The organism is Sedimentibacter sp. zth1, assembly GCF_017352195.1.
Classification (GTDB): domain Bacteria; phylum Bacillota; class Clostridia; order Tissierellales; family Sedimentibacteraceae; genus UBA1535.
Map to the genome: position 1 here is coordinate 576,714 of NZ_CP071445.1, position 230,686 is coordinate 807,399.

The following is a 230,686-nucleotide window of genomic DNA, read 5'->3' on the forward strand; positions in this document are numbered from 1 at the left end:
TAGTTTAATAGCATATTTACATGAATATACACATACTGTAACATTCGATATAAAAAATAATAATATAGGATTTATTCGTGAAGGAATAGCGGAATATGGATTATACAAATTTAGCAACTATTATCAGAATAAACTAAAAATAAAAAGTATAAATGACATGAAAAATACAAATGACGAGGATGGTAAAAAAATCTATAAACTATTGAGTAAAAGTTATGGAGAAATTACTAATAACATTGATTATATAGATTTAAGTGAAGCGAATTTATATGTTTTATATAAAGAACGTGGGAAGAGTTTTTTAGAAGATGAGATTTTTTGTAATTATTTGTTTGCTCCATTGTTTACAAATTATTTACTATCAAATTATGGTATAGATAAATTTGTAAGAGTATATAATAACTTTGCAGATTTTTATATATATTATCAAAAATCCTTTGAAGATATGAAACAGGAGTATATTGATTATTTATTTGAAAAATATGAGCCATATTATCAATAACTATTATTTAATTATTGATAATTTATTGTATGAATTAATAATTGAAAAATATAGTATGGGTACAATGATTTATCAAAATTGCTGAGATGAGGAAATTATTTTTCATGCACTCCAACATTTATTATAGAACACAAATAATTATTGACATCCAAAAATAATTAGCTTACAATAGTTAGGTAAAACTAATTAGATAAAATTAACAATATAAAACATTTGGAGGTTTAAAATGATAAACACAAAAAATGATAAGCGTGATATACGTGATGTAATGAAGAAATTTCATCATGATATTGCTATTAATGATTTGAAAATATTATATAAATGTAATGCAAAATCTAAATTAACGTATAACAGCTTAATGTATTTGGATATTATAGGTGGAAAAAATGGAAAATACACAGCTTCTGATATTGCTAAAATACTTCATATTGAAAAACCATCAGTTACACAAAAGTTAAATATTCTTGAAAAAGCAGGATATATTTATAAAAAGCAAAGTGAAGAAGATAAGAGGATTTTCTATTTATATGTAAAAGATAATGAAGATGATCAAGTTGAACAAGAATTCAAAAAATCAGACTATGCAGCAGAAAAAATGTTAAGAAAGAATTTTTCAGATGAAGATGTAAGTAAATTTTTTGATATGATTGAGTTTATGGGTGATGTTTTACTTAAACAAGAAGTATGATAAATGAAATAGTAAATATTAACATTTCAAAAATTTGGAATTACGGAAGGAATTAAATATGGATGAGAGACAGTTCGGCACATTACCATCAAAAACGGTATTTATAAAATTTGTTGTGCCAAGTATTTTAAGTATGGTTTTTTCATCGATTTATATGATAGTCGATGGTATTTTCGTAGGAAATTTAATAGGAAGTGATGCACTTGCAGCGGTAAACTTAGTAATGCCAGCAGTTAGTATAATAATGGCAATAAGTAACATGATCGCAGTGGGATCTTCAGTAAAAGTATCTATAGCATTAGGAGAAAAAAATTTTGATAAAGCAAACAAAATTTTTTCAACAAGTTTATTTGCAATTTTCTTAACAGCGTTAGGGTTTATGATAATAATGTTATTTTTTACTGATAACATTTTGAACTTCATAATTAAAGATAAAAATCTTATGAATATTGCAAGAGAGTACATAACAGTGTTTATAGTTTTTTTCCCAATTTGTATGCCTTTGTTTGCTATGGATAATTTTACAAGAGCTTGTGGAAAAGCTAAATATAATATGTATATAAATATTGGAGTTTCAGTATTTAACATATTTTTAGACTGGTTATTCCTTGTGGTTTTGCATGGTGGTATGAAGGAAGCAGCACTTGCAAGTTGTATAAGTATGAGTATTGGTGTTGTTTTTATGTTTATTCCCTTTATTATGAAGAAAAATACTTTGAGATTTTCAAAGCCTAATCTTTCATTTAAAGAATTTTTAGGAATTTTATATTTGGGATTTTCAGACTTCTTTAATTCAACAGCAAATTCAATCATAGCAATAGTTGTTAACGCCTTGTTACTTAGCTACGGTGGAGGTAATGGTGTTGCGGCTTATGCTATTATGATGTATATAAGTGGTATATTATTCTCTGTAATTTATGGAATGGCAGATTCTATGACTCCAGCTATTAGTTATAATGTTGGAGCAAAAAACATGGCGAAAACAAAAGAATTTTATGGTATTTGCATAAAGTTTGCTATTACGGTATCTTTGGTATTAATACTCGTATTACAATTATTTCCTGAACAAATTGCAAGATTATTTGTAAAGGACAATAATATGGAGGTTATAAGAATAGCAATAATGGCAATTAGACTTATGTCTATAATGTATATATTTGCAGCTATGTGTATTGTAATAAATGCTTTTCTGGTAGCTTTTGATATGGCTCGTGAATCAATAATTATTATGGCACTAAATTCAATAGTCTTCCCACTTTCGATAGTTTTCATAGCGGCAAAGCAATTCGGACTGAATGGAATATATGCAACAAGTTCAATTTCATCATTCTTGGCATTTATTGTATCTATAATAATTTGGAAAAGAGTAAAAAAAGATAAATTTATTTAAAGAAATCAGTTTTAGTATAATTATTAAATACGTTAAATGTAAAATTAAATTTCACTATTTTAGAAATGTTTATTTTACACAACTAAAATCCACTTCTATTTCGGAGTGGATTTTTTTGTGTAAATTTAAATATATTAACACCAATGTGTAAGTTTAAGTAGCTAAATAATAAGGAGAATAAGAGAAATCTTACAAGCTAATTTTGAATAAAGAATATGAAGATTTAACTAAAGTATTTTTATTGCTTCTTTCATGTGCAAATGAACTAACTACAAAAACATATAAATATGGTACAATAATTCATAATTTGACAAATATAGTCAATTACTATATATTGATTGTAGAAATGTATTTGTATAGTTTTGGGGAAATTTTAAAAAAATTATACATAAAGACAGTAAAAAGAAATAGTTTATTTAGTAAATTAAAAAATTAAAAGGATGGTTAAAATGGTAAAAAAAACAAATATTTTAAAAATCTTTATTCTGTTTATATCAATATGTTCTATCATTCTTATTATTTTTTTAATAAATTTAAACAAAGGTGCTAATGTTAATAAATTTTTGTCAGAATTTTTAAATGAAAAAGAACATTTAGACGATAATATTTATAAAAATTATAAAAAGTACGATTTTTTAGTAATATTAACTGGTAACAATTATAACAGGGAATGCTATAATTGTGTTGATAATAAGAAGGTTATAAAAGAATTCATTGAAATGATAAAAAAAGGGGAGCCTAAAAAATTAAATAAAAGAGAAAAAAATATTAAATTTTCTGATATACATGTAACAGTATATTTAAGTATTCATGAGAATATGTATAATGAACAAATAATGTTTACTTTTGATAATTCAGAGCAATTTCGTTTAACTACACTTAATGATGAATTTAATAATGTTTATAAGTTAAAATATAAATTGGACGAAAATTTTTATAAATATTTTATAGAAAAGTATAATATGAAAAAAGAAAAATAAACTATATTTTTGGTATATGAGAAACATAGCACCCTCTTCTGTTTGCTATTTCACTTTTTATTATCACTAAGGCTTTTAATTTATGTTAATTAATAGCTTGTCACCTCTTTTGAAGTAGTAATAAATATAATTTAAATTAATATATACAATAATTCAAAATTTGACAAATATATGCAATTACTATATATTGATTGTAGAAATGTATTTGTATAATTTGGGGGTATTATGAAAATATCGAAATATGATCATACAAGATTTGCTATAGTTAAAGCACCACAACTTTATTGTGCTATGGGTAATAAAAAGAAAATATAGTGTTTAGATTACTATATAAAAAATAATAAAGATATAGAAATTATATTAGGTGATGTAAAAAAATATGTAACAAGATCTTTAGGGAAATTTTAAGAAATAACTTAGATTTTGTGTCTAAAGTTATACACTAAAACCATAAAACAAAAAATTTGAGTTTAAACTAAAGAGTAAGTGCACCCACTTGCTTTTTTTGTATGCAAAATTAACACAAAAAAACTGTGATTATTCTAAAATATAAACATAAGATTATAATAATACATGGGAGGTGTATATATTGAAAAAAACAGCTATTTCTACTATAGTTGTAAAGAATAAGTTTGTTTCAAAAACTAAAGAGGAGAGGGAAGAAAATATTGCCAATATTATCGCAAGAATTATTAATTCCGAAAACTATGCATAGAATTTATTGACACAAATCGTTTATAAATATATAACTTAATAAACGATTTGTGTTCCTTTTTTGAAGGGGGCATTTATGAATAGAGTAGCAATATACGTCAGATTGTCTGATGAAGATATTGTAAAAAAAGGTGATGAAAGTGAAAGTATTATTAATCAAAAAATGATGCTAACGGATTATGCTGTTAACTTGGGTTGGCATATTGTACAGATTTATGTTGACGAAGATTATTCAGGCGTTGATACTAACAGGAGCCGACCAAGCTTTGAAATGCTAGTTAAAGATGCTGAAAGAGGGAAATTTGATACTATACTTTGTAAGTCACAGAGCAGATTTACAAGAAGCCTTGAGGTTTTAGAAAAATATGTCCATAAAAAATTTCCTGAATGGGGTATCAGATTTGTAACATTAGTAGATAAGGCAGATTCATCAGATAAAGCAAACAAAAAATCAAGACAGATAAATGGACTTGTAAATGAATGGTATGTAGAAGATTTATCAAATGACATAAAGAATGTTTTACGAAAGAAAATGGAAAATGGACAGTTTATTGGTTCTTGGGCACCATATGGTTATAAAAAAGCAAAAGAGGATGGACATAAATTAGTAGTAGACGAATATGCAGCTGAGGTTATAAGAATGATATTCAGATTGTATATTGAAGGCTATGGAGTTACTAGAATAGTTAAAATACTAAACGAAAAAGGTATTGATAAGCCATCAATTTATATGAGAAAAACCGGAGAAAATTTTCCTGTCAGATCTAAAAATGAATTTTGGAGTGATTATATAATTTACAGAATTTTACGAAATGAAGTTTATATAGGCACGCTAACTCAGGGAAAACTAACAACAGTAAGCTATAAAAACAGTAAGCTTGTTCATAAGAATAGGGATGATTGGGTTGTTGTAAAAAATAATCATGAACCAATAATTGATGAAAAAGATTTCTATATTGTTCAATATACAATGGATAAGAAAAGAAGAACTGTAAAATGTGATGAAAATATTGATAACATTGGAAAGACTCATTTATTTGCCACGAAAGTAAAATGTGCTGTATGCAATGGTCCTATGGTGAAAACAGTGATTAATAATGGTCACGGAAAGAAGTATCCATATCTTAGATGTAAAAATCATATAACTTTTGCAAAGGCTGTTTGTCCTGTGCCGAATAGAATAAATTATAATGAACTAATAAAAGTTGTAGAGGAAGAACTTAGAAAAATACTTAATAAGTATTTGAACAATAATACTGTTATAAATAGTGCATGCAATAAAATCAGCAGATTCAACTATTCTGGTATGATTGATAAGCTTGAGAAAAAAATTAATAATATTGATGAAGATATTAGGATAAAAAATAATGCTATAGCTAATCTATATATAGATAAGGTAAATAATATTATAAATATTAATAGATATAACTCTATATCAGGTATTATTGAAGGTGAAATTAAGAAGCTTGAAAGAAATAAAAGTAGCACAAAACAAGAAATAGACAGACTAAATGAATTAAAAGAAAAACAGGTTGACATAAGTACAGTAGTTAGTCAATTCAATTTAAATAATGGGCTTACACATCAGATTGTTCAAGAAACTATAGAAAATATTGAAATAGGGCTAAAAAACAATGATGGTAAAAGAGATATAACAATACAATGGAAAATATAAATTTTGTTAAGCTTATTCTTTAGCTAACTAATGATATACAAGTAACAAATAACGTGTTGCTTTCAGAAATAGTAATTATTGGTGATGTGCCGGAATCATTTACACAATTTCCATTAAATAATAGGTAAATAGCGGAATTTCAATGGAGATAGTCAACATGATATTGACAATAAAAATGTATTAGTATAAACTACATATATAGTCAAATAATATAATTAGTAATAAAATCTATATATGAGGGGTAATTAATGGAAAATACAAAAGAAAAATGCCTCCTTGTTGGTATTCAGTTGTCATCAAATGAAGAAGATAATGATATGCAGGAGCTAACTGAATTAGTAAAAGCTGCTGATGGTGAGGTTTTAGGCACAGTCATTCAAAATAGAAATAGCATTGATAACAGATACTACTTAGGACAGGGTAAATTAGAAGAAATAGCTAATTATGCTAAGGAGTTAGATGTTGATTCTATAATTTTCAATGACGAACTAACCGGAACTCAAATTAGAAATATAGAAGAAATTGTAGATACAAGAGTAATAGATAGAACAACACTTATACTTGACATATTTGCAAGGCGTGCATTAACTAATGAGGGTAAATTACAAGTTGAACTTGCTCAGCTTAAATATAAACTTCCAAGATTAGTTGGCATGAGAAAAGATTTATCTAGACAAGGTGGGGGAATAGGAACTAAAGGACCTGGTGAAAAGAAAATTGAAACAGACAAGCGACATATATTAACAAGAATTTTAGATATAGAAAGCCTAATAAATAAAATAGATAAGGTTAGAGATACAAAAAGAAAGAAACGTATGAAAGACGAGATACCTGTAGTTTCAATAGTTGGATATACTAATGCGGGTAAATCAACACTTTTAAATGCGTTAATAGAAACATGTTATAATTCTGAAGAATTAGAAAATAAAAAAGTTTTTGTTAAGGATATGCTTTTTGCAACTCTAGATACAGAACATAGAAAGGTAAAACTACCAGGTGGTAGATTTGCTATCTTTTCTGATACAGTTGGATTTATCAAAAAATTGCCAACACAAATTGTTAAAGCATTTAAAGGTACACTTGAAGAGTTAAAGTATGCCAATGTTATATTGCATTTAATTGATATAAATGATGAAAATTTAGAAGCTCATAAACAAACTACAGTTGATTTAATTAATCAAATTACTGATAATTCAATACCAGTAGTAACTGTATACAATAAAACAGATAAAATAGATAATAAAAATATTGCTTTTCTGTCAAATGAAAATAATTTATATGTAAGTGCTGCTAAAAAAAATAATATAGATAATTTGTTAGAGTATGTTGATAAAAAAATCAATGGTGATAAAAACAAATATGAAATGAAAATTCCGAATAGTGAATTAAAAGTATTCTATAGCTTATTTGAAAACAGATTTACTGATAAAGTAGAATACGAAGCTGATGGAGTAAAGTTAGAAGCAATAATTTATGAGGATGAAAAATATAAATATAATGAATACATTGTTAAATAATTTAGGGGTGCAAAATGTCACAGTTTAGAACTATACATGACCAAGGTTTTGATGAAATAATAATAAATAAATCTAAATTTATAGGTTATGCAAGTCCTATTGATAGTGAGGATGAAGCTATTGAGTTCATAAATCAAATTCGAAAAACACATAGAGATGCTACTCATAATGTATATGCTTATGTATATGGTGAAAATTCGAATATTCAAAGATATAGTGATGACGGTGAGCCATCGGGTACTGCAGGGATGCCTGTATTAAATGTTATTAAACTTGAAAACTTAAAAAATATTGCAGTTGTAGTTACAAGATATTTTGGAGGTATAAAGCTTGGTGCAGGTGGACTTGTTAGAGCGTATACAAAAGGTGCTAAGATTGGAATAGAGAGCGGAATGATAGTAGACAAAACGCTATTTTATGATGTTTTAGTTGAAATAGATTATACGTTGCTTGGCAAGGTTGAAAATGAGTTATCGAAAAATCAGTATATTATTAAAAATAAAGAGTTTATGGAAAATGTAAAGCTTAATATACTGTGTATTGAGGAAGATATAGAAAAACTGAAAGCACTAATGTTAAATATAACAAGTGCTAAATGTAAAATTAGTACTGTTAATTCACAATACTATTCTATTAAAGATGGAAAAGTGCTAGAGTAAAAAATGTTGAAAAATTATAAAATTCGTGATAAAATATTACTGCTATTTTGGTAATAACAAAATTATATAAATGTACGTTTTAGGAGGAAATTATGTCAGGACATTCAAAATGGGCTAATACAAAGCACAGAAAAGGTAAACAAGATATTAAAAGAGCTAAAATATTTACAAAATTAGCAAGAGCTATAACAGTTGCAACAAGAGAAGGTGGAGCAGAGCCAGAGTACAATGCGGCATTGGCTACAGCAATTGAAAAAGCGAAAGCTGATAATATGCCTAATGATAACATTGATAGAGCAATTAAAACTGGATTAGGTGGGTTAAATGGAGAAACATTTGATCATATTACATATGAAGCATATGGACCTTGTGGAACAGCATTTATGGTACAGTGTTTAACTAATAATAAAAATAGAACTGCAGCAGATGTTAGACACTATTTTTCTAAATATGGCGGAAATTTAGGAACAACTGGCTGTGTAGGATATTTATTTGATAGAAAAGGTATAATTACTATTGATTTAAGTGACAATATTGATGAAGAAAATCTAATGATGCAAGCTCTTGATTTTGGAGCAGAAGATATGGAAACAAACGATGTTTATGAAATTACAACTCAACCAGAAGATTTTTTATCAGTTTTAAATAAGCTTAAAGAAGCTGGATATGAAGCCAAAGGCGAAGTTGCTTTTTTACCACAGAATTACATCAATGTTGAAGGTGAAGGAGATTTAAAAAATCTTGATAAATTAATTGATGCATTAGATGATAATGATGATGTCCAAGAAGTTTTTCATAACTGGGATATGCCAGAAGAAGACGACGAAGAATAATGATTATTTTAGGAATGGATCCAGGACTTGCAATATCAGGTTTTGGTCTGATAGAATATGTTGGCAACAAATTTAAGATGATTGAGTATGGTGCTGTTATAACTGAAAGTACAATGCCCTTTCCACTTAGGTTAAAGCATATCTACAATTCATATATAGATATGATTGATAAATATAAACCTGATGCTATTGCAATTGAAGAGTTGTTTTATAATAAAAATGTTAAAACAGCTATTGCTATTGGAGAAGCAAGAGGAGTTCACTTATTGGCAGGTGAAATAAAAAATATTCCTTTATACGAATATACTCCGCTTCAGATAAAACAAGGAATTGTTGGATATGGTAGAGCAGATAAAAAACAAGTTCAAGAGATGGTCAAGCTTATATTAAAGCTAGATAAAATACCAAAACCAGATGATGCAGCAGATGGACTTGCAGTTGCTATTTGTCATGCACATTCACTTAAGTTTGCAGAAGATTTTAGAATTACTGGATATTAAGACGATTTTATAGAATAATCGTAATAACAGAAGGGAACATACTTATGATAAGTTATATTAAAGGTCAAATTGTAAAAAAAGGTGTAGATTATTTAATTATTGAAAACAATGGTATTGGATATAACATAAATACGTCTTTGAATACGTTAAATAAGTTATCAGAGGGTGAAAACACTTCTGTTTTTACTTATATGCATGTAAGAGAAGATGCTATTTTATTATATGGTTTTTGTACTATGGAGGAGATTGATATGTTTAAAAAATTAATCTCTGTAAATGGAATTGGGCCAAAAGCTGGACTTGCATTTTTATCTACTTATGAAATTGATAGTTTAAAGGTATTTATTTTGAAAGAGGACGTTAATGCAATTTCAAAGGTACCTGGTGTAGGTAAAAAGACTTCGCAAAAGGTTATTTTAGATTTAAAAGATAAGCTTGGAAAATTAGAAGATATAAATAATATAAAAGAAATTGAAGGGCTTTCTATTGAAGAAGCCAAAACAAATAATGATTTTGATGACATAGCTAAGGTTTTAATGACATTAGGATTCACACAATTAGAAGCCAATAAAGCTCTTGAAAATATTGATATAATAGGCAAAAGTGAGAATCAAATTATAAAAGAAGCTTTGAAAAATTTGAATAGGTAGGAAAAGTAATGGAAAAAATTGAAAGAGAAAATGATATTATAGTTTCTACAATAAATTCAGGTGAGGAAGAAATTGAACTTAGCCTAAGACCGCAACGACTAGCTCAATATATTGGACAAGATAAAGTAAAAGAAAAGATGAGCATATTTATTGAAGCTGCTAAGATGAGAAATGAGCCTCTTGACCATGTTTTGCTTTCAGGACCTCCCGGACTTGGAAAAACAACTATGGCCAATATTATTTCAACTGAAATGGGTGTTAATATTAGAATTACTTCTGGCCCTGCAATTGAAAGACCAGGAGATTTAGCAGCAATTCTAACAAACCTAAATGAAAATGATGTTTTATTTATTGATGAAATTCACAGATTAAATAGAAGTGTTGAAGAAATAATGTACCCAGCTATGGAAGATTATGCACTAGATATAATTATTGGAAAAGGCCCATCAGCACGTTCAATAAGACTAGATTTATCAAAGTTTACTCTTATTGGGGCAACTACAAGGGCTGGATTACTGTCATCACCATTGAGAGATAGATTTGGTGTTACTTGTAACTTAGATTATTATAATTCTGAGGATTTAAAGCAAATTATACTTAGATCAGCTGGTATTATTAATATAGATATAGACGAAGAAGGTGCTGATGAAATAGCTAGACGTTCTAGAGGAACACCTAGAATTGCAAATAGACTGTTACGTCGTGTTAGAGATTTTGCTATTGTAAAAGGACAAGGTGAAATTGATATAGAAACAGCAGATAGAGCACTTAAAATGTTAGAAATCGATTCAATTGGATTGGATAGATTGGATAGAAAGATATTGAATACTATAATAGATTTTTATAAAGGTGGACCTGTTGGTGTTGAAACACTTGCAGCATCAATTGGTGAAGAAAAGAGTACTATTGAAGATGTTTATGAACCATATTTACTTCAAATCGGTTTTATAAATAGAACCCCACGAGGACGTATTGTTACTGAAAAAGGATTTAAACACGTTAAAAAAGAAAGAGCTAAGAAAGAACAGTTAGGATTAGACATTTAAAATATTATTAGTGAGGTAATTTTTATGAAAAAAAGGGTTTTTAAAGCGCTCTTGCTTATTATAGTTTTTATGATGTCGTTAAGTTTTGTCTGCTTTGCTGATGATAGTGACATAATGGTAAGAATTAGAATAAGAAGACCAAGAAATTTTAACGAACAAGTAGATTTAAAAGGTGATAATGGTATAGAAGTATACGATATTACAAAAAATGAAGCTACACCGATGTTTACCTTAGATAATGATATAGACGTTTTGCTTGACAGTTATTATGATTCTAAATATTTATTTGTAGAAGATATAGATATTTCAGATAATGTAGTATATGGACCATATCATTTGAAATTATACGATTACGTATTTGAGGATTATGTTACTGCGAAAAATGAAGCAGATATATTAACAAATAATATAGGATCAGAATTTTATCCATTTTATGATGGAACTAGCTATATAATTTATTGTGGTAATTTTATCAGCGAATCAATTGCATATGAAAAGCAAGCAATTTTAAGCCAAAATTCTATCAATTCTGAAGCTATAAATGGAATTAATAATAATATATTAGTTTATAATTCTTCTAATCAAATAGTATTTATGTACAGTAGTAATTTTAATATATTTTTTTCTTCTTATAATAGTACTTTAGAAACAAATGCGATAAAAATTGATAAAAATACTTACAGAGGTATGATGTCATTTACTACTGAGGTCGGAAAACTTATTTCTATAAATAAAGTAGCTTTAAACGATTACCTTTATGGTGTTATAGCCAATGAAATTAGTCCATCATGGCATGTGGAAGCAATTAAGGCACAAGTGGTTGCTGCAAGAACTTATGCTGTTTCAAACATATATCCAAATGCTAAGGATGGTTATGACATGCAGGATAATCAAAACAGTCAAGTGTACGGTGGTTATACAAGTGAAAAAGAAATAACGAATATTGCTGTTGACGAAACTAATGGTATAATGATATACTATGACGATAACTTAATTATTGCTTTTTTTCATTCTACTAGTGGCGGCAGAACAGAAAACAGTGAAAATATATGGGTTACACCATTACCTTACTTAAAGGCTGTTGATGATCCATATTCAAATGAGTCTCCTTATGCTAGTTGGCAAAGTATCGCAACAAAAAGTTTTCTTGTGAGTAGAATAAAAGAAGATTATGAAGATGTAAATGATTTATATAACATTTATGTAACTAATGTTTCAGAGAATAATAGAGTTTTAGAATGTATATTGTCTACAGATATTGGAGATATTATACTTAAAAAGGAAAAAGTTAGAGCTACTATTGGTTATGATTTTTTATTAAGTTCTTGGTTTAATATTACTACAGATTGTAACGTATATTTGATGGATGGAACTGAAGATGATAGCAAAACTGGAACTGAAGATGATAGTAAAACTGGAACTGAAGATGATAGTAAAAATGAAGATTCGGATAGTATTTTAGATGATTTGATTGGTGATTTAGAGGATTCTTCTTCGGAAAACCTAGACCAAGATAATGAAACTGAAGATGATAATGAAACTGAAGATGATAATGAAACTGAAGATGATAATGAAAAAAGTGTCTCATTGTTAAATAAATACATATTGTCTGCCGATGATACAAAATTAATTGAAAATAACAATTTAAGTGTTATTTCAGCTAATGGAGTATCGCAACTATCTACTATACCAACTGAGTATTATTTCGATGGTAGAGGATGGGGACATGGAATTGGATTAAGTCAGTATGGAGCTAAAAAAATGGCAGAAGAAGGATTTACATTCGACCAAATATTGAAGTATTATTATACTGGAGTAGAAATAAAATGACAAATGAACTAATGAAAACAAGTGATTTCTATTATGATTTACCTGAAGAATTTATTGCTCAATCACCACTAGCTAATAGAACATATTCTAGGCTAATGGTTTTAGATAAAAAAACAGGAGAAATAGAACACAAACACTTTTATGATATAGTTGATTACCTAAATGAAGGTGACTGTATCGTAATAAATGATACAAAGGTTTTACCTGCAAGATTGTTTGGTGAAAAGAAAGAAACAAAAGCAGTTATTGAATTGTTGTTGTTAAAACGAGTTGGAGATATGAAGTGGGAAACTCTTGTCAAGCCAGGAAAGAAAGCTAAACTTGGAACTGAAATTGTATTTAAAGAAGGTTTATTAGAAGGTACAATTGTAGAGGTTTTAGAAACTGGTAATAGAATAATTGAATTTAAATATGAGGGTATATTTGAAGAAATTCTAGACCAATTAGGAGAAATGCCATTACCACCATATATTCATGAAAAATTAGAAGATAAAGATAGATATCAGACTGTATATGCTAGTCATCCAGGCTCTGCAGCAGCACCAACAGCTGGATTACACTTTAATAAAGAAATTTTTGATAAATTAGAAGCAAAGGGCGTACAAGTTGCAAAATTAACATTGCATGTTGGTCTTGGTACATTTAGGCCAGTGAAAGCAGAATACATTACTGATCATAAAATGCATTCTGAGTATTATGATATATCAGAAGAAACTGCAAATCTTATAAATAACACTAGAAAGAATGGTAAAAAAATAATTTCTGTAGGCACTACATCAACTAGAACACTTGAATCTGTAGCAGATGAAAATGGTTTAGTTAAAGCATCAAATGGGTGGACAGATATTTTTATATATCCAGGTTATAAATTTAAATTAATTGATGGCTTAATTACTAATTTTCATCTTCCAGAATCGACATTGATAATGTTAGTTAGTACTTTAGCTGGAAAAGAAAACACAATGAATGCATATAAAAAAGCGGTAGAAGAAAAATACAGATTTTTCAGCTTTGGCGATGCAATGCTAATTAAGTAGGTGAAAAATGTTTAGTTTTGAATTATTAAAAGAATCAAAAGAGTGTAAGGCAAGATTAGGTAAAATACACACTAATCATGGAGATATAGAAACTCCAATATTTATGCCAGTTGGAACAAAGGCTACTGTAAAGGCTATGACTCCAGAAGAATTAAAAGAGATTGAAGCACAAATTATTTTAAGCAATACCTACCATTTGTATCTTAGACCAGGTCATGACTTGGTTAAAGAAGCCGGTGGTCTTCATAAATTTATGAATTGGGATAGACCTATATTGACTGATAGTGGTGGATTTCAAGTATTTAGTTTGAACAACTTAAGAAAAATAAGTGAAGAAGGCGTAGAATTCAGGTCACATGTAGATGGTTCAAAACACTTTATAAGCCCTGAAAAATCTATGGAAATTCAAAATTGCTTAGGTTCTGACATTATGATGGCATTTGATGAGTGTGTTCCATATCCTGCAACATACGAATATACAAAAGCATCTATGGAAAGAACAACAAGATGGGCAAAAAGATGTAAAGAATATCATAAAAACATTGAAAATCAAGCGTTGTTTGGTATAGTTCAAGGTGGTATGTATAAAGACTTAAGAACTGAAAGTGTTAAACAAATAACCGAACTGAATTTACCAGGATATGCAGTAGGTGGACTTAGCGTAGGTGAACCAAAGGATATTATGATTGAAATGCTTGACCATACAGTTGAGCAGTTGCCAAAAGATAAACCAAGATATTTGATGGGTGTTGGAACACCAGATTATTTATTCGAGGCTGTTGAAAATGGTATTGATATGGCAGATTGTGTATTGCCAACTAGGATGGCGCGAAATGGTGCGTTTTTAACGAGTACTGGTGTTGTTACAATAAAAAATGCTAAATATAGACATGATTTTGGGCCAGTTGATAATGAATGCAATTGCTATACATGTAGAAATTACTCAAAAGCATATTTAAGACATTTATTTAAAGAAAACGAGATTTTAGGTGCGAGACTTGCATCTACTCATAATTTATATTTTCTTTTAAATTTAATGAAAAACATACGTATGAGTATTAAAGAAGATAACTTCTTACAATACAAAAAAGAATTTTATTCAAAATATGGTTATGAAAAGTAACTAAAGGAGGAAATTTATGTTTAATAATTTACAAATTGTTGGTTTAACTGCGGGTGGTACAGGTGCTGCACCATACTCAGGTATAATAATGATAGTAGCAATGATTGCAATATTCTACTTTATGTTAATTAGACCACAAAAGAAAAAAGATAAAGAAATAAAACAAATGAGAGAGAGTGTTGCAGTAGGTGATGATATAGTTACTATCGGTGGAATTAATGGAAAAGTTGTTAAAGTTTCTGACGATATAATAGTGATTGAATTGCCACATGCAAAACAAAGAATTACTTTTGCTAAATGGGCTATAGGAACTGTAGAGAAAAAATCTAAGGATTCTAAAGTTGAAGAAAAAAATTCTAAAGAAGCAAAAGAAATAGAAGCTAATATAGAAGAAAAAACTGATGATAAAAAAGAAAAATAAAACAGGGTTAATATCCTGTTTTTTTTATTTCCATAATTCTTTTGGGTTAAAACCATAAATTTGAACTATTTCAAGTAAATCACTATTTGCTATATCTTTTGGTGTGACAATCATCCCACCATTTGAATCAATATCATAACCATTTACCTTAAAAGGAAACCAGACCAAATGTGAACATTGAGTTCCTGATGGTTCTGTATTATCTTTATATTTAGGAGTAAAAATACCACTTGAAATTCTATACGGTATTTTTATTAACTTAGTTAAGGCGTAATTAGAGATATTATCCAATTTAGTTTGTTCAACATTCTTTAACTTTAGTATTATAAAATTGGGGTATAATCTCCATTTATTTGTACTAGATATCTGTGAAATCGCACCTAAGACAGCAGCCTCCAAAATCTTTTTATTCTCTGAGTCTACAACTATTGCTGCATGTCCATGTCTCCAACCAAATGAATAAGTAGATCTAGTTAATAAAATATATCCATTCTCTAAAGGGGCTAAATTAGTTGCAAATTCACGTCTGTTTTGCTTATCAATAGTAGTTTCTTCATAAGTAAATGGTGTTATAGCATTTCGATTAACAATAACTTTTGCAAAAAAATGTTCTTGTATATTTAATATTTTTATTTTACCATATTTTTTATCTTCTAGTAGTTTATCAATAGATGCTTTTCCTAATCCAGTTTGATAAAATAATGTTTCATAATCTTTTTCAATTAGAACACTTTTATCAATGATAGGTGATATATCTATTTTGTTGTAATCTGGATATATATGAGTTAATGGTTTTGTTAATTCATTTAATATATTTAATAATATTAATAACGACACAACGATAATTATCACAGAGATGAAATTTTTGCTACTAATAATATTTTTTGCTTTCATAATGTACCTGCCTTTAGTTTAAGTATATGTAAAATATTATATTTAATGTATATTTATATAATATCAAATATAAAATTTTGCATAAAAGAAATTTATTTAGAAAAATACATAGACATATTTCGATTATTTTATACAAATTTTAAAAAATTAATTGCAATTTAATAAAAATTTGATATAATAACTAAAAATGTATTAGTTGACAGTAATAACAATATTCTAAAAATGAGGTTAAGTATGAAAAAAAATAAAATATTAATAGTTGATGATATTGAAGTTAACAGAATGATATTGGCTGAATTGTTTAAGGATGATTATGATGTTATAGAAGCAGAAAACGGACTTGTGGCTTTTGATATTATAAGTAAAGATTATGAAGATATTGCTTTATTGATAGTTGATATTGTTATGCCTGTCATGAATGGATTTGAACTATTGGATATTCTTAGTAAAAACGTTTTATATTCAAATATTGTAAAAATAGTTATATCAGGCGCAGATGATGAGGAAAATAAAAGAAAGGCTATAAAATATGGAGCAAGTGATTTGATTGTTAAGCCTTTTGAACCATATGAAATTAGGAATAGAATTAAAAATTTGATGACTAATTTGGAAACTGAAAAATTAAGAGAAGAAAATAATAAGCTTAGAGAATATTTTAAAATAAGAAGTAAATTTGAAAATTTTATAGATAAAATACCTGCTGGTGTCGCTTTATGCGAAATTGGAAAAGATATAAAAGATGGACTAAGAGTAATATATGCAAATGATTATTTATATAACGAATTTGGATTTTTTAAGGATAACAATGATACATATGTAAAACAGAATAATACGTCAATTGTAAAGGGAGATTTAGATAATATTATCAAGTGTAGTATCTTTGATAAAGAATCTAGTGAAACAGTTGTAGATAAGTTTAGAATTATAAATCAAGATGGTACATATAGCTGGACTATGGTGAGTGGGAAAAAAATTGAGCAAACTGATAATTCAGCTATTTATTTTGCAGTGTTTATGGATATTACGAAAAACATAGTTTATGAAAATGAATTAATACATAGATTAGAATATGACGAGTTAACTGACATTTACAACAAAGAACTGTTTTATAAAAAAACTCAGGAAATGTTAATTAATAACCTTAATATAAATTACGTGGTTGTTTGTTTAGATGTTGAAAAATTCAAATTGATTAACGATTTATATGGATTAGAAGAAGGAGACAAAATACTAAAGACTATAGCAAAATGTATAAAGTTAAATATGAACTCTGAAAAATCTGTTTTTGGTAGACTTTACGCTGACCATTTTGCTTTATGCTTTGAAAAATTTGATGGATATTTAGATAAGTTAGTATATCTTACGAAAAATTGCTTTGCTAATTATCCAATAGATTTAAATGTGATTGTTAAATTAGGTTTTTATGAAGTTGAAAATCATACAATAACAGTTAATAAAATGTGTGATAGAGCAAATCTTGCTATAGATAGTATAAAGGGAAATTATAAAAAAATATATGCTTTTTACCAAGAAAATCTAAGAAATGAACTTATAGAAGAACAAGAAATTGTGAATGAAATGTATAAAGCTTTAAAAAATGAACAATTTAATGTATATTATCAACCAAAATGCAATTTGATAACCGGTGAAGTAATTGGTGCCGAGGCATTAGTTAGATGGAATCATCCTAAAAAGGGCATTCTTACTCCAAATAAGTTTATTAAAATTTTTGAAAAAAGTGGTTTTATAACAAATATGGATGAGTTTGTATGGGAAAGTGTTTGTAGACAATTGAGAAAGTGGTTAGATTCTGGCTATAAAATTGTTCCTATTTCAGTAAATATATCAAGAATTGATATATATAATAAAAATTTATGCAACACTGTTGCATCCGTTTTGCGAAAATATTCGATCCCAGCAGATTTACTACACATTGAAATAACGGAAACAGCATATACTGAAAATCCAAAACAACTAATTGAAATAATTAGAAAACTTAAAAAAATAGGTATAATTATTGAAATGGATGATTTTGGAGATGGTTACTCGTCGTTGAATATGTTAAGTGAGGTACCAGTTGATATATTGAAATTAGATTTGAAATTTCTTAATCCAACAAATAAAAAAGATAGTAACAAAAATATTATTAAATCAATTATTTATATGGCAAATGAATTGAATTTAGAGGTTATTGCAGAAGGCATAGAACATTCAGATCAAATAAAGTATTTGCTTAACTTAGGATGTAATATTGGACAAGGATATTTTTTCTCTAAACCTGTTGAACCATATGAATTTGAAAAATTATTATAATTTATGTGTATTAATGAACAAAATTTGTTATAGATAATTTATTTAATTTGTGATAAACTATTAGGATAGGGAATAGTATCAGTTAATAATTAATTAAGGAGACTTTTTATGTTGAACATTGGAACACACTTGTCTATAAGTAAGGGTTTCTCAAAGACTGCTGAAATGGCAATAAAAATTGGCGCAAATACATTTCAGTATTTTTCTAGGAATCCAAGGGGAGGAAGCGTAAAAGACTTAGATTTAAATGACATCAATAAATTCAAACAAATTGTTGATGAAAACAATTTCGCTCCCATTTTATGTCATGCGCCTTATACTTATAATTTGTGTTCTGCTACTGAAGATACTCGAGATTTTGCTCGAAAATCTCTAAGAGAAGATTTAGAGAGGCTTGAGTTGTTACCAATTCATTTATATAACTTTCACCCAGGTAGTCATGTTGGATTAGGAGTAGATAAGGGTATAGAGTATATAGTAGAAATACTTAATGAAGTTATAAGATCAGATATGAGTTCTATAATTTTACTTGAAACAATGGCTGGAAAAGGTACTGAAATTGGTAGTAATTTTGAGGAAATAAAAAGAATAATTGACGGTGTAACATGCAAAGATAAAATAGGTGTTTGTATGGATACTTGTCATGTTTTTAGTGCTGGATATGATATAGTTAATGACTTAGATGGAGTTATAGATAAATTTGATAAAGTTATCGGTTTAGATAAATTAAAAGCTATACATTTAAATGATAGTATGATGCCTTTTGGTAAAAATAAAGATAGGCATGCTGAAATTGGTAGTGGTGAAATTGGTATGGAAGCAATATTAAATATTGTTTCTCACAAAAGATTAGAAAAATTACCGTTTTTCTTAGAAACACCACTTGATGAAAAAGGACATAAAGAAGAAATAATTAAGATTAGAGAGTTAATTAAAGGGAGAAAAAATGATTAATACTAAAAAACTAGATAAGCTTTTGCTGAAAGCTGAGAAACCTGCTAGATATATTGGTAGTGAACTAAATGAGATAGTTAAAAATAAAGTTGATATAGATGTAAGATTTGCTTTTGCTTTTCCAGATGTATATGAGGTAGGTATGTCTCATACAGGTATGCATATTTTGTACAATTTACTAAATGAGCAAGAAAACATTTGGTGTGAAAGAGTATTTGCTCCATGGGTAGATATGGAAAACATAATGAGAGAAAATGATATTCCTCTTTATGCTCTTGAAAGTAAAGATGAATTAAAAGAATTTGATATTATAGGTTTTACGTTACAATATGAAATGAGTTTCACAAATGTTTTAAATATGCTTGATTTAGCCAATATACCTGTAAGATCAAGTGATAGAGATGATTCAATGCCGCTAATAATTGCAGGGGGGCCATGTTCGTCGAATCCAGAACCATTATACAATGTTATAGATATATTTGTTATGGGAGAAGCTGAAGAGGTAATTTTAGAACTTAGCAATTTATATGCTGAGAAAAAGAAAAACAATTTAACAAAAGATGAATTTTTAGAAAGAGCATGCCATATAGAAGGAATTTATGTTCCTAAATTTTATGATGTTGTATACAATGAAGATAATACTATAAAAGAGAGAGTAATTTTAAATGAAAATGCTCCTAAAATAGTAAAAAGAAGAATTATAAAAGATTTTGACAATATATATTATCCAAAGAAAATGATAGTACCTTATATAAATACTGTTCACGATAGAGTTGTTTTAGAAATTTTAAGAGGTTGTATTAGAGGTTGCAGATTTTGCCAAGCGGGTATGCTTTATAGGCCATTTAGAGAGAAAAAAGTAGATACATTGGTAAAACAAGCTGAAAATTTGATTGATGCTACTGGACATGAAGAACTTACATTAGCATCATTAAGTTCTAGTGATCACTCATGTATATGTGATTTATCAACACAACTTTTAGAAAAATATGAAAAAAGAAAAATTGGAATATCCTTACCATCATTGAGGTTAGATTCAATTACATTCGATTTGATTGAAAAACTTCAAGAGGTAAAAAAATCTGGATTGACTTTTGCTCCAGAAGCGGGCACTCAAAGAATGAGAGATGTTATCAATAAAAATTTAACAGAAGAACAAATTTTAAATCCTGTTAAAACTGCATTTGATTTGGGATGGTCTACTGTTAAGCTGTATTTCATGATTGGATTGCCAACTGAAACTACTGAAGATGTAATGGCTATAAAAGATTTAGCTTATAAAGTAAAGGATTTATTCTTTGATAGACCCAAAGAAGATATAAAGGGTAATTTGAGAGTAACAGTAAGTGCTGCATGCTTTGTACCAAAGCCTTTTACACCATTTCAGTGGGTAGCTCAGAATACTATGGAAGAATTTTATGATAAAGCTAAAATGCTTGATAGAGAAATTAGAGATAAGAAGGTTGTATATAATTATCACGCTCCAAAAACGAGCTATATAGAAGCTGTATTTGCTAGAGGAGATAGAAAAGTTGCTGATGTTTTAATTAAGGCATGGGAAAAAGGTTGTAAATTTGATGGATGGAATGAATGGTTTAAATTCAATACTTGGATGGAAACATTTGAAGAAATTGGAGTTGATCCAGACTTCTATGCTACAAGAAGAAGAGAAACTACAGAAAATTTACCATGGGATTTTATTGATATAGGTGTTGAAAAGAGTTTTCTAATTAAGGAATATGAACAATCGTTAAATGCATGTACTACGCCAAACTGTAAAGAGAAATGTAGCAATTGCGGAATTAATAAGAAAAAGATTGGTGGTGTATGTACTCGTGTATAGTGTAATTTGTAAATATACAAAAATGGGAGATTTAAAATTTATTTCTCACTTAGATATACTAAGATTAATGCAAAGAGCAGTTAATAGAGCAAAACTTCCCGCTAAATATTCGGAAGGATTTAATCCTCATATGAAAACATCATTTGGATATCCCCTTTCTTTAGGGGTCGAGAGTTTAGGCGAATATTTTGAACTGCAGTTAGTAGAAAAAGTTGAAATTAATAAACTTATAGTAGATTTAAACGCTGTGATGCCAAATAAAATGAAAATATTAAATGCTGTTTATTATGATGGCAAAGAGTCATTGATGTCATTATGTAAGTATGCAGAATATTTAATTAACATAGAGTCTACAAAAATTAATACTGTAGAGCTAAATAAGTTATTAAATGTAATGATAAATGAAGGCGTTATTTTTACCAAGGAAAAGAGAAATAAGGCTAAAAAGAAAATAGTTAAAAAAGAAATTAATACAAAAAATTTGATTCATTTTGCTCAAGCAAAAACAGTTAATGAAAATAAAATAATTATCGAAGTGGTATTTAAAACTTCTGCTGATGGTAGCATGAAAGCATCTGATTTTATTAAAGTTTTAGAAGAAAACAATATAGTAGTGGACTATTTCAATGCATTGAAGGTTGAATCACTCAATGCTGATTTAAAGCCAATTATTGAATAATAGAAAAGCGAGAAAATATGAGACAATTAATTATAAGCAGCTCTTTTTCTTATGAAAAAGTAGCTATTTTAGAAGATGGTAAATTAGAAGAATTTTTTTATGAAAATAAAAATAATCAAAACAGCTATTTGGGAAATATCTATTTGGGTAAAGTAGTTGATATTTTACCTGGAATGCAAGCTGCTTTTATTGATATTGGCTTAGAAAAAAATGCATATTTGTATATTGATGAGTTATTATCAAAGAAAACAATTGTCGAGAAAAATTTAGTCAAAGAACAAATAAGTAATATCAGTCAGATTTTAAAAAAAGGCGAAGAAATCTTGGTACAAGTAGTAAGGGATCCAATAGGTGAAAAAAATATATCCCTAACTACTGATATTTCACTTGCTGGTAAATGTATTGCAATTATACCTAAAAATAAAGAAGTTAGCGTATCTAAAAGGATTAGAGAAAAAGTTGAAAAGAAAAGATTATATTTAATTGGAAAAGAAATCATGGTGGATGATTGCGGTATAATTTTTAGAACTTTTTCCAAAGGACTTAATCAAACTAATTTAGAAGAAGAATATAGAAATTTAGTTGAAGAATACAAAAAAATTGAAAAGCAAGCTTTATATTCTATGGCACCAAAACTTTTAAAAAGGCATAACTCTTTATTGGAAATGGTATTTGTAGATTATATAAATAATAATATTGATGAAATCTATGTTGAAAATTCTGATGATAAGAAAGCTGTTATTTCTTTTTTAAAAAAATATAAAGAATATAACAATGAATCTATAAAAGTATCAGATACATATTCTAATCTATTTGAAACATTCAATATAGAAAAACAGATTGATATATTAAATAACAGAAAAGTTAAGCTAGAAAATGGTGGAGATATTGTAATTGATACTACTGAAGCATTGACTGTAATTGATGTCAATAGTGGAAGCTTTATAGGAAAAAATGAACAAGATGAAACATCTTTAATTATAAATATTAGTGCAATGGAAGAAATTGCTAGGCAGATTAAGTTGAGAAATATAAGTGGAATTATAATTGTTGATTTTATAGATTTTAGGAAAAAAGATTATACAAATATTTTAATCGCTAAAGCAAAGCAATATTTGCAAAATGATAAAACTAGAACTAAAGTTTTAGGTATGACAAAGCTTAACCTTATGGAGATAACTAGAAAGAGAAATAAAGAAAATTTTTATAACTCAATGAATGAAGAGTGTTATATTTGTGAAGGAAATGGGAAATTGCCATCTGGACTTCAAATTATGCTTAAAATTGAGAATATTCTTAAAAAAATTTCATCTAATACATCATCAAATATAGTTTATCTTGAATGCTCATCGCATATATATAGAAAAGCTACAACAGAACTAATAGAAGAAATAAAAATGTTAGAAAGAACATCATGCATTGAAATACATCTAGTAAAAAATAATGATGCTGCTGGTAACATTATAGCTGTTAAAAAGATGGGTAAAAAGGGTAGTATATAGAAAAGGGTCGTTAATATGAAACTAATTATTACAGAAAAGCCTTCAGTTGCTAAAGATGTAGCAAGGGTACTTGACATAAATAAAAGGAATAATGGATATATGACAGGCAATGGGTATATTATTACATGGTGTATAGGTCATTTAATTCAATTGGCAATGCCAGAGGAATATGATGTAAAGTTAAAGTCATGGAGTATGGATACGTTGCCTATTTTTCCTAGAAAGTTCAAACGCGTTATTAATGAAGCCACAAAAGAGCAATATGATATTGTAAAAAGGTTAATTAATAGTGATAAAATAGATGAAGTAATATGTGCTACTGATGCTGGACGTGAAGGTCAGCTTATTTTTGGTTATGTATATATTACAGCTGGGTGTAAAAAGCCTGTAAAAAGGCTATGGATAAGTAGTATGACAGACGAAGCAATAAAAGAGGGGTTTAATAAACTTAAAGACAATAAAGAATATTATTTGCTATATCAATCAGCTAAGTCAAGATCTGAAGCAGATTGGCTAGTTGGTATAAATGCAACAAGACTTTTTTCTGTTAAATACAATCAAAAGCTTACAATTGGGAGAGTTCAAACTCCTACGCTGGCTATGATTGTACAAAGGAAAAACGAAGTAGATAATTTTAAACCAGCACCGTTTTATGAGATACAAGCTAATTTTGATAATTTTAGTGCAACATGGTTCAACGAAGATGGTACTAGAATTAAACAAAAGGAAAAAGCACAAGAAATTATAAATAAATGTGAAAGTAAAGAAGGTATAGTAACAAAGGTAGCAAAGAAAAAAGCTAGAACAGATAGACCTTTATTGTATGATTTGACCGAACTTCAAAGAGATGGCAACAAAAAATATGGCTATACTGCTGAACAAACTTTAGAAGCAGCTCAGACGCTATATGAAAAGTTTAAGCTTACTACTTATCCAAGAACTGATAGCAGGTATTTAAGTACAGATATGAAACCTAAATTAAAAGGTCTTTTACTAAACATTAAGACCGGTTATAAAGTTGCCGCCTCTTGTGTTGACAAAATAATCGAACAAGGTCTTAATATGGACAAACGTATTATAAATGACAAAAAAATTACTGATCACCACGCAATTATTGTTACTGATAATATTAGAAATCTTGCGAACGTCAAATTACCTGAAAGAGAAAAAAATATATTGAAACTTGTAATGACAAGATTTGTTGTTACCTTAGATAAAAAACAAGAGTATGACCAAACAGATATAGAACTAATCATTGAAAATGAAAATTTTAAAACTAGAGGTAAAAAGATTACTGTACCTGGTTGGAAAGAAACAGAAAGCATATTACTTGGAAAAACAGTAAATAGTGATGATGAGAATGAAAAGGAAATCAAAAACACCGTCAAAAAAAATGATAAATTAACTCCTCAAGAAATTAAATTACTTGAAAAGAAAACATCTCCACCAAAACTATATACAGAAGCAACATTGTTAACTGCTATGGAGACTGCTGGAAAACAAATTGAAGATGACGAATTAAGAGACGATATGAAAGGTATAGGACTTGGAACACCTGCAACTAGAGCGGGTATTATTGAAAAGCTTGTGTCAGTTGGTTATATTAAAAGAAACAAGAAAAATTTGTTACCAACTGAGAATGGAATAAATCTTATAAATTTAGTACCTGAAAAGCTAAAAAAACCCGATTTAACTGGAGAATGGGAACAATCATTAAATAAAATTACTTCTGGTGATGAGCAAGCTAGAGACTTTATATTTAATATCAAAAAATATGTTTATGATGTAATTAATGAAGGGAAAAGATCAAGAATTATAAATATAAATTTTAAAAATAATTCAAACTTTAAATCTAATAAAGAATCAATAGGCAAGTGTCCTTTGTGTGGTAAAGATGTTTATGAGTGTGAAAAAGGATATTATTGTTCGGGTTTTAGGAATTATCCTAAATGTAAATTTGGGATATGGAAAAGTTTTAAAGTATTTTCAGAAAACGATATTGAGTTGAATAAAAATATGGCTAAAGAATTTTTAGAAAAAGGTAAGTCGAAATTTGTTAAGGTAGCTAGTGATAATGATGAGGAAAAAAATATAGCTATTAGTATGAAAATTAATGGTACATATACTAACTTTGAAATAGAAGAGAAAAAAGACAGTATTATTGAGGAGGAAAGCAAATGAAATATAACTTTGATGAAATAATTAATAGAACTAATACGGCAAGTATAAAATGGGATGATGTTGAACAATTAACAGATGGAAGACCTGCAATACCATTTTGGGTAGCAGATACAGATTTTAAATCACCGAAAGAAGTAATAGAAGCACTTCAAAAAAGAGTAGAGCATGGTATATTTGGATATACAGGTTATACAAAAACAATTGTACCTACTATAAAAAAATGGATAAATAATAGACATGAGTGGACAGTAGAAGATGAGTGGATAACATATACTCCAGGTGTTGTATCAGCAATATCATATGTAATAGATGAATTTACTAATGAAGGTGATGGTATACTTGTTCAAACTCCAATATACCCACCTTTTATTGGTGTTCCGAAAGAAAATGGTAGAAAAGTTTTGGAAAACGAGCTTATATTGGTTGACGGTAAATATACTATAGATTTTGAAGATTTTGAAAAAAAAGCTAAAGAAGCTAAAGTATTCTTATTATCTAATCCACACAATCCAAGTGGTAGGGTATTTACTAAAGATGAATTGATAAGACTTGGTGAAATCTGTTTGTATAACAATGTAATAATTATTTCAGATGAAATACATTCCGATATTATATATAGCGGATATAAACATACACCGATTGCATCACTTAACAAAAAACTGCAAAATATTACAATAACTTGTTATTCAGCAAGTAAATCATTTAGTTTGGCTGGATTATCTACATCAGTTATAGTTATACCAAATAAGAACATAAGGGATAAATTTAACGCATATCTATTGAAAAAACATATATCAGTAAATATTATGGGCAAAGTTGCAATCGAAGCTGCATATAAATATGGTGATGATTATCTAAATCAACTAAATGAATATATAGAAAGCAATAGAGATTTTATGTTGAAATTTATGAGTAAGAATACACCAAAGATAAAACCTCTTAGGGGTGAAGGAACGTATTTAGTATGGTTAGATTGTAGAGAAATGAATTTAAGTGATGAAAAATTACGAGATTTCTTTACTGATGCAGGAGTAGTATTAAATCAGGGTATGACATTTGGAAATGCTGGAAGTGGATTTATGAGATTTAATATAGGCTGTCCTACAGCAATACTTGGTGAAGGATTAGAAAGAATTAAAAAAGCATACAACAATATATACTAATGGAGGAAATTATGGATAATACGTGGAGTTTAAAAGAGTTATATGATGGATTTAATTGTAAAGAATTTAAAAATGATTTAGATGAATTATCTAGAGGTTATAATGTTATGCAGGATTTTGTAACAAATAACTTCTATAATTATGAAAACACTACTTCAAAAATAGAGAAATATCTTGATTATTATATAAAATATAGTGAAATAGCTGCAAAACTTAGAGGCTTTGCATTTTTAAGTTTAGCTACTGACTCTAAAAATAGTGATGCTTCTGCTAATTTAAGTAAAATTGGTGATTTGGTAAGTAGTTTAACTGAATCAAGAATAGCATTTCAAAATTATATCATTAATTATGATGACTTAAGTAAATCAATTGAAGAATCAAGTATATTAAAAGAACATGAATTTTATTTAAATGAAATTGTTGAAGCAAGCCAGCATCAGTTGAGTGATAAAGAAGAGATACTAATTTCAAAAATGAAATTGACGGGTTCATCAGCATGGTCTCAATTACAAGGTAAAGTATCATCACAAGCAATGGTTGAACTTGAGGAGAATGGCCAAAAAACATGTATACCTATAACTGCATTATCTCAACTTCCTTCTACAGAAGATAAAAAGGTTAAAATAAATAGGTTTAAAGCGGAATGCAAGGCATATGATAAATATGCTGACATATCAGCTGCATGCCTAAACAGTATAAAAGGAGAAGTTATAACAATTGCAAATTTACGTGGATACCAATCACCTATAGATATGACTTTGAATGATTGCAGAATGGATAGAGAAACTTTAGATGCATTGATAGGAAGTATTGAAGAATATCTTCCTAAGCTAAGAAAATATTATAAAGTTAAAGCGAAATTATTAAAATATGATAATGGATTACCATATTTTGATATAACAGCAAATGTAGGAAATTCTAATAAAAAATATAGCATTGAAGAAGCTAAAGGGACTGTACTAAAAGCATTCAGAGGATTTAGTGAAGAATTATATTTATTTGCAAAAAATGCTTTTGATAATAGGTGGGTAGATTTTGAACCAAGACAAGGTAAAAGAAGTGGTGCATTTTGTAGTGGCGTTTATCCAATAAAACAAAGTAGAGTACTTACTAATTTTAATGGTGGAATTAAAGACGTAAATACTATTGCTCATGAGTTAGGACACGGTTTCCATGGTAAACAATTATCAACAGAAAGTATATTAAATAATTCGTATCCTATGCCACTTGCTGAAACAGCTTCAACATTCTGTGAACAAGTATTGAAGGGTGAATTAGTAAAAGAAATTAGTAAAGAAGAAAAGCTTTCTTTCTTGAGCTTTAGTATATTAAGTGCTGTTGCGGTAACAGTAGATATATTGTCAAGATATTATTTTGAAACTGAGTTTTTTGAAAGAAGAAAAGATCATACTTTGTCTGTTGAAGAAATTAAAGAAATTATGATAGATGCCCAAAAGAAAAGCTATGGAGATGGATTAGATAGTAAGTATTTAAATCCATATATGTGGTTAAATAAAGTACATTATTATTATGCTGAAAGAAATTTTTATAACTTTCCATATGCATTTGGACTTTTATTCTCATTAGGATTACACTCAATATATGAGAAAAAGGGAGAAGCTTTTTTAACAGAATATAATAATTTATTGAAAGCAACAGGTAAGATGAAGATAGCAGATGTATGCAAACTTGTCGGGGTAGATGTAAGAAGTAAAGATTTTTGGAGAATGTCACTTGATAAAATAGTTAAATCCATAGATGAATTTGAAAAATTAGCAAATGAATACAAATGCTAAATCTAGAACATAAAAAATATGCTCCCTTATATTACATATTTAAATGTATTATTTAGGGAGCACTATTATTTATATTAATTTTTAAAACTATCTAATTTCACTATTTTGCTTCTTTTTCATTAATATTTTCTTTTTTAGAAATCAAAGAAACAATGTACATTGCAACTACAAATAAAACAACACTTACTATTGCAGTAGCTATAAAGCTTTTAGAAATACCAGCTACGATATAGCCTAAGAAACAGCAAACTGCAATTGTTAATGCATAAGGTATTTGAGTTGAAACGTGGGCAACGTGATTACATTGTGCACCAGCAGAAGCCATAATTGTTGTATCAGATATAGGTGATATATGGTCTCCACAAACTGCACCTGCTAAAACAGAGGAAATTGTAATAACTAATATTCTTGAACCTTCTGGGAAAACAGCAGTTACTATAGGAATTAATATTGCGAAAGTTCCCCATGAAGTACCAGTAGCAAAAGCAAGCCCTAAAGCAATTATGAATAAAGTTGCTGGGAATATTGCTTCTGCAATACTTGTAGAATGTAAAGCATTTTGTACAAATGCTCCAGCTTCAAGTTTGTCAGCACAGAAACCTCCTAAAGTCCATGCTAATATTAATATTAAAATAGCAGAAATCATCATTTTAAATCCTTGAGGTATGCAATCTGCAAATTCTTTGAATTTTATAATTCTTCTAGGTATGTAAAGTATAAATATAAATATTAATGTTATGAATGATCCAAATACTAAACCTAGAGATGGATCGCATTCTGAAAAAGCTGTAATGAATGGTACACCATCAAAGAAACCGCCTGTGTAAATTAAACTAGTTATACAACTTAAAATTAAAAATGCAACAGGTAATACTAAATCTATTACTTTTCCTTTAGATGATGGTGAAGGTTGTTCTATAACTTCTTCATTTATACCACAGAAAACATCACCTTTTTTAGCAGCATTTTCATGTTTTTTCATAGGGCCAAAGTCTCTACCGCTGATAGAAATATAAACTACCATTGCCATTGTTAACCATGCATATAAGTTAAAAGGTATAGTTTGTAAGAATAATGAGAAACCATCTCCAGAAGTATAACCTGTAACAGCAGCAGCCCAACTTGATATAGGAGCTATAATGCATATAGGAGCAGCTGTTGCATCAATTACATATGCAAGTTTTGCTCTTGAAATGCTAAATTTGTCTGTTACTGGCCTCATAACGCTACCAACTGTTAAACAGTTAAAATAATCATCTACAAATATCAAAGCACCTAATCCAAATGTTGAAAGCAAAGCACCTTTTTTTGTTTTGATTTTCTTAATAGCCCAGTTTCCATATGCAGCACTTCCACCAGCTTTTGTCATTAAAGCAACTATAATTCCTAAGAAAACTAAGAAAATTAAAATTCCGATATTCCAGCTGTCAGCTAATTTTGATGTCATAACTTCAAAAAGAGTTTCAACTGTTGCTACTGGAGCAAAACCTGTGAATAGTAATGCACCAGTAAGTATACCAATAAATAATGATATGTATACTTCTTTTGTTATTAATGCTAATGCAATAGCAATAATAGGTGGGACCAATGACCAAAATGTACCTACAAAGTTCATAAAAAAATTCTCCTTTTTAATTATATTTTAAATAAGATTATAATGAAAACGATTGCAAAATAAATAAAAAAAATATAAGTTTGTTAAAAATAAAATTACTGAAATTATAATAATCTGCAATTGAAATTAATTTCATGTATAAACTTACTTAATTGTACATCTTATTTATATCATAATAAATAAATATAGTCAATATGTGAAACAATATAATAATATGCTTTTAGCGGTAAAAACAACATTATACAAAATATTACAGTATCTATATAACATTTAGTAAAAAAATAGATAATAATATTTAATATAATATATAGTTAACTTATTGAAAAAATAATATAATTAAGAATAATTATAAACAATTATTCTTAATTATAATTTTACACTGTCGATAAATGTAAAAATATCTGTTAAATTATTATCATTGTTATAAAAATATTATATAAATTAAAATAAAGAGATTGACTTTTATATATTTTTATGATAATTTTAATTAAATTAATATTATGCAATAGGAAGAGTAGTTTGACTAGTTTATTAAGCGAAGCAGGGTTGGTGAGAGCCTGTTAAAAATGGTTATATGAAAGACACCTATATAAGATGCATACTAATTGAGAGGAATTATTTTAGGATAATTCAATTAGGGTGGCAACGCGGGTTAACTCGTCCCTTACATGTGGGAGGAGTTTTTTATATGCAAAAAAATTTAAATTACCTCACAAATCAACAATTATAGGAGGATGATACCATGGAATCAATGGGTAACTTAAGAAGAACCAATATGTGTAACGACCTGAGAATGGGAGATATTGAAAAAGAAGTTATACTTATGGGTTGGGTACAAAAAAGAAGAAATCTAGGAGGCTTAATATTTGTAGATTTAAGAGATGTTACAGGATTATTACAAATAGTATTTGATACAGATGTTAATAAAGAAGCTTTTGAAAAAGCTGAAACTCTTAGAGGCGAATATGTTATTGCTGTAAAAGGCAAGGTAAAAGAAAGAGAATCTAAAAATCCTGATATGGAAACAGGAGATGTAGAAGTATATGCGGATGAACTAAGAATATTAGATACTGCTGAAACACCACCTATTTATGTAAAAGATAATGATGATGTACAAGAACAAATGAGGCTTAAGTACAGATTTCTTGATTTAAGAAAACCATCTATGCAAAAGAAACTTTTAACTAGAGCAAAGATGAATAATGTAATTAGAAATTATATGTTTGAGAATAGTTTTAACGAGATTGAAACACCATACTTAACAAAACCAACTCCAGAGGGAGCAAGAGACTATCTTGTACCAAGTAGAGTTAACGAAGGTAAATTCTATGCATTACCACAATCACCACAATTATTCAAACAATTGTTGATGGTATCAGGCTTCAATAGATATTACCAAATAGTTAGATGTTTTAGAGATGAGGACTTAAGAGCAAATAGACAGCCAGAATTTACACAACTTGACTGTGAAATGTCTTTTGTTGATGTAGAGGACGTTATAGCTATTAATGAAAAGTTAATTGCAAAAATATTTAAAGAAGTAAAAGGCATTGATATTCAATTACCAATCAAACGTATGTCATACCAAACCGCTATGGATAAATATGGTTCAGATAAACCAGACCTTAGATTTGGTTATGAAATTAATGATATTTCAGAAGTGTTTGCTAATTCAACATTTAATGCGTTCAAGTCAACTGTTGAAGGTGGCGGAAAGGTTAAATGTATTAAGATTGATGGTTCAGCAGATGATTTTTCTAAAAAAGGTTTATCTAACTTAGAAAAATTTGTTAAAACTTGTGGAGCTAAAGCACTTGCTTGGTTCAAGCTTAAAAATGGAGTTGTAGAATCACCTATAGCAAAATTCTTAGCAGAATCTGAATTAGAAGCATTAAAAGATAAAATGAACTTAGAAGAAAAAGATATAATTTTTGTTATAGCTGATAAAAATAGTGTTGTAAGTACTGCTTTAGGTGCTTTAAGAACGAAAATCGCTCATAGCAAGAATTTAATATCTAATGATGTATTTGAATTAGTATGGATAACTGAATTTCCATTATTTGAGTATGATGAAGAAGAAAATAGATTTGTTGCTAAACACCATCCATTTACAGCACCTATTGACGAAGATATTGATAAGTTAGAGACTAGCCCAGAAACTTGTAGAGCTAAGGCATATGATATTGTTATCAATGGAGATGAAATTGGTGGAGGAAGTATTAGAATTAATAATAGTACTTTACAAAACAGAATGTTTAGAGCATTAGGATTATCTGAAGAAGAAGCCAATGAAAAATTTGGATTCTTGTTAGAAGCATTTAAATACGGAGTTCCACCTCACGGCGGAATTGCATACGGACTAGACAGATTTACAATGCTTATGACAGGCACTGACAACATCAGAGACGTAATAGCATTTCCTAAAACTCAAAGTGCTTCATGCTTGATGACAAACGCACCTTGTGAAGCTAATAATAAGCAATTGAGCGAATTAAGTATTAAGGTAGATATACAAGAATAGCTGTAATATATGAGTAAGCTTATAATTTAAATTTTGACTACTAAAATAGAGAGTGTTTTAATGAGAGATAAATAAGATAGTGAGAAAGTGTTTGATATTGGATAACACTTTCTTTAAAGCTATCTTTTTTTATTAAAATCATGTAGAATTTTTCTTAAAAGCATAGTATAATAAAATTTGTTTATAATTATAATGAATAAAATTACAAAGGTGATAAATTTGAACGAAGAAAAACAAAGATTAGAGCTTGTTTATGGTGAGAAAGCAGTTGAAAAGCTTAAAAATTCTAAAGTTATGATAGCGGGACTTGGTGGAGTTGGAAGTTACGCTGCTGAAGCTATAACTAGAAGTTTTATAGATAATATAGTATTGATTGATTTTGATGTTTATGATATAACTAATCTAAATAGACAATTGCATTCTACTCTTAATAATGTTGGAAGTAGTAAAGCTGATAATATTTGTGAAAATATTTATAATATTAATAAAAATGCGAAAGTAACTGTTATAAAAGAAAAACTTGCTCCAGAAAATATACATCAATTTGTATCAAAAGACATTGATTTCGTTATAGATGCAATAGATGATATAAAAGCAAAGATTAGCTTAATAGAGTATTGCTATACTAATGATATTAAAATTATTAGTAGTATGGGAACGGGTAATAAAATTTATCCTGATAAATTACAAATTTCTGATATCAAAAAAACATCAATGTGTCCTTTAGCAAAAAAAATGAGATATGAGTTAAAAAAACGTAATATAGAAAAATTACCTGTAGTTTTTTCTACAGAAGAAATTATAAGAAATAGTCAAACCAATACAATTGGAAGTACACCATTTGTACCTGCAACAGCAGGGCTAATGCTTGCTTCTTATGTTGTAAATCAAATAGTGAGGAAGTGATAATATGGATCAAAATGGAATAGTAAAACAAATTAAAGGAAATAAAGCTATAGTGACAATTAAAAGAAAAACGTCATGTGGAGAAAGCTGTGACAGTTGTTCTGCAATGTGCAAGGTGCCTTCCGTTAATATTACGGCTGATTTGATTGATGGAGTAAAGGTAGGAGATACAGTAGAGGTATTTTCTGAAGATATAAATGTACTTAAATATGCACTTGTTTTATATGGACTACCTCTTTTGTTGATGGTAGCAGTTATTTTGATGACAAATGCTATATTTAAAGGAGAAAATGGACAACTATATGCAGGACTATGTGGTATAGCTTCACTTGCGGTTTCTTTTATAATTTTAAAAATATATGATAAAAAGGAATCATCAAAAAAAAGTTTTAAGTATTTTATTGTAAAAAAAGTTGAAGAATAAGGATATAATATATGAACATATTTGAAATGCAATATAACGAAGCAATAAAAAAATTAGGACCTCTTGCAGAGAGAATGAGACCTGATAGTCTTGATTATTTTGTTGGACAAAGTCATATTGTAGGTAAAGGAAAAATTTTAAATCGTGCTATAAAAGCAGACAAGCTTACTTCTGCTATATTTTATGGTCCACCTGGTACAGGTAAAACAACTCTTGCTAAAATTATCGCAAAATCAACCAATAATAATTTTACAACATTAAATGCTGTAACAAGTGGTATAAAAGATATAAAGGAAAAAATAGAAGAAGCAAAAAATAGTTTGGGAATGTATAACAACAGAACTATTCTGTTTATAGATGAAATTCACAGATTTAATAAGGCACAACAGGATGCTTTGCTTCCTTATGTAGAAAATGGAACTATTGTTTTAATAGGTGCAACAACAGAAAATCCGTATTTTGAAGTTAATTCAGCACTTATTTCAAGATCATTAGTATTTCAGTTTAAAAAAATAACTAATGATGATATAAAAAATGTTTTATTAAAAGCTATATCTGATAAAGAAAGAGGATATGGAAATTTAAATGTACAAGTTGAAAATGGTGCATTGGAACATATTGTTAATAATTCAAATGGTGATGTAAGAAAGGCACTTAGTGCTTTAGAACTTGGAATAACTACTACTGAACCAAATGATCAAAATATAATTAATTTGACTATTGAAGATGCTGAGGAATGTATTCAAAGTAAAAAAGTAACATATGATAAAAAAGGCGATGAACATTATGATACAATATCAGCCTTTATAAAAAGCTTAAGAGGTTCAGATCCAGATGCAGCAATTTTTTGGCTTGCAAAAATGATAAAAGGTGGAGAAGATCCTAAGTTTATAGCTAGAAGAATAATTATATCGGCATCAGAAGATGTGGGAAATGCAGACCCAAGAGCACTTGAAGTTGCTGTGAATGCATTTAAAGCAGTTGAAATAATTGGTATGCCAGAAGGTAGAATTATTTTGGCGCAGGCTGTTGTCTATATTGCCTGTGCTCCAAAAAGCAATGCTTCATATATGGCTATAAATAAGGCTCTAGGAGCAGTAGAAAAGTGTTCGAATGAAGTACCTAACCATTTGAAGGATGCAAGCTACAAGGGCGCTAAAAATCTTAAGAGAGGAATAGATTATAAATATCCTCATGACTATAATAAATTTTATGTTAAACAGCAGTACCTTCCAGATGGAGTTAAAAATATATTTTACGAGCCTAAAGATTCAGGCTATGAAGCAAGAATGAAAAAGTTTTTAGAATATCTCAATAGCTAGAACTTTTAGGAAAGGAGGATAATCAATGAAATATAAATTAATGAATTCAAAAATTACAGACGAAAATATAATTTTAAAATTAGAAAAATGTATTAATTTTATCGATTATAACAAAAACAATGAATATGATATAGACATTGATTATTATAATTATGATTTGGTAGAGGATAAGCTTAATAATGATATTGCTTATGAAATAAGAAAAGAACATTATGAGTTTATTAGATTAATAAGAAATGTATTCAAGAAGAATAATATAAATGTTAATGAAGTAAACTTGATTGGAACAGTATCAAATATTGTCAAGGGTGATATTAATATAAGTGTAATTAAATCTAAGTACCAGCAATATATTAGAAATAACGTTGTTCCATGCAAAGAAATATTTTTATATGAGGATAGCAAAAAAACACTTGATATGCTACTTCAAAATGATCAGATAAGTGAAGAAGAATATGAGACAAACATATACATGCTTCAGGAAGAATTAGATATAGATGTAATAGATGAAGAAAGTGAATATATAAATTAAATCAGGGCAAACACCCTGATTTTTATTTTATACTGTTGTTGAAGCAAGTATTAATTTAACATTGTCATCGTAAATCTTAGGTAATTGGGATAAAGGAAGCGGATTTTTACCCTTTCCAGTTTCAACTGTGTAGCCTGGATTTTGAAAATCCTGTATAAACCAATCCTTATAGCCTGCATATGATGCAACTCCTTTAGCGGTATCAAGTACATATCCACTTGCTTCTGCAAGCTTTTCTCCAATTTCTTCATCTTTTTCGGTTGATAAATTCATAAAATTCCAATAAATAATTTCACCCTGCGAATGATATGCAATTACAAGATAAAAATCTTCTTCTTTTGTTAAATCCCTTAATGCAATAGTTTCAGGTTCTGAAAAAGCGGAAGGTCCTGAATATCTTGTAGGTCCGGGCCCTGTAATCCCTATTTTATTTTCTGCTTTTTTTGAAGCTTCCCATCCCGCGTCATAATTATGATTTAAATCAACTCCTCTTATATTTGATTGCCACACTTCTCCAAAAGACTTTCCAGTGTTATTCCATTTAAGTAAATCATTATAGTATGGATTGTCAAGCTTAAGCCCTTCATTAACCAAATCTACGCCATCTGGATTTACCATAGGGACAATATACATAGTGAAATTGTTATAAATATCCTGTAAATCGTAACCTTCAATTGTTTCATTATTGATTAGAGCATTGCTCATTCTTTCAATAAGTTGCATTAAAAATACGCTATTTATCCATTCTAATGCATGATGCGTGCTATTAAAATGAAGTTTTTTTGGACCTACGCCAAACTTAATCATATATAACTCTTTGTCAAGAACGCTTTTGCCAATAGAACTAACATCTAAAAATGGATATCTTTGTTTAAGTCCCATTATATTCATTTCCATGATGTCATATGTATATTTTACATCATCGGGAACAATTTCATAATTAAATGGAATTGTTATTGCTGTGTTTGGAATTAAATTTTCGAAATCAACTGTTGGATTGGCAGATTTTATTAAGCTTTCAGTTGAATTGTTCAAAGCAGCAATAGTTTCTATTGTATCGTTTGGTTCTACAGTATAAAAAGTAAATCCTAAAAAGTATTTTTCAAGAGCTTTTTCTGTTACAGGTCCAACTATTCCATCTTCTTTTATTCCATTTAACATTTGGAATTTTTTTATTGCTTTCGATGTTATAGGGCCATAAACTCCGTCTACGTCACCATTGTATAATTTTAACTTTTTCAGTAAAGATTGAATTTGCATAACATCAGTACCGGTTGTACCATTTTGTAAAAATAATATCATATTTCACCTCATAATTTGTAACAAATTGTTATATTTTTAATAATTTAAAGTAAAGGAGGAGTAAGATGGAACATTATGTAATAACTTATAAGTATGGTAATTTTACTATGGCTGCTTATAGCAGACTTCAAAGTTTAAATATTAATAACATTAAATTAGCACCCGTGCCTTTTGCAATTAAGACAGAATGCGATTTGTGTATAATTGTGAATGATTATAATACATTATTAATTGTTCTTAATGAATCTACGAAATATCCTGTAGATAATGTGTATATGGCAACGAAAATGACTGGAAATTTAGTATATAGGTTACTGGATTTTTAATTCAGTCTTTTATTAAAGATATGCAGATAATAAAAAAATATTATTTATTTAAAATTCAATGTTGACAAAATTAGTCGGGTATAATATAATAAACCCGACTAAATAAGTTGGGATTAAAAGAATGGAGGCATTTAAATGATATTATCGACAAAAGGAAGATATGGTTTAAAAGCTGTGTTTGAATTATCTTTGAATTATGGAGAGGGTCCTGTTACATTAAAAAAAATATGTGATAAGTATGAAATTTCAGAAAATTACTTGGAGCAGCTATTTGCAAAACTTAAAAAAGCTGGATATATAGTTTCTACTCGAGGAGCATATGGTGGCTATAGTTTAGCAAAACAACCACAAGATGTAACTGTTGGAATGATTCTGCGAACATTAGAAGGAGAAATAACTACGTCTGAATGTTTAAACAAAGATGTATGTCGTAGAGAATCAGTTTGTGCTACAAGGACAATTTGGAGCAAAATAGAAAAGAGTATAAATGATGTTATAGATAACATAACATTATTAGACATGATAGATGAACATCATAAAATTACAGCGGAGGACTAGATAATGAATAAAAAAATATATTTGGATAATGCTGCAACTACTATAGTTAAAAAAGAAGTTGTAGATGAAATGATTAAATATTTAGGTGAGTACTACGGTAATCCATCTAGTGGTATTTATGAAATAGGAAGAATTTCTAAAGATGCAATAACTAATGCAAGACAAATTATATCTTCATTTATAAATGCTGATGAAAATGAGTTGTATTTTACATCAGGTGGTACTGAGTCGGATAACTGGGCTATTAAAGGTGTAGCATTTGCTAATCAGGAAAAAGGGAAGCATATTATAACTACTAAAATCGAACACCACGCTGTATTGCATACATGTGAATACTTAAAAAAATTTGGATTTGATATAACATATCTTAACGTTGATAAATATGGTATGGTTGATTTAGAAGAATTGAAAAATAGTATTAGGCCTGATACAATATTAATCTCAGTTATGTTTGCTAATAATGAAATTGGAACTATTCAACCAATAGAAGAAATAGGAAAAATAGCTAAAGAACATAAAATATTATTCCATACAGATGCTGTACAAGCCTTAGGTGGTGTAAGAATTGATGTTAAAAAGCTAAATATAGATTTAATGTCAATGTCATCTCATAAAGTGCATGGACCTAAGGGAATAGGTGCTATGTATCTTAGAAAAGGTGTAAAAATTGATAACTTTATGCATGGTGGAGCTCAAGAAAGAAAAAGAAGAGCTGGAACTGAAAGTGTACAAAATATAGTAGGATTTGGCAAGGCGGTTGAACTACTAAATAAAGATTTTGAAAAAAGTAATGAACACATAATTGCGTTAAGAGATAGACTAATTAATGGAATACAAAGTAATATAGAAGACGTAGTATTGAATGGACATCTAACAAAAAGACTTTCAAATAACGTTAACTTCTCATATAAATATATTGAGGGTGAATCAATATTATTATGGCTAGATATGGATGGTATTAGTGCATCAAGTGGTTCTGCATGTACATCAGGTTCTTTAGATCCATCTCATGTGCTTCTTGCAACTGGATTGGATCATGGTACATCACACGGCTCAATAAGATTTACAATTGGTGATGACACTACTGAAGAAGATATTGACTATGTTATACAAAAAATGATTGAGATAGTTCAAAAATTAAGAAACATGTCACCACTATACAAAAAACATTAAAATTAATAATAATATTTAAAAATAGGGAGAAAATTATTATGATGTATACTGAAAAAGTAATGGATCACTTTAGAAATCCAAGAAATGTAGGAGAAATAATCAAAGCAGATGGTGTTGGTGAAGTAGGCAACCCAACTTGCGGTGATATAATGAAAATATACTTAAAAATTAATGAAGACCAAATTATTGAAGATGTTAAATTTCAAACATTTGGTTGCGGTTCAGCAATTGCATCGTCTAGTATGGCAACAGAGTTAATTAAGGGAAAAAGCATACAAGATGCAGTAGAGTTAACTAATAAAGCTGTAATTGAAGCTTTAGGTGGACTACCACCAGTTAAGGTACACTGTTCTGTATTAGCAGAACAAGCTGTAAAAGCCGCTCTTTATGACTATTCTCAAAAACATAGCATTACTATAAAGGGATTGGAAAATTATGATCCACATGCAACAGATGATATACATGATCATACACATGGAGAAGAATAAACTTAACAGAGTTTAATTTTAAGCAGATTTACTTAGTTTTGGTTTGACTGTGTAAATCTGCTTTGCTATAATGATGTTTAAATATATTTAAATTAGTCTTTCAAACTAACTAAATATGTAAAATAAATATATATATGAGGTGAATGATGGATAATAAAAAAGTTTTATTAGGAATGAGTGGAGGAGTAGACAGTACTGCGTCAGCAATTTTATTAAAGCAACAAGGCTATGAAGTAATAGGTGCAACCTACAGACTTACGGATGATGAGAATTTTGAAAAAAGCATAAGTGATGCAAAATATTCTGCTGATTTGATTGGTATAGATCATATAGTAGTTGATTACAGAAATGAATTTAAAGATAAGGTTATAAGTAATTTTATTAGTGAGTATTCAATGGGTCATACGCCAAATCCATGTGTTGTATGTAATAAAAACATTAAATTCAATCAGTTTTTAAAAACTGCAGATAAAATGGGTATTAAATATGTTGCATCTGGACAATATGCTAATATTCGAGAAAATAATGGTAGATATTATATAGTAAAAGCTAGAAATATAGCCAAAGATCAAACTTATTTTGTATATTCTTTAAAAGAAAATATTTTAGATAGAGTTATATTTCCTATGGGAAATATGATATCAAAAGACGACACAAGAAAAATTGTACATGATGCAGGTATAAAAATTTATAATAAGAAAGATAGTCAAGAAATCTGTTTTATTAAGAATATGAAATATACAGATTATATAAATGCTAATTCTAATATAACATTTAAAGCAGGTAATTTTGTAGATACAAAAGGTAATATTTTAGGCAAGCATTCTGGAATAATAAACTATACTATTGGTCAAAGAAAAGGACTTGGTGTAACATTTGGCAAGCCTGTATTTGTAGTTGATATAGATTACAAGAATAATACAGTTGTTCTTGGTGAAAATGAAGATTTGTTTAAAGATAAATTAAAATTATCAAATTACACTTTTATTAATGAAGAATATGATAGAGAATTAAATAAACTAACAGCTAAAATTAGATATGCTGCAAAAGAGGAAAATGTTGTAATTACAAAAGAAAATGATGGATTATTGGTAAAATTTGAAAACCCAGTTCGTGCCATAACAAAAGGCCAATCCGTAGTATTTTATGACGGTGATATTTTGGTTGGAGGGGGCATAATTGAGTAACTTTAATAGTTGACAATCATTTAATAAATGCGTTATAATCAAATGATACGTAACAATGTTGGAGGAATTATGGAAAATAAATATTCAATTAATAATATAAGAGAACAATATTTAGATTTTTATAGATCAAAGGGACATTTAATAGAGCAAAGTGCATCGTTAATACCTAAAAATGATAAGACACTACTTTTGGTTGCCGCTGGTATGGCTCCTTTGAAAAAATATTTTACAGGAGCAGAAACACCACCAAGCAAAAGAATGAGCACATGTCAGAAATGTGTTAGAACTAATGATATGGAAAATGTAGGTGTTACTGCAAGACACTTGACATTTTTTGAAATGTTAGGAAACTTTTCTTTTGGAGATTACTTTAAAAAAGAAGCTATAACATGGGCATGGGAGTTTTTAACTAAAAGAATGGAAATTCCTGCTGAAAAACTTTGGGCAACAGTTTATATAGAGGATGAAGAAGCAATTGATTTATGGACTTCTTTAACTGAAATGCCAAGAGAAAGAATAGTTAAGTTAGGTAAAGAAGATAATTTTTGGGAACTTGAAGTTGGTCCTAGTGGTCCAAGTTCAGAAATATATTTTGATAAAGGTGCTGAATTTGGTTGTGGTAGTCCTGATTGCAAACCAGGATGTGATTGCGATAGATATACAGAGATATGGAACTTAGTATTTACACAATTTGACAAGGATGAAAATGGAGTTTATAATCCGTTAGAACATCCAAATATTGATACTGGTATGGGACTCGAAAGAGTTGCTATGACATTACAGGGAAAAGAAACTGTTTTTGATGTTGAGCCTTTATATAGTGTTATTAAAAAAGCTGAAGAAATTAGCGATGTTAAATATAAAACAAACTTAAAGAATGATACATCAATTAAAATTATAGCTGATCATTCAAGAGCACTTTCATTCTTAATCGGTGATGGTGTTATACCATCAAATGAAGGTAGAGGATATGTTCTAAGAAGGTTAATTAGAAGAGCATTGAGACAAGGAAAACTACTTGGAATAGATAGAGATTTCTTGACTGAAACTGTTCAAGTTGTAATTGATGAATGGAGCCATGCTTACCCTGAACTAAAAGAAAAAGAAAGCTATATATTGAAAGTAGTTAAAATAGAAGAAGAAAAATTTAGAAAAACTATTGATCAAGGTCTTGAAATGTTACAGAAAGAAATTAATAATGCAAAACAAAACGGTCATAATAAATTAGATGGTCAAATAACATTTAAATTGTATGATACTTTTGGTTTCCCTTATGAATTAACAGAGGAAATACTAGCTGAAAATAATTTTGAATTTGATAAACAAGAGTTTTTAGACATTATGGAAGAACATAGAATTATGGCTAGAGAGTCTAGAGGAAAAGCTGGTAGTTCTGGATGGAAAGATAGCGAAATCAATGTAGAAGGCAAGAAAACTGAATTTGTTGGATATGACAACAATTCAATAAAATCAAAGGTTTCTAAAATATTTGTTGATAATAAAGAAGCTAAAGAAATATCAATTGGTGAAAAAGGAATTATAGCTTTATCATCTTCACCGTTTTACGCTGAAATGGGTGGACAAATTGGCGATACTGGTAAAATATTTACAAAGGATTTTGAAGCAACAGTTTTAAATACAAAAAAACTTAATAATATTTTTATACATGAAGTTATAGTTGATAATGGAATTATAAAATTAAATGAGGATGTTACAGCTAAAATTGATGTTTTTAGAAGAAAAAATATTGCAAAAAATCATACAGCAACTCATATTTTGCACAAGGTATTAAAAGAGGTGCTTGGTGATCACGTAAATCAAGCCGGTTCATTAGTTACTGAAGATAGATTAAGATTTGACTATACGCATTTCGAAATGGTAGACGAAAATACTCTTAAAGAAATCGAAAAAAGAGTTAATGATGAAATACTAAAAGATTATAAAGTAATAACAGATGTTGTTTCACTAGAAGAAGCTAAAGCACAGGGTGCTATGGCATTATTTGATGAAAAATATGGAGATGTTGTTAGATTGGTAAAAGTTGGAGATTTTAGTAAAGAACTTTGTGGTGGTACTCACATTGATGAAACAGCTAAAATTGGTATGTTTAAAATATTATCTGAAGGTGGAATAGCTTCAGGTGTTAGAAGAATAGAAGCTGTTACTGGAAAAGCTGCAATTGAGTATTTAAATAATATCGACAATATTGTTTCAGAACTTATGAAATCATTAAAAGCAACAAAAGATGAGATTGTTAACAAGGTTTCAGTATTAAAGAAAGAAGTTAAGGATAGAGACAAAGAAATAGCAAAACTTAACAATGAAATATTAAAATCTAATATGGATGATATACTTAATAACTTTGATGAGATTAATGGTGTTAAAGTCTATAGTATAAAATTAAAAAATACTGATGCAAATACATTAAGAGATATAGCAGATAAAATTAAGGATAAAAATCCTAGTTGTGTTATTGTTTTAGCTTCTGAAGTTAATGAAAAAGTTATTTTTGTAGCATCAGTTACTAAAGATTTAATACAAAAAGGAATTCAAGCTGGTAATATTGTTAAAAAAGCAGCTAGTGTAGCTGGAGGCGGCGGTGGTGGAAGACCTGATTTCGCACAAGCTGGAGGAAAAGATGTAACTAAAATTGATGAGGCTTTGAAAAAAGCAAAAGAAGGAATTATTAATCAATTAAACTAATTGTTTGATTTTAATTTAGTTATATAGTATAATTGTATAGAGGTGCTTATTATGGCGAATAATATTGAAAAGAATTTATGTAATACAACCAGTAATATTGGGCAAAATACAGCTAAATTTGACTACAATACCGAATCATTGAACAAAGCAAGAGAAATATTATCTCAAGTATATCAATCTTTACAAGAAAAAGGGTACAATCCTAGTACGCAATTAATCGGATATTTGCTATCAGGGGATCCTACGTACATTACAAATTATAATAATGCACGAAGTTTAATACGTAAGATAGAAAGAGATGAGCTTTTAGAAGAAATTTTGAAAGTTTATTTAGATGTTTTGAACTTATAACGGTATATGAATTCATATACCGTTTTTTTTTTTTTAAATTTACATAAATATTTTGAATCTTGGTGAAAATAATGATATATACAGAGTTAAAAGAAATAAAGAAAATGTCAAAAATTTGTTTTGGGACATTAGCTTTAAGCAATTTACAAAACAATGAATGCTTAGAACAAAAGGTAAGCGTGCTTGACTATGCATATGAAAAAGGTATAAATTTTTACGATACTGCTGAGCTTTATGATAACTATGACATTCTAGGTAAATTTATGCAAAACAAAAGAAGAGATAGCTTATACATAGCAACAAAAAGTTATGCATATAATAAAGAAACTGCTAAGTACAGTATAGAAAAGGCTTTAAAAGAGCTTAATACTGATTATATAGATATTTTTATGTTGCATGAACAAGATAATGGCAACAATTTTCGAGGACATTATGAAGCTGTACAAGAATTTATGAAATATAAAAGTCAAGGAATAATTAAGCGTTTTGGAATATCTACACATGCTATACAAGCAGTAAATGATAGTGTTGAATTTGATGAAATAGATATAGTTTTTACAATTATGAACAGTACTGGTATTGGAATTAATGATGGAACTAAGGAAAAAATGCTAGATGCAATAAAATATGCAAAAGCAAATGGAAAATTTATTATGGCTATGAAACCATATGGTGGCGGTCATTTAATAAATGATACATATAATGCTTTCAATTTTGTAAATAATATTAAAGAAATTGATTCAATAGCTGTTGGTATGAAAAACAAATCAGAAGTAGATGTTAATATAAATTATTTAGAAAACAAGCCTATTACTGAAGAGCTTAAAAAAAGTGTAAGAGATACGAAAAGAACCTTGTGCATTGCATATTGGTGTGAAGGTTGTGGTAAATGTGTTAAAAGATGTAAGCAAAATGCATTGTCCATTGTTGATGGAAAATGTACTGTTGATATGAGTAAATGTGTATTATGCAGCTATTGCGCAAGTGCATGTGATAGCTTTTGTATAAAAATAGTGTGAGGAAAATAAATGGATAGACTAATAGGGTTAGATGTAGGAGATAGAACAATTGGGGTTGCAGTTAGTGATTTGTTAATGATAACAGCACAAGGTGTAACTACTATAAGAAGAACTAATTTTAAAGCGGATATTTTAGAATTAAAAAAAATAATCGAAGAATATAATGTAAATAAAATTATAGTAGGAATGCCTAAAATGATGAATGGAACGATTGGTATTCAAGGTGAGAAGGTTATAAATTTTACTGAGAAAATGAAAGCAAAAATTGATTTACCAGTAGATTTCCAGGATGAAAGATTAACAACAGCATTATCTGAAAAAATACTAATAAGTGCTGATGTGAAAAGGAAAAAAAGAAAACAGGTTATTGATAAACTAGCGGCAGTTGAAATTCTTTCAACCTATATGGATAAAATGAAAAGAACCTTATAGTTAATTCATAAAAAAATTAAATTTATGGAGGTTTTATGAGCAATAAGAAAAAATTCAATAATGATATTATTGAAAATGAATTAGAAGAGGATGAGGACGATTACGAAGAACAAGTAGTTGAATTGATTAATGATGCTGGGAAAGTTGAAAGATTGATTGTAGAAGCTACTTTTCACCTTGATAATATTAAATATGCTGTATTAAGAGAAGAAAATTCTGATGAGGGAATGATTTACAGTATAGATGAATTACAAAATGGTGAAGTTATGTTTAACATGATTGAAGACGAAGAAGAATTAAAAGAGGTAATAGAAATATATGAAGCTATGGCTGATGATATAATATAGCTTATTGGTTTTATCGGTAACATAAATAAGGAGATGAAAAATTGGCACAAACCAAAAAAAATAAATTAAAAATTATCCCGCTAGGTGGATTAGGCGAGATTGGAAAAAATATAACTGCTATAGAATATAATAAGGATATTATTGTTATAGATTGTGGTATGGCTTTTCCTGAGGACGAAATGCTTGGAATAGATATAGTTATACCAGATGTTACTTATCTTATAAAAAATAAAGATAGAGTAAGAGGCTTATTTTTAACACATGGACATGAGGATCACATAGGTGGTATTCCTTACGTGCTTAAAAAAATTAATATACCTGTATATGGAACAAGGCTTACGATTGGATTAGTTGAAAATAAGTTACTTGAACATAAATTAGAGGATGTTAGCTTAAATGTTATAAATCCAGGTGAATTTGTTAAATTAGGATGTTTTAAGGTTAACTTTATAAGAACAAATCATAGCATACCTGATTCTGTCGGTTTTGCAATAGAAACGCCTATGGGTACTGTAGTTCATACAGGGGATTTTAAAATTGATTATACACCAATTAAAGGTGAAGTAATAGATTTAAATGCTTTTGCTCAATATGGAAAAAAAGGTGTTCTGGTTGCAATGTGTGATAGTACAAATGTTGAAAGACCAGGATTTACACAGTCTGAGCGAACTGTAGGATATAAGTTTATGGATGTATTTAAAGAGTGTAAACATAGAATCATTGTTGCTACGTTTGCATCTAATATCCATAGAGTTCAACAAATTGTTAATGCTGCTGTTTTATATAACAGAAAGGTAGCTATTTCTGGTAGAAGTATGGTGAATGTTGTAAAAGTGGCTCAAGAGCTAGGATATTTAGACGTACCAGAAGGAACTATTATAAATATTAATGATTTAAAAAAATACAAAGATGAAGAAATAGCGTTAATTACAACTGGTAGTCAAGGGGAGCCAATGTCAGCTCTTACTAGAATGGCTAATAATGATCATAAGAAAGTAGTAATAAAAGAAGGCGATATGGTAATAATATCTGCAAGTCCTATTCCTGGTAATGAAAAAACTGTAGCTAGAGTAATAAACCTGTTGTATAAAAAGGGCGCAGATGTGTTATATGATGCATTAGAAGAGATACATGTTTCAGGTCATGCTAGACAAGAAGAATTAAAATTGATGCTATCATTATTAAAACCTAAATTTTTCATGCCAGTTCATGGTGAATACAGACATTTAAGACATCATGCTAAATTAGCAATGTCTCTTGGAATAGAGAAAAGCAATATTTTGATTGCTGAAAATGGTAATGTACTAGAGTTCAATACTAAATCAGGTGCAATAAATGGTAGTGTTCAATCAGGAAAAATATTAGTTGATGGATTGGGTGTTGGAGATGTTGGAAATATAGTATTAAGAGATAGAAAGCACTTATCTGAAAACGGGCTAATAATTGCTGTAATTACAATTGACAAGAAAACTGGAGAAATGATATCTGGACCAGATATAGTTTCTAGGGGATTTATCTATGTTAGAGAAAACATTGACTTGATTGAAGAATCTAAAATAATTGTAAAAACTGCATTTAATAAGTGTAAAGACGCTAACATAAAAGACTGGAGTTCTATAAAAGCAATGATAAAAGATGATTTAAGCAATTTTATCTATGAAAAAATAAAGAGAAGTCCTATGATATTGCCTATAATTATGGAGGTTAGCGTAAATGAACGCATATGATTTAGCTAAACAATTGGCTGAAACAATTAAACTAAGTGATGAATATGTGCAATATAAAAATGCTAAGAAAAATGTTTATTCAAATGAAAAATGTAAAACAGTGCTTCAAAACATTGAAGATAGAATGATGGAAATACAATTAGCATCAATGCAAGGTGGAGAAATTGAGCCTGATAAAATTGAAGAATATGAGAAGCTACAAGCTGAAGCTATGCAGAATGAAACTATAAAAGATTACTATGAAAAAGAAATGAAATTTGAACAAATTATGAATGAAATTTCTCAAGTGATATCTGAAACGGTAGAATTATAGAATAAAAATTGTAAATATAACCACAAAGTTCATTATTAATTAATTATGTTACTTTGTGGTTTATTATTTATGTTGAAAAATAAAAATATAAGTTGTATAATATAAAATGTATATTTATATGTTAAGGAGAAACTTATGAAAAAGTTTGTAATTATTTTGATATTTGTTTTAATACTAGCTATTGGATCATTTATGTATATATCTAATTATATGGAAAGCTCTTTGAGTCCAGTCGATATAAATGATACTACACTAATTACTGTTGAGATTCCTTCAGGTAGCAATACAACTACTATAGCAAATATTCTATATGAAAAAAAATTGATTAATAATGTTAATTCATTCAAATATTTAGCAAAAAAAGATGGTTATGATGTTTTATTAAAGGCTGGAGAATTTACGTTAAGTAAAAGTATGAGTGCTAAAGAGATATTGGACAATTTAGTAAATAAGTCACACTCAAATAATACTATTAATTTAACCATAATAGAAGGATTGACATTAGAAGATACTGCAAAATCAATATCAGAACAATTATCTTTAGATGAAGGTAAATTATTAGAACTTATGAAAGATGCGGATAAATCTAGAGCATCACATGAATTTTTAAAAGATAATGAGGACATAAAGGATTTACAAGGTTACTTATTACCGGAAACATATAATCTTTATGTGGGAATGACTGAAGAAGATATTATTGATTTTTTATTAACACAATTTGATAAATACTATGAAAATACAATTCTTTCTGCATTAAAAAATACAACGCTTAATTTTGAAGAAGTTATAATTCTTGCTTCTATAGTAGAAAAAGAAGCGATGCTAAAAGAAGAAAAACCTATAATATCAGGCGTGTTTATTAACAGGCTTGAAATTGATATGAAGCTTCAATCTTGTGCAACTGTTAACTATGCTCAGGGAGAATGGAAAGCGAGATTATCAGAACAAGATATTTTGATAGATTCTCCATACAACACTTATATTAATGTTGGGCTACCTCCTTCACCAATTAATTCACCTGGTAAGGATTCCATAAATGCAGTCTTGCACCCAGAAAAAGTAGATTACTTATATTTTTTAGCGAAAGGAGATGGTTCTCATTATTTCTCAGTTACTTATGATGAACATCTTAAGGCTAAAGAAAACTATATAGATTAATAGAGGTTAAATAATGGACACAATAACAAGGGAGTATATACAAACATATATACAAAGCTTAATAGAAAATGAAAGTGATGCATTAGAAAAATTTAGAGAAAATTGTGTTGAGAACCATAGACCAATTATTCAAAAAGAAGTAGGGCAATTTATTAAGGTAATGCTTAATATTTTAAAACCTAAAAAGATATTAGAAGTTGGGACCAATGTAGGTTTCTCTTCTATATTTATGTGCAATTCTTTGAATAAGGATGTAGATATACTTTCAATAGAAATTAATGAAGAAGTATTTAATGAAGCTATTGAAAATATCGAAAAATTTGGTTGCCAAAAAAATATTAGAGTTATAAATGATGATGCTATCAATGCTTTAGATTACATTACAGAAAAATTTGATATTGCATTTATTGATGCGGCTAAAAGTCACTATGATAAGTTTTTAGATAAAATTATTAAAATATTAAATCCAAATGGGGTTATAATATGTGACAATGTGTTGTATAAAGGATTAATTGCTAATGATGATTTAGTAGTTAAAAGGAAAAGAACAATTGTAAGAAATATGAGGGAATTTTTAGATTATATTTCACATGATAAAAGATTTGAAACTTCAATAATTCCTATTGGGGATGGAGTGGCTTTAATAAATTTAAAAAATGTTTAGATAATAGATTGGAGAATTGTATGTTACCAAAAATATTAGCACCGGCAGGTAATTTAGATAAATTAATAATGGCTGTTCAATATGGAGCTGACGAAGTATTTTTTGCAGGGAAATCAATGGGTTTAAGAGCAGGTTCTAAAAATTTTGATTCGGATGATTTAGAAAAAGGCATTGATTATTGCCATAAACATGGAGTAAATGCAAACATTACTGTAAATATAGTTCCACACAATGAAGATTTAAAAGGATTTGAAGAATATATAAAATATTTGCAAAAAATAGGAGCAAATGCAGTAATTGCCTCAGATGCAGGAGTTATTGATATAATTAAACAAACAACGCCTGATATGAAAATACATTTAAGCACACAAGCAAACACTACCAATTCAGCAGCAGCAAATTTTTGGTATAAACAGGGTGTAAAAAGAATTGTTTTAGCAAGAGAGCTATCATTTCTTGAAATAGAAGACATCATGAAGAATACTCCAAAAGACTTAGAATTTGAAGCTTTTGTTCATGGTGCAATGTGTATTTCATATTCTGGAAGATGTTTATTGAGCAGTTTTATGACAGGTAGATACTCTAACAAAGGAGAATGCGCTCAACCATGTCGTTGGAAATATAATTTGGTAGAAGAAAAAAGACCTAATGAGTATTATCCAATTGAAGAAAATGATGAAGGAACTTTTATTTTTAATTCAAAAGATATGTGTATGATTGAATACATGCAAAAGTTTATAGATTTAGGTATAACTGCACTTAAAATTGAAGGTAGAATGAAAAGTGAATATTATACTGCAAATGCTGTAAAGGCTTATAAAAATGCTTTGTTAGAAGTTTCTAAATATGGAGAAAAAGCGGATTTGCAATATTGGAAAGAAGAATTGGAAAAGGCTTCTTATAGAGACTATACTTATGGTTTCTATTTAGGAAATCCATATAAAAATGGACAGCTTTATACATCAAGTAGCTATATAAGAACTTATGATGTAGTTGCAATAGTTAGAGAATATGATAAGGCTACACAAACTGCTATAGTTGAGCAAAGAAATAAATTCTGCGAGGGCGATGTATTAGAAGTATCAGGACCAATAGGAAGGCATTTTGAGATTATAGCTAAAGATATGAGAAACAAAAAAGATGAGAAAATTGATTGTGCTCCACATCCACAAGAATTAATAAAAATGAAAATTGAACAAGAACTAGCTCCATATTATATTATTAGGAAAAGGAAGGAAGTATAATATGAAATCACCTTTACTTATTGGAATAACTGGGGGAAGCGGTTGTGGTAAAACAACAATAGTTAATAAGATATTTGCTGAGGTACCTGAAAAAAGCATAGCAATTTTGGAACAAGATTCATACTATAAAGACCAAAGTCATTTATCTTTTGAGCAAAGATGTAAAAGTAATTATGATCATCCTTTAGCCTTTGACACAGATTTATTTATTAAGCATATTAAAAATTTGAAAAAGGGACAAGCGATTGATAAACCTATATATGATTATGAGATACACAATAGAAGAAAAGAAACTAAAATTATAGAACCAAAAGATATAATAATAGTAGAAGGTTTGCTTATATTTTATGATGAAAGAGTAAGGGATTTATTAGATATAAAAATATTTGTAGATACAGACGCAGATTTGAGATTAATTAGAAGAATTATTAGAGATGTAAATGAGAGAGCTCGTACTGTTGATTCAGTTATAACTCAATATATTAACACTGTTAGACCAGCACATGAACAATTTATAGAGCCAACTAAAAAATATGCTGATATAATTGTGACTGAAGGTGGAAATAACTTAGTTGCGATCGATTTGATGGTAACCAAGATTAAAGCTATCATGGATAGTAATAAATAATATAAAATAACTTGTCCAAAATATTTTATACTAATAAAAGTCTGCATACAAGCAGACTTTTATTTAGTATAAAGTTAGTTTTGAAGTTTACTATTTTTAATATTTTTGTTAGTTTGATTAGTTTGATATGCCATTAAACCGTCATATAATTTTTTTAATGCTTTTTTTTCTATTCTAGATACATAAGAGCGTGAAATACCTAACATTTTTGCGATTTCTCTCTGTGTCTTATGATCATTATTGTTTATTCCGTATCTATATTCAATTATCATTCTTTCTCTATCCTGAAGTGTTTTATCCCATATTTTATTGAGTATTCCTATCTTTTGTTCCTTATCAATCTTGCCTACAACTTCTTCACATTCATACTTTATAATATCAATTAAGTATATACTGTTTCCATCTTTATCTGTTCCAAGTGGTTCATGAAGTGAAATTTCATTTCTGAGTTTTTTATCTGAACGTAATGTCATTAATATTTCATTATCAATACATTTAGCGGCATATGTAGCGAGCCTAATTCCCTTGTTATTATCAAAGGTTGTAACCGCCTTGATTAGCCCAATCGTACCAATAGAAATTAAATCTTCAGGATCTATATTCACAGATTTATATTTTTTAACTACATGTGCAACTAAACGTAAATTTCTTTCAACCAGTATATTTCGTGCTTCTAAGTCTCCCAATCTTGATTTTTCAATTAGCTCAAATTCTTCATCCTTCTCAAGTGGTTGAGGAAAAGAGCTTCCATTAGTTATGTATCCAAATAGCAAAATAGTAAAAGGAAAAATAAATTGCAAAAATTGTTCAAACAATACAAACACCTCCACGGTTACATTACTATTATATGTTTGTGAATGAAAAACTTGTTTGTACCAATAAAAAAATTAGTTGGACGTATTAAAAAAATATTTATAAGATCACGCAGAGTAATTGTTAAAAGAGAGAATATTGGAGTAGAACGGTAAGCGATGTATAAGAATAATGGAAAATTTAAGATGATATTTAAAAGAATTAGCTAAATATTTATGCTTGGTACTTCTACAGGACCTCGCATTTCACAATTCGCCACTTTCAAGACAAAGAGTATATGATATCTTAAACAAGGTAGCCGACACATTAAATATTTCAAAGATAGGGACACATACACTAAGAAAAACTTTTGGGTATCATTTCTATCAGCAAACTAAGGATGTTGCAATCCTGCAAGAGATATTTAATCATTCATCACCTAATATAACAAGAAGGTATATTGGGATAGACCAAGATGTTATGGATAAGGCTATTGGGGAATTTAGGTATAAATAGTGTGCACAAGTATTGAGAAAATATTGAATGTATAGTAAAATAATATAGAAAAATATTTTAAAAGGTGTAATGTCTATGGAAAATGTAAAATTTTTATTAAAATTTGGGGGAAAAAAGTATCTAAAAGATTTGCAAGAAGGAAAACTTTATTTTTCCAATGCTTACAATTTTAAAAACATTGAAAAAGAAAAATTATTAAAGGGTCAAGGTGATTTATTAGAGGGTGGTACTATACTAATAGCACAAGATTTACAAATTACTAATAATGATAATAAAGAAGTGATAAATATTAATGATGTTAAAGTTAAACTTAATAATGATCCTGCAAATTTATTACCAGTTTATTGTTTGTTTGCTTGTTTTGAAAAAGATTGCTATAAATCATATGATGGAAAATATGAAATAAAATTATCTGAAGAAATTAAAGAAACAATAATTTCACATTTTCCAAAAGCTGATGCTGTTGCTATAATAAAAGAACCACAACAATTTATAGATGATGTTAATTCAAGTATTGGTTATGCTTGTAAGTCAAATTTAGTTAAGTATTTCCATTTAAAAGGTATAATGGATTCAAAATTTGGGATTGTTAATGATTTAGATTATTATAAATATGTTACTCAAGATACGCCTCTTGTTAAAAAATATGGTAAGATAATTTTAACAATGAATGTAGATTTTATTTATAGAACTTTATTATGTAAAGATATTTTCTTTTGTAACGAACAAGAATATAGATTTATTTTACCAGAAATAAATATTAAAAAAGCAAGAAATTTTCCAATTCATTTAAATGAAAAAATTGAAATAGTTGATTTAGATTTATTTTTTCATAAATAAATTTGTCTATATGAACAATGATTTTTATAAATCAAAGGAGTGGAGACAATGTCGAAACTCCTATTTTATTTATAAGCACGGAATATGCGAAAGATGTGGTGAACTAGGCAAAATAGTTCACCACAAAATATATATAAACAAAAATAATATAATTGATCCTGAGGTTACTTTGAATTTTAGTAACCTCATTTTATTGTGTCAAGATTCCAGAACAAAGAGCATATTTAATGCCTGAAACACCTCCTAAGATAATAGATGACGGCATAAAATGCCTTATGATTTATGGCATAAAATGGGCTTATTAAGAGTAACAGAAGGCAACAAAGTTCACCCAAAGTATGTAACAGAGTGGTTTTTAGAAATAAGTAATGAATAGGAGTATATATACCTTGGATTGGCTATGACTCATGGAGTGTAACCTATTGGGAGGAAAAAATGCAAGGACACTTTGATAAAGAAGCGATGATTCCAATTATACAAGGTAAAAAAACTCTATCAGCTCCGATGAAACTCTTTGGAGCAGACCTTGAAGCTAAAAAGATAATCTATAATAATAATCCAATAGATAAATGGTGTTTATCCAATACCTCATTAGAAATAGACAAAAACGTAAACATCCAACCATGCAAAACTAACAACCAAAGAAGAAAAATAGATGGAACTGCCGCACTCTTAAATGCTTATGTAGTATTACAGGATAAGATGAATGAATATATAAATATACTTTAATTGACAAAAAAAACCATAAGCTTTATAATTAAATCATAAAATATGGTGGAGGGTGTAATTGTGAAAAGTGATATCAAAAATTATATTGAAAAAAACTAAATATAAAAAATTTTGATGAAAATAATAAAGAACATGTATTACAATTAGCAAAAAATCTAACAAGTCTAGATACGAAAACCTTTTTAGAGATAAGTAATGAATTATCTAATTTTAATTATATAGCTAGAGAATCACTATTATATCATAGCAATATCATTAAAAATTTATCACAATCTACTGAAGGAACTACAAAACGATTTTTTGAATTTTTAGATAAAAGTAAAGAATTATATATAAGGCAATTAGATAAAGATAATCTAAGTGATAAAGAAAAAAAGTCTTTGCGTAAATATATACATAAATTAGATAAGATTGCTGAGAAATGTGTAAATAATGATAGAAAAGCTAGAATTATATTTAGTAAAGAATATATTTTATATGCACTAGGTGTATTAGCACTAATATTGCTTGGTATTGGAGTGAAAATTGGCTTTGCTAAATTAAAAGAAATAGTATTTAATATCAATGATGATAGTGAGATAATTGATATAGACGATATTATTGAACAGGATGAGTGTTCAGATAAATAATATATTGGTTGCTATTTTAAAGTAAATTTTTTATTTCATATATAAGAAGGTATATTACGACCCTATTCAAAAAAATATTCGGACCTAAAAGTCCAACACATAAAGAAGTAACAAATTTTGAGCTACTTTCCGACAACGGAGGTGGCTTTTTTTATTGGAATGGTGAGCTATATCATTCTGATATTTTAAGAGGAGCTATACGACCAAAGGCTAATGCTATTAACAAATTAACAGCTAAGCATATTAAAAGACAATGATAAGTTTTTAGTCAATCCTGAGCCTAATATAAGGTTTATATTAGAAGAACCTAAAATGCAAGACTTATTGTTTTATATATAATTACATATTTCGACTTGTTAATTTATTGCTATAATAATACAAATGCTATATAATATGAGTAATATGTGAAATTTCGATAAAAGATAAAATTATTATGTGAGGACTGATTTTAATGGATAATATTATTTACCATGGAAGTAATGTGATTGTTGAATATCCTGAAATACAGGTGAAGGGCTATTATAAAGATTTTGGATTTGGGTTCTATTGCACTAGTTTAGAAAAACAAGCAAAACGCTGGGCTTTAACAAAAAGACCAAAACATATAATTAATGTATATAGCTTTGAGGTAAATGAAAATTTATCAATTTTAAAATTTGATAAAATGTGCGATGAGTGGCTTGACTTTGTAGTTAGTTGCAGGAGAGGTATTACTCATAATTATGACATTGTAGAAGGTCCAATGGCAGATGATACAATATGGGATTATATTGAAGATTTTATAAGTGAAACTATTTCAAGGGAAGCTTTTTGGGTTTTGGTTAAGTTTAAATATCCGACACATCAAATTGTATTGTGTAATGATAAAGCGTTAAATACGATACGATTTGAAAGGAGTTATGAAATATGAGAAATGTATTCTTTGAAGATGAAGAAATAACTGAAAATGACTTGTTTTTTATTTGTTATATAATAGAGAAAATTTCAAGAAGATTAAAACAACATAATTATTATGTAGTAAATACACTTGGATATAATGAGTTATCTAGAAAGATTAGTGTTGCACAGGTGCTTCATTGCGAGAATCCATTGCAAGTGGTTGATGACTTTATAGATGAATATACTTTGCAAGAAGGTACTTTTGATATTACAGATGTAGACAGAGAATTAGTTGATAATATACCAACTGAATTACAAATGGGAAAAGTTTATACAAGATTAATCTTAAGTACTTTAGAGAAAGGTGAAGATTATGTACAAGGCATGATAAGAGTATATAACTCAAAAATATGCGAATTTTTAGATGATTATAATAGTAGTGCATATTATGAGCCTTCATATGTAATAACTCAAGCATATTATAGAGAGTCTTTTAATTAATGATGAACAGGAATAACTTCCTTTTTTAATGATAAAATAAAAGATATTGTTATAGCAAAAAATTATTTGTGGTGTCAACTTTATTAAATTAAATAAAAGCAATAAAGGGGTTGTAAATTGATGCAAAAGTTGCACAACCTTATGAAGTTGAACCAAAACTTGATGAATTAATAGAGTGGTACTATAATCTAGAAAAAGTTACTTTAGAAGATTTAGCAGAATTCCATTATAGATTTGAATTAATACATCCATTTCAAGATGGTAATGGTCGTATAGGAAGGTTCTTAATGCTTAAGCAGATGCTAGAGAATGACTTGCCAGTTCAAATAGTATCTTGGGATACAGAAGATTTATATATAAACTCTTTGAGTTTATGTTCAATTGGTGATTACAGCCCATTAACTGCATACTTAAAAACACTAACAGACTTTAGAGTGTAAAATATAGGGACGGTTCTTGTTGATTGACAAAGTATAAAAACAGTAGTGCAGTAATACTATAATAAAACAATAAAAATTTGAGGTGAAATATGCCAAGACAATCACGGGTAAAAAGTTCTACTGGAATATATCACATAATGATAAGAGGAAAAAATAAAGAGAAAATATTTATGAATTCTATATACAAAAATGAAATTTAAGAAATCTTATAAGAAATAAGAGAAGAGCTAGAATTTTTATAATTGCTTATTGTGTTATGGATAATTATATGCATACGTTTATTAAAATTGATGAAGATAAATTGGGAATTTTAATGAAAAAAATTAATATAAAGTACGCTATGCACTATAACAAAAGATATAGAAAATTATAAATGGCGTAGTGCAAGCGAGTATATAGGAAAGGACTCAAATATAGTAACAGAAAAATATTTAAATGTTAATATGTTAAAGAGGGATTAGGAATATGATTAAAAAAATAAATTTATTATTTTTAATATTACTATCATCACTATTTCTTGCATCATGCACTAACTCAGACATACCAGATGGTCAGCCTGTAGATAATGATATAATATCTGAAAACAATTTTTAATTGTAATATTATGTATTATTATTTTACTTATCTCTACATACAAATTATATATAAATTACAATATTAAAAAAACACTTGAAACAATAGAACTCATAAATGATTGTGACAATGTAGAAATTTTTTATTCAAAAAATAATAAAGTTGTAACAATGAATGAAAGCGATGTTTTAAATAAAATAAAAGATAATTTTAAGTTGAATAATTTTTTTTCATCAAGTCATATCAATAATATAGAGAAATGTATAGATCAATTATATTGTACTATAAAATTCAAAACGAGAAATGAGACTATTATTTCTATTAATGTTTTTTTAAGTAATAACAATGTAGATAATTATAAAGAAAATTATTATAGTTTGATTGATGGAAAAAAATGTATAATTAAATTTGGCAAGTATCATTGGCATATTAAAAATAATGTTGACTTAATAGATTTATATAACTAAATATCAAAAATTATTTGACCGAAAGGTCCAACAAGCAAACAAGCAACGCATTTTGAGCTACTTTCAGATTAAATAACGGAAGTGGCTTTTTTTATGCCCTAACCCAATTTGTGAAACAAAATGTTGGTAGGTCAAACGCGATAAGAGTCAAATTTGTACTATTTATTTTTTTGCTTACAGATTTGTTCTCGAAACTGCGATGTTGGAATGTAGCAATATTAAAGAATATATATCGGGATAGTCAAAGATGTTATGAATAAAACTAGTGGCAAATTAAGGTATAAATAACTATTGATAGTATTATAAGAAAATGATACTATTATATAATAAAGATTTTATATTAAAAGGCGGGTAATAAAAATATGAATTATAGTATGATTGCTGATATAATATGTAATTATCCAATTGGAAATTTAATTTCTTATTATAAGATTGAAAAAGGTAATACAGCAGATACTTATTTTATTGAGACTGAATTAGGTGAATGGATTTTACGGAAAATTAAAAATAGAGAACAAGGGTATACAGAATTTGGAATAGTTAATCATTTACTCAATATAGGAATTGAGTGTGTTCCTAAAATAGTAGAATCATTAGACAATAAAGCTACTGTATGTATTCAAGGAAAATTTTATAATTTGCAAGAATATTTTAAAGGAAATGAACCAGCAATTGAAGATGTTAAGATAATTAGTAAAGTGGCTGAATCTATAGCATTAGTGCAAAAAGGACTTGATACTTGCCATATAGCTTTTGAAAATACGGACCGTTTTGAAATTAAGTATCAATGGGAAAATGCTAAGAACATTTGGCAAGAGTTGTATACTAAAAATATTGTAGCTTTTTCTAATAAAGATGTAGAAAATATAGTGCGTAAATTATCTGATTTATCGAGTAGTAATAAGCAGATTATTCATGGTGACTTGGGAATATGGAATATGCTTTATAAAGATGATGTTTTAAAGATAATTGATTTTGGTGAAGCACGTATGGGAGATTATTATTTTGATATTGCTGGCGCATTAGCTTCTATTTCAGAAAAAAGCAAAAACATTCCAATTGAAATAATCTGTGATGAATTTATCGAGTCTTATGCCAAAAAAAAATTTTTACTTGATACAAATAAACTATTATCATATATACACCTTTGGTATTGGCGTGGTATTTTGGCAATTGCTTTATCTTCAAATATAGAAAGCAATATTAAAGGAAAAGTAATTGCTGAATTTGTAAAAACGATTGATATATTTGATAATGTGTTCTAAATGAAAAATAGTTCACCACAAAGTGTATATAAGAGAAAAATAATGAAAAATGAGGTACATATGAGAGATTCAAATTTTAAACAGGTTCAGTATAATATTACAATTGATTTGTTGCAAATAAATAATATGTATTATGCCACGCAAAGCATTACGTGTATATGTGATTCCTATTCAGCATTATCTCAAGTTGTAATTCTAACAGAACAAACTAATATTGATATTTTAACCGTAGAAGTTAACCATGATTCTGAATGTGAATTGAGAGATGGTTTATTAATAGTAAACCTAAAAGAGCCAATCAAATTAGGTGATTTTTTTACAATCTCTTTCAACTATAATGCAAAGCTACCTGGTTCAGTATATTGGAATGATTATTTCCAAGAATTTGCTGGTGAGAAAAGTTGGTATCCACGGCTTGCCGTAGAACCCATTTTAGGTTGTGATTATGATGTTCTTATACATGCTCCAGAAAGTATGTCTGTATATGGTACAGGTCAAAGAATTGGTAAACGCTTTGTAGGAAAATCAATTCAAAATTTTGGTTTTATAGCTTCTGAAAAATTTCTTGTAATAGAGAAAAAAACTCAAGATATTGATTTTGTTTGCCTGTATCCACCAGGAAGTGAGATGCTTGCTAAAGGGGTAATTGATACTGCAATTGAGGCTGCAATGTTTTACCATGAACTTTTGGGATTTTATCCTTGTAATTCATTTACTGCTGTCCCAGGTGCAGAATACTATGTTGGCGGATGTCCGATTGCTACAGGAATGGTGCATCTACATGGCATGCAACGTACAAAAAACTCATTTGATTATGATAACTGTATTGTTGCACATGAAATAGCACATCAATACTTTGGAGATACTTATGACTATAAAAGTCCTTCTTGGGTATGGTTGGGTTTGGGGTTATCGTTAGATTATGAATTTATGTTGAAAACAAACAAAAGTATGGGTCAATATGAAAAATATTATAACTATCTAAATGAGGCTATAAAATTAGGTAAGGCTGACATTCCTTTTAAAAAAGAAGAGCTTATGAGACGAATTGCAGATACATGAATTGACTATAACACTGCTGTATTGCATGCAAAATCTATTGCTATAATGAGAGCATTACAAGAAATAATAGGTAAGGACACTTATTTTCGAATTGTTAGAAAATACTTGTGTGATAATGGTTGCAGTACTATTTCAGAGGAAGATTTTATTCAACTTTGTGAAGAGGAAAGTAAAATGCAATTAAAGCATATATTTGAACGATGGCTTAGAAACAACGAATATCCTGTTGGAAAGTATTAGCTCAAATTCTTCATCATTATCAAGCAGTTGAGGTAATAAAGCAAACTATATAAGCACTTGACTAAATGGTAAAATAAGGTATAATTATGTTGTTGGGGGTGATTGTAAATGGTTACCAATCTTATAACTGTTATAAATCTTATATTTGTAGTAATAATACCTATAATAATATTGATACTTATAATTGTGGTAGTGCCTTTTTTTGTAAGGTTATTTAAAAAAATTGATAAACTTATTGATATTTTAATTGAAGAAAAAACAAATAATAAAAAATTAGATTAGAACTATTTAGGTTTTTTTATTTAGGTAATAAAAATTTTTTTGAGAAAAACGGACATTTAATATTTCAATTTTTAATAAACATATTTTAGTTTGTTAAAAGTTGTTTATTATTAAATATAGTTGTATAATTTATTAAAAATTATTAATTTAATAGGATGGAGATAGGTATATGGATAAACAAATAGTTGGTCAAAAAGTTATTTTACGCCAGCAGATAGATGGTGACGCAGATTTCTTTGTTCGTTGGTATAACAATAAAAATATAATGGAGAAATGCGGCTTTACGCAAAAGACTACCAAAGAGGAAATTATTGCTTCTTTTCACAAACAAAGTTCGGATGGAGACTGGTATACTGTTGTAGACAAGGAAACAGGCAGAGTAATTGGAGAAACCGGTTTGTTGCGTATGTTTCCTAAATGGGCGACAACAGACTTAACTATCATAATTCCGAACCCCGAAGATTACGGAAAAGGCTATGGTACGGAAACTATCAATTTGATGTTTGATCTTGCTTTTACTAAGTTAAATTTCAACAGAATTGCCATTGGTGTTGTTGGTTTTAACCATTCCGCACTTTCCTTTTACAAAAAAGTTGGCTTCAAACAAGAAGGAATACAAGAACAAGGATATTTCTATGATGGTGAATTTAGTGATTTTATCATGATGCGGTTACTAAAAAGCGAGTATTTAGCAAAATGAGCATAAACAAATGTCAAGAGTACAGGAATCTATATTAAAATGCACATTACTGAAGATAAAATTTTTCTGTACCTAGATGAATATACAATACTTGACATTGACGAAAATTTAAAATGATTGGAATATGTAACAATACAAAAGAATTAGCATAGCTTTTTTGCTATGACTTTTATTATATCAGGGAGTAATTCTATGATAATAGCGGAAGCAAATATTAATGATACAGAATTAGTAGCACCTTTAATTGCAAAATTTAGAGTAGAGTTAAAAAAGCTCAAACAAATAGACAGTGATGAAAACCTTGAAGTAGCCAAAGAGGGGTTTATGGAATATATTAACTCAAACTATCCTATATACATAGCTTTAGATGAAAACGTATGTGTCGGATATTTAGTATGTAGAGTTGATAAACCAAATGTTTGGGTGGAATCTATTTATGTAGTTGAGAGTTTCAGAAGAAAAGAAGTTGCAAGTCTTATGTTTGAACAAGCTGAAAAATTGGCACATTCTTATGGAGAAGAAACTCTATATAATTATGTTCACCCTAATAATGATAAAATGCTTAAATTCCTTGCTAAGCATGGATACGATGTTTTAAATCTTATTGAAATAAGAAAAAAGTATACAGATGAAAAAACAAATATGAAAATCAACGTCAATAACTTTGAATTTGATTATTAAGCACTATTATGAAGATTATGATCATAATGTGTAACTAAAATAAATAAAGATTATTTATATATAAGATTGGAGGAAAACAAAAAATGCTCAATTTGATAAAACCACAAAAGTTAAATCGCGGAGATAAGGTTGCTACAGTTAGCTTATCTTGGGGTGGTGCAGGTGATAAAGATATTCTATGGCGTTATTATCAAGGCAAAAAACGCCTAGAAGAACAATTCGGACTTCAAGTAGTGGAAATGCCACACACTCTAAAGGGTTCTGAATTTGTGTATAATCATCCAAAAGAGCGGGCTGATGATTTAATGCAGGCGTTTTCGGATAAGAGTATAAAAGGAATTATTTCATGTATAGGCGGCACTGATAGTATTAGAATGTTTCCATACATTGATTTTAAAATTATCAAAAACAATCCTAAAATTTTCACTGGATATTCTGACTCAACAGTAACACATTTTATGTGTATGAAAGCGGGCATTTCTTCTTTTTATGGTCCTGCTATACTTACTGACTTTGCGGAGAATATTAAAATACCTAAATATACAGTGAACGCAATAAACAATACCTTCTTTTCAAATGAAAATATTGGCGAGGTAGTTCCTTCTAAAACGTGGACATCGCAGAGACTTGAATGGGTTGAAGAAAATAAAGATACGGCGAGAATTTTCAGTGAGAATACTTCCTATGAAGTTTTGCAAGGCAACGGAAAAGCACAGGGTAGACTAATAGGCGGATGCCTTGAGGTTATTGAATATATTAAGGGAACGTCATTATTTCCTCCAGTTGACTATTTTAATAATGCGATTTTATTTCTTGAAACTTGTGAAGTATTACCACCGGTATGGCTTATAGAAGATGAATTGCGTTGCTTTGGAATGATGGGAATGCTGAATCGAATTTCAGGTATATTCTGGGGTAAGTCTCAAGGCGAAAAGTATTATGAGGAATACAAAGTAGCAATCCGTAAAGTATTAGCTGAATTTGATTGTTCAGATTTACCTGTGCTATATAATGGGAGCTTTGGACACAATGAACCGAGAACAATTCTTCCATATGGAGCTATAGCTGAAATTGATTGTGAAAACAACACCTTTTCAATTCTTGATAACGCTACATTGTAGGTTCCTGTTATTCGTATAAAAAGAGGAATATATACAATGAGAAGATTAAAGAAAAAAAGAATAATAATAGTATCGTTACTTATAATTTTAGTATTAATTACTTTATTAGCTTTTGATGTTAGATTAAAGGTTCAAGAATACACTGTTATTTCTGATAAAATTACTTTGCCTGTAAAGGTTGCATTGATTACTGATTTACATTCATGTAAATATGGAGATAATGAGATGAACTTAATTAAAGCAATTGACAAACAAAATCCTGATGTTATTTTGATGGGTGGAGATATATGTGATGATAAGTTGCCAAACGATAATACGGAATTGTTGTTGAAAGGTATTGCTGATAAATATCCTTGCTTTTATGTTAGTGGTAATCACGAATACTGGAGTGGTGAAATAGATAAAATTAAGTCAATGTTTCGTTTATACAATGTAGATGTATTAGAAGGAACTTCATCTACAATTAATATAAGGGGACAAAATATAAATATATGTGGTATGGATGATCCTGATGTTGAAAAATATATTGATAATAATAATATGTTTTATTCACAGCTTGAAGCGTTAGAAAAGATATCTGATAATGGATATTATACAATATTGCTTGCACATCGTCCTCAGTATGTAAATATGTATCTTCAATATGGTTTTGATATGGTTTTATCAGGACACACACATGGAGGTCAGTGGAGAATTCCGGTTATTCTAAATGGACTTTATGCTCCAGATCAAGAATGGTTTCCGAAGTATGCAGGCGGTGAGTATGATTTTGCAAACGGAAAAATGATTGTAAGCAGAGGTCTTTCAAGAGAATCTACCAGAGTTCCAAGAATATTTAATAGACCTGAGCTTGTAATAATAAATTTGGAGAATAGCGTATCTAGGTAAAAATATAATAATTAAAGAAAGGGTGAATACTATAAATTTAAGAGAATTAAAAGAAGATATAGTATTATGAATAGATTATTTTTATTATATGGAGTGATAAAATGTACATTGAAACTGAGCGATTAATTTTGAGAAATTTTACAGATACTGATATATCTAATGCTACTAGATATTTAGGTGATAATGATGTCATGCAGTATGTAGAGAAACCTTTCAGTAAGGAACAAGTAACAAAATTCATAAAATCTTTTGGATTGTGTGAGCCCCCTCTTATATACGCATTGGTTGAGCGACAAACTAATTTGCTGATAGGGCACATCATTTTTCATGCATTTGATACAACTTCAATCTATGAATTAGGTTGGATTATTGACAAGCCATATTGGGGAAAGGGTTATTGCATGGAAATCAGCAAGGTGATTATTGACTATGCTTTTTATGATATTAAAATAGAGAAGCTTATTGCTGAAACTGTTGCTGAAAACTCCAAATCATTGTTGCTAATCAAACGATTGGGAATGGTAGAAACAGACACATCGGATGGTCTAAAAATATTCTCTTTGACAAATTCTAATCTAATAAATGAGTATAATCTACAAAATAAATAATTAAAATACACTTTTATTTCACAAATAAGGTGTATTTTTTATTTTTATCTTTAGAGACAATCATAACTACTGGCTTAGCTAGTAGTTATGATTTGAGTGACAAAAGTAGGACAACATTTGGGAAATTTGCTACAAGCATAAGCAAGGGCGTTATATTGTTAATGATATTAAAATACGTCTCGGGTTGATGCGTAGTTAAAATATTGTAACACATGGTAAAATGTAGTATAATACTAATTAATGATTATTAATAGTTCGTCTATTTATTAGGAGAAAAATGAAATGATATATAAGCACTGGATAACTTATTGGTTATTTGCCTCAGCATTTATTTTTTGTGCAGGAATGAGTATATATAATGCGATTTACAAAAGTAGGATACATGGGTTTGTTTTTCAATTATTATGTGTTTTTGTTATTTTGGATTGGCTACCAGAGAGATATACTGGTATTTAAAGCAAAAAGACAAAAATAATAGAACAAAATAATTATAATAAGTAGTAATATTAATAAAAGAAACTAAAGATTATTTATACTTTGAGGAATTAAAATGAATGAAATAATTATAACAAGAAAATATATACATCCTAAGTCAAAAGAAATAGAAGAATTTGTTAACATAATGAAGAAAAATACTATTGATTTTCAAGGATTCGTTAGGAATATTTTTGATTGGTTTAATAAAAATATTCAATATAGCCGTTTAAATTCTCCATATTTCCCATTACAAAGGAATGATTTGGAAGTATTAAACATGAAATCTGGAACATGCGGTGACTATTCTAATCTTTTGGTTTCAGTATTCATTTCTATGGAAATTGAAGCTAATTATGCATATATTAAAAAAGATTGTTATGGTAACGAGCAAGATCACATATGTGTAGCGATAAAACTAAGTGATGAGTGGATTCTAATTGATGCTACAAAACCATATAGAAAGTGGCATGGTTATAATTGCCAACATAAAGAGTATAAACTATATTCTCCAGAACAATTTGAAAAAATAATGAAAAAAGAAGAGAATTATTGGTATAATAAGGCTGTAAAATGGGGAAATGCTAAGTACGCTGGTTTACTATACGCCCCTTGGATTTATGAGGAAACGGTATGGTCTGAAACAGATGAAGAAGAGGATGTTTTCTTTTTGATAAATCTTAATGACAATCAACATTGGATGTTATATATAAACTATTTTATGTATGCTAAAGAAACTGCAAAAAATAGGATAATGGTTACTATCAATCAATATGGAGAGAAATTCATTCAATTTTCTACAAAGGCAGCTAAATCACTTTGGGATAGTTCTCAATGGGGTGAAAAATATAATATGTTAAATATTCCGAAAGAATATTATTCAGAACAATTAAAACGGATGATGAGATGTATTACTAAAAATAAAGATAGAGTTATATCTATATATAGTAACATAGAAAAATGAGTATAATTGGAGTATATTTCATATTATAATTTTGTGTGTTATTATTGTTGGATTATGCCTGTAATAATCTAAAACTGAATCTTTTTTTAGTATGGAATGATGGAATACTGAAAAAATTTCAGGTATGTTTAGGGGCAAGTCTCAAGGCGAAAAGTAGTATGAGGAATAAAAAATATTCAGGAGAAACTAAAATGATAAATTCGGCTTACACATTAACAATTTTACAGAGTATTTTACTGTGTGCAGGTTATTTCCTGTGCATGCTTTGCTATACAATACTTGATATGGGAGTATGGAGAAAAATAACCCCAAACATTTCAGTATGGCTTAACATTTTCACAATAATATTATTTAACTTAGTGTTTTTTTTACTTATTTCAAATAAAGTGTCTTATAAGTTGAATATTTTGGGTGGAATATCCTTTTTAAAAATATTACTTGCAATGTTATGTTCTATTTTGTTCTATTTTGCTTTAGACAAATGTTTAGATCCTATTTTTGAGCACCTTTTTCCGGTTAGCGAAATAAAATATCAAGATACCATAACAAGACTTAAACAATCCCCTGTTACAAGTTTTATGTTAGTTTGCATTATTGCTCCTGTTGTAGAAGAAATATTGATAAGGGGATTTATTTTAACTGGATTACAGAATGAATATGGTAATTTTATTGCTCTAGTTGTGTCAGCTATTTTATTTGCACTATTGCATTTTAATATGGTTCAAACGATATCAGCATTTATTTGCGGACTTGTTCTGGGATTGCTTTATATTAAAACAGATTCGATTTTTTGTTGTATTGTTACTCACTCAGGATATAATATAATTTCTTATCTTAAAATGATTTTACCGTTAAATTAAAAAATTCAGTTAAATTGAGTTTATAATAAATGAAATGTGAATAATTGGAGTAATATAACTCAAAACAATTCATTTAAATGTAATTAGTCAACTAATTGGATTTTTATGCAATTATATATTGTTATATTTGGGAATATATAGTATAATACTGATGGTAGATTTTGTATAACATGTACCGAACAGAGAAACTGTATAAATAAAAAATTATGGAGGATTTTATATGAACAATCAGAGATTAAGAGTTCCAAAAGATTCAAGGTTAGTATATATATCTATGTTTTGTGGACTCATAATGTTATTTTTTAATTTTTGCACCATACTTTCTATGGAAGGTGAATTTGCTATTTTATTTAATGTCAAAGGATATAACACAGGCTTATATATTATAGATATAATATGCAACATATTTTTAATTTATATTCCTATTTTAGTATTTGTTTTTTCTCCTATATTTGCAAAAAGAAATTTGCGAATACTTTGTATTCCATTAGCAATTTCTTTTGTAAAGTTGTTATTTTATTCTTTTGTTTTTTATGGGCTTAAATATTGTTGGTTTGATTTAATTGCCTATACTGTTATGCTTGTTATTTTTATACTAACATCTACTGGAAAAATAAAAAACAAATTTCCACTTGTAATAGTTTCTTTTCTTATATTTGTTATATCTTTTGTTCTTTTTATAACTGGATGTGAATTTTCTAATTATATTAGTTATAATTCTTACTATATTTCGAGTTTTATATCATTCATTGCTCCATTTATTGCATATGCAATTATAGGGCTTGCACTTGATAATGATCCTAATAAAGAGTACTTAGAAAAAGATATAATTTCTGATGATGCAACAATCGGTAGTAATTCTCAGATTGAATTGCTTGAAAGTAAAGATGTAGCTGTTTGTATTCTATTATCATTAGTAACATTTGGTATTTACTTTATTATATGGTTATATTCCATAATCAAAAAAATTAAACTTTTGAACAAGGATCAGACAGATTGTTTAGGTGAGCTATTACTATGTATTTTTGTTCCTTTTTACTTTGTTTATTGGTTTTACATAAGAGCAAAAGAGTTGTCAAATGTTGCTGCTAAGCAAAATATTCAAATTAAAGACAATGGAACATTATATCTTATACTGACTTTGTTCGGTTTAGGAATAATTTCTTGCTCTTTAATGCAAAATGATTTAAACGTTATTTCTTTAAGATTGAAGACAGAAAACACTGATTTTAATAATCCAAATACAGCTTATTCTCAGCATTTAAAAGCCCAGAATGAATTTTATCAAAAAGATCCTGTCGAGAGATTGAAAGAGATAGCTTTATTAAAAGAACAATGTATTATTACTGAAGAAGAATATGAATCTAAGAAAAGAGAATTGCTCGGGAAAATATAATGTGTTGATTTAACATAATATAAAGTTAAATTAAATAAAAAAGTAACAGATGAATTTAAAATTAAAACTACAAAACTCAATAAATAAAAATTCAACCTAACCTCAAGAACTACTTTTTACTATGCTCTGATAGGTTAGGTTTTTCTGTTGGCGATAAAAATCATATATAATATTTATAAGTGCAAATGGAATATATTGTATCACATGACTTAATGTGTTGTGATTTAACAGTTAAGAATATTTATCTAATACTAATGGAGGATGCTATGAATATAGAATTAAAAAAAGTCGATGTTGAGGAAAAAGAGATTCTTAAGAATTTAATGGAAAAATACGATTATGAGTTTTCCCAATGGGATAATCGTGATGTCAATAAGCTTGGGTTGTATGGTTATAACTATCTTGACTGTTATTGGACAGATAATAATAGATATGCTTTCTTTATATTAGTTGATGGAATGCTTGGAGGTTTTGTTATGGTCAATGATTGTCCAGAAGCAAACGAAAAAGCAGATTATGCCATAGCAGAATTTTTTGTAATGTACAAATATAGACAAAAAGGTGTGGGGAAATTTGTTGCTTATAAAGTTTTTGATATGTTACGTGGAAAATGGCAACTAAAAAGGCATCCTAAAAATACTCCATCTGTACATTTTTGGAATAAAATCGTTTCAGAATATACAAATGGAAATTTCAGACTTGTTGAATCATGTCCTAATACCGATTATGATGACGGGACTTTGGCTGATGTATTCTTCTTTGATAATTCTGATAACTGTGATAAATAAGCAAAATATTTTTTATTAAAGATAAAATTTTTTTAAAATTGATGATGAATACTTTGATTCTTTGCTTATGAATTAATATTTATAACAGAAATTATGAGCAAAAACACAAAGTTAATATTAATAAAAGAATCTAAAAAATATTTATGTTTTGAAAGGTGTGTTAATATTTATGTTCAATAAAAAAATAAAATCAACAATTCTTTTTACTTTAATAGTTCATACTGTTTTTTTGCTAAGTGGGTGTTCTGAACAAAATATATCAGAAGAGGAATATGAACAACTACTATCACAAAACATACAGCTGGTTTCAGAACTGGAAAATATAAAAGAAACCGATAATAAAAAAGAAACAATCAACACGATGGTAACTGGTCACTTTGTAGCAAATGTGCGACAGCTTAGTCCTGATTACTGTTTAGATGATTTTACACCAACAGTTGCTGTGCTTACTTGTTTTCAAGATTATCCCTTTATGGTACATATAGGTGAGGAAATGGCTTCTCAATTAGTTGTTGGAAAAAGTTACTATTTTGAAATTGTAGAAACAGAAATAGGAGAAATTCTTAAAACAGATTTTGATAAGCATTTTCTTTCAATTAATGCAGCATTCGCCCAATATAATCTTAAAATAAAAAATTTTAGAACTCCAAGTGAAAATGAATGTGGAATAGTATCTACTTTTATTACTTATGAAGAAATAACTAAATAAAATAAGAATAATCTATATAATTTAATATTAATAAAGCATAAAGAGGCTATTAAAAATAGTCTTTTTTATTGCATTAAAAATAGATTAAGTGTCAAAACAAAAATAAATATTATAATTTCATGGAACTTTATTATTTTCTCTTCGTCTAAAAAAGTATGGTAAAAAAATAACCAAATTATTTATTCATAAGGAGATAAATTAACATGAAATTTAAAAAAATTGTTTTAGGATTAGTAATAGCGGCTTTAGCATTTGGAGCAGTAGCATGTACAGACAAATCAAATGATACAAATATTGACAATGGTCAACAACAAGATAAAGAGGAAAAAGAATTAACTGGATCTTTAGAAGAAATTATGACTTCTATATATGAAGGTATTGATGAAGAAATGCCAATGGTTGCAAATACAGTTTTAACTGAGGAAAATGTTGCATACTTTGCTGGTATCGAGAAACTAGATGGAAATGAAGGTTTAGCTTCTGAAGCAATGATTAATGCTAAAGCACACTCAGTAGTTCTTGTAAAAGCTAAAGAAGGCACTGATATTGAAGCTTTAAAAAAAGAAATGAAAGAGAAAGTTGATCCAAGAAAATGGATTTGCGTTGGAGTTGAAAGAGAAGAAATTATAGTTGATAATATTGGAAATACAGTTATATTAATTATAGATGATCAAGTAGCTTATAAAATTCATGAAAGTTTCTTAGCATTAGGAAAATAATTAGGGAAATGAAACTAAATAGAAAAGTATTTATTCCTATTTTATTAGTTGCTTTAATAATTATAATGGGAATTACACAAGCAAGTAATATTAAAAGAATGTATTTGAATATTATCAAAAAGCCTGACGAAAATGGAATGTATACTTACAATGATAATTATTTTAAATCAATATATCCATTAAATGATAAGTCAGTTTTAAGGTTTTCGAACAAGCTAAATACCTTATATGACACTTTTTTGTCTGATGATATGAATGTATATTATGCTATCATCCCTGATAAAACATATTATGATAAAGACTCTATGTATAAGACTTTAGATTATGATAAAATGATTGAAATGTTAAATCAAAATATAGATAATATAGAGTATATTGACTTGAAAGATTCATTAAACTTAAATGATTACTTTAAAACAGATAATCATTGGAAGCAAGATAAAATATTTGATGCTTTAAATAAATTAGGAGAAACTTTAGGGTTTACTATTGATAAATCTAATTTTGAAGAAAACTCTTATGATTCATTTGTTGGTATGTATAAAAACTATATTAATGACTCAAAAGTTAAAGAAGAGTTGGTATACATGTTTAATAAATATATAGATAATGCATTTGTAGATAATTATCAAAACAATGATTTCCATAGTATATATGATGTTGAAAAGCTAAATTCGGAAATACCTTATGATATATACTTATCAGGTGCAACACCATTTGTTACAGTAACAAATAAGCTTGCTAAAACTGACAAAGAACTTATAATATTTAGAGATTCTTTTTCAAGTAGCTTAACACCACTTATAATAAGTGAGTATAGTAAAATTACTCTGATTGATTTAAGATATATGATGAGTACTGTGCTAAATGATTTTATAGAATTTGATAATCAAGATGTACTTTTCTTGTATAGCTCAGCAGTAGTTAATAATAGTACAATGTTAAAATAACATCTATTAGAAGATAATTAAGGTTATCTTCTTTTTTTCGTTTAAGAAAGCTTAAAAGTATGACATTACGTAATTATGTATTAATTATTTTTGGTGTTTTTTTGAGCTAATATAAATTTATTTACTATTATGGCAATTAATGTTATAATATTGTTATAAGGAGAATAAATAAGATACATTATTAAGAAATGACAACATAAAATATTAAAGGTGCAAATTTTCTATGTGCTAAAGAAAAAGCAGTATTTTGGTATTTAGAATTTTAATAAAATGGAGGTAAAAATGATAAGTAAAAATGATTTTCCTATATTAGAATTTGATTCTAATAAAAATTCAAAAATAAATCCATCTAGCATTATAGCTAAAAAAGATGTTCCAAAATGTTGTGTTATAACGTTTTTTGGTGATGTAATTGAGCAAATGCTTAAAAATGATAGACTAAAGCAAATAGGAACCTTTGCTACAACATCTATACGTCTACCAATTTATGAAACAGAATATTCTGGTAAAAGAATTGGTATTATTGCAGGTTTTTTAGGAGCTGCTGGTTCAGCTGGACAACTAGAAGAATTAATTGCAATGGGATTCAAGAAATTTATCGTTTGTGGTGGTGCTGGAGTATTACAAAAGGGTATTCAGGTTGGACATTTAGTAGTTCCATATTCAGCTATTAGAGATGAAGGTCTTTCATATCATTATTTAGAACCTTCAAGAGAGGTAGAATGTGATTTTGACGTACTTGATGTAATTGAAAATCAACTTAGTACTGATAATATACCATATATAAAAGCAAAAACTTGGACTACAGATGCATTTTATAGAGAAACAGAAGATAAAGTTAAGCTTAGGGTGTCTGAAGGTTGTGTGACTGTAGAAATGGAAGCTGCGGCATTTTTTGCAATATCAAAATTTAGAGGTGTAAAACTAGGTCTAGTTCTTTATGGTGGTGATGATTTAAGCGGTGTAGAATGGGATTCACGCAAATGGAATAGTAGAGAAAACATAAGAAAAAATCTTGTTGAATTATCATTTAAGATTTGTCTGAAGCTAAAATAATTGGATTAAAACATTGTTTTAATCCAATTATTTTGATTTTAGATATTTAAATAAATAAGAAACATATTTATAGATTGAGAGGTACTTATAAAATGTTAAATATCAAAATGCCTAAACACGTAAAAAAATACTGTGCAATTTCTGTAATAGTATATTTAATAATTAATATATTGAGTAAAATATCGCCTATTATTATGAAACAAATAATAGATGTTGCAATTCCATGTAAAGATATGAAATTAGTATTTAATATGATTATTACATTTACTTGTTTACCAATAATTGTTACTACGTCAGATGTTTTTTACTTCAAATATATAAATAAAAAAATATGGGAAAATGCATTGGAAGTAAACTTTAGAGTTTTTAAAAAAATTATGCGTCAACCTATAAACTATTTCATAGAAAATAATCATGGGGATTTAATGAATTTGTATAAAAGTGATATTACACAGTTGTATTCATACTTTTTGGTTGAATTACCAAAATTAATATCAGGTGGTATTGTGGCCATAGTACTTCTTATTTATTTGTTTACAATAAGTCCGATTATATTTTATATAGAACTTATATCTATTCCATTAATTATATTACCAACAAAAAAAATATTTGCTAAAGTAAAAAATCTTTCGAAAAACATATTTTCTAGTAATGGGAAAAGAATTGGTATTGTGAATGAGACATTATTGAAAAATAAGCTAGTTAAAGTAAATAATTTAGAAAAAATGCAAGAAGATAAATTATTAGAATCGCATAATGATTTGATTACTTCATGGAAAAAAATATTTGTATATGATTTATTAACGTCAAGTTGGACAAACTCTTTTGTTGCTCCATTGCTTTTGGCTTTTGCCTTCATATATTCAGCAAATATGGTTATAAAAGGAGAAATGACTATAGGAAGTTTAATTATTATTATATCTTATTTACCAATAATAAATTCTTTTTTAGGCTCATTAGCTTCTACTAATATTAGGTTAGCTCAAAAAAACGAAGAGTTTATAAAAGTTATGGAAATGTCAAAAGAGCAAACAAATATATCAAAAGAATGTATATGTATTAAAGATATAAACAGTGTAAAATTAAATAATTTAAGCTTTGGATATAACGTTAATGAATGTTTATTTAATTCCATAAATCTTACACTAAATAAAGGTGAAGTATTGTGTATTAAAGGTGCGAATGGGAGTGGAAAATCTACTTTAATTGATTTAATGTTGGGACTATATAAACCTCTTTCAGGATGCATTGTTATTAATGAAAATAGTTTGGATAGCTTAGATAAAAAAGCATACTATGAAAATATTTCTTATGTTATGCAAGACGTAGAGATTTTTTCTGATTCAATACGAAATAGTTTTAAAGTTTATAACCACAACATTACAGATGAGAAAATATATGAATATTTAAAATGTGTAAATTTAGACCAAGTAATTCTTAATTCAAAAGATGGTTTGGATACTAAAGTAAGTTTAAAAGCGGATAACTTATCTGGTGGAGAAAAAAGAAAACTATTTTTAGCTTTAGCTCTAACTAAAAATGCAAATTTAATTATCTTGGATGAGGTAACACAAAATTTAGATGATATTTCAATTAAGATAATACACAATACATTAGAAAATATAAAACAAAAAGGAAACAAAATAATAATTATTATTACGCATGATGAATATCTAAATGATTTAGCAGATAAATTTTTGAAATTATAAAAATCAAATATAGCTTAGAATAGGGATTTTATATACTATTTGGTTTTGGGGTGGATATAGCCGTCATAATGATTTATATCGTCAAGTGTTTGATAAAGAAGGGAATATTCTTGATGAAGAATTTATTATAAGTAATTCTGCAATTATGATGTACTCACCGTTTTTATCCGATACATCTACCAACAACTGATAATGAGTATAATTTATAGAAATTAAATTGAAAATTGAATTTTTGTATGTTACGATTATAGAATGAAGATTATTTATTTTAGGAAATAGAGGAATATTTATGGAAGTATTAAAGTTAGAAAATGGGTTTAATGAAGAAGCAAAGAATTTGCTTAATATTAACTCAAACTATATTATTGCTTTTAATGATGCAGATAATTTCTATGCTGCATATAAAGGTAATTATTTAATAGGAATTGGTTCATTATGGAAAAACAAGATGCATCCATACAGACAATATATCAGTATAGTTGTAGATGAAACCGAAAGAAATAAAGGATATGGAACTAAGATATTTGAATACTTAAAGCATAAAACTAAATTGCAAAAGTTTCAAACTGCTTTTGATTCGTGTAATGTTGGTGCACTCTCATTTGCAAAACACTGTGGTTTCTACTTGGCACGAAAGTGTTATTGTTATGAAGTAACAAAAACAGAGCTAAAGTCTTTAGACGTTATGTCACTTAAAGATGAAATATATGTAGTAGACGATTTAATTGATAACGAAAAGTTATTTTCTATGATAAAACAGGATTATGAATGTAAACATATAAACGTAAATCCTATGGCTAAGGATATTTCAAAAGAGTATTTTATAAATACAATTAAATCTGGAATGTTATTGAGTGACAGTTATGTATTAGTAAAGAATCAAGAGATTGAAGCATACTTTATTGCATATAAATCAGATGATAAAGTAGTAGCTATGGGGTATACCGGAACACGTGTTAGCAAAGAAAAATATCGTTCATTTTTATATGATATTATTTGCAGGTTGTTTTCTAAATATGATGTCTTAGAATTAGAAATTGATGGTTGTGATGAAGATGCCATGTTTTTGGGAAAGTTGTTTTCAAAAAAACCTATTGATTCATGGGATGCATATTTAAGAGACTAGAAATGAAGAACATATAAAGCAAGTCAATAGTTATAAATAATTTATTTTATAAAGGATGTTAAAAATGTATTCAAAGCAAGAATTATTTCAGATATAAAAACTATTTGTTTATATGAATGAGTAACACTGATGAAAGGAAGATACGAACAATGAATTTTTTTGAGGAAAGTATGCAGGTCATGAATGAATTATATGGACATGATGTTGCAATGCCGTTGGCTACTGTCAATGGCGAAAAAGCTAATTTGAGAGTAGTAAATGCTTATTATAAAGATAAAGCATTCTACATTACTACATATGCGTTGAGCAATAAAATGAAAGAAATCAAGCTTAATCCATACGTTGCAATTAATCATAATTTATTTGTGGCACATGGCGTAGGTGAGAATATTGGAAACCCACTTGACGAAACAAACAAAGCGTTGCGTGAAGAACTGAGGCATGCATTTTGTGCATTTTATGATAAACATGTAGATGAGAATGATAAAAATACCTGTATTTTAAAAATCAAATTAACCGATGCACTTGTTTTCGCACATGATTTTAAATATTTTATTGATTTTGATAAAGAAATAGCAACAAGGAAAAAATGTGTTGTTGATATTGTTTTCTAATGAACAAAATGAGCAGAACACGAAATTATATAAATGTTGTGAGACTAATATTGGATAGAGACAGTAATTCAGACAATTGTAACCCTAGATGTGTGAGGTAAACTTATGGTACAGATAGAAGTAAAAGATATATGTAAAAGTTATAAAACTTATTTTAAAGGAGAAAAATTAACTACATCTTTTAAAGGATTATTTCATAGAAAATACAAAATGGTAAAAGCTGTAAGCAATATTACTTTTTCCATAAATTCTGGCGAAATTTTAGGATTGGTTGGGCTTAACGGAGCTGGAAAAACAACGATTATTAAAATGATTTCTGGAATAGTAAAATCTGATAGTGGAAGTATAAAAATACTAAACGAGGATCCTTTTACTAAAACAAACAACTATAGAAAAAGTGTGTCACTAGTAATGGGTCAAAAAGGACAATTAGATCGTGATTTAACAATTCTTGATTCAGTAAAGCTTTACTCTACAATATACTCTATAGATAAAAGCGTAGCATTAGAACGCTCTATGTCAATGGCAAAAGAGTTAAATTTTGATGTTAATGATTTAAATAAACAAGTTAGGCAACTTTCCTTAGGGCAAAGAATGAAAGGAGAGTTAATATTGTCTTTTTTGCATTTACCTAAGATTATTTTTTTAGATGAGCCTACTTTAGGATTAGATTTTATAACACAAAAATCTATTAGAAATTATCTGAAAAAATACACAAAAAAGTATAATGCATCAATTCTTTTAACTAGTCATTATATCAACGATATTGAGGACTTATGTGATAATATTTACGTTATAGATCATGGAAAACAACTATATTATGGCTCAATTGAACAATTAAAGTTAAAGACTCCAATTCCTAAAAAAATAGAATTTAGAGCTACTCCTAGTGTTATTACTAATATAGAAGAAACTACTAATTTTTTTGTGCAAAAAAATAATGATATATATACTATTAGTTTTAGAAATGATCAGATGGCAGATATTATTCATTTGTTGGCAAATGCTAAAGAAGTTTTTAATATAAAATTTTCTGAAGATAGCTTAGATGTAATAATTGAGGAATTATATAAGGAGTTGGATAAGTCATATGTTTAAGATCTTTATAGGGTATTGTGAAAATGCTATAAAAAAACTATTTATGTATAGAATTTTTATTATCTCAGAAATTGTTAATTCATTGATTTTACCAATATTGCTGAATTTTTTTCTTTGGAAATCTATTATCAAATATAATTCAATAGGTTATAACTTACAGGAAATGATGTTATACATAATAGTCTCTAATATAATTTTATTATTTACGCAGATACATATTGAACATAATATAGAAGGCGATGTAAAAACGTATAAATTAGGTCAAAAACTACTACTACCATTAAATTATACATTAAACCTTATATTAAACTTTGTTTCAGATAGTATTGTACGCTTTATTTTTATATATTTACCATTACTAATAATAATTTTATTTATATCTCCAAATGCAATAGTATTAGAAAGAGTTTTATATTTATTACCTACGATAATTGTTGCTTTTATTATTAATTCCTTATTTTCTTTAATAATTGGCTTTTTTTCATTTTGGACAACAGAGATATGGGGAATTGCTGCAGTTAGAAATTTAATTACGGGACTACTAACTGGCGCAGTTTTACCATTAGATATATTTCCAAAAACAATTCAGGATATAATGTTATATACACCTTTTCCGTATATAACTTATATACCCACAAAAGTATTAATAGACAATAATTTTAATATAGAAATTATTAAAAATGGGTTATTTATATCTACCCTATGGATTATTACTTTAACAATATTTATGTTAGTACTTAAAAATCGCGGTATGAAAAAATATACATCTAGTGGAGGTTAATGAAAATGATTAAAGAATCATTAGTATATGCTTTTAAAAAATCAACAATGTATAGAGCAAATATGATTAGTTGGTTTTTAGCTGATTTAGCTCTATATATATCAACATTTTTATGTTATTTTATTTTAGGTAAAAGTGTAAGCAATTTTGGTGGTTATAGTGCTAATGAAATTTTGTTATATATTTCGTGTTTCTTTCTGGTGAATAATATATATGCTATTTTCTTTTCTGAATCAGTTTCAAAATATGGCGGATCAATAATAAATGGGCTCTTAGATTATGAGTTGTTAAAGCCTAAATCATTAGTAGTAAATTTTATTATTAAAAATATAAATTTTGCGCCAGCTCTTTCAACACCACTTCTGATGATATTAAATTATTATTGTTTGAAATTATGTAATGCAAATATAAGCATTATATATATATTATCAATAATTTGTGGTTCGTTGACCATGGGTATAATGTTTTTTATAGTTTATAGTATTGCTTTATTTGGTATAAGGGCAGAAGCAATATCAAATATAGTGGTACAATTACTTACTATAGGTGAAAAACCAGATTCAGTATTTCCAAAAGCAATTCAAAATCTATTATTATATGTAATTCCTGTTTTTCTATTTAGTGCTTTACCTACAAGAATTGCTTTATGTAAAATTGATAGTTTAAATTTATTATGGATTTTTTTAGCACCTGTTATTTATATTTTTATTTTGAAAGTAATTATGTCTCTAGGATTAAAAAAATATCAATCTGGAGTTGAATAGACATAAATACACCAAATAATAATCTTATCAACAAAGAAAGTGATGCCATTTTAAACACCACTTTCTTTGTTATTATTCTGAAAAACAAGATCCTTTGGAGTTACCCATTCTTTTGCCTTGTCCTTCACCATTTCTCATACCGTGTCCGTTACCCTTACCAAAACCGATTCCATATTCTTGACCGATTTTAGCAGACCCAGTGCCATCGCAATTTGCTTGATTTTCTACAATAGCATTTATAATCTCATCTGCTTTTTCTTGTGTAAGTATTCCATCAGCAACTTTTTCTTCTAGAATATCTTTTTTGATTTCAATATTTTCTTTTTTGAATTCTTCAAGCTTTCCTGCATCATTTGCAAGAGTTCCATAAGTTTTGCCTGTTTCCTGTTTTGCTTCAATAACAGCTTCGACTGTTTTTCCTGTGAGCCCTGCTACAACGTCCGCAGGAGTTTTATAATTTGAAGCTGCAAATGCTGTCATTGATGTTGCACCAACTACTAATAATACTGTTCCAAGTGTTATGATTTTTTTAATCTTTGTCATTTTAAATGACTCCTTTCATTTTTTTATTAGCATTTCTGCTATGGTTATATAATAATCTACTTTTATGTTTTAATTGTGTTTTTATTATGGAATAAAAACTACTTTTCATTAAATAATTTTTAGTTGTTTTGTATATTACTAAAAAGACACATATTTACCATACTAATTTTTTATGATATATTAATATAAATAAATAATAAGAGGTGTTCAAGTTGGGATATATTTTAGTAGCAGATGATAATACTCAAATTTCTTCAATTTTATCAGAATATATAAAAAAAGAGGGCTATACTCCTATAATAGCAGGTAATGGAGAAGAGGCAATTTCAAAATTCAATGAATTTAATCCAGAAATAATTTTACTTGATGTAATGATGCCTTCTATTGACGGCTTTGAAGTTTGCAGAGAGATAAGAAAAACTTCAAACGTTCCTATTATTATGGTAACCGCACGAGGCGAGGATTTTGAAAGAATTATGGGACTTGATATCGGAGCAGACGATTATATTGTTAAGCCATTTTCTCCTGGAGAGGTAATGGCAAGAGTCCGTGCTATTCTTCGTCGAATTGCTAAATCAGATGATAAAACTTCTCAAGTTTTTAGTTTTGATAACCTTATAATAAATTTAGATGATTATTTTGTAACAGTTGCTAGCCAAAATGTTTCACTAACAAAAAAGGAAATAGAACTTTTATGGACACTTGCAAATAATCAAAACAAAGTCTTTTCAAGGGATAATCTTTTAAATAGCCTTTGGGGATATGATTATTTTGGTGACACAAGAACAGTGGATTCACATATTAAAAGGTTACGAGCTAAGATTAATAAATTTCAACATGATAATTGGGATATTACTACAATATGGGGTGTTGGATATAAATTTGAGGGTTTAAAAAATGAAAAATAGAATTGCATTTAAACTTACTTTATATTTTACATTAGCACTTTTAGTTTTTTTATTAATTTTTAGTGGTATTTTTATTTTCCTTTTTAAAAGAAATACTGTTGAATTAAATAAGATTGAACTTGAAAAAAGGGCAACAAAAATATCCGAAACCTTATCACCCATTATAGAAGGAAACACAATAAAAGTGCAAGGTAAAGGATACGGAGCTTATATTAAATTTTTAAATGATATAGCTATGGCTGATGTCTGGATTGTGGATGAAAATCTTAATATTATTACAAGTGGCAAAGGACTTCACTCACAATATTCATTTTCTGAGTTGCCGCTAAATGCTGAAAATATTGTTAAAGATGTATTTAAAGGGAAAACGGCTTTTAGCGAAAGTTTTAGCTCTATATTAGATACTTCTGTCCTAACAGTTGGAACACCAATAATATCAAGCAATGATATAGTAATTGGTGTTGTGTTACTTCATTCTCCTATCAATGGAATTAACCTTGTAATAGCAAAGGGTATTTTTATTTTGTCTTTAAGCGTTGGCATTGCTTTAATTATTGCTGTTTTACTTTCAATAACTTTTTCTGTAATCTTTACTAAACCTTTGAACAAGATGAATAATACTGCAATAAAACTGGCAGACGGCAATTATACTGTAAAAAATAATATTAAGCAAGGTGATGAAATCGGTACTCTTGCGAATAACATGGATATTCTTTCTGATAGGCTTTATTTATCTTCAAAGGAAAGTGAAAAATTAGAGCAATTAAGACGTGATTTTATTGCGAATATTTCACATGAATTAAGAACTCCAATTACAGTTATCCGTGGTTCTCTTGAAGCACTAAATGACGAAGTTGTAACTGAAGAAAATCAAGTAAAAGAATACTATAAGCAAATGTTAAATGAAAGTATAAACTTACAAAGGCTTATAGGAGATTTACTGGACTTATCAAGACTTCAAAATACAGAGTTTAAAATTGAAATGTTAGATGTAAATATTTACGATGTTATCAATGATATTATAAGAAGTGCAAAAAACATAGCTAAGTCAAAAAATATAGAATTATTGTTAGTAAACACCGCTACAAATTGTTCTATTTGTGGTGATTATGGAAGGCTTAGGCAAATGTTTATGACTTTACTTGACAATGCTATTAAATTTTCTCCACAAAATGGTCACATTAATATAACATTATCTAGAAATGAAAGCTTAAATATTTCAATTAAAGATGAAGGTATAGGAATAGAAAAACAAGATTTACCTTATTTATTTGAACGTTTTTATAAAACAAAAGCAATAGAAAACACAAATGGAACTGGGTTAGGTCTATCGATTGCAAAACAAATTGCGCTTAGACACAATGCGAAAATATGCGTAAATAGTTTAAAAAGCAAGGGAAGTGAGTTTATAGTGAAATTCCCTCTGACAATATTAACTATACACAAATAAAAAGCAAAATTCTATAAGAACGTTCCTACTTTATGAAAGGTTAGAATTATTAAATAGCAAAGCACAACAATCAATCAAACCATTTATCAATTATACAATTAATGATAAATGGTTTTGTTTTATTTGTTAAAAAAATCTTGACAAGAAGAATAAAAAGTGTAAAATATATTTAGCATACGAAATATTATTATACGAAAGTTAATTATACGAAATACTTTTATATAAAATTGATTTGAGAGAAGGTGAATAAACTTATGGAAGAAACATCTAAAGCATTAGAAATACTTAGAACTTTTAGAGAAGTAATGAAGACTCTAAAGAAAAATATAAAGTGTCAATATAAAGAAGTAAATCTAACTGGTGCTCAAGGGATGATGATGGGAATTTTGGCTCATAATGAAAAAATGAAGATTAGTGATTTAAGTGAGAAACTTAATTTATCTAACAGTACCGTTTCAGGAATAGTAGATAGACTTGAAAAGCAAGGATTAGTTGAAAGAGTAAGAAGCAAAGAAGATAGAAGAGTAGTATATGTTAATATTACACCAGAATTCAAAAAAATTGCTGAAGAAAAATTTAAAGAAGCAGAGAAAGAGATTGAAATAAAAATGAGTAGAGCCAGCGACGAAGAGTTGGATAGAATACTTCAAGGATTAAATAGTCTAAAAAAAATACTAGACTAGCTAATATAAAATATGTAACTAACAAGAATAATTTAGTATTTGATAAGGAGATGATAGGAAGATGGTTAAATTAGCAAAATATCTAAAACCATTTATTGCATTAATATTGACTGCAATAATTTTGCTTTTTGTTCAGGTAATGTGTGATCTTTCATTGCCAGACTACATGTCTGATATTGTAAACATAGGTATTCAGCAGGGCGGTATTGAAAATTCAGTGCCAAAGGCGATTAGAGCAAGTCAAATGGATAAACTTACAATATTTGTGGATAAAAATGATAATAAAAATATAATGAAAAATTATTCATTAATTGATAAATCTAATTTAGAATATGATAAGTATGTTAAAAAATATCCTGTTTTAGAGAAGGAATCTATTTACATATTGAATGACGTAAGTAAAGAGGAAATTAACAAAATGAGTCCTATAATAGGAAAAGCTTTTGTTGCAGTTACAGGTGTTGAAAAAATAAAAGCTGATGCTAAGGACGATGTAATAAATTTTAATGGGAATGAAATTCCTGCTGATACAGATTTATTTGTTTTATTTGAAAATATGCCAGCTGAACAGCGTTTGAAAATAACTGATGATATGAATAAAAAGTTTTCAGCTTTAGGGGATAGCATGATTAATCAAGCAGCTGCTAGTTCAATTAAAGCTGAATATTCTGCATTAGGAATGAATACAGATAAAATACAAAGTAGATATATTATAAACACAGGAAAATATATGCTTCTAATATCTTTATTTAGTGCAATATGTACTGTTATTGTTGGACTATTAGCAGCAAGAACCGCTGCAGGAGTATCAAAAAATCTGCGTAAAGATATATTTACAAAGGTTGAAAATTTCTCAAATGCTGAATTTGACAAATTTTCTACTGCTTCACTAATTACAAGAACTACTAATGATGTTACTCAAATTCAGATGCTTATTGTTCTTGCCATAAGGATGATAATATATGCACCTATAATGGGAATAGGTGGAGTTATAAAGGCTCTTAATAGGAGTGTTTCAATGTCATGGATTATAGCATTAGCAGTTATAGTTCTAATGTCACTAATTGGGAGCGTATTCACAATTGCAGTTCCAAAATTTAAGGCAATTCAAAAACTAATAGATAGACTAAATTTAGTTACTCGTGAAAACCTTTCAGGAATGATGGTAATAAGAGCCTTCAATACTCAAAAGTTTGAGGAGAAGAGATTCGACAAGGCAAACAAAGACCTTACAAGTACAAATCTTTTTGTAAATCGTGTAATGGTATTAATGTTTCCTGCTATGATGCTATTAATGAATGGTGTTACATTGCTTATTGTTTGGGTAGGAGCTCATCAAATTGCAAACTCAGATATGCAAGTAGGAGATATGATGGCATTTATGCAATATGCTATGCAAATAATTTTTGCATTCTTGATGATGTCTTTTATGTTTATTATGATACCAAGAGCCTCAGTATCTGCACAAAGAATTGCAGAAGTTTTAGAGGTGAGACCTACTATAATAGATCCAAAAGAGCCTAAGCGTTTTAATAAGAAAATTAAAGGAGTAGTTGAATATAAAAATGTACACTTCAAATATCCTGGAGCTGAGGAAGATGTAATTAAGAATATAAGCTTTAAGGCTTTACCAGGACAGACTACAGCATTTATAGGTTCTACTGGTTCTGGAAAGTCAACGCTTATAAATTTACTTCCACGTTTTTATGATATAACAAGTGGAGAAATACTTATTGATGGAATGAATGTTAGAGAAGTAACACAGCATGAGTTGCGAGAACAAATTGGATATGTACCACAAAAAGGTTCGTTATTCCAAGGTACTATAGAGTCTAATTTAAAGTATGCTGATGAAAATGCAACAATAGATGATATAAAGAAAGCCATCGAAATTGCACAAGCTATGGAATTTGTAAGTGAAAAACCTGATGGACTTGAAAGTGAAATATCACAAGGTGGAGACAATGTATCAGGCGGTCAAAAGCAAAGATTATCGATTGCACGTGCTCTCGTAAAGAAACCTCAAATTTATATATTTGATGATAGCTTTTCAGCACTTGATTTTAAAACAGATGCATTACTTAGAAAAGAATTAAAGAATCAAACAGCTTCAAGTACACTTCTTATAGTTGCACAGCGTATTTCAACTATTATGAATGCTGAACAGATTATTGTTCTTGATGAAGGTAAAGTAGTTGGTATTGGTACCCATGCTGAACTGTTAAAAAATTGTAAAACTTATCAAGAAATTGCTTTATCACAGCTATCAAAGGAGGAATTAGCATGAGAGAGCAAAATACAAAAACACAAACTCATCAAAAGAACCATGGTCAAATGAGAGGTCCTGGTGGAATGATGCGAGGTGGAGAAAAAGCTCGTGATTTCAAAGGCACAATGAAAAAACTTATAAAATATTTAAGTGTTTATAAGATTTCAATGATAATTGTATTTATATTTGCCGCAGCAAGTACTGTATTTGCAATAGTAGGTCCAAAAATTTTAGGAAAAGCAACAACAAAATTATTTGAAGGTGTAATGGCTAAAATTTCTGGCATAGGAAATATAGATTTTGATTATATCGGAAAAATTATGTTGATACTTATAGGGTTCTATTTAGTAAGTGCATCGTTTAGTTATATTCAAGGATGGATAATGTCTGGTGTATCTATGAAGGTAAGCTATAAATTAAGAAAAAATATTTCTGAAAAAATTAACCGCATGCCTCTTAAGTATTTTGATAGCACAAATCACGGTGAAGTTTTATCTCGTGTTACTAATGATGTTGATACCCTTAGCCAGACGCTTAACCAAAGTTTAAGTCAAATTATTACATCTGTTATAACTGTCATTGGAGTATTAGTCATGATGATTAGTATAAGTTGGCAAATGACTCTTGTAGCAATGGTTATTATTCCATTATCAATGATACTTATTATTGTTATTGTTAAGAACTCTCAAAAATTCTTTAAACAACAACAAGATTATTTAGGAAATGTCAATGGACACGTTGAAGAAATGTACGGCGGACACATAGTAATGAAAGCTTTCAATGGAGAAAAAGACAGTATAGAGAAGTTTGATAAAATGAACAATCAACTTTTTGGAGTTGCATGGAAGTCTCAATTCCTAACTAGTATAATGATGCCTCTTATGAATTTTATTGGAAATTTAGGATATGTAGCGGTATGTATTTTAGGTGGATGGCTTGCAGCAAAGAGAACCATCGAGGTTGGTGATATTCAAGCATTTATTCAATATGTACGTCAGTTTACACAACCACTTTCCCAAATAGCTAATATATCTAATATACTTCAACAAACTGCTGCTTCAGCAGAGCGTGTATTTGAATTTTTAGAACAAGAAGAGGAAGTTCCAGAAAACACAAATCCTGTTAAGCTTGAAAATGTTAACGGAAATGTTAAATTTAATAATGTACACTTTGGATATAATGATGATAAAATTATAATAAATAACTTCTCAGCTGCTATTAAACCAGGACAAAAAATTGCAATTGTTGGTCCAACAGGAGCAGGTAAGACTACTATGGTGAAATTATTAATGCGTTTCTATGACGTAAATAGCGGAGCAATACTAGTTGATGGACATGATATCAATGAATTCACACGTAGTGATTTGCGTTCTATGTTTGGTATGGTTCTTCAAGATACATGGTTATATAATGCTACTATAATGGAAAACATACGATATGGACGTCTTAATGCCACACAAGAAGAAGTAATAGCTGCAGCAAAAGCAGCTCATGTTGACAGCTTTGTTCATACATTACCAGGTGGCTATAACATGGTACTGAATGAAGAAGCTTCAAATGTATCACAAGGACAGAAACAATTATTAACTATTGCTAGAGCAATACTTGCAAATCCTAAGATACTTATTCTTGACGAAGCTACAAGTTCTGTCGATACTCGTACTGAATTGCAAATTCAAAAAGCTATGAATAATCTTATGAAAGATAGAACGAGTTTTATAATCGCTCATCGTTTATCAACAATACGTGATGCTGATTTAATACTTGTTATGCAAAATGGAGATATTGTTGAACAAGGAAATCACAATGAACTTCTTGCGAAAGCTGGCGTTTATTCTGAACTATATAACAGTCAATTTGAACACGAACAGGTTATCTAAATATATTGAAAATAAAGCCATCACATTGTTAAACATGTGGTGGCTTTGAAATATTTGATGAAAGTAGAGGATAGATAATGAAAATAGTGATAGTTAATTTTAGTGGAAAATTGAAAAATGGGAATGGAGAAAAAATAAGCTTATATATAAAAAAGCTATTATGTAAAAATGAAGTACAAATTATAAATTTTAAACAATTAAATATAAATTCATGCAATATGTGTAATTATGAATGTTTTGAAAAAATGAGTAGTTGTAGATATATTGATGATGATATAAAGTTTGTCTATGATTCATTAATTAATGCAGATTATAATATATATATTATACCAATATATAGTGATTATCCGTGTTCAAATTATTTTGCTTTCAGAGAAAGATCACAATGCTATTTTGATGAAGTAATTTATAACAAGTATAGCGTTATAAGAAAAAGTTTTATAATAATTGGAAATAGTGGATTTGAGAATACTTATAATATAGTACATAATGATTATAAAGATATAAATAGAGACAGTTTCTTGCAATTAAGTAGTAATAAATATTCAACTAAATCTATTAATGGAGATTTAATTACATTCGATGGTATTAAGTTAGAAATAAGTAATTTCATAAATAATAATTTTATAAAACTAGAATAGTTTAATTAAACATTACAGAGGCTTTTGATTAATTTAATAGTGTATTTAATATTCTCTAAAACTATGGTTTTAGGGAATTTTTATTTAAGTGGTGTTACTTTTAAGCATATAAAAGGGTAAATGATAAAGTTTGATTTATTATGGTAAATAATGTATAATAATGTGAAAATGGTTACTTACTAGTAATAGAATACATTATTATGTAAATAAAAAAATTATTTTGGAGGAAATTATGTCGACTTGGAATCCTTGGAAGGGATGTCATAGAAAAAGTGAAGGCTGCAAGCATTGCTATATATTTAGAGCTAATGATAGAAAGAAAATAGATACAAATATTGTTTATAAAACTGATGAATTTGATAAACCCTTACAAAAGGATAAAAAAGGTAATTACAAGATAAAACCAGGACAGATGGTATATTTGTGCTTTAATGCAGATTTTCTTGTTGAAGAAGCAGATGAGTGGAGAAATGAGATATGGGAAATAATCAGGATTCGTACTGATCTTACATTTATGTTTTTGACAAAAAGAATTGAAAGATTTTATATTGGATTACCTGAAGATTTTAAAGATAATTTCGATAATTTGATAGTTTGTTGCACTATTGAAAATCAAAAAAGAGCAGATGAACGATTGCCCATTTTTAAAGCTTTGCCAATTAAACATAAGATGATAACAATCCAACCAATGCTTGAAAGAATTGATATATCTAAATATCTTGATGATGATATTGAATATGTTGTTGTAGGTGGAGAGTCTGGAAAGGATGTAAGACCACTAAATTATGATTGGGTTTTGGATATTAGACAGCAATGTATTGACGCAAATGTATCTTTTGAATTTAGACAATTAGGTTCTATATTTATTAAGGATAAAAAAACTTATAATGTCCGAAAACAATACCTTTGTGCACAAGCTAGAAAGGCTGGTATTAATTATAAAAAATCATGATTAAATCATATTGACAATAAAAAATAAGATGTTATAATATTCTCATCCCCCAGGGGGGGATAAGGAGGATAATATATGTGTAATACAAATCATAATAAACATAAAGATACAAAAAAAGTTATTGACAGAATGTCAAAGGCTATAGGGCATATGGAAGCAGTCAAAAGAATGGTTGAAGATGGAAGAGATTGTAGCGAAGTCTTAATCCAAATATCAGCTGTCAAATCGGCTCTTAATAATATTGGAAAAATTATTTTACAAGATCATATAAATAATTGCGTTATTGATGCTGTGGAAAATGGTGACTTAAAGATATTAGAAGATTTAACAGAAGCAATTAATAAATTTGTCAAATAATATATTAGGAGAGCATAAATGAGAAACAATAATAAATCAATAGTATTAGCTATTTTAGCTGCAGCTTTATATGCAATTAGTTCACCTGTATCAAAGCTTCTATTAAAAGAAATACCACCAACAATGATGGCTGCTTTATTATATTTAGGAGCAGGAACTGGTATGCTCATTTTTGGAATAATACAAAAGAAATTTGGAAATAAAACAAATGAGTTGCATTTATCAAAAGATGAAATGCCTTTTGTAATAGGTATGATAGTTTTAGATACTGCAGCTCCAATTTTTTTAATGATAGGATTAACTTTAACTTCTTCTGAAAATACATCTCTTTTAAATAATTTTGAAATAGTGGCAACATCAATAATAGCACTATTTATATTCAAAGAAACCATATCCAAGAGATTATGGTTGGGTATAGGACTAATTACGCTGTCGAGTATTATACTATCTGTAGAAGATATTAGCAGTTTTTCTTTTTCATTTGGTTCAATTTTTGTCTTATTAGCATGTATTTGCTGGGGTTTTGAAAACAACTGTACTAGAATGCTATCCAAAAAAGATCCCTTAGAAGTAGTAATTTTAAAAGGATTTGGTTCTGGAATTGGATCATTAATAATTGCATTTATATTAAATGAAACTATCAATAATTTTACATATTTAGCGTTAGCATTAATTTTAGGATTTGTATCCTATGGCCTAAGCATTTTCTTTTATGTATATGCTCAACGTGAATTAGGCGCTGCAAAAACAAGTGCTTATTATGCTATTTCTCCATTTATAGGTGTTGCTTTTTCCTTTCTTATATTTAAAGATATACCTACTGTTTCGTTCATTGTAGCTTTAATGATAATGATTATAGCTACATACCTTGTTTCTACAGATAACAAATAAACCTGTTTAGTTTTGTATAATTTTATTTTGCAATTACATATGTAAATTTTGATAAAAAACTATTGACAAATAGTTTTTTTGTTATATACTTAGTTACATGAGTAACTAAGTAATTAGCAAGGAGGGTTAAATGAATCTAAATTTCGAAAGTAAAAAACCGATTTTTTTACAAATTTCAGAGCAAATAGAGGACGCTATTTTTGTAGGTACCTTTCCTGAGGAAACCCAAATACCTTCAACTACTGAAATATCAACGACATTCAAAATCAATCCTGCTACAGTATTGAAGGGGATGAATGTTTTGGTAGACAATAATATTATTTACAAAAGAAGAGGAGTTGGAATGTTTGTTTGTAGTAGTGCAGTAGATACAATCAGAAAAAGTAGAGAAAACAATTTTTACGACAATTACATTGTTAAACTTGTAGAAGAGGCTAAGAAATTAAAATTAAGCAAGGAAGATATTATTTCATTTATAGAGAGGGGATACACCGATGAGTATAGAAATTAAAAACGTTTCTAAAAATTTTGCAAAATTAAAGGTTTTGGATAAAATTAATATTAAATTGGAAGACAAAAAGATATATGGACTTTTAGGAAGAAATGGTTCTGGAAAATCAACTTTATTAAATATTATTTCTGACAGAATTAATAATTATGAAGGTGAAATCATAATTGATGGTGTTAATGGTAAAAATAGCGATACTTCTTTAGGAAAGCTTTATATAATGAGTGATTTGATGCTTTATCCTGATGGAATGACAGTTAAAAAAGCTTTTAAATGGACTAAAGAATTTTATCCTTCATTTGATATGGATTATGCTGTTGAACTTTCAAAAAAATTCAAGCTTGGACTTAGGAAGAAGGTTGATAAGTTTTCAACAGGCTATGCATCTATTTTTAAGCTCATAATTGGTTTATCGGTCAATACTGAATATGTGTTTTATGATGAGCCAGTGCTTGGTCTGGATGCAAATTTTAGAGAAATTTTTTATAAGGAATTATTATCAAATTTTGCTAAGTATCCTAAAACTATTATAATTTGCTCTCATTTAATTGATGAAATTTCAACTATTCTTGAGCATGTTTTTATAATAAATGAAGGAAAAATTATCATTAGTGAGGATATTGATGAATTATTGGATGGTGGCTTTACAATAACAGGAAATGCAAGAGTAGTTGATGAATTTATTAAGGATAAAAAGGTTATAGGTATAGAATCATTAGGAAACTTTAAGTCAGCTTATATTTATGAGCAAATTAATAAAGAAACTATTCCAAATGGACTAGAGATAAGCAAATTAGATTTACAAAAACTATTTATTGAATTAACAAATTGTTAGGAGGCAATTATGAAGCTTAAAGCATCTTTAAAATATTATGCAAGTGAATTTTTTCACTCAGCATCTATTTATTATATTATCATATTTATGATTACTATTTTAACTATTATTCTAAGTAAAACCACAAATATATTTAGAAATACACAAATAAAAGGACTGGAATTATGCTCAATTATTTTTATTTTCGTTACTGGACTAAATTCATTTAAAAGTGAATTTAAATTTTTTACACAGAATGGTGTTTCAAGAAAATCAACTGTAACATCTTTTATGCTTAGTGCCTCGTGTGTTGCAGTTATAGCAATCATTGATATAATAATTTCAGTTATTCTTGAAAACGTACTTGCTAACTATGAATCTATGTTCAATCAGATTTTTGTTAACAGATATAGTAGCTACAGTTTTTTATATTTTCTTGAGAATTTTGTATATCTAACAACATTTTATATGCTTATATTTATGGGGGGACATTTTATTTCATCACTTTATTATAAAATGAACACATTAATGAAGATTATTGTTTCAATTTTGCTGTTCATAGGTGCTAATATTGTAACAAGTTTAAATTATGCAGTATTAGGATTTGACTTATCATATTATATTAAATGTATATTCGGATATTATGGAAACACATTTAATCCAATACTAACGTCAATCATATCAATGATACATTTTATGGTTTATGGGTTTTTAACATTCATCTGTGTTAAAAACGTATCTGTCAGAGAATAGATATTAATAATAGGTAAATTTTTATTTTTATGTAAATTATAACATATCGATTATCTATATTGATATGTTATAATTTAATAAAACTTTTTAGGGATAAGACTGGTACTATTTTAACTAATTAAGGAAATAAATTATTACTTAACTAAAACAAATCAAATAAAAGCCAATTAAAACCATTAAAAAAACATAATAAGCCTAATATAATTTGATATATTCAATACAAGTTATTTAGGCATTCTTTTGTTTTAAAAAACTTGGTATGTATTTTGCTTATAATACTAATAATACTAATATTATAAGTAAATAAATTAATTTGTTTTAGGAGGAGAGTAATATGAATAATGAAAAAAAGAAAAGAAGATTTCAAGTACCAGATACTTATGTAATTATCTTTTTTGTAGTAGTTTTAGCCGCACTTTTAACATTTATTATACCACAAGGTAAATACACTACTGAAGAAATATCTTACAGTATGAATGGTGAAGAGAAAACCCGAACAGTTATAAAAGATGGTAGTTTTGAGTATGTATTAGATGAAGATGGCAAACCATTAAAAGATGGTATCGCTCTATTTGAACCTTATGGCGAAGTTGGTCTTTTTAACTATGCTTTTGAAGGTATGGTAAGCGGAGATAAATGGGGTTCAGCAGTTGGTGTTGTAGCTTTCATATTAATTATAGGTGGAGCATTTGGTATCATTCTTAGAACAGGTGCTATTGAAACTAGTATACTTAATATGATTAGCAAAACTCAAGGAAGAGAAAAGTTATTACTCCCTGTTATATTTGCTTTATTTTCATTAGGTGGTGCAGTATTTGGCATGGGTGAAGAAGCTATTCCATTTGCAATGATATTAATTCCTTTGGTTGTAGCAATGGGCTATGATTCAATTGTAGGTATTTTAATTACATATGTAGCAACTCAAATTGGTTTTGGTGCATCATGGATGAATCCATTCTCGCTTGCAATTGCCCAAGGTATTGCTGGTATTCCAGTGTTTTCAGGCTCAGCATTCCGTATAGTATTATGGTTTGTATTTACCGCTATAGGTATTGTTGCAACGATGTTATATGCAGCTAAAGTTAAAAAAGATCCTATGCGTTCTTTAGCACATGAATCTGACGAATATTTCCGTAAGGATTTTGAACAGAGAGGTAAAGAACAAACTAAGTTCCAAATTGGTCATGCATTAGTACTATTAACAATTGTTGTAGGTATTGTATGGGTTATTTGGGGAGTTATGAAAAATGGATACTATATTCCAGAACTTGCAACTCAATTCTTTATTATGGGTATTGTAGCAGGTATCATAGGTGTAATTTTCAAATTAAATGGTATGACTGTTAATGAGATGGCAAAAGCTTTTAAAGCTGGAGTTACTGATTTAGTAGGCGCAGCTATGATAGTTGGTATGGCACAAGGTATCATGCTTGTTTTAGGTGGTTCTGATCCAACAAGTGGAACAGTTTTAAATACTATTTTATATAAAATAAGTTCAGCATTTGTTGGATTATCTTCAACAGTTGCAGCAATTTTAATGTATGTATTCCAAACAATTTTCAATTTCTTTGTAGTTTCAGGTTCAGGTCAAGCAGCTTTAACAATGCCTATTATGGCTCCATTGGCTGATTTGCTTGGTGTTTCAAGACAAACTTCTGTACTTGCATTCCAATTAGGCGATGCATTTACAAATATTATAGTTCCAACATCAGGTTGCTTAATGGGAGTTTTAGCTGTTGCTAAATTAGATTGGGCAAAATGGGCAAAATTTGCGATTAAATTTGTAGGTATATTGTTTGTACTTTCAGTAATAGTAATGATAATTGCAAGCTTAACAGGATTTTAAAATTCACATAAGGAAGGATATAATATGATTAAATTAATAAAAAATGCTAATGTTTTTACTCCAGAACCAATAGGAAATGTAGATTTATTGATTTCTGATAATAGAATATGCAGGATAGAAAAGAACATTGATGAAAATAATGAATTAATTCAAGAAGTTATTGATGGAACAGGAAAGTATGTAGTACCTGGTTTTATTGATGGTCATGAGCACATTATAGGTGGGGGTGGAGAAGGTGGCTTTTCTACTAGAACACCTGAAGCTGTTTTGACTGATTTTACTTTAAATGGTATTACTACAGTAGTTGGATGTATTGGTACAGATGGCGTTACTAGAAATATGAAATCTTTGTACGCTAAGGCAAAAGGACTTGAAGAGGAAGGAATAAGTACATTTATCTATACTGGTTCTTATCATATCCCTGTTATAACTGCTACTGCAGATTTGATGACTGATATAATTATGTTAGATAAAGTTATAGGTGTTGGAGAAATAGCTTTATCTGACCATCGCTCATCACAACCAACATATGAAGAATTTTTGAGAGTTGTTTCTGATGCAAGAATTGGTGGTATGTTATCAGGTAAAGCAGGTATTGTTAATATACACTTAGGAGATAGCAAAAGATGTATGGATTTGATTGAAAAGGTTGTTGCTGAAACAGAAATACCAATATCACAGTTATGGCCAACACATGTAAATAGAAATGCTATGTTGTTTGAAAAAGCACTTGAACTTGCAAAAAAAGGTGGAACAATTGATTTTACAGCCAATGAAAATATTGACTATTGGGAAACCGTTAGTGACGAAGTTAGAGTAAGCAAGGGAATTAAACGTATGCTTGAAGACAATATAAGTACAGACTTATTTACAATTACATCAGATGGACAAGGAAGTTTTCCAATGTTCGATGAAAATGGCAATTATATTGGAATTGGTATTGGTAAAGCTAGAGCAATTTTAAAAGAAGTTAAAGATTGCGTTTTAAATTACAATATTCCATTAGAAATAGTTTTAAAAGGTATAACTACAAATCCTGCAAGGGTACTTAAATTAAAAAACAAAGGAAAAATCGAAGTAGGTTACGATGCTGATTTATGCTTACTTGACAAAAATACTCTAGATATTAACACAGTTATTTGCAAAGGCAAGGTAATGGTATCAAATGGTAAACCTATAGTTTTGGGTACTTTTGAGCAAGATATAGATACTGCGCTAAAAAAATAAAAAAATATTTTTTTTTATCACAATTTTATCAAAACTTCTGTTTATAATAATAATATCATTAAAAAATAATTAATGAAAATTATTGTAAAGGAGTTTTAAAATGATATTTAAGAAAAGCTTACTTGTCACAGTGGTAGTTTTTAGCTTATTGGCAGTGTCTTTTGTAAGTGCTTATGCAGTAGAAGTTGAAAATTTAGAGAATCTAGAATATTTTACAATAGGTGATTCTTTTCAAAAAATAAAAGCTAGAGCACACAGTTATATGACTAAAGAGCAAATTAATGCTCTTATAGAAAAATATAAAAACTTAACTGTAGAAGAAAAAACACAGCTAATAGAAAAATTTAAAGCAGAAAAAGAACAGTTAATTGAGAAGTATAAAAATTCAACAGCTGCAGATAGAGCTATACTTGTAGAACAACTAGAAATTTTAAGAACAGAATATAAAGCATTATGTAGAAGTTTGACAGCTGCTGAAAAAGAACAATTCAAGGAAGAATTTAAGCTTGAAATTAAAAATTATAAAAATGAACTAAAATCACAGCTAGATTGCTTAACTGAAGAGCAGAAAGAACAACTAAAAGCAGAAATATTAGCTTTGAAAGAAGAATACAAAGCTAAATTTGAAGATGCTACAACTGCTGAAGAAAAAGATAATCTTAATAAAGAATTGAAAAATAAAATTAGTGAATTAAGAGAAAAATATGGTTTGAAATTTGAACCTAAAAAACAAAACATGAAAATAAAACAAAAATTTAATTCACAACAACAAAATAATAAAGACAAGATAATCGAAAATCAAAACTAATTTGGAATAACAAAAATAGCATTTACTTGCAATAGGTAAATGCTATTTTTATAATTATTTGCTTGTTATATTATGTAAAAAGTTGTATAATTTCTAAATGTAAGTGGTATTAACAATGCCTATCAAGGAGGAAATATGAATAATATAGAAAAATCAATAAAATTTTTGAAAGACACTTTTGAAGATTGCAAATTTTTCAAAGAAAACGAAAGTAGTAAGCTCTATCGTATTGAACATTCAATTAGAGTAGCAAACATAGGTAAACAGATCGCTATTGAAGAAAATCTTGATGTTGAAGCATTAGTTATAGGCTGTATATTACATGATATAGGTTACGCACAAGAATTTACTTCGGATGATGATTATGTAAATCATGGAAGATATTCAGCTAAACTTGCAAGACCTTTTTTGAAATCTTTGGGATATGATGAAAGCAAAGTTGATGAAATATGCTATGGTATAGCAATACATGTTGATGATAAAGCGGATTTTGATGGTGAAAGAACTCCTTTAGCTTTAAGTATTGGTGACAGTGATAACATTGACCGCTTCGATGCATTTAGAATATATATGGATTTTGAAAATAGAAACTTTAGTGATATGCTAATAGATGATAAAATGATTTTATTGAACAATTCTATTGATAAGCTTAAAAAATATATGATTATGGATTTTGGTACAAGAACGGGTTTAGATATGTGGCAAGACAAAATTAAATATAGAATTGAGTACTCAGAAAAATTAAAGAGTCAGTTTGAGAACAGCAAAAAAGTTAATATAGTTGGATAATATGACAGTATCAAGAGTATATTCAAGAGCTTGTATTTTATCAATGGCTTTAGGTAGTTTATTATAGTTGCTTACATAATAAAATTTGTTAAGCTCAGATATAACAAAATTTAATTCTTTAGGGAGTAAGGTTACACTTACTCCTTTTTTATTGCATAAAAATATATTATACGTTGTATAAACAACAGATATGTTTTTATAATTACGATATAGTAAGCATGTTGAAACTTAAAAAATAAGTTAAAACATAATATTTTGATTAAGAAAAATAAAATTATTATATATTTAAAGGAGAGAGAAATAATGAGCAATAATATGTTTTGTTATCAATGTCAGGAAACAGCTGGTTGTGTAGGTTGCACTAAAGCAGGAGTTTGTGGTAAAAGCGCAGTTCTTTCTAATATGCAGGATTTATTGATTTACGTTACAAAAGGACTATGTGAAGTAACAACAAGACTTCGTAAAGAGGGAACAAAAGTAAGCAAGGAAATAAATCATTTTATAACTTTGAACTTATTTACTACAATAACAAATGCAAATTTTGATGATGACGTGTTCTACACAAGAGTTAAAGAAACATTGAATTATAAAAATGAATTAATGAAATCTTTGAAAAATACAGAAAATTTACCTCAAGCAGCTCTATGGTCAGCTTTTTCTAATGGAGAAATGAAGAAAAAATCTGAATCTAATGAAGTAGGAGTATTAGCGACGGAAAATGAAGATATTCGTTCGCTAAGAGAACTTATTGCTTATGGACTAAAAGGATTAGCAGCATACTCAAAACATGCTAATACACTTGGTTATGACAATGAAGAGATAGATGTATTTATGCAAGAAGCATTTGCAAAATTATTGAATGATAATATATCATTAGATGAATTAGTTGCTTTAACTTTAGAAACAGGTAAATTTGGTGTTGACGGTATGGCTCTTCTTGATAAAGCAAATACTACTACCTACGGTAATCCAGAGATTACAAACGTTAATATAGGTGTAGGTAAAAAACCTGGAATACTTGTATCAGGTCATGATTTAAGCGATATAGAGCAATTGTTAAAGCAGACAGCTGGAACAGGAGTAGACGTTTACACTCACTCAGAAATGTTACCCGCTCATTATTATCCACAATTAAAGAAATACTCACACCTTGTAGGTAACTATGGAAATGCTTGGTGGAAACAAAAAGAAGAGTTTGAATCTTTTAACGGACCCATTTTAATGACAACAAATTGTATTGTTCCTCCAAAGGATTCATATAAAAAACGTATGTTTACAACAGGGGCGGCAGGCTATATTGGTTGTAAACATATTGAAGGTGAAGCAGGAACAAAGAAAGATTTTTCTGAAATTATAGAACTTGCAAAGACTTGTAAAGCTCCAACTGAAATTGAGAGTGGTGAAATTGTTGGAGGATTTGCACATAATCAAGTTCTGGCACTTGCAGACAAAGTAGTAGAGGCTATTAAATCAGGAGCAATAAAAAAATTTGTTGTTATGGCTGGTTGTGATGGTAGAGCAAAGTCAAGAAACTACTATACAGATTTTGCACAAGCACTACCAAATGATACTGTAATTCTAACTGCAGGTTGTGCTAAGTATAAATATAATAAATTAGACTTAGGTGATATCGGTGGTATACCAAGAGTTTTAGATGCAGGTCAGTGTAACGATTCATATTCATTGGCTGTGATTGCTCTTAAATTAAAAGAGGTATTTGGATTAGATGATATCAATGAATTACCAATCATATATAATATTGCATGGTATGAACAAAAGGCTGTCATAGTATTATTATCATTATTATATCTTGGTGTTAAAAATATTCACCTAGGTCCAACTTTACCGGCTTTTCTTTCTCCAAATGTAGTCAGTGTATTAGTAGACAACTTTGGTATAGCAGGAATTGGAACAGTAGAAGAAGATATGAAATTATTCTTTAGTGAAGAAGTATAATAAATATTAATTTATAAACAGAGTAAAATTTAAGCCTTTGTATATTATACAAAGGCTTTTTATAATAAATATTAAGTGACACACCAGTTAGAATATGATAAAATTCAATTATATATCAAATGAATGTGAATGGGAGTTGATTTTATGAATATTAAAAAGCCTTTTATTTGTTTTACTTTTTGCATTTTATTAATCTTTTTTTTACCAACTTTAGTTTATGCAGATTTTGGACCAAAGGATAGTTTAACAGTTTATGTTAAAAATCCTCCAGAAGAAAAGTACTATCTAGATTTGCTTTCAGAGTATAGTGAACCATATAACAATTTTCATGATGAAGAAAAATCAACATTAAATCAGGATATGATAAAGCTTTTATATTCATATAAGGATGAAGGTTGGATGCCATCATTGACTGAAGGAACAGGTGTTCCAATGTGGGGTACTTTAACTGGTGTTTATAAAAATGGTAAAATGGTACATGAGTTCGGCTATGTTGGAGTACCTGATACATATAGAATTATTATTGTAACAGAAAGTGGGAAGGTCACAGTCTCTGATATTCACACTAGGAAGGCACTTCAAAGCAGTATAACGTATAATTATGATACAAACACAGCGAAGATTCCATCCGTTTTATTTACTTATGTTATTCAATTTTTTACAACATGTATTCCAACGTTAATTATTGAACTTATTATATTATTACTTTTTAAGTTTAAATTAAAAGAAAATTATAGAGTGTTTTTTATAACTAATATAGTAACTCAAATGTTTCTAACATTAACGTTAGGTACAGCTTTAATCAAGCATGGATCTGTATCGGGATATTTAACACAATTTCCAGTAGAAATAATTATATTGATATTAGAAACAATTGTTTTTTCAAAATTACTTAAAGGTAATAGTATAAAAAGAAAAATTGCTTATGGAATAGTTGCTAATCTAGTAAGTTGGGGTGTGGGATTTTTCTTATTATCAAAGCAGTTTGAACTTTTAGTTTTATTATTATAATATATTTACAATCAAAGAAAGTTGTTTAGATAAAATTTATATGCTATAAGATTTTAATTATTTAATAGATTTGTGGAGGATTATGTATTTATGAATAATCTAATTTATCCTGTGAGTACAGAAGAATTCAAGAAAAAAGTTAGCATACGTTTTGATAATATACATGATGGTTTTAATAAATTCAAACATTTTATGATAGAGGATAAAACTGAAGAAGAAATTATAAACTATATAGAAGATATATATAATAAAAATAGTTTTGACAATTTCTATATTGACTTATATTTGAATAAAATAGATAAAAAAAATGAAGATAAATTTTTATTATTGCTATCAAATGAAGATAAGAAAATATATGGTAAGATAAAAACACAGTATAGTTTAGATACTGTATACTATAAAATAGATAAAAGTATTATTCCATTTATTACAAGATTAAGTACCAGAGAAGTATTATTTTGTACAATTTATGCTACTAAAGAATCTTGTACTATATGGGGCAACTATGATATGAAATTTCCAGTGTTTTTTAAATAAATGACATAAGATGGAGGATATTGTAGATTGTAAGGCATAAATATATTTACATAAGCATAATTATGTAAACTTATAGTAAGTTTTATATGTTTAAATGCAGATTTTTATAAATTCATATTTGAATTGCAAAATTTGTTCTTTAATGATAAAGTAATATAAAATATAAATAGGTAGGAGTAAATATGTTACTTGAAAAAGGAAGACCAAATAATTTGAAAAATAGACTAGAAAAAGAAATTAAAGTTTATGAACTATTAGATAGTCTTGGCATAGAGTATTATAGAGTAGACCATGAACCCCTTATGAATATGGAAGCATGTAAAGATGTAGACAATTTACTGGAAGCAACCGTATGTAAAAACTTATTTTTGCGTAATTCACAGAAAACTAAATTTTATTTACTGATGCTTCCAGGTGATAAGAAATTTGTTACAAAGGACTTATCTAAACAAATTGAGAGTTCAAGGCTATCATTTGCTGAGCCTGAATATATGGAGAAATTTTTAAACATAACACCTGGTTCAGTTAGTGTTATGGGACTTATGAATGATAAAAAAAATAGGGTTCAATTGTTAATTGATATAGATATACTAAAAGGTGAATATATTGGATGTCATCCATGTATCAATACTTCAAGTATTAAGTTGAAAACTAAACAACTTATTGGAATATTTTTAAAAGAACTTAAGCATGAACCTATAATAGTTAATCTATAAAAAAATTACTTTTTAGATAAAGTTAAGATATATAAGTTAAAATGTTAATAGTGCATTTAAAATAAGATTTATAATTTTATTAAGCTGAAAACTCAAATTTTATCTTTAAAAGTTAGGGGGAGTAAAAGTGGAGCAAATATTAGATAGTTATTTTCCATTTTGGAATAAATTATCAGATAGAGAAAAAAGAAGTATTGGTAAAGCAACAATAAATAAAAAATTTAAAAAAGGTAACGTTCTTTACAGCGAAGGTAGAAGCTGTACTGGTATAGAAATTGTAAAATCAGGTAGAGTACGTGTATTTATCATGTCTCCTAATGGTGGAGAAATAACGCTTTATAGACTTTTAGACGGTGATATTTGTGTTTTAAGTGCTGCGTGTATGATTAATAGCTTAGATGTTGAAATTAATATGGAATTTGAAGAAGATAGTGAAATATATTTAATTCCTAAAAATACTTATAAAGAATTAAGTGATAATAATAATATAGTTAAAGAATATACTTTAGAGCTAATATCAAATAGATTTTCTGATGTGATGTGGATTTTAAAACAAATTGTTTTTACGGGAATGGCCAATAGATTAGCAACTGCTTTAATTGATCATAGTGCATTAGAACAAAGTAATATATTACATATAACACATGAAAAATTAGCTAAAGATTTAGGTACTGCAAGAGAAGTAATTTCAAGGCTTTTAAAACAATTTGAAGTAGATAATATTGTTTCTTTATCAAGAGGGGTAATAACAATAACTGATACGAAAAAATTAAAAAGTATATAAAAAAGTTGCTAGGCAACTACGCGTTTTTTATAATAATCAAGAGTGTTGACATATTAAAATATCAACACTCTTATTTTTTTTATTTGGCTTTTGCTTTACAAATCATTTGTGTCATAGTTCCCATTGGACAGTAAACACACCATGTTCTAGGTCTAAACAGCACCATTGTGATTAAACCGAGAATAGTAGATGTAAGCATAAGACTATAAAATCCAAAAGAAAATTGTGCTATCCATGGTGAAACTGATACAGTATATGCAAAGTTCCAAGGCATTTTAAATGTCCACAACAACACAACTACTTGTTTTAAACTCTGAGTGCCAAAAAAGACTAAATATGTGTTGTAAATCATATTTGCAAACATAGTCATAAAAAATGTTAAAAACAAATATCTAAAAAATTTTGATTTTATCAAACTAGGGCAATTTTTATTTCTTGATAATTTGAATTTACTTCCTATAATTTCTAATAATTGACCCCTTCCGCAATAATTATTGCAATATGCCTTGCTACCAGTTGTAATTGATATTATAAGCGGTATAAAGAAGCATAGCAAGCCAATCCAGGCAAACAAAATATTAAAAAAGCCTAATATTAAATAAGTCAGTGAAAATATCCATAGGTAGTCATACCATTTTTTTTGCTTTTTCATTATACTTCCTCCAATTCTATAATTGATGCAGGACAAATTTTTTTGCATAAACCACATCCTATACATGCTTTTTTATCAACAACAGCATGTATTCCTTTAAAAATAATTATTGCATTTCTAGGGCAAACTTTAATGCAGCAGCCACAGGCTACACATACGTCTTTATTAATACAAGCTTTTCTCATAAAACCTCCAAAAAAAGTGATATTTTATTATATTAATAATTAAAGCATTCTGTAAGTGACTTTATTACATTAAATTATATATATTGATTATAAAACATATTGACAACTAAAAATAACTGAATCATATTGTAAGATTCAGTTATGTATCACTTAATTATAAGTTAGTTATATATTTACCAATAAATTCTTTATTATATCGTGTAAATTATCTAAATTCGAATCTAGATAAAAGTGATTACCTTCAAATCCCTTTATTGTGAAATTCTTGTTGGTATAATTTTCCCAACGTTCTAGATTTGCAACTTCAATAGTATCTTGCTTTCCATAAAATACAGCTATATCACAGTTGATTTTTTCTTTTCTTTTTTTATATTGATATGCTTCAAACATTTTAAAATCACTTCTCATTATTGGTAAGAATACATCAAGTATTTTCTTGTTTTCTAGTACGATTTTTGGAGTTCCTCCCATTTCATATACATGTTGTACAAATTCGTAGTCATCAAATTGTGCTATCTTATTTCTTCGGGGAATAAATTCTGGTTCTTCTACACTTGATAAAAACAAATATTTTGGTGTAGGAAAATTGTTTTCTACTATTTTATAGTACAATTCATATGTTAATAGACTACCCATACTATGACCAAATATTGCATAATTTCCATCTAATATTGTGTCTTTAATATTTTCAAATATATCTCCTACAGCCTCTTCTATTGAGTTGTAAAGTGGATCTATAATTCTATAACCTCTTCCGCTAAGTTTAACTGGTACAACCTCTATAATATCCTTAAGTTTTCTTTTTAGTTTAAAATACATTGATTCTGAGCCACCAGCACATGGCAAACATAATAGTTTCATATTATTTCCTTTTGTTAAGTTTTCTTCAAACACTTTAATTATACCACAAGGTTATAAATTGTAAATATAAAAATTAATATCAGAATTATAAATAAGTTAGTTGAAATTTTACAAAATAAATGATTAAATATATATATACATTAGTATAGGAGGGAATATAATTTGAAAATTTTACATACAGGGGACTGGCATCTAGGCAAAAGCTTAGAGGGTCACAGTAGAATGGATGAACAAGAGCTATTTCTCAATGATTTTGTACAAATAGTCGAAAGAAATAATGTAGACTTCGTAATTATTGCGGGTGATATATATGATAGTAGTAATCCACCAGCTCGTGCTGAGAAAATGTTTTACAATACTTTAAAAAAACTTTCAAAAAATGGGGAGAGGTTGACACTTGTTATAGCTGGAAATCATGATAGCCCGGAAAGACTAGTTGCAGCCGGACCTCTTGCAATGGAGCATGGAATTATAATGGTTGGAACACCAAAAACAGTTGTTGGAATTGGTGAATATGGAAAACATAAAGTTTTGAATTCTGGTGAGGGTTTTATAGAAATTGAAATTAATGGTGAGAGAGCTGTTATATTGACAGTACCTTATCCAAGTGAAAAAAGATTAAATGAAGCTTTGTACGGTGATATGGATTCTGACGAAGAAAGACTTGAAGCATATGGGGATAGAATAAAAGAGTTATTTAATAAATTAAGTAAAAATTATAGAGAAGATACAATAAATTTAGTTGTTTCACATTTATTTAGTATGGGTAGTGAAGAAAGTGGTTCTGAGAGAAGTATTCAGTTAGGTGGAAGCTATATCGTTGATGGAAGTTGTTTCCCTAATAATGCTCAGTATATTGCACTTGGACATGTTCATAAGCCACAAATAGTACCCCATACAGATAAAAGAGCAAGATATTCAGGTTCGCCACTACATTATAATAAAAAAGAAATATCTTTTACAAAAAAATGCTTTGTCATAGATATAGAGGCAGGAAAACAAGCAGATGTTAAAGATATAAATTTTAAAGTTTATAAACCTATTGAAATTTGGAAATGTAATAATTTAGATGAAGCTCTTGAAAAATGCGAAGAAAATAAAAATAGAGATTGCTATGTATATTTAGAAATAAAAACTGATAGCTACATAAAAGAAGATGAAATAAAGGCTCTAAAGGATTTAAAAGATGATATACTTGAAATTACTCCTATAATAAGTGGTATAAATGATGATAATGATGATTCTGTAAGATTATCAGAGCAAACATTTGATGAAATATTTAGAAGTTTTTACAAAAAAGAAAGAGGAGTAGATGCAGATGATGAAATAGTTGAGCTTTTGCAATCTATACTTATGGGAGATGAAAATATAAATGAAACCAATTAAACTTAAAATTAAAGGATTAAATAGCTTCATGGATGAACAGGTTATTGATTTCAATAAGCTTGCTGAACGTGGCTTGTTTGGCATATTTGGCCCTACTGGAAGTGGTAAATCAACAGTTTTAGATGGTATTACATTAGCCTTGTATGGTGAAGTTGCTAGAAAAAGTAGTAATTTTATAAATACGAATATGGGAAACTGCAATGTAAGCTATGAATTTTCTATATCTTCAACAACTTGTAAAAAATATTTAGTTGAAAGAGAATTTAAGATTGATAAAAAGACTAAAAATCCTCGTTCGGGGAAATGTAAGGTAATGGATATAACAAATGCTGAGCCTGTAGTACTTGCAGACAAAGTTACTGATGTAACAGCTGAGTGTATAAAAATAATCGGATTGAATTTAGAAGATTTCACTCGAACAGTAGTTCTTCCTCAAGGGAAGTTTAGTGAATTTTTAAAGCTTGAAGGAAAATCCAGACGTGATATGCTTGAAAGACTTTTCAATTTACAGCAATACGGAGATAATTTATCTAGCAAGCTTTCAAGAGAAATTATATCTAAAAAAGCAGAGAACACTTTTTTAAACGGAAAGCTTTTTGGATTTGAACATATAAACGAGGAGAATTTAGAGAAATTAAAGGCTGATTCATTAAATACTAAAAATGAGTATAATGAAACTTTGCAAAAATCTGAACTTGTAAACAAGAAATTTCAAGATAATCAACAATTATGGAATTTGCAAACTGAGCTAAATAAATATAATATTGAAAAAAATAATATGCTTGAACAAAAAGAGGAAATAGAAAATAACACTAGTAAGGTTAAACTTGCACAAGCTGCATTGAGAGTAGTTCCATATATTCATGCATACAAAAAAACAACAGATGGCATAAAAAGGGTTACAGAACAGTTAGATGATGCAAAAATTGTTTTGTTTAAAACTAAATCGGATAAAATTGAAGCAGAGAATAGACATAATATAGTTAAAGAATTTAGAGAAATAAATGTACCTTTATTAAATACAAAAAAAGATAAAGCTCTTGATGCAATAAATTTATATAAAGAATTAGATAACACAAAACTTGAAATAAACAAACTTAATAAGGAACAAGAAGTCCTTTTAGATGAAATGAGTATAAATTATAATGATTTAACTACTGTTAAGCAACAAATAAAACAAATTGATAAGAAAATTGATGGTTTAGAAAATAAAACTGAAAGCTTAAAGATAAATAATGAGTTTAAACTTGATATAATAAATGGATTAAATCTATCTAAAGATTTTAAAAAATCAAAAAATGATTTCCAAGATAAAACTTCAAGACTTGACAAAATAATTGGTGTTATTGATGAAAGCACTAAAAAATTGCTTCAACTTAAAAAAGAATTAGATAAATTAAATTTAATAATCAATGAAAAGCAAAAATCTTTGAATGAACTAGAAAAAGCAAATCCATGCAGCCAAAATTCACTTCTTGATTTGCAAAAACAAATTACCATTAAACAGGATTTATTTAATAAATATGATACATACAACAAAGATTTATCTAGGTATAGTGAAGAATTTGCTAAATATAATACAGATTTAGAAAAATGCAAATTAACGAGCGAAAATATAGAAAATAACATTTCAATTATTAAAAATTACATAAAGGATGCCGAGGTCGAAATTTTAGCTATAAAATTAAGGAATGACTTAAATAAAACTGGTGTTTGTCCAGTTTGTGGTTCAATAGAACATCATCTAGAAAATGTTAAGCATATAGATGTTTCTAACATAGAAGAATTAAATCAAAAACTCAAAAACTTAGAAAATGAAAAGCTAGCGATTTTAAGAAATATGACTGCATATACTACAAGAATTGAAGATTTAGTAGAAAATATTGAGTACACTAAGAAGCTTATTAAAGATTTAGGAGAAGATTTTAAATCTGTAACAGTAGATGATTTAAAAGCAAAGTTTAATACCGTAAATGAGAGTTTAGATAGGAGTAATGCCTTAAAGGAAGAACTAATTGAATTAAATAACAAAAAAATTTCTGTAGACAGCAATGTTAAAAATATATTAGAAAATATACAAAAATATATTTTAGATAAAGAATTATTGGCAAAAGAATTGCAAATACTAAATAAATCTTTAGAAAAACTTTCAAATAACTATAATAATGTTGCAAGCAAAACAAATGTTCAGGATTTTCAAATGAAATATGAAGAGATTAATGAAATAGAAAAACAAAGAGAAGAATTATTATCAATTATAAAAACTGATAGAGAAAAATCAAATGTTCTAAATCAAAAGCAAAAATTGTTAGAAAATAAATTGAACATCCTCGAACAAAACAAAGTTAAAATAATAGCTACACTCCAACAAAAAAATAATTATATAGATAAAACAAAACAAACTATTATTGAAAAGGTTGGTGATATTGACGATATCAAAGTATATTATAAAGCATTAGAGACAGAAATTGAAAAAATCAATAAAAAATTTAATGCTGCTGAAATTTACTTAAACTCATGTCAACAAAAATATGATTTAGCTAATGAAACATACATTAGAATATCTACTAATCTAAACGAGTTAAATATATCTAAGGATCATGATAAAACATCTATGCAAGAAGCTTTGCTTGAAGAAGGATTTAATACTATTGAAGATGTTAAAAAATGCTACTTAGAGAGACCGGCTGTAAACGAATTTGTTGAAATAATTGAGAAATATAAAAATAATCTTGCCAAAATTGAGGGTTCTATAGAAAGCATTTGTTTGAAAATTAATGATAAGCATATAGACGAGGCTCAATGGATGGAAATACAAAGCTTAAAAATAGAAACAGACAACAAATTAAAAGAAATAAACGAAACAAGAATTAATTTGGATAGAAAACTAAAGGAATTTGAAAAAAAATTAGTTGAAATCAACGATTTGCTAAAGCAAAAGGAAAAATTATCACATCACCTTGCTCTTCTATCGGACTTAGAAAAATTATTTAAAGGTAAAAGATTTGTTGAATACGTAGCTTCCACAAGACTAAAATATATTTCAATTGAAGCAGATAAAAAGTTAAAAGAAATATCATCTGGCAACTACGGACTTGAGGTTGATAAAAATGGGAAGTTTATAATTAGAGATTATAAAAATGGGGGAGTTACTAGAGATGCATCTACGCTATCAGGTGGTGAAACATTTATAGCATCACTTGCACTTGCACTTGCTCTTTCTGCCGAAATACAGCTAAAAGGTACTGCACCCCTTGAATTGTTTTTTTTGGATGAAGGCTTTGGAACACTTGACGATGAACTATTAGAAGTTGTTATGTCATCAATTGAGAAAATTCATAATGACAGATTAAAAGTAGGTATTATAAGCCATGTAGAATCTATTAAAAACAGAGTTCCGATCAAATTAATTCTTACTCCTGCCGAATCTGGCAGAGGTGGAAGTAAGGTTAAGCTTGAAAGAAGTTAAATATAATATTGAAAGGAAGATAATTAGATGCATAAATATAAATGCTTAGTGCTAGACCATGACGATACAGTTGTAAAAAGCACTCCACAAATACACTATCCAGCTTTTATGGAAACACTAAATAAATTGAGGCCGGAATATAAGCTTACATTAGAAGAATTTGTAATGTATAATTTCGAACCGGGTTTTCTAGAAATGTGCTACGACATATTTGGGTTTACTCAGGAGGAAATGAAGTTACAAGAGGAACATTGGATAAAGAAAGTTAATAAAAAAATACCAACCTTCTACGAGGGTATAGGTGAAACAATAAAAAAATTTAAAGCAGATGGAGGAATTATCTGCGTAGTTTCTCATTCGTTTTCTAAAATTATTGTTAGGGATTATGTATCCAATATAAATTTCGAACCTGATATGACTTTTGGATGGGAGTATGAGAATGATAAAAGAAAGCCAAATCCTTTTCCATTACAGGAAATTATGCGAAAATATAATTTGCAACCCAGGGATTTATTGATGGTTGATGATTTAAAACCAGGCTATGATATGGCCAAAAAATGTGGTGTAGACTTTGCATATGCTGGATGGTCATGTAATATCAATAAAATTAGACAATTTATGAAGCAATATAGCGATTTTTATTTTGAGGATGTAGCATCATTTGATGAATTTTTATATAAAAAATAATAGTTTTTTTAAAAATCAAGAACGCAATTTATCTTTACTAATATATGTTTGCTATATATAATTACAGTATAATGATGAAATATTTTTACATTTGGAGGAAATATGAGGATAAGATTTAAAAAAATTTGTTTGTTAATATTAATATTAGTTATTCTAATGTTTAATACTGTTTACGGAGTAGAATATGAATCATTTTATAGTTTTAATATAACTAATAGTCCAGATAATTATATTACTTTTAATATTGATGGAAATACATTAACTATTGATGGAAAAATTTTAGTACCTAAAAATCAAAACTATGCAATGATTAAAATCAATAATTCTAAAGAAGTAGTTGATTTAAATTCAAACAAAGAATTTACTTATAAATATAATCTATCTTCACTAACAAGTGATATTGTTGAATTAGAATTGTATTTTTCAAATACAAAATATGGTACATATCAAGGCATTATAAATGGTAAAGATATAGTTTTACTTAATCAAAATAATAAGTGGAAATTTATTTCAAATAAAATGGTATATCAAAATAATAATAATATAAAAGAAGGCTGGATTAACCCAGTAAATTGCCTTCATAGTGATTTTGAAAGCGAACTAAAAGACTTAGTAAATAATATAATAAAGGGTGCAAAATCAGATTATGAAAAAGCATATCTAATACATAACTGGGTTAGCGAAAATATTTATTATAATTTGGACTATTATTATAATCAACTTACAGAAGACATAGTTTATGACACCATATCAGTTATAAAAGAAAGAACTACTGTTTGTGAAGGATATGCTAATTTAACAAATGATTTGATGAGAATTGCAGGCATTCCCAGCATTAAAGTTACGGGTTATGCCTTGGGTATGTCAACAAATGGGGCATGGAATGAAAGCACAGAAAAAATCAGTGATTCTAATCACGCTTGGAATGAAGTTTTTATAGATGGCAAATGGATTATGATTGATACCACATGGGATTCCGGTAATGACTATACTGATAATAAATTTAACTATGGTGGATTAAGATTTCCTAGATATTTTGATACTTCGTTAGAATATTTCTCAAATAGTCATAAAATTTTGTCGAGACCATACGCTACTTTAACAAATACCCCTGCTAATTGGGCAATTAAAGAGGTTTCTGTAGCTCTATCTAAAAATTTAATACCTTATACAATTCAAAGTAAATATAGTAACAATATTACTCGATTAGAATTCTGTGAAGCTATAGTAAATATGGTTGAAGAAAAAACTAATTCATCAATTGAAAAAATAATAGCTCAAAATTCTTTAATTATTAACTATGAAAAATTTAAAGATACAAAGGATATTAATGTTCTTTTTGCCAATACTTTAGGTATAGTAAATGGCAAGTGTGAATATTTCGATACAAAGGGTTTTATTACGAGGCAAGAAGCAGCAGCAATGTTGCAAAGAACTGCAAAGGCTTTAGGTATGGATGTAAATATAGAAAATAATTTGACATATAATGATAGTACATCAATTGCTAATTGGGCAGTTGATGCAGTAAACTTTGTTTCAAACGTTAGGGATAAAGAGAACAACAAAGCATTGATGAATGGAATGCAAGACAACACATTTTCACCAAAAAACTACTATACAAGGCAACAAGCTATCATTACAATTGTAAGACTTTTTAATTCACTTTAAATAGTATGAAATAAAGAAATACATATTTTTAACTTTACACGTATAATTTTTTTATTTAATGTAATAATTATATAAGTAATATAAGGGATGTGATTACATATGAAAATTGGAATAATGACTGATATACACAATAATATAATAGCATTAGAAGAAATTTTAAAAGTTTTTGAAAAACTAAAATGTGATAAAATAATTTGCTGCGGAGATATAATTGGAATTGGACCTGAACCTGAAAAATCCATCAAAAAAATCATGAGTATACCCAATTTAATATGTGTATGTGGCAATCATGAAGGGTATTTAACTAAAGGAATAACAAGAGATTATTTACCAAAAATGTATGGGAATGAAGTAGCACACCATGAGTGGGAACATGGATTGTTGAGTGAAGAGTCAAAAAACTTTATTAAAAATTTACCAAATTCAATTAGTATTAATTTAAATGGTTTGAAAATATATATATCACATTATGCTCTTGATAATAATAGTAACTGCTTATGTATCTGTCCAAAGCCAACTATTTTAGATTTGCAAAAAATGTTTAATTACATTGATGCGGATGTAATATTGTATGGACATGACCATTTTGGTTCAATTATTAAGAGTGACAAAACGTATTATATAAACTGCGGCTCACTTGGTTGTCCAGGAAAACTTAAAAACATTGCAAAAGCAGCTATTATAAATATTAAAGATAACGATATAGTACTTGATAATTTAGAAATTGAATATGATGTCGAAGAGGTTGTATCAAAAATAAAAGATCTTAAGTATCCTGCTTATGAAGAAATTATTAAAATGTTCTATGGAATTAAGTAGATTTTTATATTATCTTTAAACCTCTTTTTCGCTATCCTATCTTTTTCCTCCAATAAAAAATAAAGCGACTGTGCCGGGGCCAGTGTGTGAACCAATTACAGTGCCTACACTGTTTATCATTACCTTCCCGTTTAAATTTTTAAAAGTGGCTTCAATCAAGTCAGCCACTGCACGTGCGTCATTTAAACAAGCAGAATGCGAGATAAAACATTTACCACTGTAGTTTAAACCATTCTGAGCATTGACTTTCATTTTTTCTACAATTTCATAAATGACTTTCTTTTTTGACCTGATTTTCTCTCTCGGAATCAAATGTCCCTTATCATCCATGTTTAAAAGAGGACAAATACCTAAAATTGTACCAAATAATCCTGCTGTTTTAGAGATTCGACCACCTTTTATATATGATGTTAAATCTGTTGAAAAAAACCAGTGATGAATAAGTAACTTATTATTTTCTGCCCATTTGTGAACTTCTTCATAAGATGCACCATTGTCCCGCATATCTGTCAGCATTTCAATAAGAAGCCCATAACCCGAAGATGCTCCCAAAGAATCGACAATTTCAATTTTTCTATTTGGATATTTGTTTAAAAGATCATTTTTGGCAATGTTTGCCGAATTATAAGCACCGGATAAACCAGATGATAAACTTACATGTAGTATGTCTTTCCCAGCTATTAAAAGTGGTTCAAAAAACTCTATAAACTCCTGAACATTAACCTGAGAAGTTGTAGCTTGGGAACCAGTAGAAATTTTTTCATAGAATTCCTTATAAGGCATAGACTTCCCCAAATCATCCTGATATTGTTTCCCGTCTATACTAAAATGAAAACATACATACTGTATAGACTTTTCCTGAAAATATTCATTCGGCATATCTGCTGTTGAACAGCAGGTTATAGCATATTGTTGCATAATTTTATTCTCCTATTAGAAATCACGATTGCTTCTGTTTGAAATTTAGAAGCTTTACTCATTATATATTATATCCTTCCAATAAGTCAATCTATACTGACATTAGAGTCAATAAACATACTTTCTTAAGTAAGTTTTTTAATATTATAATACGTAGTAAGTATTTTCTTTATATCCATAGGTGTTTCTGATTCTAAATATAAAGTATTTTTTTCTCCCAAATACAGAGATTTAATATCTACGTAGCTGGAAAGGGTACAGTAAATATCTTCAAGTATTCCTATTGGCGTTTTTGAAGCCCTGATGCTTGTAATAATTTTTTCATTATATGAAATGTTGCTGTTATCTAATATTTTTCGTGTAGAAACAATAATATCCTTAGTTTGAATGTAGTCACAGCCTACAATAAACTTATATACATTCTGATTACCACCGTTATAAAGAAACAAAAATCCATCTATATTAATATTTTGTTCAGCAATTGATTTTAGTAAATTGCATATATTTGCATTACTTAAAACAACTGTAAACTGAAGCTTATAATCTATATCTAAATTAATATTTTCTGAATTTTTCTTTTTTAATATATTCATCAACTTCTCCCCCTTAAATATATGTATATAAAATGATATGTTTTTTAGTTATAATTGTTACAGTTTGCAAGTTTCTAAAATAATGTAATTCATAAATAATTAATAATAATTATATGAAAAATTAATTGTATAGATGTATAATTTAAATGATTTATTGTATAAATTATGTAAATCTTGCTATAATAATAATAGACTTTTATTGAGGAGCACTAAATCATTGAAAATACTTAATTTATTTAAAAATAAAGTAAAATTTCCACCAGAACAGTTAGAACAACTATTTTATGCTTATGCTATACCTATCCTGAAAAATAAAAATATGATGACTACAAAGGAATATTGCCAACATGGAAATACATCGTGTTATTTGCATAGTATTTCTGTTGCATATTATAGTTTAAGACTTGCTAACGTACTGAGATTAAATTATGATTTAGAGAGTTTGATTAAGGGAGCACTTTTACATGATTATTTCTTATATGACTGGCATAAAAAAAGCAAAAATCACAGATTACATGGGTTTTCCCATCCAGTAGTTGCACTAAAAAACGCAAAAAAGGAATATGTATTAAACGATATAGAAACAGATATAATAATAAAACATATGTTTCCATTAACAATTTTACCTCCAATATATAAAGAAAGCATTTTAGTTTGCTTAGTTGATAAAATTTGTAGCATTAAAGAGGTTTTTTACTTTGGATTACAGAAAATATATCATATTGAATTAAAGATAAACTTGTATACCACTATATAGTTTACATAGTGGAAATTATGTAAACTATTTCATAAAACCATAGGGATATTTTAAAAAATTCTGACTTACATTTATCTTCTATGGTTTTTATTATGCATAAAAATTATCATTATATAGACATATACATGTATAGCAATACTTGCAAAATAAGTTTCTTATTGAAGAAATTTGTTTATAATGATATAATATTTTAGATATAATATTTTGTGTATTTACACATCGGAGGAAATTTTATGAGTAAAACTTTTCATATTTTAACATACGGCTGCCAAATGAATGAACACGATTCAGAAAAAATATGTGGTATGTTAAATTCAATTGGATATAAAGAGATAGATAATAACAATGCTGATTTGGTTATATTAAATACTTGTTTAATTAGAGAGAACGCAGCACAAAAGGTTTTCGGAAAATTAGGAGAGCTTAAAGGCTTGAAAAGAAATAATCCTAATATGTTAATTTCAGTTTGTGGATGCATGATGCAAAAAGATGATGTAAGAGAGAAAACTCTTAAGCAATGTCCATTTGTAGATATAATTTTTGGTACTAACAATATACACGAATTACCTGAATTGATTAAGAAAGCTCAAACTGAAAAATTAAAAGCTGTTCATATTATAGAAAATACAGTTGAAATTCATGAGGAAATGCCTAAAGTTCGTAAATATAAACATAAAGCACTGATTAATATTACTTATGGTTGCAATAATTTTTGTACTTATTGTGTAGTTCCTTACACAAGAGGTAGAGAGAAGAGTAGAGAACCAGAGGATATTTTAGCAGAAATCAAAGATTTAGCATCAAATGGCTGCAAGGAAGTAACATTACTTGGACAAAATGTGAATTCATATGGCAATACATTGTCTAGAGATTATAGCTTCGCTGATTTACTGTATGATATAAATAAAATTGATGGAATTGAATTTATCAGATTTATGACATCACATCCAAAAGATTTATCAGATGATTTAATAAAAGCAATAAAAGAATGCGATAAAATATGTAATCATGTTCATCTTCCTGTTCAATCGGGTAGTACAAAAGTGCTTAATGAAATGAATAGAAGATACACTAAGGAACACTATTTAGGCTTAGTTGAGAAAATAAGAAGAGAAATACCTGACGCGGCAATAACTACAGATATTATTATTGGTTTTCCTGGTGAAACAGAGGAAGATTTCTTAGAAACTGTTGATTTAGTTAAAAAGGTAAAATATGAATCGGCATTTACGTTTCTATACTCTATTAGAGAAGGAACAAAAGCCGCAACTATGGAAAATCAAATACCTGATGATATAAAACATGATAGATTTAATAGATTACTTGAAGAATTATATCCAATCGTTCTTGACAAAAATAAAGAATGTATAGGTAAGACATATAGAATCCTTATAGATGGAGTTAGCAAAAACTCAGATGATTATTTAACTGGTAGATCTGAGCATTTTAGACTTGTTCATTTTAAAGGTGATAAAAGCTTAATTGGTAAAATTGTAAATGTTAAAATAGATAGTGCAAAGACATTTTTCTTAGAGGGAACTATTCAAAAATAAATTTTAATAATTGTTAATGCTTGGAGGGAGATTTTCATGGGATGTAAAGTAACGCCTATGATGCAACAATATTTAGATCTAAAAGAAAATTATAAAGATTGTATCGTTTTATATAGACTTGGTGACTTTTATGAAATGTTCTTTGACGATGCTTTAGTAGCATCAAAAGTGTTAGAGATTGCGTTAACAGGCAGAGATTGTGGATTAGAAGAGAGAGCTCCAATGTGTGGTGTTCCTCATCATGCTATAGATAATTATATACCAAAGCTTATTGAAAATGGCTTAAAGGTTGCCATTTGTGAACAAATGGAAGACCCAGCAACGGCAAAAGGAATAATAAAAAGAGATGTTATTAGGGTTGTAACGCCAGGTACTATCACAGATCAAAATATGCTTGATGATAAATCCAATAACTATTTACTTTGCATATACAAGGTTAATAATGGCTTTGGTTTAGCATATGTTGACGTTTCTACAGGTGATTTACTTGTAACTGAATATGACGAGGTAAATACTGCTGTGTTGACAGATGCACTTATTGGTGAAATTATTAAAATTAATCCATCAGAAATAATTTCAAATTGTCTTATTCAAAATAATATTGTAAATAATAAAATCAATTGTATTAATAAGATTAATAATTTTGAGGAATACAAGCACCTAATTTTAAAACATTTCAATATAGTATCATTAGATGTATTCGGAATTTCAGATAATAAAAATTCTATTATGTCACTTGGAATGCTGATTGAGTATTTATATAGTACTCAAAAGATTTCACTAGACCACATCAATAAAGTTCAAAATTATAAAATTGGTGACTATGTACTTTTAGATAGTAGTACAAGAAAAAATCTTGAACTATCTGAAACAATTCGTGGTAAAAAAGGACAAGGTACTCTTTATCATGTACTTGATTATACTATGACTGCGATGGGTGGTAGACTTCTTAAAAAATGGATAGAAGAGCCATTAAGAAATAAAATTTTTATCAATGAAAGACTTGATGCAACTTCTGAGCTATATGAAAATGTACTGGTATCTAATAATATCAAAGAATACATGAAAAAGATTTATGATATTGAAAGGCTTATTGGAAGAATTGTTTATGGTAATTGCAATGGACGTGATTTAATTGCTCTAAAGCAGTCAATATCTAATTTACCAGACTTTAAATCAGAGTTATCATTTACAGAATGTAAAGTAATAAAAGATATATATGAGAAGTTTGACGTATTAGAGGATATTTTTGATTTACTTGATAAATCAATCATCGAAGAACCTCCTATTTCTGTCAAAGAAGGTGGAATTATAAAGAGCGGCTTTAATGCTGAATTAGATGAAATAAAAGAAGTATCTATAAATGGTAAGGCTTGGATTAGCAATTTACAAAATACTGAACGTGAAAGAACAGGCATCAAAAATTTAAAAATTGGTTATAATAGAATATTTGGTTATTTTATTGAAATTACTAAATCAAATATTAAAAACGCACCGGATTATTATACTAGAAAGCAAACTCTTGCTAACTGTGAGAGATTTGTTACTCCTGAATTAAAAGAAATGGAATCTAAGATTTTAAATGCTGATGAGCAAATTATGAAACTTGAGTATAATTTGTTTTTAGAGGTTAGACAATATATCAAAGAACAAATAACTCGTATTCAAAATACAGCACATAATATTGCAATAATTGATACAATCAATTCACTATCAATTGCAGCTGTAAAAAATAACTATGTTAGACCAAATATAAACACTTCTAATCATATAAATATAATTGACGGTAGACATCCTGTTATTGAAAAAATTATTAAAAATGAAATGTTTGTTCCTAATGATACTCATATTGATAATAACAAGCTTAGAATGTCAATAATTACAGGTCCTAACATGGCTGGTAAATCAACTTATATGCGTCAAGTTGCTTTAATTGCTCTAATGGCACATGTTGGAAGCTTTGTTCCAGCAAAAGAAGCAGATATATGTATTGTAGATAAAATTTTTACAAGAGTTGGTGCAAGTGATGATTTAGCTCAAGGTCAAAGTACATTTATGGTTGAAATGTCTGAGGTTTCTAATATTTTAAATAATGCTACGAAAAATAGTTTATTAATTCTTGATGAAATAGGCAGAGGAACGAGCACGTACGATGGACTTAGTATAGCATGGTCTGTTGTTGAATTTATTACTAAAAATATTGGTGCCAAAACTTTATTTGCTACACATTATCATGAGTTATCAGAACTTGAAGAAAAACTTGATTGCATAAAAAATTACAGAATACTAATCAAAGAGTCCGGCGATAAGATTACATTTCTTCGTAAAATAGCAGAAGGTAGTGTTGATAAAAGTTATGGCATACAGGTTGCTAATTTAGCTGGACTACCAAAAGAAGTTATAAATCGTGCAAAAGAAATACTTAATCAGCTTGAAGAAAATGATATAAATAAATCATTAATTGAACATTTAGATGTAAATACTTCTTGTGCAAATTCTATAAATAGAATAGAAGAAGATGTAAATATCAATAATGTTAATGAAAATAGTACTCAAATATCAATATTCGGTGATATTCCTGTTCCGAAATTAAGTGATAGCTATAAAAACTTTGTTGATAAAGAAATTAAAAATATTGATATTAATTTGTTAACTCCTATGGAAGCAATGATGATATTAAATAATATAATTAAAAAATCAAAGAAAATTAAATAGCTAGGCTAAATTGCTAAAGGAATAAAAGGTTTTATACATAATAGATATTGTGTATTTATAAATAATTAAAGCAACTAAAAGCCTACTATTAATTAGAATAGTAGGCTTTGTAATTTATAAAAAGTTATTAAACTAAAGGGTGATATATATGAATTGTTTAATTAAACAGTTAGAAAATAGCACAATTAATAAAATAGCAGCTGGGGAAGTTATTGAAAGTCCTAAATCAATAATAAAAGAATTAGTAGAAAACTCTATAGATGCTAATGCAGATGAAATTATAGTTGAAATAAAGAATGGCGGTAAAAAGTTTATTCGTATAACTGACAATGGTGTTGGTATTGATAAAAACCAGATTGAAGATGCTTTTAAAAGACATTATACAAGTAAAATTACTACTTCTGAAGATTTAGATTCATTACATACATTAGGGTTTAGAGGTGAAGCATTAGCTAGTATTGCAGCTGTTTCTAGAGTTGAGGTTATAACTAGAACTGCAAATGAGGACTATGGAACTAAAATTGCCATTGAGGGTGGAAAAACAGTTTTAAAAGAAGATATAGGATGCCCAATTGGAACTACTTTTATAGTAACTGATTTATTTTACAATATACCTGCAAGGTTAAAATTTCTGAAGAGTGATATTTCAGAGAGCACAAAAATAAATGAAATCGTTTTATGCTTGGCATTAAGTACTAAAAATGTTTCATTTAAATACATAAACAATAATAATACAACATTTAAGACTCCAAAATCAGACAATATGTTAAATATACTATCTAGTCTTTATGGAAGAGATTTAATAAATTCTCTTATTGAAGTCAATCATGAAAATGAATTTATGAAGATTACAGGATATACATCTAATCTTAACTATTATAGGGGCAACAGAAAATATCAACTATTGTTTGTTAATGGTAGATATGTTAAGCACAATAGGGCAAATTTCTTTATAGAAGCTGCCTATAGAACATTGTTACCCAAAGATAAACATCCCGCTTGCTTTTTATGTATAGATATAAATACAAATTTAGTTGATGTAAATGTTCATCCCGCAAAAACTGAAATTCGTGTTAAAGAGGAAGAAAGATTTCTTGGTGAAATTAAAAATGCAATTTATAAAGCACTTAGAGAAATTAATTTAGTTAAAGAAGTAAAGAGTGAAAATATTGTGAAAAAAGCATCCGTTATTAATAACGAAAACAATATTACAATTGATGAAATTTTTGAAAATTCTGATAGCACTAAAATTATTGATTTAAATGATGATAATTTTAAAATTTCTACAGAAAATAAAGAAAATATAAAATCTATAACTAATAATGATATATTTAGTGATGAAGTACTTAAAGATTTTGACTCAAGTACAAAAGATTTAATCAAAATTGATGAAAATATTAATATCATAAAAGAAGACAAAGATAATTATGATTTAAATGTATCTAATGAAGTTGTTGAAATTATAGATGATAAAGAAAGCTTAAATCATGTTGACAAGGATACAATTTCTAATTTAAGATATATCGGAATGCTTTTTAAGACATATATTTTATGTGAGAGCGAGCAAACAAACGAATTTTATATGATTGACCAACATGCAGCACATGAGCGTATAAATTACGAAAAATATTTAAATCAAATTGAAAATAGAAACATAATTTTACAAGAATTGCTGATACCCGAAGTTATAAATTTATCATATGAAGATTATTATTTCACTATAAATAACAAAGATTTTTTCGAAAAAATTGGTTTGCCTATTGAAAGCTTTGGAATTAATGATATACTGATTAATAGTGTGCCTTTAATTTTTATTGATGTAAATATAAAATATTTATTTTATACTATTTTAGATTCAATGAAAGAAACAGGAAAAAATAGTAATTTGGATTTTGAATTGAATAAAATAATCAAAAATGCATGTGTTAGTTCTGTTAAATCAGGCGACAATTTGCATAACTTAGAAATTAAAAAGTTAATTGGGGACCTTGCAAATACAAAGAGTCCATATACTTGTCCACATGGTAGACCTACAATAATAAAAATGACAAAATACGAAGTAGAGCGTATGTTCGAACGAGTACAGATATAAATATTTATAATGGAGTAATGATGAACAATAAAATTTTAGTAATTGTTGGACCAACAGCTGTTGGTAAAACACATGTTTCAATTGAATTAGCAAAAAAATTTAATACAGAAGTTATTTCAGCAGATTCTATGCAAGTTTATAAACATATGAATATAGGTACTGCTAAAGTCACAGAAGAAGAAGCTTGCGGAATTAAGCATCATATGATTGATTTAATCGAACCTGATGAAGCATTTTCTGTTTCCGATTTTAAAAAACAAGCGGAAAAACATATTGATAATTTGCTAAGAAATCATAAGTTACCTATAATTATAGGCGGAAGTGGATTATATGTTAATTCGCTAATTTATGATTTAAATTTTGGCAATGTGAAATCAGATGAAAAGGTTAGACAATATTATGTAGGTTACTATAACGAACATGGTAAAGATAAATTATATGACCTTTTAAAAAAAGTCGATATAGAAGCTACTATTAAAATTCATAAAAACAATGTAAAGCGTGTAATAAGAGCACTTGAAGTTTGTGAAATGACCGGTAAAAAGTTTTCAGAAATGAATACTAATATAAGAAAACCAAGTGATAAATATGAGTGTGTTATAATTGGTTTGTCAATGGATAGAGAACTTTTATATCAGAGAATTAACAAAAGAGTTGATATTATGGTTGAAAGCGGATTAATTGAAGAAGTTCAAGAGTTGCTCAATAAAAATTATGATAGAAATTTAGTTTCATTGCAAGGAATAGGGTACAAAGAAGTAATAGATTATCTAGATGGGAAAATATCAAAAGAAGAATCTATAGAAATATTAAAAACAAATACGAGAAGATTTGCTAAAAGACAATTTACTTGGTTTAATGGCGATACTAATATTAAATGGTTTGATTTGTCTAATTTATATGATATAGATATGCAGATTAATAATATATACGAATACGTATTGGAAGGAAATTAATATGAGTAATTTTAATTTACAAGACTCTTTTTTAAACAATGCTAGAAAAGAAAAGAAAAAGATATCTATATTTTTAGTAAATGGATATAAAATTAATGGGATAGTACAAGCATTTGATAGCTATGTTATACTTTTACAGGTTGATAATTCACAACAACTTGTATATAAACATTCTATATCAACTATCATACCTAAAGGTGAAGTTAAATTATTTAATGAACAAGTTATTAACATAGAAGAAATGGAGTAATTATGCTAACTAAAGAAATATTGAACAGAGATTTTGGTATTAGTAAAAAAGTTTTTAATTATGTAACGCAGATAGAAGAAAAAGTTAAAGAAGAACATTTTGCAGAAATTGATAAGATTAGAGAAGCTAATCAATATAAAGTTATTGCTGCAATGCAAGAAAACAGATTGGATTATACGCATTTTTATTGGAATACAGGATATGGATATGGTGATGTAGGTCGTGAAAAAGTTGAAAGTATTTTTGCTTCAGTTTTCCATACTGAAGATGCTCTTGTTAGACCTTCTATAGCTTCAGGAACACACGCTTTGTATTTAACACTTTCATCAATATTACAATATGGAGATGAAGTTATAGCAGTAACAGGTAAACCGTATGATACGTTATTGACTGTACTTGGTGAGGAAAATAATGAGCCTTGTAATTTGAAAGAGCAAGGTGTTTTATATAAAGAAGTTGCATTATTTGAAGACGGCAGCATAGATTGTGATACAGTTATTAAAACAATAACTGGCAAAACAAAACTTCTTATGTTTCAACGTTCTACAGGCTATAGCTTTAGAAAGGCATTTACCGTTGAACAACTTAAAGATGCAATAGATAAAATAAGAAAAGTATATCCACACATTTGCATAATGGTAGATAATTGTTATGGTGAATTTATCGATACAAGTGAACCTTCTGAAGTTGGTGCTGACGTAACTGTAGGCTCTTTAATTAAAAATCCAGGTGGTGGAATTGCCTTGTCTGGAGGATATATTGTTGGTAAAAAAATAATAATTGATAGAATAGCCAATAGACTTACTGCTCCTGGGGTAGGAAAAGAAATAGGATTAACTTTTGGCACAACAAGAAATACACTTCAAGGATTGTTTTTTGCACCACATATTGCTAGTGAAGCACTTAAGGGAGCAATACTATTTGGTGCTGTATTTAATTCACTTGGATATGATATTATTCCAAAATTAACTGACAAAAGAAGTGATATAATACAAGCAATTAAATTTAAAAATCCAGAATTGGTAATAAAAATATGTCAAGCTATTCAGTCTGCTTCACCAGTTGATGCACATGTTACACCAGAGCCTTGGGACATGCCAGGTTATACAAATCAAGTTATTATGGCATCTGGAGCATTTGTTTCAGGTTCATCGATTGAGTTAAGTGCAGATGCACCAATTAGAGATCCGTATATAGCTTATATACAAGGTGGATTATTTTATGATCACTCAAAGCTTGCGGTTATGCTATCTTTACAACAAATGTTAGAGTTAGATAATATAGAAGCAAAAATAACAAAATAAGAATTCAACTAATATGGAGTACTTTAATTATGAAAAAGGTTTTAGTAATAGGATCAACGGTTGTAGATATTATCATAAATGTAGATTTTTTACCATCAACAAAACAAGACGTGCATGTAATTTCACATAAGATGTCTTTAGGAGGATGTGCCTACAACGTTTCTGATGTTTTACGTCACTTTAAAGTTCCTTACATTTTATTTTCACCTGTAGGAACAGGAATATATGGAAATTATGTTAGAGAGAAATTACTTGAGAAAGGTGTTCCTTCTCCAATACCAATAGCAGAAATAGAAAATGGATGTTGTTATTGCTTTGTTGAACCATCTGGAGAGAGAACCTTTATTTCAAACCATGGTGCAGAGTATTTAATTTATAAAAAGTGGCTTGAACAAATTGATATGTCACAAATATCTAGTGTTTACATATGTGGATTAGAGATAGAAGAAAAAACTGGTATAGACATTGTTGAGTTTTTAGAAGATCACAAAAATGTTCAAGTTTATTTTGCTCCAGGTCCAAGAATAAATAAAATACCAAAACAATTACTAGATAGAATATTCAAATTATCACCAATATTACATTTGAATGATGATGAGGCTTTAGGATACACTAAGAGCGGTAATTTGCTTAATGCAGCAGAAATAATTAACAAGAAAACTAACAACACAGTTATAATAACTTGCGGAAGTGAGGGAGTCTATTATTATAACAATAATATATTAAATAAAATAGATGCATTTAAAGTAGAGCAAATTGATACAATCGGAGCAGGGGATTCACATATAGGTGCTACAATAGCAAGTATAAGCAGAGGAAATAATTTAGAGACTGCTTTATCCAATGCAAATAGAGTTTCATCTGTAGTTGTAAATTCAAATGGTGCATTGTTATCTGATGAAGCATTTAAAGAAATTAAGAAGGATATTCAAGTATAATATTGTACAAAATATCAAAAAAACACTAAATATATAGTATATATAAATATTATATCTAAACTTGAATCTTTTCCCAAACAATAATATAGTATTTAGTAAACATAACCTCCTAAAAAATAAAAAATTAATGAGAAAGAGGAATTCAATGTTATTAGAAAAATCTGTTGAAATTAAAGAATTAAATCTTTATGAAATTAATAAAACTTTACTAGATAATTTTAATCGTTATCAAAAAGTTGAGCGTTGTTGGAGAAAAGATAATAACAAGTGGATATTAAAGGATAATCCATTTATTGAAAACTGGGATAATGAAAAGAAACAACAAATAATTAGTTGGTTATATGACTGTAAACAGCAAGGTGACATAGTATTAGCGGTTTTCTATGATAATAAATTGATTGGTTTCTCATCTTTAGGAAATACATTATTTGGACAACATAAAGAATACATTGAACTCAAAATGTTACAAATATCTTATGAATACAGAAACAAAGGTATTGGGAAAAAATTATTCTTTTTATCTGTTAATAAAGCAATAGAAAAAGGTGCAAAAAAATTGTATATTTCAGCACATTCTTCAGAAGAATCCCAAGCATTTTATAAGTCTATTGGCTGTATCGAAGCACAAGAAATTAATACACAAATTGCTGAGAATGAACCTTTTGATTGTCAAATGGAATATAATTTAACCTATTAATTTCTCTAAATTTTTTTATTGTATGATAATTAATGTTATAATTATCATACATATTTATTGCATACATGTATAGTATTGTAAAGTATTATTATTTTACTTTTTTTAAGGGGGATTATACAATGATAGAGATAAAGAAAGCAATGATAGAAGATGCACAAATAATTACGGACATAAAAACCAGAGCTTTCAATAAAGAGATTAATACATATTTAGGCAGAAATGGAGGACCTCCAGGATACGATAAAGTTGAATCCGAGATATATATTATAAAAAATATGATTGCTTATAAAATTGAATTAAATAACCAAATCATTGGTGGTTTCTTTCTTATACCATTAAGTAATAACAAGATGAGGTTTGAGGATTTTGTAATTGAACCAATATTTCAAGGCAATGGTTATGGCTTGAAGGTAATGCAATTAGTGGAAGAGGCATATCCAGATATTTACGAATGGCAACTTTCAACACCAGTATTCAGTATTGGAAATCAACATTTGTATACTAAATTTGGGTACATTGAATGCTCGAGAAACGAACATGAAATAGAATATAAAAAACAAATTAAAGCAATTAATTAAACTTAATCTACACAATATTCTAAAAAAATTTAAGAGAAGTCAAAATATTTCTCTTAAATTTTTTTATATTTTCAATATTATTATATCAATTAAGCATATATCATAATTCTAATATTTTCTAATTACACCTTTCACAACACCTAATATATATGGGTCTTTTACTATAATAGGGGACATTGTGCTATTTTGAGGTTGCAATCTAATATAATCTTTCTCTCTATAAAAAGTTTTTACTGTCGCTGAGTCATCAATCAATGCAACAACAATATCTCCGTTTTCTGCAGTATTTTGTTTGTTTACTATAATATAATCACCATTCATTATACCGACTTCTATCATACTTTCACCTTTAACCTTTAAAATGTATGATTCTTCTGAATTGCCAATCAAATCTATTGGAACAGGCATTAAATCTTCTACATTTTCTACAGCAAGGATAGGGCTACCAGCAGCAACATTACCTAGAACAGGTAGATGAGTTACTTCCTTTTTTTGAAACTCAGTATATGGATTTTCAACATCAACCAACTCAATCGCTCTCATTTTATTATTACCCTTAATAATATATCCTTTCTTCTCAAGAGTATTTAAGTGCGCGTGTACAGAAGAGGTAGAGCTTAATCCTGTAGCTTTACACATTTCACGTACAGAAGGTGGGTATCCTTTTTCAGTAAGTTCTTGCTTTATGTATGTCAATATTTTTATTTGAATTTCACTTAAATCGTCGTAAGCCATTTCATACCTCCAAATGTTTTTATAATTATATCATAATATTTTTAAAAAATCAAACATTTGTTTGCAATAAATAAAACAAATGTTTGGATAAATTTCAAAAAAGCATTGACAAAGAACGTTTGTTCTGATAATATATATTTAATGAACCAAACAAATATTCGATTATAGGAGAAATAACATGATTATTTTAAATAAATATAGAGTAACAAATATGAATAGATTTAAAGCATTTATATTTACATCAGTATTAATAATTAGTTTTATTATTTTTTTATTACTATCATCTTTAACTAAAGCATATTCTACTAACAACATTATTTATGATACTGTTTATGTAGAGAAGGGCGATACAATATGGCAAATTGCTTCCAAATATAATTGTAAATTAAGTATGGATGAGTTTATTTATAATATAAGAGAAGCTAATAATTTATCTGATTGTACGATTTATCCTGGACAAGAACTATTGATACCCATCGACTAGAGATTAGGTTCAAAATATTTGATTTAGTTTACCTAATATATATTATGTATACCTACTGACTAATTTATCGATTTTTTACATATATTAAAAGGTAAAAGCATTTTTAAATTTGCTTTTACCTTTTCCCCTTTAAAATATAAATTACATGCCTATTTTTAACCTCTTAATTTTTATCATCTTCAGATATGTTATAATTGTCTTTTGCTATAACTTTCTTTTCTTTTTCATTTTTATTTTTGGAAGTAGTAAATGTACTAAGTGGATTGCTTTTTATAGCATCCTTTAATCTTTTATTGTTAATGTGTGTATATATTTGTGTAGTTGCAACACTTTCATGTCCTAATATATCTTGTAATGCAACTATATCTACATTACCGTATTGATACATTAATGTGGCTGCTGTATGTCTTAGTTTATGGGGTGAATAGTGTTTGTTTGCAAGACCTGCAGCGTCTAGGTACTTATCTACTAAATGTTGAATAGCTCTTTGAGAAATTCTAGTTCTTCTATTGCTTAAAAACATAGCATCTTCATTGCCAACTATAGCTACAGGTCGAACTTTTAGATATTCTTCTATAGAATATTTACAGGAATCGTTTAGATATATAGTCCTTTCTTTGTTTCCTTTACCTATAACGGTTAGAATTTCTTCTTTATAATTTGATATGTTAATACTTACAATCTCTGATAAACGAACCCCACAGTTCAAAAAAATCATTATAATTGCAAAGTTTCTTTCCTTGTTTTGACCATCAATTGAATCTAGCAAAGCTTTTGATTCTTCTAATGACAAATATATTGGTAATCTTTTGTTACCTTTAGGAGTTTCTAATCTTTCGGCAGGATTATCATCAACAATATTGACTATATTGTATAAATACCTATAAAATGATTTCAAACATGCAACTTTTCTTGCTTTTGTTCTGTTTGTATTGTTACGTTCTTTATCTATAAACGAAATAAAAGCATGTAAATCTAAAAGAGTAACCTTTTTTATATAAGTAATATCTATTTTAAAGTAATCTATTTCTTCAAAATCAGTATTTTTAGATACAAGTCTAAATCTTAAACATAAAAACTTATGAAAAGTTTTTAAATCTAAAAAGTACTCGTGAACAGTTCTTGAAGATCTTCCTTTAATTGAAATTAAGTATTCAAGAAAATCAGACATAGGGGAGGGTGCTAACTCATTATAATCGTATTCCATAAAAACCTCCAAAATTTATTTTAACTAAAAACATTGTTAAAAATTGTCTCAATATATTTACTAATTTAATTATAACAGTTAAATTTATTAAATCAATACAAAAATAGCTATAAAAACATATGAATTGTGCGAAATTCATTATATTGGCTATAAATCGATTTTAAAAAGTTTTATATATGAAAGAGTATCATAAGTCATTGAATTCAATTTTAGTAGCTTAAAATCGATATTACAGCCTTGAAATTTAGAAATTTACCTATACTTTGTCGCAAAATTATTATTTTGCGACAAAGTATATTTTTAAAAAAATATTCTGAAAAATAGCATATAAATTTCAGAATATTCCTAAATCTAAATATTAAACATTTAATTCAACATTAATTCCAAGCATATTTTTATTTTCTTCTAATAATGGTTTTATTATATCATAATAAAAATCTGTAACTTGTTCAGGTGCGCGACCAACAAATTTTTTTGGATTTATAACATTATTTATTTCTTCTACAGATAAACTTATAATATTACTATTTGCCATTCTTTCAATTAAATCATTTTGCTTTCCGAACTTTTTAACTTGTTCACCAGATAACATTGACAATTCTCTAATTTCTTCGTGTAATTCTTGTCTGTTTCCGCCTTTTTTAACACATTCCATAATTACATTTTCTGTTGCCATAAATGGAAGCTCTTCAAGTACATGTTTTTCAATAACTTTTTCATTTACAACCATACCATTAAATATGTTAATAGCAATTCCTAAAATTGCATCACAAGCTAAAAATCCTTGAGGTATGCTTAATCTTCTATTTGCTGAATCGTCTAAAGTTCTTTCTAACCATTGAACCGATGCTGTATTTGCCATATTTGAAGTATTAGAAATTATAAATCTTGCTAATGAAGCTATCCTTTCACTTCTCATTGGATTTCTTTTATATGCCATAGCAGATGAACCTATCTGGCTTTTTTCAAACGGCTCCTCTATTTCTTTTAAGCTTTGTAAAATTCTTATATCATTTGTAGCCTTGTGCAAACTTTGAGCTATTCCACTAAGCATATTTGCTACTATTGAATCTAGTTTTCTTGAATATGTTTGACCTGTTAAATAAAAAGATTCTTCAAAGCCCAATTTTTTAGCTACTATTTTATCAAGCTTCTTAACTTTTTCACTGTCATTATCAAACAAGTTCATATAGCTTGCTTGTGTTCCCGTAGTTCCTTTTGTTCCTCTAAGTTTTATATTGCTTAAACAAAATTCTAATTGTTCATAGTCCATATATAAATCTTGTAACCAAAGACTTGCTCTTTTTCCTACAGTAGTTAATTGAGCTGGTTGAAAATGTGTAAAACCTAATGTTGGTATATCTTTATATTTCAAGCAAAATTCTGATAATACATTGATTAGATTAATTAACTTTTTCTTTGTAAGTATTAATGCTTCTCTCATTATTATTACATCTGTATTATCTCCAACAAAACAACTTGTAGCTCCTAGATGTATAATTGGCATTGCTTTAGGACAAATTGTTCCAAATGCATGTACATGCGCCATTACATCATGTCTAAACTCTTTCTCTTTTTTTGCAGCTAACTCATAATCGATATTATCTATATTAGATTTCATTTCGTTTATTTGTTCATCTGTTATATTTAATCCAAGCTCCTTTTCACTCTCTGCTAAAGCAATCCATAGTTTTCTCCAAGTAGTAAATTTCTTATTATCTGAAAACAAATAGCTCATTTCTTTGCTTGCATAACGAGTATTTAGTGGGCTTTCGTATAAATCTCTATTCATCAACTTCATCTCCAATTTATTAATTTGTAGAAATATTTATAATGCTAATATATAATATTTATGTTTAAATGTAAAGAAATAAATATGACTAATTTACAACTTCATATATCAAATAAAAAGAAGTAAACATTTTGGTTTACTTCTTAAATTATCTAGTTTATTTTGCGTACTCAGTAGCTCTAGTTTCTCTTATAACATTAACTTTAATTTGACCAGGATATTCTAATTCATCTTCTATTCTCTTAACAATATCTTTAGCAACTAGTATTATTGAATTATCATTTACTACTTCAGGTTTTACCATTATTCTTATTTCTCTACCCGCTTGGATAGCAAAAGATTTTTCAACACCATCAAATGAGTTTGATATTTCTTCTAATTTTTCTAATCTCTTAATATATGTTTCAAGTGTTTCTCTTCTTGCACCAGGTCTTGCTGCTGAAATTGCATCTGCTGCCTGTACCAATACAGCTTCTACTGTTTGTGGCTCAACATCACCATGATGAGCACCTATTGCGTTACAAATTGCTTTGTTCTCTTTGTACTTCCTAGCTAAATCCTCTCCAATAACTACATGAGGGCCTTCTACTTCATGATCTATTGCTTTACCTATATCATGTAACAAACCAGCTCTTTTAGCCAATTTTATATCCGCGCCTAATTCAGCTGCCATTATTCCAGCTAAATGAGCAACTTCTATAGAATGTTTTAAAACATTTTGACCATAGCTTGTTCTAAATCTTAGTCTACCTAATAATTTTATAAGTTCAGGACGTAATCCGTGTATGCCAGTATCAAATGCCGCTTGTTCACCGTCTTCTTTAATTTTTTGATCGATTTCTTTTTTAGCTTTCTCAACCATTTCTTCAATTCTTGCTGGATGTATTCTTCCATCTGAAATTAATTTTTCTAATGCAATTCTTGCAACTTCACGTCTCATAGGATCAAATCCAGATATAACTACAGCTTCTGGAGTATCATCAATAATTAAATCAATTCCAGTAAGCGTTTCTAATGCTCGAATATTTCTTCCTTCTCTACCTATGATTCTGCCTTTCATTTCATCGTTAGGTAAATCAACTACAGAAACAGTTGTTTCTGCTACATGGTCAGCTGAGCATTTTTGTACCGCATAAGTAATAATTTCTCTTGCTTTTCTATCAGCGTTTTCTTTTGCGTCTCTTTCAATTTCTTTTACCATTAATGCAGCTTCTTTTTCTGCTTGTCTTTTAATGTTTTCAATTAACATAGCCTTCGCTTCTTCTGATGTCAAACCAGAAATTCTTTGTAGTTCTTCGTTTTGCCTATCATGTAAAGCTGCCAATCTGGCTTGTTTTAATTCTAAATCTTTAATTTTTCTTTGTAAGCTGTCTTCTTTTCTCTCTATACTTAAACTTTTTGAATCAAGTATTTCTTCTTTTTTAAATAATCTTTTCTCAGTTCTCTGAAGTTCAGCTCTTCTTTCTTTTGTTTCTCTTTCAAGTTCATTTCTTAGCTTGTGTGACTCGTCTCTTGCTTCTAATAATATTTCTTTTTTCTTTGTCTCCGCTTCTTTTACGGAATTTTCCATTATCCTTTTCGCTTCTAATTCAGCACTACCTATTTTTTTCTCAGCTATATTTTTACGTACAAGTATACCTATGTAAATACCCGCACCAATACCGATAATGCCTACTAGTATTTCAATGTATGGCAATTCAACACCTCCCTATTTATTTTTCAAGCTGCGTAATATATTTATAAATAAAATAATTTTATTATTTATCATTATATAAGCTTAACTCTATTTTATTATTTTTTCTTTAAAATGTCAAGAAATGAATGATTTTTCTCTAATATTTATTTACATAATATTTTTTAAATAAACTAAAAGCCTTTGCGACTTCGTTTGTCATAAAGGCTTTATATTTCGAAATTTCATTTAATCATACTGCTATTTTTTTTCTTTGCTATCTTCTTTTTTATCTACAGGCTTATCCTTTTGATTAAGATCATATTTTTCTCTAACTAATCCATCAATTTCATTAAGTAATTCTATATTACTCTCTAAATATTCTTTGGAATTTTCTCTGCCTTGTCCAATTCTTGTAGAACCATATGAATACCATGAACCTGCCTTATTTACAATATCAGACTCTACTGCCATATCTAGTATGCATCCTGATTTTGATATACCTTTTCCGTATATTATGTCAAATTCTGCTACTTTAAATGGAGGTGCTACTTTATTTTTAACAACCTTAACTCTAGTTCTATTTCCATAAATTTGGTCGCCTTTTTTTAAAGCTTCAATTCTTCTTACATCGAATCTAAGAGATGCATAGAATTTAAGTGCACGTCCACCTGTTGTTGTTTCAGGGCTACCAAACATTACACCAACTTTTTCCCTTAACTGATTAATAAATATAGCAGTTGAATTTGATTTATTAATTGCACCGGCAAGCTTTCTAAGCGCTTGAGACATAAGTCTTGCTTGTAATCCAATATGAGAATCTCCCATTTCACCTTCGATTTCTGCTTTAGGTACTAATGCTGCTACAGAGTCTACTACTATAACATCTACTGCACCACTTCTCACAAGAGCCTCAGCTATCTCTAAAGCCTGTTCTCCAGTATCTGGTTGAGAAACTATCAAATTTTCGATTTTAACACCTAAATTTTTAGCATACAATGGATCTAATGCATGCTCTGCATCTATAAATGCTGCAATTCCGCCCTTCTTTTGAGCTTCTGCTATAATATGCAATGCAACAGTAGTTTTACCTGATGATTCAGGACCAAATACTTCTACTATTCTTCCTTTTGGTACTCCACCAACACCCGTAGCTATATCTAATGTTAGAGAACCAGTTGATATAGTTTCTATATTAAGTTTAGAGTTTTCTCCTAATCTCATTATTGAACCTTTACCAAACTGCTTTTCTATATTAGCTAAAGCAGCTTCTAGAGCTTTTTCTTTTTCCATATTTAACACTCCTTATCGAACAATCGTTTGATTAATTATACATTCTATTTTTTAATTTGTCAACATTAAACTATAAATAATTTATTAATTATTAAAATGCAAATATTTATTAAGTTTTATTGTAAAACTTTTTTGTTGTCAAGTATATATGTTGCAGCTGAAACTATTGTCAATACTATTGTTAACACAATAAGCGGTGTAATTAAAACACTAAGGAAAGTTAAAATTCCAGCAAAGTCACATAAAATTACTATAACCAATGACATTTGAATAACTGTTTTTAATTTTCCCCACATATTAGCTGCAATTGTTATGCCTTTTGATGCTGCTAACATTCTAAAGCCTGAGATTATAAACTCTCTAGCGACAATCAATATTACTATCCATGAAGCTATATAATCAATTTCGATAAAACATATTAATGCTGAACAAACAAGTAATTTATCTGCCAATGGATCCATAAATTTACCAAAATCAGTTATTAAATTATTCTTTCTAGCAATTTGACCATCCAATCTATCTGTAATGGAAGCTCCAACAAATATTATAAGTGGTAGTAATCTAAAAAATGTTATATTTGTGTTATTACTTAATAATAGTATCAAAACAAAAAACGGAACTAAACACATTCTTAAAATTGTTAGTTTATTGGGTAAGTTCATCTTCATCTTCTATATCTCCTATCAAATCATATTCTAGTGCATCTACTATATTAACTTTATATATATTGCCAACTTCTAGTTTCTTTTTAGAATTAACGAATACACATCCATCAATTTCTGGAGAATCCATATATGTTCTACCTACATACTCGTTTTCACCAGAATCTTCATCTATTATAACATCATAAACATTGCCTATTTTTGCATTATTGTTAGCAAATGAAATTGCTTGTTGAATTTGCATTAGCTCTTCCTGACGTTGTTCTTTTACCTCTTCGTCAATTTGATCTTTAAGCCTATATGCGGGAGTATCTTCTTCTCTTGAATACTTAAATACGCCTACTCTATCAAGTTTATATTGCTGTAAAAAACTTTTTAACATATTATGATCTTCTTGTGTTTCTCCTGGAAAGCCAGTAATCAATGAAGTCCTTATAACAGCTTCAGGTACTTCAGTTCTAATTTTCTCAATTAAATGAGTTATTTGCTCATTACTAGTTTTTCTACTCATTCTTTTCAATACATCATTACTAATATGTTGAAGTGGAATATCAAAATATTTTAATAACTTGTTATTATTTCTAAATTCTTGAATAAGTTCATCATAAAAATCTTCTGGATATAGATAATGAATTCTAATCCATTCGATACCATCAATTTTTGAAAGTTTCTGTATTAGTTTATGAAGCTGTCTTTCTCCATAAATATCTACACCATATTTACTTGTATCTTGTGCAATAATTATTAATTCTTTAATTCCTTGATCTGCTAATATATGTGCTTCTTTTACGATATCTTCAATTTTTCTACTTCTGTATTTACCTCTTATTTTTGGAATTATACAATATGTACAATTATTACTACAGCCTTCTGATATTTTTAAAAACGCATAATAATTGGGTGTTAATAATTCTCTTGGCAAATCCTCAACTATTGTTTCATCCATTTCAATATTTATAACTTTATCTTTTTCTGCTTCAAATTTTTCTATCAATAAATCAATTTTATCATAGCCATGAGTACCTACTAAAATATCAATTTCCGGAACTTCTTTAAATAAATCATAGCTATATCTTTGTGCCAAACAACCAGTTACTATAATTTTTATGTTAGTGTTTTGTTTTAACTGTGCTGCTTCAATAATTGAGTTGATACTCTCTTCTTTTGCATCGTTTATGAATGAACACGTATTAATAATTATATAATCTGCTTTATCAGCAAATTCAACTATAGTATGACCTTTCATTTTAAGTATACCTAGCATGTTTTCAGAATCAACTAAGTTTTTTGAACATCCAAGTGATTGTAAATATATTTTGCTCATTAAATTACTCCTTCATCTCTTCCAATTCTTCTATTGTTACAAGTACCTTTCGTGGTTTGCTACCTTCACGACCACTAACAATACCTCTTTTTTCTAATGCATCAATAAGTCTTGCCGCTCTATTATACCCTATAGAAAATCTCCTTTGCAAGTAAGATGCAGATGCCTGCCCCTCACTAACTACAAGTTCAATGGCTTTTTCTAAAAGATCATCAACCTTTTCATTTTGCACAGGTTCTTTTTCTATCTCTTTACTAATATTATTAATTTTTTGTTGAATTCTTTGCTTTGAAACAAAATCAACAACTCTTTTAATTTCATCGTCTGTTATAAATGTCCCTTGTATTCTTATTGGTTTTGGTATACCAATAGGATGATAAAGCATATCTCCTTTACCAAGAAGCTTTTCAGCTCCACTTGCATCAAGTATTGTACGTGAATCAATATACGATGATACAGCAAATGCAATTCTCGAAGGAATATTAGCCTTAATTGTACCTGTTATAACATCTACTGATGGTCTTTGTGTTGCTATAACTAAATGTATACCACATGCTCTTGCAAGCTGAGCTATTCTTGTTATACTTTCTTCAACTTCACCAGGTGCTACTTGCATTAAATCAGCTAACTCATCAATAATAATTACTATTTGTGGCATTTTTTCATTTTCTCTATTTTCCATCATAATCTTTGTATTGAATGAAAAAATATCTCTTACACTGTTTGATGCAAATATTTTATATCTAGTTGTCATTTCAGAAACAGCCCAATTCAGAGCATTTGAAGCTTTTCTAGGATCAGTTACAACTGGAATGAGCAAGTGTGGTATTCCATTATATATACTTAATTCAACTACTTTAGGATCAATTAAAATCAATTTAACTTCGTCAGGTTTTGCCTTGTATAAAATACTCATTATCAAAGTATTGATACATACACTTTTTCCAGAGCCAGTTGCTCCTGCTACTAACAAGTGAGGCATTTTTTCTATATTTCCTATTATGTTTTTTCCAGCTATATCTTTGCCAAGCGCAAAAGGAACTTTTGTCTGCTCGCATTTAAATTCTTTTGATTCCACTAAACTCTTAAATATTACATTTGTCTTTTCTTTGTTTGGAACTTCAATACCAACTGCTGATTTTCCTGGTATTGGAGCTTCAATTCTTATATCAGATGTTGCCAAGCTTAGAGCTAAATCATTAGATAGACTGGTTATTCTACTTACCTTAATTCCAGGTGCAGGTTGTAATTCATATCTAGTAATAGTAGGTCCTTTGCTAATCTGAGTAATATTACATTCAATTTTAAAGCTATGTAATGTATCTAATAGTTTTTCAGCCTCACGCCTTAAGTCATCTTTTACGTTAACTGTTTTCTTTTTAGGATTATTCAATAAAGTTATATCTGGCAAAACATACTCTATTGATTCAAGTTTATTTGCATCAAGATCTATTGAAGAATCTTTGGCTTTTACATTTTCAACATTCTCTTTTTCCTTTGATTTTTGTTTCTCTGATTCAAATAAATTTTCATCTTCATTTGAATGTAAAAGTTCAATCTCAGAATCTGGCCCAACATTAACACTTACAGTTTTAGTCTTGTTAAAGTATATTTTTTTGTCTTTACTCGATTTTTTAGAATTATTTTGGTTATCATCTGAAAATTCTTTTAAATCATCAATTTTTAATTGAGTTATATTTTTTTGCAATGCTTTTGTTTGATTATGGTCTGAGTTATAATCAAATATCTCTATGTTTTTATTAGATTGTTTCTCAGTTTCTTTTATAGGTTTTTTATTACCCTTTTCGCTGATATTAACATCAGTGTTATCTACTTCAACATATACAAAATTATATATTAAAGCTCCTATTTTTTTTATAAAATTAATTATCATTTTAAAGAAACCAATCATACTTTTATTTGTGAAAATAATAGTAAAAATAAGTATAAATGCGGATGAAAGAATATATGTCCCCGTTATTCCTACTAATTTCACAAATACAAAGCAAAATACATTGCCAAAAATTCCTCCACCCATAACCTTATCAATATTATAGTTGTTTGAAACTTTAATTATATTAATTATTGAATCTTGTTGAGTGAAAAAATTATTATTGACTACGTCACCTAAAGATACTAATATTAATATACATAAAAAGAGACCTAATATAGCAATAATCTGTTTTTTCTCACTATACATTATTACATTTAAAAGCTGTATTATACCCATAAACATAATTGCAAATGGTAATATATACATACCTCTACCAAATAAAGCATGTAAGATTATTTTAATCCAATCGCCAATAATTCCTATTTGTGATATTTGATTTACAGCAAACATTAAGAAAGATGCTATGGCTATTAAAATAACACCTATAATTTCTTTTTTTAATATTTGTTCTTTTTGTTTTTTTTCTTTGCTGCTAATTTTTTTCTTCCTATTAGTTGTTGATTTACTGTTATTACGTGGTTTAGTTTTTTTCTCTTTTTTGTTATTCATAATATTCACCTTTTATTTACAAATAATATTATAACTAATTTATTATACCATAAAACTATTTAAAACTGCAAATATAAATACTTATTAGACAAGTATTTGTACTAATAGTTACATACAATTAAAGAAGTAGAACTTCCCTAGCATATAAAAAAAAACACACAAAGAATTATTCTTTATGTGTTGAAATATTTAATTATCATTATTATTTTCTTTGATTAATTCTCTTAATTTGGTAATAGCTTCTTTAAAACCTCCTGTTTCATTTATAAGTCCTAATTTCACTACTTCATCACCATTTAGTACAGTACCAACATCATTGGCAATTTCATCAGTGTCATACATGTATTTCATAAATTTGTCTCTATTGACATCGGAATTATCTAATATAAATTTAGTTATTCTTTCCTGCATTTTTTGAAAATATCTAAATGTTTGAGGTACTCCTATGACTAAACCTGTTGTACGAATTGGGTGAATTGTCATACTACCTGTTGGTGCTATAAATGAGTAATTTGTTGAAACTGCTAAGGCATTTCCAATACTATGTCCTCCACCTAAAACAATTGATACTGTAGGTTTTGATATACTACAAATAAGTTCAGATATTGCAAGCCCTGCTTCTACATCCCCACCTACTGTGTTAATCAAAAGCATGACTCCTTTAACCTCTGGATCTAGCTCAGCCGAAATTAATTGAGGTATGATATGCTCATACTTTGTAGCTTTTGTAGTTGGAGGAAGTACATTATGTCCTTCTATTTCACCAATAATACTTAAAAAACATATTTCTTTATTAGGATTAGGCTGGCTAGCTGTACCCATTTCCTTTATGTTATCAGAGTTAGTGTCACTATTGTTATTGTTGTCACTATTTTTAGTATCATTATTGTTATTGTTAATACCGTTTATCAAGTTATCATTTATATTGTTTGAATTATTGCAGTTATTGTTATTATGTTTATTTGAATTTACGTTTAATTCATTGTTTATGGTACTTTGATTACTAGATTGATTACAACAATTAGTACTTCTATAAGTTTGTCTAAAATTAGGATAATTATAACCTTGAGTATTATTATAATCATTTGTGAAGTTATTATAATCATCATAATAATCATTATCATTATCATGATGATCATTTATACTAAAATCATTTCCTGTATCAATAATTTTATTGATTTTGCTATCAAATTTATATTTCATTATTACCTCCATTAAATTGTATCCATCATACTTATTTTTTGAAGGTTTATGAAAATTATTCATACTATTTCAATTATTCTGTCATTTTAAATTTAATTTTTTTATTTTCTAATCTTTTATTAACAAATGCTCTAAATATCGTGTAAATAACAGATGTTAATGGTATAAATATTAGTATTCCTAAAATACCCATCAAACTTCCACCTACAGTAACTGCAACTAAAACCCAAATTGATGGTAACCCAACTGAATTTCCTACTACACGAGGATAAATCAAATTTCCCTCTACTTGTTGTAATATTAAGAACATTATTATAAAAATCAGCGCTTGTATTGGACTTTTCATAAGTATCAAAAAAGCACCAACACCACAGCCAATAAATGCTCCAAATATCGGAATAAGTGCTGTTACTGTTATAAGCATACCTATAGGTAATGCATATGGCAATCTAATTATCGACATTATTATAACAAACATTAAACCAAGTATAACTGCTTCTATACATTGTCCAGTTATAAAGTTAGCAAATGCCTTATATGTTAATGAAGCAATATCAAGTATCTTTTTAACCTTTATGGGATGAATAAATGCATACATTACTTTTTTTATTTGAACGCTCAGTTTCTCTTTTTGTACAATAATATAAATTGAAAATACTAGTGCAACAAAGAACATTACAATTCCACTTATTATACTTTTAGCAGTTGAAAATGAAACGTTTAAAACATTGCCTACTCCAGTCTTAAAGAAATTAATAATTGTTTGAACTATTTTTTCCCAATTGAACTCTAAACTATTAACCCAGTCTACTACACTTTGGTTGTTATGGAATGTTTCAATACACCAATTTTTTAGCATAAGTGCAAAATTTTGAATATTAGCTCCCAAACTAACAAAAGTTGTGCTTAGCTGTGGAACAAAAACAAAAATAATTAAAGTAATTACTGTCGCAATTAACACTATAGTTATTAACAGACTTATAGGTCTTTTAATGCTTTTTACTATTTTTTTATCCTTTATTTTTTTACCCTCAAAAAACTTTCTTTCAATAAAACTCATTGGAACATTTAGTATAAAGGCAAATCCAGCTCCCAAAATAAATGGGGAGATAATTCCGAGCAAAAACTGAAAAACGTTTATAACCACATTGAATTTCCATATAAATACAAGTACCAATATGGTAAATACAATTAAGCCTCTTAATTTTTTTAAATTTTCTTTATTCAATTCCACTATAGAAATTCCTTTCTTGTTATTTATTATATATTTTACAATAAATACTTTAATAAAACAATATATATATATAACAATAGCCATATTATATGTATAATATGGCTATTCAAATTAATTTTCTTCGATAATAATCATATCGCTACCTATTTTTTTAATATTTCTCCACGTAACTTCTTTTTTCTTTTGTTCTTTAAAGAAGCTAAAGCTAGATGCTTGGCCTGACACAAAACTGTTTATTTCGCCTGTTTTTTCGTTAATAAGCAAATCACAATCACCAAAGATTCCTAAATTTTCTCCAGTGTCAATATTTATTATTTCTTTATTATACATTTCACTTAATTTCATATACATCACCCGTATAAGTATATGCCTTTTACATATATATAATGAATAAGTTTATTTGTATTTTTAACTTTTTTGTTTTTGTTTACATAATATGTGTTATGTAAACAAATTTATTTAAAACAGAAGGGATTTAAAAATTCATTTTCGTTTTCTATTTGCGATGCTAACCTCCACATTGCTTTTGCATGTATTCTATCATGCCATATAAATCGCCTCATCACTTTTTTTAATGTCCACTCTTCTTTACAGTTTCCTCTAAATACATGGTTATTTAAATAACTTTTAGATGATTCGACACAATCAAAAAAATATTTTCTATTGTTAACAATATTATTTAGATTAACTATTGTAATACCTATTTCACTAGCATAATACTTGGATACATTGTTTGTATGCTCATACATTTCTTTTGCTGTAATTGGAACATTACCATAAAATGTTTTTCTTAGTTTTTTCACGGAAGTATTTTTGCTTGAAATCGAGTTATATAAAATTTGAAAGTCAAAAGATGATTTTAGCACTAATGATTTTAGATTTTCATATTCTTCAAATGTTATTGCTATCTTTTCACTATCAAATATAACTTCTGAATCTCCATCACTTACTTGTGCTTTACTTTTTACTTCTTTAATTATATCTACCTTTATTGCGTTATCATCTATATCAGTTTTATATGCCCATTGATTATACTGTAAAATTTCATTTTTCAATTTCCTTAATGCTTCTTCTTTTGTCCTACCTCTACTATATGCTCCGACAAAATTATCTGCATAAATTAAATAGCCATAATTATTATACTCAATTATAACGTTGACAAGTATAGACATTTTTACCTCCTATATTTAACCTTTTTTCCATTATACTACATATTATGTGTTAAATAAATAATAAAAAGTAAATTTATACACTAAAGTTACAATTTTTCTTGACTATATCACTTCAAATTGATTTGTATTTGTTTTTTTGCTTATAAATCAATGATTAGGCTTATTGGACAATGATCACTACCTAAAATATCTGCATGAATAATTGAGTCACTTATTTTGTCCTTTATACAATCAGATACAACTAAGTAATCTATTCTCCATCCTGCATTATTTTGTCTTGCTTTAAAACGATAAGACCACCATGTATATTTTTCTTTAACATCAGGATACAAATATCTAAAACTGTCTGTAAAACCACTTAAAAGCAAATTATTAAATTTTTCTCTTTCTTCATAAGAAAATCCAGCATTGCCTATATTTGATTTTGGATTTTTTAAATCTATTTCATTATGTGCAACATTCAAGTCACCACACATTACGACAGGTTTTTTGGAGGAAAGTTCGACTAGATATTTTCTAAAACAATCTTCAAACTCCATACGATAATCAATTCTTGCCAACTCTACTTTAGCATTTGGAGAATAGCAATTTACTATATAGAAATTGTCAAATTCTAGAGTTATTAATCTTCCTTCATCTGTATAGCTACCATTTATACCATAGCTATACGATAATGGCTCTTTTTTACTAAATATCAATGTTCCTGAATATCCCTTTTTATTAGCGCTATTCCAATATTGATAATAATTTGGAGTTATAATCTCTGCTTGATCTTGCATCATTTTAATTTCCTGCAGACAAAAAATATCTGCTTCTACTTCGTTAAAAAAGTTCATAAATCCTTTAGTTATACATGCTCTTAATCCATTTACATTCCAAGATACAATCTTCATAATTATTCTCCTATTCTAGTTACCTAATTTATTATACAAATTATTGCGTTTATAGTAAATAAATTCTTTAAAATTATTACTTATTCAAATATAACATACTCAAAATCATCTAAATTAACCAAATATATCACTTTAACACAAAACCAACACCCTAAAAACGGGAGTGTTGGTTTTTATGTTTTTATCTATCTTTTTATTATTAAAATTATTTTCTAGTAAAAGTCTTTACCATTTTCATTTTGATAATCCAATTCTAATTCATCATAGTATGTAGCTAATGTAATATTATAATATGGATATACATAAATAGACGCTAAACCAAATGTTATACAAACTAGTATATACCATAGAACAAAAGATAAGTTTAAAATAAAATATTCCCATATATGTTTTTTCATCATTTTTTTACTTTTGTTTATAGCCTCTAAAATTCCAATATTATTATCAGCTAAAATAAATATTGCTTGACTATATCTGATAGAAGCTATGATTGCAGGAACTGAGAGTATTGTTATAACTAAATACATGAAAAATTGAGATCCAAAATAATATGAAATACTGCTGTCAAAGGAATTATATATAATCATTATAATCGGTACAATAGCAATAAGCTCCCATAATAAAACAAAAAAGCCTATAGCTATTTCTAAACGTAATACTTTAAAAAATTCATTTAAACCCTTAAACATGTCAGATGTTGTTGTATGTGTATCTCTTGAAATTGTTAAACAATACCATTTATAACTAATATCCAAAACTCCTAAAAACAATGATATTGCAATACCTATAATTGAAACTGTTAAACCTCCACTTCTCATGAATAGGTTATTAATTACAGAAATTGCTATAACAATGACAAAATATAAAATAGTGTTTAAAATAGGACTAGTCATACTGTTTTTAATAGAAAATTGAGCATGCTCCTTTAGTTCCAATCTTGAATACATATGTTATACCCCCATTAAATCAATATATAAACTATATTTTACTATAATATTCCATATATGTCAAAACTAAATAAAATTCATGTCTTCAATATTATTTATTACTTTTTTTGCAAGTCTCCTTCTAGCATTTTTAGTAAAACCTGTACATTTACTGCTAATTATAATATTATTATATTGCCCATATTTTTCAATCAAATCATCGGTCAAAGAAACTATGTCTAATATAGCAAAGTTATGTTTATTTTCAATCCACTTTTCAAATGCTTCTATTTCAAATGATGGACATAATCCTGTATTGATTAATACTTTACCATCTCCAAATAGTTCAAACTCATTTTTTCCTAAACATACTATGTTTCTTGGTAAATGTGTTGATATAACATCTGAATTTTTCAGAAGTTTTTCCATGCTAAAATATTTGTAGTCAACATTTTTTATATTTCTACTATGATATGAAATATTCATGTTAAAGAAATTTCCAGTATCAGCTACCATTTTTCCGACAGTACCTAAACCTATAATACCAAGATTTATATCTTCTAGCTCTATTTGCTCTGGTTTATATTGGTGCTCACCTAATCCCTTAAAAAGCCTTATAAGTTCACTATATATAAACTCAACTACACCATTATCACCATAATTAATAACACCTTTTACAATAATATTTTGTTTTCTAGCCTGTTTTATGTCAACATTTGCTGACTGTTCATCATATAGGCTACAACACATGCCTATATATTTAAGCTCAGGTAGATTTTTAATTATATTCTTAGTTATTTTAGTGTTCCAAGATACTAATATACATTCAGCGTCTTTACATCTTTTTATTATTTCATTTTCATTTGTTGGAAAATCATCATACATAATTAATTCATCACACAAGCTTACTAATTCATCATGTACAAATTCATCAATACCTGTATAATCTACAGCTACTATTTTATTAAATTTCATACTGTCCTCCAAAAATACTATAATTATATTTATATTGCCTAATAAAATTTGTGCATATCATCTAAAACTTTTTTAGTTGCTGCTAAAAAACTCTCAAGATAATTTTTGTTCAAAAATCTAAAGTACAAGCTACGCAGAAAATTTCTTCTGTTAGTATTTTCTATGATTCTATCCGGAAAAATATTTTCTCTTTTATAATTATCAAAACTCAAAATCCAATCAACAATTTCATCATCACTTAGTATATGTCTTTCATAAATACTTTCAATTATATTGATTAATCTCTCATCCTCATTATATAAATATCCAAGATTATTTATTGTGGCTTTTTCTCTGATAACATTAAGTATCTCCATTAACTCATTTTTATTTAAATGTTCAGATTTAGCTAAATCACATAAAGTATCTGCAGTATGGGCGGTTGAATGTCCCCATCCCTTAACACTGTCATAGCCCCTATAATCATTTTCTAATTTATAATATTTCATTACCTCACTATATATGTGTAATAATTCTTGTTCATTTAAAAAGCTATTTTCATTATTCATTTGAACAATAATATCCAATAATAGTGAAGTAAACGTCCTTGTATAAACTTTATCTGATATTTCACCTAATCCATTGAAAAGACATTTATCGCTTAAACAAATATCAACTAAATGCTTTAGCTGCTCAGTTGATAATCTGTTATATTTGTATATTATATAATAAAATCCTGTATAAATTAAATCATCTCTCAGTGTTGGATTTACATCACCGATATGTTCAATCATATCCAATATTAACTCATACGGATTAATATCATCAGATATCTGCCATTGTTGATTACTATACGTTATTAGCTTATCAAATAATTGCTTTTCGCTTATCATAAAACCTCCTCCAAAATTATTTATTAAACATAATTTTTTCACTTTTGAACATTTTAGCAAGTACAAATACTCCAATACCTGTATATGCAAGATTGCTCAATACAGCAACTATTATATTCATTTGAATAACTTTAAATGTAAAAATACTATTCATACACTGCAAGCTATTATAGAATGGCAAGAAATAATAAAATAATTCTGTTTTTGCTCCATTGCCAAACATAGATGTTACACCCAATATAGTAATAACAAACATTAATGGTGCAGAAGATGTTTGAGCTTCTTTTATTGTCTTTGCGTTAGCAGATAAAATTGAAACTACAGCTACTAAAAATAGTATTGTTGAGATAATAACTGTTCCTAATAGTATATAGTCATTAATTCCATATACAGCAGCACTGACATCACCAAAATTCATAAGTTTAGGCAATGATAGCATAGTACCAAGTGCACTAGAAATACCACTTAGTAATGCTATAACTGCTAATGCAATAATTTTACCAATAGCTAAATTACTACGTTTAATAGGTGTTACTAGAAGTGGTGCAATAGTTCCACGCTCCTTCTCTCCTGCAATTGATTCCGGTGCTATTGCCATACAAGCTTGGAATAAAAATATCATAAGTAGCATTGGCATTATAAGTGAAAACATCATTCCTGTTGAAGCTTTTTCAGTAGCCAAATCATGTGCCTCATCTGTATTGTTTATATCAAATTTATTTGAAAGCGATGTTTCATATTTATCTAATATATCTGATATTATACTATAAATATTTTGCGATTTTGTTGAAGCTGAATTATAATACATGTCAATGTTCAATGCTTTTTCGTTAGAAATGTTATCGAATGATGGAACAATTTCATCAAAGTTTTCTGGAAATACTATAAGTAAATCAAGTTTTTCATTAACTATTTGTTCTTTAGATACAGTAACATCATCTACTGTAATATCTTTTTTATCTAATGACAATTCACTAAGCATTGTTTCTACTGATTGTGGTAAGTTTACAATATTAACCTTTGAAGCATATTCCTCATCAACGGAAAATACATTTGAAAATGCACCTCCCATAAGACTATACATTATGTATATCATTAGACCAGGCATAATTACTGTCGTAAAGAAAAGTCTTTTATCACCAAAAAATCTTGCAAACTCTTTTTTTATAATTGTAACAATACTGCTTTTCATATTATTCACCAACCTTTTTCTTGTATATTTCAAAGAAACTATCTTCTAGTGATTTTTCTTTTGTAATATTTACAAGGTCATCACATTTAATCATTTCACCATTTATGATTATACCTACTCTATCACATATTTTTTCAACAAGACTAAAAATATGTGTTGAAACAATAATAGTCTTACCTTCATTTTTTAACTCAATCAAAAAATCTGTTACAACCTTTGCTGTTAAAATATCTAATCCATTTGTAGGTTCATCGAATATGATTAGATTAGGATCATGCGCTAAAGAAATTGCAAGAGAAGCCTTTTGTTTCATACCAGTTGACAAATTTGATACTTTTATCTCAGCAAAATCATTAATTCCAAACTTCTCAAACAGTTTTTTCTTTCGTATATTTCTTGTTTCAACATCTACCTTATGTAAATCTGAGAAAAAATCAAATAAGTAATTTGGAGTGAAAAATTCCTCAAGTTTAAGTTCACTTGTTAGGAATCCAATCTTTGTTCTTATTTCATCTGGATTATTAACAACGCTTATACCATCAATTAATGCATCCCCACTATTTGGTTTTATAAGTGTTGCAAGCATTCTAAGTGTTGTTGTTTTACCCGCACCGTTTGGTCCAAGCAATCCAAATATTTCACCTTCATTTACTGAAAATGAAAGGTTATTAACTGCATGCTTAACTTTTACTTTTGTTTTTTCAATCTTTTGTTGTTTTTTAGATAATTTAAAGCTTTTATTTAAATTATTAACTACTAAAATTTCGCTCATTACTCTCCTCCTTGAACTTTAAATATTTAACCTATAAAATTTTATCATATCTGTAACATAAAGTAAATATTATTTACATAATTTAATTAAATTTTAAGAATTCTGAAAATATAGTTGCATTTATTTCTAATAGTGATATAATGTAAAAAAATAATAAACCGTTGATTAAGATTAGTAATCATAATAGCGACTTTACAGAGAGTTACCGATGGTGAGATGGTAATATGTTTAATTATGATGAATGGACTTATGAGGTCGACCTGAACTATTAGTAGGCGTCGACGGAAACTCTAACCGTTATGATGAGAGCATGTGTTTGCATGTAAAGAACTTTAAGGTGGCTTATATACTTCTATTCCTTTTGGAATAGGAGTTTTTTATTTTCTGCTTAATTGATGGTTAAAACAAATTTGGAGGAATTAAATTGGAGAAAAAAAGAATTTTAACAGGTGATAGACCAACAGGAAAATTACATTTAGGACATTTTGTTGGAAGTTTACAAAACAGGGTTTTATTACAGGATGAATATGAAACATTTATATTGATAGCAGATATTCAAGCATTAACTACACACTTTCAAAACCCAAAACTTATTAATGACAGTATCTATCAAGTAACTATGGATAATTTAGCTGTAGGGCTTGATCCAGATAAGGTAACTTTTGTTCAACAATCTCAGATACCATCAATTGCAGAATTAACTATTTTTTACTCTATGTTTGTTTCTGTAAATTCTTTACGTCATAATCCAACAATTAAAACAGAAGCTAAGCAATATGGTTATGATGATTTAACATATGGATTTTTAGGTTATCCAGTAAGTCAGACAGCAGACATAACATTTTGTAATGCGGATTTAGTACCAGTTGGAGATGACCAATTACCTCACATGGAACAAGCAAGAAAAATCACAAGAAGATTTAATGAACTATACGGTAATGGTGAAACGATTATTAAGGTTCCTGAAACACTGTTAAGCAAGAATTCTAGATTAGCAGGTTTAGATGGAAATAGTAAAATGGGTAAAAGCTTAGGAAATGCAATATATCTATCTGATGATTCTAAAACTATTGATAAAAAAGTAAAGGCTGCTCTAACTGATAAAAATAGAATTGCATTAACAGATAAGGGAAATCCTAATATTTGCATGGTATCTCAATATCACAAAGTATTTAATGAAGAAGAATATGAAAACACATGTGAAATGTGCAGAAGTGCTAACATTGGTTGTGTTGCATGTAAAAAACTTTTAGCTAAAAAGTTAAATAATACGCTTGAACCTATTAGAGAAAGACGTAATTACTACGAGAATAACTTGAATTTAGTGAAAGAAATTATAATAGAAGGTACAAAAAAAGCTAATCTAATTGGAAATAAGCAAGTTGAAGCAATCAAAGAAGCTATGAAAATAATACTCTAATAATTAATCAAGCTATTAACACATATGTATTAATAGCTTGATTGTTAATTATCAAAATAAAAAAACACGAAATAAATTAATATTCCGTGTTAAACTTTAGTATTCTGTACGATATATGATAAATTCGGAGGATGAACAACTTTTTAAAGAAGTAGACCTTAGAATATACGATTTAGTGTAAAATACCTTGTTTTAAGTTATTGGTTTATTTATACCAAACGTACATTTGCAGCACGAAGTTTCTTGCTGTTTTTAGGATCAGCTTCGATATCAAAAGTAACCTTTTGTCCTTCGTTTAGTGACTTGAATCCGTCTGAATCAATAGCTGAAAAGTGTACAAATACATCTTCTCCACCATCATCATTTGAAATAAATCCAAATCCTTTTTCTGAGTTAAACCATTTTACTGTACCGTTATTCATTTGCAGTACCTCCAAAAAATATTTATATTCTTAAATAATAAAACCTCGCATGATTTTGTAAATTATCAAAACAACCAATGAATTACACTATCTGTGAGTTCATAGCAATTATTTGAATATAGCTCATTATATCATTAATATTTTAAAATGTAAATATATATTTATATATTATAGCTTATATATTTATTATATAAATATATATTGTATCAAAAATAATCGTAATTTGAAGGAAATTAGTATTTCAAAATATTATTTTATCAAATTTGATAATTGTGTTATAATACATATCAATAGTTTGAAATGGAGATTTATGATGGAAAGTTGTTATTATACCCTAGATGAATGTAAAAAATATATAAAGCCACGTGCTTTAGAAACGCATAAAGGAACTTATGGAAAAATTGGAATTATTGCTGGTAGTGTTGGAATGACTGGCTCTGTTTGTATGTCTAGTCAAGCTACTCTTAGAACTGGTAGCGGGTTAGTTTATACTATTATTCCAAGCTGTATATTGAACTTAGTTAGCATAAAGCTAACGGAATGCATTATTAAACCAGTTCACGACCAAAACAACAATGAGCATTTTAAAATTCAAAATATTGATGAAATAATGGATTATATAAATGATTTGGATTGTTTAGTATTAGGTCCTGGAATTAGAGTTAATGAAGATACAAAACAAATAGTAAAACATATTTTAGTAAATTATAATAAACCAATAATTTTAGATGCAGATGGACTGAACTGTATTGGCGAAAACATTGAAGTATTATATAAAAGAAAAGAAAAAACAATTCTTACGCCACACCCGAAGGAATTCGAAAGATTGTTAGAAAATACAAACATTAATTTCAACGATAGAATTAAAACATCATTAGAATTTTCTAATAAATATGGTGTTGTAACTGTATTAAAAGGATATCATACTGTTATTTCCAATGAAAAAGGTGAATATTATATTAATCCAACAGGAAATCCAGGTATGGCAACTGCCGGTAGTGGTGACGTTTTGTCAGGTATAATAGCCTCTTTGGTTGGACAAAAAATAAATCTATTTGAGGCATCATGCTGTGGTACTTTTATCCACGGTATATCAGGTGATTTAGCTGCTAAAGATAAAGGTGAATATGGCTTGATAGCTACAGATATTATTGAAAATATACCATATGCAATAAAAGCAATCATAGCTAAGTAATAACATAGTTATGATTGCCTTTCGATTTTGTATTATTTATTTACTGTAATGTAAATTTTCATAAGATAAATTTTCTAGTACCTCTTTTAAATAAACATTTGCTTCGTATTTAGCCATTGGCAAATTCATATCCAAGTAATTACCACAGGATGCAGCATCTGCTCCTGGAACTTCACCCTCATAGTTGGCAATATATTTAAACATTTCTGTTATAATATCAACAACATTTTCTGAGTCGAATTCACCTTTAAATACAACGTAAAACCCAGTTCTGCAACCCATAGGTCCAAAATATATAGTTTTTTCATCATATATGTCATGATTTCTCAAAAAAGTTGCACATATATGCTCTATTGTGTGCAATTCAGCAGTATTCATAACTGGCATCTGATTTGGCACCTTCATCCTAATATCAAATGTAGTTATGCAATTATCACCTATATAATCTTTTCTTGATAAATAAATACCTCTTCTCAGATTTAAATGGTTAACTTGAAAACTTTCAATTTTTTTCATATGCAATCTCCTCACAAAATTATATTTTAAACAATATTTATACACCAAGTAAAATTGCAGCAATTTTAAAGTATATAAGCAGTGACATAGCATCTACAATTGTTGTTATAAACGGACTAGCCATAACTGCTGGATCAAAACCTATTTTTTTTGCTAACATTGGTAATGTACAACCTACTATTTTGGCTATAAATACTGTTACAACTAAAGTTATACAAACTGTTAATGCAACAAAAATTGTTACTTTATCAAATAATATTAGCTTAATGAAATTAAATACTGCTAGTGTTACACCACATAGAAAAGCAACTCTAAACTCTTTCCAAGCAACTTTTAAAATATCTTTAAATCGTATTTCATCAAGAGATATACCTCTAATAATTGTAACTGAAGCTTGACTACCACAATTACCACCTGTATCCATTAGCATAGGTATAAAAGATGTTAAAATTACACATGCAGATAATGCTGATTCAAATCTTTTTATTATTATACCTGTGAATGTTGCTGATATCATAAGTAGCAATAACCAAGGAATACGACTTTTGAATATATCAAAAACTCTTGTTTTAATATATGGTTTTGTAGATGGCGTAATAGCTGCCATTATGTTTATATCTTCAGTTGTTTCATCTTCTAATACATCAATTGCATCATCTACCGTAATTATACCTACCATACGATTCTCTGTATCTACAACAGGCATAGCAAAAAAATCATATTTGCTAAACTTGTGTGCCACTTCTTCTTGCTCATCCTGTGTGCAAACAGATATTATGTTTTTTTCCATAATATCATTAATAATTTCACTTTCATCTGAAACTATAAGCTTTAATATAGACACTACTCCAATTAATCGCTTGGTTTCATCTGTAACATAACAAACGTTGATTGTTTCTTTGTGTATACCTGTTAATCTAATATGCTTGATAGCTTCATTTACATTCGTACTTGGCTGTAAGTTAACAAATTCTGTAGTCATTATACTTCCAGCACTATTTTCAGGATATTGTAAAATACTGTTGATTAGTTGTCTTTTTTGTGTGTCTGCTTGCCTTAATATACGTCCCACTACATTTGCTGGCATTTCCTCAACTAAATCTACTGCATCATCAATATACAGTTCATCCACTACTTCCTTTAACTCTTTATTTGAGAAGCCTTTAATTAATCTTTCCTTGAAATCACTCTCCATTTCAATGAATGTTTCTGCGGCTTTTTCTTTAGGTAATAATCTAAATAACAAAGGAACAAGATCCTCGTTTATTTCCTCAAATAATATTGCAATGTCAATTGGCTTAATTGTTATAAAGATGTCTTTCAATGAGCTAAATTTCTTCTTTTCAGTAAGAGTTATAATAGTTGTAATTAATGTGTTTTCTGTATTCATTTTTCTTAACCTCCATAATAATTCATTAATAGTATTTGAATACTACTAAGACAGGAGAAAAACACTAAATATTTAAAGTAGTAGCATGTACAGACAATTGCTAATTATATACTGCCTACTAAATATATCTGTCGTGCTCCCACCACTGCCTGGTTCCATGCCGCTCACCTCTCTTTTAATCTAAAATAATATTATAACCCATGTATTATATCATATTATCATATAATTAAAAAGTCTTTAAAGTAGTTTGTTTGTTTTTTCCTTTATTAGTATATGAAAAAAACTTTTATTTACTAAATATATTATGTATATTTCTTTTTTTGTTAAGTGAAAAAGTAAAATCCAGAGCAAACAGTCTACTCTAAAAACATCAAAACTCTATAAACACGTTGAAATCAACAAATTTATGGCATAAAAAAACTCCAACTTCAATACTTAATTGTATCAAAGTTGGAATACACTTTTGAAAACAAACGCTACGAATAATACAATGCGCACCCCTACTGACTTAAGGGTGTGCAAAACTGTTCAGGTGTGTGCAATTTCACCTACCTACATGCTTCTACATCTGCACCTAACGTATATGGATTTCCATTTTCATCATATTGATAAGAAAAAAGTACCCTATCACCAATATCAACATTGCGTAAAGATTTTGCATTATCTATAATTTTTATGTTTAATACATTACCTTCATCGTTTTTGATAGTAATTATGTAATCTTCTGAGATATCAATAACTTCACCATAGTCAACTATGATTTGTTCATCTTCATTCGCATCACTGATATTATCCTCAACAGGTGGATCTGATGTAGTGTATACATCATCGGAATCTTTAGTAATATCACTACATACATGATATAAGTTGTCATCAAAATTATAAAGCAACAAACAAGTTACTTTGTCATCAACATTTATGTTTGTATTACTTAATGCAACATCATCATCAATTTTTATTGTATATTCCAATTCACTATTAGTATCCTTTATAACGAAAATGTCAACTGACTTCTTTTCTATTACCTTTGCTTGGATAAATATTTTACCATAACGATTAGAAGCCTGCTTAAAAAGTTCAGAAGTAGAAACATGTGAACTATTAAATCGATTAATTAGTTTTTGCATATCATTATAGTAGGTATCATAAGAAAAGCTTATTAACTCTATGCTTAAAGGATTACACTTTTTTAGCTCCTTATTGATAGCTTCAAGATAAACTTCAAAACCATCCCTGAAATTATTATCTTTAGTGGCAAAGCCCCATTTTTTCCATTCTACTTCAAATAAATGATAGTAGTATAATTCATTAATTAATTCATCCCTAAAAGAATTTAATGATGGATCAATTATACTATTATTATAGCACTTTTTATAATAATCTAGATATAACTGATAAGCCTCTAGAAAATGATTTAATATTTGTTCCGACCAACATACCTCTGGCATATGAGATTCTCTATCATTTATAGTACATTGCTCGTTATTATAGTTATAAGGTGCACACAAATAGGATGACCCTTTTTCGTATGAATCTGTATCTAACAAAGTTAAACTCTCTAAAATCAATAAATCATTGCTATTTAACACTTTTATAGGAAATTCTAAAAAAATTGAATTATATTTTCCGTACGGATTTAGAATGAATAATGCAGGGTCAGCTGTATCATGTCCACATGACATACGTATATCATAACTTATCCCTTTATTTATAGGTTCAGGTAAAATAAATAAACAATCCTTTAGAGTACTTCCGCTTAAAGAAATGGTATGATTTGATTCTTCTTTAAATTGTTCTCTATAATTCTCAAATATTCCTTTCATGCTATCTAATTCTTCTCTATTAAAGTATATTTTTACCTCGTATTCTGAATCTAATTCATTTATTATCTCTACATTATCACCTTGTACAAGATTAAAAATATTTGGAGATACACTGCTACTATTATTCGCTAATTTTAAATCACAATTGTAATTAATTACTGCATATTTTTTACCATCATCTTTATTTTTGGATAAAATTAAACTTTTTGATTCCCTTGAAATGAAAGAATTAACATTTAATGATACATTAGTGTCTGAATATCCCAATGTAAAAAACAACATCTGAGACTCGTTCAAAGAACTACCGTCCTTAGCTTTTAGTTCCTTTGGAAGATAAAACGCATTAATACCATAATTATAATATTGCTCTGTAGCATATATTTCAATATAATTATCCTGTATTTTATAATAAAAATATCTATGCTCACTTGAATCTGGTTCTTTTGTTATAGCTAAAAAGATACCTGAATTTATATTTCCAAGTATATAATCGTCATCAACTAAGGGCTTGTTAAAATAAATTTTTAAAGTAGGCTGAAATAATTTTACAGGGATATCATTTCTCAAAAGACAATAGCCACCAGGTGCATATACTTCTGTAATCTCTAAACCACCTTTTAAATCCGTATAATTATTAGGACTATGATGGTGGTCACTATCGCAACCACCACATAGAAACATGCAACCTACTATTAAAATTAAGCAAAATCCTTTTCTCATAGAAAAGCTCACTCCTATTATTTGGTAATGTCTAGTAAACACCCCACTTTATTATTTCTACAGTAAATTTATATTTTGCAGATTTTTGCAATGCACTATAATAGATGTTTTAGTTTAGACTTATAACATATACACTTGATGCTAAGTTAAATTAGATATTAACTCAATATACAAGCGATATATTTTTATGCATATTCTATGCAATATTCAATATCTACTTACCAAACTAGAATTTAGTTTAGCACTTTACTTTCTTTACTTTTTACATATGTATAACAAATGATTACTCATACCAAGAAATTCAGGCTTTTCACATATATACAAATGATATTTGATATATTGATTATAGCTTTCCTCATCCATCTCATTTATTTTATCAGTAAGCAGTTCGCTAGCACCATCAGAAGCTATAATTTTTTCTATATGCATACTGGCTTTATTTAACATACACTTAGATTCGTCAACTGTAAAAAATATAAACGGGAAGTTATCTAATTTCATTGTTTTATGGTTATAATTATGTTCTTTAAAATAAGTATTACACCTATAAAACTCTGTTAAAAAAATCATATCATGATTTATAAAAGCTACAAAAATTGTTCCATCTTTTTTACAAACTCTCATTGCCTCTTTTATGCATTTTTGTCTATCGCATTCTTTTTCTAAATGGTATAAAGGACCAAATAAAAGTACTATGTCAAAAGTATTATCATCAAATACTGATAAATCTATTGCATTACCTTGTCTTAAGTCTACTTTAAGATTAGGAGTAATCTTCTTTTTAAATGCTTCTATATTTGCATCCGCAAGCTCAACAGATGTTACATCATAACCTTTAGCTGCATAATGCAGGCTATATTCACCTGCACCAGCACCGATATCCAAAATTCTATCACCATATTTTAAATATTTATCAATATAGCTTGTAGTAGTAATAAACTCTATTCTTGCTGCTTTACACCAGTTTAGTCTACTATCCTCATTAAACCAATTATAAACAGCATTTACTCTCTCAGTCTCATTTTTCATTTCTCTTATTTTTTCTATTTCCATTTAAATCACCTGCTTTTAATTTATTTGCATTCAATAGCAATCAGTGGAACCATCATCTCTTCTTCTGTTAATCCTGCATGTGCACCTTTAAAATGATTAGTTTCTTGATATGAATTAAATAATGTAATATTATTAATTGCAATAGCTAAATAATCACCAATAAAATCTTCAGTTTTTCTATGTGCAGAACCTTCTCCAAATAATTTCATATCCATTACCTTTTGATGCTTCAGAAGTAAAAAATCATTTTTAAAATTTTTATTAAATTCTTCTTCAAATTGATTATGCATTCCTTCTTTTATAAAAAAAGATATTGCTCTTGATTCAACCGATGGTAGAAATTTTAATGTTTTTAATAGTTTTGGATAGTCTAAAATACATTTACCTTTAATATCAATATGTCCATGGTCCGCTGTGACAATTATTAATGTATTTTTCAACTTATTACTTAGCTTCTCTACCGACTTATTTATTCTTATAAACCATACTTTAACATCATCATTATCTGTTCCAAGCTCATGCATACTTGAATCTGGCTCGTTCCAGTAGGTATATATATAATTATTTTGACTTGTGCTGCCTATATTCTCTATCTCTTCAAACAATTCATCAAAACTGTCAATTATGTTAGTTCCAAACTGTGAAACAGAAAATGCATTTGCAGTACCTCTATTATTTATCCTATTAACTATGCTTTCATATGGAATTATTTTGTTTGCAACATTAAAATGTTTAAATTCTACATTATCATCGTTTGTATTAACGAATATATTAATATTGTCATTAATTTCATCAAAATGAAGGCTCCATCCAAGCCACCCATGTTCTTTTGGCGACAATCCACTATACAGTGTTGTTGTTGCAGCAGTAGTAGTTGGAGGAAATACAGATGAAATATTTTTTACTTTATGCTTAATCAAAAAACTGTCTTTATCAAGCATCTTATTTATATTATAGCTACCCATTCCATCAAAAATCATTAAAATTACATTATCATAGTTTTTCAGAAGCAAATCATCTATTTCTTTAATTGTTTTGTGATGATATTCTAAATTGTAGTGTTTTAAAATAGAATTTGATAAGCTTAAAATACTATCGTCATAATCCGGATACTTTATCATTTTCATCATCCTTTGCTATTATAATTTTTGTTTTTAAGACAAATTTTCGGAGCAATTCTTTCAAACATATTGCACCTCACAATAAAATTAACATATTATACCCTATAAGATAATATTAAACAAGTATTTTTGTAAAATTTTACATGAATTATGGGGAATAAGAATATTATAGGAGGGATATTATGCATGCCTTTAGTGATGCTGAGGTTAGTATTCAGGAATTTGATGAAATACGTGAGGATAAGTCATTTAATTATGAATTGATAGATGGTATAGTATGTATGTCATCTAAAACTAATTTGATAGATAAAAGTATATTGATGAATTTGTCTAGTGAAATAAGTTTCTACCTTAAAGGAAAGCCTTACAGAGTTTTTAGTGATATTGAAGTTGAAATTAATAATAACGTATTCTTCGCAGACATTTGTGTGGTTAAAAATCTTTATGATTTAAATACAAATAGACTTAAAGCTATTCCAATAATAATAATTGAAATGCTTAATACTGACAAAACAGTTTTAGAAACTGAGGACAAAATCAACAATTTTAAAAATTTTGGTGTAAAAGAATACTGGATTCTTAATCCTAAAAATAAATCTATTTATATAGTTAATTTACAAAATGAAACAATGATAAACTATTTTAATAGTATTAATATTAAATCAGATGTTTTAGTAGATTTCTCCATTTCTATGGAGGAAATATTTGATATGCTTTTGTAGCTATACATATAAACCCTTTATCAGTAAAACTGTGATAAAGGGTTATTATTTCATTATTTTATACCTGTGCTTCCTAATCCACCACGATTTTTATTCGACAATTCTTCAGCCTCAATAAATTGTATCTTTGGTTGATTTTCTACAATTCTAAATTGACAAATTCTATCATTCTTTTCAATAACAGTATCACGAAGTGCATATGATGGCATATACCACCAGTCTTCAGAACCACAGTACGAATTATCTACTATTCCACAATGATTTGTTTGTATAATTCCAAAATTTTTGTATGTACTGCTTCTTGGAACAATATGTGCCTCATACCCATCCGGAAGCTGCATTGCTACACCTAAATGAACTAATTTAAACTCACCAGCTTTTAACTCAACTCTTTCTGCTGACCTTAAATCTATCCAATCAGATTTTCCATCAATATAATTTAATCTCATTATTTCATCGTTCAAATATCTTATTTTTATGTTTTTCAAAATATATCCTCCTAATGTTTATTTCATTATATTTATAAATACAACTCTAGTTTAAAAGATTTTCAAATATGGACTGTAAATTTCTATTTTTCTTTAAATTTCCTGTGTATACTACTGAAATATTTTTCTTGTCGAATATCATATTGCATACTTTTATTATATCTTCTATCTTTACACTATTTATTTTATTAACTATTTCGTCAGGTGTTGAAATTGTATCATATAATAATTGTCTTCTGCCAACTGATGACATTCTGCTTGAAGTACTTTCAAGTGCAAGTATGTAGTCACTTTTAATTTGTTGTTTAGCTCTATTAAATTCAGTTAATAATATTCCTGAATTTTTCATTTTCTCCATTATATCAAGAATTGTCTTAACAGTTTCTTCAAGCTTATCATATGCAAGCCCTGCATAAATACCAAATAATCCTGTTTCAGAATAGTTTGAGGTAAAAGAATATATTGAATAAACTAATCCTCTCTTCTCCCTTATTTCTTGAAACAATTTTGAGCTCATAGTACCACCAATTATATTATTCATAACTATAAGTGGGTAATATAAATCATCATGTCTTCCGATTGTTTTATTAGCTAAACAGATATGCAATTGTTCTAAATCTTTATTAACTCCAATAATCTGTCTAGTGTAAGGACAATCCAACTTTATGTCTTCAATGTTATTGTTTTCCCACGAACAAAATTTTTCTTCTAACATTTTGATAAGCTTTTCTTCATCAAAACTTCCTGCTACTGATATAACAGTTTGTTCAGGAGTATACTGTTTGCTTTTATATTCTAAAACTCTTTCTTTTGTATACGTTTTTAGGTTTTTAGCAGTACCTAATATTGGATTAGATAAAGGGCTGTCCTTAAATATGATTTCAGAAATCTTATCATGCACTACATCTTCAGGAGAATCTTCATACATTTTAATTTCTTCAATAACAACTGATATTTCTTTATCTATTTCTTTTTGCTCAAATTTAGAATTAAAGAACATATCTGATAATATATCAACTGCTTCATTTAAATTTTCATCTAGCACTTTTATATAAAAGCATGTACAATCTTTACTAGTAAATGCATTTAATTGGCCACCTATATTATCAGTTTCTTCTGCAATTTGATTAGCAGTTCTATTTTCTGTCCCTTTAAATAGCATATGTTCAATAAAATGCGACATACCATTAGTATCATCAATTTCATTTACTGAACCCACTTTTAACCATATGCCAAATGATACAGATTTTACATAGTCTAATTTTTCCGTCATTATTCTTAGCCCATTTTTTAAGGTGTGCTTTTTTATCATGTTGCCTCCTAGTTTGTTCTCATCAAATAAAAAAATTAATATCAAAGCTAAGTATTAGAAAACATGCGAATGATATTAATTTTGCCTTTAATATTTAGTAATAAACAATTTAAATATAACTGTTTGAACATCTTAACATAATTAGAAGTAAAACTATAATAGTCAAAAAAACTATTATAATTATACGTCTTATAAAGAATATATTATTTTTAAAATTCATAATAATCCCCCTTTGTAATATTTATTACAATAAGGGGCTATTTATGATTGTTATTCTTTAGTACTTTCTTTATCTTTACTTTTTGGTAAAGCATCTTTTCTTGATAAATTAATTCTACCTTGTGCATCAATTTCAGTTACTTTTACAAGTATTTTATCACCAATTGACAATACATCTTCTACTTTTTTAATTCTCTTATCAGATATTTTAGAGATGTGTAATAATCCATCTTTTCCTTCTTCTAATTCAATAAAAGCTCCAAATGTAGTTATTCTAACAACTTTACCTAAGTAAACTTCTCCAACTTCTATTTCTTTAACGATTTTTTCAATTATCTTCTTAGCTTTATTTCCGCTTTCTGGATTTTCAGCTGCAATAAATACTGTTCCATCGTCTTGAATATCAATTTTTACGCCAGTTTCTTCAATTATTTTATTGATAACTTTTCCACCTGCACCAATAATATCTCTAATTTTATCAGGTTTAACCTTCATAATTATTATCTTTGGTGCATACTTAGATAATTCTTCTCTTGGCTCTGGTATACAAGCTAACATTTTATCAAGTATGAATAGTCTTCCTATTCTTGCTCTTTCTAGTGCATGTTCAAGTATTTCTTTGTTTATACCATGAATTTTAATATCCATTTGTATAGCAGTTATACCTTTGCTTGTTCCTGCAACTTTGAAATCCATGTCTCCTAAAAAGTCTTCCATACCTTGAATATCAGATAATACTGCAACCTTATCTTCTACCTTCATAAGTCCCATTGCGATACCAGCAACTGGTGCTTTTATTGGAACTCCAGCATCCATAAGTGATAATGTAGAACCACAAACACTCGCTTGAGATGTTGAACCGTTTGAACTTAATACTTCTGATACAAGTCTTATAGCATAAGGAAATTCATCTTTCGATGGAATTACAGGCAATAAAGCTCTTTCTGCTAATGCACCATGACCAATTTCTCTTCTTCCAGGTCCTCTTGAAGGTCTAGCTTCTCCAACACTGTATGATGGGAAATTGTAGTGATGCATATATCTTTTTGATTCTTCTTCTGATAAACCATCAAGAATTTGCACATCACTTATTGGTCCTAATGTCGTTATATTCATAACTTGAGTTTGACCTCTTGTAAATAGTCCTGAACCATGTGGTCTAGGTAATAATCCAACTTCACAAGTAATTTGTCTTATTTCATCTATTTTTCTATTATCAGGTCTAATTCCTCTTTCAACAATATTTTCCCTTACTTTTTCTTTTATAATCTTGTATGTTGCATCGTCAATATCAGCAACATTTTCAGGATACTTTTCAGAAAAAACTTCCATAATTTCAGCTTTTAGATTATCTATTTTTTCTTGTCTAGTTAATTTATCTGGCTCAATTATAGCATCATTTATTTTGGATCTAGAATACTCTACAATTTCTTCTTGTATACTAGGATCAGCTTTAAATTCATAATATTCAGTTTTTGGCTTTCCTACTTCTTTTTGTATTTCTTCAATAAACACACATATTTTTTTGATTTCTTCATGTGCAAATAATATTGCTTCTAGCATAGTTTGTTCTGAAACTTCATCTGCTCCAGCTTCAACCATCATTATTGCTTCTTTAGTTCCAGCTACTGTTAAGTGTAATTTTGATTTTTCTCTTTGTTCGCAATTTGGGTTTATGATGAATTTGTCGTCTATAAGTCCTACTGCAACCGCACCTGTTGGTCCAGCAAACGGTAAATCAGAAATAGACAATGATATTGATGAACCAATCATACCACAAATTTCCGGTGAATAATCAGTATCCATAGATAATACAGTTACAACTACTTGAACATTACTTCTATATCCTTTTGGAAATAAAGGTCTTATAGGCCTATCAATTAAACGTGAAGTTAAAATAGCTTTTTCAGTAGGTCTTCCTTCTCTTTTTATAAAACCACCTGGAATTTTTCCAGCGGCATAAAGTTTTTCTTCATAATCAACACTAAGTGGGAAAAAGTCAACACCTTCTCTTGGTTCACTAGAGCCTGCGACATTTGCCATTATTACAGTATCTCCATATTGAACTATACATGAACCTCTAGTTAACTCTGCAATTTTACCTATAGTTACTTTTAGCTCCTTACCATCAATTATGTATTTAAAAATTCTTTCCATTTACTCCTCCTATATTTTTAGAGTATATTAAATTTTTTACATAATATTTATATCGAATAAACAACAGAGCGGGAATTACCTCCCCGCTCCTAAAGTTTTATCTTCTTAATCCAAGTCTAGCTATAATGCTTCTGTATCTTTCGATTTCATTATTTTTTAAATAGTTTAAGAATCCTCTTCTTTGACCAACCATCATTAAAAGACCTCTTCTTGAGTGGTGATCTTTTTTGTTGCTTTTTAAGTGTTCAGTTAAATTATTAATTCTGTGAGTTAATATTGCTATTTGAACCTCAGGAGATCCTGTGTCCTTCTCATTTAATCTGTACTCTTCAATTATTGCTGTTTTTTGTTCTTTTGTTATTGCACCTTTTGACATTTTGTAATCCTCCAAATATTTTATTTTTTCACCTATAATCCATGTAATACGTTGAGGTTTCGTAAAACATAGATTAAGGAAACTCAATATATTTTAACATAATGAGTTGCTTTTGTAAATATTATTTATTCAAAAAAATAATATTTTCTTTTTGCTCTAGCTGTGTACTAAAGCATAATATTCTATTTCCATTTTCTGTACGAATATTTACAGTGCTTACTCTATCCCCCATCATCACAGGATAATCACCGTCCAATGGAATTATTATCTCACTATTCTTACAAACTATACAATTTACATTATTTGTATAATCAAAATCATTTGAATACAAAGTATATTTATTTTTTAGCAAATTATTTGCTTTATTTATATTACCTTCTTGTATATATTTCCTTATCATTGTACTGCTAATTTCCGAATTATTATATTTCACTTTTTCGACAATACTAACTTTATAATCATATTTATTTGCAAAATGGATTAAAGTCTGTGTATCTCCTTTAGCCATATAACCAAATCTAAAATTATAGCCTACTACAACATGCTTTATATTATATCTTTTAATCAATATTTCAGTTATAAACTTTTCAGGTGAATATTTAGAAACTTCTTCATTAAGTTCTAGTACACAAACATCAGTAGTATTATAACTTTTCAACATATTTATTTTATTTTCAAAGCTTGTAATGTATTTTAAATTTGTAGAATTCTTTTTCATTGACATATCAGAATATTTAAATGTTAAAATAATACTGTTAAAATTATTTTTATGACTTATATCTATCATAGTATTAATTAAAATATCATGTCCTTTATGAATACCGTCAAAATTTCCTATAGCTATACAAGAATAATTTTTATTAGTCATTTGCATATCACCTATTTATAAGCAATTTATTAATTTTAATTTGCTCATTATTTACTCTATGTCCAATACCAACAAGGATGTTTTTACAATACACATAAAAATTTTCAATATATGTTTCATCTAAAGATAAATTTATCTCGTTGCCCACTACAAGTTTTTCATAATGTTCATCATCAACAAAAACCTTTTTCATAGGTACAATATCGTCTACTGATATAAAACATTTATGTAGCTCATTGATTTCTTTATAATATCTTATTTCATCCAATGTGATAGAATCTTCAATTTTAAGTCCCTTAGCTTGTGTTCTTATCAATATACCCATATGAGCAAATGTACCAAGTTTTAACCCTATATCGTGGCATAGTGTACGCATATAAGTGCCTTTACTACAATTTACTCTAATTAATATTCTAGGTTTATCAATTTTTAAAATTTGTAAATCTTTAATTGTTACATCTCTTGCTTCTTTTTCAATGATTATATCCTGTCTAGCATATTCATAGAGCTTTTTACCTTTGTATTTGACAGCAGAAAAAGCAGGAGGTACTTGTTTAATATTACCTTTAAATAAGTTTATTGCATTTATTATAGCTTCGTCATCTATTTCATCTAAAATAATACTATTACATTCATCTATAATTTTTCCATACATATCCTGAGTATCAGTGCTTTTTCCCAATACTATCTCACAAATATATTCTTTATCACCGTTAATTAAATAATCACTAAATTTTGTCGCTTTTCCAACACATATCGGCAAAACGCCTGCCACATTTGGATCAAGTGTCCCAGCATGACCAACTTTTTTTATACTAAGGGTTTTTCTAATAAATCCCACAACATCGTGTGAGCTCATACCCGTAGGTTTTAGTATGTTCAATACTCCGTTCATTATTCACCTAAATAATCTATAAATTCTTTTACAATCATTTTTTCAGTTTCTTCTATAGAGTTATTCATAGAAAATCCAGCAGCTCTTTCATGACCGCCACCATTAAATTTCTTTGAGATATAAGAAACATCTATATTATTTTTTGAACGCAAGCTAACTTTAGTAATATTTTCACTAGTTTGCTTTAATACACATGATATTTCTGTTTCTTTAACTTCACGAATAAACTCAACTATTCCCTCTAAATCATTTATATCTATATTATTTCTTTTTACTATTTCATTAGTAATTTTGGCTATGCCGAGCTTATTATTATAATAAAAAGATATATTAGAAATACACTCAACATATGCATTGACAATATTGAATGGCTTAGAGTTATATATTATGTTATCTATTTTAGAGATATCTATTCCTATTTCTATAAGTTCTGAAGCAACTTGATGAGTCTGACTACTTGTAGATGAATATGCAAATTTACCTGTATCAGTTATGATAGCGATATAAATATATTCTGCCATTTTTAAATTAACTGATTTATTTGCAGCTTCAAATATATGATATAATAGCTCACCTGTTGAACTTATTTTAGTATCAATAATATTTATATCTGCAAACATAGTATTAGTCTTATGATGGTCAATACAAAATGTATGTTTAGAATTATTAATTATACATTTATATTTTCCTAGTCTATCTAAATCTCCACAATCCAATACAATTGTTAAATCAAATTGTTCATTTTCAAAATCATCCAGTATGCTAATCTGCTTAACATAGTCAACCAAATTAAATGGAATTTTGCCATCAAATCCAACAGACAAATTTTTATTGTAATTAGAATTAATAAATTCATATAGGGCCATAACTGACCCTATACAATCACCATCCGGAAATTTATGTCCTACAATGCAAATTCTGCTACTATTTTCTATCAAACTGAAAAGTTTTTCTACTTTAGTCTTCTCTAGAATCATCAACCGAACTAGCCTCCTGGTTTATTACTTTATCTATTAAGTTACTCATGTATATTCCTTTTTCAATTGAATAATCTTTTTCAAAGAATAATTCAGGTACTGTTCTGATTTTCATTTTTTTGCTTAATTCTCTGCGTATAAATCCTTTAGCCCTATTTAAAGCATCAATTGTAGGCTCACTTTCTCCATAGATAGAAACATAAACCTTGGCAGTTTTTAAATCCTCTGTAATTTTCAAATCTGTAATACTTAGCATTTCAGAGATTCTAGGGTCTTTAACATCTCTTCTAATAATTTCAGAGATTATTTTTTTCATTTCACCCATTAGCCTATTGTTTCTTTTTATTGACATTTTAAAGCCTTCTTTCTATCTTTTTATTTCTTCCATGATATAAGCTTCAATTATATCGCCTATTTTTATATCATTGTATTTGTCGATACCTAATCCACCTTCATAACTTGTATTTAATTCAGATGCATCATCCTTAAATCTTTTTAGTGAACTAACATCACCTTCATGGATTACTATATCATTTCTTAATAATCTTACTTTAGATTTTCTAGTTACTTTACCATTAAGTATATATACACCTGCAATTATACCTATGTTTGGCACTTTAAATGTTGCTCTTACTTCTGCTCTACCTTGAACAACTTCTTTATATTCAGGATCCAACATACCTTTGATAGCTGATTGTATGTCTTCAATAGCATTGTATATAATATTGTAAGTACGAACATCAACCTTTTCTCTTTTTGCTAATTCAGAAGCAAATACTGACGGTCTAACATTAAAGCCTATTACTATCGCATTTGATGCAGATGCAAGATTTATGTCATTTTCATTTATTCCACCAACACCATTGTGTATAATTTTAACTTTTACTTCTTTTATACTTAATTTTTCTAATGATTGTTTTATAGCTTCTATAGAACCACGAACATCTGCTTTTAGTATAATATTTAAATCTTTAACTTCACCCATTTGTATTTTATCATATAAATCGTCCAAAGATACTTTAGCTGTTGCATTCATGTTATCAGTTCTAACTTTGTCTTTCCTCTTTTCGGCAATAACTTTAGCATCCTTTTCAGAATTCATAGCAATCAGTATATCTCCTGCTTGTGGAGTTTCTGATAATCCTAACACTTCAACAGGTATTGAAGGTCCAGCTTGGTTAATTTTTTTGCCAACGCTATTGAATAATGCTCTTACTTTTCCGTATGAAGCTCCAACTAACACAAAATCACCTTTGTGTAATGTACCCTTTTGAACTAAAACAGTAGCTACTGGTCCTCTACCTTTATCAAGTTTTGCTTCAACAATTGTTCCTCTTGCATTTCTATTTGGATTAGCTTTTAATTCTTGCATTTCAGATACCAATAGAATCATTTCAAGAAGTTCTTGTATACCTTCTCTTTTCTTTGCAGAAACTGGAACAAAAATTGTATCTCCACCCCAATCTTCTGCTAAGACACCTTGCTCAGTTAATTCTTGCTTAACTTTATCTATATTAGCAGTCGGTCTATCCATTTTGTTTACAGCTACAATAAGTGGAATATTTGCTGCTTTAGCATGGTTTATAGCCTCAATCGTTTGTGGTTTTACACCATCATCAGCTGCAACAACAAGTATTGCCATATCAGTTATACTTGCACCTCTTGCACGCATAGCAGTAAATGCTTCGTGACCCGGCGTATCCAAGAATGTGATTTTTTTACCATTGATTTCAACAATTGATGCACCAATGTGCTGTGTAATACCACCTGCTTCATGTGATGTTTCAACAGTATCTCTGATAGCATCAAGTAATGAAGTTTTACCATGGTCAACGTGACCCATAACTGTTACAATAGGTGGTCTTTCTTTTAAATCTTTTGGATCATCTTCAACATCTTGATCTAGTTTTTCTTCTATAACTTGTAATTCATCAATTACAACTTTTTGATATACTTCTGCATTAAAATCAGTAGCTATAAGGCTTGCTGTATCAAAATCAATTTCTTGATTCATGTTAACCATTAAACCAAGCATTATAAGTTTTGAAATAACTTTGCTTACAGGTACACCCATTTTATCAGCTAAATCTCTAACAACAATTTCGTCTTCCATTTCAATGCGTTTGATTTTAGGTTGCTCTGGAGCTTTTTCTTTTGGTTTATTAGCCTCTGATAAATTTTTATTATTGTTTTTATTGTTCTTATTGTTTTTATTGTTTCTGTTACTTTTATTGTTTTTATTATTTCTATTATTATTATTGTTTTTATTATTATTATTATTATTATTAGGATGATTTTTTGCACTTGTATTTTTACTTTTTACTTCTACTTTTTTATTTGTAATTTCCTTATTAACTTTCTTCACCTTAACATCATTTAAAGATATATCTTTTTTCTCGTCAATAGCAGATGTTTTTTCTGATAATACGTCTGCTTTTAAAGATGATGTTTCCTTTTTGTCTTTTATTTTTGTTTTTGCTTCTTTTACCTTTGGTTTTGCATTTTCTTCTTTTTTGTTCCCATTACGTACATCAATAATTTTTCTAATTCTAAGAGTTTCTAAATCTGATATAGAACTCATATGTGAGTTTACTTCAATATTAAATTCTTTCTCTATTATATCTATTAACTCTTTACTATTAATTTTCAACTCTTTTGCTAACTCATATATTCTCATGTAGTCACCTCCAAATTTATGTGTTGTTTTTTAAATAAGGTATTATATTTTTATCAGTAACTGCTAAAACACTTACCTCTTTCTTATTTAATATCTTACCATAAACAACCTTCTCACCATATTCTAGAAATTCGCAATTGACTCTTTCACATTCAAATACTATATTTTTTTTAGTTTTCTCAGATGCATCGCTTGCAATTACGACCAGAATATTTTTACTGCTACTTTTTATAAGACTAACCGTAGTATCATAACCTAAGATTACTTTACCTGCTTTTCTAGCTATACCTAACATTCCATAAAATTTATTCATTTTTAGCTATCTCCAATTTGATTTGTTCATAAATATCATTAGGTATTTCTGTTTCTAAAGTTCTTGGCAATCTTTTTGACTTTACTGCTTTTTCAAAGCATTTCATATTTTTACAGATATATGCACCTCTGCCATTAAGTTTGCCCGTTGTATCTAACTTAACAGTTTCTGTGCCATCTTCTAGCTTTGTTTTAATGATTCTTACAAGCTCTTTTTTAGGAAAGCTTTCTGAACATCCAATACATTTTCTCAATGGTATCTTACGCTGTTTCATTATTCCACCTCTGGAATTTGTTCAGTTTCTACTTCAGTTTCTACTTCAGTAGTTACATCTATGTTCATGTTTCTTTCTACAGATTGTGTTTCACTTATTATATCTATTTTCCATCCAGTTAATTTTGCTGCAAGTCTTGCGTTTTGTCCTTCTTTACCAATTGCTAAAGATAACTGATTATCCGGTACTACTGCAACAGCAGCTTTCTGTTCTTCATTAACTGTTACATTCAAAATTTTTGCAGGTCCTAAACTATTTGCTATAAATATAGATGGATCTTTATCAAAAACAACTATATCAATTTTTTCTCCATGTATTTCACCTATAATAGTTCTAACTCTAACACCTTTATTACCTACACAAGATCCTACTGGATCAACGTTTAAATCGTTTGAGTGTATTGCTATTTTTGATCTTGAGCCAGCTTCACGAGATATACTGCGTATTTCTAATACACCATCATGAATTTCAGGAACTTCTAACTCAAATAATCTTTTTATAAGATTAGGATGCGTTCTTGATAACAAAATATTAGCACCTTTTCCAGTATTCTTAACTTCAAGTATAACTGCTTTTAATCTATCACCTTGATTAAAGTTTTCTCCAGGTATTTGTTCAGTTTGAGTAATCACACCTTCTATTTTACCTAAGTCAATATATATATTACCTCTATTTACTCTTTGAACAATACCATCAATTAAATCGCTTTCTCTACCTTCAAATTCATTAAATATATTTTCTCTTTCAGCTTCTCTAATTTTTTGAAGAATAACTTGTCTTGCAGTTTGTGCAGCAATTCTACCGAAGTCCTTTTTAGGTTTAATTTCAATTTTAACGATATCTCCAACTTCATATGAAGCTTTTATATTTCTAGCTTCTTCTAATGATATTTCTTCTTGAGGTTCCTGAACCTCAAGAACTACAGTTTTGTCTGCATATAATCTATAATCACCTGTAACTTCATCAGATTCTATAGAAAAATTATTAGATTTACTATAATTCTTTTTATAACCTGATTCTAATGCTGCCCTAATTGCTTCAATTACTACTTCAGGAGAAATTCCTTTTTCTTTTTCAAGTTCCCCCAATGCTCTTAATATATCTTTGCTCATTTTAACCTCCATTAAAAAAATTCAACAGCTTTATTTATTTTAGAAATATTTTTAAGTTCAATTATTACTTTTTCTTTTCCAACTTGTACTGTTACAGTTTCTTCAGCTTTTTCTAAAAGTGTTCCAATAATAAATTTAGTACCATTAACATTTTTGTAAAGTTTTATTTCAACTTCATTATTTATGTTATCGATAAAATCCGATTCCTTTTTAAAAGGTCTATCAATACCTGGAGAAGATACTTCTAAATAATATTGTTCATCAATGAAATCCATTGTGTCTATTTTTTTATTAAAAGCGTTGCTTATCATCGAGCAATCATCTATATTAATACCGCCATCTTTATCTATATAAATTCTTAGATACATAAATGGACCTTCTTTTACATACTCTATATCAATTAGTTGATATTCAGTATCTTTAATTATTTCATTTATGATATCTGTAGCAGTTTGTATAATTAGTTTTTTGTTCATAATTTCCTCCTTTGACTTAATTTATTAGTATAATTAGAAAGAGTGGGATTTACCCACTCTTTGACGTCATAACTTTCTTTTGTAGATTATATCATATAATAAACCAAAAATCAAATAAAATAATAAAAATTTCATATTTTTGAGTAAGTTATATACAATTTATATAAAAATATGACTTTTTATATAAATTATTTGTATATATATATGATAACCTTATTTTAAAAGTGTATCCTTTAAATATCAAAAATTAAAAATAGAAATTTGATTTGTTTTATCTAGATTTTGTAAACAACCATGTTTATCAAGAACCTCAATAACTGTTTTAGTAACTCTTGCTCTTTTTACAATGTCTTCAACAGAAATGAATTCTCCTTTTTCTCTTTCATTTTTAATACTTATAGCAGCATTTTCTCCTAATCCCTGTAATCCAACTAAAGGAGGTAAAATCCCACCTTGTACAACCTTGAATTTTTTATCATCTGATTTGTACAAATCAACTTTTTCACATTTAAAGCCTCTTTTATACATTTCATTGGCAACTTCCAAAACTGTATACATATCTTTTTCTTTTGTAGTTTTCTCATTACCTTTATCTTCTATCTCTTTCATTGCTTGCTTTATAGCATCCTCTCCGTTTGAAATTACTTCAGCATTAAAATCCTGTGCTTTCATTGTGAAATATGATGCATAAAATGCTTCTGGATAATGAACTTTAAAATATGCGATTTTAACAGACATCATAACATAAGCAACAGCATGAGCTTTAGGAAACATATACTTGATTTTTTGACATGAATCAATATACCATTGCGGTACATTTTGTTCATTCATAGCTTCAATATCTGAATCTCTAAGTCCCCTACCTTTTCTTACTCTTTCCATTATTACAAAGGAGAGCTTCTTTGCAACACCTTTATGAATTAGATATGTCATAATATCATCTCTTGTTGCAATAACTTCTTTTATTACACAGGTATTGTTTAGTATCAAATCCTGTGCATTTCCAACCCAAACGTCTGTACCATGTGACAATCCACTTATACGAAGCAAGTCAGAAAATGTTTTAGGTTGTGTTTCCAATACCATTTTTCTAACAAATGCTGTACCAAACTCTGGTATTGCAAGCGTTCCAGTTTCACAATTTATATCATTTTTAGTAACATTAAGTGCTTTAGGGCTTGTAAATATTGACATCGTTTCAGCGTCATCTAGTGGAACATCCTTGTCATTAATTCCTGTAAAGTCCTCAAGCATCCTAATAATACTTGGCGTATCATGACCTAGCAAGTCAAGCTTCAATATACGTCCAGAAATAGAATGATAATCAAAATGTGTTGTTATAGAACCAGATTTACTATTATTTGCAGGATATTGTATAGGAGTAAAATCGTGTATATCCTTATTACGAGGAACTACCATAACACCACCAGGATGCTGACCAGATGTTCTTTTTATACCTACACATCCTTGAATAATTCTGTTGATTTCAGCATTTCTTTTAGGTATATGCTTATCTTCAAAATAATTTTTAACAAACCCGTATGCTGTTTTATCAGCTATTGTGCCTATTGTACCTGCTCTAAAAACCTTACCAACACCAAATAGCTCTTCTGTATATTTCATTGCAACACCTTGCTCTTCACCTGCAAAGTTCAAATCAATATCTGGTTCTTTATCTCCTTCAAATCCTAAGAAAACTTCAAATGGTATATCATGACCATCTTTTCTAAGCTTTTTACCACACTTTGGACAATCCTTGTCTGGCATATCCACTCCAGAACCATAAGAACCATCCGTTATAAACTCGGAATACGTACAATGGTCGCATATATAATGTGGTACAAGTGGATTAACCTCTGATATTCCACTCATTGTAGCTGCAAATGACGAACCAACGGAACCTCTTGAACCTACAATGTAACCGTCTTCATTTGATTTTTTAACTAGCTTTTCAGCAATGATATACATGATTGCATATCCATTGCTTATTATTGAATTCAACTCCCTATTAAGTCTGCTCTCAACTATCTCTGGTAACACATCCCCATAAATCCTATGTGCTCTTTCAAAACATATTGTTCTAAATTCATCATCAGCACCATCGATGATTGGTGGAAATGTGCCATTTGGTATAGGTAAAATATTTTCAATACTATCTGCTATAACGTTAGTATTTGTTACAACCACTTCATAAGCTAAATCTTGACCGAGATATGAAAATCTTTCTAGCATTTCATCTGTAGTCATTAGATATAATGGTGCTTGATCTTCAGCATCTTCAAAGCCTTGTCCTGTCATAAGTATTTTTCTATATAGCTCATCCTCTTTATTTAAAAAGTGGACATCACCAGTTGCTATTACAAGTTTGTTAAGTTTACGTGCTAAAGCGATAATTTTTCTATTTATATCTTTTAGCTCTTCGAAATCTTTAACCCTACCATTTCTAACTAAAAATGCATTGTTTTCAAGCGGCTGAATTTCTAAGAAATCATAGAATTCTGCTATATTTTCTATTTTTTCATCACTTTCACCCTCTAAAATAGCTTTATATAATTCACCTGCTTCACATGCAGTTCCAATTATAAGACCCTTTCTAACTTTATTTAAATCAGATTTTAAAATTCTTGGTTTTTTATAGAAGTGGTTTATGTGTGAATCTGATACAAGTTCATATAATGATTTTAGTCCTTCATAGTTCTTAACTAAAATATTAATATGGTATGACATTTTTTTGTTCATATCTATGCTATCTTTTAGTGTGTCATCAAGTATTGAAAAACTTGTTATTTCTTTTTCTTCTAAAATCTTATATAGCTCTAGTAATAAAAATGCTGTAGCCTTAGCATCATCGACTGCTCTATGGTGATTTTCTAAAATAATATTAAATTTTTTAGTGAGAGTATTAAGTTTATAATTCCTAATACCTTTAACCAATGCTTTAGACAACTCTAATGTATCAATTACTGGCATATCATAAACTTCATTAAATCTACTTCTGAATTTTTCTTTAATAAATTTAACATCAAAATTGGCATTGTGTGCTACTAATATAGCATCGTTTCCCACAAACTCTTTAAATGAATTAAGTGCATCTTCGATTGTTGGTTGACCCACAAGCATTTCATCTGTAATACTTGTTAATTCAATAATTTTATCTGGCAGTTTCATGTTTGTACTAATAAGAGTATTAAAATTATCTACTATTTGTCTATTTTTAATTCTTACTGCGCCTATTTCAATTATATGGTCTTTTCTAGCATTAAAACCAGTAGTTTCAATATCAAAAACTACTAACTCACTATCAAGTGTTTTATCTTGGCATTTATATGAAATGGATATACCATCATTTACAAGGTAACCTTCCATTCCGTAAATAACTTTAAAATCATCACTAGCTGTGTCCATGGCATTAGGATATCCTTGTACAACACCATGGTCTGTAATTGCAAGAGCTTTATGTCCCCATGATTTTGCTAGCTTAGCATAGTCAGCAAATGGACTAATTCCATCCATAGAACTCATACAAGTATGCAAATGAAGTTCTACTCTTTTTACTTCCGCATTGTCAATTCTTTTAGCAACTTTAAACTCAGATTCTTTAATCGCTCTTGACATGACAACCAATTCTTTACTAAAGGAATCAAATTCAGCATTACCTATTACTTCAACTGCTTTGTAATTTGCCATTTCATCAATTTGTTCAGGTGTCATATTTTTTCTACAAAAATACTTCACATTTATTGTATCTAAAAAGTCAGTAACTGAGAATATAAACAACGTACTTCCACTTTTCAATTCTCTTCTATCACATGCTATAACTTTACCTTTAATATGAACTTCTCCAGAATTATCATTTATCTCAGAAATTTCACTTAATTCTAGAGTGCCAAATTTTTTTTCATCTCTAACATTTTGTTTAACTCTATTGAACGGTTTCTGAGTAAATGTCTGTGCTTTAGGTTGGTCAGCTGATTTTTTAGAAATATTTCCGTCTGAAAGAGATTTCATAATTTCATCATTAATTATTTCAGCATTATTATTTACAACTATGTTCTTATCTAACATAATACTTATATTTAACTCAGTATTGTAAAGCTTCAAGAAATACTCTTTTATTTTTCTGTCTATTGAATGTTCTTTTAATTTAGCAAATGCCAGTTCATTAGAAATTTTAATAATTATACTTCCATTTTCCAATGATATATTTGAGGATTTATAACACATTAGTGATACTTTCCTAATTAAATATTGTACGTTTATTAATATCGTATCATAAAAATTTTTATCATTTTCTATATCAATATTATAACTAATACAAAATTCAACATTTACCATATTAGAATAACGTTCTTTTATTTCATCAATAGCTTTGTCTATCTCAACTAAACTTATTGCATTATTTGATACAAATACAAATCTTATCAGCTTGTCCTCTTTGACAACTTCTATTTTATTTAAATTCGCATTAGAAATTCCTTTATATTTACTAAAATCAACTAACATTTTTATCTCCAATATTTTCAACTTTATCTCTATCTAATCTATTATAATATAAAAAAGCTGTATAATACAGCTTTTATTTTAATTAATTTTTTCTATTTCTTCTAATAATACTTTAATTATTTCTTCTTCATTAACTTTTCTAATAATTTCGCCCTTTTTGAATAGTAACGCTTCTCCATTGCCAGATGCAAAACCTATGTCTGCTTCTCTTGCTTCGCCCGGGCCATTAACTGCGCATCCCATTATGGCTATTTTTATGTCTTTTTTGATTGGTGCAACAGCTTTTTTTACATCTTTTACAATATTTATTAAGTCTACTTTTGTTCTTCCACATGTTGGGCAAGAAATAACGTCTATCCCATATGGTCGCAAACCTAAATACTGCAATATCTTTCTTCCTATTATTACTTCTCTTACAGGGTCCTCAGTTAGTGAAACTCTAATTGTGTCACCTATACCCAATAGGATAAGTGAACCTAGTCCCATTGAAGTTTTAATAATTCCATCTTCATCTGAACCAGATTCGGTAATACCTAAATGTATTGGATAATCAGTGCGTTTTTTAAGCTCAATATTTGCATCATATGTCAATTTTACATTAGTTGCTTTTATTGATATTACGATATTATCATAATTATATTTTTCTACGAGTTTTACCTGTTCTAATGCACTTTCAACTAAAGAAAATTGATTTACACCGTTGTATTTGTCTAAAAACTCTTTTTTTACAGAGCCAGAATTTACTCCAACTCTAATTGGTATATTTTTATCTTTACATGCTTCTATAACTTTTTTTACATTATCTTCTGAACCAATATAACATGGATTGATTCTTATTGCATCAATACCATTTTCTACAGCATACAATGCCATTTTATAATCGAATTGAATATCTGCAATAATTGGCATATTGGTGTATTTTTTTAATGTCTTTATAGCCTTAGCATCTTCTTCTGAGTCAATAGAAGCTCTTATAATATCGCAACCATTTGCTTCAAGCAGTTTAACTTGATCAATTGCTTGATTTATATTATTGCTTAAATTAAAATTCAACATCGATTGTACAGTTATTTTATTGTTTCCACCTATTTTTAGATTTCCACAGTTTATTACTTTAGTCATAATATTATCTCCTATTTTATAGCTATTACTAAAATAATCTTACTACATCCTTGTAAGTTACAAATATCATAAGTGTTATCAATAGTACAAAGCCTACAAAATGTACAAAACCTTCTTTTTCTATAGGAATTTTCTTTCCTCTTATCTTTTCAATTATCAAAAACACCAATTTGCTACCATCAAGTGCGGGAATTGGTAATAAATTAAAAAAACCTAAATTAATACTTAGTAAAGCAACCAAATTAAGCAATGGATAAATACCTAGTTTTGAAGTTTCACCTATCATACTAACTATTTGAATAGGTCCACCAACTGAACCCTCTTTTACGTGTCCTCCAAATAAATTTCCAATAAATTCAAACATTAATCTTATATAATATCCTGTCTTGTAAAATGATGAAGCTACCGTTGTTATAAACGATTTCTCAACATGTGTATTAAATCCAAGCTGCGCTACTTTTTTAGGTACAACTTCAAATTTTAACTCCTGTCCATCCCTTTTTACAGTAATATTCAATTTATCTTCATTTAAAGCGTTAATCGCTAATCTTATATCTTCAAAGTTAGATATGTCTATATTGTTAATTTTTATTATTTCGTCATTTGTTCTAATTCCAGCTTTATATGCAGGTGATTGTTTGTCTTTTGTCTCAACGATTGATGTTTCAAATTGTTCGCTTTTAGAATAGATACCAATTATATTTCTTGTATATTGGTTTACTCTAAAATCTAAAGTTTCTTTATCTCTTTCAACTTTAATATCCAATGGTGTTTCAAGGTTTTCAGATGTTTTTTCCAATAAATCATATATGATTTCATCCCATATATAAACCTTATCGCCATTTATTGATACAATTTTATCATTAGGTCTAATCCCAGCTTTATAAATCTCTGAATTTTCATCCATTTGATTTACTGTGTTTCCTAATACTCCGAAACCGAAAGATATGATTATAAATATAATTATGGCAAGAACAAAATTCATTATTGGACCAGCTGCAATAACTTTAAATCTTTGCCATACAGTTTTACAATTATAACTTGTACTTGACTGAACATCTTCTTCTTCACCTTCCATCCTAACAAAACCTCCAATTGGAAGTAATCGTATAGAATAAACGGTTTCGTTTTTAATTTTTTTATATATTATGGGTCCCATACCAATTGCAAATTCTTCAATTTTTATCCCTACGCTTTGTGCTACCTTATAGTGACCAAATTCGTGAATAAGTATAACTAGTGAAAATACAAATATTGTTGCAATAAAAGTTACCAAATTATATCCTCCATTAAATAAAATATGTTACAAAATAATAAACTACTGGTGCAACAAACAACACACTATCAAATCTGTCTAATATTCCACCATGACCTGGCAAGAAATTACCAAAATCTTTTACTGAGTGCTCACGTTTAATTTTAGATGCAAGTAAATCTCCAAACATAGAAAGTATTGAAGCGAATACATTAAATATTATAATAGGCAATAAGTTTTTTATTCCTAAAATTTCAAAAAATATTATACAAAGTATAGTAGAACCTATTATACCACCTATTGCACCTTCTATAGTTTTTTTAGGACTTATATTAGGGCACAATTTATGTTTGCCAATAAACACTCCTGTAAAATAAGCAAATGTATCTGTTCCAAAAGAAATCAAATATACAAGCCAAACGTATGGTGTATTGTTCAATTTAATCATATAATACATAAACATTACTACGTATAAACCAACGAATAATGTATTAGCCAATCTAGTTAATGTAATATCTTTATTAGTAACATAAAAAATAAAGTTTGCTAAAACGTATATCAAAATAATAAAATTAAATGAACTAAATTCTACAAAGTAACCAACCAAATACAATGTTAAAATAAGTAAATAGTTTATTGAAGCTTCATATGGAAATTTTTCATTATTTCTAAACAATTTTGATAATTCATGAACACCAATTGCTGCTATCAATAAATAAACAGCATCAAATAATAATCCACCAATATATGTTACTAATGCAATTATTAAACCCCCTACAATACCTGTGATTATTCTTTTTTTCATAATACACCACCTATTTTTTACCAAATCTTCTACTTCTTTTTTGATATTCTAATATTGATTCATAGTATTCATTTTCTTTGAAATCAGGCCAAAATATATCTGTAAAATAAAATTCTGTATAAGCTAATTGATATAATAAAAAGTTGCTAAGTCTAATTTCTCCACTTGTTCTAATTAAAAAATCGGGATCATCAAAATCTTTTGTATACAAGTAATCTTTGAATTTTTTTTCATTTAAATCATCTATATTAATTTTATTATTTTCAACGTCATTTATAACCTTTTTTACTGCTTTAATTATTTCATCTCTTGAACCATAACTCAATGCAATGTTAAGGTTGAATCTATTATTATATTTAGTCTTTTCTAAAGCCTTTTGTACTTCTATTTTAATATCGAAAGGAAGGTCTTCAATGTTTCCTATCAAACTAATTTTGATATTATTTTTATGGATTCTATCTAATTCTTTTTTTAAAAATTCCAATAGTAGATTCATTAGACAATCTACTTCTACTTTATCTCTACCCCAATTTTCAGTTGAAAAGGCATATACCGTTAAAGCTTTTACTCCTATATTAATGGAAGATTCAACAATTTCCATTATTCTTTTAACGCCTTCTCTATGTCCCATAGCCGTTGGTAATTTTCTTGTCTTAGCCCATCTTCTATTGCCATCCATTATTATAGCAACATGTTGTGGAACAATACCTTCCAATATTTCATCTTTTAAATTCATAGCTACCTCTTGTACTAATTGTATTTAAATATCAAAAAAAATGCACTAATACAGACTTAATCAATAATTAAGCCTGTATTAGATGATTTAGTAATATGTCACATATAATGTTATATAGTCACTGCTTTCTAGGTTTTTAATAACGTAAGGATTGCTTAGATTATTAAATTTTGAATTAGTACCTTTTAACTTAACTATTTTAATGATTTTATTACTTTTTTCTTGAAGAAATTTTAAAGTTTCGCTTAAAGGAGAACCTGTTAAGTTATCCATTCTATACCTCTAATATCTCTTTTTCTTTAGATTTGTAAATTTCGTCAATAAATTTAGTATATTTGTCTGTAAGCTTTTGAGCATCCTCTTCAGCTTTTTTTAAGTCATCTTTTGTTAATTCACTTCTTTTTTCTAATTTTTTGAAAACATCTATTACATCTCTTCTGATATTTCTTAATGCAATTTTTCCGTTTTCTGTTTCTTTTTTTACTAATTTAAGCAGGTCTTTTCTTCTTTCTTCTGTTAATTGAGGAATCATTAATCTAATAATCTTTCCATCGTTTGAAGGGTTGATTCCCAAATCTGAACTCATGATTGCTTTTTCAATTTCTTTTATACTTGATGCATCCCATGGTTGGATGATTAAGCATCTTGGTTCTGGAACAGAAATATTTGCAATTTGATTAAGCGGAGTCATAGAACCATAATAACTAACTTGTATTCTGTCTACAAGTTTTGGACTGGCTTTTCCAGCTCTGATTGTTCCAAGCTCTTCCTTTAAATGATCAACTGATTTTTTCATTTGTTCTTCACGATTAATTAATTCTTGTTTATACATTTTATACCTCCTTAATAATAGTTCCTATATTTTCGCCATGAATAATACGTTCAATATTTTGTGGATCTTCTATACCAAAAACTAGTATTGGTATTTTATTATCCATACATAATGATGTAGCTGTAGAATCCATAATTTTCAACCCTTTATTAAGTACATCTATGTATGTTAAGTTGTCATATTTTACTGCATCTTTAATTTTCTTAGGGTCTGCAGAATATACACCGTCTACACCGTTTTTTGCAAGTAATATAATATCAGCATTTATTTCTGCTGCTCTTAGTGCAGCAGTAGTATCCGTTGAAAAATAAGGGTTACCAGTTCCACCTGCAAATATTACTACTTTTGAAGTTTCTAAATGTTTCACAGCTTTACGTCTTATATATGGTTCTGCAACCTGTTTCATTTCAATTGAAGTTTGTGCAACTGCTACTACACCAATTTTTTCAAGGTGTGTTTGCAATGCTAAACCATTTATTATAGTACCTAGCATTCCCATATAATCTGATGTTGTTCTATCCATATCTTTTGCGGATGCACCACGCCAAAAATTACCGCCACCAACTACAATAGCTACTTGAACACCAAGGTCATTAACTGTTTTAACTACTTTTGCTATAGACATAATTGTTTTTTCATCAATTCCATGTCCTATACCGCCAGATAAAGCTTCACCACTAATCTTTAATAATACTCTATTGTATTTACAGTCCATTTTGCCTCCTTATTGTTCTTATTTTAACTAATGGAGAACCAAATAATAGTTCTCCATTATATAATATTACATATTTATTTGTTTAGCAACTTCTTCTGCAAAATTTTCAGATTTTTTTTCTAAGCCTTCGCCTACTTCAAATCTTTGAACTCCACTAAGTTTAATAGATTTTCCTATTTCTTTACCAACATTTTCGATAAGTTTTTTAACTGTTAAATCACTATCTTTTACAAATGGTTGTTCAACTAAGCAAACTTCTTTTAATTCTTTGTTAAGTCTTCCTTCAACCATTTTTTCAACTATAGCTTGAGGTTTTCCTTCATTTAATGCTTGAGCCATTAATACTTCTCTTTCGTGAGCTAAGTATTCTTGATCCACATCGTCTTTTGTTATATATTTAGGATTCATAGCAGCTACTTGCATTGCTAAATCTTTACCTAATACTTCTAACTCTTCTTTGCTAGCTTCTGATTCTAAACCAACGATAACTGAAATTTTACCAGCACCGTGTACGTAACCTACAACTGCACCATTTGTTACTTCAACTTTATCAAATCTTCTTAATGTCATATTTTCGCCGATTGTAGCTATTTTAGATGTTAATACTTCTTGTACTGTTTTATCTTCTCCATCATATTTAGCATTTTTTAATTCTTCAATGTCCTTATAGTCACCATTAACCAATATTTTAGCTGTTGTGTTTATAAATCCTTTAAAATCTTCATTTTTAGCAACAAAATCTGTCTCGGAATTTACTTCTACTACAACACCCTTTTTACCGTCTTGACTTATTGCAAAAGCTGTTAAACCTTCAGCAGCAATTCTACCTGATTTTTTAGCGGCTTGTGCAAGACCTTTTTCTCTTAAAAAGTCAATTGCTTTTTCCATATCACCGTTTGTTTCTTTTAATGCTTTTTTACAATTCATCATACCAGCATTAGTAGCTTCTCTTAATTCTTTTACCATTGATGCAGTTATATCTGCCATTTAATTTCCTCCTTATTTTAAAAAAAGTAAGGAAATAAGGAGCAAACCCTTAATCCTTACTTTTAGTTAATTTCTTATATTTATTTACTACTCTGCAATTTTTTCTTGTTCTTCTTCAGTAACAACTTTTTCTTCTTCAGTAGTATCAACTAATTGCTCACCTTGTTTTCCTTCGATTACAGCATCAGCAATTGTTGAAGTTAATAATTTAACGGCTCTGATAGCATCATCATTACCAGGAATTACTAAATCAATTTCATCTGGATCACAGTTAGTATCAACTATAGCTACTACTGGAATTCCTAATATATGAGCTTCTTGAACAGCGATTTTTTCTTTTCTAGGGTCAACTATGTATATAGCTCCAGGAACTTTACCCATATTTTTAATGCCACCTAAGAATTTCTCTAATCTTTCAGCTTGATGTTTTAACTTAATAACTTCTTTTTTAGTTAAAAGATTGAATGTTCCATCTTCTTCCATCTTTTTCAATTCATTAAGTTTATCAATTCTTTTTTTAATAGTTTTGTAGTTTGTTAACATACCACCTAACCATCTTTGACTTACAAAGTGCATTCCACATCTTAAAGCTTCTGTTTTAATTGACTCTTGAGCTTGCTTTTTAGTTCCAACGAATAAAACTTCTTCACCATTAGCTACTACATCTTTAATAAAGCGGTATGCTTCATCAACCTTATCACTTGTTTTTTGTAAATCGATAATATAAATTCCGTTTCTTTCTGTAAAAATATACTCAGCCATTTTAGGGTTCCATCTTCTAGTTTGGTGACCGAAGTGAACACCAGCTTCAAGTAATTTTTTCATGCTTACTATTGCCATTTTTTATTTCCTCCTTTTGTTTTTCATCCAGCATCGTCATACTTTACTCAAGACTCATATATATGAGCACAACTCTCGCAAATCGGACACTGTGCATAGTACCTTGGTATTATAACATACTAAATTTTTCATAGCAAGATTTTTTTTAAAAATAATGTAAATTAATTATTAAAAACATTAAACATATCAATAACACTATATCTATTTCAAGTATTACCATATATATCTAATTTATTCATATTAAATATTTTTAAAATATACTATGGTATTTTATCATTTATTTAGATTTTTCACATTTCAAGCATATAATTTCATTGTTCTTCTTAACTTTCATATTGCCGCATACATCACATATTTCATTTGTTGGCTCATACCAAGAAATATAATCACAATCTGGATAACCACTGCATCCAAAAAATCTTCTACCTTTTTTTGTGTATTTAACAACTAAATCTTTACCGCATCTTGGACATTTAACATCTATCTTTTGTAAAATTTGTTTAGTATTTTTACATGATGGGTAGTTTGAACATGCTAAGAACTCACCAAATCGCCCTTTTCTTTTTAGCATTTTTGCTCCACATAGCTCACATACTATATCAGTTTCTTCAGCAACGTCATTATGATTAATTGGTTTAGTGTTTTTACATTCCGGATAATTTGGGCAAGCTAGGAATTTTCCAAATCTGCCTTTTTTAACAACCATAAATTCACCACATTTTTCACATTTTTCTGTACTTACTTCATCCTTTATTTCTACTTTTTCAATTTCCTTATCTGCTACATCCATTGAAACTATAAATTCATCATAGAAATCACTTATTATTTTACGCCATTCCACTTTCCCATTAGCTACCAAATCTAGTTTGTTTTCAAGCTCTGCAGTAAATTTATCGTTAATTATATTATTAAAATACTTAACAACCATTTCATCTACTAAAATTCCCATTTCAGTTGGCATAAGATATTTATTTTCTTTTACTACATATTCTCTGTTTGTTATAGTTATGATTGTAGGGGCATAGGTACTTGGTCTTCCAATTCCTAAAACCTCCATAATTTTAATTAAGGATGCTTCTGTATATCTCGCTGGTGGATTGGTATAATGCTTTTCAGGTAGAACGTTATTGATTTTTATTTCATCACCTTCATTTATATTAGGCAATGTTACATCCTTTGTACCATCACTATAAGTATATATCATTTTAAATCCATCAAAGTTCATGATACTTCCACTTGCTTTGTAGATGTTATCGTTGCTATTAAAAGTTATAGTTGTAACATCGTATTCAGCTTCAGTCATTTGTGATGCAACAAACCTTCTCCATATTAAGTTATACAACTTAAATTGTTCTGGAGATAATGAATCTTTTATATTATTAGGACTTCTCATAATAGAAGTCGGTCTAATTGCTTCGTGTGCATCTTGTGCTTCTACTTTGTTTTTTTTACTAAAAGTATTATGCTTATAATATTTATCACCATAATTAGAAGTAATATATTCTTTTACATTTTCTTGAGCTTCATTTGAAATTCTATATGAGTCAGTTCTTATGTAAGTTACTAAACCTACACTACCTTCACCTTTTAAAGTAATACCTTCATATAACTGCTGAGCCACTCTCATAGTTTTTTTAGAAGAAAAATTAAGCTTTTTATTAGCTTCTTGCTGCAAACTACTTGTAGTAAATGGTGCATAAGGCTTTTTAAGTGTTCTTTTTTTATCTACTTTATATACTTTTAAAACCTCTTTATCAGTTGTACTTATAACAGCATTAGTCTCTTCTTCGTTGTTTAATTTAGATTTGATTATTTTACCATTTTCTTGTATTTTCCCATAATATTTAGCTAAAATCTTTTTCCTTTTTTCTATTAATTCTATATCTAATGTCCAATATTCTTCAGAAACAAAGTCACTTATTTCTCTTTCTTTATCACAAATAAGTTTTAATGCAACAGACTGTACACGACCAGCACTAAGCCCTTTTTCTATTTTTCTCCACAATAATGGACTAATATTATATCCAACTAATCTATCTAAAACACGTCGAGCCTGTTGTGCATCGACAATATCTGTATTGATTTTTCGAGGATTTTTAACTGCTTTTTTTATAGCATCTTTAGTAATCTCATTAAACTCTATCCTAATTGCACTATCTGCATCTAATTTTAAAATATTTGCTAAATGCCATGATATTGCTTCTCCCTCACGGTCAGGGTCAGTTGCCAGTAATACTTTTTTAGCCTTTTTTGCTTCCTTTTTTAATTCTTTAATTACATCACCTTTGCCTCTTATAGTAATATAGTTAGGTTCAAAATTGTTTTCTATATCAATTCCAAGTTTTGATTTTGGAAGGTCTCTAACATGCCCAACAGACGCTTTTACTGTATAAGTGCTACCTAAAAATTTCCCTATAGTTTTAGCTTTTGCTGGTGATTCAACAATTACTAATTTTTTTTCCATAATTATCTCCTATTCTGCATATTATGTATACACTATATTTAATTAATTTGCAAGCATAAATTTTTTAGAACTTGTTTGAACTACTATATCTTTCATTTCTAAAATGGTTAAATTACTTAATATTTCGCTTGTAGGATTGTTAATATTGCAACAAAAACTATCAATATCCATTGAACCTTTTTCCAACAAGGCTATAATTTGCTTTTCTACTTCATTTAGGCTATTATAATCTATACTTCGTATTGCTTTATCTCTATTTATATCTCTTAACTCTCTTATTTCTTCAATTATATCTTCAACGCTCATAACTAATTTTGCTCCATCTTTTATAAGTTTATTAGTTCCAACGCTAAATATACTATTTATGTTACCGGGAACAGCAAATACATCTTTTCCTTGTTCTGCAGCATGTGTTGCTGTTATGAGTGTTCCACTTCTATCTTGTGCTTCGATAACCAAAATTCCACTGCTTAGCCCGCTAATAATTCTATTCCTATTTGGGAAATTAGCTGCAATTGGTTCTCTGTCAAATGGATATTCTGTTACTATGAGACTTCCTTTCGCCTCAATTTCTTCATATAATTCTCTATTTTTCAGTGGATATACGATATTTATACCACTACCAATTACTCCAATTGTTTTTCCATTATTTTTTAATGTAGATTTATGTGATATAGTATCAATTCCGTACGCAAGTCCACTTATTATTGTCACTCCTAAATTACTTAACTCTTTTGAAAATTTATTAGCACACCATTTTCCATATTCAGTTGCTTTTCTTGAACCAACAATTGCTATTGATAAATTATTAAGGCACCTTATATCACCTTTGCAATACAATATGCTTGGTGGATTTATAATATTAGTTAGTTTTATAGGATATTCCTCATCAAGTAATGTTATTATACTAACTTTTTCATTATTTAATCTTTCAATAAGTTTTTCTTTATAATTTACTTTCTTTTTCATTAGTTCTTCTAGTATATTACTTCTCAGAAATTTTAAATTATTTTTTTCTTCAAATAAATTATCCCAAATGTTGATTGGAGTTTCAAAATATTCTAATAATTTTTCAATTGTTTTAGTTGATATTCCGTTTTGTGAGTTTAACCATGAAATAACCAATTTATTATCATTTATATCTTCATAAGCTTCAAAACTCATTATTACCTCCAATATTTTCTATCAAGTGTTCTGTATTGTATCGCTTCTGCAATATGTGTTTGGTTAATATTGTCCATTCCTTCCAAATCTGCAATAGTTCTTGATACCTTTAGAATTTTATTGTATGCTCTTGCACTTAAACCTAAAGTTTCAAATGCGTTTTTTAACAATTCTTCTGATGTACTATCAATTTTGCAATATTTTGTCACTTGTCTTGATGATAATTCCGAGTTAGTGAAAATTTTTAACGATTTATATCTTTTGGATTGAATATTTCTAGCTTTTATAACTCTTGTTTTAATTTGCTCTGATGTTTCTTCTATTGATTTATTGTTTAAATCATCATAATATACAGGTGTTACCTCTATTTGTATATCCATACGATCTAGAAGCGGTCCTGAAATTTTTCCTAAATAGTTATTTATTTGTGCTTGCGTACATGTGCACTCATGTACAGGATCACCTAAAAAACCACATGGACATGGGTTCATGCTAGAAATTAACATAAACTTTGCTGGATAAGTATATGAACCATTTGCTCTTGAAATTGATATTGTGCCATCTTCCATTGGTTGTCTTAATACTTCTAGAACACTTTTTGGAAATTCAGGCATTTCATCTAGAAATAAAACACCATAGTGAGATAATGAAACTTCCCCTGGACCAGCCATCTTGCCTCCTCCAGCTAAAGCTGCTCTTGAAATTGTATGATGAGGACTTCTAAATGGTCTTTTTGTTATTAATCCACTTTCATTAAGTCCACCTGATATGCTATAAATTTTAGTTACTTCAAGTGATTCTTCAAATGACAAGTCTGGTAAAATTGTAGGGATTCTTTTTGCAATCATTGTTTTACCTGAACCTGGAGGGCCTAACATAAGTAGATTATGACCACCCGCTGCTGATATTTCAACAGCTCTTTTTAGTGCAGCTTGTCCTTTAATTTCTGAAAAATCTATTTCGTATTTGAAATTTGATGATGAATTGTTATATGTAGATATGTACGGTTTTATTTCAATTTCATTATTGAAATACTTTACTAATTCTTTCAAATTGTCTATTGGTATTATGTCGATATTGTCGATTACTCCACATTCTTCTTTGTTTTCAATAGGTATAATAACTTTTTTTACATTATTATTTCTCATGCTTATAACAAGAGGTAATGCTCCATCAATTTTCGTAATCTTTCCATCTAATGATAATTCTCCTATGAAGCAAGTATTCTCATCTACAATATTTTCTATAACTTTACTTGCTATTAAAATTCCAACTGCAATGGGTAAATCAATTTGACTACCCTCTTTTCTTATATTTGCTGGTGCAAGATTGATAGTTATTTTACTAACAGGAAATTTAAAATTACTGTTTTTTATAGATGACCTAACTCTTTCTTTTGATTCTTTTATAGATGTGTCGGCTAATCCTACTATATTAAATGAAGGCAATCCACTTGATAGGTCTGTTTCTACGTCTATTAAACATCCATTTAATCCATGCAATACACATGTTTTTACTTTTGATAACATAGCAACCTCCAACGGTACAATAATCCAAATAACGTTTTTCACTGTATTATATATTATTTATTTATATATTTCAATAGATATGAATAAATAATTGGAATTATTTTACACAAATCTTATTTAATACTTAATTTATTAGTGTTTGAGTTATTTATTTCAGTATTATAGGAAATATCGTCAATAAAAAACCTTCATCATCTTCTTTATTTTCCCAACAATGGAGGTTTACATAATATTTTCTGTACTACCGAAGTTTTAGTTCAATTATGTTATTGAATAATTAGTTTGGAATCTGTTGTAAACTAGATGAAATAAGTCCTCTTCCCATATAATTTGCCATTAAAAAATTAATATTTTCAACCATATCAAATAGTTCCATTTCTACTTCATCATTTTCGTCTACTACTGCCTTAATTTCATCTGTTTTTATTTTAATATATTGATATAGAAAATATTTCCATTGATCTTCATCCCAATATATATTGATCCTTGCTAGAAATGATGATAGTTCATCTGCGTCTTGGTACCATTTAATTATTCTTGAATTTGTTAACACCTTATCACCAAACTTCATAGCTTCTATTACTCCCATTGTAGATTTAATAAAATCTGAAAATAAATTATATACATTTTGTGCAATTTCAGTACCATAAAATATACTAAATATATTATAAGCTTCAGATGGTAAATCAAGTAAATTATTAGTAACTGCTTTTAGATTTCGTGTATCATAAATTGAGGCTCTTATATATTCCCTTACCAAAATTGCAAGTTTAAACCACATTTTCTGAACAGCAATTATTATATTCATTTGATCATAGGTAAGATATTTCTCACTCTGCAGTTTTTCTTCCATTACAAAACCCTCCATATACTATTTATATCTCAATATATGTTATAGTAATGCTAAATGGAACTATGAAGGTGTGAAATATCAAAATAAAAAAAATATTATACTTCAAACACATTTTCTAAATGATTTATTGTTTTTCTATCATATATAATTTCAATAACATCAAATCTACAGTTTACATTATCGTATTGTTTTTTCAATAAAAAATACTTTGCTGTACTAATAATTTTTCTTATTTTAGCTTGGGTAACGTATTCCCTTGGATAACCAAAATCGGTATTTTTTCTTGCTTTAACTTCTACAAATATTAATACATTATCTTTTAATGCTATTATGTCTATTTCCCCAAATCTGCACATAAAGTTTACTTCTAAAATAACATATCCATGTGCCTTTAGATATTTTTGTGCAACAATTTCAAATTGATACCCCTTATTTTCCTTATACATATTAACCCTTCTTTACATCCAATGCTTGTACTATTAGTTTTTTTATTAAAACAATGTTATTTGTTCATTTTTGTCTAATATTTTTTTAAGAAAAGTTCTTCTGTGTATTTGTATAGGACCATATTTAAGCAATGCTTGAATGTGATCCTTTGTTCCATAACCTTTGTTGCTTTTAAAATTGTATTCTGGATAGATTTTATCTAACTCTACCATTTGTCTATCTCTTGTAACTTTTGCTATAATAGATGCTGCTGCAATGCCGTGACAAGTTGCATCACCTTTTATTACATTTGTTTGAGGAATAGAAGTATCAAGTTTTTCAGCATCTATCAACAAATGGTTAGGTACAAGTTTTTGTCCATCATTGGTTTTTAAATTATCAACAGCCTGTAGCATTGCCATTTTAGTTGCATTTTTAATATTTATTTCATCAATTATATCATAACTGATTTCACCTATTCCAACAGCTATACATTGTGCAAGTATTTCATCGTAAAGCTTATCTCTTTTTTTAGGTGTTAATTTTTTAGAATCATTAACACCTTCAATTAATAAACCTTTTGGCATAACTATTGCGCAAGTTACAACACTGCCCGCTAAACACCCTCTACCTACTTCATCAATACAAGCTATATGCTCATAGCCTTCAACATGTAGCTTATTTTCTATTTTTAGCATTTTTCTTAGCCTCTACGTTTGCTTTCTTCTCCGCTCTTTCCTTCGCTTTAATTTTAGCATCTAATTCAAAGTTTTTTACATCCTCAGGTCTTTCAAGCGAAATTCTACCTAATTTACCATTTTGAAATTCATCAAGAACCATTCTACTTACTCTTGGATAGTCAATTTCATTTTTGTTAAGTATACAACCCCTTTTTCTTGCTATGTTATCCATATTTTCTATCGTTACTTCTGATACTTCTATTCCATATCTGTTCGCCAAGGCTTTTTTATCTATCTTTGCGATAATTTCTATAAAGCTGTATGCTATTTCTTCTATTTGAAGAATTTCTTCTTTTATAGCACCTGTAAAGGCTAAATTAAGTGCAGTGGTATCGCTAATGAATTTAGGCCATAATATACCAGGTGTGTCCAATAAATCAATGTTTTTAGGCAATCTAATCCATTGCTTACCTTTTGTTACACCAGGCATATTGCCTGTCTTTGTGCTTTTCTTCTTAGCTATTGAATTGATAAGTGTAGATTTACCAGCGTTGGGAATTCCAACAATCATAGTTTTTATTACTTTATTTTGGATACCTTTTTTTCTATATCTTTCTACTATCTCTAATGTAGCTTCCCCAATTGTAGCTTCAATTTTTTTTAGTTCCTTATTGTCAGTAGAATTATATAAAACAGTGTAATACCCTTGTGATTTATAATACTCTTCCCATTTCTTATTCATATTTGGATTAGCTAAATCATACTTGTTAATTACTAATACTCTTTTTTTATTTACAAACAGCTTTTCAAAATCTGGGTTTTTGCTGCTATATGGAATTCTTGCGTCAATTACTTCAATAACCAAGTCAACTAACTTCAAATTGTCTCTTAATAAATCCATAGTCTTTTTCATATGACCAGGATACCAGTTTATATTCATTTAACACCTCTATCTTTCTGTCGAAAAAAAAGCCCCATTCGGGACAAATCAAAATCTAGTAGCTTTTTGTATAAAACTACCACACAAAAAATAATTTGTCAACATTTTTGTAATTATTTATTTACTATTATTAAATATTTATACTATATTTAAATCAAATTGTAATAAATAACATAAATAATAATTATGCGACTTAGGATAGAATAAGACATGGAAAAAATCCATGCCTTTATATTTAATATATTTTTGTTGCATCTTCTGGTAATTTTCTTACATGATTTAAATATGTAGTTACTCGATTATCATCATCAATTGGGTAATTAAAATTAAAGTACTTAGCTACTTCTTGTGCTACGTCTCTAAACAAATTATCCATAATAAACAATGAGTTCCATATATTTTCTGCTTTGCAACTTGGATATGTCTTTTTAAATCTCTCCCATTCTTCCTTTGAAAGATAATTTTTTAGATATTTACCCATTTTGCCAATGCTAACCCTAAAATTAATTTTAGTACCAACATACCATCCAAGCATTTTTACAAATTCATCTCTCAAATATACATCCATATGTTTTTTAACATATGACAATTCATCTCTCCATAAACCCTTTGCTACATATGGATTTAGCCACCAAAACTCATTACAGCAATCATCAAACTGCTTTTGAGTTGGACATTTTATATTATATACATCACCCGTAGGCTCTGGAAACTTAGGTAAAATACCATCTTTATCTAAAAGAGCTACAGTTGGTTCACCTTCATCATCATAATTATCAATTGTAGTTATGCATAAATCTATTCTATTTCCTTTGATTGGCTCTTGAACCATTCATAACAACAGCACGAATACGTTCATCTTGTTTTGCTGTATCTAAAATTAAATCAAACATTTCTTTTTCTGTTCTCATCTACACACATCTCCAATTAACGTATTTTTCTTTTAAATACTAAATTTTGCAATCCATAGATTAAGCATAATACTCCTAATGATAAATAGCCTAATAATATATTTTTATTTGCAAATATACTAAACAATAGCCCTACTCCTATAGCAAATAGTCTCATTAGTAACGATAACAAAGATTCCACTGTCGCTCTAATACTACTGTCTGTATTATGATGAATACAGCCTTCTAGCAGAGGTGTTAAAATTCCATTCCATATTCCAAGAAACATTAACGGAGTAAACATCCAATAGCTTTTAGAAATACCTATTAAAATAAAACCTAATGCAAATACAAATGGTGTAAGCTTAAAAAATTTAGAATACGATATAATCTTTTTAAGCTTATCAGCTAGTAAATTACCAGGTACAGTAAAAACAGAATAGCTTATTGATATTACACCAAATAAAAAAATGGGAACATTGATTTGAACAGCTAATAATTGCCAAAATTCATCTATATAGCTCCAACAAGCGCTTAAAAAGCACCCAATCATACAATAATTAAATATTACTTTGTTGTTTTTAAAAAACTTAATACCTTCTTTTATATAAATTTTAAATGATGTGTTATTATTATCAATTTCAAGAATTTTTCTCGATGGCTCTTTTATAAAGATTACTAAAATAAAAGCAATAGCTTTACTAAAAATTGAAACAACATAGTTAATCTCAAGTCCAAAGTAATATGCTAAAACACCGCCACTAAGTGCTGCAATTGTAGCCCCTATTGTATCAATGGCATTTACTCTGCCATATACACCTTCAAATCCAGCTTCTTTTTTTGCTTCTTGTAAAGAATCATAAATCAAAGCTTCCTTTGCACCACTTCTAAATGCGTTATTAATACCAGCTAAAAAAACAGCAAATCCAAATGCAAAAAAACTGTGAGCATAATAAATTATCGTCATTTCAAGTAAAGAAAGAAATGCTCCTATTAGCAAAAGCTTTTTCCTGCCAAATTTATCTGCTAATACTCCTGATGGAACTTCTAAAACAATTGTAGTTATAGCATAAATAATTTCTGTAGCTACAACCATTGTAACATTCATTCCTCTTTCAGCCCAAAATAAACGCTCAATAACATATGCTAAAATCAATCCATCAAAAAATGATATAGCATACATAAAATATATGTTTTTATAATAATTAATTTTTCTTTTCATTTTATTCTCCTAAATTTGATTGTTTATAGAAATAATTATAAATAATCAAATAATGGCGGAGGTCTTATATGCCAGTAGGCTTGGTTTTAACAATCGGGTCGTATTTTATTCATATCTATACTTCCTTTCACGTTTTTATGATGAAATTAACGTTATAACAAAACATAGTGATTTTACTATAATTACCATAAAAACTTTTATATGTCAATATGTTATATAATGGTATTTTATGCTAATTTATTATCTAACAATTTAATTATATAAATGAAATAAATCCATCATTAACAGGTCTGTATTCATTTTCATAAAGTGAGTCATAATCTACAGACAAATCGTTTTTAAGTACCAAAATACGTCTACCATTTGGTATTTGAGGTAAAGTAGTAAGTTCATTTTGAATTTTATATACCTTATTTGTTTTTTTATTTTGATGAAATCCTTGACCTTCATATTTTGGTAATGATTCTACATCTATATATGTATATGAAGATGCATCACAATATTCAATACCTTCGATTGATTTAAAGCACAATGTTACAAAATCACGACTTCCATTACAAGGTGTATTTATAAATCCTGTTCCAGTATTATCATCCATAGGTATAAATGAAGACTCAAAAACACCATATATATCAGCATCCTCACGACCAACAAAACTTGCTATTAAGATACCTTCTATATCTTTTAACTTTTCTATTTTAAACCCTGTCATAATCTCATGTGTTACTAAATCATAAGGCGTAGTTGTTATGCAAACATATTGCTTGGATATTCTATTTTCCCACTTTTTAGTTATAGGCTTTTTCGGTTTTGCTTTTTGCGCAAGTGGAATATTTTTTTCTCTATAATTAACCATTAAGTATGCTTCATCATTGAATTCTGTAAAGTATAATTCTTGATTTTTCAATCCTTCAAAAGTTTTACCATTGTATTTTAAATTTTTGAATACACCAGTACTTTTTCCTCTTGTTGTATCATGAGTTATATTCATTATTGCACCATACATTTGTACATTATAAATACCACTTGGAACTAGATAAGTACCTTCATATTTTTTTATTATGTCTTTTGGTATAGGACTGTGTTTTTTATATATATTAATTCCTTCCTCAAGCATTGCTGTTGCAAATAATCTTAGAATTGTTTCTAATACATCAATTTCACAATCATGTGTCTCAGAAATAGCCAATACAGCATTATATTTTGGTATAACTATGAATTGTGTTGTAAATTGAAAACTATTACCACCCTTTTGCATAACTCCTTCGCCAAGGTCATAATCCATATCATTTAAATTTACATTGTCCCATCCTAAACCATAACCACATGTAGAAGTATCAGCATCTAAAAATGTTATACCATGAGGTTTAGCCATTTCATCTATGCTCTCTTTTTTTAATATTCCATTTGGATTTAATATTAAATCACCTAACTTGCATAAATCAGTCATACTTGTAGTAAATCCTGCAGCACCTTGTATATACAATAATTCATATGGCTTTTTCTTTTCTTTTGTTAATGTATTTTCACCCGTTAATAAATCTGATGTTTGAGTAGTCTTTGCATCAATTGGTTTAGTTATGTATTTTTCAACAAATTTTGAATAACGCATACCACTAATTTCAGAAATTACAATTTCAGCCATTGTAAAGCCATCATTGCAATATACAGAATATTCACCAGGTTCAGCTTTTAAATAGTTTTTTGCCATATAATCATATACTGTTTCATAATAATTATCTTCTGTTACATCAGTTACTGAAAAACCTTTCCACTGAGTTCCAGGTAATCCACTACTGTGACTAAGACAATGTCTTGTAGTAATTTTTTTATATCTTTCATCTAGCATTTTGAATTTAGGCAAATATTTATATATAGGTTTGTCTAAGTCAAGCTTGCCTAATTCAACAAGCTTCATTGCTGCCAATGAACAAAATATTTTAGAAACAGAAGCAACATTATATGTATCATTAATTGTTGAATTATTATTTTTATTACTACCATTTGTTCCAATTGTATCAGCAGCAAGCATATTCCCATCTTTCATAATCGCATATGATACTGATGTGAATTTATTTGATAAATTCAACTTTAAAATTTTTGTTAGTTTTTGTGTAAGTGAATTCATTGCTATCTCCTTTGCAAATAAAAAAAACCGAGAGCATTACTCTCGATAATTTTCTTAATAATTAGTTTTTTCTTTAACTTTAGCAGCTTTACCTGTTCTCTCTCTAAGATAGAACAATCTAGCACGTCTAATTTTACCTTTTCTTGTTACTTCGATTTTTTCAATCTTTGGTGAATGGATTGGGAATGTTCTTTCAACACCTACACCGTAAGCTATTTTTCTTACTGTGAATGTCTCCCTATTACTTCCACCTTGTCTCTTAATAACAGTTCCTTCAAATATCTGAATTCTTTCTCTTGTACCTTCTTTAATTCTACAGTGTACTTTTATAGTATCACCTACGTTAAATTCTTGGATTTCAGATTTTAATTGTTCTTGTTCAATAGATCTTATTAAGTCCATCATGTATACCTCCATTCAAATTAGCGTTCTTACAAATTTATCCGCAGAGGACCGCCGTATACTTCTTAGAGAGTATACCATACTAAAATTAATAATGCAACAATTTTTTAAAAAATATGCATAATATTATAATAACTATTTTATAGCTTCAATATATATTTTTTTATTATAATTGTCAATTTTACAATTAAATTTATACACTGGTTGTAAAAATCCTTTTGTATCAACAATATAGGTTATTTCTACGCCTAATATTTGGATATTAGTTGCCTTTTCAGTATTTACATAATTTATAAATTTACCATTTATAAGCTTGATATATGCATCATATTCACTAATTAATTTTTTCATTGCGCCTTTTTTGTATTTAACTAAATTATAGTTGATTTTATTAATTGCACCATCTTTATAATACTCTATCTTTATATCACCATTTATATAATTATTACCACTTTTGTATAGTTTTAATTCTCCAAATAATATTTTATTTTCTATTTCTTCAAATTCTAATTCTTTTGGTATGAAAATATCTAGCTTTTCAAATACGTTTAACAATTCACTGTTTGTACACGTATATACTATTGAATTTTTATCGTGTAGTTTGTATTGAGAAAAAAGGAATGTACCGTCAAGTCTATCAAAATTAATATAACCACCATTAACCCTATATATCATTTCAGTATCATAATCAATAACTTCTATTTCAAAATCTTCTTTATAAAAATATGAATATATATTATGGACAAATTCAAAGGCTTCTTTTTTAGTATAAGATTTTGGATAATACATTGGCATTTCATAATTTAAATCTTTTAGTTTTATATTTAAATCAAAATCTACATCTTCTACATTTTGATTTAATGTAGGTCTACAAGTATTTCCATAATCTCTAGTATTATAATTTGTATAAAGTCCAACAAATATTAATATTGTAGTAATAATTGGCCAAATATGATTTAAAATATAGCCTACATTTCTTTTATCCTTTTTAACAACTGATAATATTGTTGTTATTAAGCTATATCCTAAAATTGTACCTAAAACATTATTGATGATATCATCAACATCAAAAACTCCACCATTAAATATTAATTGAGTTGTTTCTATTAGTATCGTTAAACTCAAGCCTATTATTATAGTTTTATACCATTTTTCAAATCTATAATTGCAAATTGGTAATAAAAAACCAATCGGAATAAACAAAATAATATTAAATATAAGCTGACTCATACCAATATTCGAAAAATCAAACATTGCTTGTCTATATGACATAAATGGTACTAAATTCATGCTTCTATGCATTCCAGGTATATATTTAAAGCAAGTATTAAAGATAATAAATAACAAATAGCTAATTAGTATGATAATATAAAAAGTTTTTATAAAGTTAAGCTTTTTGTTGCCTTTAATTAACTTTTTGTAAATTAGCTTATAGCTTAAATAATATAATAAAATCAAGCAAAGAACAAATGCCATTGCTAGCAAAATATAAATACCAAGTTTATCAAGCATATATTTGATTATACCCATATTTCCTACCCCTATTTAATTATTTTTTTAATATAACCTCTCTATCTCCACGCTTTGTTGTATTAAAATATATTTGCTGTTTACCTAGCAATAATTTTTCTATATCTTCATTGGTGTAATGATTAAACAACAATCCGTCTCTACTTTTATCTGTATATAAAAAAGAACCATCCTCTAATATTTCATGAGCTAAATTCAAATCATCCTCTTCAAGACAATCAAATGACAAATATATAAGTCCGCCCTGTTTGGTTATCCTATAAAGTTCATTTAGGGCTGTACATGCACTTTTTTTGCTTAAATGGTCTATAACAGCATGTGCAACTACTGCATCAAAGGCTTCATCTTTAAAACTGATATCAGTAATGCTACACGTTTTATAATCGTCGTTTGGAAGTTTAAAATGCTTCAACATATTTTTAGTCAAATTTACCGAGTTTTCTGCTATATCAAATCCTGATACTTCAAATCCTCTGTTATTTAGCATGATGCTATATGTACCAAAACCGCATGCTGCATCGCATACGTTTTTTATATTATATTTAGAAAAAATCTCAAAGAATCTCGGTGTAAAGTCAGGTCTTATATATTTTATATACTCATCTATTTTATTATTGCTCCACTCTTTGTTCCAATATTCTTCCATAATTAAACCTCTATTCATTAATCATCAAAAACATTCTATTATATTGGTCATACTCTTTAAAATACACATCAACATATTCTTTTTCATTGAAATATTGTAATAGTAACGTTCTCCACTCTTCAGTAGTTTGATTCCATAATAGAAGTCCATCATCTAAAAGATTACCTTCAATAGTTTTTATGTTATATTCCTTTATCTGATCTTCTTTTATATATGGGTTAAGCTTTATTAGTATTTTGCCACTCTTTTTTACTATTCTTCTTATTTGCTTTAAAACTTCCATAGAATCATTTGGAGCAATATTATCAATAACATTGGAAAGAATTGCACCATCTATAGAATTATCTTCAATTAAATTAAGCTCATTTACAGTACCCTGAATAAATTTGTAACTCCCAAGCTTCATAAGCTTTGCACGATTATTACATAGCTTTATTCCTTCATCAGACATATCAATTCCGATCAACTCTTTCACTCCACGCAAAGCACAGCTAAACAGCATACTTCCAGAACCACATCCAAAATCCAAAAGTTTATCTGTATTTTCGCATAACCAGTCTAATCCTTTATCCAGCTGTTCATTACCAATATCAGTACTTGATGGTACTGATATTTTTTCAACACCTTTGTAAATATCATTTTCTACTTTTATATATTTATCGTAATTAATGTTCATTCTTTTCTACCTCCTCTTATATAATAACTCATGGAGTTTACTCCACGTCAATATATTTTATTAATATATTTTGAAAGGTTTATAATATGATATAAATATTTAATTACTATTTTCGATTTATTATTTTATTAAGCTTTTCGCATCTTTTATCTATATCTATTTGGCTTATGTTACTTAGCTTGTCTTTTCTTCTTTCCAATGTAAGCTCTACGGATTTCAATTCTCTCCATGCTTTTATCTTTTGATGATTACCAGATAAGATTATCTCTGGAACCTTATGACCCATAAATTCCTCAGGTCTTGTATACTGTGGATATTCTAATAATTCTGAACTATGAGATTCTTCTACGATAGACTCTTCTGAACCTAAAACTCCAGGAATAAGCCTTCCAACTGCATCTGCAATAATTAATGCTGGAAGTTCTCCACTTGTAAGTACATAATCTCCTATAGATACTTCTTCGTCTACAAACATATCAATAATTCTTTGATCTATTCCCTCATAGTGTCCAACAATAAATATAATATGCTCATATTTAGTATATTCCTTAGCCTTTTGTTGATTAAACACATTACCCTTTGGCGAAAGATAAATTACATAACTGTTATCTTTCTTAATATACCTTAACGCATTATATAAAGGCTCAGGTTTAAGTAACATTCCTGGTCCACCGCCATAAGGATAGTCATCAACACGCTTATGCTTATCTTCAGAAAAGTCTCTTAGGTTTACATAATTTATACTTAGTAAACTATTTTCCGCAGCTCTGCCTATAATACCATTATGTGCATAGGTATCTATCAATTCCGGGAAAAGCGTTATAATATCTATTTTCATTCCAATAATCCTTCTATAATATTAATTACTATTTTCTTTTCTTCAATATTTATTTCTTTAACTACATCCTTAATAGCTGGTATATAGTATGTTTTAGCTTTGCTTATAACTTCGTATACATCATTAGCGCCTGTTTGAAATACTTCTTTAACCTTGCCTATTAGTTCACCCTCAGTTGAGTAGACATCAAGTCCTTCTAATTCAAATACATAATAAGTGTCTTTTGGTAGGTCTTTAAGCTGTGATTCTTCTATTGAAACATACGTTTCTTTAAATTTTTCAGCATCAACCATATTGGTTATACCTTCAAATTCTATAAAAGCCATTCCTTTTCTATAAAATACATTTTCTATTTTTCTTTTTCTATTATCTATTTCTGTATACACATAATCCAATTCATCAAATCTATCTACATCATCTGTGAGTGCAATAACTTTAACGCATCCTTTAACACCATGTGTATTAACTATTTTCCCAACCTTAATATAATCTTTCATAAAATACCTCATTTGATAGTAGTTTGCAATTATTATTAACAAAATTAGCATAAGCAGAATTCATCGCTTTATTCTGCAAAACAAAACTTATTGTTACTATCACATATTTTAACATTATTTAAATCCAAATTCAACAATAAAAGGATTTGATAAATTTAATTATCAAATCCTTTTATCTATTTATTGTATAATTTCAACCATTACACGTTTGTTATCTTTTGTAGCAGCTGCTTTTACAACGGTTCTAATAGCTTTTGCTATCCTTCCCTGTTTTCCAATAACTTTGCCCATATCTTCCGGAGCAACGCTAAGTTCAATTATAAGCGATTGGCTACCTTCAACTTCTTTAACTTTTACGAGATCAGGATTATCTACTAGTGATTTTGCTAAGTATTCAACTAATTCACCCATCATTTTCTCCTCTTATTTGTTTTCATCTCTTTTTTCATCAACATTAATTTTTTTTAATAACATCGCTACAGTTTCTGTAGGTTTCGCACCATTATCTATCCATTTTGCTGCTTTTTCCGAGTCTATTTTAACAACTTTTGGCTCAACAACTGGATTGTAGTATCCTATTTCTTCTATGAAACGTCCATCTCTTGGTGAACGAGAATCTGCTACTACTATTCTGTAAAAAGGTTTCTTTTTAGATCCCATTCTTTTTAATCTAATTTTTACTGACATGTTTGTCACCTCCTTCTTTTTCTTATGTTATTCTATATGATAAAGGAATTTATCCTTATCTACTTTTACATAAAAGGTAGTTTAAACTTACCAGCTCCGCCTCTTTTTTTCATTACTTTTTCCATTGAGCTAAATTGTTTCATCATTTTTTTCATGTCACCAAATTGCTTCAATATTTTATTTACTTGCTGTACTGATGTTCCACTTCCAGCAGCAATTCTTTTTCTTCTACTACCATTGATTAATGATGGCATAGCTCTTTCTTTTTTTGTCATTGATTGGATTATAGCTTCTACATGCTTTAATTCTTTTTCATCTACTGTCAAACCTTTAAGTTGTTTAGAATTAGCACCTGGAATCATGGCTAATATATCTTCTAATGGTCCCATGTTTTTCATTTGTTGAAGCTGAGTTAAGAAATCATCCAAATCAAATTCTTGATTTTTAATTTTCTTCTGCAATTCCATTGCTTGTTTTTCATCAAAAGCAGCTTGTGCTTTATCTATAATTGAAAGAATATCTCCCATACCTAAAATTCTTGAAGCCATTCTATCAGGATGAAAAATTTCTAATTGATCCATTTTTTCACCAACAGATACAAACTTAATTGGCTTATCAACAACACTTTTTATTGATAGAGCAGCACCACCTCTAGCATCACCATCAACTTTTGATAAAATTACGCCTGTTATATCAAGGTATTCATTAAATGTTTGAGCAACCTTTACTGCATCCTGACCAGTCATAGCATCTAATACCATAAGAATTTCATTTGGGTTTATTTCCGCTTTTACATCAACAAGTTCTTTCATTAACTCTTCATCTACATGAAGACGTCCAGCAGTATCTATAATTACAACATCATTATTGAATTTATTTGCATGCTGAGATGCTTCTTTTGCGATTGTAACAGGGCTAATTTTATCTCCTAAAGTGAATACAGGAACATCAATACTCTCTCCAACAACTTGAAGCTGTTTAATTGCTGCTGGTCTATAAATATCACATGCAACAAGCAAAGGTCTTTTTCCTTCTTTTTTTAGCTTTGTAGCTAATTTACCTGATGCTGTAGTTTTACCAGCACCTTGTAAACCACACATCATAATATACGTTATACCATTTGTATTAAATTCAAGCTTACTCTCTTGTTCGCCCATGATAGATTTTAGCTCATCATGAACTATTTTAACTACTTGTTGACCTGGAGTTAAGCTTTCCATAACTTCATGACCAACCGCTCTTTCTTTAACCTTACCTATAAAAGATTTAACAACTTTGAAGTTAACATCTGCTTCTAACAAAGAAAGCTTAACTTCTCTCATTGCTACGTCTATATCTTTTTCAGAAAGCTTTCCTTTGCCTCTTAGAGATTTGAGTGCATTTTGTAGCTTATCAGACAAATTCTCAAACATTAATTACTTTCCTACCCTTCATTCAATATTTTATCGGTTTCATTTTTTATATAATCAATTTCTTCTTTATATTTGCAATAATCAATTCTTTCTAAAGTCTTTATTATGTTTTCTGCAGCTTCATAATATGAAGTTATCTTAGAGTGTAAACAAAGTTTTTCTTCATACTCAGTTAGATTTTTTTCTGCTCTCTTCAATGTATCATAAATACCAGCCCTACTCATATTTAACTGTTCTGCTATTTCGCCAAGACTGAAATCCTGATTATAATACAAATCAATAATTATAGCTTGATTTTTCTTTAACAAGCTTCCATAATAATCAAATAAAATACTAAAAAATAAATTTTTTTCTAACATATTTTCACCTACTGTAAAGCAAATTACTTAACAGTCAAATTCTATATTAAATTTAGTGATTCGTCAATAGTTTTTTTGAAATTTATTATATTGTTAGGAAAATGTAGTTAAGCTTTGCATTTTTATTTTTCATCAATCTATCTTCAAAGCGAAATAATAAATACAATCAATATATTCACCATGATAATAAACCTCTTTTATTCTTTCACCCTCATAAATCATATTAGCTCTTTTCATAACATTACCACTTGCAATATTATTTCTAAAATGCGATGCAGATACTTTCTTGTATCCAACAATATTTAGTAAATAATCTTTCAGTTTCTATATCTATATTTTTTATTATGTGGTTCATATTTCCTCCTAAATTTTACTAATATTAATTTCTCAATATATAAAATGGTTCTTCACTATATTTCGAAACAAATATGTGTTTCAGTTTTATTTACTATTTTAAAACCGATTCTTTTATATAGATTAATTGCTCCTTTATTTTCTTTAAAACACCCCAAAGTTACCGTTTTGCTAATTTCTTTTGCATCCACAATAACTTGTTTTATAATATCACTACCAATCCCTAATCCTTGATATTCCGTAATTAAATGAATTTCAGTTATATTAACCACATTATTATCCTCATGTGTTTCAATAAATCCAACACATTTTTGATTTATCGTGATTTTCTTAAAGTTGATAGGGTTAAACGAATTTTCAAAATCTTCAACTTGATATTTTTCATCCCATCCCCATATTTTTCTTACATAATACATGATTGAATTCTTTTTGATAGTGTATATTTCTTGCTTGTCATTGTTGTTAACTTTTTCCAAACAATATTTCATTTAATTGTCCTTTCTTTTCATTAAGAATCTATCCTAATATTGCTCCCAAAACAATTGGCTAATTTCAAATACAACCATCACACTGAACACTCTATATATTCCATTCATAATTTTTAAGTCCTACTAAAATATATAATAATAACACCATTAATTTACTTACTATAAATTTTTACTTACCAAATGTAATCTACAATAGTCTTTTTCTACTGATATTAATCCTTCATCATTATATCCATTGTCTAAAAACCACTTTAAATTACCATTTGGAAAAGTCCCTAGTTCTTCTGTTATAGCAAACACTTTACTATATTTTTCTTTTAAATAACTTTCAAGTTTTATAAGTGGATAATATTTATAATCATATTCTGTTGATGAGTAATATATACAAGTTAAAAATGCATAATCATCACTCTTTGGTATATCATAAGGTACATATATTGATGGAATATACTCAACCCCACCTAGCACATTTTCACTATCTTTATTTAAGAATCCATATATTTCATCACAATATTTAGATAAAAACAAGGCTTTTTTATCACAACTACAGCTACAACCAGTCATTGTACATTTTTTAGATAGCAAAGAAATATTTTTTTTAGTCAATGGTACAACTTCCCCATTAAATTTTTCTTTTCCTAAATCAATAATATATGGCCTTTCTACACACTTTTCACCGTTTAATAATTTTTCTAAAAAGTTTTGTGTTATAGGTGCTCTAAATCTTTTTTCATCATTAATTACTGTTAAAAAAGGAAAGAACATTTTTTGTCTTTTAGCTAAATCATAATCATTTTCTACGTTATACATATGTATATCCATTTTATCCTTGTATTTATCTAATAAGCTAAGTGTTTCATAACTTATTGGACATTGAGCTGCCCAATAATAAAAATCTATTTTCATTATTCGTCCTCTTTTTACGCTAATATTTTTTCAATAAACTTATCTATTCCATCATAATATATCTGTACAGCTAAATCCAAATTATTAGCTAAATACAATTTTCCAACTATTGCTCCAAACTTATCCCAATATCGACTTAATGTTTTGAACAATTAGTAATTATCTATGTAATACAAACTTTTGATTAGGATAATTAAATTCTATACATAATTCATCCTCTACAAATCCAAATTTTTTATATAATGCTCTCGGAGCTATGCCTTTATTATCATTTTCTATAAATGTTGATACAGTTATATCTTTACCCTTAGGCATTATAGATAACATTTTATTAATCATGGCAGTTGCTATACCTCTTTTTCTATATGAAGGATGAACCGCCATACATGACAGACAGCTTTGGTTATAAGAAAATAGTAAAATACCTACAACAATATTATATCTCCACTCTTTTACATAATATTTATAATGCAATTACTTATTTATGTCATTTATCCTTTTTATAGAATTATAACATATTGACTATTATATTTAAAGACAGTTAATTACAATTATAATTAACTGTCTTTAAATATAATAGCTTTAGAAATTAGTTATAAAAAAAAGAGATCATTACTAATCTCTTTTTGTTTTGGCTATTAAATTATTTCTTTTCTAATACTCCACTAGTTTTTAATAACATTCCTACAGTATCAGTTGGTTTTGCACCATTGTTTAACCATTTTGTTGCTTTTTCTTCGTCAATTTTAACGATTTTTGGTTCAACTACTGGATTGTAGTATCCTATTTCTTCTATGAAACGTCCATCTCTTGGTGAACGAGAATCCGCTACAACTATTCTGTAAAAAGGTTTCTTTTTAGAACCCATTCTTTTTAATCTGATTTTTACTGACATTATTATTCTCTCCTTGTTATTCGCCTTAATTATTATTTTAAAGTTAAAATAACCTTCTTCACATGCTGTAAAGTAAATTACTTAACAGCGAAATTCTATCGTAAAAATCATATTTTGTCAATAGTTTTTTAAATTTTTTTTAAAGGTTATTAATCTTCATTAACGTTTTGAAGATAAAACAACCTATTTAATTCTTTTGCACCATTGTATGGAAACTCAATATAATATTTTAATTCAAAGTATTTTCCAAGCATTTTTTTCCAATACTGACTATCATAGTTACAAATTCTCAAATTATCATCCTTTGAAATCATATTTGGCGCAAATTCCACGCAGCCTGATTTTTGTATGTAATTTACATCTACCTGAGGATTTATTTTTATAAATATCAAGCCATCTTTTTTAACAATTCTTTTGAATTCCTTTAGTATATTTTCAACTAAACTGTGGTCAATAACATCAATTACGTTTGAACATATTATTCCATCAAAACTTTCACTTTTTATACTTGAAAGATAATCTTCACAACCTATTTTAAATTCTAAATTACCAAATTTTGATGGTTCTGATAACTTAACTGTTTCGTTCGCTAATCTTATTCCGTTTTCAGACTGGTCTATTCCTAAACCATATTTTATATGCTTATGCTGTGCACATTGGAATAGAAAACAACCGCTTCCAGTCCCATAATCAAAAACGTTTTCACAATTTAATGCAAATTCCTTCATCATGTAATCCTCAATTGGTGAAATTTCAATCGTAGAATCTATTTTTTCAGCTTCTTGTTTTGAAAACCAATCGTCCCAAAACAACAATGAATTTTCATATTCTTTCATAATTAATTCCTTTCTCATTTAGAATAAATTTTATCTAATATTTTTAAACTATATTTTTTATTATTGGTTTATCATAATTATGACTAAACGCTTCAACCCTAACACTTTTTATTGTTTCAGGCACTACTGGTTTATTAACTATAACACCTTCAATACCTATATCAACAGGTTTTGTTTCAACTTTTTCTATACGTTCTATTTCTTCATACCCTTCAATTATTCTACCAAAGCCAGGATATTTACCATTAAGCTTTTCTCCCGCTTCATCACTCAAAGTTATAAAATAACAGCTACCTGATGCAATTTCTTTTCCGTCTCCCCCCATAGCAATAACACCTTTTTCTAATTTCAATCTGTTATTAAAACCATTTTCTCTGAATTCCCCATCAATTTCATATCTATAATCTTCATTTTCCTTAAATTCATCATATACCGGTTGTATAACAAATCCAGGCACAAGCCTTTTTATATCTTTATTATCAAAAGCTCCTTTGTTAGCTAAATATATAAAGCTGTTTACTGTATTTGGTGCTTCATAAGGATATAATTCAATTTTAATTTTGTTTCCATTATTCATTATCATTGTTGCTATTGGATTTTTCATATTATATATTTTCCTTCTTTATTAAATTGATTATATTTAATTACTTTCTTTATACCAATTTGGTTTTGACGTAGTAAAATAGTTGTACCAGTAAAACACCTTGTATGAAAAGTTTACTACCTGTTCATGACGTTCATCTCCATATGCCAAAGACCATGTAATATCTGAAAGTTGTTGGCAGGCTATATATAAAGCAAGCAATTTAAAAAACTCATCAGGAACTTTATTTTGAAAATACCCGTTAATTTGACCACATGCAAATACAGGGCTTTCAGACACACTTTTTACAATATTTGCAAAGTCTAACCATGGATCACCATATGTATACTCATTTAAGCTTGTTACTCCAAGAGTCTTACATTCAACATTTATTGCTATATTCTCAACTTGAAAATTACCATGCAGTAAACATTGAGGTCTATTTTCTAAAAAATTTCTATGATTATTTATATAATTTATAATTTTATCTGAATTATCTATAGGAAGCTCACATTCAATAAACATATTTATAATGTGATTAATTTTTATATTATATGTGTATTCCCAATCTTTATCTTTTTTATTTAATTTGTTTAAATCATGTATTTTAAATAATATTTTGCCTGATTCTACACCCAATTTATATTGTTCCTTCTCATTTAACTTGTGAAGAATCTCGCTTAAGTACGTAGTACTAAACCTATCATATATACTATAAGTTAGTGTGTTATTGTTACATCTACCAAACATTTGTGGTTTATTTACAAACAAACTAGCTAAAGCTTTTGCATAATTAAATTCATCTTGTTTATCTTTATAAAACGATTTGTTTGACATTTCTAACAAATACTTTTTACCATTAAATGTTTCAATATTGTATTTTCTATCTCCAGCCCAATTTTTAAATGTTAAATCAATATTTCTCCACTGACTGCTATTTGGTATGTCAGCCCAAAAATGATCTAGACGTCCAATTATTCTATTAGTAGTCATATCCACAAAAGAATCTAATTTTATCTTTAACATATCTGGACAATTGAAATCAAGATATTTACCATTCGAATCGTAAAAATCAATAACTTGTACAAATTTCTTAAAAAAAGAATATTTATCAAATACGTCTATATAATTGTTTATATACATTTTACATTGCTTAAAAATTTGATATGGTCTAAAATCCTCTTCTAAATTTAGAAATTGTAAATCTAAATTTTCCCAGACACTATTCTTTCCTCTTTTCGAATATAATATTGGTTTAATAATTTCATTGCCATAATCATCTACTAATGACTTACACATTTCATCCCACAATAAATCTGTAATAAGATGGCAATAATATCCTAAATAAAATGAATATCTTTCTTTATCAAGTTCCTTATTTTCAAGATATTCTTTATAAAATTCCTCTGGATCTGGAACATTTCCACTCTTTTTTGTATAAAAATGTGTTACTTCCTTGCTAGGTGTTATATTTGAGAAATCTAAGTTAGTTTCGCCACTATCCGCTGCTATATTTCCTATGATAAAATCTTTTTCTATTATATTTTCGATTTCATTGTATAATTTCTCAGCTACTCTTAAGTGAACAATAAAAGACGCCATATTATCTCCTCTAATTATTAATAATCGCTTAAATTATAACAGTAAGACCTATAATTATATATTTTACGATACATAATTATATCATAAGTTTAAACCAATATAAAGCATTTTGTAATTATACGTAATTTTGAAATATAAATGAAAATTTTATACTTAAATATTGCATATTTTAGTTATTTTGAGCTTCTTTTATTAGCTTATCAATTAGTTCATAAAACCATGAGTCTAATAGACTAAATTTATATCCTAGGTCCGAAGAATTCTTTGTTATAAGTGTAAACGAAGGCGTATAGTTATAGGGTGCATCATCTCCGTCTTTATTTATTATTGCTTCTTTATTTACTTTATTTTCAATATATTCTATTATACTTTCTATGGAAATTGAACCAAGTGCTGAAGCATTGTACTGTCCAGTAACATCATCTTCAGCTAAAAATGAAATAAATTTGCCAGCTTCGTCTGAGCTGATAAATGAAATTTTATCTTTAAGATTATTAATATTCATTGATTTAGAATTAACAATATGCTCTACATAAAAATATAATCTCTTTGTATAATCATCTTCACCGATAACATATGGAAATCTAATAGCACATGCTTGTTGATTATCATAATATTGAAAAGTTGCTGCCTCAGCTTGTCGTTTTATTTCACCATAATCAAAATCTGTTCTGTCACACCACTTTAGTTCGTATGCCAAAGGATCAAATTCTTTTTCTTTAATATTGATATGATAGTTATCGTATACAGAGCATGTTGAGGTTAAAACATATCTATTGCACTTAATATTGTCTAATACACATTTTACATCATTAGAGCAATAGCAAATATTATCACAAACTACATCATATTCTTTTCCTTTGAACGCATTATTCATATCATCATAATTTGTCCTATCTACCTTAATTCTTGTTACCTCATTTCCAAAATTGTCTAATGCTTGTCCTCTAGTTGCAATTGTAACGTTATGACCTTTCTTCAATAGTGATCTTACTAAATGCACTCCGAAAAATCTTGTTCCACCAATTACTAATATGTTCATATTATCCTCCTATACTTAAATAAATAATTCTTACTAAATAATACCATTGTAAACTTTTATTATCAATGATGTTAGTGAAAAATATTATTTTTTTTCAACTTTTTTATTTTCTATTTCATTATATGCTTCTAAAATACCATTTTTTACCCCATCTTTTACTATTACATAAAATGCAACTATAGCAAGTATCGATCCAATAATTGATAAAAAAACTATCATAATATCCTCCAGAAGTTATTTTTTGTATACATTAATTTTTATGCTGTAACTAGAAGAATATTTACTAATTTTATTCATTTTGTGTCCAAGTTTTAAATATTGAATATAATATAGTATCTTTAGTAAAGTAGTGTTATATTGATATTAGAAAAATTGTATGTTAATAATGTCTCCCTTTAGCGTAAAAATGCCTCAAAGCATTGTATACTTTGAAGCAAAATATTTATAAAACATAAAATATAATACAAAAGAAATGCAACAAGCTGCCAAATAAAACAAATACATGAAATATATTATGCATATATTTTTTTCTTTTGCCTAATCCATAAAGTATCGAACCTATAGTATATAAAATTCCACCTGCAAGTAACAGAAAAAATCCATTTATAGTAATGGCTTGAATTGTTGTTTTACAAAAAAACACAACAGCCCATCCCATAACTATATAGCAAACCATTGAAAATTTGTCATATTTTTTCAAATCAATTGCTGTAAGCGTTACTGCTAATGCAGTTAATCCCCATTCTATACCAAACATTGTCCAAGCTACTGGTGCACTGACAATTCTAATTGAACTTAGTGCTATTGGAGTATACGAACCTGCAATAAGCAAATAAATTGTGCAATGGTCGAGAACCTGAAATACCTTTTTAGCTAAACCATTTTTTAATCCATGATAAATGCTAGACATCGTATATAAAAGTATCATTGTAGCTCCGTATATAGATGAAGAAATTAAACCATATGTATTATTATTTTTTACAGAAACAATAATGCACAACGTTAGAGCTACAATTCCAAATGCACTACCTACAATATGTGAAACCATATTAAATATTTCTTCGCCTCTAGTATAATTTGGAAGCTGTCTATCTGCTAATTTTGTTCTCATTCTTACCTCCGTTTCAAAATTGTAATTTAATTTATATTATCATAAATTCACTACAAAATCTATATAAATTTTATTTTTTTGTTATAAAATATGATGATTTTTCAATATTTTCCTTCGTTACATAGTTTTTATTACTACAACGCCTAGTTTTCAACATTTATTTACACTTTATTAATTAAATGTTTTTTGTATAATCAGAAATTTAAAATATTAATTAACTTATTGACATAAAAATATTTCAAATATATAATGTAATTATTTATCATAATTTGAATGGAGATGTAGAATGAAACTTTTAAAGGAACGAATTATTAAAGATGGTATTATAAAAGAAGGTAATATTTTAAAGGTTGATAGCTTTTTAAATCATCAAATGGATATAAATTTGATTAATGAAATTGGAAAAGAGTTTAAAAAAATATTTGAGGATAAAAAAATTGATAAAATACTTACAATTGAAGCCTCTGGCATTGGAATTGCATGTATAGTAGCACAGTATTTTGATGTACCCGTTGTTTTTGCAAAAAAAAGTAAAAGTATAAATTTAAGTGGAGAATCATATATAACAAAAATAGAATCTTTTACACATAAAAAAACTTATGATGTAATTGTTTCTAAAAAATTTCTACATGAAGGTGAACATATTCTAATAATAGATGATTTTCTAGCCAACGGATATGCTGTTAAAGGATTATTACAAATAATCGAAGAATCAGGTGCAATTGTTGAAGGTGTTGGAATTGTAATTGAAAAAGGATTTCAAGAAGGCGGTAGAAATCTTAGAGAAAAAGGCATTAACCTACACTCTTTAGCTATAGTCGACAAAATGGATGTGGAAAATAAGACATTACAATTTAGATAGATTTAATAATGAAAACACAAATTAAATATTTGTGTTTTTTTTTGAATATATTTCTAAAAAATTAAAAATATTACTTGACACATAATACAACGCATTGTATAGTATGATGTATAAGAAGGTAAATAATAATTATTACAAGGAGTGTCAAATTATGAATAAAAAAGAATTCTTAAAATTACTTGCTGCACGACTTACTTCAATTTCAAGTATAGAGCTTGAAAAGACAATACTATATTTTAGTGAAATAATAGATGACCATATTGACGAAGGATTAACCGAAGAACAAGCAGTTACTGCTCTTGGTGATATAGATGATATTGTTGACAGTATCGTAAATTCCACTGAAACAGGAAAAAAAGAAAACATAAATGATAATATGAATAACGATAAGAAAAATGAGAGCTTTGAAAGTGGAATAAATATAAATATTGATAATATTTTGGAACAAACCAACAAAGCAGTTAAAAAAAGTGTATCAGTTATGGGAAATATATTTAACGAAATAAGTAGTAAATCTACTAATGAAAATACACAAATGGTCAAAAAACAATATAATTCTGTAAACGAAATAAAAATCATAAATGTCAAAGATTCAAATAACAGTATAGAAATATTTAAATCAGTTGATGAAAAAATACATATTGAGTATTATGAAAATAAAAATAATTTTTACACTATTGAAGAAAATGATGGAATATTATATGTTATGAAACATACAAATAAGTTATTTAAATTTTTCAGTGGAATTTCAGAACTTTTAAATAAAAACAAAATGAAAATATTTATACCAAATAACTATATGGGACTGAGCGATATAAAAACTTCAAATGCTAGTATAGTTATCAATAATTTAAAGCTAAATAATCTAAAACTGAAATCATCGAATGGAAGAATTACTGCTACAAATATAGAGGTTCAGAATGATTTAATTTTACACACATCTAATGCATCAATTAATGTTAATGATGTTGTTTGTAACAGCGATTTGATTTGTACAACATCAAATGGAAAAATTATTTTGGAAGACACAAGTTGCAAAAGTACAAATTGCCATACCTCAAATTCAAGTATCAATGTAGAAAATGTTAAAGCAAATCAAGATATTTCTTTGATTACATCAAATGGTAGAATTGAGTTTGATAAAATTAAAATTGCAAATGCACTTATTTGTAAAACTTGTAATTCATCAATTAAAGGATTTATAGATGGAAAATTGACTGATTTTTCTATACAATCATCAACTTCAAATGGAAAAAACAATTTACCTACTTCACTTGAATTAGGAGATAAACAAATAAGCTGTAATACTTCAAATGGAAGTATTAATGTTGAATTCACCTTATCATCTAAATAGGAAAAAATTAAAGGAGGTTATTTTTTTGGATACACAACTAAAAAGAGGTTTACTTGAAGTATGCGTCTTGACTGTTTTGAAGAAAGAAGATTCATATGGTTATCAAATTATTAAAGATATTAGTCCGTATATTGAAATATCCGAATCAACTCTCTACCCTATCCTTAGGAGGCTTGAGGTAAGTGATTTTGTAACAGTGTATTCTGTTGAACATAATAGTAGGTTACGTAAATATTATAAAATTAATGATAAAGGTTATAAAAAAATAGAAGATTTTATAAATGAATGGCAAGAGGTAATGAAAATATATAAATTTATTGTATCAAAAAGAGAGGAGAAAAATGAATAAGTTAGAATTTTTAGATATTTTAAAATCTAGAATCTCAACACTTCCATCAAAAGAAATTTCTAAATCGGAGGCTTATTATAGTGAAATTATTGATGATTCTATAGAAAATGGATTAACTGAAGAACAAGCGATTCTAGCATTAGGTAATATAGATAACATAGTTGAAAATATAAAGTATGATATGTCTATACCAGCACTTGTTCAAGTTAAAGTTAATGAAAGTAGAGGAAACACTTCTAAAACTTGGCTTTGGATTACACTTACTATATTGGGTTTTCCATTATGGTTCCCATTAGTAATTGCTTTTTCCGCTGTTGCATTTACTATTTATTTAGTATTATGGGTGTGTATTTTAGTTTTGTATATAGCATTATTTTCAATAGCTCTTACGGGTATAAGTACTTTTTTATTTAGCTTTTATATATTTGTAACACAACCAATATATATAGGACTTTGCCTTTTAGGTACATCATTTGTTCTTATTGGACTATCTATATTTCTTATAAAACCTGTATTCCTTGTTTCTAAATATTTTGCAAAATTATCAAAAATAATTATTAGAAAAATCAAAAAATTATTCATTGGAAGGAGAAGACAACATGAAAAATAGAAAATTATTAACTATTGCAAGCTTGCTTGTTATTATTGGAATAATAATATTTTTTGTAGGTTTTGCTAATGCAGATTTTAATATAAAAAATATAAGCACAATCAAATATGAAGAAAAATCTTACTCTACAAATACAAACATAGAAAAAATCAACATTGGTGATTATGATATGAGTGTGGATATTACACCTTCGCCTGATGATAAAATTCATATAAAGTATTATGAAAATAAAAAAAGAAAATATATTATCAGTGAAAAAAATGGTGTTTTAGATATTCAAAAAGAAAAACCTAGCATTATCAATATATTCAGTATGAGTATAGATTTTAACAATACAAAACTTAGTGTCAAGATACCAAAAAACTATAATGGAGAATTAATTGTTAAAACTTCAAATAATTCTATTTCTATAAGTGATATAAATTTAGGTGATGTATCTTTAACTACTTCAAATGGTAAAATTCATTCTACCAATATTAGTTGCTCTTCATCATTAGAATTAAAAAGCTCAAATGCCTCTATTGATGTAGAAAATGTTAAGGTATCAGGCGATATTATATGCGATACCTCAAATGGTAAAACCAATCTAACAAATGTTTCTTCACTTGAGGATATTAGGTGTGAGACTAGTAATGGTACTATTTATGTAGTAGATACAAAATGCAATTATATAAACGCCAAATCTAGTAATGGTACTATTTCTTTAGATAATTTTTCTACTAATTCAAGCATTGAAATTAGAACATCAAATTCAAAGGTGCTATTTAACAATATTAGTTTTAATGATAAATTTAAGATTACGACATCTAATGGAAAAATAAAAGGAAATCTTAATGGTAAAATAGATGAGTATACTATAAATTACAAAACAAGTAATGGTGATTCTAATTTACCAAATGACTATGTTGGTGGAAATAAACAAATTGATTTTAGAACATCTAACAGCGACATAGATGTTGATTTTACAAAGTAATAAATAAATAGCAAAAAGCCATAAACACTTTTGTGAAGTTTTTTACTGCTATGACTATCTAATTTATCTAAATAATCTATGCTAAAAAGAAAACGGAATTAATTTTATAACATTCATGTAGTGTAGCAGAAATTGTACAAAAGTGAATGTAGTGTTTTTAGGTCAAGAAGTCTTTCCCGTCCTCTCAACTACGTGTTTGACCGTTACGAAATGAGCTTGCTGTTACAATTTCCTACACGCAATGTGATTACAAAATTAATGTAGTTTTCTTTTCGCTTCATAGGATAGCTTTATTTATTGAAATCAGAAAAGTCTGCTTCAAAAAGCAGACTTTTTCGACAAGCTGAGCCATAAACACTTTTGTTTATGGCTTTAATTATATAATTTTCAACTTTTATTCAAATATAGCATCAACAAACATTTCTGCATCAAATACTTGTAAATCATCTATTTTTTCACCGACTGCAATATATTTAATTGGAACATTTAATTCTTTAACTATAGGAAAAACTATACCACCTTTTGCTGTACCATCAAGCTTAGTTAAGATTATACCATCTATCTTGCATGATTCACTAAACATCTTAGCCTGAATTAAACCATTTTGTCCTGTTGTTGCATCAACAACTAGCAAAACCTCTCTTTGTGCATGACCATATTCTTTATCTACTATTTTAAATATTTTAGTTAATTCATTCATTAGGTTTACTTTATTGTGAAGTCTTCCTGCAGTATCACAAATTAGTACATCACTTTTTCTTGCTCTAGCAGCTTGAATTGCATCATAGATAACAGAACCTGGATCCGAACCTTGTTCACTTGCTATTATTTCAACATCAGCTCTATTACACCATTCTTTAAGCTGTTCTACTGCTGCGGCTCTGAAAGTATCACCAGCTGCTACTACAACACTTTTACCATTACATTTTAGTCTATGTGACATTTTACCAATAGAAGTCGTTTTACCTACCCCATTGACTCCTACAACCATAATAATTTTTTGTATTCCGTCAATATCTTCAACACCTATTGTATTACTCAACATATTAACTAAGTACTTTTTAATTATTCCTTTAATTTCATTAGGGTCTTCAATTTTATTTACTTTAACTTCTTCCTTAATATAGTCAATAATGTCCATAGTAAGTTCAACGCCCATATCTGATGTTATAAGTATTTCTTCTATTTCATCAAGAAAATCATCATCAATTTTAGTATATAAATTTAAAATATTATTCAATTGTGCGGTAAAATTATCTTTTGTTTTTGCAAGTCCCTCTCTAATTTTAGAAAAGAACCCTTTTTTCTCTTTTTTTTGAGTATTTTCTGTATCACTACTTATTGACTGTTTCTCAGCTTCAACCCTAGCAATTCTTTTTTCCTCTTGTTTCTCGGTTTCAATCTTAGCAAGTCTCTCTGCCTCTTGTTTCTCGGTTTCAATCTTAGCAAGTCTCTCTGCCTCTTGTTTCTCGGCTTCAACCTTTGCAAGTCTCTCTGCTTCTACCTTTTCAGCTTCAGTTTCACCAGTATTATTTTCTATAATTGGTTCTTCATTTTGTTTTATTTCTTCATTTTTATCATTATCTTTTTTCAAAATTCCAAATAATTTTTTTAACATTTTTTCCTCCGTATTTATTCTATTCCTGAAAGCTTCATAGAAACCAACTTTGTTACACCCTTTTCTTCCATTGTTGTACCATAAAGAGTATCTGCGTTTTCCATAGTACCTTTTCTATGAGTGATACATAAAAATTGAGTTTCCTTAGAAAATTCTTTTAAGTATTTTGAAAATCTATAAACATTTATATCATCAAGTGCTGCTTCAATTTCATCAAGAATACAGAATGATGTTGGCTTTGATTTTAATATTGAAAATAATAATGCTATTGCTGTAAGTGCCTTTTCTCCACCTGATAAAAGTGTAATTTTTGTTAATTTCTTACCAGGAGGTTGAGCAGCAATCTCAATATTACTATTTAAGGCATCCGATTCATCTTCTAAATAAACATCCGCCTTACCACCACTAAATAAATCTGAAAACACTTCATTAAAAATAACTCTAATTTTTCTAAACTCTTCAACAAACTGTTCTTTCATTTTAATTTCAAGCTCATTAATAACATCATTTAATTGTAATTTAGCATCTACCAAGTCCTGCTTTTGGGCTGTTAAAAAATCATATCTTTCTTTAACTTCCTTATATTCTTCAATAGAATTTGTATTGATGTCACCCAATTTTTTAATTTCTCTTCTAATTGCAGATACTTCAGTATTTATCTTATTATAGCTTATTTCTTCATTTTTATAAGGTAAAGCCATAGCATAGTTCATTTCATAGTCTTCCCACAAATGGTTTGAAATATCTTCAATCTTGGATGTTAATTTTTCGATTTTTATACCTAATCCATACTCATCATCTAAGCTTTCAGTTAACTTTTTATTTATACTATTCAAATTATTCTGTGAAGTATTAATAAATTCTTGCTTTTTCAAATGTTCTTCTTTATTCATACTATAGCTTTGTTCACTCTTATCAAGTTCTATTTTTATATTTTCGCATAGCTTAATTAGCTCTTGAATTTGATTTTTAGCAGTAGTTATTTCTATACCTGTATCATTTAAATAGCTAGATTTAATATCTAACATTTCTTTATTCTTAGTCAATTCTGTATTAGCATTATTGATTTTTTCTTCAGTAATTTTAATTTCCTGTTTAGTTGACATTAAATCATTGTTAAATTGATTGATATTGTCAATTAATTCATCATACATAAGTTTGTCTGATTTATTAGCATTTGCAATATCTGTGATTAAGCTTTCTAGTTTTTCAATATTGTCTTTAATAAACTCTACATTCTCATCAATTTGTTCAATTTCTTTTTCTCTCTTTTCATTTTCAGAAAATATGTATTCTTTATCTGAAATATATCTTTTTATAGTTGATTCAGTTTTTTCAATTTGATCTGTATATAAACTTATTTTATTGTCTAATTGCAAGCCTTCTTTTGTACAGTTTTCAATTTTAACTTTCAATGTATTAATTTCATTATGTCTGTAGCTTAAATCTCTTTCAACATTTCTTAAATCTTCATCAATATCAGCACATTTTTTCTTTAAATGTATAAGTCTATCTTGACATTCTTCAATTTCTCTTTTCCTGCTCAAAAAATTTTGACTTTTTCCACTTATATGACCACCTGTTACTGACCCACCTGGATTAATTACATCACCCTGCAAACTTACTATTTTAATTGTATTATTAGATGCTTTAGCTATTCTAAATCCATCCCTTATGTTTTCAACAATTATAGTTCTACCCAGCAAGTTTTTAATTATTTCAGAATAAGCATCATCTGTTTCTATAAGCTTATCAGCCGTATCAACAACACCTGGCATTGATAGATATTTAGATTGCGCATTATTTAGGCTTCTACTTTTTATAGTGCTAATAGGTAAAAATGTAACTCTGCCTATTTTATTATCTTTTAAATAGTTAATTATTGACTCCGCATCCTGGTTATTGTTTACTATAACATTCTGTATAGCAGAACCAAGTGCTATTTCTATTGCTGTTTCAAAATTTTTATCTGTTTTGATTACATCGGCTACTGTACCTAAAATAGATGCCCTAAATAAATTATTTTTTTTGTTTAAACTCATCAATGTTTGTACACTTTTGTAATAGCCCTCATATAGAGATTCCATATTATTTAAAAAACTTAACCTTGAGTTAGTATTATTCAACTCATTTGATGATGCTTTTAATCTATTTTCAAGTTCCTTTTTATCTTCTATTAAATTTTCTTGAAGAAAAGAATTATTACTAAAAGATTCATTGAACTGAATTAATTGCTGCTCATTATTCTTTTTATTTTGTTTAATAACATCAAACTCTTTTATTTTTTGAGATTTTTCGCCATTTTCAATTTCAATTTCTTTTTCAAATTGATTGATTCTTTCTTCATAATTAGCTTTTATGGATTCAATAGAGCTTTTATCACTATTAAGTTTATTGATTGATTTATGCATTTCAAACAATTCATTTCTTTTTTCTTCGCTTATGTTATTTGATGTTTCCATTTTAATTTTGAATTCTAAAGCTTCTTCATTTAATGAATTGAACTGCAAGTTTTTTTCTTCTATATTATTATTCAATACACATAAATTTTGTTTGTATTCATCAATTTTTATGTTTATCTCTTTTTCACGTTCTTTTAAAACATTTATTTCATTTTCTATTGTTCCAACATTTTCTGAATACAACAATATCTTTTCATTTTGAACACTAATTAGACTTTTTTTAGCTTCGTATTCTCTTGAAAATTTGTTTCTGCTCTTATCATATGTACTAATTTCTAATTCTATATTAGATAAGTTTTGTTTTTCTTTTTCTATTGTTTTTTCTAAATTATCCCTTAAACCAATGATTTCTTGCTTGTTCTTTATAATTTCATTTTTTTGATTCTCAAATATTGTCAATTGTTCTTTATTTTTTTCATATTCACGCACATAAAGATTCAACTCAATATTTTTTAAATTATCTTTCAAATCAATATATTTTTTTGCTTTTTCGCTTTGTAGTCTTAATGGTTCAACACGTGTTTCAATCTCATAAATTATATCATTTACCCTATCAAGATTATTATTAGTTTTTTCTATTTTTTTAATTGATTCTTCTTTTCTAAACTTAAATTTAACAATGCCTGCTGCTTCTTCAAATACTGCTCTTCTAACATCAGAGTTAGGACTTAATATTTCTTCAACCTTACCTTGTCCAATAACTGAGTACCCGTCTTTACCTATACCAGTATCTAAAAAAAGTTCTCTAACATCTTTTAATCTACATTGCTGCTTATTAATATAGTATTCACTTTCACCCGTTCTAAAAAGTCGTCTTTTGATACTAACTTCTTTATATTCTATAGGTAGTTTTCCATCTTCATTGTCAAATACAAGTTCAACTTCAGCATATCCAAGCGGCATTCTCTTTTCAGTTCCAGCAAAAATTATATCTTCCATTTTTGAACCTCTAAGAGTTTTAGGACTTTGTTCACCCAGTACCCATTTTATAGAGTCAGATATATTGCTTTTACCACTACCATTAGGACCTACAATTGCTGTCATTCCTTTTTCAATTATTATTTCTGTTTTATCTGCAAAGGACTTAAAACCATGTACATTCATCTTTTTTAAAAACATATTTTATTATCCTCAATTTTAAAAATATCGTATTACTTTTTTATACAAACTACTTTACTAAATTAAAAGCAGTTATATAGTCAATAAAGATATCATCTTTATTGATTTTTGCAATTTTTTCATTGTCATTATATATATTTACAACATCGTTTTGCTCTATTTCTTGAAGAAATATTCTTTTTATATTTAACTGCTGTTTAATATAGTTAAAGTTACATTTCTTTTGACCAATTACATAACTCATAAGCTTTTTGCTTGTTTCTATTTTTATATTTTCACCAAAATTAGCGGTTTTAAGCTTATTAACCATTGAATTTAAATACAATTTTTCTTCTACTAATTGTCTAAATGCTGGATGAAAAGGGCCTGCAATAATATCGTTATCTTCATTAATCGTATCTGTGTTTTGAAGTCCTATTCTAATAACATTTATGTTATTAACTGTATACAAAGAATAAATATATGTACTAAGTTTAACAGCATTTTCTAATGATAATGGTGTGTACTTATTCTCTTTATACATTTTTTCAAGTTCTGTTTCTTTAATTGTCAATGTTGGATATATTCTTACTATATTTGGATGCATTTCAATGGATTTTTTGCAAGTATATATATCTTTTTCAATACTGCTTCCAGGTAAGCCAGGCATAACTTGATGACCTAAAGTAAATCCATATTCTTTTATTAACTTACTTGCATTTATTGAATCATTTACTGTATGTCCACGATTGGATTTTATTAGTACTTCATCATCTAAGCTTTGAATTCCAAGCTCTATTATTTTAACACCATATTTTTTCTGTATTTGGAGTATTTCATTATCTATTGCGTCAGGACGTGTCGATATTCTAATATTGTCGAATATACCTTTTCTTTGATAATAATGTGCTGTTTCAAGCAATTCAATTTGTAAATTTTTATCTATAGCAGTAAAGCTACCCCCAAAGAATGCTAAATCACTATAGTGAGGTCTAGTTTTTATATAGTCTTCTACTATTCTAATAACATAATCCTTATTTACTTCTATATTTGTTTTTCCTGTTATTTTCTTTTGGTTGCAAAACACACAATCATTAGGACAACCTCTATGTGGAACAAAAATAGGTATAATTTTTTTTGTATTACTCATATATTTCTCCCAATCTAAGCAAAGATTTTTTTGCTGCATTTTGTTCAGCTGTTTTTTTACTTTTACCTACTCCACTACCAAACTTTTTCTTATTAACTAATACATCGACATAGAAAACTTTGTCGTGGTCGGGACCTTCTTCTCCAGTAACAACATATTTAATTCTATAATTTGAATTTTTACCTTGAAAATATTCTTGTAAGTATGATTTATAATCAGAAAAAATCTTTCCTTTAACTAATGTATCTATGCTTTCCTCAAGATTTGATAATATAAATTTGTCAGCATCTTCTAAACTACCATCTAAATATATAGATGCAATAATTGCTTCCATGGCATCTGCAAGTATTGATTTTCTAATTCTACCACCCGTAGCCTCTTCACCTTTACCAAGTACTAAATACTGTCCTATACCCAATTTTAAAGCAATTTCGTTTAGCATATCTTCACATACTACCTGTGCTCTTAATTTTGATAAATCGCCTTCAGGATAATTAGGAAATTCTTTAAATATATGTCTACTTACTACTATGCTCAGTACAGAGTCTCCTAAAAATTCAAGTCTCTCATTGTTAACTCTTTTATAAGTTTTATTTTCATTTGAGTATGAACTATGCGTTAAAGCGTTTTCTAGTAGTTTAATATTTCTGAATTTATATCCTATTTTGCTTTCAAGTTTTTCTATATTGTCAATTTTAACTTTCATAATACCGTACCTCCTATAATTATTGAAAAATGCCAACCATAGTTGGCATTTTAACTATAAAATAAATTTTATTTTTCTAATAAATTTGTTAAATATGTTACAACATTACCTACGGTTTCTATATTATCAGATTGTTCATCATCTATTTCTATATTAAATTCCTCTTCAAAAGCCATTACTAATTCAAATAAGCTTAGTGAATCTACATCTAAATCATCTTTAAATGAAGTATGTAATGTTACTTTATCTTCACTAACACCTAATTTTTCACATATAATTTCTCTTACTTTTTCAAACATATTAATCACCTCCTTGAAATACTTTCTCTAATTAAGTCTACTATAGAACTGTCCAAGATAGTTTTTGACTGTTTAATAGCATTTTTAATTGCAATACTATCAGAACTACCATGAGCTTTTATAACCGGTGCATTTACACCTAAAAGCATTGCTCCACCATATTCACCATAATCAAAACGCTTCTTGAATTTTCTAAGAGATGGTTTTGTAAGTAACGCACCAACTTTTGATATAAATGTTGATGTTAATTCTTCCTTAAGACTGCTCATTATAAATGAGGCTGTCCCTTCTATAGATTTAAGCATAACATTTCCTGCAAAGCCGTCTGCTACGATTACATCTATAGCTCCATCTAATGCATATCTTCCTTCAATGTTTCCAACAAAATTCAAATTCGAATTTTCTAACATAGAATATGCATCATTAGTTAGTTTATTTCCTTTACCTTTTTCTGCCCCTATATTTAATAGTCCTACACGAGGATTATCAATATTCATAAAGTTCTTAATATAAATGCTTCCCATTTCTGCGAAATCATATAGAAACTCGGGTTTACAATCTACATTGGCACCCGCATCAACTAAAAGAGAATATCCTTTAGCTGTAGGAATGAAAGGTGCTAGTGCTGGTCTTTCAAGTCCGCCTACTCTACCAATAATTACTGTTGCTCCAGTTAATAAAGCTCCTGTACTACCTGCAGAAACTATTGCGTCAGCATCATTATTTTTGACTGCATAAAGTGCTTTCACAAGTGAAGATTCTTTTTTTCTTCTTATAGCCTTAACCGGTTTATCATCATTTGTGATAACATCATCTGCATTTAATATGTCCAAATTACTAAAATCATTCGTATATTTCTCTATATTTTGTTTTAATAAATCCTCTTTACCTGACAATACAATGTTAACATTGTACTCATCTCTTGCAAGTATACATCCATTAACTATAGCCTCTGGTGCATTGTCACCACCCATAGCATCTACTATTATTCTCATTAGGTACCTTCCCTTATACTAAGATTTACATAAACAAGCTTTATATAATTAATGTAGTCAAAATTAGATTTTCCTAAATTTTAGTATACCCTAGTTAGTGTGTAATTGCAATAAAAAAATTACATTGGCAAAAATAAAAAAATAGTGCATATGCACTATTTTTTATCTACTATTCTACAGTAATAACTTCTTTACCATTGTAATATCCGCATTCACCACATACAGCATGTGGTCTTTTAGCTGCATGACATTGTGGACATTCCATAGTTGCTGGAATTGTCATTCTGCATTTAGCTGTTCTTCTCTTATCTCTTCTAGCTTTTGATGTTTTTCTCTTAGGTACTGCCATTGTGACACCTCCTTAATCTTCTAACAAAGTTTTTAATTTTTCTAATCGTGGGTCTATAACGAAATCATTACATTCACATTTACCTGTATTAAGATTTTTACCACATTTCGAGCAAATTCCTTTACAGTCGTCTTTACATAAAGCTTTCATTGGCATAGACAAATAAATTATTTGATTAACTGCATCATTTAGATCAATTAAACCATCTTTCATTAATATCTCTATATCCTCTGCTTCATAATCTTCGTTAATTTCATCAACTATAATTGCATTAAAATTAGCTGTAACTTTATTTTCAAATTCCTCTAAACATCTAGCACAGACTTCATCATAAGCATAAGTAATTTTTGCATTTAATGATACGTTCTTATCCACTTTATAGAACTTTCCTTCAAATAAAAACTCCTTATTTAACTTATTCGTCTCTAATAATTCTTTATCTGTTATAGTTAATGTATCATTAATATTCATTACTAAGTCATCAGATAGAAGGAATTTTTTTAAATTAATTAACATTATATCACCCTTTTTTGACTTACAAAGTAAATTATATGAGAATATGATTGTTTTGTCAAGAATTTATTTTACTAAAGACTTAGTTTCTCTTGCAATCATTAATTCTTCATTTGTTGGAATAACAAAAACTTTAACTTTAGAACCATCTTCAGAAATTTCAACTTCTTTACCACGAGTATTATTTTTATCGTTATCTATTTCAATTCCTAAGAATTCTAATCCTTTACAAATTTCAGCTCTTGAGTCTTTTGAGTTTTCTCCAAGGCCTGCTGTAAATACAACTACATCTACTCCACCCATTGCTGCTGCATAAGAACCAATATATTTTCTTACTGTATAATGGAATTTATCAAGTGCAAGTTGAGCTCTTTTATTTCCCTCTTCAGCTGCACCTTCGATATCTCTAAAGTCACTGCTAATTCCTGAAATTCCTAAAACTCCTGATTGTTTATTCATTAAGTTATTCATTTGTGAAATTGATAAATTTTTCTTATCCATTAAGAATGTAACTATAGCTGGATCAATATCTCCACATCTAGTTCCCATTACTAATCCTTCAAGTGGTGTTAATCCCATACTTGTATCAACAGATACACCATCTTTTATAGCTGTTACACTTGCTCCGTTTCCTAAGTGACAAGTTATGATTTTAAGATCTTTAATATCTTTATTCATCATATTACCTACTCTTTGAGCTACATATTTGTGAGAAGTTCCGTGGAATCCGTATCTTCTAATTCCTAATTCCTTGTATAATTCATAAGGAAGTGGATAGATAAATGCTTCTTCTGACATTGTTTGGTGGAATGCTGTATCAAACACACCTACCATTGGTACGTTAGGTAATAATTCTTTACAAGCATTAATTCCAATAATATTTGGAGGATTGTGTAATGGTGCTAAATCTGTACATTCATCCATAGCTTTTACAACTGCTTCAGTTATAACAACAGAACCAGCAAATTTTTCTCCTCCATGAACTACTCTATGACCAACTGCATCAATTTCGTCCAAATTTTTAACTGCACCATATACTGGATCTACTAATGCATTTAATACAGTATTGATAGCTTCTTTGTGAGTTGCTAATGGATCTGTATAAACCTTCTTTTCTTTTCCGATAGCTTCATGTTTAACTTGACTACCTTCAATTCCTATTCTTTCAGCTAAACCTTTAGCTAAAACTTTTTCATTTTTCATGTCTATTAACTGATATTTCAAAGATGAACTACCACAGTTAATTACTAAAATATTCATGTTAATCCTCCTGTAAAAAAATTATTAATAACAAATTAAATTTAATTAATTTTAGTTTTATATATACACAGTTTGCCAAAATAGAAACTGTAATATTTAATTTTACATAAACCCTTATCCCACTACTTAAAATATGTAATTTTTCCATTTTCTATACAAATAACATCACAATTATTAATTACATAGTCCCATGAATTTTCATAGCTTGCTATTTCTAATGCAATTATAAAGGATTGTATAATTCCACTATGTGTAACAATTATACTATTATCACAACAATTTTTAACAAACTCTATTACTCTTACAACCACATCATCAAGACTTTCTCCATCAACAAATTTATAATGCACACCCACATCAGCCCATTTCTGAGCTTCATTAGGGAACCTTGTCTTAATATCATTCCAAGTTAGATTTTCAAATATACCGAAATTAATTTCTTTTAATAAATCGCTTTTTTCAATATCTAATTTTAAAACATTAGATATCTCTAAAGCCGTATTATACGCTCTTTTCAATGGGCTAGAATATATTTTACTAATAGATCTTCCTTCAAATTTTTTAGCCATTCTTTGTGCTTGTAGAACACCTTCCTTAGTTAACTCTACATCATTAACACCACAATAAACTTTTCTAAAATTTCCCTCAGATTGTCCATGTCTAACTAAATATAGTTTCATAATAATATTACCTTTCCAACAATTAAGCTAAGAAACATAAAAACAATCTGTGAAATTTCTGCTACAAATCCACAAGTATCACCTGTCATACCAAAAATCTTATTTTCAATCCATTTAGACATAAAAAATACAATAATAAAAGTCAAAACAGTTGACAAAATATTGATTATGCAACCTTTTAACACTACGCATAAAATTAGTATTATACCTAGATTGATTAAAAGTTCTTTTAATTTAATAGATTCAACAAATATGGTTCCCATACCCAGACTTTTTTTAGCATATTTTTTCTTGTAACAAGAAACAACTACACTTACCTTTCCAACAACTGGTGTTAAAATCAGTGTATATATACTAACATTTGAAAAAAATATTAGTTGGCAATAAAGAATAAGTATTAAACTAATTACTCCAAATGCACCTATTCTTGAATCACTCATTATTTCAAATATTCTATCGCCTGTTCTACCTGAAAATAATCCATCTACAGTATCAGACGCACCATCTAAATGTATACCGCCTGTTATTATAATATAAATTGCGGTAATTATCAATCCTTTTATATAAATTATTTCTAAAAAATCACCAATGAAATACCCAATAGTTAAAACCAAGCCAATGATTAGTCCAATAAATGCATACAAGCATAATGCTTTTTTATATTCAGCTTCATTAAATTCAATTTTTTTTCCTATAGGAATCCTAGTAAAAAAAGATATAAGTACTAATAATCCTCTGAACAATGTATGTTAACCCCCTTACTTTTTAATTTCATAGGTATACCAGAAACTGTAAAGTACACATTATCTGATTCTTTAGCTATGAAGGCATTCATTCTTCCACTAATATCTCTAAAAAAGTTTCCCATATAATATGCTGGCACCACACCTAATCCTACTTCATTTGATACGATAACTAAATGTTTGTCCAAATCTTTACAAATATGTATTAAATCTAATATATCATGCTTAATGGTTGCTTCTAATTTGTTTACATCTTTCATTAAACAATTATCAAAATCAATTTTACTATCAACCATAAAATTGCAAATTAAAGTTGTTATGCAATCTATCATGATTGTATCTGAACTTAAAAAATCATTATTATCTATAAGAGTATTAAAATTTTTATAAGTTTCTATTGTTTTCCATTCATTTGGCCTTTGCTCTCTGTGCTTTTTTACTCTATCTGCCATGCTTTTATCAGTTACCACTGACGTCGCAATATATGCAATGTTTTTACCATATTCTTTTGCTTTATTTTCAGCAAATGAGCTTTTTCCACTTCTTGCTCCACCAACAACTAGCGTCACACACATAATTTACTCCTAATTCTGAATTTTTTCAATTAATTATAACATATATTAATTCTTAATTGTATGGTAAATTATATTTACTTTATGCTTGCATAAACACTTCTTTTACTTTATAATAAATATATACATACTAAAATTGAAAAACTTACTATCAAGGGAGAAAGAATTATGATTAATGTTTTTAATGTTACAAAAAAATACGGGAAATTAATTGCTAATAATAATATTAGTTTCTGTGTTGAAAACGGTAAAATTGCAGTTTTGCTTGGTCCAAACGGTGCTGGTAAATCAACAATAATCAAGTGTATATCTGGCTTATTAAGATTTGAGGGTGAAATTGATATAAATGGACATAAAAACAAAACAATAGAAGCTAAAAAAGATTTAGGTTATGTTCCTGAACTGCCTGCTGTATATGATTTACTTACTATTGAAGAACATCTGCAATTTATTGCAAAGGCTTATCAATTAACAGATTGGAAAGACTATGCTGATGAACTTCTAAAAAGATTTGAATTGTTTGATAAAAAAGATAAATTAGGAAAAGAATTATCAAAGGGTATGCAACAAAAGCTTAGTATATGCTGTGTACTTTTACATAGACCAAAAGTAATAATTTTTGATGAACCAATGGTTGGACTTGATCCTCATGCTATAAAAGAACTTAAGAGTATGTTTGTAGAATTAAGAAATCAAGGTGCTTCTATATTAATTAGTACTCATATGTTAGATAGTGTTGAAAATTATTGGGATGTTGCTCACATAATGATAAACGGCTCTTTTGCAGCTACTAAATACAATAAAGAGAATGATTCAGATGACGAAACTTCTTTAGAGGAACTATTCTTCAATATAACAGAAGGGAAGGCTGAATAATTTTGAGAGCTCTACTATATCTTGTTATGACAAGAATTAAAAATATGATAAAGGATTGTAAAAAGCACCCTTCAAGATTAATATTGCTATTATTTTTTATTGCTATGATGGTGATTGTAATAATTGGTGCTTATAGTAGTCCTACAGAAGTTAATGAACTTAGAGATATAAATGAAATATTTGCAATTGTATTTGCATTTTACGGCTTTTTATTTTGTACAACTATAATGATTGGTTTTTCATCAGGTGCCTCATTTTTTAAAATGGCTGATATAAATTTGTTATTTCAAACACCCATATCAACTAAAAGAATTCTGATTTATGGCTTGTTTAGGCAGTTAGGAACATCTATTTGGGTTGGATTCTTTATATTTTTTCAATACTCAATTTTACATAATACATATGGAATCAATTTTTTGGGACTTTTGTCAATTTTTATAGGTTATTGTTTGATTTTCTTTTGTAGTCAACTTACTGCAATGGCTATATACTCATATACATGTAACGATGATAAAAAGAAGAAAATTTTAAAATCAGTAATTATTGGTGTACTTTCAATTATATTATTATATATATTTAAAGACTTATTCTTTACTTCAACAAATAAACTTCAAGCAATAGTTTCAAGTGTTAACGCTAAGTGGCTAAATTTTATTCCTATTATTGGTTGGCTTAAGGCTTTTGTTGTAGGTATAATATCTGGAGATATAATATATTTAATTGGGGGTATATTGGCAACACTTGCTTATGTTGCTCTATTTGTTTATATAGTTTCAACTATGAATTCGGATTATTACGAGGATGTTTTGCAAGCAACTGAAGTTTCATATTCTGCTATCACTGCAGCTAAAGAAGGTAAAATTAAAGAAACACCTCATAAAGTTAAAACTGGAAAGACAGGTTTAAAACGAGGCAATGGTTCAAATGTATTCTTCTACAAGCATATGCTCGAAGATAGAAGATCTGGTATATTTTTATTGGATAGAAATAGTTTGATATTTATTGTAGTTTGCATAGGTTTTGGCTTTTTTACAAAAGAATCAGGAAGTATTTTACCTGCATTTGCATTTGCTACTTATATGCAATTATTAACTAGTTCATTAGGTAGATGGGTCCGAGAATTAATATATCCTTATATTTATTTGATACCTGATAATGCTTTTAAAAAATTAATTTGTATTACAAAAGAAAATATGTTAAAAATAGTATTAGAAGCTATATTGATATTTGTACCATTAGGCATAATATTAAACGCATCAGCATTAGATGTTTTAGCATGTATTTTAGCACGTATTGGATTTGGAATGTTGTTTATGGCTGGAAATATCTTGATTGAAAGATTATTTGGACAAATAGTTAATAAAACACTTATAATTTTCTTGTACTTTATAGTAATGATTGTTCTAATGCTTCCGGGTGTTTTAGCTGGTGTATTTTTAGCATTAAGATTTAGTGAAGAGTTAATTCCAATAATTGTTATGGGATGTATGTTCATATGGAATGTAATAGTAGCTTCTGTTATCACATACTTCTGTAAAGATATATTGAATTATGCAGAACTAAACAATAGATAGATAAATAAATTTGGAGTAAAATAGAAATATGAAAACAATTGGAATAGTAGCTGAATATAATCCTTTTCATCTTGGACATAAGTACCAAATAGAAAAGGCAAAAGAATTATATAATTGTGATAGAATAGCAGTTGTTATGAGCGGAAACTTTGTTCAACGTGGAGATACTTCCATAGTTGATAAATACACTCGTGCTGAAATTGCAGTTAGAAATGGCGTAGACCTTGTTATTGAGCTACCATTCCCCTACTCATGTCAAAATGCAGAGCTTTTTTCATTTGGAGCTATAAATGAATTAAAAAAGCTGAATGTATCCGCAATAAGCTTTGGATGCGAAGATACCAATATAGACATGTTAAAAAAGATTGCAAATATACAAATCAATAACAACGACGAATACAAGACCATTTTAAGAGCAAATATATCAAATGGATTATCATATCCTTTTGCAGTAAACAAGAGCTTAAATACCATTTTAAAGCTTGATGATAGCAGTTGTGAAATAACACTTAGCCCCAACAACACTTTGGCCTTAGAATATATCAAATCATGTAAACTATTAAATTTTGATGTTGACTATGTTCCAATAAAAAGACATATATCTCAACACAATGATTTATCTATAACCCATAGTTTTGCTAGTGCAACTGCGATAAGAAATGAGCTGTTATTAAATAATTTTACAAAATTAAAACACTCTATACCATCTGTAACTTACACTGAACTCAAAAAATATTATATAAAAAATAAGCTGTTTAATTCATTAGATAATTATTTAGAATTTATGTATTACAAAATTATTGCTACTGGTAAAGATGATCTAAAGAAAATTTATGATGTAACAGAGGGTTTAGAAAATAAAATATTTGATAATGTTTACAAATATAATAACCTTAATGATTTTATACTATCAATTAAGTCTAAAAGATATACCTACGCAAGAATTAGAAGAATCTTACTGAATATTTTACTTGATATAAAGTATAAAGATATTGATTTTTTAAAAGGATATAACAATAATTATGTTAAAACATTGGCTTTTAGTGAAAATGGAAAAGATATAATTAAGCAAGCCAAGGAAAATGGGACTACAGTCATAACAAAGTATTCAGATTATAAAAGAAATGGTATAGAAGCTAATAATGATAAAATATTTGAATTAACAAACAAATCAAGCAATTTATATTATTTACCATTTAGAGACAGAAATAATTACCTTAATAACGAATATTATAATAATGTTATATATATAAAATAACTATCATAAATGCACCTCATTTTAAATATAAATATTTAGGAGGTGTTTTTTTATGCTTAAGAAAAATATAGCGCCTATTTTTGCATTAGTTTTAATTATAATATTTTTCATTCAACCTGAAATAGTTAGAAGTGGTGCTATTGCCGGTATAACTCTATGGTATAAGAAAATTTTGCCATTCCTATTTCCTATGTTTATTTTGTCAAATATTTTATTGCAATACAGCCTTTTATATGAATTGCTTGAAAAAGTATCTAAAATATCTAAAAAACTTTTAGGAAGCGCCTTTGCAATAATTCCATATATTATAGGTATTATATCTGGTTATCCATCAGCCGCAGTAGCTATAGATTCAATGGTAAAAAGCAATAGCATCAATCAATCCGAAGCAAACTATTTATTATATTTTACCAATATATGCAGTTTTCAGTTTATATCAGCAGTTGTTGTAATGTCTATGCTTGAAGATAAATCATTATTAATTTATGTTACAATACCCCATTTTATAGGGGCTATTGTGCTGTCAAGTTTTTTTAAAAAAGATTTTTATATAACAACAGGTACAAAAAAAAGAAACATTATAAAACATGTTTCTTTCAATAAAGCATTTAGCAATGCTATAACTAAATCAATCATTAGTATTTTAACTATATGCGGCGTAATCATTATTTTTTCAATTATATCTGAATATATATTAACATTTATTCCTACTACGTATACATCAAATATAACTGATATTTTTATTGGTTTAATAGTAGGAGCACTAGAAATAACCAATGGATGCAATGTTGTTAGTTCATCATGTTTGCCTATTGAAGTTAAGTTAATACTAATAAATTTTTTGATTAGTTTTTCAGGATTTTCAATAATTTTCCAAACAATAACAGTCGTAACAAACTTTGAAATAGGTATTTTAAAATATATAAAAACTAAGTTTGTTTATGGTATAATATCTGCATTTATAACAGTTTTAATGCTAATTATTATGTAGTTATTGTTCGTAAGTCTTTAAAAAGCTTAACCAATCACACTTCAAATCAGTTAATCTTTTTTTGTAAGTATAATTATAATCGTAGTTAGATGATACTAATATTTCATATTTGTCTATACCATATGATTTTTTTAAATATGTTTTAAATGACTCATCTAAAACAAAAAAGTTTTTATTCTTATTAGCTCCGTCTATATCATTGTATGATTTAATAGTACCTACTTTTTTAATAAATCTTTTATTATTAACTAAATCTCTTGAAATAGAAAATATATCTTGATAATCTTCAATAAATCCTAACCAATCACTTTTCAATTCCTTTAATGATTTATAATATATATTTAAATATGCGTTTTCAACATTATCTGTACTATATACTTGCATAAATTTATCCATACCATACTCATTAATTAAATATCTACAAAATGAATTGCTTAAAACATAAAACTCTTTTCTCTTTTCAATCATGACATTACCATATGCAGACCCTATTCTATCAATAACATCTTTATTTTCATTTACTATGTACTGTTTTGATGAAGTAAAAATATCAATACCATAATTGTAAAGTGTTACGTTTAAACCTATTTCATCTTGAATATAATATGCTAATCCTTCTGTTAGGCTCGGTGAAGAACTTCCATCTGTCACAATATTGGTTAAATCATGAGCAAGTGTTAAAAAATTATTGTCAAAGATATTTCTATTTTGGTAAATTGTTAATTTTAAATAAGTTTGTATGGTAGAAATGTTTTCATTATTATCATTAAACCTTACATTAATATAAGGTTCAAAGTAATAATCTTCTCTATATTTACTTTTGTGCAATTGTAACCAATTAGGCTTATCAATTATTTCAGCAATTTCGTCTATATAGTTATCTATCGAAACTAAAAAGTGTGAAACGTTTTTATATCCACTCTTAACTGAATAGGCATTATTCCAGTCATCTATGTTGATTTTTGCATATTTAGAAAAACAAAAATTATTTTTTTGAACAATATTTGAGTCATCAAAATATATATTGTTCAAATTATCACTGTTAACTAAAGCAACAATATATTCATCTACCCTGAAAATCGCCAATAATAATGCTAATATTGCTATAAATATTAATATATAGCCTTGCTTTTTTTTCATATTTAACCTCCTATTCAAAGATTTAATAATAGTGTACTATTTACATTTTCACAAGTCAATATAAGTTTATATTTTAACTAATACATATAATTATCTCTTAATTATCTTAAACTAATATTAAACTATTATATTAAAAAAAAAATCGCTTTTTAGCGATTTTTATATAATTACATATTTTTCAATTCATTTCTGTTATCTTCTACTACACTATGTAAATAAGATATATTTTCTTGTAATTTAGACAATAAATTATCACTGTATTCTACTGAATTTATTTTCATTTCATAAGCTTTATTTTCAGCTGATTTTATAATTTCTTCAGCTTTATCATATGCCATTTTTACAATTTCTGTATCGTCTAATAAACCATCTTGTTGATGTCTTGCTTTATCCAGCAATTGATCAGCTTCAGTTTGTGCTTCTGATAAAATTCTTTGTCTTTCCTTAGCAACCCAGTTAGCTTGATTCAACTCATCTGGAAGTTTTAACCTAATTTCATTAATTATATCTAATATGTCTTCTTTTTCTACAATAATCTTATTTGATAATGGAAATTTAGAAGCCTCGTCTACTATGTCTTCTATTTTTTCTAAAAGAACTAAAATATCTATTTTAACTCCCTCCCTATTTTATCTTTAAGTGCAATGGCTACATTTGGTGGAACTAAACTCGATATATCTCCTCCGAACATTGCTACTTCCTTTACAATACTTGAACTTATGAATGAGTAATCTGGTGAAGCTATCATGAAGAATGTTTCTAGTTCTGGATACATATGTTTATTTATAGACGCAACCATCAATTCATATTCATAATCAGAAACAGCCCTTAATCCTCTAACAATAAAATCTATTTGATTTTTCTTAGCATAATTAACGACCATATCTTCTGTTATATCAACTACAACATTATCTAAATCAGTTATTGCTTCTTTAATAAGCTTGCATCTTTCATTAGCTGTGAAAAAATGTTCTTTAGACTTATTATTAAAAACTGTTACAACCACACATTCAAATTTTCTAGAACATCTTCTTATTAAATCAAGGTGTCCATTAGTTATTGGATCAAAACTACCAGTATATAATACTTTCATGCTACTCCTCCGAAAATTTAATAATACCAATTTTCGTTATGCCATATATTTTCTCTTTATATTCTAACACACTTGGTATACCATATTCAAACATTTTTTCTGTTTTTTCGCACTCAATTATTAAAGTGCCGTTTTTATTTAAAATTTCATTGTTTAAAACTAAATCAATAACCTTTTGAGCACAATTTAGATGGTAAGGTGCATCTGCAAATATGTAATCAAACTTAACATTACATCTAGTAAAATAGTTGATTGCTTTTTCGTAATCATTTATGTATACCATTGATTTATCTTCTAATTTACATAAAGCTATATTT

The 230,686-nt window shown here is 28.1% G+C and carries 231 protein-coding genes, 3 pseudogenes and 1 other annotated feature (2 of these 235 only partly in view); of the genes and pseudogenes, 130 read left to right on the forward strand and 104 right to left on the reverse strand.

From position 1 onward, the window contains the following. From JYG23_RS02755 to yajC, 17 genes are all read left to right on the forward strand, one after another. A protein-coding gene (locus tag JYG23_RS02755; RefSeq protein WP_207236928.1) for a hypothetical protein crosses the window boundary here: on the forward strand, positions 1–502 show its final stretch. 1,115 nt of this gene lie to the left of the window's left edge; 502 of the gene's 1,617 nt are visible here — the last part of the coding sequence; the start codon falls outside the window, past its left edge; its stop codon occupies positions 500–502. A gap of 226 nt (positions 503–728) precedes the next feature. Further along, entirely contained in the window at positions 729–1,190 is a 462-nt protein-coding gene (locus JYG23_RS02760; RefSeq protein WP_207236929.1) for a MarR family transcriptional regulator, read from the forward strand. Between the two features lie 58 nt (positions 1,191–1,248). Continuing rightward, the gene (locus JYG23_RS02765; RefSeq protein WP_207236930.1) at positions 1,249–2,580 is read left to right on the forward strand and encodes an MATE family efflux transporter; all 1,332 of its coding nucleotides are present in this window, start codon (positions 1,249–1,251) and stop codon (positions 2,578–2,580) included. 202 nt (positions 2,581–2,782) lie between these two features. Next, the gene (locus JYG23_RS02770) at positions 2,783–3,016 is read left to right on the forward strand and encodes a hypothetical protein (protein ID WP_207236931.1); all 234 of its coding nucleotides are present in this window, start codon (positions 2,783–2,785) and stop codon (positions 3,014–3,016) included. A gap of 13 nt (positions 3,017–3,029) precedes the next feature. Beyond that, complete coding sequence (locus tag JYG23_RS02775; RefSeq protein WP_207236932.1) at positions 3,030–3,560, forward strand: hypothetical protein; 531 nt, start codon at positions 3,030–3,032, stop codon at positions 3,558–3,560. Between the two features lie 589 nt (positions 3,561–4,149). Next, positions 4,150–4,275, forward strand: coding sequence for a hypothetical protein (locus tag JYG23_RS14990; RefSeq protein WP_256440286.1), 126 nt, complete (start codon positions 4,150–4,152; stop codon positions 4,273–4,275). A gap of 75 nt (positions 4,276–4,350) precedes the next feature. Further along, positions 4,351–5,949: a recombinase family protein gene (locus tag JYG23_RS02780; RefSeq protein ID WP_207236933.1), complete on the forward strand. Its 1,599-nt coding sequence runs from the start codon at positions 4,351–4,353 to the stop codon at positions 5,947–5,949. A gap of 248 nt (positions 5,950–6,197) precedes the next feature. Then, complete coding sequence (gene hflX / locus JYG23_RS02785) at positions 6,198–7,466, forward strand: GTPase HflX (protein ID WP_207236934.1); 1,269 nt, start codon at positions 6,198–6,200, stop codon at positions 7,464–7,466. A 14-nt stretch (positions 7,467–7,480) separates the two neighbouring features. Next, positions 7,481–8,125, forward strand: coding sequence for a YigZ family protein (locus JYG23_RS02790; RefSeq protein ID WP_207236935.1), 645 nt, complete (start codon positions 7,481–7,483; stop codon positions 8,123–8,125). A gap of 92 nt (positions 8,126–8,217) precedes the next feature. Continuing rightward, entirely contained in the window at positions 8,218–8,958 is a 741-nt protein-coding gene (locus JYG23_RS02795; protein WP_207236936.1) for a YebC/PmpR family DNA-binding transcriptional regulator, read from the forward strand. Then, positions 8,958–9,458 (forward strand): crossover junction endodeoxyribonuclease RuvC, encoded by a 501-nt coding sequence (gene ruvC / locus JYG23_RS02800; RefSeq protein ID WP_207236937.1) that lies wholly within the window; start codon positions 8,958–8,960, stop codon positions 9,456–9,458. Before JYG23_RS02795 ends, ruvC begins: the two co-directional genes overlap by 1 nt. Before the next feature lie 44 nt (positions 9,459–9,502). Continuing rightward, entirely contained in the window at positions 9,503–10,108 is a 606-nt protein-coding gene (gene ruvA, locus JYG23_RS02805) for a Holliday junction branch migration protein RuvA (RefSeq protein WP_207236938.1), read from the forward strand. 8 nt (positions 10,109–10,116) lie between these two features. Next, entirely contained in the window at positions 10,117–11,154 is a 1,038-nt protein-coding gene (ruvB, locus tag JYG23_RS02810; RefSeq protein WP_207236939.1) for a Holliday junction branch migration DNA helicase RuvB, read from the forward strand. A 24-nt stretch (positions 11,155–11,178) separates the two neighbouring features. Then, the gene (locus JYG23_RS02815) at positions 11,179–12,984 is read left to right on the forward strand and encodes a SpoIID/LytB domain-containing protein (RefSeq protein ID WP_207236940.1); all 1,806 of its coding nucleotides are present in this window, start codon (positions 11,179–11,181) and stop codon (positions 12,982–12,984) included. Between the two features lie 11 nt (positions 12,985–12,995). After that, on the forward strand, positions 12,996–14,021 hold the full coding sequence (gene queA / locus JYG23_RS02820) for a tRNA preQ1(34) S-adenosylmethionine ribosyltransferase-isomerase QueA (protein ID WP_207237928.1): 1,026 nt from the start codon (positions 12,996–12,998) through the stop codon (positions 14,019–14,021). Between the two features lie 7 nt (positions 14,022–14,028). Then, a complete protein-coding gene (tgt, locus tag JYG23_RS02825) occupies positions 14,029–15,144 on the forward strand; it encodes a tRNA guanosine(34) transglycosylase Tgt (RefSeq protein WP_207236941.1) in 1,116 nt (371 codons plus the stop codon). A gap of 16 nt (positions 15,145–15,160) precedes the next feature. Then, on the forward strand, positions 15,161–15,565 hold the full coding sequence (yajC, locus tag JYG23_RS02830) for a preprotein translocase subunit YajC (RefSeq protein WP_371818620.1): 405 nt from the start codon (positions 15,161–15,163) through the stop codon (positions 15,563–15,565). A 24-nt stretch (positions 15,566–15,589) separates the two neighbouring features. Here the strand turns inward: yajC and JYG23_RS02835 are convergent, their stop codons facing one another. Beyond that, entirely contained in the window at positions 15,590–16,459 is an 870-nt protein-coding gene (locus tag JYG23_RS02835; RefSeq protein ID WP_207236942.1) for a hypothetical protein, read from the reverse strand. A 234-nt stretch (positions 16,460–16,693) separates the two neighbouring features. On the opposite strand from JYG23_RS02835, the gene JYG23_RS02840 reads away from it, so the two are divergent. From JYG23_RS02840 to JYG23_RS02875, 8 genes are all read left to right on the forward strand, one after another. Beyond that, positions 16,694–18,772 (forward strand): EAL domain-containing protein, encoded by a 2,079-nt coding sequence (locus JYG23_RS02840; RefSeq protein WP_207236943.1) that lies wholly within the window; start codon positions 16,694–16,696, stop codon positions 18,770–18,772. Positions 18,773–18,880: 108 nt separating this feature from the next. Beyond that, on the forward strand, positions 18,881–19,726 hold the full coding sequence (locus JYG23_RS02845; RefSeq protein ID WP_207236944.1) for a deoxyribonuclease IV: 846 nt from the start codon (positions 18,881–18,883) through the stop codon (positions 19,724–19,726). Further along, positions 19,719–21,569: a TIGR03960 family B12-binding radical SAM protein gene (locus JYG23_RS02850; RefSeq protein ID WP_207236945.1), complete on the forward strand. Its 1,851-nt coding sequence runs from the start codon at positions 19,719–19,721 to the stop codon at positions 21,567–21,569. The genes JYG23_RS02845 and JYG23_RS02850 overlap by 8 nt, the downstream gene beginning before the upstream one ends. Then, entirely contained in the window at positions 21,562–22,248 is a 687-nt protein-coding gene (locus JYG23_RS02855; protein WP_207236946.1) for a TIGR03936 family radical SAM-associated protein, read from the forward strand. Before JYG23_RS02850 ends, JYG23_RS02855 begins: the two co-directional genes overlap by 8 nt. Before the next feature lie 17 nt (positions 22,249–22,265). Further along, complete coding sequence (locus JYG23_RS02860) at positions 22,266–23,750, forward strand: Rne/Rng family ribonuclease (RefSeq protein ID WP_207236947.1); 1,485 nt, start codon at positions 22,266–22,268, stop codon at positions 23,748–23,750. A gap of 15 nt (positions 23,751–23,765) precedes the next feature. Beyond that, positions 23,766–25,931: a DNA topoisomerase 3 gene (locus tag JYG23_RS02865; RefSeq protein WP_207236948.1), complete on the forward strand. Its 2,166-nt coding sequence runs from the start codon at positions 23,766–23,768 to the stop codon at positions 25,929–25,931. Next, positions 25,928–27,094, forward strand: coding sequence for a MalY/PatB family protein (locus JYG23_RS02870; protein ID WP_207236949.1), 1,167 nt, complete (start codon positions 25,928–25,930; stop codon positions 27,092–27,094). The genes JYG23_RS02865 and JYG23_RS02870 overlap by 4 nt, the downstream gene beginning before the upstream one ends. Before the next feature lie 11 nt (positions 27,095–27,105). Continuing rightward, a complete protein-coding gene (locus JYG23_RS02875) occupies positions 27,106–28,890 on the forward strand; it encodes a M3 family oligoendopeptidase (RefSeq protein WP_207236950.1) in 1,785 nt (594 codons plus the stop codon). Between the two features lie 100 nt (positions 28,891–28,990). Here JYG23_RS02875 and JYG23_RS02880 read toward each other — a convergent pair whose 3' ends face one another. Further along, the gene (locus JYG23_RS02880) at positions 28,991–30,505 is read right to left on the reverse strand and encodes a Na+/H+ antiporter NhaC family protein (RefSeq protein ID WP_207236952.1); all 1,515 of its coding nucleotides are present in this window, start codon (positions 30,503–30,505) and stop codon (positions 28,991–28,993) included. Between the two features lie 742 nt (positions 30,506–31,247). Between JYG23_RS02880 and aspS the strand changes: the two genes are divergently transcribed. The 5 genes from aspS to JYG23_RS02905 all read left to right on the forward strand — a co-directional run bounded on the left by aspS (position 31,248) and on the right by JYG23_RS02905 (position 36,210). Further along, positions 31,248–33,026, forward strand: a complete 1,779-nt coding sequence (aspS, locus tag JYG23_RS02885) for an aspartate--tRNA ligase (protein WP_207236953.1) — start codon at positions 31,248–31,250, stop codon at positions 33,024–33,026. 219 nt (positions 33,027–33,245) lie between these two features. Next, positions 33,246–33,932 (forward strand): ThiF family adenylyltransferase, encoded by a 687-nt coding sequence (locus tag JYG23_RS02890; RefSeq protein WP_207236954.1) that lies wholly within the window; start codon positions 33,246–33,248, stop codon positions 33,930–33,932. 4 nt (positions 33,933–33,936) lie between these two features. Further along, positions 33,937–34,356: a SoxR reducing system RseC family protein gene (locus tag JYG23_RS02895; RefSeq protein WP_207236956.1), complete on the forward strand. Its 420-nt coding sequence runs from the start codon at positions 33,937–33,939 to the stop codon at positions 34,354–34,356. Positions 34,357–34,367: 11 nt separating this feature from the next. Then, the gene (locus JYG23_RS02900; RefSeq protein WP_207236957.1) at positions 34,368–35,678 is read left to right on the forward strand and encodes a replication-associated recombination protein A; all 1,311 of its coding nucleotides are present in this window, start codon (positions 34,368–34,370) and stop codon (positions 35,676–35,678) included. A gap of 25 nt (positions 35,679–35,703) precedes the next feature. Beyond that, entirely contained in the window at positions 35,704–36,210 is a 507-nt protein-coding gene (locus tag JYG23_RS02905; protein WP_207236959.1) for a hypothetical protein, read from the forward strand. A 27-nt stretch (positions 36,211–36,237) separates the two neighbouring features. Here JYG23_RS02905 and JYG23_RS02910 read toward each other — a convergent pair whose 3' ends face one another. Beyond that, positions 36,238–37,512, reverse strand: a complete 1,275-nt coding sequence (locus JYG23_RS02910) for a M14 family metallopeptidase (protein WP_207236960.1) — start codon at positions 37,510–37,512, stop codon at positions 36,238–36,240. A 65-nt stretch (positions 37,513–37,577) separates the two neighbouring features. Between JYG23_RS02910 and JYG23_RS02915 the strand changes: the two genes are divergently transcribed. The 16 genes from JYG23_RS02915 to udk all read left to right on the forward strand — a co-directional run bounded on the left by JYG23_RS02915 (position 37,578) and on the right by udk (position 51,830). Then, the gene (locus tag JYG23_RS02915) at positions 37,578–37,838 is read left to right on the forward strand and encodes a putative Se/S carrier-like protein (protein WP_207236962.1); all 261 of its coding nucleotides are present in this window, start codon (positions 37,578–37,580) and stop codon (positions 37,836–37,838) included. A gap of 135 nt (positions 37,839–37,973) precedes the next feature. Continuing rightward, entirely contained in the window at positions 37,974–38,396 is a 423-nt protein-coding gene (locus tag JYG23_RS02920) for an Rrf2 family transcriptional regulator (RefSeq protein ID WP_207236964.1), read from the forward strand. A gap of 3 nt (positions 38,397–38,399) precedes the next feature. After that, the gene (gene nifS / locus JYG23_RS02925; protein WP_207236965.1) at positions 38,400–39,569 is read left to right on the forward strand and encodes a cysteine desulfurase NifS; all 1,170 of its coding nucleotides are present in this window, start codon (positions 38,400–38,402) and stop codon (positions 39,567–39,569) included. Between the two features lie 41 nt (positions 39,570–39,610). Beyond that, on the forward strand, positions 39,611–40,057 hold the full coding sequence (gene nifU, locus JYG23_RS02930) for a Fe-S cluster assembly scaffold protein NifU (protein ID WP_207237930.1): 447 nt from the start codon (positions 39,611–39,613) through the stop codon (positions 40,055–40,057). A gap of 146 nt (positions 40,058–40,203) precedes the next feature. Further along, entirely contained in the window at positions 40,204–41,244 is a 1,041-nt protein-coding gene (gene mnmA, locus JYG23_RS02935; RefSeq protein WP_242631620.1) for a tRNA 2-thiouridine(34) synthase MnmA, read from the forward strand. A 69-nt stretch (positions 41,245–41,313) separates the two neighbouring features. Then, complete coding sequence (gene alaS, locus JYG23_RS02940) at positions 41,314–43,947, forward strand: alanine--tRNA ligase (protein WP_207236967.1); 2,634 nt, start codon at positions 41,314–41,316, stop codon at positions 43,945–43,947. A gap of 51 nt (positions 43,948–43,998) precedes the next feature. Then, positions 43,999–44,298: an IreB family regulatory phosphoprotein gene (locus JYG23_RS02945; RefSeq protein ID WP_207236968.1), complete on the forward strand. Its 300-nt coding sequence runs from the start codon at positions 43,999–44,001 to the stop codon at positions 44,296–44,298. A 71-nt stretch (positions 44,299–44,369) separates the two neighbouring features. Further along, the gene (locus tag JYG23_RS02950) at positions 44,370–45,317 is read left to right on the forward strand and encodes an aldo/keto reductase (protein ID WP_207236969.1); all 948 of its coding nucleotides are present in this window, start codon (positions 44,370–44,372) and stop codon (positions 45,315–45,317) included. 9 nt (positions 45,318–45,326) lie between these two features. Then, a complete protein-coding gene (gene ruvX, locus JYG23_RS02955; RefSeq protein WP_207236970.1) occupies positions 45,327–45,749 on the forward strand; it encodes a Holliday junction resolvase RuvX in 423 nt (140 codons plus the stop codon). A 35-nt stretch (positions 45,750–45,784) separates the two neighbouring features. Further along, positions 45,785–46,096, forward strand: a complete 312-nt coding sequence (locus JYG23_RS02960; protein WP_207236971.1) for a DUF1292 domain-containing protein — start codon at positions 45,785–45,787, stop codon at positions 46,094–46,096. 41 nt (positions 46,097–46,137) lie between these two features. Further along, positions 46,138–47,823, forward strand: a complete 1,686-nt coding sequence (locus tag JYG23_RS02965; protein WP_207236972.1) for a ribonuclease J — start codon at positions 46,138–46,140, stop codon at positions 47,821–47,823. Further along, the gene (locus tag JYG23_RS02970; protein WP_207236973.1) at positions 47,810–48,136 is read left to right on the forward strand and encodes a YlbF family regulator; all 327 of its coding nucleotides are present in this window, start codon (positions 47,810–47,812) and stop codon (positions 48,134–48,136) included. Before JYG23_RS02965 ends, JYG23_RS02970 begins: the two co-directional genes overlap by 14 nt. A gap of 135 nt (positions 48,137–48,271) precedes the next feature. Then, on the forward strand, positions 48,272–49,294 hold the full coding sequence (mltG, locus tag JYG23_RS02975) for an endolytic transglycosylase MltG (RefSeq protein WP_207236974.1): 1,023 nt from the start codon (positions 48,272–48,274) through the stop codon (positions 49,292–49,294). Between the two features lie 13 nt (positions 49,295–49,307). Next, positions 49,308–49,958, forward strand: coding sequence for an O-methyltransferase (locus JYG23_RS02980; protein ID WP_207236975.1), 651 nt, complete (start codon positions 49,308–49,310; stop codon positions 49,956–49,958). Between the two features lie 20 nt (positions 49,959–49,978). Then, complete coding sequence (locus JYG23_RS02985; RefSeq protein WP_207236976.1) at positions 49,979–51,202, forward strand: U32 family peptidase; 1,224 nt, start codon at positions 49,979–49,981, stop codon at positions 51,200–51,202. Position 51,203: 1 nt separating this feature from the next. Then, complete coding sequence (gene udk / locus JYG23_RS02990; RefSeq protein ID WP_207236978.1) at positions 51,204–51,830, forward strand: uridine kinase; 627 nt, start codon at positions 51,204–51,206, stop codon at positions 51,828–51,830. A 74-nt stretch (positions 51,831–51,904) separates the two neighbouring features. On the opposite strand, the gene sigK is transcribed toward udk, so the two are convergent. After that, entirely contained in the window at positions 51,905–52,645 is a 741-nt protein-coding gene (sigK, locus tag JYG23_RS02995) for an RNA polymerase sporulation sigma factor SigK (protein WP_207236979.1), read from the reverse strand. Positions 52,646–52,862: 217 nt separating this feature from the next. On the opposite strand from sigK, the gene JYG23_RS03000 reads away from it, so the two are divergent. From JYG23_RS03000 to JYG23_RS03165, 35 genes and pseudogenes are all read left to right on the forward strand, one after another. Then, positions 52,863–53,138: a tyrosine-type recombinase/integrase gene (locus JYG23_RS03000; RefSeq protein WP_207236981.1), complete on the forward strand. Its 276-nt coding sequence runs from the start codon at positions 52,863–52,865 to the stop codon at positions 53,136–53,138. Positions 53,139–53,213: 75 nt separating this feature from the next. Continuing rightward, positions 53,214–53,978, forward strand: coding sequence for a hypothetical protein (locus JYG23_RS03005; RefSeq protein ID WP_207236982.1), 765 nt, complete (start codon positions 53,214–53,216; stop codon positions 53,976–53,978). Between the two features lie 265 nt (positions 53,979–54,243). Then, positions 54,244–54,707: pseudogene (locus tag JYG23_RS03015) on the forward strand (terminase TerL endonuclease subunit); the annotation flags it as partial. A 380-nt stretch (positions 54,708–55,087) separates the two neighbouring features. Next, positions 55,088–55,336 (forward strand): hypothetical protein, encoded by a 249-nt coding sequence (locus JYG23_RS03020; RefSeq protein WP_207236990.1) that lies wholly within the window; start codon positions 55,088–55,090, stop codon positions 55,334–55,336. A 451-nt stretch (positions 55,337–55,787) separates the two neighbouring features. Continuing rightward, on the forward strand, positions 55,788–56,246 hold the full coding sequence (locus JYG23_RS03025; protein ID WP_207236991.1) for a DUF3990 domain-containing protein: 459 nt from the start codon (positions 55,788–55,790) through the stop codon (positions 56,244–56,246). Then, complete coding sequence (locus tag JYG23_RS03030; protein ID WP_207236993.1) at positions 56,243–56,716, forward strand: hypothetical protein; 474 nt, start codon at positions 56,243–56,245, stop codon at positions 56,714–56,716. The genes JYG23_RS03025 and JYG23_RS03030 overlap by 4 nt, the downstream gene beginning before the upstream one ends. A gap of 170 nt (positions 56,717–56,886) precedes the next feature. Further along, a pseudogene (locus JYG23_RS15100) lies at positions 56,887–56,952 on the forward strand (hypothetical protein); the annotation flags it as partial. Positions 56,953–57,003: 51 nt separating this feature from the next. Further along, positions 57,004–57,156 carry a hypothetical protein gene (locus JYG23_RS14790; protein WP_242631621.1) on the forward strand — a complete coding sequence of 51 codons (153 nt, stop codon included), beginning with the start codon at positions 57,004–57,006 and terminating at the stop codon, positions 57,154–57,156. Positions 57,157–57,412: 256 nt separating this feature from the next. Next, a complete protein-coding gene (locus JYG23_RS03040) occupies positions 57,413–57,529 on the forward strand; it encodes a hypothetical protein (protein ID WP_207237931.1) in 117 nt (38 codons plus the stop codon). A 92-nt stretch (positions 57,530–57,621) separates the two neighbouring features. Continuing rightward, positions 57,622–57,750: a hypothetical protein gene (locus tag JYG23_RS15000; protein WP_256440292.1), complete on the forward strand. Its 129-nt coding sequence runs from the start codon at positions 57,622–57,624 to the stop codon at positions 57,748–57,750. Positions 57,751–57,899: 149 nt separating this feature from the next. Then, complete coding sequence (locus tag JYG23_RS03045) at positions 57,900–58,196, forward strand: hypothetical protein (protein ID WP_207236994.1); 297 nt, start codon at positions 57,900–57,902, stop codon at positions 58,194–58,196. Positions 58,197–58,558: 362 nt separating this feature from the next. Continuing rightward, positions 58,559–59,461, forward strand: coding sequence for a phosphotransferase (locus tag JYG23_RS03050; RefSeq protein WP_207236996.1), 903 nt, complete (start codon positions 58,559–58,561; stop codon positions 59,459–59,461). A 60-nt stretch (positions 59,462–59,521) separates the two neighbouring features. Continuing rightward, on the forward strand, positions 59,522–60,523 hold the full coding sequence (locus JYG23_RS03055) for a hypothetical protein (protein WP_207236998.1): 1,002 nt from the start codon (positions 59,522–59,524) through the stop codon (positions 60,521–60,523). 45 nt (positions 60,524–60,568) lie between these two features. Then, a complete protein-coding gene (locus JYG23_RS03060; RefSeq protein WP_207236999.1) occupies positions 60,569–60,763 on the forward strand; it encodes a hypothetical protein in 195 nt (64 codons plus the stop codon). A gap of 108 nt (positions 60,764–60,871) precedes the next feature. Further along, the gene (locus tag JYG23_RS03065; protein ID WP_207237001.1) at positions 60,872–61,045 is read left to right on the forward strand and encodes a hypothetical protein; all 174 of its coding nucleotides are present in this window, start codon (positions 60,872–60,874) and stop codon (positions 61,043–61,045) included. 169 nt (positions 61,046–61,214) lie between these two features. Continuing rightward, entirely contained in the window at positions 61,215–61,745 is a 531-nt protein-coding gene (locus JYG23_RS03070; RefSeq protein WP_207237002.1) for a GNAT family N-acetyltransferase, read from the forward strand. A gap of 192 nt (positions 61,746–61,937) precedes the next feature. Beyond that, complete coding sequence (locus tag JYG23_RS03075; RefSeq protein WP_207237003.1) at positions 61,938–62,426, forward strand: GNAT family N-acetyltransferase; 489 nt, start codon at positions 61,938–61,940, stop codon at positions 62,424–62,426. A gap of 83 nt (positions 62,427–62,509) precedes the next feature. After that, the gene (locus JYG23_RS03080) at positions 62,510–63,547 is read left to right on the forward strand and encodes a S66 peptidase family protein (protein ID WP_207237005.1); all 1,038 of its coding nucleotides are present in this window, start codon (positions 62,510–62,512) and stop codon (positions 63,545–63,547) included. A gap of 36 nt (positions 63,548–63,583) precedes the next feature. Then, positions 63,584–64,435 carry a metallophosphoesterase gene (locus JYG23_RS03085; RefSeq protein ID WP_207237006.1) on the forward strand — a complete coding sequence of 284 codons (852 nt, stop codon included), beginning with the start codon at positions 63,584–63,586 and terminating at the stop codon, positions 64,433–64,435. Between the two features lie 101 nt (positions 64,436–64,536). After that, positions 64,537–65,043, forward strand: a complete 507-nt coding sequence (locus JYG23_RS03090) for a GNAT family N-acetyltransferase (protein WP_207237007.1) — start codon at positions 64,537–64,539, stop codon at positions 65,041–65,043. A gap of 282 nt (positions 65,044–65,325) precedes the next feature. Continuing rightward, complete coding sequence (locus tag JYG23_RS03095; RefSeq protein WP_207237008.1) at positions 65,326–65,499, forward strand: hypothetical protein; 174 nt, start codon at positions 65,326–65,328, stop codon at positions 65,497–65,499. 94 nt (positions 65,500–65,593) lie between these two features. Next, complete coding sequence (locus tag JYG23_RS03100; RefSeq protein WP_207237009.1) at positions 65,594–66,481, forward strand: transglutaminase-like domain-containing protein; 888 nt, start codon at positions 65,594–65,596, stop codon at positions 66,479–66,481. A 191-nt stretch (positions 66,482–66,672) separates the two neighbouring features. Further along, a complete protein-coding gene (locus JYG23_RS03105) occupies positions 66,673–67,341 on the forward strand; it encodes a CPBP family intramembrane glutamic endopeptidase (RefSeq protein WP_242631622.1) in 669 nt (222 codons plus the stop codon). Positions 67,342–67,561: 220 nt separating this feature from the next. Next, positions 67,562–68,737 carry a DUF4234 domain-containing protein gene (locus JYG23_RS03110; protein WP_207237011.1) on the forward strand — a complete coding sequence of 392 codons (1,176 nt, stop codon included), beginning with the start codon at positions 67,562–67,564 and terminating at the stop codon, positions 68,735–68,737. 185 nt (positions 68,738–68,922) lie between these two features. Further along, positions 68,923–69,525 carry a GNAT family N-acetyltransferase gene (locus tag JYG23_RS03115; protein ID WP_242631623.1) on the forward strand — a complete coding sequence of 201 codons (603 nt, stop codon included), beginning with the start codon at positions 68,923–68,925 and terminating at the stop codon, positions 69,523–69,525. A gap of 169 nt (positions 69,526–69,694) precedes the next feature. Further along, positions 69,695–70,234, forward strand: coding sequence for a hypothetical protein (locus JYG23_RS03120; RefSeq protein WP_207237012.1), 540 nt, complete (start codon positions 69,695–69,697; stop codon positions 70,232–70,234). A 203-nt stretch (positions 70,235–70,437) separates the two neighbouring features. Continuing rightward, on the forward strand, positions 70,438–70,953 hold the full coding sequence (locus JYG23_RS03125) for a hypothetical protein (protein WP_207237013.1): 516 nt from the start codon (positions 70,438–70,440) through the stop codon (positions 70,951–70,953). A gap of 8 nt (positions 70,954–70,961) precedes the next feature. Beyond that, the gene (locus tag JYG23_RS03130) at positions 70,962–71,903 is read left to right on the forward strand and encodes a DHHW family protein (RefSeq protein ID WP_207237015.1); all 942 of its coding nucleotides are present in this window, start codon (positions 70,962–70,964) and stop codon (positions 71,901–71,903) included. A 282-nt stretch (positions 71,904–72,185) separates the two neighbouring features. Continuing rightward, positions 72,186–72,959: a nucleoside phosphorylase gene (locus JYG23_RS03135; protein WP_207237016.1), complete on the forward strand. Its 774-nt coding sequence runs from the start codon at positions 72,186–72,188 to the stop codon at positions 72,957–72,959. 92 nt (positions 72,960–73,051) lie between these two features. After that, positions 73,052–74,668 (forward strand): ABC transporter ATP-binding protein, encoded by a 1,617-nt coding sequence (locus JYG23_RS03140; protein WP_207237017.1) that lies wholly within the window; start codon positions 73,052–73,054, stop codon positions 74,666–74,668. A 289-nt stretch (positions 74,669–74,957) separates the two neighbouring features. Next, a complete protein-coding gene (locus JYG23_RS03145) occupies positions 74,958–75,794 on the forward strand; it encodes a GNAT family N-acetyltransferase (protein ID WP_207237019.1) in 837 nt (278 codons plus the stop codon). A gap of 149 nt (positions 75,795–75,943) precedes the next feature. Beyond that, positions 75,944–76,408 carry a pyridoxamine 5'-phosphate oxidase family protein gene (locus JYG23_RS03150; RefSeq protein WP_207237020.1) on the forward strand — a complete coding sequence of 155 codons (465 nt, stop codon included), beginning with the start codon at positions 75,944–75,946 and terminating at the stop codon, positions 76,406–76,408. Between the two features lie 105 nt (positions 76,409–76,513). Beyond that, the gene (locus JYG23_RS03155) at positions 76,514–77,506 is read left to right on the forward strand and encodes an ATP-binding cassette domain-containing protein (protein WP_207237022.1); all 993 of its coding nucleotides are present in this window, start codon (positions 76,514–76,516) and stop codon (positions 77,504–77,506) included. Next, complete coding sequence (locus JYG23_RS03160) at positions 77,499–78,287, forward strand: ABC-2 family transporter protein (protein WP_207237023.1); 789 nt, start codon at positions 77,499–77,501, stop codon at positions 78,285–78,287. Before JYG23_RS03155 ends, JYG23_RS03160 begins: the two co-directional genes overlap by 8 nt. Before the next feature lie 5 nt (positions 78,288–78,292). Beyond that, positions 78,293–79,051, forward strand: coding sequence for an ABC-2 family transporter protein (locus JYG23_RS03165; protein WP_207237025.1), 759 nt, complete (start codon positions 78,293–78,295; stop codon positions 79,049–79,051). Between the two features lie 72 nt (positions 79,052–79,123). Here JYG23_RS03165 and JYG23_RS03170 read toward each other — a convergent pair whose 3' ends face one another. Then, the gene (locus JYG23_RS03170; RefSeq protein ID WP_207237026.1) at positions 79,124–79,594 is read right to left on the reverse strand and encodes a hypothetical protein; all 471 of its coding nucleotides are present in this window, start codon (positions 79,592–79,594) and stop codon (positions 79,124–79,126) included. A 212-nt stretch (positions 79,595–79,806) separates the two neighbouring features. On the opposite strand from JYG23_RS03170, the gene JYG23_RS03175 reads away from it, so the two are divergent. The 21 genes from JYG23_RS03175 (at position 79,807) to JYG23_RS03275 (ending at position 101,374) form a co-directional block, all read left to right on the forward strand. Continuing rightward, positions 79,807–80,502, forward strand: coding sequence for a response regulator transcription factor (locus JYG23_RS03175; RefSeq protein ID WP_207237028.1), 696 nt, complete (start codon positions 79,807–79,809; stop codon positions 80,500–80,502). Next, a complete protein-coding gene (locus JYG23_RS03180; RefSeq protein WP_207237030.1) occupies positions 80,492–81,952 on the forward strand; it encodes an ATP-binding protein in 1,461 nt (486 codons plus the stop codon). The genes JYG23_RS03175 and JYG23_RS03180 overlap by 11 nt, the downstream gene beginning before the upstream one ends. Positions 81,953–82,206: 254 nt before the next feature. After that, positions 82,207–82,635: a MarR family winged helix-turn-helix transcriptional regulator gene (locus JYG23_RS03185; protein WP_207237031.1), complete on the forward strand. Its 429-nt coding sequence runs from the start codon at positions 82,207–82,209 to the stop codon at positions 82,633–82,635. Between the two features lie 61 nt (positions 82,636–82,696). Then, complete coding sequence (locus JYG23_RS03190; protein ID WP_207237032.1) at positions 82,697–84,922, forward strand: ABC transporter ATP-binding protein; 2,226 nt, start codon at positions 82,697–82,699, stop codon at positions 84,920–84,922. Beyond that, on the forward strand, positions 84,919–86,784 hold the full coding sequence (locus tag JYG23_RS03195) for an ABC transporter ATP-binding protein (RefSeq protein WP_207237034.1): 1,866 nt from the start codon (positions 84,919–84,921) through the stop codon (positions 86,782–86,784). Before JYG23_RS03190 ends, JYG23_RS03195 begins: the two co-directional genes overlap by 4 nt. Before the next feature lie 77 nt (positions 86,785–86,861). Continuing rightward, positions 86,862–87,425 carry an NAD(P)H-dependent oxidoreductase gene (locus JYG23_RS03200; protein WP_207237035.1) on the forward strand — a complete coding sequence of 188 codons (564 nt, stop codon included), beginning with the start codon at positions 86,862–86,864 and terminating at the stop codon, positions 87,423–87,425. A 232-nt stretch (positions 87,426–87,657) separates the two neighbouring features. Continuing rightward, positions 87,658–88,377: a DUF5131 family protein gene (locus tag JYG23_RS03205; RefSeq protein ID WP_207237037.1), complete on the forward strand. Its 720-nt coding sequence runs from the start codon at positions 87,658–87,660 to the stop codon at positions 88,375–88,377. 75 nt (positions 88,378–88,452) lie between these two features. After that, positions 88,453–88,734 (forward strand): metal-sensing transcriptional repressor, encoded by a 282-nt coding sequence (locus JYG23_RS03210; RefSeq protein ID WP_207237044.1) that lies wholly within the window; start codon positions 88,453–88,455, stop codon positions 88,732–88,734. 18 nt (positions 88,735–88,752) lie between these two features. Beyond that, on the forward strand, positions 88,753–89,625 hold the full coding sequence (locus JYG23_RS03215) for a DMT family transporter (protein ID WP_207237046.1): 873 nt from the start codon (positions 88,753–88,755) through the stop codon (positions 89,623–89,625). Between the two features lie 130 nt (positions 89,626–89,755). Then, positions 89,756–90,136 (forward strand): GntR family transcriptional regulator, encoded by a 381-nt coding sequence (locus JYG23_RS03220; RefSeq protein ID WP_207237047.1) that lies wholly within the window; start codon positions 89,756–89,758, stop codon positions 90,134–90,136. Then, complete coding sequence (locus tag JYG23_RS03225; protein WP_207237048.1) at positions 90,120–90,968, forward strand: ABC transporter ATP-binding protein; 849 nt, start codon at positions 90,120–90,122, stop codon at positions 90,966–90,968. Before JYG23_RS03220 ends, JYG23_RS03225 begins: the two co-directional genes overlap by 17 nt. Positions 90,969–90,977: 9 nt before the next feature. Beyond that, on the forward strand, positions 90,978–91,700 hold the full coding sequence (locus tag JYG23_RS03230; RefSeq protein WP_207237049.1) for a hypothetical protein: 723 nt from the start codon (positions 90,978–90,980) through the stop codon (positions 91,698–91,700). A gap of 334 nt (positions 91,701–92,034) precedes the next feature. Beyond that, positions 92,035–93,546, forward strand: a complete 1,512-nt coding sequence (gene yfcC, locus JYG23_RS03235; protein ID WP_207237050.1) for a putative basic amino acid antiporter YfcC — start codon at positions 92,035–92,037, stop codon at positions 93,544–93,546. Between the two features lie 27 nt (positions 93,547–93,573). Continuing rightward, positions 93,574–94,773: a beta-aspartyl-peptidase gene (gene iadA, locus JYG23_RS03240; RefSeq protein ID WP_207237934.1), complete on the forward strand. Its 1,200-nt coding sequence runs from the start codon at positions 93,574–93,576 to the stop codon at positions 94,771–94,773. Positions 94,774–94,873: 100 nt separating this feature from the next. Beyond that, positions 94,874–95,581, forward strand: a complete 708-nt coding sequence (locus tag JYG23_RS03245) for a hypothetical protein (RefSeq protein WP_207237051.1) — start codon at positions 94,874–94,876, stop codon at positions 95,579–95,581. A 135-nt stretch (positions 95,582–95,716) separates the two neighbouring features. Beyond that, positions 95,717–96,370, forward strand: coding sequence for an HD domain-containing protein (locus tag JYG23_RS03250; RefSeq protein WP_207237052.1), 654 nt, complete (start codon positions 95,717–95,719; stop codon positions 96,368–96,370). Positions 96,371–96,673: 303 nt separating this feature from the next. Continuing rightward, positions 96,674–98,326, forward strand: coding sequence for a hydroxylamine reductase (gene hcp, locus JYG23_RS03255; protein WP_207237053.1), 1,653 nt, complete (start codon positions 96,674–96,676; stop codon positions 98,324–98,326). Between the two features lie 144 nt (positions 98,327–98,470). Then, positions 98,471–99,337 carry a hypothetical protein gene (locus JYG23_RS03260; protein ID WP_207237054.1) on the forward strand — a complete coding sequence of 289 codons (867 nt, stop codon included), beginning with the start codon at positions 98,471–98,473 and terminating at the stop codon, positions 99,335–99,337. Positions 99,338–99,427: 90 nt separating this feature from the next. Next, a complete protein-coding gene (locus JYG23_RS03265; protein ID WP_207237055.1) occupies positions 99,428–99,874 on the forward strand; it encodes a hypothetical protein in 447 nt (148 codons plus the stop codon). A gap of 182 nt (positions 99,875–100,056) precedes the next feature. Next, positions 100,057–100,590, forward strand: a complete 534-nt coding sequence (locus JYG23_RS03270) for a prolyl-tRNA synthetase associated domain-containing protein (protein ID WP_207237056.1) — start codon at positions 100,057–100,059, stop codon at positions 100,588–100,590. A gap of 127 nt (positions 100,591–100,717) precedes the next feature. Further along, positions 100,718–101,374, forward strand: coding sequence for a Crp/Fnr family transcriptional regulator (locus JYG23_RS03275; protein WP_207237058.1), 657 nt, complete (start codon positions 100,718–100,720; stop codon positions 101,372–101,374). A gap of 79 nt (positions 101,375–101,453) precedes the next feature. Here the strand turns inward: JYG23_RS03275 and JYG23_RS03280 are convergent, their stop codons facing one another. The 3 genes from JYG23_RS03280 to JYG23_RS03290 all read right to left on the reverse strand — a co-directional run bounded on the left by JYG23_RS03280 (position 101,454) and on the right by JYG23_RS03290 (position 103,072). Beyond that, the gene (locus JYG23_RS03280) at positions 101,454–102,026 is read right to left on the reverse strand and encodes a 4Fe-4S binding protein (RefSeq protein WP_207237059.1); all 573 of its coding nucleotides are present in this window, start codon (positions 102,024–102,026) and stop codon (positions 101,454–101,456) included. Next, positions 102,026–102,211: a 4Fe-4S binding protein gene (locus tag JYG23_RS03285; protein WP_207237061.1), complete on the reverse strand. Its 186-nt coding sequence runs from the start codon at positions 102,209–102,211 to the stop codon at positions 102,026–102,028. The genes JYG23_RS03280 and JYG23_RS03285 overlap by 1 nt, the downstream gene beginning before the upstream one ends. Positions 102,212–102,376: 165 nt before the next feature. Further along, entirely contained in the window at positions 102,377–103,072 is a 696-nt protein-coding gene (locus JYG23_RS03290; protein WP_207237062.1) for a thioesterase II family protein, read from the reverse strand. 162 nt (positions 103,073–103,234) lie between these two features. Between JYG23_RS03290 and JYG23_RS03295 the strand changes: the two genes are divergently transcribed. The 5 genes from JYG23_RS03295 to JYG23_RS03315 all read left to right on the forward strand — a co-directional run bounded on the left by JYG23_RS03295 (position 103,235) and on the right by JYG23_RS03315 (position 111,101). After that, on the forward strand, positions 103,235–104,458 hold the full coding sequence (locus JYG23_RS03295; RefSeq protein WP_207237064.1) for an exonuclease SbcCD subunit D: 1,224 nt from the start codon (positions 103,235–103,237) through the stop codon (positions 104,456–104,458). Next, positions 104,445–107,927 (forward strand): AAA family ATPase, encoded by a 3,483-nt coding sequence (locus tag JYG23_RS03300; RefSeq protein WP_207237065.1) that lies wholly within the window; start codon positions 104,445–104,447, stop codon positions 107,925–107,927. Before JYG23_RS03295 ends, JYG23_RS03300 begins: the two co-directional genes overlap by 14 nt. Before the next feature lie 27 nt (positions 107,928–107,954). After that, the gene (locus tag JYG23_RS03305; RefSeq protein ID WP_207237067.1) at positions 107,955–108,614 is read left to right on the forward strand and encodes an HAD family hydrolase; all 660 of its coding nucleotides are present in this window, start codon (positions 107,955–107,957) and stop codon (positions 108,612–108,614) included. A gap of 102 nt (positions 108,615–108,716) precedes the next feature. Then, a complete protein-coding gene (locus JYG23_RS03310) occupies positions 108,717–110,282 on the forward strand; it encodes a transglutaminase domain-containing protein (RefSeq protein ID WP_207237068.1) in 1,566 nt (521 codons plus the stop codon). 99 nt (positions 110,283–110,381) lie between these two features. Then, positions 110,382–111,101, forward strand: coding sequence for a metallophosphoesterase (locus JYG23_RS03315; protein ID WP_207237070.1), 720 nt, complete (start codon positions 110,382–110,384; stop codon positions 111,099–111,101). A gap of 36 nt (positions 111,102–111,137) precedes the next feature. On the opposite strand, the gene JYG23_RS03320 is transcribed toward JYG23_RS03315, so the two are convergent. Next, positions 111,138–112,019, reverse strand: coding sequence for a DegV family protein (locus JYG23_RS03320; RefSeq protein WP_207237071.1), 882 nt, complete (start codon positions 112,017–112,019; stop codon positions 111,138–111,140). A gap of 125 nt (positions 112,020–112,144) precedes the next feature. Continuing rightward, complete coding sequence (locus tag JYG23_RS03325) at positions 112,145–112,612, reverse strand: hypothetical protein (RefSeq protein WP_207237073.1); 468 nt, start codon at positions 112,610–112,612, stop codon at positions 112,145–112,147. A 217-nt stretch (positions 112,613–112,829) separates the two neighbouring features. Between JYG23_RS03325 and JYG23_RS03330 the strand changes: the two genes are divergently transcribed. The 10 genes from JYG23_RS03330 to JYG23_RS03375 all read left to right on the forward strand — a co-directional run bounded on the left by JYG23_RS03330 (position 112,830) and on the right by JYG23_RS03375 (position 124,452). Beyond that, positions 112,830–113,369 carry an HD domain-containing protein gene (locus JYG23_RS03330; RefSeq protein ID WP_242631624.1) on the forward strand — a complete coding sequence of 180 codons (540 nt, stop codon included), beginning with the start codon at positions 112,830–112,832 and terminating at the stop codon, positions 113,367–113,369. A gap of 233 nt (positions 113,370–113,602) precedes the next feature. After that, positions 113,603–114,922: a tRNA (N6-isopentenyl adenosine(37)-C2)-methylthiotransferase MiaB gene (miaB, locus tag JYG23_RS03335; RefSeq protein WP_207237074.1), complete on the forward strand. Its 1,320-nt coding sequence runs from the start codon at positions 113,603–113,605 to the stop codon at positions 114,920–114,922. Positions 114,923–114,958: 36 nt separating this feature from the next. Continuing rightward, on the forward strand, positions 114,959–117,637 hold the full coding sequence (gene mutS / locus JYG23_RS03340; protein ID WP_207237076.1) for a DNA mismatch repair protein MutS: 2,679 nt from the start codon (positions 114,959–114,961) through the stop codon (positions 117,635–117,637). A 148-nt stretch (positions 117,638–117,785) separates the two neighbouring features. Next, positions 117,786–119,729: a DNA mismatch repair endonuclease MutL gene (gene mutL, locus JYG23_RS03345; protein WP_207237078.1), complete on the forward strand. Its 1,944-nt coding sequence runs from the start codon at positions 117,786–117,788 to the stop codon at positions 119,727–119,729. 20 nt (positions 119,730–119,749) lie between these two features. Next, entirely contained in the window at positions 119,750–120,685 is a 936-nt protein-coding gene (gene miaA, locus JYG23_RS03350; protein ID WP_207237080.1) for a tRNA (adenosine(37)-N6)-dimethylallyltransferase MiaA, read from the forward strand. After that, positions 120,681–120,935 (forward strand): RNA chaperone Hfq, encoded by a 255-nt coding sequence (gene hfq, locus JYG23_RS03355; protein WP_207237936.1) that lies wholly within the window; start codon positions 120,681–120,683, stop codon positions 120,933–120,935. The genes miaA and hfq overlap by 5 nt, the downstream gene beginning before the upstream one ends. A 2-nt stretch (positions 120,936–120,937) precedes the next feature. Further along, entirely contained in the window at positions 120,938–122,239 is a 1,302-nt protein-coding gene (locus JYG23_RS03360) for a methionine gamma-lyase family protein (RefSeq protein WP_207237081.1), read from the forward strand. A 29-nt stretch (positions 122,240–122,268) separates the two neighbouring features. Then, positions 122,269–123,177, forward strand: coding sequence for a PfkB family carbohydrate kinase (locus tag JYG23_RS03365; RefSeq protein WP_207237083.1), 909 nt, complete (start codon positions 122,269–122,271; stop codon positions 123,175–123,177). 145 nt (positions 123,178–123,322) lie between these two features. After that, a complete protein-coding gene (locus JYG23_RS03370; protein ID WP_207237084.1) occupies positions 123,323–123,874 on the forward strand; it encodes a GNAT family N-acetyltransferase in 552 nt (183 codons plus the stop codon). Positions 123,875–123,993: 119 nt separating this feature from the next. Then, a complete protein-coding gene (locus JYG23_RS03375) occupies positions 123,994–124,452 on the forward strand; it encodes a GNAT family N-acetyltransferase (protein ID WP_207237085.1) in 459 nt (152 codons plus the stop codon). 108 nt (positions 124,453–124,560) lie between these two features. Here the strand turns inward: JYG23_RS03375 and lexA are convergent, their stop codons facing one another. After that, positions 124,561–125,187 (reverse strand): transcriptional repressor LexA, encoded by a 627-nt coding sequence (lexA, locus tag JYG23_RS03380; protein ID WP_207237086.1) that lies wholly within the window; start codon positions 125,185–125,187, stop codon positions 124,561–124,563. Positions 125,188–125,365: 178 nt separating this feature from the next. On the opposite strand from lexA, the gene JYG23_RS03385 reads away from it, so the two are divergent. Next, positions 125,366–125,671: a LysM peptidoglycan-binding domain-containing protein gene (locus JYG23_RS03385; protein WP_207237087.1), complete on the forward strand. Its 306-nt coding sequence runs from the start codon at positions 125,366–125,368 to the stop codon at positions 125,669–125,671. Positions 125,672–125,834: 163 nt separating this feature from the next. On the opposite strand, the gene JYG23_RS03390 is transcribed toward JYG23_RS03385, so the two are convergent. From JYG23_RS03390 to JYG23_RS03470, 17 genes are all read right to left on the reverse strand, one after another. Then, complete coding sequence (locus JYG23_RS03390) at positions 125,835–126,878, reverse strand: tyrosine recombinase XerC (protein ID WP_207237088.1); 1,044 nt, start codon at positions 126,876–126,878, stop codon at positions 125,835–125,837. Between the two features lie 358 nt (positions 126,879–127,236). Continuing rightward, positions 127,237–128,670, reverse strand: coding sequence for an adenylosuccinate lyase (purB, locus tag JYG23_RS03395; RefSeq protein WP_207237089.1), 1,434 nt, complete (start codon positions 128,668–128,670; stop codon positions 127,237–127,239). 157 nt (positions 128,671–128,827) lie between these two features. Beyond that, on the reverse strand, positions 128,828–130,366 hold the full coding sequence (rny, locus tag JYG23_RS03400; RefSeq protein WP_207237090.1) for a ribonuclease Y: 1,539 nt from the start codon (positions 130,364–130,366) through the stop codon (positions 128,828–128,830). Positions 130,367–130,603: 237 nt separating this feature from the next. Beyond that, complete coding sequence (gene recA / locus JYG23_RS03405; RefSeq protein ID WP_207237091.1) at positions 130,604–131,635, reverse strand: recombinase RecA; 1,032 nt, start codon at positions 131,633–131,635, stop codon at positions 130,604–130,606. A 116-nt stretch (positions 131,636–131,751) separates the two neighbouring features. Beyond that, the gene (pgsA, locus tag JYG23_RS03410) at positions 131,752–132,297 is read right to left on the reverse strand and encodes a CDP-diacylglycerol--glycerol-3-phosphate 3-phosphatidyltransferase (protein WP_207237937.1); all 546 of its coding nucleotides are present in this window, start codon (positions 132,295–132,297) and stop codon (positions 131,752–131,754) included. Continuing rightward, a complete protein-coding gene (rimO, locus tag JYG23_RS03415; protein WP_207237092.1) occupies positions 132,281–133,621 on the reverse strand; it encodes a 30S ribosomal protein S12 methylthiotransferase RimO in 1,341 nt (446 codons plus the stop codon). Before rimO ends, pgsA begins: the two co-directional genes overlap by 17 nt. Before the next feature lie 4 nt (positions 133,622–133,625). Then, positions 133,626–136,124, reverse strand: a complete 2,499-nt coding sequence (locus JYG23_RS03420) for a DNA translocase FtsK (RefSeq protein WP_207237093.1) — start codon at positions 136,122–136,124, stop codon at positions 133,626–133,628. 189 nt (positions 136,125–136,313) lie between these two features. Continuing rightward, entirely contained in the window at positions 136,314–136,946 is a 633-nt protein-coding gene (locus tag JYG23_RS14795; RefSeq protein WP_242631665.1) for a ClpP family protease, read from the reverse strand. Between the two features lie 454 nt (positions 136,947–137,400). Further along, the gene (locus tag JYG23_RS03430) at positions 137,401–138,645 is read right to left on the reverse strand and encodes an AI-2E family transporter (RefSeq protein ID WP_371818621.1); all 1,245 of its coding nucleotides are present in this window, start codon (positions 138,643–138,645) and stop codon (positions 137,401–137,403) included. A 27-nt stretch (positions 138,646–138,672) separates the two neighbouring features. Beyond that, the gene (locus JYG23_RS03435) at positions 138,673–138,906 is read right to left on the reverse strand and encodes a YlmC/YmxH family sporulation protein (RefSeq protein WP_207237096.1); all 234 of its coding nucleotides are present in this window, start codon (positions 138,904–138,906) and stop codon (positions 138,673–138,675) included. A 110-nt stretch (positions 138,907–139,016) separates the two neighbouring features. After that, a complete protein-coding gene (locus tag JYG23_RS03440) occupies positions 139,017–139,733 on the reverse strand; it encodes a hypothetical protein (protein WP_207237098.1) in 717 nt (238 codons plus the stop codon). A gap of 140 nt (positions 139,734–139,873) precedes the next feature. Further along, positions 139,874–140,626 carry an exodeoxyribonuclease III gene (locus tag JYG23_RS03445; RefSeq protein ID WP_207237099.1) on the reverse strand — a complete coding sequence of 251 codons (753 nt, stop codon included), beginning with the start codon at positions 140,624–140,626 and terminating at the stop codon, positions 139,874–139,876. A gap of 212 nt (positions 140,627–140,838) precedes the next feature. Then, a complete protein-coding gene (locus JYG23_RS03450; protein WP_207237101.1) occupies positions 140,839–141,573 on the reverse strand; it encodes a DUF975 family protein in 735 nt (244 codons plus the stop codon). 66 nt (positions 141,574–141,639) lie between these two features. Next, entirely contained in the window at positions 141,640–142,527 is an 888-nt protein-coding gene (locus JYG23_RS03455; protein ID WP_207237103.1) for an NAD(P)-dependent oxidoreductase, read from the reverse strand. A 38-nt stretch (positions 142,528–142,565) separates the two neighbouring features. Continuing rightward, positions 142,566–143,399, reverse strand: coding sequence for a DUF2785 domain-containing protein (locus tag JYG23_RS03460; protein WP_207237104.1), 834 nt, complete (start codon positions 143,397–143,399; stop codon positions 142,566–142,568). Between the two features lie 16 nt (positions 143,400–143,415). After that, entirely contained in the window at positions 143,416–144,591 is a 1,176-nt protein-coding gene (locus tag JYG23_RS03465; protein ID WP_207237106.1) for an ABC transporter permease, read from the reverse strand. 1 nt (position 144,592) lies between these two features. Then, positions 144,593–145,363 (reverse strand): ABC transporter ATP-binding protein, encoded by a 771-nt coding sequence (locus JYG23_RS03470; protein ID WP_207237107.1) that lies wholly within the window; start codon positions 145,361–145,363, stop codon positions 144,593–144,595. 152 nt (positions 145,364–145,515) lie between these two features. Further along, positions 145,516–145,727: a binding site (T-box leader), on the forward strand. Between the two features lie 54 nt (positions 145,728–145,781). Here JYG23_RS03470 and trpS point away from each other — a divergent pair. Further along, positions 145,782–146,783 carry a tryptophan--tRNA ligase gene (trpS, locus tag JYG23_RS03475; RefSeq protein WP_207237939.1) on the forward strand — a complete coding sequence of 334 codons (1,002 nt, stop codon included), beginning with the start codon at positions 145,782–145,784 and terminating at the stop codon, positions 146,781–146,783. Positions 146,784–146,992: 209 nt separating this feature from the next. Here trpS and JYG23_RS03480 read toward each other — a convergent pair whose 3' ends face one another. Then, positions 146,993–147,205 carry a cold-shock protein gene (locus tag JYG23_RS03480; protein WP_207237109.1) on the reverse strand — a complete coding sequence of 71 codons (213 nt, stop codon included), beginning with the start codon at positions 147,203–147,205 and terminating at the stop codon, positions 146,993–146,995. Between the two features lie 313 nt (positions 147,206–147,518). Between JYG23_RS03480 and JYG23_RS03485 the strand changes: the two genes are divergently transcribed. Next, positions 147,519–148,400: an NAD(P)H-hydrate dehydratase gene (locus JYG23_RS03485; protein ID WP_207237110.1), complete on the forward strand. Its 882-nt coding sequence runs from the start codon at positions 147,519–147,521 to the stop codon at positions 148,398–148,400. A gap of 36 nt (positions 148,401–148,436) precedes the next feature. Here the strand turns inward: JYG23_RS03485 and JYG23_RS03490 are convergent, their stop codons facing one another. From JYG23_RS03490 to JYG23_RS03510, 5 genes are all read right to left on the reverse strand, one after another. Further along, complete coding sequence (locus JYG23_RS03490) at positions 148,437–148,916, reverse strand: S-ribosylhomocysteine lyase (RefSeq protein WP_207237112.1); 480 nt, start codon at positions 148,914–148,916, stop codon at positions 148,437–148,439. Between the two features lie 37 nt (positions 148,917–148,953). Then, positions 148,954–150,306 (reverse strand): magnesium transporter, encoded by a 1,353-nt coding sequence (gene mgtE / locus JYG23_RS03495; protein ID WP_207237114.1) that lies wholly within the window; start codon positions 150,304–150,306, stop codon positions 148,954–148,956. A gap of 548 nt (positions 150,307–150,854) precedes the next feature. Beyond that, the gene (locus tag JYG23_RS03500; RefSeq protein WP_207237116.1) at positions 150,855–152,849 is read right to left on the reverse strand and encodes a hypothetical protein; all 1,995 of its coding nucleotides are present in this window, start codon (positions 152,847–152,849) and stop codon (positions 150,855–150,857) included. Positions 152,850–153,104: 255 nt separating this feature from the next. Continuing rightward, entirely contained in the window at positions 153,105–153,902 is a 798-nt protein-coding gene (locus JYG23_RS03505; protein WP_207237117.1) for a bifunctional 2-polyprenyl-6-hydroxyphenol methylase/3-demethylubiquinol 3-O-methyltransferase UbiG, read from the reverse strand. 20 nt (positions 153,903–153,922) lie between these two features. Beyond that, on the reverse strand, positions 153,923–155,023 hold the full coding sequence (locus JYG23_RS03510; protein ID WP_207237119.1) for an alkaline phosphatase family protein: 1,101 nt from the start codon (positions 155,021–155,023) through the stop codon (positions 153,923–153,925). Positions 155,024–155,205: 182 nt separating this feature from the next. On the opposite strand from JYG23_RS03510, the gene JYG23_RS03515 reads away from it, so the two are divergent. Beyond that, positions 155,206–155,745 carry a Uma2 family endonuclease gene (locus tag JYG23_RS03515; RefSeq protein WP_207237120.1) on the forward strand — a complete coding sequence of 180 codons (540 nt, stop codon included), beginning with the start codon at positions 155,206–155,208 and terminating at the stop codon, positions 155,743–155,745. Between the two features lie 53 nt (positions 155,746–155,798). On the opposite strand, the gene JYG23_RS03520 is transcribed toward JYG23_RS03515, so the two are convergent. From JYG23_RS03520 to JYG23_RS03780, 54 genes and pseudogenes are all read right to left on the reverse strand, one after another. Next, a complete protein-coding gene (locus JYG23_RS03520; RefSeq protein ID WP_305848858.1) occupies positions 155,799–156,233 on the reverse strand; it encodes a dUTP diphosphatase in 435 nt (144 codons plus the stop codon). 46 nt (positions 156,234–156,279) lie between these two features. Further along, positions 156,280–157,545, reverse strand: coding sequence for a pitrilysin family protein (locus tag JYG23_RS03525; protein ID WP_207237122.1), 1,266 nt, complete (start codon positions 157,543–157,545; stop codon positions 156,280–156,282). A 270-nt stretch (positions 157,546–157,815) separates the two neighbouring features. Continuing rightward, the gene (locus JYG23_RS03530; protein WP_207237124.1) at positions 157,816–159,921 is read right to left on the reverse strand and encodes a polyribonucleotide nucleotidyltransferase; all 2,106 of its coding nucleotides are present in this window, start codon (positions 159,919–159,921) and stop codon (positions 157,816–157,818) included. 97 nt (positions 159,922–160,018) lie between these two features. After that, a complete protein-coding gene (gene rpsO, locus JYG23_RS03535) occupies positions 160,019–160,297 on the reverse strand; it encodes a 30S ribosomal protein S15 (RefSeq protein WP_207237126.1) in 279 nt (92 codons plus the stop codon). Positions 160,298–160,418: 121 nt separating this feature from the next. Further along, positions 160,419–161,165, reverse strand: a complete 747-nt coding sequence (locus JYG23_RS03540; RefSeq protein ID WP_207237127.1) for an FAD synthetase family protein — start codon at positions 161,163–161,165, stop codon at positions 160,419–160,421. Between the two features lie 7 nt (positions 161,166–161,172). Continuing rightward, entirely contained in the window at positions 161,173–162,060 is an 888-nt protein-coding gene (gene truB, locus JYG23_RS03545) for a tRNA pseudouridine(55) synthase TruB (RefSeq protein WP_207237129.1), read from the reverse strand. Beyond that, positions 162,060–163,037 carry a bifunctional oligoribonuclease/PAP phosphatase NrnA gene (locus JYG23_RS03550; RefSeq protein ID WP_207237130.1) on the reverse strand — a complete coding sequence of 326 codons (978 nt, stop codon included), beginning with the start codon at positions 163,035–163,037 and terminating at the stop codon, positions 162,060–162,062. The genes truB and JYG23_RS03550 overlap by 1 nt, the downstream gene beginning before the upstream one ends. Next, positions 163,018–163,389 (reverse strand): 30S ribosome-binding factor RbfA, encoded by a 372-nt coding sequence (rbfA, locus tag JYG23_RS03555; protein ID WP_207237132.1) that lies wholly within the window; start codon positions 163,387–163,389, stop codon positions 163,018–163,020. The genes JYG23_RS03550 and rbfA overlap by 20 nt, the downstream gene beginning before the upstream one ends. Positions 163,390–163,404: 15 nt before the next feature. Beyond that, a complete protein-coding gene (gene infB / locus JYG23_RS03560; protein WP_207237134.1) occupies positions 163,405–165,714 on the reverse strand; it encodes a translation initiation factor IF-2 in 2,310 nt (769 codons plus the stop codon). Between the two features lie 16 nt (positions 165,715–165,730). Beyond that, on the reverse strand, positions 165,731–166,027 hold the full coding sequence (locus JYG23_RS03565) for a ribosomal L7Ae/L30e/S12e/Gadd45 family protein (protein ID WP_207237136.1): 297 nt from the start codon (positions 166,025–166,027) through the stop codon (positions 165,731–165,733). Further along, on the reverse strand, positions 166,020–166,301 hold the full coding sequence (gene rnpM / locus JYG23_RS03570; protein WP_207237138.1) for an RNase P modulator RnpM: 282 nt from the start codon (positions 166,299–166,301) through the stop codon (positions 166,020–166,022). Before rnpM ends, JYG23_RS03565 begins: the two co-directional genes overlap by 8 nt. Next, on the reverse strand, positions 166,301–167,413 hold the full coding sequence (gene nusA / locus JYG23_RS03575; protein ID WP_207237139.1) for a transcription termination factor NusA: 1,113 nt from the start codon (positions 167,411–167,413) through the stop codon (positions 166,301–166,303). Before nusA ends, rnpM begins: the two co-directional genes overlap by 1 nt. An 11-nt stretch (positions 167,414–167,424) precedes the next feature. Continuing rightward, complete coding sequence (rimP, locus tag JYG23_RS03580) at positions 167,425–167,889, reverse strand: ribosome maturation factor RimP (RefSeq protein ID WP_207237141.1); 465 nt, start codon at positions 167,887–167,889, stop codon at positions 167,425–167,427. 240 nt (positions 167,890–168,129) lie between these two features. Next, complete coding sequence (locus JYG23_RS03585; protein WP_207237142.1) at positions 168,130–172,392, reverse strand: PolC-type DNA polymerase III; 4,263 nt, start codon at positions 172,390–172,392, stop codon at positions 168,130–168,132. 78 nt (positions 172,393–172,470) lie between these two features. Continuing rightward, entirely contained in the window at positions 172,471–173,514 is a 1,044-nt protein-coding gene (ispG, locus tag JYG23_RS03590) for a flavodoxin-dependent (E)-4-hydroxy-3-methylbut-2-enyl-diphosphate synthase (protein WP_207237144.1), read from the reverse strand. A gap of 28 nt (positions 173,515–173,542) precedes the next feature. After that, complete coding sequence (rseP, locus tag JYG23_RS03595) at positions 173,543–174,790, reverse strand: RIP metalloprotease RseP (protein WP_207237146.1); 1,248 nt, start codon at positions 174,788–174,790, stop codon at positions 173,543–173,545. 13 nt (positions 174,791–174,803) lie between these two features. Then, positions 174,804–175,574, reverse strand: coding sequence for a phosphatidate cytidylyltransferase (locus JYG23_RS03600; protein ID WP_207237148.1), 771 nt, complete (start codon positions 175,572–175,574; stop codon positions 174,804–174,806). Between the two features lie 10 nt (positions 175,575–175,584). Beyond that, positions 175,585–176,310, reverse strand: a complete 726-nt coding sequence (locus JYG23_RS03605; RefSeq protein WP_207237150.1) for an isoprenyl transferase — start codon at positions 176,308–176,310, stop codon at positions 175,585–175,587. A gap of 87 nt (positions 176,311–176,397) precedes the next feature. Beyond that, entirely contained in the window at positions 176,398–176,583 is a 186-nt protein-coding gene (locus JYG23_RS03610; protein WP_207237151.1) for a hypothetical protein, read from the reverse strand. A 1-nt stretch (position 176,584) separates the two neighbouring features. After that, on the reverse strand, positions 176,585–177,142 hold the full coding sequence (gene frr, locus JYG23_RS03615) for a ribosome recycling factor (RefSeq protein ID WP_207237152.1): 558 nt from the start codon (positions 177,140–177,142) through the stop codon (positions 176,585–176,587). Position 177,143: 1 nt separating this feature from the next. Continuing rightward, positions 177,144–177,857 (reverse strand): UMP kinase, encoded by a 714-nt coding sequence (gene pyrH / locus JYG23_RS03620; protein ID WP_207237153.1) that lies wholly within the window; start codon positions 177,855–177,857, stop codon positions 177,144–177,146. A gap of 66 nt (positions 177,858–177,923) precedes the next feature. Then, positions 177,924–178,844 carry a translation elongation factor Ts gene (tsf, locus tag JYG23_RS03625; RefSeq protein WP_207237154.1) on the reverse strand — a complete coding sequence of 307 codons (921 nt, stop codon included), beginning with the start codon at positions 178,842–178,844 and terminating at the stop codon, positions 177,924–177,926. Positions 178,845–178,931: 87 nt separating this feature from the next. After that, positions 178,932–179,684 carry a 30S ribosomal protein S2 gene (gene rpsB, locus JYG23_RS03630; protein WP_207237155.1) on the reverse strand — a complete coding sequence of 251 codons (753 nt, stop codon included), beginning with the start codon at positions 179,682–179,684 and terminating at the stop codon, positions 178,932–178,934. Between the two features lie 277 nt (positions 179,685–179,961). Further along, a complete protein-coding gene (gene topA / locus JYG23_RS03635) occupies positions 179,962–182,148 on the reverse strand; it encodes a type I DNA topoisomerase (protein ID WP_207237156.1) in 2,187 nt (728 codons plus the stop codon). Between the two features lie 42 nt (positions 182,149–182,190). Further along, positions 182,191–183,312 (reverse strand): DNA-processing protein DprA, encoded by a 1,122-nt coding sequence (gene dprA, locus JYG23_RS03640; protein ID WP_207237157.1) that lies wholly within the window; start codon positions 183,310–183,312, stop codon positions 182,191–182,193. A 2-nt stretch (positions 183,313–183,314) separates the two neighbouring features. Next, entirely contained in the window at positions 183,315–184,841 is a 1,527-nt protein-coding gene (locus JYG23_RS03645) for a YifB family Mg chelatase-like AAA ATPase (RefSeq protein ID WP_207237158.1), read from the reverse strand. Between the two features lie 277 nt (positions 184,842–185,118). After that, positions 185,119–185,694, reverse strand: a complete 576-nt coding sequence (locus JYG23_RS03650) for a hypothetical protein (RefSeq protein ID WP_207237159.1) — start codon at positions 185,692–185,694, stop codon at positions 185,119–185,121. Positions 185,695–185,789: 95 nt separating this feature from the next. Then, a complete protein-coding gene (locus JYG23_RS03655) occupies positions 185,790–186,140 on the reverse strand; it encodes a YraN family protein (RefSeq protein ID WP_207237160.1) in 351 nt (116 codons plus the stop codon). Positions 186,141–186,185: 45 nt separating this feature from the next. Next, positions 186,186–186,818: a ribonuclease HII gene (locus JYG23_RS03660; protein WP_207237161.1), complete on the reverse strand. Its 633-nt coding sequence runs from the start codon at positions 186,816–186,818 to the stop codon at positions 186,186–186,188. Beyond that, on the reverse strand, positions 186,799–187,740 hold the full coding sequence (ylqF, locus tag JYG23_RS03665) for a ribosome biogenesis GTPase YlqF (RefSeq protein WP_207237162.1): 942 nt from the start codon (positions 187,738–187,740) through the stop codon (positions 186,799–186,801). The genes JYG23_RS03660 and ylqF overlap by 20 nt, the downstream gene beginning before the upstream one ends. 235 nt (positions 187,741–187,975) lie before the next feature. Then, positions 187,976–188,651 (reverse strand): annotated as a pseudogene (locus JYG23_RS03670) (aminoglycoside 6-adenylyltransferase). Positions 188,652–188,667: 16 nt separating this feature from the next. After that, on the reverse strand, positions 188,668–189,852 hold the full coding sequence (locus tag JYG23_RS03675) for an MFS transporter (RefSeq protein ID WP_207237164.1): 1,185 nt from the start codon (positions 189,850–189,852) through the stop codon (positions 188,668–188,670). Between the two features lie 256 nt (positions 189,853–190,108). Then, entirely contained in the window at positions 190,109–191,980 is a 1,872-nt protein-coding gene (locus tag JYG23_RS03680) for a serine hydrolase (RefSeq protein ID WP_207237165.1), read from the reverse strand. Positions 191,981–192,034: 54 nt separating this feature from the next. After that, positions 192,035–192,385 (reverse strand): 50S ribosomal protein L19, encoded by a 351-nt coding sequence (gene rplS / locus JYG23_RS03685; RefSeq protein ID WP_207237167.1) that lies wholly within the window; start codon positions 192,383–192,385, stop codon positions 192,035–192,037. Positions 192,386–192,517: 132 nt separating this feature from the next. Beyond that, positions 192,518–193,912 (reverse strand): VanZ family protein, encoded by a 1,395-nt coding sequence (locus JYG23_RS03690; RefSeq protein ID WP_207237168.1) that lies wholly within the window; start codon positions 193,910–193,912, stop codon positions 192,518–192,520. Between the two features lie 19 nt (positions 193,913–193,931). Continuing rightward, positions 193,932–194,558 carry a bifunctional 2-polyprenyl-6-hydroxyphenol methylase/3-demethylubiquinol 3-O-methyltransferase UbiG gene (locus JYG23_RS03695; protein ID WP_207237169.1) on the reverse strand — a complete coding sequence of 209 codons (627 nt, stop codon included), beginning with the start codon at positions 194,556–194,558 and terminating at the stop codon, positions 193,932–193,934. A gap of 10 nt (positions 194,559–194,568) precedes the next feature. Next, positions 194,569–195,234: a class I SAM-dependent methyltransferase gene (locus JYG23_RS03700; RefSeq protein ID WP_207237170.1), complete on the reverse strand. Its 666-nt coding sequence runs from the start codon at positions 195,232–195,234 to the stop codon at positions 194,569–194,571. 106 nt (positions 195,235–195,340) lie between these two features. Further along, positions 195,341–196,072, reverse strand: a complete 732-nt coding sequence (trmD, locus tag JYG23_RS03705; RefSeq protein WP_207237171.1) for a tRNA (guanosine(37)-N1)-methyltransferase TrmD — start codon at positions 196,070–196,072, stop codon at positions 195,341–195,343. After that, complete coding sequence (gene rimM / locus JYG23_RS03710; protein ID WP_207237172.1) at positions 196,069–196,569, reverse strand: ribosome maturation factor RimM; 501 nt, start codon at positions 196,567–196,569, stop codon at positions 196,069–196,071. The genes trmD and rimM overlap by 4 nt, the downstream gene beginning before the upstream one ends. A gap of 180 nt (positions 196,570–196,749) precedes the next feature. Beyond that, positions 196,750–196,980 (reverse strand): KH domain-containing protein, encoded by a 231-nt coding sequence (locus JYG23_RS03715; protein ID WP_207237941.1) that lies wholly within the window; start codon positions 196,978–196,980, stop codon positions 196,750–196,752. A gap of 12 nt (positions 196,981–196,992) precedes the next feature. Then, positions 196,993–197,256, reverse strand: a complete 264-nt coding sequence (gene rpsP, locus JYG23_RS03720; protein ID WP_207237173.1) for a 30S ribosomal protein S16 — start codon at positions 197,254–197,256, stop codon at positions 196,993–196,995. A gap of 65 nt (positions 197,257–197,321) precedes the next feature. Beyond that, positions 197,322–198,668 carry a signal recognition particle protein gene (gene ffh, locus JYG23_RS03725; protein WP_207237174.1) on the reverse strand — a complete coding sequence of 449 codons (1,347 nt, stop codon included), beginning with the start codon at positions 198,666–198,668 and terminating at the stop codon, positions 197,322–197,324. Between the two features lie 11 nt (positions 198,669–198,679). After that, the gene (gene ylxM / locus JYG23_RS03730; RefSeq protein WP_207237175.1) at positions 198,680–199,027 is read right to left on the reverse strand and encodes a YlxM family DNA-binding protein; all 348 of its coding nucleotides are present in this window, start codon (positions 199,025–199,027) and stop codon (positions 198,680–198,682) included. Positions 199,028–199,437: 410 nt separating this feature from the next. Further along, positions 199,438–199,869, reverse strand: coding sequence for an N-acetyltransferase (locus JYG23_RS03735; protein ID WP_207237176.1), 432 nt, complete (start codon positions 199,867–199,869; stop codon positions 199,438–199,440). Positions 199,870–200,028: 159 nt separating this feature from the next. Beyond that, the gene (locus tag JYG23_RS03740; RefSeq protein ID WP_207237177.1) at positions 200,029–200,775 is read right to left on the reverse strand and encodes a hypothetical protein; all 747 of its coding nucleotides are present in this window, start codon (positions 200,773–200,775) and stop codon (positions 200,029–200,031) included. A 14-nt stretch (positions 200,776–200,789) separates the two neighbouring features. Then, a complete protein-coding gene (locus JYG23_RS03745) occupies positions 200,790–200,927 on the reverse strand; it encodes a hypothetical protein (protein WP_207237179.1) in 138 nt (45 codons plus the stop codon). 7 nt (positions 200,928–200,934) lie between these two features. After that, positions 200,935–201,249 (reverse strand): N-acetyltransferase, encoded by a 315-nt coding sequence (locus JYG23_RS03750; protein WP_207237180.1) that lies wholly within the window; start codon positions 201,247–201,249, stop codon positions 200,935–200,937. 169 nt (positions 201,250–201,418) lie between these two features. Beyond that, entirely contained in the window at positions 201,419–201,670 is a 252-nt protein-coding gene (gene rpsP / locus JYG23_RS03755) for a 30S ribosomal protein S16 (protein ID WP_207237182.1), read from the reverse strand. 149 nt (positions 201,671–201,819) lie between these two features. Next, complete coding sequence (locus tag JYG23_RS03760) at positions 201,820–202,524, reverse strand: class I SAM-dependent methyltransferase (protein ID WP_207237184.1); 705 nt, start codon at positions 202,522–202,524, stop codon at positions 201,820–201,822. Between the two features lie 25 nt (positions 202,525–202,549). Next, on the reverse strand, positions 202,550–203,110 hold the full coding sequence (locus tag JYG23_RS03765; RefSeq protein ID WP_242631625.1) for a peptidylprolyl isomerase: 561 nt from the start codon (positions 203,108–203,110) through the stop codon (positions 202,550–202,552). 36 nt (positions 203,111–203,146) lie between these two features. Then, positions 203,147–204,691 carry a phosphotransferase gene (locus JYG23_RS03770; protein ID WP_207237185.1) on the reverse strand — a complete coding sequence of 515 codons (1,545 nt, stop codon included), beginning with the start codon at positions 204,689–204,691 and terminating at the stop codon, positions 203,147–203,149. Between the two features lie 169 nt (positions 204,692–204,860). Then, complete coding sequence (locus JYG23_RS03775; protein ID WP_207237187.1) at positions 204,861–205,733, reverse strand: NAD-dependent epimerase/dehydratase family protein; 873 nt, start codon at positions 205,731–205,733, stop codon at positions 204,861–204,863. A gap of 84 nt (positions 205,734–205,817) precedes the next feature. Next, complete coding sequence (locus JYG23_RS14800; protein ID WP_242631626.1) at positions 205,818–205,952, reverse strand: DUF6019 family protein; 135 nt, start codon at positions 205,950–205,952, stop codon at positions 205,818–205,820. Between the two features lie 223 nt (positions 205,953–206,175). Further along, entirely contained in the window at positions 206,176–206,844 is a 669-nt protein-coding gene (locus JYG23_RS03780) for a hemolysin III family protein (RefSeq protein ID WP_207237189.1), read from the reverse strand. Between the two features lie 286 nt (positions 206,845–207,130). On the opposite strand from JYG23_RS03780, the gene JYG23_RS03785 reads away from it, so the two are divergent. From JYG23_RS03785 to JYG23_RS03805, 5 genes are all read left to right on the forward strand, one after another. Continuing rightward, positions 207,131–207,706, forward strand: a complete 576-nt coding sequence (locus JYG23_RS03785; RefSeq protein WP_207237190.1) for a xanthine phosphoribosyltransferase — start codon at positions 207,131–207,133, stop codon at positions 207,704–207,706. Between the two features lie 151 nt (positions 207,707–207,857). Next, positions 207,858–209,060 (forward strand): DUF4097 family beta strand repeat-containing protein, encoded by a 1,203-nt coding sequence (locus JYG23_RS03790; protein WP_207237191.1) that lies wholly within the window; start codon positions 207,858–207,860, stop codon positions 209,058–209,060. A gap of 25 nt (positions 209,061–209,085) precedes the next feature. Beyond that, on the forward strand, positions 209,086–209,409 hold the full coding sequence (locus JYG23_RS03795) for a PadR family transcriptional regulator (protein WP_207237192.1): 324 nt from the start codon (positions 209,086–209,088) through the stop codon (positions 209,407–209,409). Further along, entirely contained in the window at positions 209,402–210,019 is a 618-nt protein-coding gene (locus JYG23_RS03800) for a DUF1700 domain-containing protein (RefSeq protein WP_207237193.1), read from the forward strand. The genes JYG23_RS03795 and JYG23_RS03800 overlap by 8 nt, the downstream gene beginning before the upstream one ends. Then, positions 210,009–210,992 carry a DUF4097 family beta strand repeat-containing protein gene (locus tag JYG23_RS03805; protein ID WP_207237194.1) on the forward strand — a complete coding sequence of 328 codons (984 nt, stop codon included), beginning with the start codon at positions 210,009–210,011 and terminating at the stop codon, positions 210,990–210,992. The genes JYG23_RS03800 and JYG23_RS03805 overlap by 11 nt, the downstream gene beginning before the upstream one ends. Before the next feature lie 394 nt (positions 210,993–211,386). Here JYG23_RS03805 and ftsY read toward each other — a convergent pair whose 3' ends face one another. From ftsY to cobU, 12 genes are all read right to left on the reverse strand, one after another. Next, on the reverse strand, positions 211,387–212,610 hold the full coding sequence (ftsY, locus tag JYG23_RS03810; protein WP_207237195.1) for a signal recognition particle-docking protein FtsY: 1,224 nt from the start codon (positions 212,608–212,610) through the stop codon (positions 211,387–211,389). A 14-nt stretch (positions 212,611–212,624) separates the two neighbouring features. Beyond that, positions 212,625–216,191, reverse strand: coding sequence for a chromosome segregation protein SMC (smc, locus tag JYG23_RS03815; protein WP_207237196.1), 3,567 nt, complete (start codon positions 216,189–216,191; stop codon positions 212,625–212,627). 49 nt (positions 216,192–216,240) lie between these two features. Continuing rightward, on the reverse strand, positions 216,241–217,320 hold the full coding sequence (locus JYG23_RS03820) for an elongator complex protein 3 (RefSeq protein ID WP_207237197.1): 1,080 nt from the start codon (positions 217,318–217,320) through the stop codon (positions 216,241–216,243). Then, positions 217,313–218,026 carry a ribonuclease III gene (gene rnc / locus JYG23_RS03825; RefSeq protein WP_207237198.1) on the reverse strand — a complete coding sequence of 238 codons (714 nt, stop codon included), beginning with the start codon at positions 218,024–218,026 and terminating at the stop codon, positions 217,313–217,315. Before rnc ends, JYG23_RS03820 begins: the two co-directional genes overlap by 8 nt. Positions 218,027–218,094: 68 nt before the next feature. After that, positions 218,095–218,325 carry an acyl carrier protein gene (gene acpP / locus JYG23_RS03830; RefSeq protein WP_207237199.1) on the reverse strand — a complete coding sequence of 77 codons (231 nt, stop codon included), beginning with the start codon at positions 218,323–218,325 and terminating at the stop codon, positions 218,095–218,097. Between the two features lie 5 nt (positions 218,326–218,330). Next, complete coding sequence (gene plsX / locus JYG23_RS03835; RefSeq protein WP_207237200.1) at positions 218,331–219,320, reverse strand: phosphate acyltransferase PlsX; 990 nt, start codon at positions 219,318–219,320, stop codon at positions 218,331–218,333. A 169-nt stretch (positions 219,321–219,489) separates the two neighbouring features. After that, positions 219,490–219,669 (reverse strand): 50S ribosomal protein L32, encoded by a 180-nt coding sequence (gene rpmF / locus JYG23_RS03840; RefSeq protein ID WP_207237202.1) that lies wholly within the window; start codon positions 219,667–219,669, stop codon positions 219,490–219,492. A 12-nt stretch (positions 219,670–219,681) separates the two neighbouring features. After that, positions 219,682–220,185, reverse strand: coding sequence for a DUF177 domain-containing protein (locus tag JYG23_RS03845; RefSeq protein ID WP_207237204.1), 504 nt, complete (start codon positions 220,183–220,185; stop codon positions 219,682–219,684). A gap of 63 nt (positions 220,186–220,248) precedes the next feature. Continuing rightward, complete coding sequence (locus JYG23_RS03850) at positions 220,249–221,442, reverse strand: acetate/propionate family kinase (RefSeq protein WP_207237205.1); 1,194 nt, start codon at positions 221,440–221,442, stop codon at positions 220,249–220,251. Positions 221,443–221,564: 122 nt separating this feature from the next. Next, positions 221,565–222,122 carry a histidine phosphatase family protein gene (locus JYG23_RS03855; protein ID WP_207237207.1) on the reverse strand — a complete coding sequence of 186 codons (558 nt, stop codon included), beginning with the start codon at positions 222,120–222,122 and terminating at the stop codon, positions 221,565–221,567. Beyond that, positions 222,119–222,865 carry an adenosylcobinamide-GDP ribazoletransferase gene (cobS, locus tag JYG23_RS03860; RefSeq protein WP_207237209.1) on the reverse strand — a complete coding sequence of 249 codons (747 nt, stop codon included), beginning with the start codon at positions 222,863–222,865 and terminating at the stop codon, positions 222,119–222,121. The genes JYG23_RS03855 and cobS overlap by 4 nt, the downstream gene beginning before the upstream one ends. Then, entirely contained in the window at positions 222,847–223,440 is a 594-nt protein-coding gene (gene cobU / locus JYG23_RS03865) for a bifunctional adenosylcobinamide kinase/adenosylcobinamide-phosphate guanylyltransferase (protein ID WP_207237211.1), read from the reverse strand. Before cobU ends, cobS begins: the two co-directional genes overlap by 19 nt. Positions 223,441–223,605: 165 nt before the next feature. On the opposite strand from cobU, the gene JYG23_RS03870 reads away from it, so the two are divergent. The 4 genes from JYG23_RS03870 to JYG23_RS03885 are packed head-to-tail and all read left to right on the forward strand — an operon-like array spanning position 223,606 to position 228,136. Continuing rightward, positions 223,606–224,313 (forward strand): ABC transporter ATP-binding protein, encoded by a 708-nt coding sequence (locus JYG23_RS03870; protein WP_207237213.1) that lies wholly within the window; start codon positions 223,606–223,608, stop codon positions 224,311–224,313. A 26-nt stretch (positions 224,314–224,339) separates the two neighbouring features. Then, a complete protein-coding gene (locus JYG23_RS03875) occupies positions 224,340–225,887 on the forward strand; it encodes a putative ABC exporter domain-containing protein (protein WP_207237215.1) in 1,548 nt (515 codons plus the stop codon). Between the two features lie 28 nt (positions 225,888–225,915). Next, positions 225,916–227,145 carry a nucleotidyltransferase gene (locus JYG23_RS03880; protein WP_207237216.1) on the forward strand — a complete coding sequence of 410 codons (1,230 nt, stop codon included), beginning with the start codon at positions 225,916–225,918 and terminating at the stop codon, positions 227,143–227,145. Positions 227,146–227,197: 52 nt separating this feature from the next. Next, a complete protein-coding gene (locus tag JYG23_RS03885) occupies positions 227,198–228,136 on the forward strand; it encodes a hypothetical protein (protein WP_207237218.1) in 939 nt (312 codons plus the stop codon). On the opposite strand, the gene JYG23_RS03890 is transcribed toward JYG23_RS03885, so the two are convergent. From JYG23_RS03890 to rsmD, 4 genes are all read right to left on the reverse strand, one after another. Next, complete coding sequence (locus JYG23_RS03890; RefSeq protein ID WP_207237219.1) at positions 228,137–229,276, reverse strand: hypothetical protein; 1,140 nt, start codon at positions 229,274–229,276, stop codon at positions 228,137–228,139. Between the two features lie 167 nt (positions 229,277–229,443). Beyond that, the gene (locus JYG23_RS03895) at positions 229,444–229,746 is read right to left on the reverse strand and encodes a hypothetical protein (RefSeq protein ID WP_207237221.1); all 303 of its coding nucleotides are present in this window, start codon (positions 229,744–229,746) and stop codon (positions 229,444–229,446) included. A gap of 137 nt (positions 229,747–229,883) precedes the next feature. After that, positions 229,884–230,369: a pantetheine-phosphate adenylyltransferase gene (coaD, locus tag JYG23_RS03900; RefSeq protein WP_207237223.1), complete on the reverse strand. Its 486-nt coding sequence runs from the start codon at positions 230,367–230,369 to the stop codon at positions 229,884–229,886. Between the two features lies 1 nt (position 230,370). Further along, on the reverse strand, positions 230,371–230,686 hold the 3' portion of the coding sequence (rsmD, locus tag JYG23_RS03905) for a 16S rRNA (guanine(966)-N(2))-methyltransferase RsmD (protein WP_207237224.1). 245 nt of this gene lie beyond the right edge of the window; 316 of the gene's 561 nt are visible here — the last part of the coding sequence; its start codon lies beyond the right edge, outside the window; it ends in the stop codon at positions 230,371–230,373.

Coding starts and splice junctions, on each gene's coding strand:
- rnc (WP_207237198.1), bottom strand. CDS start 218,026: ATGAAAGTTAAAATTGACAATATAGAAAAACTTGAAAGCAAAATAGGA.
- JYG23_RS03360 (WP_207237081.1), top strand. CDS start 120,938: ATGCTAACTAAAGAAATATTGAACAGAGATTTTGGTATTAGTAAAAAA.
- mutS (WP_207237076.1), top strand. CDS start 114,959: ATGGGATGTAAAGTAACGCCTATGATGCAACAATATTTAGATCTAAAA.
- truB (WP_207237129.1), bottom strand. CDS start 162,060: ATGAACGGAGTATTGAACATACTAAAACCTACGGGTATGAGCTCACAC.
- mnmA (WP_242631620.1), top strand. CDS start 40,204: ATGGATAATAAAAAAGTTTTATTAGGAATGAGTGGAGGAGTAGACAGT.
- JYG23_RS03445 (WP_207237099.1), bottom strand. CDS start 140,626: ATGAAGATTGTATCTTGGAATGTAAATGGATTAAGAGCATGTATAACT.
- rimO (WP_207237092.1), bottom strand. CDS start 133,621: ATGAGCAAAATATATTTACAATCACTTGGATGTTCAAAAAACTTAGTT.
- ispG (WP_207237144.1), bottom strand. CDS start 173,514: ATGACTAAAGTAATAAACTGTGGAAATCTAAAAATAGGTGGAAACAAT.
- tsf (WP_207237154.1), bottom strand. CDS start 178,844: ATGGCAGATATAACTGCATCAATGGTAAAAGAATTAAGAGAAGCTACT.
- JYG23_RS03285 (WP_207237061.1), bottom strand. CDS start 102,211: ATGAGAAAAGCTTGTATTAATAAAGACGTATGTGTAGCCTGTGGCTGC.
- JYG23_RS03060 (WP_207236999.1), top strand. CDS start 60,569: ATGAGAGCATTACAAGAAATAATAGGTAAGGACACTTATTTTCGAATT.
- ylqF (WP_207237162.1), bottom strand. CDS start 187,740: ATGAATATAAACTGGTATCCTGGTCATATGAAAAAGACTATGGATTTA.
- JYG23_RS03180 (WP_207237030.1), top strand. CDS start 80,492: ATGAAAAATAGAATTGCATTTAAACTTACTTTATATTTTACATTAGCA.
- JYG23_RS03510 (WP_207237119.1), bottom strand. CDS start 155,023: ATGATAAAGTATCCGGATTATGACGATAGTATTTTAAGCTTATCAAAT.
- JYG23_RS02895 (WP_207236956.1), top strand. CDS start 33,937: ATGGATCAAAATGGAATAGTAAAACAAATTAAAGGAAATAAAGCTATA.
- JYG23_RS03025 (WP_207236991.1), top strand. CDS start 55,788: ATGGATAATATTATTTACCATGGAAGTAATGTGATTGTTGAATATCCT.
- JYG23_RS03715 (WP_207237941.1), bottom strand. CDS start 196,980: ATGGGTGAATTAGTTGAATACTTAGCAAAATCACTAGTAGATAATCCT.
- JYG23_RS03450 (WP_207237101.1), bottom strand. CDS start 141,573: ATGTATTCAAGATTGGAACTAAAGGAGCATGCTCAATTTTCTATTAAA.
- JYG23_RS03160 (WP_207237023.1), top strand. CDS start 77,499: ATGTTTAAGATCTTTATAGGGTATTGTGAAAATGCTATAAAAAAACTA.
- JYG23_RS03455 (WP_207237103.1), bottom strand. CDS start 142,527: ATGAAATTTAATAAAATAGTAGCTGTAGATTATACAGGTATTGATGAA.
- ylxM (WP_207237175.1), bottom strand. CDS start 199,027: ATGTTAGAAAAAAATTTATTTTTTAGTATTTTATTTGATTATTATGGA.
- JYG23_RS03785 (WP_207237190.1), top strand. CDS start 207,131: ATGAAACTTTTAAAGGAACGAATTATTAAAGATGGTATTATAAAAGAA.
- topA (WP_207237156.1), bottom strand. CDS start 182,148: ATGGAAAAAAAATTAGTAATTGTTGAATCACCAGCAAAAGCTAAAACT.
- JYG23_RS02950 (WP_207236969.1), top strand. CDS start 44,370: ATGATATATACAGAGTTAAAAGAAATAAAGAAAATGTCAAAAATTTGT.
- JYG23_RS03760 (WP_207237184.1), bottom strand. CDS start 202,524: ATGAGAAAGGAATTAATTATGAAAGAATATGAAAATTCATTGTTGTTT.
- JYG23_RS03770 (WP_207237185.1), bottom strand. CDS start 204,691: ATGGCGTCTTTTATTGTTCACTTAAGAGTAGCTGAGAAATTATACAAT.
- JYG23_RS03440 (WP_207237098.1), bottom strand. CDS start 139,733: ATGTCTATACTTGTCAACGTTATAATTGAGTATAATAATTATGGCTAT.
- ruvA (WP_207236938.1), top strand. CDS start 9,503: ATGATAAGTTATATTAAAGGTCAAATTGTAAAAAAAGGTGTAGATTAT.
- JYG23_RS03190 (WP_207237032.1), top strand. CDS start 82,697: ATGGTTAAATTAGCAAAATATCTAAAACCATTTATTGCATTAATATTG.
- JYG23_RS02920 (WP_207236964.1), top strand. CDS start 37,974: ATGATATTATCGACAAAAGGAAGATATGGTTTAAAAGCTGTGTTTGAA.
- nifU (WP_207237930.1), top strand. CDS start 39,611: ATGTATACTGAAAAAGTAATGGATCACTTTAGAAATCCAAGAAATGTA.
- mltG (WP_207236974.1), top strand. CDS start 48,272: ATGAAAAAGTTTGTAATTATTTTGATATTTGTTTTAATACTAGCTATT.
- JYG23_RS03435 (WP_207237096.1), bottom strand. CDS start 138,906: ATGAAATTAAGTGAAATGTATAATAAAGAAATAATAAATATTGACACT.
- rpsP (WP_207237173.1), bottom strand. CDS start 197,256: ATGTCAGTAAAAATTAGATTAAAAAGAATGGGATCTAAAAAGAAACCT.
- JYG23_RS03780 (WP_207237189.1), bottom strand. CDS start 206,844: ATGAGAACAAAATTAGCAGATAGACAGCTTCCAAATTATACTAGAGGC.
- ftsY (WP_207237195.1), bottom strand. CDS start 212,610: ATGTTAAAAAAATTATTTGGAATTTTGAAAAAAGATAATGATAAAAAT.
- queA (WP_207237928.1), top strand. CDS start 12,996: ATGAAAACAAGTGATTTCTATTATGATTTACCTGAAGAATTTATTGCT.
- yfcC (WP_207237050.1), top strand. CDS start 92,035: ATGAATAATGAAAAAAAGAAAAGAAGATTTCAAGTACCAGATACTTAT.
- JYG23_RS03200 (WP_207237035.1), top strand. CDS start 86,862: ATGAAAATAGTGATAGTTAATTTTAGTGGAAAATTGAAAAATGGGAAT.
- JYG23_RS03880 (WP_207237216.1), top strand. CDS start 225,916: ATGAAAACAATTGGAATAGTAGCTGAATATAATCCTTTTCATCTTGGA.
- JYG23_RS02845 (WP_207236944.1), top strand. CDS start 18,881: ATGTTGAACATTGGAACACACTTGTCTATAAGTAAGGGTTTCTCAAAG.
- rpmF (WP_207237202.1), bottom strand. CDS start 219,669: ATGGCAGTACCTAAGAGAAAAACATCAAAAGCTAGAAGAGATAAGAGA.
- JYG23_RS02780 (WP_207236933.1), top strand. CDS start 4,351: ATGAATAGAGTAGCAATATACGTCAGATTGTCTGATGAAGATATTGTA.
- JYG23_RS03870 (WP_207237213.1), top strand. CDS start 223,606: ATGATTAATGTTTTTAATGTTACAAAAAAATACGGGAAATTAATTGCT.
- JYG23_RS03515 (WP_207237120.1), top strand. CDS start 155,206: ATGCATGCCTTTAGTGATGCTGAGGTTAGTATTCAGGAATTTGATGAA.
- JYG23_RS03800 (WP_207237193.1), top strand. CDS start 209,402: ATGAATAAGTTAGAATTTTTAGATATTTTAAAATCTAGAATCTCAACA.
- JYG23_RS03280 (WP_207237059.1), bottom strand. CDS start 102,026: ATGAAAAAGCAAAAAAAATGGTATGACTACCTATGGATATTTTCACTG.
- JYG23_RS03695 (WP_207237169.1), bottom strand. CDS start 194,558: ATGGAAGAATATTGGAACAAAGAGTGGAGCAATAATAAAATAGATGAG.
- JYG23_RS02960 (WP_207236971.1), top strand. CDS start 45,785: ATGAGCAATAAGAAAAAATTCAATAATGATATTATTGAAAATGAATTA.
- JYG23_RS03875 (WP_207237215.1), top strand. CDS start 224,340: ATGACAAGAATTAAAAATATGATAAAGGATTGTAAAAAGCACCCTTCA.
- infB (WP_207237134.1), bottom strand. CDS start 165,714: ATGAGAATATATGAGTTAGCAAAAGAGTTGAAAATTAATAGTAAAGAG.
- JYG23_RS14795 (WP_242631665.1), bottom strand. CDS start 136,946: ATGGGTACAGCTAGCCAGCCTAATCCTAATAAAGAAATATGTTTTTTA.
- JYG23_RS02765 (WP_207236930.1), top strand. CDS start 1,249: ATGGATGAGAGACAGTTCGGCACATTACCATCAAAAACGGTATTTATA.
- udk (WP_207236978.1), top strand. CDS start 51,204: ATGAAATCACCTTTACTTATTGGAATAACTGGGGGAAGCGGTTGTGGT.
- JYG23_RS03845 (WP_207237204.1), bottom strand. CDS start 220,185: ATGTTAATTAATTTAAAAAAATTCCTTCTATCTGATGACTTAGTAATG.
- alaS (WP_207236967.1), top strand. CDS start 41,314: ATGGAAAATAAATATTCAATTAATAATATAAGAGAACAATATTTAGAT.
- JYG23_RS03430 (WP_371818621.1), bottom strand. CDS start 138,645: ATGGCTATTGTTATATATATATATTGTTTTATTAAAGTATTTATTGTA.
- rpsO (WP_207237126.1), bottom strand. CDS start 160,297: ATGTCAAAAGGTGCAATAACAAAAGAACAAAAAACAGCAATAATTGAA.
- rplS (WP_207237167.1), bottom strand. CDS start 192,385: ATGATGGACTTAATAAGATCTATTGAACAAGAACAATTAAAATCTGAA.
- JYG23_RS02875 (WP_207236950.1), top strand. CDS start 27,106: ATGGATAATACGTGGAGTTTAAAAGAGTTATATGATGGATTTAATTGT.
- JYG23_RS03660 (WP_207237161.1), bottom strand. CDS start 186,818: ATGCTAAAAATAGAAAATAAGCTACATGTTGAAGGCTATGAGCATATA.
- JYG23_RS03085 (WP_207237006.1), top strand. CDS start 63,584: ATGAGAAGATTAAAGAAAAAAAGAATAATAATAGTATCGTTACTTATA.
- miaA (WP_207237080.1), top strand. CDS start 119,750: ATGAACAATAAAATTTTAGTAATTGTTGGACCAACAGCTGTTGGTAAA.
- JYG23_RS03030 (WP_207236993.1), top strand. CDS start 56,243: ATGAGAAATGTATTCTTTGAAGATGAAGAAATAACTGAAAATGACTTG.
- JYG23_RS03300 (WP_207237065.1), top strand. CDS start 104,445: ATGAAACCAATTAAACTTAAAATTAAAGGATTAAATAGCTTCATGGAT.
- JYG23_RS02760 (WP_207236929.1), top strand. CDS start 729: ATGATAAACACAAAAAATGATAAGCGTGATATACGTGATGTAATGAAG.
- JYG23_RS03600 (WP_207237148.1), bottom strand. CDS start 175,574: ATGAAAAAAAGAATAATCACAGGTATTGTAGGGGGTTTAATAATTGCA.
- JYG23_RS03055 (WP_207236998.1), top strand. CDS start 59,522: ATGAGAGATTCAAATTTTAAACAGGTTCAGTATAATATTACAATTGAT.
- JYG23_RS03675 (WP_207237164.1), bottom strand. CDS start 189,852: ATGAAAAGAAAAATTAATTATTATAAAAACATATATTTTATGTATGCT.
- JYG23_RS03080 (WP_207237005.1), top strand. CDS start 62,510: ATGCTCAATTTGATAAAACCACAAAAGTTAAATCGCGGAGATAAGGTT.
- JYG23_RS02915 (WP_207236962.1), top strand. CDS start 37,578: ATGGAACATTATGTAATAACTTATAAGTATGGTAATTTTACTATGGCT.
- JYG23_RS03150 (WP_207237020.1), top strand. CDS start 75,944: ATGAATTTTTTTGAGGAAAGTATGCAGGTCATGAATGAATTATATGGA.
- JYG23_RS03605 (WP_207237150.1), bottom strand. CDS start 176,310: ATGAATTTAAAAGATGAAATATTGGAAGGTATTGTTCCACAACATGTT.
- JYG23_RS03215 (WP_207237046.1), top strand. CDS start 88,753: ATGAGAAACAATAATAAATCAATAGTATTAGCTATTTTAGCTGCAGCT.
- JYG23_RS03325 (WP_207237073.1), bottom strand. CDS start 112,612: ATGAATATATTAAAAAAGAAAAATTCAGAAAATATTAATTTAGATATA.
- JYG23_RS03155 (WP_207237022.1), top strand. CDS start 76,514: ATGGTACAGATAGAAGTAAAAGATATATGTAAAAGTTATAAAACTTAT.
- JYG23_RS03115 (WP_242631623.1), top strand. CDS start 68,923: ATGGAATATATTGTATCACATGACTTAATGTGTTGTGATTTAACAGTT.
- JYG23_RS03690 (WP_207237168.1), bottom strand. CDS start 193,912: ATGGGTATAATCAAATATATGCTTGATAAACTTGGTATTTATATTTTG.
- JYG23_RS02905 (WP_207236959.1), top strand. CDS start 35,704: ATGAAATATAAATTAATGAATTCAAAAATTACAGACGAAAATATAATT.
- lexA (WP_207237086.1), bottom strand. CDS start 125,187: ATGGCTTACGACGATTTAAGTGAAATTCAAATAAAAATATTGACATAC.
- JYG23_RS03120 (WP_207237012.1), top strand. CDS start 69,695: ATGTTCAATAAAAAAATAAAATCAACAATTCTTTTTACTTTAATAGTT.
- JYG23_RS02775 (WP_207236932.1), top strand. CDS start 3,030: ATGGTAAAAAAAACAAATATTTTAAAAATCTTTATTCTGTTTATATCA.
- rimP (WP_207237141.1), bottom strand. CDS start 167,889: ATGAACAAAAAACTAATTATACAAACTGCTACAGATATCATAAATGAA.
- dprA (WP_207237157.1), bottom strand. CDS start 183,312: ATGAGTTTTGAAGCTTATGAAGATATAAATGATAATAAATTGGTTATT.
- JYG23_RS03290 (WP_207237062.1), bottom strand. CDS start 103,072: ATGAAACTATTATGTTTGCCATGTGCTGGTGGCTCAGAATCAATGTAT.
- hcp (WP_207237053.1), top strand. CDS start 96,674: ATGAGCAATAATATGTTTTGTTATCAATGTCAGGAAACAGCTGGTTGT.
- JYG23_RS02900 (WP_207236957.1), top strand. CDS start 34,368: ATGAACATATTTGAAATGCAATATAACGAAGCAATAAAAAAATTAGGA.
- frr (WP_207237152.1), bottom strand. CDS start 177,142: ATGTATAAACAAGAATTAATTAATCGTGAAGAACAAATGAAAAAATCA.
- JYG23_RS02795 (WP_207236936.1), top strand. CDS start 8,218: ATGTCAGGACATTCAAAATGGGCTAATACAAAGCACAGAAAAGGTAAA.
- JYG23_RS03205 (WP_207237037.1), top strand. CDS start 87,658: ATGTCGACTTGGAATCCTTGGAAGGGATGTCATAGAAAAAGTGAAGGC.
- nifS (WP_207236965.1), top strand. CDS start 38,400: ATGAATAAAAAAATATATTTGGATAATGCTGCAACTACTATAGTTAAA.
- JYG23_RS03090 (WP_207237007.1), top strand. CDS start 64,537: ATGTACATTGAAACTGAGCGATTAATTTTGAGAAATTTTACAGATACT.
- JYG23_RS03790 (WP_207237191.1), top strand. CDS start 207,858: ATGAATAAAAAAGAATTCTTAAAATTACTTGCTGCACGACTTACTTCA.
- miaB (WP_207237074.1), top strand. CDS start 113,603: ATGAGTAAAACTTTTCATATTTTAACATACGGCTGCCAAATGAATGAA.
- JYG23_RS03585 (WP_207237142.1), bottom strand. CDS start 172,392: ATGTTAGTTGATTTTAGTAAATATAAAGGAATTTCTAATGCGAATTTA.
- JYG23_RS03460 (WP_207237104.1), bottom strand. CDS start 143,399: ATGATAAGCGAAAAGCAATTATTTGATAAGCTAATAACGTATAGTAAT.
- JYG23_RS02860 (WP_207236947.1), top strand. CDS start 22,266: ATGAGACAATTAATTATAAGCAGCTCTTTTTCTTATGAAAAAGTAGCT.
- ruvB (WP_207236939.1), top strand. CDS start 10,117: ATGGAAAAAATTGAAAGAGAAAATGATATTATAGTTTCTACAATAAAT.
- JYG23_RS03775 (WP_207237187.1), bottom strand. CDS start 205,733: ATGAACATATTAGTAATTGGTGGAACAAGATTTTTCGGAGTGCATTTA.
- JYG23_RS03260 (WP_207237054.1), top strand. CDS start 98,471: ATGAATATTAAAAAGCCTTTTATTTGTTTTACTTTTTGCATTTTATTA.
- mgtE (WP_207237114.1), bottom strand. CDS start 150,306: ATGAATACAGAAAACACATTAATTACAACTATTATAACTCTTACTGAA.
- JYG23_RS03645 (WP_207237158.1), bottom strand. CDS start 184,841: ATGTTATCAAAAGTAAAAACATGTGTATTGCATGGATTAAATGGATGT.
- cobU (WP_207237211.1), bottom strand. CDS start 223,440: ATGTGTGTGACGCTAGTTGTTGGTGGAGCAAGAAGTGGAAAAAGCTCA.
- JYG23_RS03315 (WP_207237070.1), top strand. CDS start 110,382: ATGAAAATTGGAATAATGACTGATATACACAATAATATAATAGCATTA.
- JYG23_RS03110 (WP_207237011.1), top strand. CDS start 67,562: ATGAACAATCAGAGATTAAGAGTTCCAAAAGATTCAAGGTTAGTATAT.
- JYG23_RS03050 (WP_207236996.1), top strand. CDS start 58,559: ATGAATTATAGTATGATTGCTGATATAATATGTAATTATCCAATTGGA.
- JYG23_RS03230 (WP_207237049.1), top strand. CDS start 90,978: ATGAAGCTTAAAGCATCTTTAAAATATTATGCAAGTGAATTTTTTCAC.
- JYG23_RS03135 (WP_207237016.1), top strand. CDS start 72,186: ATGATAAGTAAAAATGATTTTCCTATATTAGAATTTGATTCTAATAAA.
- JYG23_RS02835 (WP_207236942.1), bottom strand. CDS start 16,459: ATGAAAGCAAAAAATATTATTAGTAGCAAAAATTTCATCTCTGTGATA.
- JYG23_RS03765 (WP_242631625.1), bottom strand. CDS start 203,110: ATGAAAAATCCAATAGCAACAATGATAATGAATAATGGAAACAAAATT.
- JYG23_RS03040 (WP_207237931.1), top strand. CDS start 57,413: ATGGATAATTATATGCATACGTTTATTAAAATTGATGAAGATAAATTG.
- JYG23_RS02815 (WP_207236940.1), top strand. CDS start 11,179: ATGAAAAAAAGGGTTTTTAAAGCGCTCTTGCTTATTATAGTTTTTATG.
- JYG23_RS03195 (WP_207237034.1), top strand. CDS start 84,919: ATGAGAGAGCAAAATACAAAAACACAAACTCATCAAAAGAACCATGGT.
- JYG23_RS03310 (WP_207237068.1), top strand. CDS start 108,717: ATGAGGATAAGATTTAAAAAAATTTGTTTGTTAATATTAATATTAGTT.
- JYG23_RS03820 (WP_207237197.1), bottom strand. CDS start 217,320: ATGAGTAATACAAAAAAAATTATACCTATTTTTGTTCCACATAGAGGT.
- rimM (WP_207237172.1), bottom strand. CDS start 196,569: ATGAAAGATTATATTAAGGTTGGGAAAATAGTTAATACACATGGTGTT.
- JYG23_RS03140 (WP_207237017.1), top strand. CDS start 73,052: ATGTTAAATATCAAAATGCCTAAACACGTAAAAAAATACTGTGCAATT.
- JYG23_RS03070 (WP_207237002.1), top strand. CDS start 61,215: ATGGATAAACAAATAGTTGGTCAAAAAGTTATTTTACGCCAGCAGATA.
- ruvC (WP_207236937.1), top strand. CDS start 8,958: ATGATTATTTTAGGAATGGATCCAGGACTTGCAATATCAGGTTTTGGT.
- JYG23_RS03210 (WP_207237044.1), top strand. CDS start 88,453: ATGTGTAATACAAATCATAATAAACATAAAGATACAAAAAAAGTTATT.
- JYG23_RS03390 (WP_207237088.1), bottom strand. CDS start 126,878: ATGGAATACGATTATAATGAGTTAGCACCCTCCCCTATGTCTGATTTT.
- rpsB (WP_207237155.1), bottom strand. CDS start 179,684: ATGGCAATAGTAAGCATGAAAAAATTACTTGAAGCTGGTGTTCACTTC.
- pgsA (WP_207237937.1), bottom strand. CDS start 132,297: ATGAACTTACCCAATAAACTAACAATTTTAAGAATGTGTTTAGTTCCG.
- JYG23_RS02945 (WP_207236968.1), top strand. CDS start 43,999: ATGGCGAATAATATTGAAAAGAATTTATGTAATACAACCAGTAATATT.
- rnpM (WP_207237138.1), bottom strand. CDS start 166,301: ATGAAACAGCGTAAGATACCATTGAGAAAATGTATTGGATGTTCAGAA.
- JYG23_RS03805 (WP_207237194.1), top strand. CDS start 210,009: ATGAAAAATAGAAAATTATTAACTATTGCAAGCTTGCTTGTTATTATT.
- JYG23_RS03095 (WP_207237008.1), top strand. CDS start 65,326: ATGATATATAAGCACTGGATAACTTATTGGTTATTTGCCTCAGCATTT.
- JYG23_RS03105 (WP_242631622.1), top strand. CDS start 66,673: ATGATAAATTCGGCTTACACATTAACAATTTTACAGAGTATTTTACTG.
- JYG23_RS03170 (WP_207237026.1), bottom strand. CDS start 79,594: ATGACAAAGATTAAAAAAATCATAACACTTGGAACAGTATTATTAGTA.
- JYG23_RS03130 (WP_207237015.1), top strand. CDS start 70,962: ATGAAACTAAATAGAAAAGTATTTATTCCTATTTTATTAGTTGCTTTA.
- JYG23_RS03165 (WP_207237025.1), top strand. CDS start 78,293: ATGATTAAAGAATCATTAGTATATGCTTTTAAAAAATCAACAATGTAT.
- JYG23_RS03480 (WP_207237109.1), bottom strand. CDS start 147,205: ATGAATAACGGTACAGTAAAATGGTTTAACTCAGAAAAAGGATTTGGA.
- JYG23_RS03550 (WP_207237130.1), bottom strand. CDS start 163,037: ATGATTCTAGAGAAGACTAAAGTAGAAAAACTTTTCAGTTTGATAGAA.
- pyrH (WP_207237153.1), bottom strand. CDS start 177,857: ATGGACTGTAAATACAATAGAGTATTATTAAAGATTAGTGGTGAAGCT.
- JYG23_RS02980 (WP_207236975.1), top strand. CDS start 49,308: ATGGACACAATAACAAGGGAGTATATACAAACATATATACAAAGCTTA.
- aspS (WP_207236953.1), top strand. CDS start 31,248: ATGGAATCAATGGGTAACTTAAGAAGAACCAATATGTGTAACGACCTG.
- acpP (WP_207237199.1), bottom strand. CDS start 218,325: ATGTTTGAAAAAGTAAGAGAAATTATATGTGAAAAATTAGGTGTTAGT.
- JYG23_RS03385 (WP_207237087.1), top strand. CDS start 125,366: ATGATTATTTTAAATAAATATAGAGTAACAAATATGAATAGATTTAAA.
- JYG23_RS03420 (WP_207237093.1), bottom strand. CDS start 136,124: ATGAATAACAAAAAAGAGAAAAAAACTAAACCACGTAATAACAGTAAA.
- JYG23_RS02870 (WP_207236949.1), top strand. CDS start 25,928: ATGAAATATAACTTTGATGAAATAATTAATAGAACTAATACGGCAAGT.
- JYG23_RS03320 (WP_207237071.1), bottom strand. CDS start 112,019: ATGCAACAATATGCTATAACCTGCTGTTCAACAGCAGATATGCCGAAT.
- JYG23_RS03490 (WP_207237112.1), bottom strand. CDS start 148,916: ATGAAAAAAATTGAAAGTTTTCAAGTTAACCATTTAAATCTGAGAAGA.
- JYG23_RS03470 (WP_207237107.1), bottom strand. CDS start 145,363: ATGAGCGAAATTTTAGTAGTTAATAATTTAAATAAAAGCTTTAAATTA.
- JYG23_RS03100 (WP_207237009.1), top strand. CDS start 65,594: ATGAATGAAATAATTATAACAAGAAAATATATACATCCTAAGTCAAAA.
- JYG23_RS03505 (WP_207237117.1), bottom strand. CDS start 153,902: ATGGAAATAGAAAAAATAAGAGAAATGAAAAATGAGACTGAGAGAGTA.
- JYG23_RS03890 (WP_207237219.1), bottom strand. CDS start 229,276: ATGAAAAAAAAGCAAGGCTATATATTAATATTTATAGCAATATTAGCA.
- JYG23_RS03045 (WP_207236994.1), top strand. CDS start 57,900: ATGAATGAAAGCGATGTTTTAAATAAAATAAAAGATAATTTTAAGTTG.
- tgt (WP_207236941.1), top strand. CDS start 14,029: ATGTTTAGTTTTGAATTATTAAAAGAATCAAAAGAGTGTAAGGCAAGA.
- JYG23_RS03525 (WP_207237122.1), bottom strand. CDS start 157,545: ATGATAAAAAAGCACACCTTAAAAAATGGGCTAAGAATAATGACGGAA.
- JYG23_RS03650 (WP_207237159.1), bottom strand. CDS start 185,694: ATGGAAGAAAAACTGCAGAGTGAGAAATATCTTACCTATGATCAAATG.
- JYG23_RS15000 (WP_256440292.1), top strand. CDS start 57,622: ATGATTAAAAAAATAAATTTATTATTTTTAATATTACTATCATCACTA.
- JYG23_RS03465 (WP_207237106.1), bottom strand. CDS start 144,591: ATGAAAAGCAGTATTGTTACAATTATAAAAAAAGAGTTTGCAAGATTT.
- JYG23_RS03270 (WP_207237056.1), top strand. CDS start 100,057: ATGTTACTTGAAAAAGGAAGACCAAATAATTTGAAAAATAGACTAGAA.
- purB (WP_207237089.1), bottom strand. CDS start 128,670: ATGAATAGAGATTTATACGAAAGCCCACTAAATACTCGTTATGCAAGC.
- JYG23_RS03185 (WP_207237031.1), top strand. CDS start 82,207: ATGGAAGAAACATCTAAAGCATTAGAAATACTTAGAACTTTTAGAGAA.
- JYG23_RS03500 (WP_207237116.1), bottom strand. CDS start 152,849: ATGAGAAAAGGATTTTGCTTAATTTTAATAGTAGGTTGCATGTTTCTA.
- JYG23_RS03375 (WP_207237085.1), top strand. CDS start 123,994: ATGATAGAGATAAAGAAAGCAATGATAGAAGATGCACAAATAATTACG.
- JYG23_RS03655 (WP_207237160.1), bottom strand. CDS start 186,140: ATGTATAAGGAAAATAAGGGGTATCAATTTGAAATTGTTGCACAAAAA.
- JYG23_RS03485 (WP_207237110.1), top strand. CDS start 147,519: ATGGAAAGTTGTTATTATACCCTAGATGAATGTAAAAAATATATAAAG.
- JYG23_RS02865 (WP_207236948.1), top strand. CDS start 23,766: ATGAAACTAATTATTACAGAAAAGCCTTCAGTTGCTAAAGATGTAGCA.
- trmD (WP_207237171.1), bottom strand. CDS start 196,072: ATGAAAATAGATATTATAACGCTTTTCCCGGAATTGATAGATACCTAT.
- JYG23_RS03005 (WP_207236982.1), top strand. CDS start 53,214: ATGGAAAATGTAAAATTTTTATTAAAATTTGGGGGAAAAAAGTATCTA.
- JYG23_RS03885 (WP_207237218.1), top strand. CDS start 227,198: ATGCTTAAGAAAAATATAGCGCCTATTTTTGCATTAGTTTTAATTATA.
- JYG23_RS02880 (WP_207236952.1), bottom strand. CDS start 30,505: ATGAACTTTGTAGGTACATTTTGGTCATTGGTCCCACCTATTATTGCT.
- plsX (WP_207237200.1), bottom strand. CDS start 219,320: ATGAGAATAATAGTAGATGCTATGGGTGGTGACAATGCACCAGAGGCT.
- JYG23_RS14790 (WP_242631621.1), top strand. CDS start 57,004: ATGCTTAAGCAGATGCTAGAGAATGACTTGCCAGTTCAAATAGTATCT.
- mutL (WP_207237078.1), top strand. CDS start 117,786: ATGAATTGTTTAATTAAACAGTTAGAAAATAGCACAATTAATAAAATA.
- JYG23_RS03530 (WP_207237124.1), bottom strand. CDS start 159,921: ATGGAAAGAATTTTTAAATACATAATTGATGGTAAGGAGCTAAAAGTA.
- JYG23_RS03145 (WP_207237019.1), top strand. CDS start 74,958: ATGGAAGTATTAAAGTTAGAAAATGGGTTTAATGAAGAAGCAAAGAAT.
- JYG23_RS02985 (WP_207236976.1), top strand. CDS start 49,979: ATGTTACCAAAAATATTAGCACCGGCAGGTAATTTAGATAAATTAATA.
- rbfA (WP_207237132.1), bottom strand. CDS start 163,389: ATGTCAATAAAAAGAAACAATAGGCTAATGGGTGAAATGAAAAAAATA.
- JYG23_RS03265 (WP_207237055.1), top strand. CDS start 99,428: ATGAATAATCTAATTTATCCTGTGAGTACAGAAGAATTCAAGAAAAAA.
- JYG23_RS03735 (WP_207237176.1), bottom strand. CDS start 199,869: ATGAAATATTGTTTGGAAAAAGTTAACAACAATGACAAGCAAGAAATA.
- JYG23_RS03220 (WP_207237047.1), top strand. CDS start 89,756: ATGAATCTAAATTTCGAAAGTAAAAAACCGATTTTTTTACAAATTTCA.
- ruvX (WP_207236970.1), top strand. CDS start 45,327: ATGGATAGACTAATAGGGTTAGATGTAGGAGATAGAACAATTGGGGTT.
- nusA (WP_207237139.1), bottom strand. CDS start 167,413: ATGAGCAAAGATATATTAAGAGCATTGGGGGAACTTGAAAAAGAAAAA.
- smc (WP_207237196.1), bottom strand. CDS start 216,191: ATGTTTTTAAAAAAGATGAATGTACATGGTTTTAAGTCCTTTGCAGAT.
- JYG23_RS03700 (WP_207237170.1), bottom strand. CDS start 195,234: ATGAACATTAATTACGATAAATATATAAAAGTAGAAAATGATATTTAC.
- rpsP (WP_207237182.1), bottom strand. CDS start 201,670: ATGTCAGTAAAAATCAGATTAAAAAGAATGGGTTCTAAAAAGAAACCT.
- JYG23_RS03740 (WP_207237177.1), bottom strand. CDS start 200,775: ATGAAAATAGATTTTTATTATTGGGCAGCTCAATGTCCAATAAGTTAT.
- recA (WP_207237091.1), bottom strand. CDS start 131,635: ATGGAAAAAGAAAAAGCTCTAGAAGCTGCTTTAGCTAATATAGAAAAG.
- JYG23_RS03065 (WP_207237001.1), top strand. CDS start 60,872: ATGGTTACCAATCTTATAACTGTTATAAATCTTATATTTGTAGTAATA.
- JYG23_RS02790 (WP_207236935.1), top strand. CDS start 7,481: ATGTCACAGTTTAGAACTATACATGACCAAGGTTTTGATGAAATAATA.
- JYG23_RS03245 (WP_207237051.1), top strand. CDS start 94,874: ATGATATTTAAGAAAAGCTTACTTGTCACAGTGGTAGTTTTTAGCTTA.
- JYG23_RS02970 (WP_207236973.1), top strand. CDS start 47,810: ATGAACGCATATGATTTAGCTAAACAATTGGCTGAAACAATTAAACTA.
- JYG23_RS03075 (WP_207237003.1), top strand. CDS start 61,938: ATGATAATAGCGGAAGCAAATATTAATGATACAGAATTAGTAGCACCT.
- hflX (WP_207236934.1), top strand. CDS start 6,198: ATGGAAAATACAAAAGAAAAATGCCTCCTTGTTGGTATTCAGTTGTCA.
- JYG23_RS03565 (WP_207237136.1), bottom strand. CDS start 166,027: ATGAATAAATTTTATGGAATGTTAGGTATAGCTAGAAAAGCAGGTAAA.
- yajC (WP_371818620.1), top strand. CDS start 15,161: ATGTTTAATAATTTACAAATTGTTGGTTTAACTGCGGGTGGTACAGGT.
- JYG23_RS03225 (WP_207237048.1), top strand. CDS start 90,120: ATGAGTATAGAAATTAAAAACGTTTCTAAAAATTTTGCAAAATTAAAG.
- JYG23_RS03365 (WP_207237083.1), top strand. CDS start 122,269: ATGAAAAAGGTTTTAGTAATAGGATCAACGGTTGTAGATATTATCATA.
- ffh (WP_207237174.1), bottom strand. CDS start 198,668: ATGTTTGAGAATTTGTCTGATAAGCTACAAAATGCACTCAAATCTCTA.
- JYG23_RS03680 (WP_207237165.1), bottom strand. CDS start 191,980: ATGAATTCACTTACACAAAAACTAACAAAAATTTTAAAGTTGAATTTA.
- JYG23_RS03370 (WP_207237084.1), top strand. CDS start 123,323: ATGTTATTAGAAAAATCTGTTGAAATTAAAGAATTAAATCTTTATGAA.
- JYG23_RS03125 (WP_207237013.1), top strand. CDS start 70,438: ATGAAATTTAAAAAAATTGTTTTAGGATTAGTAATAGCGGCTTTAGCA.
- JYG23_RS14800 (WP_242631626.1), bottom strand. CDS start 205,952: ATGATAGTTTTTTTATCAATTATTGGATCGATACTTGCTATAGTTGCA.
- JYG23_RS03850 (WP_207237205.1), bottom strand. CDS start 221,442: ATGAATATTTTAGTAATTAACTGTGGTAGTTCATCTTTGAAATATCAG.
- JYG23_RS03250 (WP_207237052.1), top strand. CDS start 95,717: ATGAATAATATAGAAAAATCAATAAAATTTTTGAAAGACACTTTTGAA.
- JYG23_RS02910 (WP_207236960.1), bottom strand. CDS start 37,512: ATGATATTATTTTTACAAAATGGTACAACCGGTACTGATGTTATGCAA.
- JYG23_RS03540 (WP_207237127.1), bottom strand. CDS start 161,165: ATGACTAATAAAAATTATTCTTGTATAGCTATAGGAAATTTTGACGGT.
- JYG23_RS03855 (WP_207237207.1), bottom strand. CDS start 222,122: ATGAAACTATATTTAGTTAGACATGGACAATCTGAGGGAAATTTTAGA.
- JYG23_RS03305 (WP_207237067.1), top strand. CDS start 107,955: ATGCATAAATATAAATGCTTAGTGCTAGACCATGACGATACAGTTGTA.
- coaD (WP_207237223.1), bottom strand. CDS start 230,369: ATGAAAGTATTATATACTGGTAGTTTTGATCCAATAACTAATGGACAC.
- JYG23_RS03610 (WP_207237151.1), bottom strand. CDS start 176,583: ATGGATAACTTAACAGGTTCTCCTTTAAGCGAAACTTTAAAATTTCTT.
- JYG23_RS02840 (WP_207236943.1), top strand. CDS start 16,694: ATGAAAAAAAATAAAATATTAATAGTTGATGATATTGAAGTTAACAGA.
- JYG23_RS02850 (WP_207236945.1), top strand. CDS start 19,719: ATGATTAATACTAAAAAACTAGATAAGCTTTTGCTGAAAGCTGAGAAA.